This window comes from Pseudomonas sp. MF09150, from assembly GCF_059862355.1.
Map to the genome: position 1 here is coordinate 285474 of NZ_JCBCUS010000004.1, position 223620 is coordinate 509093.

At 61.7% G+C, this 223620-nt stretch carries 223 protein-coding genes, 2 tRNA genes, 1 other RNA gene, 1 pseudogene and 1 riboswitch (2 of these 228 running past the window's edge); of the genes and pseudogenes, 89 read left to right on the forward strand and 138 right to left on the reverse strand.

The window, feature by feature from the left end:
* Positions 1 to 452 carry the end of a tRNA 5-methoxyuridine(34)/uridine 5-oxyacetic acid(34) synthase CmoB gene (gene cmoB / locus AC19YX_RS17435; protein ID WP_078471985.1) on the forward strand. Its footprint begins 505 nt before the window's first position, so 452 of the gene's 957 nt are visible here — the last part of the coding sequence; its start codon lies beyond the left edge, outside the window; it ends in the stop codon at positions 450 to 452.
* A 146-nt stretch (positions 453 to 598) separates the two neighbouring features.
* Here the strand turns inward: cmoB and tadA are convergent, their stop codons facing one another.
* Entirely contained in the window at positions 599 to 1096 is a 498-nt protein-coding gene (tadA, locus tag AC19YX_RS17440; protein WP_500606679.1) for a tRNA adenosine(34) deaminase TadA, read from the reverse strand.
* The gene (locus AC19YX_RS17445) at positions 1096 to 2472 is read right to left on the reverse strand and encodes a multicopper oxidase family protein (protein WP_201127710.1); all 1377 of its coding nucleotides are present in this window, start codon (positions 2470 to 2472) and stop codon (positions 1096 to 1098) included. The genes tadA and AC19YX_RS17445 overlap by 1 nt, the downstream gene beginning before the upstream one ends.
* A gap of 272 nt (positions 2473 to 2744) precedes the next feature.
* Here AC19YX_RS17445 and AC19YX_RS17450 point away from each other — a divergent pair, with 272 nt between their 5' ends.
* The 4 genes from AC19YX_RS17450 (at position 2745) to AC19YX_RS17465 (ending at position 6980) form a co-directional block, all read left to right on the forward strand.
* Positions 2745 to 3770 (forward strand): AraC family transcriptional regulator, encoded by a 1026-nt coding sequence (locus AC19YX_RS17450; protein ID WP_078471988.1) that lies wholly within the window; start codon positions 2745 to 2747, stop codon positions 3768 to 3770.
* A 98-nt stretch (positions 3771 to 3868) separates the two neighbouring features.
* Positions 3869 to 4975 (forward strand): polyamine ABC transporter substrate-binding protein, encoded by a 1107-nt coding sequence (locus tag AC19YX_RS17455; RefSeq protein ID WP_078471989.1) that lies wholly within the window; start codon positions 3869 to 3871, stop codon positions 4973 to 4975.
* 99 nt (positions 4976 to 5074) lie between these two features.
* The gene (locus AC19YX_RS17460; protein ID WP_500606680.1) at positions 5075 to 6520 is read left to right on the forward strand and encodes an amidase; all 1446 of its coding nucleotides are present in this window, start codon (positions 5075 to 5077) and stop codon (positions 6518 to 6520) included.
* A 103-nt stretch (positions 6521 to 6623) separates the two neighbouring features.
* A complete protein-coding gene (locus AC19YX_RS17465; RefSeq protein ID WP_201127712.1) occupies positions 6624 to 6980 on the forward strand; it encodes a hypothetical protein in 357 nt (118 codons plus the stop codon).
* Positions 6981 to 7044: 64 nt separating this feature from the next.
* On the opposite strand, the gene AC19YX_RS17470 is transcribed toward AC19YX_RS17465, so the two are convergent.
* From AC19YX_RS17470 to treP, 5 genes are all read right to left on the reverse strand, one after another.
* Entirely contained in the window at positions 7045 to 7344 is a 300-nt protein-coding gene (locus tag AC19YX_RS17470) for a PTS sugar transporter subunit IIB (RefSeq protein WP_500606681.1), read from the reverse strand.
* A 2-nt stretch (positions 7345 to 7346) separates the two neighbouring features.
* A complete protein-coding gene (gene ptsP, locus AC19YX_RS17475; protein ID WP_500606682.1) occupies positions 7347 to 9887 on the reverse strand; it encodes a phosphoenolpyruvate--protein phosphotransferase in 2541 nt (846 codons plus the stop codon).
* A 60-nt stretch (positions 9888 to 9947) separates the two neighbouring features.
* The gene (locus AC19YX_RS17480; RefSeq protein WP_078471993.1) at positions 9948 to 11171 is read right to left on the reverse strand and encodes a maltoporin; all 1224 of its coding nucleotides are present in this window, start codon (positions 11169 to 11171) and stop codon (positions 9948 to 9950) included.
* 110 nt (positions 11172 to 11281) lie between these two features.
* Positions 11282 to 12931 (reverse strand): alpha,alpha-phosphotrehalase, encoded by a 1650-nt coding sequence (gene treC, locus AC19YX_RS17485; protein ID WP_078471994.1) that lies wholly within the window; start codon positions 12929 to 12931, stop codon positions 11282 to 11284.
* A 77-nt stretch (positions 12932 to 13008) separates the two neighbouring features.
* Positions 13009 to 14451 carry a PTS system trehalose-specific EIIBC component gene (treP, locus tag AC19YX_RS17490; RefSeq protein WP_078471995.1) on the reverse strand — a complete coding sequence of 481 codons (1443 nt, stop codon included), beginning with the start codon at positions 14449 to 14451 and terminating at the stop codon, positions 13009 to 13011.
* Between the two features lie 353 nt (positions 14452 to 14804).
* Between treP and treR the strand changes: the two genes are divergently transcribed.
* Positions 14805 to 15509, forward strand: a complete 705-nt coding sequence (gene treR, locus AC19YX_RS17495) for a trehalose operon repressor (protein WP_020298497.1) — start codon at positions 14805 to 14807, stop codon at positions 15507 to 15509.
* Here treR and AC19YX_RS17500 read toward each other — a convergent pair.
* From AC19YX_RS17500 to AC19YX_RS17530, 7 genes are all read right to left on the reverse strand, one after another.
* Positions 15506 to 16027, reverse strand: coding sequence for a helix-turn-helix transcriptional regulator (locus AC19YX_RS17500; RefSeq protein ID WP_421548675.1), 522 nt, complete (start codon positions 16025 to 16027; stop codon positions 15506 to 15508). The genes treR and AC19YX_RS17500 overlap by 4 nt on opposite strands.
* 2 nt (positions 16028 to 16029) lie before the next feature.
* The gene (locus AC19YX_RS17505; RefSeq protein ID WP_421548676.1) at positions 16030 to 16311 is read right to left on the reverse strand and encodes a hypothetical protein; all 282 of its coding nucleotides are present in this window, start codon (positions 16309 to 16311) and stop codon (positions 16030 to 16032) included.
* Between the two features lie 267 nt (positions 16312 to 16578).
* Positions 16579 to 17466, reverse strand: coding sequence for a M24 family metallopeptidase (locus AC19YX_RS17510; protein WP_500606683.1), 888 nt, complete (start codon positions 17464 to 17466; stop codon positions 16579 to 16581).
* A 146-nt stretch (positions 17467 to 17612) separates the two neighbouring features.
* Complete coding sequence (gene guaA, locus AC19YX_RS17515) at positions 17613 to 19190, reverse strand: glutamine-hydrolyzing GMP synthase (RefSeq protein ID WP_078472012.1); 1578 nt, start codon at positions 19188 to 19190, stop codon at positions 17613 to 17615.
* Between the two features lie 99 nt (positions 19191 to 19289).
* On the reverse strand, positions 19290 to 20759 hold the full coding sequence (guaB, locus tag AC19YX_RS17520) for an IMP dehydrogenase (RefSeq protein WP_078472013.1): 1470 nt from the start codon (positions 20757 to 20759) through the stop codon (positions 19290 to 19292).
* Positions 20760 to 20967: 208 nt separating this feature from the next.
* Entirely contained in the window at positions 20968 to 21516 is a 549-nt protein-coding gene (locus AC19YX_RS17525; RefSeq protein ID WP_020298491.1) for a hypothetical protein, read from the reverse strand.
* Between the two features lie 147 nt (positions 21517 to 21663).
* Positions 21664 to 22431 (reverse strand): sulfite exporter TauE/SafE family protein, encoded by a 768-nt coding sequence (locus tag AC19YX_RS17530; protein WP_078472014.1) that lies wholly within the window; start codon positions 22429 to 22431, stop codon positions 21664 to 21666.
* A 99-nt stretch (positions 22432 to 22530) separates the two neighbouring features.
* On the opposite strand from AC19YX_RS17530, the gene AC19YX_RS17535 reads away from it, so the two are divergent.
* The 4 genes from AC19YX_RS17535 (at position 22531) to leuA (ending at position 27754) form a co-directional block, all read left to right on the forward strand.
* Positions 22531 to 23427: a LysR substrate-binding domain-containing protein gene (locus AC19YX_RS17535; RefSeq protein WP_201127725.1), complete on the forward strand. Its 897-nt coding sequence runs from the start codon at positions 22531 to 22533 to the stop codon at positions 23425 to 23427.
* A gap of 75 nt (positions 23428 to 23502) precedes the next feature.
* Positions 23503 to 24882, forward strand: coding sequence for an exodeoxyribonuclease VII large subunit (gene xseA, locus AC19YX_RS17540; RefSeq protein WP_078472016.1), 1380 nt, complete (start codon positions 23503 to 23505; stop codon positions 24880 to 24882).
* 3 nt (positions 24883 to 24885) lie between these two features.
* Entirely contained in the window at positions 24886 to 25707 is an 822-nt protein-coding gene (locus AC19YX_RS17545; protein WP_500606684.1) for a peptidoglycan DD-metalloendopeptidase family protein, read from the forward strand.
* Positions 25708 to 26074: 367 nt separating this feature from the next.
* Positions 26075 to 27754, forward strand: coding sequence for a 2-isopropylmalate synthase (gene leuA, locus AC19YX_RS17550; protein WP_201127730.1), 1680 nt, complete (start codon positions 26075 to 26077; stop codon positions 27752 to 27754).
* Positions 27755 to 27840: 86 nt separating this feature from the next.
* On the opposite strand, the gene AC19YX_RS17555 is transcribed toward leuA, so the two are convergent.
* The 22 genes from AC19YX_RS17555 to trmJ form a co-directional block, all read right to left on the reverse strand.
* The gene (locus tag AC19YX_RS17555; protein WP_500606685.1) at positions 27841 to 28254 is read right to left on the reverse strand and encodes a hypothetical protein; all 414 of its coding nucleotides are present in this window, start codon (positions 28252 to 28254) and stop codon (positions 27841 to 27843) included.
* Positions 28255 to 28338: 84 nt separating this feature from the next.
* Positions 28339 to 29130, reverse strand: a complete 792-nt coding sequence (locus AC19YX_RS17560; RefSeq protein WP_500606686.1) for an amidohydrolase — start codon at positions 29128 to 29130, stop codon at positions 28339 to 28341.
* Positions 29118 to 30266, reverse strand: coding sequence for a pyridoxal phosphate-dependent aminotransferase (locus AC19YX_RS17565; protein WP_500606687.1), 1149 nt, complete (start codon positions 30264 to 30266; stop codon positions 29118 to 29120). Before AC19YX_RS17565 ends, AC19YX_RS17560 begins: the two co-directional genes overlap by 13 nt.
* Before the next feature lie 170 nt (positions 30267 to 30436).
* On the reverse strand, positions 30437 to 31906 hold the full coding sequence (gene der, locus AC19YX_RS17570) for a ribosome biogenesis GTPase Der (RefSeq protein ID WP_020298482.1): 1470 nt from the start codon (positions 31904 to 31906) through the stop codon (positions 30437 to 30439).
* Positions 31907 to 32051: 145 nt separating this feature from the next.
* Positions 32052 to 33203, reverse strand: coding sequence for an outer membrane protein assembly factor BamB (gene bamB, locus AC19YX_RS17575; RefSeq protein ID WP_078472022.1), 1152 nt, complete (start codon positions 33201 to 33203; stop codon positions 32052 to 32054).
* The gene (locus AC19YX_RS17580; RefSeq protein ID WP_020298480.1) at positions 33196 to 33837 is read right to left on the reverse strand and encodes a tetratricopeptide repeat protein; all 642 of its coding nucleotides are present in this window, start codon (positions 33835 to 33837) and stop codon (positions 33196 to 33198) included. The genes bamB and AC19YX_RS17580 overlap by 8 nt, the downstream gene beginning before the upstream one ends.
* A gap of 41 nt (positions 33838 to 33878) precedes the next feature.
* On the reverse strand, positions 33879 to 35168 hold the full coding sequence (hisS, locus tag AC19YX_RS17585) for a histidine--tRNA ligase (protein ID WP_201127737.1): 1290 nt from the start codon (positions 35166 to 35168) through the stop codon (positions 33879 to 33881).
* Positions 35169 to 35192: 24 nt separating this feature from the next.
* On the reverse strand, positions 35193 to 36302 hold the full coding sequence (gene ispG / locus AC19YX_RS17590; RefSeq protein ID WP_020298478.1) for a flavodoxin-dependent (E)-4-hydroxy-3-methylbut-2-enyl-diphosphate synthase: 1110 nt from the start codon (positions 36300 to 36302) through the stop codon (positions 35193 to 35195).
* A gap of 3 nt (positions 36303 to 36305) precedes the next feature.
* Complete coding sequence (locus AC19YX_RS17595) at positions 36306 to 37313, reverse strand: RodZ domain-containing protein (RefSeq protein ID WP_201208224.1); 1008 nt, start codon at positions 37311 to 37313, stop codon at positions 36306 to 36308.
* Positions 37313 to 38071, reverse strand: coding sequence for a type IV pilus biogenesis/stability protein PilW (gene pilW, locus AC19YX_RS17600; protein WP_078472025.1), 759 nt, complete (start codon positions 38069 to 38071; stop codon positions 37313 to 37315). Before pilW ends, AC19YX_RS17595 begins: the two co-directional genes overlap by 1 nt.
* Positions 38072 to 38083: 12 nt before the next feature.
* A complete protein-coding gene (rlmN, locus tag AC19YX_RS17605; protein WP_020298475.1) occupies positions 38084 to 39232 on the reverse strand; it encodes a dual-specificity RNA methyltransferase RlmN in 1149 nt (382 codons plus the stop codon).
* Positions 39233 to 39260: 28 nt separating this feature from the next.
* Positions 39261 to 39686 carry a nucleoside-diphosphate kinase gene (gene ndk, locus AC19YX_RS17610; protein ID WP_020298474.1) on the reverse strand — a complete coding sequence of 142 codons (426 nt, stop codon included), beginning with the start codon at positions 39684 to 39686 and terminating at the stop codon, positions 39261 to 39263.
* Between the two features lie 92 nt (positions 39687 to 39778).
* Positions 39779 to 39979 carry a Fe-S cluster assembly protein IscX gene (gene iscX, locus AC19YX_RS17615; RefSeq protein ID WP_020298473.1) on the reverse strand — a complete coding sequence of 67 codons (201 nt, stop codon included), beginning with the start codon at positions 39977 to 39979 and terminating at the stop codon, positions 39779 to 39781.
* Positions 39980 to 39993: 14 nt separating this feature from the next.
* Complete coding sequence (gene fdx, locus AC19YX_RS17620; protein WP_020298472.1) at positions 39994 to 40335, reverse strand: ISC system 2Fe-2S type ferredoxin; 342 nt, start codon at positions 40333 to 40335, stop codon at positions 39994 to 39996.
* Between the two features lie 3 nt (positions 40336 to 40338).
* Positions 40339 to 42201, reverse strand: a complete 1863-nt coding sequence (gene hscA / locus AC19YX_RS17625) for a Fe-S protein assembly chaperone HscA (RefSeq protein WP_500606688.1) — start codon at positions 42199 to 42201, stop codon at positions 40339 to 40341.
* Between the two features lie 51 nt (positions 42202 to 42252).
* On the reverse strand, positions 42253 to 42774 hold the full coding sequence (gene hscB, locus AC19YX_RS17630; RefSeq protein ID WP_020298470.1) for a co-chaperone HscB: 522 nt from the start codon (positions 42772 to 42774) through the stop codon (positions 42253 to 42255).
* An 8-nt stretch (positions 42775 to 42782) separates the two neighbouring features.
* Positions 42783 to 43106, reverse strand: coding sequence for an iron-sulfur cluster assembly protein IscA (gene iscA, locus AC19YX_RS17635; protein WP_020298469.1), 324 nt, complete (start codon positions 43104 to 43106; stop codon positions 42783 to 42785).
* Positions 43107 to 43155: 49 nt separating this feature from the next.
* Entirely contained in the window at positions 43156 to 43542 is a 387-nt protein-coding gene (gene iscU / locus AC19YX_RS17640) for a Fe-S cluster assembly scaffold IscU (protein WP_007929523.1), read from the reverse strand.
* Positions 43543 to 43639: 97 nt separating this feature from the next.
* Positions 43640 to 44854, reverse strand: coding sequence for an IscS subfamily cysteine desulfurase (locus AC19YX_RS17645; protein WP_078472029.1), 1215 nt, complete (start codon positions 44852 to 44854; stop codon positions 43640 to 43642).
* Between the two features lie 50 nt (positions 44855 to 44904).
* Positions 44905 to 45396: a Fe-S cluster assembly transcriptional regulator IscR gene (iscR, locus tag AC19YX_RS17650; protein ID WP_007956690.1), complete on the reverse strand. Its 492-nt coding sequence runs from the start codon at positions 45394 to 45396 to the stop codon at positions 44905 to 44907.
* A 293-nt stretch (positions 45397 to 45689) separates the two neighbouring features.
* Positions 45690 to 46466, reverse strand: a complete 777-nt coding sequence (gene cysE, locus AC19YX_RS17655) for a serine O-acetyltransferase (protein ID WP_078472030.1) — start codon at positions 46464 to 46466, stop codon at positions 45690 to 45692.
* The gene (trmJ, locus tag AC19YX_RS17660) at positions 46459 to 47238 is read right to left on the reverse strand and encodes a tRNA (cytosine(32)/uridine(32)-2'-O)-methyltransferase TrmJ (protein ID WP_500606689.1); all 780 of its coding nucleotides are present in this window, start codon (positions 47236 to 47238) and stop codon (positions 46459 to 46461) included. The genes cysE and trmJ overlap by 8 nt, the downstream gene beginning before the upstream one ends.
* A 262-nt stretch (positions 47239 to 47500) precedes the next feature.
* Between trmJ and suhB the strand changes: the two genes are divergently transcribed.
* Complete coding sequence (gene suhB / locus AC19YX_RS17665) at positions 47501 to 48316, forward strand: type III secretion system regulator SuhB (protein WP_020298465.1); 816 nt, start codon at positions 47501 to 47503, stop codon at positions 48314 to 48316.
* A 105-nt stretch (positions 48317 to 48421) separates the two neighbouring features.
* Here suhB and AC19YX_RS17670 read toward each other — a convergent pair whose 3' ends face one another.
* From AC19YX_RS17670 to queA, 6 genes are all read right to left on the reverse strand, one after another.
* Entirely contained in the window at positions 48422 to 48976 is a 555-nt protein-coding gene (locus AC19YX_RS17670) for a glycine zipper 2TM domain-containing protein (RefSeq protein ID WP_078472031.1), read from the reverse strand.
* Between the two features lie 120 nt (positions 48977 to 49096).
* The gene (gene secF, locus AC19YX_RS17675; protein WP_020298463.1) at positions 49097 to 50011 is read right to left on the reverse strand and encodes a protein translocase subunit SecF; all 915 of its coding nucleotides are present in this window, start codon (positions 50009 to 50011) and stop codon (positions 49097 to 49099) included.
* A 9-nt stretch (positions 50012 to 50020) separates the two neighbouring features.
* Positions 50021 to 51889, reverse strand: a complete 1869-nt coding sequence (gene secD, locus AC19YX_RS17680) for a protein translocase subunit SecD (protein WP_020298462.1) — start codon at positions 51887 to 51889, stop codon at positions 50021 to 50023.
* A 60-nt stretch (positions 51890 to 51949) separates the two neighbouring features.
* Positions 51950 to 52285, reverse strand: a complete 336-nt coding sequence (yajC, locus tag AC19YX_RS17685) for a preprotein translocase subunit YajC (RefSeq protein ID WP_043229921.1) — start codon at positions 52283 to 52285, stop codon at positions 51950 to 51952.
* Between the two features lie 43 nt (positions 52286 to 52328).
* Positions 52329 to 53444, reverse strand: coding sequence for a tRNA guanosine(34) transglycosylase Tgt (gene tgt / locus AC19YX_RS17690; protein WP_020298460.1), 1116 nt, complete (start codon positions 53442 to 53444; stop codon positions 52329 to 52331).
* Positions 53445 to 53458: 14 nt separating this feature from the next.
* Positions 53459 to 54523 carry a tRNA preQ1(34) S-adenosylmethionine ribosyltransferase-isomerase QueA gene (gene queA / locus AC19YX_RS17695; RefSeq protein ID WP_421548683.1) on the reverse strand — a complete coding sequence of 355 codons (1065 nt, stop codon included), beginning with the start codon at positions 54521 to 54523 and terminating at the stop codon, positions 53459 to 53461.
* 108 nt (positions 54524 to 54631) lie between these two features.
* Here queA and AC19YX_RS17700 point away from each other — a divergent pair.
* From AC19YX_RS17700 to AC19YX_RS17710, 3 genes are all read left to right on the forward strand, one after another.
* Positions 54632 to 54716: transfer RNA gene (locus tag AC19YX_RS17700), tRNA-Leu, on the forward strand.
* Between the two features lie 90 nt (positions 54717 to 54806).
* Positions 54807 to 55136, forward strand: coding sequence for a hypothetical protein (locus AC19YX_RS17705; protein ID WP_078472334.1), 330 nt, complete (start codon positions 54807 to 54809; stop codon positions 55134 to 55136).
* A 26-nt stretch (positions 55137 to 55162) separates the two neighbouring features.
* Entirely contained in the window at positions 55163 to 55531 is a 369-nt protein-coding gene (locus AC19YX_RS17710; RefSeq protein WP_020298448.1) for a PH domain-containing protein, read from the forward strand.
* On the opposite strand, the gene AC19YX_RS17715 is transcribed toward AC19YX_RS17710, so the two are convergent.
* The 5 genes from AC19YX_RS17715 to AC19YX_RS17735 form a co-directional block, all read right to left on the reverse strand.
* Entirely contained in the window at positions 55509 to 56789 is a 1281-nt protein-coding gene (locus AC19YX_RS17715) for an MFS transporter (protein ID WP_500606690.1), read from the reverse strand. The two genes, AC19YX_RS17710 and AC19YX_RS17715, sit on opposite strands and share 23 nt — an antisense overlap.
* Positions 56790 to 56978: 189 nt before the next feature.
* Positions 56979 to 57494: a hypothetical protein gene (locus tag AC19YX_RS17720; RefSeq protein WP_078472336.1), complete on the reverse strand. Its 516-nt coding sequence runs from the start codon at positions 57492 to 57494 to the stop codon at positions 56979 to 56981.
* A gap of 157 nt (positions 57495 to 57651) precedes the next feature.
* Entirely contained in the window at positions 57652 to 58479 is an 828-nt protein-coding gene (locus AC19YX_RS17725; RefSeq protein ID WP_500606691.1) for a GNAT family N-acetyltransferase, read from the reverse strand.
* Positions 58480 to 58692: 213 nt separating this feature from the next.
* Positions 58693 to 59298, reverse strand: coding sequence for an acyl-homoserine-lactone synthase (locus AC19YX_RS17730; RefSeq protein ID WP_078472337.1), 606 nt, complete (start codon positions 59296 to 59298; stop codon positions 58693 to 58695).
* An 87-nt stretch (positions 59299 to 59385) separates the two neighbouring features.
* Positions 59386 to 59757, reverse strand: coding sequence for a DUF4902 domain-containing protein (locus AC19YX_RS17735; protein WP_342032562.1), 372 nt, complete (start codon positions 59755 to 59757; stop codon positions 59386 to 59388).
* 129 nt (positions 59758 to 59886) lie between these two features.
* Between AC19YX_RS17735 and AC19YX_RS17740 the strand changes: the two genes are divergently transcribed.
* From AC19YX_RS17740 to AC19YX_RS17750, 3 genes are all read left to right on the forward strand, one after another.
* Positions 59887 to 60603 carry an autoinducer binding domain-containing protein gene (locus AC19YX_RS17740; protein WP_153050270.1) on the forward strand — a complete coding sequence of 239 codons (717 nt, stop codon included), beginning with the start codon at positions 59887 to 59889 and terminating at the stop codon, positions 60601 to 60603.
* A 407-nt stretch (positions 60604 to 61010) separates the two neighbouring features.
* Positions 61011 to 61904, forward strand: coding sequence for a polyphosphate kinase 2 (gene ppk2 / locus AC19YX_RS17745; protein ID WP_201132063.1), 894 nt, complete (start codon positions 61011 to 61013; stop codon positions 61902 to 61904).
* Between the two features lie 125 nt (positions 61905 to 62029).
* Positions 62030 to 63010: an NAD-dependent epimerase/dehydratase family protein gene (locus AC19YX_RS17750; protein WP_238596186.1), complete on the forward strand. Its 981-nt coding sequence runs from the start codon at positions 62030 to 62032 to the stop codon at positions 63008 to 63010.
* On the opposite strand, the gene AC19YX_RS17755 is transcribed toward AC19YX_RS17750, so the two are convergent.
* The 3 genes from AC19YX_RS17755 to AC19YX_RS17765 all read right to left on the reverse strand — a co-directional run bounded on the left by AC19YX_RS17755 (position 62976) and on the right by AC19YX_RS17765 (position 65025).
* Complete coding sequence (locus AC19YX_RS17755; protein WP_078472341.1) at positions 62976 to 63371, reverse strand: MerR family transcriptional regulator; 396 nt, start codon at positions 63369 to 63371, stop codon at positions 62976 to 62978. The two genes, AC19YX_RS17750 and AC19YX_RS17755, sit on opposite strands and share 35 nt — an antisense overlap.
* 67 nt (positions 63372 to 63438) lie before the next feature.
* Entirely contained in the window at positions 63439 to 64338 is a 900-nt protein-coding gene (locus AC19YX_RS17760) for a DMT family transporter (RefSeq protein ID WP_078472342.1), read from the reverse strand.
* A 63-nt stretch (positions 64339 to 64401) separates the two neighbouring features.
* Positions 64402 to 65025, reverse strand: coding sequence for a glutathione S-transferase family protein (locus AC19YX_RS17765; RefSeq protein WP_500606692.1), 624 nt, complete (start codon positions 65023 to 65025; stop codon positions 64402 to 64404).
* Between the two features lie 81 nt (positions 65026 to 65106).
* On the opposite strand from AC19YX_RS17765, the gene AC19YX_RS17770 reads away from it, so the two are divergent.
* Together AC19YX_RS17770 and AC19YX_RS17775 are read left to right on the forward strand one after the other, a co-directional pair.
* Positions 65107 to 65955: an AraC family transcriptional regulator gene (locus tag AC19YX_RS17770; protein ID WP_421548690.1), complete on the forward strand. Its 849-nt coding sequence runs from the start codon at positions 65107 to 65109 to the stop codon at positions 65953 to 65955.
* A 38-nt stretch (positions 65956 to 65993) separates the two neighbouring features.
* Positions 65994 to 66725: a hypothetical protein gene (locus AC19YX_RS17775; RefSeq protein WP_078472345.1), complete on the forward strand. Its 732-nt coding sequence runs from the start codon at positions 65994 to 65996 to the stop codon at positions 66723 to 66725.
* Between the two features lie 42 nt (positions 66726 to 66767).
* Here the strand turns inward: AC19YX_RS17775 and AC19YX_RS17780 are convergent, their stop codons facing one another.
* Both AC19YX_RS17780 and AC19YX_RS17785 read right to left on the reverse strand, forming a co-directional pair.
* Positions 66768 to 68033 (reverse strand): sensor histidine kinase, encoded by a 1266-nt coding sequence (locus AC19YX_RS17780; protein WP_500606767.1) that lies wholly within the window; start codon positions 68031 to 68033, stop codon positions 66768 to 66770.
* Between the two features lie 71 nt (positions 68034 to 68104).
* Positions 68105 to 68815, reverse strand: a complete 711-nt coding sequence (locus AC19YX_RS17785) for a response regulator (RefSeq protein ID WP_201127763.1) — start codon at positions 68813 to 68815, stop codon at positions 68105 to 68107.
* 167 nt (positions 68816 to 68982) lie between these two features.
* Here AC19YX_RS17785 and AC19YX_RS17790 point away from each other — a divergent pair, with 167 nt between their 5' ends.
* A complete protein-coding gene (locus tag AC19YX_RS17790; protein ID WP_500606693.1) occupies positions 68983 to 69771 on the forward strand; it encodes an MlaA family lipoprotein in 789 nt (262 codons plus the stop codon).
* Entirely contained in the window at positions 69761 to 70033 is a 273-nt protein-coding gene (locus AC19YX_RS17795; protein WP_078472349.1) for a hypothetical protein, read from the forward strand. The genes AC19YX_RS17790 and AC19YX_RS17795 overlap by 11 nt, the downstream gene beginning before the upstream one ends.
* A 272-nt stretch (positions 70034 to 70305) precedes the next feature.
* Here AC19YX_RS17795 and AC19YX_RS17800 read toward each other — a convergent pair whose 3' ends face one another.
* On the reverse strand, positions 70306 to 71466 hold the full coding sequence (locus AC19YX_RS17800; RefSeq protein WP_500606694.1) for an MFS transporter: 1161 nt from the start codon (positions 71464 to 71466) through the stop codon (positions 70306 to 70308).
* A gap of 98 nt (positions 71467 to 71564) precedes the next feature.
* Between AC19YX_RS17800 and AC19YX_RS17805 the strand changes: the two genes are divergently transcribed.
* The 3 genes from AC19YX_RS17805 (at position 71565) to AC19YX_RS17815 (ending at position 74894) form a co-directional block, all read left to right on the forward strand.
* The gene (locus tag AC19YX_RS17805) at positions 71565 to 72485 is read left to right on the forward strand and encodes a LysR substrate-binding domain-containing protein (RefSeq protein WP_500606695.1); all 921 of its coding nucleotides are present in this window, start codon (positions 71565 to 71567) and stop codon (positions 72483 to 72485) included.
* A 126-nt stretch (positions 72486 to 72611) separates the two neighbouring features.
* A complete protein-coding gene (locus AC19YX_RS17810) occupies positions 72612 to 74555 on the forward strand; it encodes an alkaline phosphatase D family protein (protein ID WP_500606696.1) in 1944 nt (647 codons plus the stop codon).
* Positions 74556 to 74606: 51 nt separating this feature from the next.
* Positions 74607 to 74894: a hypothetical protein gene (locus tag AC19YX_RS17815; protein ID WP_078472353.1), complete on the forward strand. Its 288-nt coding sequence runs from the start codon at positions 74607 to 74609 to the stop codon at positions 74892 to 74894.
* Between the two features lie 70 nt (positions 74895 to 74964).
* Here the strand turns inward: AC19YX_RS17815 and AC19YX_RS17820 are convergent, their stop codons facing one another.
* The 3 genes from AC19YX_RS17820 to AC19YX_RS17830 all read right to left on the reverse strand — a co-directional run bounded on the left by AC19YX_RS17820 (position 74965) and on the right by AC19YX_RS17830 (position 78752).
* Positions 74965 to 75831 carry a hypothetical protein gene (locus tag AC19YX_RS17820; protein ID WP_500606697.1) on the reverse strand — a complete coding sequence of 289 codons (867 nt, stop codon included), beginning with the start codon at positions 75829 to 75831 and terminating at the stop codon, positions 74965 to 74967.
* 72 nt (positions 75832 to 75903) lie between these two features.
* Positions 75904 to 76488 (reverse strand): hypothetical protein, encoded by a 585-nt coding sequence (locus AC19YX_RS17825; protein WP_078472355.1) that lies wholly within the window; start codon positions 76486 to 76488, stop codon positions 75904 to 75906.
* Positions 76489 to 76691: 203 nt separating this feature from the next.
* Positions 76692 to 78752, reverse strand: a complete 2061-nt coding sequence (locus tag AC19YX_RS17830; RefSeq protein WP_500606698.1) for a c-type cytochrome — start codon at positions 78750 to 78752, stop codon at positions 76692 to 76694.
* Between the two features lie 297 nt (positions 78753 to 79049).
* On the opposite strand from AC19YX_RS17830, the gene AC19YX_RS17835 reads away from it, so the two are divergent.
* The 3 genes from AC19YX_RS17835 to AC19YX_RS17845 are packed head-to-tail and all read left to right on the forward strand — an operon-like array spanning position 79050 to position 80921.
* Positions 79050 to 79625: a DUF1444 family protein gene (locus tag AC19YX_RS17835; RefSeq protein ID WP_078472357.1), complete on the forward strand. Its 576-nt coding sequence runs from the start codon at positions 79050 to 79052 to the stop codon at positions 79623 to 79625.
* Entirely contained in the window at positions 79606 to 80109 is a 504-nt protein-coding gene (locus AC19YX_RS17840; protein WP_500606699.1) for a hypothetical protein, read from the forward strand. The genes AC19YX_RS17835 and AC19YX_RS17840 overlap by 20 nt, the downstream gene beginning before the upstream one ends.
* A 56-nt stretch (positions 80110 to 80165) precedes the next feature.
* Positions 80166 to 80921, forward strand: a complete 756-nt coding sequence (locus AC19YX_RS17845) for a hypothetical protein (RefSeq protein ID WP_102047938.1) — start codon at positions 80166 to 80168, stop codon at positions 80919 to 80921.
* A gap of 35 nt (positions 80922 to 80956) precedes the next feature.
* On the opposite strand, the gene vapC is transcribed toward AC19YX_RS17845, so the two are convergent.
* A complete protein-coding gene (gene vapC / locus AC19YX_RS17850) occupies positions 80957 to 81355 on the reverse strand; it encodes a type II toxin-antitoxin system tRNA(fMet)-specific endonuclease VapC (RefSeq protein ID WP_020298420.1) in 399 nt (132 codons plus the stop codon).
* Positions 81355 to 81585, reverse strand: a complete 231-nt coding sequence (gene vapB, locus AC19YX_RS17855; protein WP_043229907.1) for a type II toxin-antitoxin system VapB family antitoxin — start codon at positions 81583 to 81585, stop codon at positions 81355 to 81357. The genes vapC and vapB overlap by 1 nt, the downstream gene beginning before the upstream one ends.
* A 194-nt stretch (positions 81586 to 81779) precedes the next feature.
* On the opposite strand from vapB, the gene AC19YX_RS17860 reads away from it, so the two are divergent.
* Entirely contained in the window at positions 81780 to 82364 is a 585-nt protein-coding gene (locus AC19YX_RS17860) for a DedA family protein (protein ID WP_078472359.1), read from the forward strand.
* A gap of 54 nt (positions 82365 to 82418) precedes the next feature.
* Here AC19YX_RS17860 and AC19YX_RS17865 read toward each other — a convergent pair whose 3' ends face one another.
* The gene (locus AC19YX_RS17865; RefSeq protein ID WP_078472360.1) at positions 82419 to 83447 is read right to left on the reverse strand and encodes an amino acid ABC transporter substrate-binding protein; all 1029 of its coding nucleotides are present in this window, start codon (positions 83445 to 83447) and stop codon (positions 82419 to 82421) included.
* 261 nt (positions 83448 to 83708) lie between these two features.
* Between AC19YX_RS17865 and AC19YX_RS17870 the strand changes: the two genes are divergently transcribed.
* Both AC19YX_RS17870 and AC19YX_RS17875 read left to right on the forward strand, forming a co-directional pair.
* Positions 83709 to 84617 carry a LysR substrate-binding domain-containing protein gene (locus tag AC19YX_RS17870; protein ID WP_178102982.1) on the forward strand — a complete coding sequence of 303 codons (909 nt, stop codon included), beginning with the start codon at positions 83709 to 83711 and terminating at the stop codon, positions 84615 to 84617.
* An 83-nt stretch (positions 84618 to 84700) separates the two neighbouring features.
* On the forward strand, positions 84701 to 85951 hold the full coding sequence (locus AC19YX_RS17875; RefSeq protein WP_500606700.1) for a 2-aminoadipate transaminase: 1251 nt from the start codon (positions 84701 to 84703) through the stop codon (positions 85949 to 85951).
* A 1-nt stretch (position 85952) separates the two neighbouring features.
* Here AC19YX_RS17875 and AC19YX_RS17880 read toward each other — a convergent pair whose 3' ends face one another.
* Positions 85953 to 86402 carry a DUF3592 domain-containing protein gene (locus tag AC19YX_RS17880; RefSeq protein ID WP_500606701.1) on the reverse strand — a complete coding sequence of 150 codons (450 nt, stop codon included), beginning with the start codon at positions 86400 to 86402 and terminating at the stop codon, positions 85953 to 85955.
* A 233-nt stretch (positions 86403 to 86635) separates the two neighbouring features.
* On the opposite strand from AC19YX_RS17880, the gene AC19YX_RS17885 reads away from it, so the two are divergent.
* Positions 86636 to 87031 (forward strand): GNAT family N-acetyltransferase, encoded by a 396-nt coding sequence (locus AC19YX_RS17885; protein WP_500606702.1) that lies wholly within the window; start codon positions 86636 to 86638, stop codon positions 87029 to 87031.
* A 38-nt stretch (positions 87032 to 87069) separates the two neighbouring features.
* Positions 87070 to 87699 (forward strand): SMI1/KNR4 family protein, encoded by a 630-nt coding sequence (locus AC19YX_RS17890; protein WP_500606703.1) that lies wholly within the window; start codon positions 87070 to 87072, stop codon positions 87697 to 87699.
* A gap of 7 nt (positions 87700 to 87706) precedes the next feature.
* On the opposite strand, the gene AC19YX_RS17895 is transcribed toward AC19YX_RS17890, so the two are convergent.
* Positions 87707 to 88066 carry a hypothetical protein gene (locus AC19YX_RS17895; protein WP_500606704.1) on the reverse strand — a complete coding sequence of 120 codons (360 nt, stop codon included), beginning with the start codon at positions 88064 to 88066 and terminating at the stop codon, positions 87707 to 87709.
* A gap of 64 nt (positions 88067 to 88130) precedes the next feature.
* On the opposite strand from AC19YX_RS17895, the gene AC19YX_RS17900 reads away from it, so the two are divergent.
* A complete protein-coding gene (locus tag AC19YX_RS17900; RefSeq protein ID WP_500606705.1) occupies positions 88131 to 88538 on the forward strand; it encodes a GFA family protein in 408 nt (135 codons plus the stop codon).
* Between the two features lie 14 nt (positions 88539 to 88552).
* Here AC19YX_RS17900 and msrA read toward each other — a convergent pair whose 3' ends face one another.
* From msrA to msrB, 3 genes are read right to left on the reverse strand one after another with little or no spacing between them, the layout of a single operon-like run.
* Positions 88553 to 89254, reverse strand: a complete 702-nt coding sequence (gene msrA, locus AC19YX_RS17905; protein WP_500606706.1) for a peptide-methionine (S)-S-oxide reductase MsrA — start codon at positions 89252 to 89254, stop codon at positions 88553 to 88555.
* 33 nt (positions 89255 to 89287) lie between these two features.
* Positions 89288 to 91093, reverse strand: coding sequence for a cytochrome c biogenesis protein DipZ (locus tag AC19YX_RS17910; protein ID WP_500606707.1), 1806 nt, complete (start codon positions 91091 to 91093; stop codon positions 89288 to 89290).
* Between the two features lie 43 nt (positions 91094 to 91136).
* Positions 91137 to 91655, reverse strand: a complete 519-nt coding sequence (gene msrB / locus AC19YX_RS17915) for a peptide-methionine (R)-S-oxide reductase MsrB (protein ID WP_500606708.1) — start codon at positions 91653 to 91655, stop codon at positions 91137 to 91139.
* Between the two features lie 154 nt (positions 91656 to 91809).
* Between msrB and AC19YX_RS17920 the strand changes: the two genes are divergently transcribed.
* Complete coding sequence (locus AC19YX_RS17920; protein ID WP_078472371.1) at positions 91810 to 92526, forward strand: response regulator transcription factor; 717 nt, start codon at positions 91810 to 91812, stop codon at positions 92524 to 92526.
* Positions 92523 to 94025 carry an ATP-binding protein gene (locus AC19YX_RS17925; protein WP_500606709.1) on the forward strand — a complete coding sequence of 501 codons (1503 nt, stop codon included), beginning with the start codon at positions 92523 to 92525 and terminating at the stop codon, positions 94023 to 94025. The genes AC19YX_RS17920 and AC19YX_RS17925 overlap by 4 nt, the downstream gene beginning before the upstream one ends.
* A 105-nt stretch (positions 94026 to 94130) precedes the next feature.
* On the opposite strand, the gene AC19YX_RS17930 is transcribed toward AC19YX_RS17925, so the two are convergent.
* A complete protein-coding gene (locus AC19YX_RS17930; RefSeq protein WP_500606710.1) occupies positions 94131 to 94955 on the reverse strand; it encodes a hypothetical protein in 825 nt (274 codons plus the stop codon).
* A 2-nt stretch (positions 94956 to 94957) separates the two neighbouring features.
* Positions 94958 to 96205, reverse strand: a complete 1248-nt coding sequence (locus tag AC19YX_RS17935) for an MFS transporter (protein ID WP_500606711.1) — start codon at positions 96203 to 96205, stop codon at positions 94958 to 94960.
* Between the two features lie 95 nt (positions 96206 to 96300).
* Here AC19YX_RS17935 and AC19YX_RS17940 point away from each other — a divergent pair, with 95 nt between their 5' ends.
* Both AC19YX_RS17940 and AC19YX_RS17945 read left to right on the forward strand, forming a co-directional pair.
* On the forward strand, positions 96301 to 97227 hold the full coding sequence (locus AC19YX_RS17940; RefSeq protein WP_500606712.1) for a LysR family transcriptional regulator: 927 nt from the start codon (positions 96301 to 96303) through the stop codon (positions 97225 to 97227).
* Positions 97228 to 97383: 156 nt separating this feature from the next.
* Positions 97384 to 98085, forward strand: a complete 702-nt coding sequence (locus tag AC19YX_RS17945; protein ID WP_500606713.1) for a hypothetical protein — start codon at positions 97384 to 97386, stop codon at positions 98083 to 98085.
* Between the two features lie 68 nt (positions 98086 to 98153).
* Here the strand turns inward: AC19YX_RS17945 and AC19YX_RS17950 are convergent, their stop codons facing one another.
* The 11 genes from AC19YX_RS17950 to hmpA form a co-directional block, all read right to left on the reverse strand.
* A complete protein-coding gene (locus tag AC19YX_RS17950) occupies positions 98154 to 98741 on the reverse strand; it encodes a hypothetical protein (protein ID WP_078472376.1) in 588 nt (195 codons plus the stop codon).
* Between the two features lie 4 nt (positions 98742 to 98745).
* The gene (locus AC19YX_RS17955; protein WP_500606714.1) at positions 98746 to 99189 is read right to left on the reverse strand and encodes a DUF3592 domain-containing protein; all 444 of its coding nucleotides are present in this window, start codon (positions 99187 to 99189) and stop codon (positions 98746 to 98748) included.
* Between the two features lie 351 nt (positions 99190 to 99540).
* Positions 99541 to 100239 carry a 7-cyano-7-deazaguanine synthase QueC gene (queC, locus tag AC19YX_RS17960; protein ID WP_078472378.1) on the reverse strand — a complete coding sequence of 233 codons (699 nt, stop codon included), beginning with the start codon at positions 100237 to 100239 and terminating at the stop codon, positions 99541 to 99543.
* Positions 100240 to 100347: 108 nt separating this feature from the next.
* A complete protein-coding gene (locus AC19YX_RS17965) occupies positions 100348 to 100902 on the reverse strand; it encodes a cytochrome b (protein WP_500606715.1) in 555 nt (184 codons plus the stop codon).
* 159 nt (positions 100903 to 101061) lie between these two features.
* A complete protein-coding gene (cyoE, locus tag AC19YX_RS17970) occupies positions 101062 to 101949 on the reverse strand; it encodes a heme o synthase (RefSeq protein WP_020297518.1) in 888 nt (295 codons plus the stop codon).
* 10 nt (positions 101950 to 101959) lie between these two features.
* Positions 101960 to 102295: a cytochrome o ubiquinol oxidase subunit IV gene (gene cyoD, locus AC19YX_RS17975; RefSeq protein WP_020297519.1), complete on the reverse strand. Its 336-nt coding sequence runs from the start codon at positions 102293 to 102295 to the stop codon at positions 101960 to 101962.
* Complete coding sequence (locus tag AC19YX_RS17980) at positions 102295 to 102921, reverse strand: cytochrome o ubiquinol oxidase subunit III (protein WP_020297520.1); 627 nt, start codon at positions 102919 to 102921, stop codon at positions 102295 to 102297. The genes cyoD and AC19YX_RS17980 overlap by 1 nt, the downstream gene beginning before the upstream one ends.
* A 3-nt stretch (positions 102922 to 102924) precedes the next feature.
* Positions 102925 to 104943 carry a cytochrome o ubiquinol oxidase subunit I gene (cyoB, locus tag AC19YX_RS17985; protein ID WP_078472380.1) on the reverse strand — a complete coding sequence of 673 codons (2019 nt, stop codon included), beginning with the start codon at positions 104941 to 104943 and terminating at the stop codon, positions 102925 to 102927.
* A gap of 3 nt (positions 104944 to 104946) precedes the next feature.
* Complete coding sequence (gene cyoA, locus AC19YX_RS17990; protein WP_020297522.1) at positions 104947 to 105891, reverse strand: ubiquinol oxidase subunit II; 945 nt, start codon at positions 105889 to 105891, stop codon at positions 104947 to 104949.
* Between the two features lie 781 nt (positions 105892 to 106672).
* Complete coding sequence (locus AC19YX_RS17995) at positions 106673 to 107182, reverse strand: disulfide bond formation protein B (protein WP_201127807.1); 510 nt, start codon at positions 107180 to 107182, stop codon at positions 106673 to 106675.
* A gap of 473 nt (positions 107183 to 107655) precedes the next feature.
* Positions 107656 to 108837 carry an NO-inducible flavohemoprotein gene (gene hmpA, locus AC19YX_RS18000; RefSeq protein WP_078472382.1) on the reverse strand — a complete coding sequence of 394 codons (1182 nt, stop codon included), beginning with the start codon at positions 108835 to 108837 and terminating at the stop codon, positions 107656 to 107658.
* A gap of 157 nt (positions 108838 to 108994) precedes the next feature.
* Here hmpA and norR point away from each other — a divergent pair, with 157 nt between their 5' ends.
* The 5 genes from norR (at position 108995) to AC19YX_RS18025 (ending at position 113356) form a co-directional block, all read left to right on the forward strand.
* On the forward strand, positions 108995 to 110548 hold the full coding sequence (norR, locus tag AC19YX_RS18005) for a nitric oxide reductase transcriptional regulator NorR (protein WP_500606716.1): 1554 nt from the start codon (positions 108995 to 108997) through the stop codon (positions 110546 to 110548).
* Positions 110549 to 110678: 130 nt separating this feature from the next.
* Positions 110679 to 111581, forward strand: a complete 903-nt coding sequence (locus AC19YX_RS18010) for a chemotaxis protein CheV (protein ID WP_020297526.1) — start codon at positions 110679 to 110681, stop codon at positions 111579 to 111581.
* A gap of 3 nt (positions 111582 to 111584) precedes the next feature.
* On the forward strand, positions 111585 to 112082 hold the full coding sequence (locus tag AC19YX_RS18015) for a GNAT family N-acetyltransferase (protein WP_500606717.1): 498 nt from the start codon (positions 111585 to 111587) through the stop codon (positions 112080 to 112082).
* 102 nt (positions 112083 to 112184) lie between these two features.
* Entirely contained in the window at positions 112185 to 112511 is a 327-nt protein-coding gene (locus AC19YX_RS18020) for a hypothetical protein (RefSeq protein WP_078472385.1), read from the forward strand.
* Between the two features lie 95 nt (positions 112512 to 112606).
* Positions 112607 to 113356, forward strand: a complete 750-nt coding sequence (locus AC19YX_RS18025) for a YkgJ family cysteine cluster protein (protein ID WP_078472386.1) — start codon at positions 112607 to 112609, stop codon at positions 113354 to 113356.
* Positions 113357 to 113378: 22 nt separating this feature from the next.
* Here the strand turns inward: AC19YX_RS18025 and AC19YX_RS18030 are convergent, their stop codons facing one another.
* From AC19YX_RS18030 to AC19YX_RS18040, 3 genes and pseudogenes are all read right to left on the reverse strand, one after another.
* Positions 113379 to 114449, reverse strand: coding sequence for a methyl-accepting chemotaxis protein (locus AC19YX_RS18030; protein WP_500606768.1), 1071 nt, complete (start codon positions 114447 to 114449; stop codon positions 113379 to 113381).
* 231 nt (positions 114450 to 114680) lie between these two features.
* A pseudogene (locus AC19YX_RS18035) lies at positions 114681 to 114962 on the reverse strand (PAS domain-containing protein); the annotation flags it as partial.
* A gap of 155 nt (positions 114963 to 115117) precedes the next feature.
* On the reverse strand, positions 115118 to 115363 hold the full coding sequence (locus AC19YX_RS18040; RefSeq protein ID WP_078472388.1) for a hypothetical protein: 246 nt from the start codon (positions 115361 to 115363) through the stop codon (positions 115118 to 115120).
* Positions 115364 to 115579: 216 nt separating this feature from the next.
* Between AC19YX_RS18040 and AC19YX_RS18045 the strand changes: the two genes are divergently transcribed.
* The 7 genes from AC19YX_RS18045 (at position 115580) to AC19YX_RS18075 (ending at position 125455) form a co-directional block, all read left to right on the forward strand.
* Entirely contained in the window at positions 115580 to 116743 is a 1164-nt protein-coding gene (locus AC19YX_RS18045) for an efflux RND transporter periplasmic adaptor subunit (RefSeq protein ID WP_078472389.1), read from the forward strand.
* On the forward strand, positions 116740 to 119835 hold the full coding sequence (locus AC19YX_RS18050; RefSeq protein WP_201127810.1) for a multidrug efflux RND transporter permease subunit: 3096 nt from the start codon (positions 116740 to 116742) through the stop codon (positions 119833 to 119835). The genes AC19YX_RS18045 and AC19YX_RS18050 overlap by 4 nt, the downstream gene beginning before the upstream one ends.
* Before the next feature lie 9 nt (positions 119836 to 119844).
* A complete protein-coding gene (locus AC19YX_RS18055) occupies positions 119845 to 120522 on the forward strand; it encodes a heavy metal response regulator transcription factor (protein ID WP_020297534.1) in 678 nt (225 codons plus the stop codon).
* The gene (locus tag AC19YX_RS18060) at positions 120512 to 121876 is read left to right on the forward strand and encodes a heavy metal sensor histidine kinase (RefSeq protein ID WP_500606718.1); all 1365 of its coding nucleotides are present in this window, start codon (positions 120512 to 120514) and stop codon (positions 121874 to 121876) included. Before AC19YX_RS18055 ends, AC19YX_RS18060 begins: the two co-directional genes overlap by 11 nt.
* Before the next feature lie 164 nt (positions 121877 to 122040).
* Positions 122041 to 122265 carry a hypothetical protein gene (locus AC19YX_RS18065; RefSeq protein WP_078472391.1) on the forward strand — a complete coding sequence of 75 codons (225 nt, stop codon included), beginning with the start codon at positions 122041 to 122043 and terminating at the stop codon, positions 122263 to 122265.
* A 193-nt stretch (positions 122266 to 122458) separates the two neighbouring features.
* Positions 122459 to 123778, forward strand: a complete 1320-nt coding sequence (locus tag AC19YX_RS18070; protein ID WP_500606719.1) for an OprD family porin — start codon at positions 122459 to 122461, stop codon at positions 123776 to 123778.
* A gap of 135 nt (positions 123779 to 123913) precedes the next feature.
* Complete coding sequence (locus AC19YX_RS18075; RefSeq protein WP_500606720.1) at positions 123914 to 125455, forward strand: diguanylate cyclase; 1542 nt, start codon at positions 123914 to 123916, stop codon at positions 125453 to 125455.
* A gap of 61 nt (positions 125456 to 125516) precedes the next feature.
* On the opposite strand, the gene lpxC is transcribed toward AC19YX_RS18075, so the two are convergent.
* From lpxC to rsmI, 18 genes are all read right to left on the reverse strand, one after another.
* Positions 125517 to 126428: a UDP-3-O-acyl-N-acetylglucosamine deacetylase gene (gene lpxC, locus AC19YX_RS18080; protein WP_020297539.1), complete on the reverse strand. Its 912-nt coding sequence runs from the start codon at positions 126426 to 126428 to the stop codon at positions 125517 to 125519.
* Between the two features lie 112 nt (positions 126429 to 126540).
* The gene (gene ftsZ / locus AC19YX_RS18085) at positions 126541 to 127731 is read right to left on the reverse strand and encodes a cell division protein FtsZ (RefSeq protein ID WP_020297540.1); all 1191 of its coding nucleotides are present in this window, start codon (positions 127729 to 127731) and stop codon (positions 126541 to 126543) included.
* Positions 127732 to 127821: 90 nt separating this feature from the next.
* A complete protein-coding gene (gene ftsA, locus AC19YX_RS18090; protein ID WP_020297541.1) occupies positions 127822 to 129081 on the reverse strand; it encodes a cell division protein FtsA in 1260 nt (419 codons plus the stop codon).
* A gap of 14 nt (positions 129082 to 129095) precedes the next feature.
* Positions 129096 to 129962: a cell division protein FtsQ/DivIB gene (locus AC19YX_RS18095; protein WP_043229552.1), complete on the reverse strand. Its 867-nt coding sequence runs from the start codon at positions 129960 to 129962 to the stop codon at positions 129096 to 129098.
* Between the two features lie 4 nt (positions 129963 to 129966).
* Positions 129967 to 130935 carry a D-alanine--D-alanine ligase gene (locus AC19YX_RS18100; protein WP_201127813.1) on the reverse strand — a complete coding sequence of 323 codons (969 nt, stop codon included), beginning with the start codon at positions 130933 to 130935 and terminating at the stop codon, positions 129967 to 129969.
* Positions 130932 to 132389 carry a UDP-N-acetylmuramate--L-alanine ligase gene (murC, locus tag AC19YX_RS18105; protein ID WP_020297544.1) on the reverse strand — a complete coding sequence of 486 codons (1458 nt, stop codon included), beginning with the start codon at positions 132387 to 132389 and terminating at the stop codon, positions 130932 to 130934. The genes AC19YX_RS18100 and murC overlap by 4 nt, the downstream gene beginning before the upstream one ends.
* Positions 132382 to 133452, reverse strand: a complete 1071-nt coding sequence (murG, locus tag AC19YX_RS18110; RefSeq protein ID WP_201127815.1) for an undecaprenyldiphospho-muramoylpentapeptide beta-N-acetylglucosaminyltransferase — start codon at positions 133450 to 133452, stop codon at positions 132382 to 132384. Before murG ends, murC begins: the two co-directional genes overlap by 8 nt.
* Complete coding sequence (ftsW, locus tag AC19YX_RS18115) at positions 133442 to 134659, reverse strand: putative lipid II flippase FtsW (protein WP_078472396.1); 1218 nt, start codon at positions 134657 to 134659, stop codon at positions 133442 to 133444. Before ftsW ends, murG begins: the two co-directional genes overlap by 11 nt.
* Positions 134656 to 136002 (reverse strand): UDP-N-acetylmuramoyl-L-alanine--D-glutamate ligase, encoded by a 1347-nt coding sequence (gene murD, locus AC19YX_RS18120; RefSeq protein ID WP_500606721.1) that lies wholly within the window; start codon positions 136000 to 136002, stop codon positions 134656 to 134658. The genes ftsW and murD overlap by 4 nt, the downstream gene beginning before the upstream one ends.
* Before the next feature lie 5 nt (positions 136003 to 136007).
* Positions 136008 to 137090 (reverse strand): phospho-N-acetylmuramoyl-pentapeptide-transferase, encoded by a 1083-nt coding sequence (gene mraY, locus AC19YX_RS18125; RefSeq protein WP_020297548.1) that lies wholly within the window; start codon positions 137088 to 137090, stop codon positions 136008 to 136010.
* On the reverse strand, positions 137090 to 138457 hold the full coding sequence (locus tag AC19YX_RS18130; protein WP_201127819.1) for a UDP-N-acetylmuramoyl-tripeptide--D-alanyl-D-alanine ligase: 1368 nt from the start codon (positions 138455 to 138457) through the stop codon (positions 137090 to 137092). Before AC19YX_RS18130 ends, mraY begins: the two co-directional genes overlap by 1 nt.
* Positions 138450 to 139913: a UDP-N-acetylmuramoyl-L-alanyl-D-glutamate--2,6-diaminopimelate ligase gene (locus AC19YX_RS18135; RefSeq protein ID WP_421548718.1), complete on the reverse strand. Its 1464-nt coding sequence runs from the start codon at positions 139911 to 139913 to the stop codon at positions 138450 to 138452. The genes AC19YX_RS18130 and AC19YX_RS18135 overlap by 8 nt, the downstream gene beginning before the upstream one ends.
* Complete coding sequence (locus AC19YX_RS18140; protein WP_020297551.1) at positions 139913 to 141637, reverse strand: peptidoglycan D,D-transpeptidase FtsI family protein; 1725 nt, start codon at positions 141635 to 141637, stop codon at positions 139913 to 139915. Before AC19YX_RS18140 ends, AC19YX_RS18135 begins: the two co-directional genes overlap by 1 nt.
* Positions 141637 to 141930, reverse strand: a complete 294-nt coding sequence (gene ftsL, locus AC19YX_RS18145) for a cell division protein FtsL (RefSeq protein ID WP_078472401.1) — start codon at positions 141928 to 141930, stop codon at positions 141637 to 141639. The genes AC19YX_RS18140 and ftsL overlap by 1 nt, the downstream gene beginning before the upstream one ends.
* A complete protein-coding gene (gene rsmH / locus AC19YX_RS18150) occupies positions 141927 to 142874 on the reverse strand; it encodes a 16S rRNA (cytosine(1402)-N(4))-methyltransferase RsmH (protein ID WP_500606722.1) in 948 nt (315 codons plus the stop codon). The genes ftsL and rsmH overlap by 4 nt, the downstream gene beginning before the upstream one ends.
* Positions 142871 to 143326, reverse strand: coding sequence for a division/cell wall cluster transcriptional repressor MraZ (gene mraZ, locus AC19YX_RS18155; RefSeq protein WP_020297554.1), 456 nt, complete (start codon positions 143324 to 143326; stop codon positions 142871 to 142873). Before mraZ ends, rsmH begins: the two co-directional genes overlap by 4 nt.
* A 308-nt stretch (positions 143327 to 143634) precedes the next feature.
* Positions 143635 to 143988, reverse strand: an RNA gene (rnpB, locus tag AC19YX_RS18160) — RNase P RNA component class A.
* Between the two features lie 72 nt (positions 143989 to 144060).
* Positions 144061 to 144933: a 16S rRNA (cytidine(1402)-2'-O)-methyltransferase gene (gene rsmI / locus AC19YX_RS18165; protein ID WP_078472402.1), complete on the reverse strand. Its 873-nt coding sequence runs from the start codon at positions 144931 to 144933 to the stop codon at positions 144061 to 144063.
* A gap of 219 nt (positions 144934 to 145152) precedes the next feature.
* On the opposite strand from rsmI, the gene AC19YX_RS18170 reads away from it, so the two are divergent.
* From AC19YX_RS18170 to AC19YX_RS18185, 4 genes are all read left to right on the forward strand, one after another.
* Positions 145153 to 146964 (forward strand): penicillin-binding protein activator, encoded by a 1812-nt coding sequence (locus AC19YX_RS18170; protein ID WP_078472403.1) that lies wholly within the window; start codon positions 145153 to 145155, stop codon positions 146962 to 146964.
* Positions 146964 to 147335, forward strand: coding sequence for a YraN family protein (locus AC19YX_RS18175; RefSeq protein ID WP_421548720.1), 372 nt, complete (start codon positions 146964 to 146966; stop codon positions 147333 to 147335). The genes AC19YX_RS18170 and AC19YX_RS18175 overlap by 1 nt, the downstream gene beginning before the upstream one ends.
* Before the next feature lie 104 nt (positions 147336 to 147439).
* Entirely contained in the window at positions 147440 to 148033 is a 594-nt protein-coding gene (locus AC19YX_RS18180) for a phosphoheptose isomerase (RefSeq protein WP_020297558.1), read from the forward strand.
* Positions 148030 to 148611, forward strand: coding sequence for a BON domain-containing protein (locus AC19YX_RS18185; protein ID WP_078472404.1), 582 nt, complete (start codon positions 148030 to 148032; stop codon positions 148609 to 148611). The genes AC19YX_RS18180 and AC19YX_RS18185 overlap by 4 nt, the downstream gene beginning before the upstream one ends.
* Positions 148612 to 148673: 62 nt before the next feature.
* On the opposite strand, the gene AC19YX_RS18190 is transcribed toward AC19YX_RS18185, so the two are convergent.
* The 7 genes from AC19YX_RS18190 to rplM all read right to left on the reverse strand — a co-directional run bounded on the left by AC19YX_RS18190 (position 148674) and on the right by rplM (position 153550).
* Positions 148674 to 149093 carry a ClpXP protease specificity-enhancing factor gene (locus AC19YX_RS18190; RefSeq protein ID WP_020297560.1) on the reverse strand — a complete coding sequence of 140 codons (420 nt, stop codon included), beginning with the start codon at positions 149091 to 149093 and terminating at the stop codon, positions 148674 to 148676.
* Positions 149094 to 149109: 16 nt separating this feature from the next.
* Positions 149110 to 149727, reverse strand: coding sequence for a glutathione S-transferase N-terminal domain-containing protein (locus AC19YX_RS18195; RefSeq protein ID WP_020297561.1), 618 nt, complete (start codon positions 149725 to 149727; stop codon positions 149110 to 149112).
* 150 nt (positions 149728 to 149877) lie between these two features.
* Positions 149878 to 150657 (reverse strand): cytochrome c1, encoded by a 780-nt coding sequence (locus AC19YX_RS18200; protein WP_020297562.1) that lies wholly within the window; start codon positions 150655 to 150657, stop codon positions 149878 to 149880.
* On the reverse strand, positions 150657 to 151868 hold the full coding sequence (locus AC19YX_RS18205) for a cytochrome b (RefSeq protein ID WP_020297563.1): 1212 nt from the start codon (positions 151866 to 151868) through the stop codon (positions 150657 to 150659). Before AC19YX_RS18205 ends, AC19YX_RS18200 begins: the two co-directional genes overlap by 1 nt.
* The gene (gene petA / locus AC19YX_RS18210; protein WP_020297564.1) at positions 151868 to 152461 is read right to left on the reverse strand and encodes a ubiquinol-cytochrome c reductase iron-sulfur subunit; all 594 of its coding nucleotides are present in this window, start codon (positions 152459 to 152461) and stop codon (positions 151868 to 151870) included. Before petA ends, AC19YX_RS18205 begins: the two co-directional genes overlap by 1 nt.
* 253 nt (positions 152462 to 152714) lie before the next feature.
* A complete protein-coding gene (rpsI, locus tag AC19YX_RS18215) occupies positions 152715 to 153107 on the reverse strand; it encodes a 30S ribosomal protein S9 (protein WP_003205364.1) in 393 nt (130 codons plus the stop codon).
* A gap of 14 nt (positions 153108 to 153121) precedes the next feature.
* Complete coding sequence (gene rplM / locus AC19YX_RS18220) at positions 153122 to 153550, reverse strand: 50S ribosomal protein L13 (protein WP_020297565.1); 429 nt, start codon at positions 153548 to 153550, stop codon at positions 153122 to 153124.
* A gap of 247 nt (positions 153551 to 153797) precedes the next feature.
* On the opposite strand from rplM, the gene AC19YX_RS18225 reads away from it, so the two are divergent.
* Positions 153798 to 154838, forward strand: coding sequence for an NADP(H)-dependent aldo-keto reductase (locus AC19YX_RS18225; RefSeq protein WP_020297566.1), 1041 nt, complete (start codon positions 153798 to 153800; stop codon positions 154836 to 154838).
* A gap of 75 nt (positions 154839 to 154913) precedes the next feature.
* Here the strand turns inward: AC19YX_RS18225 and AC19YX_RS18230 are convergent, their stop codons facing one another.
* Complete coding sequence (locus tag AC19YX_RS18230; protein ID WP_078472406.1) at positions 154914 to 156050, reverse strand: acyl-CoA dehydrogenase family protein; 1137 nt, start codon at positions 156048 to 156050, stop codon at positions 154914 to 154916.
* Between the two features lie 244 nt (positions 156051 to 156294).
* Here AC19YX_RS18230 and AC19YX_RS18235 point away from each other — a divergent pair, with 244 nt between their 5' ends.
* Positions 156295 to 157194 carry a GlxA family transcriptional regulator gene (locus AC19YX_RS18235; protein ID WP_177326784.1) on the forward strand — a complete coding sequence of 300 codons (900 nt, stop codon included), beginning with the start codon at positions 156295 to 156297 and terminating at the stop codon, positions 157192 to 157194.
* 49 nt (positions 157195 to 157243) lie between these two features.
* Here the strand turns inward: AC19YX_RS18235 and zapE are convergent, their stop codons facing one another.
* The 3 genes from zapE to AC19YX_RS18250 all read right to left on the reverse strand — a co-directional run bounded on the left by zapE (position 157244) and on the right by AC19YX_RS18250 (position 160436).
* A complete protein-coding gene (zapE, locus tag AC19YX_RS18240) occupies positions 157244 to 158338 on the reverse strand; it encodes a cell division protein ZapE (RefSeq protein ID WP_020297569.1) in 1095 nt (364 codons plus the stop codon).
* Positions 158339 to 158426: 88 nt separating this feature from the next.
* Positions 158427 to 159782, reverse strand: a complete 1356-nt coding sequence (locus AC19YX_RS18245; protein ID WP_078472407.1) for a tryptophan--tRNA ligase — start codon at positions 159780 to 159782, stop codon at positions 158427 to 158429.
* A gap of 24 nt (positions 159783 to 159806) precedes the next feature.
* Complete coding sequence (locus AC19YX_RS18250) at positions 159807 to 160436, reverse strand: alpha/beta hydrolase (protein WP_500606769.1); 630 nt, start codon at positions 160434 to 160436, stop codon at positions 159807 to 159809.
* A gap of 144 nt (positions 160437 to 160580) precedes the next feature.
* Between AC19YX_RS18250 and AC19YX_RS18255 the strand changes: the two genes are divergently transcribed.
* Entirely contained in the window at positions 160581 to 161015 is a 435-nt protein-coding gene (locus AC19YX_RS18255; RefSeq protein ID WP_020297572.1) for a Z-ring associated ZapG family protein, read from the forward strand.
* An 81-nt stretch (positions 161016 to 161096) separates the two neighbouring features.
* On the opposite strand, the gene AC19YX_RS18260 is transcribed toward AC19YX_RS18255, so the two are convergent.
* From AC19YX_RS18260 to AC19YX_RS18295, 8 genes are all read right to left on the reverse strand, one after another.
* Entirely contained in the window at positions 161097 to 161825 is a 729-nt protein-coding gene (locus AC19YX_RS18260) for a YiaD family glycine zipper/OmpA-like lipoprotein (RefSeq protein ID WP_078472409.1), read from the reverse strand.
* Between the two features lie 111 nt (positions 161826 to 161936).
* The gene (locus tag AC19YX_RS18265) at positions 161937 to 162581 is read right to left on the reverse strand and encodes an MBL fold metallo-hydrolase (protein WP_500606723.1); all 645 of its coding nucleotides are present in this window, start codon (positions 162579 to 162581) and stop codon (positions 161937 to 161939) included.
* Between the two features lie 116 nt (positions 162582 to 162697).
* Positions 162698 to 163198: a methylated-DNA--[protein]-cysteine S-methyltransferase gene (locus tag AC19YX_RS18270; protein WP_500606724.1), complete on the reverse strand. Its 501-nt coding sequence runs from the start codon at positions 163196 to 163198 to the stop codon at positions 162698 to 162700.
* 247 nt (positions 163199 to 163445) lie between these two features.
* A complete protein-coding gene (locus AC19YX_RS18275) occupies positions 163446 to 166187 on the reverse strand; it encodes a winged helix-turn-helix domain-containing protein (protein ID WP_078472412.1) in 2742 nt (913 codons plus the stop codon).
* 312 nt (positions 166188 to 166499) lie between these two features.
* A complete protein-coding gene (locus tag AC19YX_RS18280; protein WP_020297596.1) occupies positions 166500 to 167864 on the reverse strand; it encodes a DUF1329 domain-containing protein in 1365 nt (454 codons plus the stop codon).
* A 29-nt stretch (positions 167865 to 167893) separates the two neighbouring features.
* Positions 167894 to 169768 (reverse strand): DUF1302 domain-containing protein, encoded by a 1875-nt coding sequence (locus AC19YX_RS18285; protein WP_201127869.1) that lies wholly within the window; start codon positions 169766 to 169768, stop codon positions 167894 to 167896.
* Positions 169769 to 170102: 334 nt separating this feature from the next.
* Positions 170103 to 171785, reverse strand: coding sequence for a fatty acid--CoA ligase (locus tag AC19YX_RS18290; protein ID WP_078472415.1), 1683 nt, complete (start codon positions 171783 to 171785; stop codon positions 170103 to 170105).
* Between the two features lie 167 nt (positions 171786 to 171952).
* Positions 171953 to 172582 (reverse strand): LysE family translocator, encoded by a 630-nt coding sequence (locus tag AC19YX_RS18295; RefSeq protein ID WP_020297599.1) that lies wholly within the window; start codon positions 172580 to 172582, stop codon positions 171953 to 171955.
* Between the two features lie 82 nt (positions 172583 to 172664).
* On the opposite strand from AC19YX_RS18295, the gene AC19YX_RS18300 reads away from it, so the two are divergent.
* The 3 genes from AC19YX_RS18300 to AC19YX_RS18310 all read left to right on the forward strand — a co-directional run bounded on the left by AC19YX_RS18300 (position 172665) and on the right by AC19YX_RS18310 (position 175509).
* On the forward strand, positions 172665 to 173630 hold the full coding sequence (locus AC19YX_RS18300; RefSeq protein WP_500606725.1) for a 2-hydroxyacid dehydrogenase: 966 nt from the start codon (positions 172665 to 172667) through the stop codon (positions 173628 to 173630).
* Between the two features lie 33 nt (positions 173631 to 173663).
* Positions 173664 to 174662 carry a methyltransferase gene (locus tag AC19YX_RS18305; protein WP_201127872.1) on the forward strand — a complete coding sequence of 333 codons (999 nt, stop codon included), beginning with the start codon at positions 173664 to 173666 and terminating at the stop codon, positions 174660 to 174662.
* 50 nt (positions 174663 to 174712) lie between these two features.
* A riboswitch (yybP-ykoY riboswitch) is annotated at positions 174713 to 174836 on the forward strand.
* Positions 174837 to 174924: 88 nt separating this feature from the next.
* A complete protein-coding gene (locus AC19YX_RS18310; RefSeq protein ID WP_020297602.1) occupies positions 174925 to 175509 on the forward strand; it encodes a TMEM165/GDT1 family protein in 585 nt (194 codons plus the stop codon).
* A 114-nt stretch (positions 175510 to 175623) separates the two neighbouring features.
* On the opposite strand, the gene AC19YX_RS18315 is transcribed toward AC19YX_RS18310, so the two are convergent.
* Entirely contained in the window at positions 175624 to 176448 is an 825-nt protein-coding gene (locus AC19YX_RS18315; protein WP_078472419.1) for a M48 family metallopeptidase, read from the reverse strand.
* 272 nt (positions 176449 to 176720) lie between these two features.
* Here AC19YX_RS18315 and AC19YX_RS18320 point away from each other — a divergent pair, with 272 nt between their 5' ends.
* On the forward strand, positions 176721 to 178862 hold the full coding sequence (locus tag AC19YX_RS18320; RefSeq protein WP_500606726.1) for a methyl-accepting chemotaxis protein: 2142 nt from the start codon (positions 176721 to 176723) through the stop codon (positions 178860 to 178862).
* Positions 178863 to 178937: 75 nt separating this feature from the next.
* Here the strand turns inward: AC19YX_RS18320 and AC19YX_RS18325 are convergent, their stop codons facing one another.
* The 3 genes from AC19YX_RS18325 to AC19YX_RS18335 are packed head-to-tail and all read right to left on the reverse strand — an operon-like array spanning position 178938 to position 180050.
* Positions 178938 to 179558: an SOS response-associated peptidase gene (locus AC19YX_RS18325; protein ID WP_500606727.1), complete on the reverse strand. Its 621-nt coding sequence runs from the start codon at positions 179556 to 179558 to the stop codon at positions 178938 to 178940.
* 36 nt (positions 179559 to 179594) lie between these two features.
* The gene (locus AC19YX_RS18330) at positions 179595 to 179855 is read right to left on the reverse strand and encodes a putative signal transducing protein (protein WP_020297606.1); all 261 of its coding nucleotides are present in this window, start codon (positions 179853 to 179855) and stop codon (positions 179595 to 179597) included.
* Between the two features lie 12 nt (positions 179856 to 179867).
* Entirely contained in the window at positions 179868 to 180050 is a 183-nt protein-coding gene (locus tag AC19YX_RS18335; protein WP_020297607.1) for a CPXCG motif-containing cysteine-rich protein, read from the reverse strand.
* A 140-nt stretch (positions 180051 to 180190) separates the two neighbouring features.
* Between AC19YX_RS18335 and AC19YX_RS18340 the strand changes: the two genes are divergently transcribed.
* On the forward strand, positions 180191 to 181357 hold the full coding sequence (locus tag AC19YX_RS18340) for a 1-acyl-sn-glycerol-3-phosphate acyltransferase (protein ID WP_078472422.1): 1167 nt from the start codon (positions 180191 to 180193) through the stop codon (positions 181355 to 181357).
* A 71-nt stretch (positions 181358 to 181428) separates the two neighbouring features.
* On the opposite strand, the gene AC19YX_RS18345 is transcribed toward AC19YX_RS18340, so the two are convergent.
* Complete coding sequence (locus tag AC19YX_RS18345) at positions 181429 to 181716, reverse strand: hypothetical protein (RefSeq protein ID WP_078472423.1); 288 nt, start codon at positions 181714 to 181716, stop codon at positions 181429 to 181431.
* Positions 181717 to 181905: 189 nt separating this feature from the next.
* Between AC19YX_RS18345 and AC19YX_RS18350 the strand changes: the two genes are divergently transcribed.
* The gene (locus AC19YX_RS18350) at positions 181906 to 182112 is read left to right on the forward strand and encodes a hypothetical protein (protein ID WP_020297610.1); all 207 of its coding nucleotides are present in this window, start codon (positions 181906 to 181908) and stop codon (positions 182110 to 182112) included.
* A 102-nt stretch (positions 182113 to 182214) separates the two neighbouring features.
* Here AC19YX_RS18350 and AC19YX_RS18355 read toward each other — a convergent pair whose 3' ends face one another.
* Entirely contained in the window at positions 182215 to 182799 is a 585-nt protein-coding gene (locus AC19YX_RS18355) for a YajG family lipoprotein (RefSeq protein WP_020297611.1), read from the reverse strand.
* 205 nt (positions 182800 to 183004) lie between these two features.
* On the opposite strand from AC19YX_RS18355, the gene AC19YX_RS18360 reads away from it, so the two are divergent.
* Positions 183005 to 183238: a hypothetical protein gene (locus AC19YX_RS18360; protein ID WP_020297612.1), complete on the forward strand. Its 234-nt coding sequence runs from the start codon at positions 183005 to 183007 to the stop codon at positions 183236 to 183238.
* 732 nt (positions 183239 to 183970) lie between these two features.
* Complete coding sequence (gene mqo / locus AC19YX_RS18365) at positions 183971 to 185479, forward strand: malate dehydrogenase (quinone) (RefSeq protein WP_020297614.1); 1509 nt, start codon at positions 183971 to 183973, stop codon at positions 185477 to 185479.
* Between the two features lie 99 nt (positions 185480 to 185578).
* On the opposite strand, the gene AC19YX_RS18370 is transcribed toward mqo, so the two are convergent.
* The 4 genes from AC19YX_RS18370 to AC19YX_RS18385 all read right to left on the reverse strand — a co-directional run bounded on the left by AC19YX_RS18370 (position 185579) and on the right by AC19YX_RS18385 (position 187630).
* Positions 185579 to 185866: a PA4642 family protein gene (locus tag AC19YX_RS18370; RefSeq protein WP_020297615.1), complete on the reverse strand. Its 288-nt coding sequence runs from the start codon at positions 185864 to 185866 to the stop codon at positions 185579 to 185581.
* A 63-nt stretch (positions 185867 to 185929) separates the two neighbouring features.
* Positions 185930 to 186415, reverse strand: coding sequence for a hypothetical protein (locus tag AC19YX_RS18375; RefSeq protein ID WP_500606728.1), 486 nt, complete (start codon positions 186413 to 186415; stop codon positions 185930 to 185932).
* Positions 186416 to 186595: 180 nt separating this feature from the next.
* The gene (locus AC19YX_RS18380; RefSeq protein WP_500606729.1) at positions 186596 to 187069 is read right to left on the reverse strand and encodes a WbuC family cupin fold metalloprotein; all 474 of its coding nucleotides are present in this window, start codon (positions 187067 to 187069) and stop codon (positions 186596 to 186598) included.
* Between the two features lie 3 nt (positions 187070 to 187072).
* Positions 187073 to 187630 carry a hypoxanthine-guanine phosphoribosyltransferase gene (locus tag AC19YX_RS18385; RefSeq protein WP_020297618.1) on the reverse strand — a complete coding sequence of 186 codons (558 nt, stop codon included), beginning with the start codon at positions 187628 to 187630 and terminating at the stop codon, positions 187073 to 187075.
* A gap of 165 nt (positions 187631 to 187795) precedes the next feature.
* On the opposite strand from AC19YX_RS18385, the gene upp reads away from it, so the two are divergent.
* Positions 187796 to 188434, forward strand: a complete 639-nt coding sequence (upp, locus tag AC19YX_RS18390; protein ID WP_020297619.1) for a uracil phosphoribosyltransferase — start codon at positions 187796 to 187798, stop codon at positions 188432 to 188434.
* A 2-nt stretch (positions 188435 to 188436) separates the two neighbouring features.
* Complete coding sequence (locus AC19YX_RS18395; RefSeq protein WP_078472427.1) at positions 188437 to 189711, forward strand: uracil-xanthine permease family protein; 1275 nt, start codon at positions 188437 to 188439, stop codon at positions 189709 to 189711.
* A gap of 108 nt (positions 189712 to 189819) precedes the next feature.
* Here AC19YX_RS18395 and hemH read toward each other — a convergent pair whose 3' ends face one another.
* Together hemH and AC19YX_RS18405 are read right to left on the reverse strand one after the other, a co-directional pair.
* Entirely contained in the window at positions 189820 to 190845 is a 1026-nt protein-coding gene (gene hemH / locus AC19YX_RS18400) for a ferrochelatase (RefSeq protein ID WP_078472428.1), read from the reverse strand.
* A 13-nt stretch (positions 190846 to 190858) separates the two neighbouring features.
* The gene (locus AC19YX_RS18405; protein ID WP_078472429.1) at positions 190859 to 191761 is read right to left on the reverse strand and encodes a TIGR01777 family oxidoreductase; all 903 of its coding nucleotides are present in this window, start codon (positions 191759 to 191761) and stop codon (positions 190859 to 190861) included.
* 194 nt (positions 191762 to 191955) lie between these two features.
* On the opposite strand from AC19YX_RS18405, the gene AC19YX_RS18410 reads away from it, so the two are divergent.
* The 12 genes from AC19YX_RS18410 to AC19YX_RS18465 all read left to right on the forward strand — a co-directional run bounded on the left by AC19YX_RS18410 (position 191956) and on the right by AC19YX_RS18465 (position 202013).
* Positions 191956 to 192942, forward strand: coding sequence for an NAD(P)/FAD-dependent oxidoreductase (locus AC19YX_RS18410; RefSeq protein WP_020297624.1), 987 nt, complete (start codon positions 191956 to 191958; stop codon positions 192940 to 192942).
* A complete protein-coding gene (locus tag AC19YX_RS18415) occupies positions 192939 to 193154 on the forward strand; it encodes a TIGR02450 family Trp-rich protein (protein WP_078472431.1) in 216 nt (71 codons plus the stop codon). Before AC19YX_RS18410 ends, AC19YX_RS18415 begins: the two co-directional genes overlap by 4 nt.
* Positions 193155 to 193275: 121 nt before the next feature.
* Entirely contained in the window at positions 193276 to 194244 is a 969-nt protein-coding gene (locus tag AC19YX_RS18420; RefSeq protein ID WP_078472432.1) for a YbgA family protein, read from the forward strand.
* 3 nt (positions 194245 to 194247) lie between these two features.
* On the forward strand, positions 194248 to 195183 hold the full coding sequence (locus AC19YX_RS18425) for a MerR family transcriptional regulator (RefSeq protein ID WP_201127893.1): 936 nt from the start codon (positions 194248 to 194250) through the stop codon (positions 195181 to 195183).
* A 13-nt stretch (positions 195184 to 195196) separates the two neighbouring features.
* Entirely contained in the window at positions 195197 to 196642 is a 1446-nt protein-coding gene (gene phrB, locus AC19YX_RS18430; RefSeq protein WP_201127894.1) for a deoxyribodipyrimidine photo-lyase, read from the forward strand.
* Positions 196635 to 197060: a nuclear transport factor 2 family protein gene (locus AC19YX_RS18435; RefSeq protein ID WP_421548743.1), complete on the forward strand. Its 426-nt coding sequence runs from the start codon at positions 196635 to 196637 to the stop codon at positions 197058 to 197060. Before phrB ends, AC19YX_RS18435 begins: the two co-directional genes overlap by 8 nt.
* Complete coding sequence (locus AC19YX_RS18440; RefSeq protein ID WP_201127897.1) at positions 197057 to 197839, forward strand: SDR family NAD(P)-dependent oxidoreductase; 783 nt, start codon at positions 197057 to 197059, stop codon at positions 197837 to 197839. The genes AC19YX_RS18435 and AC19YX_RS18440 overlap by 4 nt, the downstream gene beginning before the upstream one ends.
* Complete coding sequence (locus AC19YX_RS18445; RefSeq protein ID WP_500606730.1) at positions 197836 to 199083, forward strand: NAD(P)/FAD-dependent oxidoreductase; 1248 nt, start codon at positions 197836 to 197838, stop codon at positions 199081 to 199083. Before AC19YX_RS18440 ends, AC19YX_RS18445 begins: the two co-directional genes overlap by 4 nt.
* Positions 199080 to 199889, forward strand: coding sequence for a DUF1365 domain-containing protein (locus AC19YX_RS18450; protein WP_500606731.1), 810 nt, complete (start codon positions 199080 to 199082; stop codon positions 199887 to 199889). Before AC19YX_RS18445 ends, AC19YX_RS18450 begins: the two co-directional genes overlap by 4 nt.
* The gene (locus AC19YX_RS18455; RefSeq protein ID WP_078472439.1) at positions 199876 to 201147 is read left to right on the forward strand and encodes an SAM-dependent methyltransferase; all 1272 of its coding nucleotides are present in this window, start codon (positions 199876 to 199878) and stop codon (positions 201145 to 201147) included. The genes AC19YX_RS18450 and AC19YX_RS18455 overlap by 14 nt, the downstream gene beginning before the upstream one ends.
* On the forward strand, positions 201140 to 201655 hold the full coding sequence (locus tag AC19YX_RS18460; RefSeq protein ID WP_500606732.1) for a DUF2878 domain-containing protein: 516 nt from the start codon (positions 201140 to 201142) through the stop codon (positions 201653 to 201655). The genes AC19YX_RS18455 and AC19YX_RS18460 overlap by 8 nt, the downstream gene beginning before the upstream one ends.
* Before the next feature lie 52 nt (positions 201656 to 201707).
* Positions 201708 to 202013 (forward strand): YkgJ family cysteine cluster protein, encoded by a 306-nt coding sequence (locus AC19YX_RS18465; protein WP_020297635.1) that lies wholly within the window; start codon positions 201708 to 201710, stop codon positions 202011 to 202013.
* Positions 202014 to 202045: 32 nt separating this feature from the next.
* On the opposite strand, the gene AC19YX_RS18470 is transcribed toward AC19YX_RS18465, so the two are convergent.
* The 6 genes from AC19YX_RS18470 to hemA all read right to left on the reverse strand — a co-directional run bounded on the left by AC19YX_RS18470 (position 202046) and on the right by hemA (position 207412).
* The gene (locus tag AC19YX_RS18470) at positions 202046 to 202564 is read right to left on the reverse strand and encodes an acyloxyacyl hydrolase (RefSeq protein WP_078472441.1); all 519 of its coding nucleotides are present in this window, start codon (positions 202562 to 202564) and stop codon (positions 202046 to 202048) included.
* A gap of 115 nt (positions 202565 to 202679) precedes the next feature.
* Positions 202680 to 203471 carry a glutamate racemase gene (gene murI / locus AC19YX_RS18475; RefSeq protein WP_078472442.1) on the reverse strand — a complete coding sequence of 264 codons (792 nt, stop codon included), beginning with the start codon at positions 203469 to 203471 and terminating at the stop codon, positions 202680 to 202682.
* A complete protein-coding gene (locus AC19YX_RS18480; RefSeq protein WP_500606733.1) occupies positions 203464 to 204219 on the reverse strand; it encodes a molybdopterin-synthase adenylyltransferase MoeB in 756 nt (251 codons plus the stop codon). The genes murI and AC19YX_RS18480 overlap by 8 nt, the downstream gene beginning before the upstream one ends.
* Positions 204213 to 205043 (reverse strand): peptide chain release factor N(5)-glutamine methyltransferase, encoded by an 831-nt coding sequence (gene prmC / locus AC19YX_RS18485; RefSeq protein WP_500606734.1) that lies wholly within the window; start codon positions 205041 to 205043, stop codon positions 204213 to 204215. The genes AC19YX_RS18480 and prmC overlap by 7 nt, the downstream gene beginning before the upstream one ends.
* Positions 205044 to 206126, reverse strand: a complete 1083-nt coding sequence (gene prfA / locus AC19YX_RS18490; protein WP_078472445.1) for a peptide chain release factor 1 — start codon at positions 206124 to 206126, stop codon at positions 205044 to 205046.
* Positions 206123 to 207412: a glutamyl-tRNA reductase gene (gene hemA, locus AC19YX_RS18495; protein ID WP_020297641.1), complete on the reverse strand. Its 1290-nt coding sequence runs from the start codon at positions 207410 to 207412 to the stop codon at positions 206123 to 206125. The genes prfA and hemA overlap by 4 nt, the downstream gene beginning before the upstream one ends.
* 347 nt (positions 207413 to 207759) lie before the next feature.
* On the opposite strand from hemA, the gene AC19YX_RS18500 reads away from it, so the two are divergent.
* From AC19YX_RS18500 to ychF, 8 genes are all read left to right on the forward strand, one after another.
* Complete coding sequence (locus tag AC19YX_RS18500) at positions 207760 to 209484, forward strand: tetratricopeptide repeat protein (RefSeq protein ID WP_078472446.1); 1725 nt, start codon at positions 207760 to 207762, stop codon at positions 209482 to 209484.
* Positions 209485 to 209488: 4 nt separating this feature from the next.
* Positions 209489 to 210106: a lipoprotein insertase outer membrane protein LolB gene (lolB, locus tag AC19YX_RS18505; protein ID WP_201127908.1), complete on the forward strand. Its 618-nt coding sequence runs from the start codon at positions 209489 to 209491 to the stop codon at positions 210104 to 210106.
* A gap of 1 nt (position 210107) precedes the next feature.
* Positions 210108 to 210959, forward strand: coding sequence for a 4-(cytidine 5'-diphospho)-2-C-methyl-D-erythritol kinase (gene ispE, locus AC19YX_RS18510; protein ID WP_421548751.1), 852 nt, complete (start codon positions 210108 to 210110; stop codon positions 210957 to 210959).
* 36 nt (positions 210960 to 210995) lie between these two features.
* A tRNA-Gln gene (locus AC19YX_RS18515) sits at positions 210996 to 211070 on the forward strand.
* A 46-nt stretch (positions 211071 to 211116) separates the two neighbouring features.
* Positions 211117 to 212058 (forward strand): ribose-phosphate pyrophosphokinase, encoded by a 942-nt coding sequence (locus tag AC19YX_RS18520; protein ID WP_003208392.1) that lies wholly within the window; start codon positions 211117 to 211119, stop codon positions 212056 to 212058.
* Between the two features lie 141 nt (positions 212059 to 212199).
* Positions 212200 to 212799 carry a 50S ribosomal protein L25/general stress protein Ctc gene (locus tag AC19YX_RS18525; protein ID WP_020297646.1) on the forward strand — a complete coding sequence of 200 codons (600 nt, stop codon included), beginning with the start codon at positions 212200 to 212202 and terminating at the stop codon, positions 212797 to 212799.
* A 169-nt stretch (positions 212800 to 212968) separates the two neighbouring features.
* Positions 212969 to 213553 (forward strand): aminoacyl-tRNA hydrolase, encoded by a 585-nt coding sequence (pth, locus tag AC19YX_RS18530; RefSeq protein WP_078472449.1) that lies wholly within the window; start codon positions 212969 to 212971, stop codon positions 213551 to 213553.
* A gap of 22 nt (positions 213554 to 213575) precedes the next feature.
* The gene (gene ychF / locus AC19YX_RS18535; protein WP_020297648.1) at positions 213576 to 214676 is read left to right on the forward strand and encodes a redox-regulated ATPase YchF; all 1101 of its coding nucleotides are present in this window, start codon (positions 213576 to 213578) and stop codon (positions 214674 to 214676) included.
* Between the two features lie 89 nt (positions 214677 to 214765).
* Here ychF and AC19YX_RS18540 read toward each other — a convergent pair whose 3' ends face one another.
* Together AC19YX_RS18540 and AC19YX_RS18545 are read right to left on the reverse strand one after the other, a co-directional pair.
* A complete protein-coding gene (locus tag AC19YX_RS18540) occupies positions 214766 to 216820 on the reverse strand; it encodes a TonB-dependent receptor domain-containing protein (RefSeq protein WP_201127920.1) in 2055 nt (684 codons plus the stop codon).
* Positions 216821 to 217053: 233 nt separating this feature from the next.
* Complete coding sequence (locus AC19YX_RS18545; RefSeq protein WP_078472450.1) at positions 217054 to 218271, reverse strand: MFS transporter; 1218 nt, start codon at positions 218269 to 218271, stop codon at positions 217054 to 217056.
* Between the two features lie 853 nt (positions 218272 to 219124).
* Here AC19YX_RS18545 and AC19YX_RS18550 point away from each other — a divergent pair.
* The gene (locus AC19YX_RS18550; RefSeq protein WP_500606770.1) at positions 219125 to 220660 is read left to right on the forward strand and encodes a methyl-accepting chemotaxis protein; all 1536 of its coding nucleotides are present in this window, start codon (positions 219125 to 219127) and stop codon (positions 220658 to 220660) included.
* A gap of 98 nt (positions 220661 to 220758) precedes the next feature.
* On the opposite strand, the gene AC19YX_RS18555 is transcribed toward AC19YX_RS18550, so the two are convergent.
* Complete coding sequence (locus tag AC19YX_RS18555) at positions 220759 to 221667, reverse strand: LysR substrate-binding domain-containing protein (RefSeq protein WP_078472452.1); 909 nt, start codon at positions 221665 to 221667, stop codon at positions 220759 to 220761.
* A gap of 248 nt (positions 221668 to 221915) precedes the next feature.
* Here AC19YX_RS18555 and AC19YX_RS18560 point away from each other — a divergent pair, with 248 nt between their 5' ends.
* Positions 221916 to 223034 carry an ABC transporter ATP-binding protein gene (locus tag AC19YX_RS18560; RefSeq protein ID WP_500606735.1) on the forward strand — a complete coding sequence of 373 codons (1119 nt, stop codon included), beginning with the start codon at positions 221916 to 221918 and terminating at the stop codon, positions 223032 to 223034.
* A gap of 15 nt (positions 223035 to 223049) precedes the next feature.
* Positions 223050 to 223620, forward strand: partial view of an ABC transporter permease gene (locus AC19YX_RS18565; RefSeq protein WP_078472454.1) — the 5' portion only. The gene runs 350 nt beyond the window's last position; the window shows 571 of its 921 coding nt (coding positions 1-571); it begins with the start codon at positions 223050 to 223052; its stop codon lies beyond the right edge, outside the window.

Genomic DNA, 223620 nt, shown 5'->3' on the forward strand with positions numbered 1-223620 from the left:
TGTGGCACCTGCCGTTCCCGTTCGAAGACCTGCCGCCGAATCTGGAAGGCTTCGACACGGTATTTTCCATGGGGGTGTTCTACCACCGTCGCTCACCCATCGAGCATTTACTGGCGCTCAAGGATTGCCTGGTGAAAGGCGGCGAGCTGGTGCTGGAAACCCTGGTGGTGGCCGGCGACCAGCAGCAGGTGCTGGTGCCCGAAGACCGCTATGCGCAGATGCGCAACGTATGGTTCCTGCCCTCGGTGCCAGCCCTGGAATTGTGGCTGCGCCGGGCAGGTTTCAGCGAGGTGCGCTGCGTGGATGTAAGCGTGACCAGCATCGAGGAACAGCGCGGCACCGAGTGGATGAAGTACCAGTCCCTGAGCGACTTCCTCGACCCCAACGACCACAGCAAAACCATCGAAGGCCTGCCGGCACCAATGCGTGCCGTGATCGTCGCCAAAAAATAATGCACCTTGTGCCGAGGGCGCTTGCTCTCGCTGGAGGACGCAGCCCTCCCGGTTTCGGCAAGCGCGGTCCGACTGAAGTCATGTGAAGGCTGGTTTGGGGCTGCTGCGCAGCCCGGCGGGAGCAAGCTCCTTCGCCACAGTTCAGGTCACAGGGCCGGTTTGGCCCGGCGCGCCTTGAAGAATTCGCTCAGCACGGTGCCGCACTCTTCGGCCAGGACCCCGCCTTCGAACAGCACCCGGTGATTGAGAAAACCCTGGTTGAAGAACTGTCCCTGGCTTTGCACGATGCCGGCCTTGGGCTCCAGCGCGCCGTAGACCACCCGGGCAATGCGCGAGTGCACGATCAGGCCGGCGCACATGCTGCACGGCTCCAGGGTCACGTAGAGGGTGCTGCCCGGCAGGCGATAGTTGTCCAGTGCCTGGGCCGCCGCGCGGATCGCGACCATCTCGGCATGGGCGCTGGGGTCGCTGCCGCTGATGGGGCAATTGAAGCCCCGCCCGATGATCTCACCCTCCAGCACCAGTACCGCCCCCACCGGGACTTCGCCCAGGGCCGCGCCCTGTGCGGCCAGGACCAGGGCTTCACGCATGAAGTCCTGATCGCGGCTGCGGTCGATGATCCGGGCCGGACGAATCTGTCGCATCAGACGACCTCGATGGCGGCCATCAGGCCGGTTTCCATGTGGTCGATCACATGGCAGTGGAACATCCACACCCCCGGGTTATCCGCCACCAGGGCCACCCGGGCGCGCTCGTTCTTGCCCAGCAGGTAGGTGTCAGTGAAATACGGGATCACTGTGTGCCGGTTCGAGGCGATGACTTTGAAGCTCATGCCGTGCAGGTGGATGGGGTGCTGATACTGGGTCATGTTCTTCAATTCGAAAATGTAGCTTTTGCCCTTTTTCAGCGTAGCAATCGGGCGGTCGGCGCAGGTCTTGTCGGTGATGTCCCAGGCCTTGCCGTTGATCTGCCACAGGCTGGGCGGCTTGCCATTGTCCACGTTCACCGACACCGAGCCAACCCACTCGAAGTTGAAGTTGAGCTTTTCCGCGCTCTCCAGGTCGGGCTCGGCAATCGGGTTGGCCGGCAAGGTCGGCGGCCAAGAGGTCGGGGCGTCGTTGTTGGCCACCGAACGGAAGGTGCCCAGGCGCACCGGGCCATTGCGCAGCGACAGCTCTTCACCCGCCGGCGGTGCCTTGATCGCCAGGCAGATGCGCATGCCCGGGCCCAGCCAGTATTCCTTGCCCAGGGGTCGCGGTTCGATAGGGTTGCCATCCAGGGCATAGATCTGCGCCTCGACCCCGGGAATGTTGATCCGGTAGGTCAGGGTGTTGTCGAGGTTGAGCAGGCGTACCCGGGTGATCTGCCCGGCCGGCAGCTCGACCACCGCCTGGGACACACCGTTGATGGTCGACAGGCGCCCGGCCGTGCCGCCTCGGGCCGCCTCGCGGGGAATGCTGAAGGGCACGAAGGCCCCGACTTCATCGACATGCCAGCTTTTCAGGCTCAGGGTGCGCTCGTACTGGAACCCGGTGGGCTCGCGCTCCTCGATGATCAGCGGGCCGACCAGGCCACGCCCCAGCTCCTCGCTGCTGTTCACATGGGGGTGATACCAGTAGCTGCCGGCATCCGGCACGCGGAACTTGTAGTCGAAGAACTCCCCCGGCAGCACCGGCAGTTGCGAGACGTAGGGCACGCCGTCCATCTCCAGCGGCAGACGGATACCGTGCCAGTGAATGGTGGTGGCCACGGGCAGGTGATTGATGAAACGCACCCGCAGCCATTCGCCCTGGCGCACCCGCAGCTCGGTGCCCGGCGCCGAAGGGCCGAATGCCCAGGCCTCGGTCTTGTGCCCCGGCACCAACTCGACGTCCAGGGGCGCAGCGATCAACTGGTAATCGTGGCCGGCCTCGGCATCGGCCATTTTCCCCAGCCAATAGCGCGACGCCCCTCCCACCCCCACGCCAACCACTACAAGACCGGTCAGACCACCGAGTATTTGTCGACGGGTAAAGGACATGGACTCAACTACCTCACGTATCTACGGCAGGCCTGAGCCCGCAAAAGGCGAATACGATACACCCGCAGTTGAGAAACAGTAAGGGCAGCGCGGCGACAGGACGCAGGGGCACAACACCGGCGAAGCGCTGTGCCAAGGTGACAATAAACACCGGATTAAACGATTCAGTCCGAACAAATACGCCCTTGGCATCCACTGATTGGCCCTGATCAATTGAACCTGACGCGTCGAGCCCCTAAAGTCATGCTCCCTTACCCGTTCAGAGGTCAGTCATGGCGGCATTGCGCCTGACCACATTGCATACGACTCAGGCCGTGCTCGACGCGTTTCGCGGCACCGAGGTGCCCCCTGAGGTGCTGCTCGAAGGCAGCGGTATCCAGTTGTCGGACGTCGAGCTGCCCAATAGCCTGATCAACATCGGCCAGGAACTGCGGGTATTCGCCAACGCCCTGGTGTTTCGCCAGGACCTGGGGCTGGCCCTGGGGCGCTGCCTGCATATTTCAGCCTACGGCATGTTCGGCCTGACCCTGCTGACCAGCGCCAACCTGCGCGAGGGCCTGACCCTGGCGCTGCGCTATCCGCTGCTGCTGGGAACGTTCTTCCGCCTGGGCCTGGAGATCCGCGACGGGCTGGCCTGGCTGACCGCCGATCAGTACAGCGAATCGCCGGAGCTTGAGGTGTTCAACACCGACTTCTGCATGTCCTCGTTCCGGGTCACCTGCCAGGACCTGCTGGGGTGCACTCTGCCTCTGCGCGAGGCGCAGTTCGTGCACCCGCAACCGGATTACCTGGACGCCTACGAACAGGCCTTCAATTGCCCGGTGCACTTCAACGCCGGGCGCAACGCCATCGGTTTCGACCTGGAATGGCTGGACCGACGCCTGCCCCTGGCCGATCTGGTGACCCATGGCGGCATGCTCGAACGCTGCATCGAGCTCAACGAGGAACTCAGCGCTCGCCCCGCATGGATCGACCAGGTGCGGCGCATCCTCAGCGAACAGCTGCATGCCGTGCCGGACTTCGACAGCCTGGCGCGGCAGGTGCATTGCTCCCCCAGCACCCTGCGCCGGCGCCTGCGCGCCCAGGACAGCAGCTACCAGAAGCTGCTCGACGAACTGCGCTACAAGCAGGCCAAGCAATTGCTGGCCCAGCAGAACCTGTCGGTATGCCGCATCGCGGAGGCGCTGGGATTCAAGGAAACCGCCAGCTTCCGTCATGCCTTCCAGCGCTGGAGCGGCGTCGCCCCGGGCCGTTTCAGGCAGTTGGCCGGCCAGTCCGGGCCGTTAAATGACGCTTAAGAACCGTTATTGACCGTTAGCAACATTCTCTCCGATTGCATTCCGACCAAGAATGGACGCGCGGATCTCTCCGCTCATCCAAGACATGGAGTCGTCGAATGAAATCCCTGCACACCCTGTTTGCCAGCGCGGCACTGGGCCTTGCACTGGCCGCCTCGCAGAGCGCCAGCGCCGCCCCCGAGCGCACCGTGAATATTTTCAACTGGTCGGAATACATCGCGCCCAACACCATCAAGGATTTCGAAGCCAGCACCGGGATCAAGGTCAAGTACGACATTTTCGAAAGCAACGAAGTGTTGGAAGCCAAGTTGCTGACCGGCAACAGCGGTTATGACGTGGTGGTGCCGTCCAGCAGTTTTGTCAGCAAACAGATCACCGCCGGCGCCTTCCAGCCCTTGGACCGCAGCCTGCTGCCGAACTGGAAGCACCTGGACCCGACCGTGATGAAGCTGCTGGAGCAGAGCGACCCCGGCAACCGCTACGTGATCCCCTACATGTGGGGCACCAACCTGATCGGCTACAACCGCGACAAGGTCACCCAATTGCTCGGCGAGGATGCGCCGGTCAATAGCTGGGACCTGGTGTTCAAAGAAGAAAACCTGAAGAAACTCAGCCAGTGCGGCGTGACCTTCATGGACTCGCCGACCGAAATGCTGCCCCTGGCCCTGCACTACCTCGGGCTGGACCCGAACAGCCAGAACCCCGAAGACTACCGCAAGGCCGAAGCCCTGCTGCTCAAGCTGCGGCCTTATATCCGCTACTTCCACAGCGCCAAGTGGATGGGCGACATCGCCAACGGCAACATCTGCGTCGCGGTCGGCTACTCCGGCGGTTTCCTGCAGGCGGCCAACCGCGCCAACGAAGCCAAGAACGGCGTGCACATCGAGATGCGCATTCCCAAGGAAGGCACCCTGATCTGGTTCGACACCGTGGCCATCCCTGCCGGCGCCAAGCATGTCGACACCGCCCATGCGTTCCTCAACTACCTGCTGGAACCCCAGGTCACTGCTTCCATCAGCAACTTCGTCGGCTACCCGAACGGCAACAAGGACTCCTTGCCTTGGGTCGATCAGTCGCTGCGCGACAACCCTGACCTGTACCCATCCAGCGAAGCCATGACGCTGCTGTTCCCGCTCAAGCCGTTGCCGGCCAAGGTCGAGCGTGTGCGCACGCGCACCTGGGTCAAGGTCACCAGCGGACGCTGAAGTGCCCATCCGCCTCGTACCCACGGGTACCGGGCGGCTCTATAACTATTGCGGTGCCCCGCGCCTGGCGTGCGGGCTCCCATGATTGAAGTCGTGCCCATGCCATTGCCTGTGTTGCCCCAACCTGACCTGCACCTGTTGTCGATCGAGGCCCTGCTCGATGGCTTTGCCACGCTGCGCTTCACCCCTGTCGACCTGTTGCAGGCCCTGTTGGCGCGCATGGACCGTCTCGACCCCCTGCTCAATGCGGTCTGCGAGCGCCAGGACCAGAACGCGATGCGGGCAGCCCAGGCCTCGACCGCGCGCTGGGCGGCGGGCACCCCACAGGGCCGGCTCGATGGCATTGCCCTGCTGATCAAGGACAACACCGACATTGCCGGCTGGTATACGCGTAACGGATCCCGGGCCCTGGCTGATGCGGCACCCGCGATCCGCGACGCCAGCCTGGTGGAAAAGCTGCGCAGGGCCGGGGCGATTTTCATCGGCAAGACCACCTTGCCCGAGCTGGGCAGTACGCCCCTGACCGACAGCCCGCTGACCGGCATCACCCGTAACCCATGGAAACTTGAACTGCATGCCGGTGGCAGCAGTGGCGGCAGTACCGCCGGGGTCGCGGCGGGCTTCGCTCCGGCGGCGACCGGTAACGATGCGGCCGGCTCGATCCGCACGCCAGCGAGTTTCTGCGGGGTGGTCGGGTTCAAGCCCAGCCATGGACTGATTTCCGGCTATCCGAGTATCGACCCGGGGGGCATGGCGGCCGAAGGCCCGATCGCCCGCCATGTGCGCGATATCGCCTTGCTGCTGGAGTTGATGAGCGAACACGAACCGCGGGAGCCCTTCGCCTGGCCCCATGCCACTCCGGGTTTTTTATCGAACATCGAAGACGGCGTAAGCGGCCTGCGTATCGCCTTCAGCCTCGACCTGGGCTACGCCGCCCATGTCGACCCGCACATTGCCCGCGCCTGCCAGGCAGCCGCGACGCTGCTGGAGCAGGCCGGAGCGACCCTGGTCCAGGCGTCGCCGGATATCGGCAACCCGGCGCCGCGTTATCTGGACGCCTGGCCGGTCGAGGTTGCCCGGGCCATGGCCAGCGAGCTGCCCATCGAGCACCAGCACCTGGCCGGTGACTTTCTCCTGGACTGCCAGGCCCGAGCGCGCCGCACCGATGCCCTGACCTACGCCTGCGCGGTGGAAGAGCGCAATTCGGTCGCCAAGGGCTTGCACGACTTTCTCAGCGATTACGACCTGTTGCTGACACCGACCACCATGGTCGCGCCGTTCGCCATCGAGCACAGCATGCCGCCGGACTGGCCGGCCGAGGTCTCGATGATGTGGCAGCCGACCACGTTCCCGTTCAATTTCAGCCGGCAACCGGCCCTGAGCATTCCGTGCGGGTTGACGCCCGACGGCCTGCCCATCGGCTTGCAGATCATTGCCCGCTTCGGTCGCGACGACCTGGTGCTGCGCGCCGCCCGCGAGCTGGAGAAACGCACGTCATTGACCGTATTTGATACACCTGCAGGGCTGCCCGCAGCCACGCAGTGATCCAGGGGAGCAGCGGAAATCGGCCAGAGGTTGGTCGTGGTTCCGGGGCTCAAGCAGAGCGATTTTCGCGATAGCGAAACAGCAGAATGCGAGGAATAAGACAATGGAACATGGAATTTCCGGTTGCTGGTACCAACACACCCATTTTGAACATGACATCTACGTCATGATCCTGAAGGAGCCCGGCTCGCCGGACTTCGGGTGCGCCGACAGCAGCGAGACCTTCAGCTACATCGGACGGATTTCCGGGCAAGGCCAGCACACCTGCTTCTCGGTGCACTTTGCCTGCCCACCCTATGGGCACGACTACTCGACGACCCAGGCCGCCCTGGACGCCGGGCTGGCCCATGGCCGAGCGGTGATCGATGTCTGGAGAAGCCCCCGCAGCACGCCGATGGAGCGCCCTCGCAAAAGCACTCCGCGCCGCTACAGCAGCCAGATCGACCAACGCTGTGAATAAACCCTGGCGGCCTGGCCAAGGGCGAGCGAACCGCCCGCCTGTGGCCAAGGGCCCGGCCGGTGTTTCACCCGGCCCGCAGCCCCAGCAGCAAATGCACCACGCCACCGGCCAGGGGCATGATCCCCGGCACCCCGGCCGCCACCAGCGCCACGGGATCCAGCTGGCTCGGGTCGCGCAGTTCCACGCGCACCCGGGTCAGGGCCAAGGGTTGTTGCGACTTGAGGTTGTCACTGCCACCCAGGGCTGCCAGCACCGCCGGATTCAACCCGCTATCGCCCTGGGCTGGAAGCGCAACACCCGCCGTCTCCGCAATCAGATCCGGCGTCAGGGCCTTCCAGAACGCTCGCTGCAATTTCTCGAACATATTCAGTTCTCCACAATCAATGAGGTAACCGCCGCGAGCGCCTGATGCCGATGCAAGGCCTCACGCACCTGCTCGGCGCTTTCCAGGTTCAGCACCTGCTCGGCAAGGGCCTGGCAATCCTGCAGCAGCGCCTCGCGAACCGTCGCCTTGATCGCCGGAATCAACGGCACGCTGACCGACAGCTCATCCACCCCCAGCCCCAGCAGCAGCGGCACCGCCAGGGTTTCCGACGCCAGGGCACCGCACACCCCAACCCATTTGCCGTGGGCATGGGCGGCCTGCACGGTGCTGGCGATCAGGCGCAATACCGCCGGGTGAAAGCTGTCGGCCTGGCTCGCCAGGCGTGGGTGATCGCGATCCATGGCCAGGGTGTACTGGGTCAGGTCGTTGGTGCCGATGGAGAAGAAATCCACCTCGGGGGCAAACCGATCCGCGAGCAACGCCGCGGCCGGCACTTCGATCATGATTCCCAGCTTGGGCAGCGCCTGCAACCCCAGCGCCCGGGCCTCTTCTTCAAGCATGTGCCGCGCCAGGCGCAGCTCCGACAGCTGGGTCACCATCGGCAGCATGATGTGCAGGCGCGCCAGCCCGGCGCTGGCGAGTATTGCGCGCAATTGCTCGCGCAGCAGTTGCGGACGCTCCAGGCACAGGCGGATCCCGCGCATGCCGAGAAACGGGTTGGCTTCGCTGTCCATCGGCACGTAAGCCAGGGGTTTGTCGCCACCGACATCCAGGGTCCGCACCACCAGGTTGCGTTGCGGCCCCAGTGCATTGGCGATGGCGCTGTAGGTGGCGGCCTGCTCCTCATGACTGGGAGCGACGCTGCGCTGTTGGTACAGAAACTCCGAACGCAGCAGACCCACGCCTTCCCCACCCAGACTGACGGCCTGCTCGGTTTCGGCCAGCGAGGCGACGTTGGCCGTCACCTCGATGTGGTGCCCGTCGCGGGTCACCGCGGCCAGGGTTGCCTGCTGCACATCCTGCTGATGGCGCTGCTGTTGCTGCTGACGTCGCGCCTGCAAGCGCTCGATCGCCGCCAGCTCGGGGTCCAGGTGCAGCTCACCCTGGTCGGCATCCAGCAACACCCGCGTACCGGCGGGCACGGCCAATACCTGTTCCGGCAGGCCACAGATTGCCGGCAAGCCCAGGGCCCGGGCGAGGATCGCCACATGGCTGGTGGCGCCGCCGCCCACGGTGGCAAACCCCAGCACTTTGCAGGTATCGAGCCCGGCGGTCTGGGAAGGCGTCAGTTGGTCGGCAATCAGGATCGCCTGCTCCGGCAGGACCCAGTCGCGGTCCTCCACCCCGAGAATCAGCTTGAGTACCCGCTGCCCGACATCGGCCAGGTCCAGCGCACGCTCGGCCAGCAGGCTGCTGCCCAAACGAGTGAACAGCTCGGCGGTGGCGCGGGTCGCGCTGTTCCAGGCAAAGGCCGCGCTATTGCCGGTCTCGATCAGCGCCTGGGCCTGTTCCAACAGGCTGGGGTCTTCCAATAGTTCTTGATGGGCCTTGAAGATTTCCGCCTGGACCTGGCCGCTGGCGTTTTCCCCCAGGCTCCGCAGGGCCTGGGTCGCCTCGCCCAGGGCACGCTGCAACGTTGCCTGCTCGCGGCGCGGGTCAGTGGCCGTCTCGATAATGTCGAGGTGCTGTTCAGCCACCTGCACCACCTGGCCAAAGGCAGAACCTGCGGACGCACACACCCCACGCAGCAAGGTCTGCGACAGCGGCGCGAGCGGTGTGCTGGCCGGGGCAGCGAACACCGTGCTGACCGCCTCGCCGCAGCCGGCCAGCAGCAGCTCGGACAGCACCGCAATCGCCGCGTCGGCATCCGCCCCCACTGCGCTGACCTGCACCTTGTCGTCGTAGGCGGTCTGCAAGGCCATGATCGCCACCAGGGATTTGCCGTTGGCGCTGCTCTGCTGCTTATGCAAATAAATGCTCGCGCCAAAGGCCTTGGCCGCCTGGGCGAACACCGCCGCCGGCCGCGCGTGCAAGCCGTTGGGGTTGGGCAGGCTGACGGGCCTGGAAAACACCGCAGGGCCCGACTCAGTCTGCTCTGCCACATCTGCGCCTTGCTCGCCGGCATCAAGGCGCAACAACGGCTGGCCAGCCTCCACGGCAATCAGGCCCGGGGTCAGCAGGCTGAACGGCTCACCGCTTACCACCAGCATCAGGGTCAACAGGCTGCGGGCGTTGAGGGCGAGGTAATCGGCATCGAACTCGATCAGCGGCTGGCCGGCCTCGACCCGCTGGCCTTCCTCCACCCGCCGGGTAAAGCCCTGGCCGGCCAGGTTCACCGTGTCCAGGCCAATGTGCATCAGCACCTGGACCCCGTGCTCGCTGGTAATGCTCAGCGCATGGCCGCTGTGCTGCAGGTTGCTGATAACCCCGGCCAGCGGCGCGCAGAGGGTCTGCGAGGTCGGATCGATGCACACCCCGTCACCGATCACACGGCTGGAAAAGACCGAGTCCGGCACCTGGTCCAGGGGCATCAGCACCCCGGACAGCGGTGCCAGCAGTTGCAATTGTTGGGTTGTGGCCATGACTTCACCTGCTGTTTGTTCGTATGGATGCCGATGGAGCGCGAGCCCCGCAGGCCTCGCTTATTTCCACCAATACTCGACCTGCAGACCGACGTTCGCCCCATGCCGCGCGGTGCCAAAGGCCCCGGTGTCGGAGAGGGCCGAGCCCGCCGCCAATTCATTGGCCGCGCGCTTGGCCGCCTCGTTCCAACTGGCATAGGTGTAGTACAGGCGCACTTCCGGGCGCGCCCAGAAATCCGGGCCCTTGGGCGACCAGGTCGGGGCGAAGGTGAACTTGCTCAGCTTACGCGTCCCACCGGGGGCCTCCACCTGATCGTGGCCCAGTTCGGTGACCAGTTTGAATTGCTCGGTGATGGCGTACGCCGGGCGGACTCCCAGGGAAATCCAGTTCTGGTCATTGCCGTCAGGGCGAATGTCTTTCTGGTAGACCGCTTCGACCTGGCCGCCAAAACGCGGGGTCACCTGCCAGTCGAAAAACTCCACCAGCCGGTAGCTCTTGTTGTTGTCGTCCAGGTGCACGTCGCCGGTGTAGCCGAGCCCGGTGCCCGGGCCTTCGCCGTACTGCAGGGCCAGCTTGTTCTTGCCGCCGAGAAAGTTCTTCTGCACGTGCTGGGCCGTGATCGCCCAGCCGCGGTGGGCATCGCGACGGTCGGGCTTGTCGATGTAGCTCAGGCCGAACTCGAGCTCGCCGCCGGGGTTGGTATCAAACCCGGAAACGTTGAAGTCGTGCCGATTGATGGCGTCCTTCTGGTACAGGTTGTCCTTGCGCGAAAAGGCGTAGCTGTATTTCAGATCACCAATCAGCACGTCTTCGATACCACCGCCAGTGGCGCTCTGGTTCCAGTAGTAGAAGTCGGAAATATGAATATCGTTACGCTTGTAGTAACGCCGCCCGGCCCACAGCGAACCGCCGTTGAGGCTGGGCATGTTCGACCACTGGGCGTACATCTGCGGCATGCGCGCCGCACCGTTTTCGCCCTGGAAGGTCAGGTTGCGATCGTAGCGGTTGTAAAGCGAAGCCATGCCATCGACGCTGAGCACCGAACCGTCGTCGAGGGTGTACAGATCCTGGCGCAGCTCCAGCTCCGCGTACTGCTCGCACTCGTTACCCAACCGGTATTTGGACTGGGCACCGGGCAACTGGAAGCAGGACTGCGAACTGCTGTTGACCGATGTCCCTACGCCGCTGCGCATGTACCCGGCAAACTCCAGAGCCTGGGCCGAGAACGGCAAGGCCAGGCACACGCAGGACGCAGCAAGGCCGCGATTTATTGTTGTTTTCATAAGCCACCCCATTATTTTTATTGTGTTTGGTTTGCCCCGGCAGGCGCTCGCTGGCAACAGCAAGCCCACGGCGTGCCTGGCACACCGGGTTCACTGGCCGGGGGATGTTGCTAGCGATCGATCAGGTGCAGGACGAACGATTCATAAGGTCGCAACGACAACTGCCGCGTGCGTGGCGGGCAATCGTCGTAGTTGCTGATCAGCAGCCGTTGCTGCGCCGCGTCGCCGATGGCCTGTTCCGGCAACTCGACATCGCAGTGGCTGCCGTAGAAGTTGTTCACCACCAGCAACCGCTCGCCCTCCCCCTCACGCAGGTAGGCCCAGACCCGAGGGTGCTCGGGTAGCAACTGGCGGTATTGGCCGTGCTGAATCAACGGTTCGCTGCGACGCAAGGCAATCAGCCCACGGTAGTGACGCAACACCGAGGCCGGGTCTTCGAGCTGGCCCTCGACGTTGATCTGCGCAGCATTGGCCGGTACGCCGATCCAGGGCTCGGCGCTGGTGAATCCGGCATTGGCCTGGCTGTTCCACTGCATGGGTGTGCGCCCGTTATCCCTCGACTTCTGCATGATCGCCGCCATGCTCGATGCCTCGGACTCACCGGCTTCGCGCTTGAGGCGATAGATATTGAGGGTCTCGACGTCGCGGTACTGGTCGATGCTGTCAAAGCCCGGATTGGTCATGCCCAGCTCTTCCCCCTGGTACACGAACGGCGTGCCCTGGAGAAAGTGCAGCGCGGTGGCGAGCATTTTCGCCGACACCACGCGATGCTCGCCGTCATCGCCAAAACGCGAGACCACCCGTGGCTGGTCGTGGTTGCACCAGAACAACGCGTTCCAGCCGCCGCCGGCCTGCATCCCGGTTTGCCAGTCAGAAAGGATGCGCTTGAGTTCAAGGAAGTCGAAATCGGCACGCACCCACTTCTGCAAATTCGGGTAGTCCACCTTCAAGTGGTGGAAGTTGAAGGTCATCGACAATTCCTGCGAATCCGGACGCGAGTAGCGGATGCAGTGGTCAAGGCTGGTGGAAGACATCTCGCCGACGTTGATCAAGCGATGCCCGGCAAAGACTTCGCGGTGCATCTCTTGCAGATAGCTGTGCACGTTGGGGCCGTCGGTGTAAAAGCGCCGACCGTCACTGCTGTCTTCGGGGAAGTTGGCCGGTTTGGAAATCAGGTTGATCACGTCCAGGCGGAACCCACCGACCCCCTTGTCGCGCCAGAAGCGCATCATCTTGAACACTTCGGCCCGCACCCTGGGGTTATCCCAATTCAGGTCGGCCTGGGTGTGGTCGAAAAGGTGCAGGTAGTACTGCCCGGTTTGCGCCTCGTATTCCCAGGCCGAGCCGCCGAACTTAGACTCCCAGTTGTTCGGCTGGTCGCGCCAGATGTAGAAGTCGCGATAGGGGTTGTCCAGGCTGCTGCGGGCCTGCTGGAACCAGGCATGCTCGATGGAGGTGTGGTTGACCACGATGTCCAGCATCAGCTTGATGCCGCGCTTGTCGGCCTCGCTGATCAGCAACTCGCAATCAGCCATGGTGCCGTAGCTCGGGTCGATGGCGTAGTAATCGCTGATGTCATAGCCGTTATCACGCTGCGGCGAGCGCAGGAACGGGGTCAGCCACAGGCAGTCGACACCCAGCCAATGCAGGTAGTCGAGCTTGTCGACCACCCCCAACAGATCACCGGTGGCCTGGCCTGAGTGGCTGTAAAAACTCTTCGGGTAGATCTGGTAGATCACCGAACGCTGCCAGTCTTGCATGGCGGTTTCCTCAAGAAATCGAATTCAATAAAACCTGTACTGCCGCTTGCGTTCCGTGCCCCGGCACGCGGCGGCCATCAAGCAACGCGATACCCCGGGCGAATGATCTTCAGGCTCAAGGCGCAGGTCAGCGCGAAGGGCACGACCAGGGCGACGACCATGCCGATCACGAACATCGGGATGTACTGCGGGATGATCGAGATGAAACCCGGCAGGCCGCCGACCCCGATCGCCGAGGCCTGGACCTTGTTCAGCGAAAGGAAAATGCTGCCCAGCGCCGAGCCGATCAGCGCGGCATAAAACGGAAACTTGTAGCGCAGGTTGACGCCGAACATCGCCGGTTCAGTGATGCCGAAGTAAGCGGAAATTGCCGAAGTCGACGCCATGCTGCGATCCCGTGCATTGCGGCTCATGGTGAACACCGCGAGCGCCGCGCTGCCCTGGGCCAGGTTGGACATGACGATCATCGGCCAGATAAAGGTGCCGCCCTGGGTGGAGATCAATTGCAGGTCCACCGCCAGGAACATGTGGTGCATGCCGGTAATCACCAGCGGTGCGTAGAGCAGACCGAAAATCGCCCCGCCGACCATTGGCGCCAGGTCGAACAAGGTGACCACGCCTTCGGTGATGAGAATCCCCAGGTGACGGGTCACCGGGCCGATGATCGCCAGCGCCAGCACCCCGGTGACCACGATGGTGGTGATCGGTACCACCAGCAACGTGATGGCATTCGGCACCCGAGCCCGCAGCCATTTCTCGATCACGCTCATGACGTAGGCCGCCAGCAGGATCGGCAGGATCTGCCCCTGGTAGCCCACCTTCTCGATCTGGAACAAACCGAGGATGTCGAAGTACGGCAGGCTCTGGCCGTCCAGCCCGGCCACGGCCTTGCCGTAGTTCCAGGCATTGAGCAGGTCCGGATGCACCAGCATCAGGCCCAGGACGATGCCGAGGATTTCGCTGCCGCCAAAACGCTTGGCCGCCGACCAGCCCACCAGCGCCGGCAGGAACACAAAGGAGGTGTTGGCCATCAGGTTGATCAGGCTCCACACGCCATCGAGCGTCGGGTAAGCCTCCAGCAGGGTCTGGCCCTCGATGAACATGCCCTTGGCGCCGATCAGGTTGTTCACCCCCATCAGCAGGCCCGCGATGATCAGGGCCGGCAGGATCGGCATGAACACATCGGAGAACACCCGCACCAGGCGCTGCATGGGGTTGATCTTGTCGGCGCTCCGTTGCTTCACATCGGCAATGGTGGCCGCGGCCAAACCCGTCAGTTGACGCAAGGCGGCGTAGACCTTTTCCACCTCGCCGGGGCCGATCACCACCTGGAACAGGCCACCGGTGAAAAACGATCCCTTGACCAGGTCGATCTGGTTCAACGTTGCGCTGTCTACCCGGCTCGGGTCCTTGAGGGCCAGGCGCAGGCGAGTGACGCAATGCGCGGCCTGCTCAATATTTTCTGCGCCACCGAGGCTGTGCAGCATCTCGCTGGCGATTTTCGAATAGTTGTGGCTCATGCTTGTTCGTCCGCTCTGGTTTTTTGTTATTGGCAGCACGCCGAAGCGAAAAGTACTCGTCTGTACGAGTTAAAGCAACAACTCGTACAGACGAGTTTGATTTTGTCTATTCTGAAACCGTCCCGCCCTGTTCCGCGCAGCTATCGGGTCGAGGGCCGATACCAGGCGTTCCAGGCGGTTTTCAGCACGCGTGGGCCCTGAGACAAGCCTGCCGCTGCTGGCGCGCCGCAGCCTGCGCCAGAGGCTCCTGGAAGCGCCTGCATGCAAGCAGCTGCACGGCCCGGCGGATGGACAAACCGGGAGCCTGCCCTTAAGGTTCCTGCCTTGAGCACAGCCCGGCATAGAGCCATCCCATGAGCAAATACAACCAGATCTACACCGATCTGCTTGCCAGTATCACCACCGAACGCCTGCAACGCGGCGCCCGCCTGCCTTCCGAAACCGAGTTGATGGACAGCTACCAGGCCAGTCGCGGCACCGTCCGCAAAGCCATCGAACAGCTCCAGGAACGCGGCTTCGCGCAAAAGATCCACGGTAAAGGCACCTTCGTGCTCTCGCCCAACCCGATCGAGTTCCAGCTGGGCGGCATCGTCAGCTTTCAGGAAACCTACCCGCGCCTGGGCAACGATGTCAGCACCGAAGTCGTGGAGTTCAGCCAGTTCCCTCTCGAAGGCGCGCTGGCCGAACACCTGCAAGCCGAGCCAGGCAGCCTGATCACTCGGATCAAACGGGTACGGCGCATCGACGGGAAACGGGTCATTCTCGACATCAACCACTTTGTCGCCGAACTGATTCCCGGGCTCGACCGGCAGATTGCCGAGCACTCGATCTACGCCTATATCGAGCAGACCCTGCAATTGCAGATCAGCTACGCCCAACGCACCATCGAGGCCACTCCCCGCAGCAAGGACGACCAGCAGCACCTCGACCTCGATGGCCAGAGCCATGTGATCGTGGTCAGCAACCAGACCTTCCTGCAGGATGGCCGCCAGTTCGAGTACACCGAATCACGGCATACCCTGGACAAGTTCTACTTCTCGGATGTCGCCCGCCGTTAGCCGATCAAGACCAGCAACTCGGTCTTCAGCGGCCCGATGCGCTGAGACTCCTTGTGGGTATTCACGTGTTGCGCCACCCGCGCCACTTCGATCATCGGCTGCTTGAGCACGTAGCCGCCCTTGGCTTGCAGCCAGCTCAAGACCTCCGCCAGATGCCAGAACGAAGCGCTGCCCTCATGCACCGCCAGCGGAAAGGTGGCGGCATGGGTGAGCATCAACTTGCGCATGTTCTGCCGGGAAACCCCGACCAGGTCGGCGATATCGCTCAAGCCGACATAATCCGGGCTCGCCTCCACCAGCCGCGCGCCGGGGATCAGGCGCTTGATATCACCCAACGCGCTGAACAACGCCGCTTGCGCACTCTCGGCCTCGCGGCAGAACTCCAGGGCCAGGCGCCCTGCAAGCCCGCTGCCCATCAGCACATCATCACAACCTGCAGCCCCCAGGCGCTCGATCAAGGCATCGACCTCGCAATCGTCGGCGGGCAACAGGTAAGTCAGGGTGAACAGGTATTCCATAATCATGACTCCCGGCCATGGGATACGGGCTTGGCGCCACGCATCTGGTTGAGGGTGCAGTTGTCGACCACCCGGCATAACGCCCGGGCGTGATTACCCGGGTTCTTCGGCGTGCACCAGATGCTGCTGATGCAAAACGCGCCGCAACGACAGAGCTCGCTGTTGTAGGGGCAATAAAGCTTGCCCCAGGCATGGCTGCCCCCCACCTCCACACGCCAGCCCTGCCACTCGGCGTAACGCAACGCCATCTCGATGTCTTTCTTGGGATGAATTGCACGAGCCATCCGTGGCCTCCAGTATCGCCAGCAATGAATGGTTGTCAACTGACAACCACAAAAAGATCAAACCTACCCGCTCGACGGACAATCCGCCGCCAGGCGCAAACAGCAGGGGTGAGGCTCAAAGGGTACACAGCAGCCCAGAGGCAGGCGGGGGCAATGTCTTTCCTGGTATTGCACGAACCCTGGAAAACCGCGTATTTCCAATACCTGGAAACACAAATGGCGATCCACCCCAGGTGAGATCGCCATGTGTACGTCAACTGAACGCGATCAGTCGACGAATCGGCTCAGGCGCTCCGCCCCGTCTTCGGTGACCCGAATCATGGCGCTCAACACCACACCATCGCCTCGGTCCTGAGCGAGCACGCTCCAGCCATCGGCCCTGATCCGGATAGCGCGGCTCCCGGCCTTGGCCAGCACCTGGACGTTCAATACCTGCCCGGCCACCATCGGTGCACTATTCCCGGCCGCGCGATAACCCAGGACCTGAGGCTCCTGGATCCGCTGCCGGCCCATGCCGTAGCCGCAGTACTCAGCCACCGCACTGAAGCCCTGGGCATCCAGCACATCCTGGATGGCGGCGCCGATATCACCCACCGGCGCCCCTGCTCGCACCTGCCTCAGCCCCTGCTCCAGCGCCTGCTTGGCACAGGCCAGCAAGCGCAGTTGCTCAGCACTGGCATCAGGCGTGGCAAAGGTCCAGGACTGCGCACCATACCCCTTGCGCGATGAAGCCATGACCTCGACCTTGACCAGCGCACTGGCCGGCAACAGTTTTTCCGAAGGGGGGACGCTGATCAGTTCAGCGTTGACCGACACCGGCACTGCCGCCGGGTAACCCTTGTAGCCCACCAGCGCAGGCAACAGGTCGCGGCTGTCCAGTTGCTGCAGCACATGCTCCTGGATCTCCAGGCGCGATACGCCCTCGCCAATCAGCGGCTTGAGCGACCGCAGAATCTCCGTCACCTCGGCCGCGAGCCGCCGCTCCTCGGCCACAATCTGCTCCTCCGGCAAGGCGCCGATCTGCTCAAAGGCCTGCCGATTATCAGCTGCAAAACGATCAAAGCGTGTCAGGGGTGGCGACACCACTGCGCCCGGCGACTCCAGAGCTGTCCGCGCCAGGCCCAGGGTGCGCAGTACCTTGCTGAACAGACTCATCGCAACATCCCTATCCTCAGGCTGCCTCTGTGGACAGCCCGTATGGTTAAAAAAAAGGCCCCTGATCTTGCGATCAGGAGCCTTCCTTGCGAACTAGCAAACGCTCATCCGCTTCACGACGCTCTCACTTGGGTGAGACGACGGGATCATTCCCACTCAATGGTCGCCGGCGGCTTGCTCGACACGTCATACGTCACGCGGGAGATGCCTTCGATTTCATTGATGATGCGGCCGCTGACGGTTTCCAGCAGCTCGTAAGGCAGGTGTGCCCAACGCGCGGTCATGAAGTCGATGGTTTCCACGGCACGCAGGGCCACGACCCAGGCGTAGCGACGGCCATCGCCAACAACGCCTACGGATTTCACCGGCTGGAACACCACGAACGCCTGGCTGACTTTGTGGTACCAGTCGGCCTTGCGCAGTTCTTCGATGAAGATGTGGTCGGCGCGACGCAGCAGGTCGGCGTATTCCTTCTTCACTTCGCCGAGGATGCGCACACCCAGGCCCGGACCCGGGAACGGGTGACGGTAGACCATGTCGTACGGCAGGCCGAGTTCCAGGCCCAGACGACGGACTTCGTCCTTGAACAGTTCGCGCAGCGGTTCTACCAGCTTGAGGTTCATCTCTTCCGGCAGGCCACCCACGTTGTGGTGGGACTTGATCACGTGGGCCTTGCCGCTTTTGGCGCCAGCCGATTCGATCACGTCCGGGTAGATGGTGCCCTGGGCCAGGTACTTGATGTTGTCCAGTTTGTTGGACTGGGCATCGAATACGTCGATGAAGGTGCGGCCGATGATCTTGCGCTTCTTCTCCGGGTCGCTTTCGCCAGCCAGATTGTTCAGGAACTGCTCTTCAGCGTTGGCGCGGATCACTTTGACGCCCATGTTCTCGGCGAACATGGCCATCACTTGCTCGCCTTCGTGCAGGCGCAGCAGGCCGTTGTCGACGAAGACGCAGGTCAGCTGGTCGCCGATGGCCTTGTGCAGCAGCGCGGCAACCACCGAGGAGTCCACACCGCCGGACAGGCCGAGCAGGACGTTGTCGGTGCCGACCTGGGCGCGAACCTGGGCGATGGCGTCTTCAGCGATTTTCGACGGGGTCCACAGCGCTTCGCAGCCACAGATGTCGAGGATGAAGCGCGAGAGGATGCGACCGCCCTGCTTGGTGTGGGTCACTTCCGGGTGGAACTGCACGCCGTAGTAGCCGCGAGCATCGTTGAACATGCCGGCGATCGGGCAGCTCGGGGTGCTGGCGAGGATGTGGAAATCCTCCGGCATCTTGGTGACCTTGTCACCGTGGCTCATCCACACGTCGAGGCCGAACAGGCCATCGGCGTCGACGTGGTCTTCGATGCCATCGAGCAGGCGGCTCTTGCCGACCACATCAACCCGGGCATAACCGAACTCACGCAACTCGGAACCTTCAACCTTGCCGCCCAACTGCTCGGCCATGGTCTGCATGCCGTAGCAGATACCGAAGACCGGGACGCCCAGGTCAAACACGGCTTGCGGGCAGCGAGGGCTGTTGGCTTCGTGCACGGACTCGGGACCGCCGGCGAGGATCACGCCTTTTGGAGCGAATTCGCGAATGGCATCCTCGTCCATGTCGAACGGATGCAGTTCGCAGTACACGCCGATCTCACGCACGCGGCGGGCAATCAGTTGGGTGTATTGCGAACCGAAGTCGAGGATCAGGATGCGGTGAGCGTGAATATCGAGGGCCATGATTCAGTCTCGTCTAAGTCAATCAGTAACAGTCGTGATTCAGAAACAACTCGGGGCTGAATAAAACAGCCCCGGTTGCTTAACGATTTGCTTGAAGCCTCAACCTACGCGGTAGTTTGGCGCTTCCTTGGTGATCTGCACGTCGTGCACGTGGGATTCGGCCATGCCGGCGCCGGTGATCCGCACGAATTCAGGCTTGGTGCGCATCTCTTCGATGTCGGCGCTGCCGGTGTAACCCATCGAGGAACGCAGGCCGCCCATCAGTTGATGGATGATCGCGCTCAGGGTGCCCTTGTACGGAACACGGCCTTCGATGCCTTCCGGAACCAGCTTCTCGGCACCCGCGGAGGAGTCCTGGAAGTAACGGTCGGAAGAACCTTGCGCCTGAGACATAGCACCCAGCGAACCCATGCCGCGGTAAGCCTTGTAGGAGCGACCCTGGAACAGTTCGATTTCGCCTGGTGCCTCTTCGGTACCGGCAAACATCGAGCCCATCATCACGCAGGAAGCGCCAGCAACGATGGCCTTGGACAGGTCACCGGAGAAGCGGATGCCACCGTCGGCGATCAACGGCACGCCGGTGCCTTCAAGGGCCGATGCCACATTGGCAATGGCGCTGATTTGCGGCACGCCGACACCGGCAACGATACGGGTGGTGCAGATCGAGCCTGGGCCGATGCCGACCTTGACTGCGTCGGCGCCCGCTTCAACCAGGGCCTTGGCCGCAGCGCCGGTGGCAATGTTGCCGCCGATCACTTGCACTTCAGGGAAATTCTCTTTGACCCAGCGCACGCGGTCGATCACACCCTTGGAATGACCGTGGGCGGTGTCGACCACCACCACGTCAACGCCGGCAGCAACCAGGGCCGAGACGCGCTCGCCGGTGTCCTTGCCGGTGCCGACCGCAGCGCCTACACGCAGACGACCTTGGTCGTCCTTGCTGGCCAGCGGGTAAGCCTTGGCTTTTTCGATGTCGTTGACGGTCATCATGCCTTTCAGGACAAATTTTTCGTCGACGATCAGCACGCGCTCGATGCGGTGCTTGTGCAACAACTCACGGACGTCGTTCTTGTCGGCGCCTTCGTTGACCGTGACCAGGCGCTCTTTAGGCGTCATCACTTCACGGACAGTGGCTTCCAGACGGTTCTCGAAACGCACGTCACGGGACGTGACGATGCCGACCAGGTCGCCATCGTGCAGTACCGGAACGCCGGAGATGTTGTGCATGCGGGTCAGTTCGAACAGCTCGCGAACAGTGGCTTCGGCCTCGATGGTGATCGGGTCCTTGACCACACCGGCCTCGTAACGCTTGACCTTGCGCACTTCGGCAGCTTGCTGCTCGATGGTCATGTTCTTGTGGATGATACCGATGCCGCCTTCCTGAGCCATGGCGATTGCCAGACGGGCTTCAGTGACGGTGTCCATGGCGGCGGAGACCAGTGGAATATTCAGCTCGATGCCACGGGTAAGACGGGTCTTTAGACTGACTTCGTTGGGAAGTACCTCGGAATAACCGGGGACTAGAAGAATGTCGTCAAAGGTGAGGGCTTCTTGGCTGATACGCAGCATCGCGGGGGCTCCCGGGCGGGAAATTGGAAGCGCGCCATTATACTCAGACAGCCCCGCCGGCTCAATGTAAAACTATGCCTAATATCGACGGGGTGATGGGTGGGGCAATTGTCGCGCTGCTACGTCTATATCAAGCGCAACGTCGTCCCCTCCCTCCCCCCTCCTCTAGCCCCGTTGCGCAGTTTGTCGGCGCTCGGTCAGCCCGGTATTACAACTCGACCTTCACCCAGCTCACCGGCACGTCCAGCCAATCGGCGAACTCATCGATAAAGTCCTGCTTGAACCCGGCCTCGGCCCAGTTGTTGAAGATAAAGCCCAGGTTGGAAAACCCGCATTCCTGAAGAAACAGGAAACCGTTGATGTCGTCTTCATGGCCGCACAGGGGGCAAGTGAAGTTATCGGTGCGCCCGGGCATCCAGTCCTCCAGGCTCTCGAACAGCGCCTCGCCGACTTCCTGGCGGCACTCGGCGCAACCGGCTTCTTCGAGAAAGCCTTTGGCCGGGGTATAGATGCAACGTGCGGTGATGATCTCCAGGCCGTTGATCGGCTCGCCAAACGGCAGCGCTTCCGGGTGCAGCACCACCGCCCGCGCACCCGGGGCAATGGCATGGGCCATGCGATTGCCGGTACGGCCGCAGGTGCTCAGGGTCTCTTCGATAATGTTCTTGCGCACCAGCCAGCGCACGATCGCCCGCGCGCGCGGTTCGTGCACCGGCAAGGTGGAGATTTTCGGGACGATGATGCTTTGCGAATTCATGGGGTGAGGCCTGGAACGTCTGAAAGGAAAGAGCTGCGTCGTCAGCATGGGCATCATCAGCGGCGAACCGGTACCCGCATCGAGGCGGGTGGCGGTGGGCCAATGACAAGCCTGCGGGCCGGCAGCTTAATCCCTGGACCCCACAGGTCAAGTGCTCAGGTAGCGACCGATAAGGGCCAGCCCGCTGGCCAGCACCAGCCAGGTCACCAGTCGGACAAAGGCCTCCCGTGAAAGCTTCATGGTGACCCGCCGGCCGATCCACAGCCCCAGGGCCATCGCCGGCAACAGACACAGGGCCAACACCAACAAGGGTAGCTCGGCATAGACCCCGGCGAGCATAAACAGGCTCAAGCGGACCACGGTGCTGCAACTGATCAGCGCACTCTGGGTCGCCCGCGCCGGATCCTTGGGCAGGCGGCTGTTGAGGTAAATGGCGTAGAGGAACCCACCGCTGCCAAACAGCGCACCGAACAAGCCGCCGACGATCCCCATGGGGACCGCCCAACCGGCTGCCAGGCGAGTTGGCCGGGCCTTGATCCACAAGCTGTAAACCGCGTAGGCGCTGATAAACAGCCCCATCATCAACAGCAACAGGTCGGACTTGAGGTTGAGCAGGAAAATCACCCCCAGGGTGCACCCCACCGCCATGCAGGGTAATAAACGCAGCAATTCAGGCTTGGCCACGTCTTTGCGCGACGGCAACAGGTTGCCGAAGGCCGCGACGAAATCCAACAGCACCAGCAGCGGTACGATCTTCGACAGCGGCATGAACAGAATCAGGATCGGCCCCGCCACCAGCGCGGTGCCAAAGCCGGCAATGCCGAACACTATATAAGCCAGGACAATACCGACTCCGATCAACAACCAAGCCCAAGGGCTGAACGACCACTGACTCAACAACTCAAGCGCACTCATCAATTGACCCCTTATCCAGTTGCAGATGACTTTAGCCAGCGGCGAGCCTTGCGACTAATATCGTCCTGGGCACCTACTCATCTCAAAAAGGCATGACTCGTGATTTCGACCCGCCAGTTGCGTTATTTCGTGGAAATCGCCGAATGCGGCAGCTTCAGCGCGGCGGCCGAGCGCCTGTTCGTGGCCCAGTCGGCGTTGAGCCGGCAGATCAAGGAACTGGAAAGCCACCTGCAAACCCCGCTGTTCGAACGCACCTCGCGCCTGCCCCGGCTGACTGCTGCGGGCGAAGCGTTTTTCCCCCGGGCGCGCACGCTACTGACCGAACTGCACAAGGCCAGCGAACACGCGACCCAGGTCGGCCACGGGCAACTGGGCACCCTGCGCCTGAGCCACTCCAGCACCGTACCCATGAGCGGGCGCCTGCTGGGCGCCATCAGCACCTACCTGGAACACTGCCCCGGGGCCAACATGGACATCGTCAAGCTGTCGTCGGAGGCGCAGCTGGAGGAGCTGGCGCAAGGTCGCCTGGATATCGGCCTGCTGCGTCTGCCCGTACTGCGCCAGCGCGAAGGGGTGCAGATCATCCCGCTGTTCAACGAGCCGCTGTTGCTCGCCGTGCCGCCGCAGCATCCCCTGGCGCTGGATCCTCCGCCCCGGGGCATCGACCTGGCGGATCTCAAGCAGCAAGCCTTTATCTCCATTCCCCACCCGCAACGGGGCGGCCTGAGTTACCTGTCGGCTGAACTCTGCATGCGCCAGGGCTTTTTCCCCAAGGCGGCGCGGGTGGTGTCGCGCAAGACCACCCAGTTGCAGCTGATCCAGGCCGGCTTCGGGATTGCCCTGCTGCCGCAGTCGATGCGCGATATCGCCCCGGCGAACATCCATTTCCTGCCCCTGGCCGACCCGGATTGCCAAAGCACTGTCGCCCTTGCCTGCCGCCAGCAACCGACGCCCCTGGTGGCGCAATTTATCGAGACCTTTCGCAGCGCCCTCTAGCCGCTGGCACAAGCCACTCAGGGTTTTGCCGATTTGCGTTGTTCCCTGGCGAGGCTCGCCTTTAAACTGCGCCCCATGATTAAAGATCCCTTTGCAAGACTCGGCCTGGACCGCGAGGTCCTGACCGTCAGCCAGCTCAACGGCCGCGCGCGGGTGTTGCTCGAAGATGTGTTCAGCAATATCTGGGTCGAGGGCGAAATCTCCAACCTCGCCCGCCCGGCCTCCGGCCACGTCTACTTCACCCTCAAGGACAGTGGCGCCCAGGTACGTTGCGCGCTGTTTCGGCAGAACGCCGCTCGCGTGCGCCAGGCCTTGAAGGATGGCCTGGCGGTCAAGGTACGGGGCAAGGTTTCGCTGTTCGAAGGGCGTGGCGACTATCAGTTGATCCTCGATACCGTGGAGCCGGCCGGTGATGGCGCCCTGCGCCTGGCCTTCGATGCGCTCAAGGAAAAACTCAGCGCCGAAGGCCTGTTCAGCGCCGAGCGCAAACGGCCACTGCCGGCCCATCCGCAGCGCATCGGCATTATCAGTTCGCCCACCGGCGCGGTGATTCGCGACATCATCAGCGTGTTCCGCCGCCGCGCACCGCAGGTTGCCCTGACGCTGATCCCTACCGCCGTGCAAGGCCGCGAAGCCACCGCACAGATCGTCCGCGCCCTGCAAATGGCCGATGCCCGGGGTTTCGACGCGCTGATCCTGGCCCGCGGCGGCGGCTCGCTGGAAGACCTCTGGTGTTTCAACGAAGAAGCCGTGGCCCGTGCGGTCGATGCCTGCGTGACGCCGATTGTCAGCGCCGTCGGCCATGAAACCGATGTCTCGATCAGCGATTTTGTCGCTGACGTGCGGGCCCCTACTCCGTCAGCCGCCGCCGAATTGCTGGCCCCGGACTCCAGCGACCTGGCACGCCGCGTCGAAAGCCTGCATCGCCGACTGGTGATGCGCATGCGCGACCGTCTGGCCCGGGACCGCCTGCGCCTGGAGGGCATGGCTCGACGCCTGCGCCACCCCGGCGAACGCCTGCGTCAGCAGGCACAACGCCTGGACGACCTGGACATGCGCATGCGCCGGGCCTTCGAACGCAGCCTCAATACCCGCCGCGAACGCCTGATCCGCCTCGAAACCCGCCTCGCCGGCCAGCACCCCGGCCGCCAGCTGGCCATGCTGCGCCAGCGCCTGGAAAGCCTGGCCGAACGCTTGCCAAGGGCGATGCGCGAGGGGCTCAAATCCAGGCGCCTGCAGTTGCAGAGCCAGGTCCAGACCCTGCAGGTGGTCAGCCCCCTGGCCACCCTGGGTCGGGGCTACAGCATTCTGCTGGACGAGCGCGGCCAGGCGATTCGCAGCGCCGAACAGACCCGGCCCGGGCAACGTCTTAAAGCCAAGCTGGGCGAAGGCGAGCTGCACGTTCGCGTCGAAGATAACCACCTGACGCCCGTTACCCTTTCTCTACTGGACTGATCCATGCCGCGCTTTCTGAGCTTCGCGCTACTGCTGTGCCTGACCCTCAACGCCCATGCCGACAGTTACATCACCCGCCTGCTGAACAAGCCGGTGCCTGGCGGTGTGGCCGTGGTCGACCTGGGCAGTGCCGCCCAGGCGCCCAAAGCCAGCTACGGAGGCAAACCGGTGCTGGTGGTCAAGGAACAGGACAACTGGCTGGCCATTGTCGGCGTGCCCCTGACCGTCAAACCAGGCCCCCAGCAGATCACCGCGGGCGGGCGCAACCTGAGCTTCGTGGTCGGCAGCAAGAAATACCCGGAACAACACATCACCCTGAAGAACCAGCGCCAGGTCAACCCCAATCCGGCCGACCTCAAGCGCATCGACGGTGAACTGGCCGAGCAGATCCGCGCCTACCGCACCTTCAGTCCGAATACCCCGAGCAACCTGCTGCTGGACAAACCGGTCAACGGCCCGCTGTCGAGCAAGTTCGGGGTCCGCCGCTTCTTCAATGGCGAAGAGCGCAATCCTCACGCCGGGTTGGACTTTGCGGTTCCTGCGGGGACGCCGATCAAGACGCCGGCGGGCGGCAAGGTGATTCTGATCGGCAACTACTTCTTCAACGGCAATACGGTGTTCGTCGACCACGGCCAGGGTTTTATCAGCATGTTTTGCCACATGTCGAAAATCGACGTGAAGGTCGGCCAGCAACTGGCCCGTGGCGGCGTGGTGGGCAAGGTCGGTTCGACAGGTCGCGCGACCGGACCGCACATGCACTGGAACGTCAGCCTGAACGATGCCCGGGTCGACCCGGCGATCTTTATCGGCGCCTTCCAGCCCTGATCGCCCCCGGGCCGGCTTGCCCAGTTGAATCGCTGGCATGCTGGCCCGCATAAATTGCGCCACGGGAAACACTCACGCAATTAAAACCATTAATAATGGGCAATACCGAAACAAAATCTCGCTATATTTCGAGTTTCGAGTATTCCTCTCATTTTTTTGCGGTCGCTTGCCATCTTTCACCCCAGTGGTTAGGGTTGGCCTCATGAAAACCTCTCATACCCTCATCCAGCGTCGTCAACATCGAAGCCTCTGCCTCGTCAGCGCACGACTGCCAGGCTGAATCGCGGTGCCTCGTCCCCCCTGCTTCAAAAACCATTGACCCACCGGCAGGCCGCCTCTTTTCGGCCCGGACAATAAGGATTTCCCCATGAGCATGCTCAAAGACCCGTCCTCGAAGTACCGCGCGTTCCCGACCATCAACTTGCCGGATCGCACCTGGCCGTCGAAGACCATCACCAGCGCGCCGATCTGGTGCAGCTCCGACTTGCGTGATGGCAACCAGTCGCTGATCGAGCCGATGGATGCGGTCAAGAAGCTGCGCTTCTGGAAAACCCTGGTCGCCGTGGGCGTGAAAGAAATCGAAGCCTCGTTCCCAGCCGCCTCCCAGACTGACTTCGATTTCGTGCGCACCCTGATCGAAGACGGCCACATCCCGGACGACACCACCATCCAGGTGCTGACCCAAGGCCGTGAAGACTTGATCGAACGCACCTTCGAGTCCTTGCGCGGGGCGAAGAAAGCCATCGTTCACCTGTACAACGCGACCTCCCCTTCTTTCCGCCGCATCGTCTTCAACCAGGACAAGGACGGGATCAAGGCCATTGCGGTCAACGCCGCCAAGCTGTTCGTCAAATACGCCGCCTTGCAGCCCGAAACCCAATGGCAGTTCGAGTACTCGCCGGAAACCTTCAGCGCCACCGAACTGGAATTCGCCAAGGAAGTCTGCGATGCGGTGATTGAAGTCTGGAACCCGACGCCGACCCACAAGGTGATCCTCAACCTGCCGGCCACCGTCGAATGCGCGACCCCGAACATCTATGCCGACCAGATCGAATGGTTCGGCCGCCATATCAACCGTCGTGACAGCGTGCTGATCAGCCTGCACACCCACAACGACCGTGGCACTGGCGTAGCTGCCACCGAATTGGGCCTGATGGCCGGGGCCGACCGTGTTGAAGGCTGCCTGTTCGGCAATGGCGAACGCACCGGCAACGTCGACCTGGTGACCGTGGCCCTGAACCTCTACACCCAGGGCGTCGACCCTGAGTTGGACTTCTCGGACATCGACGGCGTGCGCAAGGTGGTGGAAGAGTGCAACCAGATTCCAGTGCACCCACGTCATCCGTACGTCGGCGACCTGGTGCATACCGCGTTCTCCGGTTCGCACCAGGATGCCATCCGCAAAGGCTTCGCCCAGCAGAAATCGGACGCCCTGTGGGAAGTGCCGTACTTGCCGATCGACCCGGCCGATATCGGCCGCAGCTATGAGGCGGTGATTCGCGTCAACAGCCAGTCGGGCAAGGGCGGTATCGCTTACTTGCTGGAGCAGGAATACGGCATCAACTTGCCGCGCCGCATGCAGATCGAGTTCAGCCAGGTGGTACAGCGTGAAACCGACCGCCTCGGCCTGGAAATGACCGCGCAGCAGATCCACGCCCTGCTCCACAGCGAATATCTGCAAGCCAACACCCCGTATGCGCTGGTCAGCCATCGCCTGCAGGAAGAGAACGGCCACAGCGCCGTTGAAGTCGAAGTGTCGAGCAAGGGCCAAGGCGAGACCAACCTGCACTGGCGCGGCAAAGGCAACGGTGCCCTGGAGGCACTGGTGGCCGGCTTGCCAATCCCGGTGGAGATCATGGACTACAACGAACATGCCATCGGCGCGGGCACCAACGCCAAGGCAGCAGCCTACATCGAGCTGCGGGTCGACGGTGAACGTGCGGTGCATGGCGTGGGTATCGATGAAAATATCACCACTGCCAGCTTCAAGGCGCTGTTCAGCGCCCTGAACCGCTCCCTGAGCCAGCAGGAAGCCAAAGCCGCATAAACCCCGGCCGCAACGCAAAAGGCCCCGAGGTGAACGCCTCGGGGCCTTTTTATTGGGCTTGATGACTCACAGCGAGGGCTCGGCCCTCAAGCATGCACATCAACGCTGAACATGGCCTGCAACAGTGCCGCCTGCAAGGTTTGCAGGGTGCTGCTGGTGACTGCGATCTGCGCCTGGATGGTCATCACGCGCTGGGCTTTCTGCTGTTCAGTGGCCTGACTGCGTTGCGCGCTGGCCAGTTCCTGTTGCTGCTGCGCCAACATCTTCTGCGTTTGCTCGATCTGCTTTTTCAGCTCTTCGACCGGGTCACCACCGCCCTTCACCGAATCGATACTGGCGCCGGCAGAGTCGACACGCAGCTCTTTGCTGCCCTCATCCGCCTCGCCCTCGACCGGCGCAAGTACAGTACTGTTGGCGGTGCTCGGATCAGCACCGTTGATCAGGACCTTGGGCGCTGAGACTGGGAAAGGGTTAACCGCTGTGACACCGATACTGGTCATGAATTGATCTCCCTGGTTGAACCTGCTATCGACCTTCAGCGCCGAATCTTGATAGGCCGCCCATGCAAAAAGCAGCCGTTGCTCTCAGGTGAACACAAAGGTATCGGCGTCCAGGTTGGCCGGGAACCGGGTGCGATAGGCCGCCAGCTCTGCCGCATCCAGGCATACCTGGAATACGCCATCGGCGTCGCCGGCGCTGAGCAGCGTCTCGCCCTGGAAGTCCAGCACCTGGCTGTCACCGGTATAGGCAAAGCCTTTACCGTCGGTGCCCACACGGTTCACAGCAGCCACATAGCACAGGTTTTCAATGGCCCGCGCCGGCAACAGGCGATTCCAGTGCTGGCGCCGCGCACCCGGCCAATTGGCGGTGTACAGCAGCAGGTCGGTGTCGTGGGCATCGCGGCTCCACACCGGGAAGCGCAGGTCGTAGCAAATCAGTGGACGCACTCGCCACCCCTTGAGCTCGAACTGCACCTGACGCTCGCCAGGGGTGTAGTGGTTGTGCTCGCCGGCCATGCGAAACAGGTGGCGCTTGTCGTAGTGCCAGACCTCACCATCGGGCCGCGCCCACAGCAGGCGGTTGCGATGGCTGCCGTCGGCAGCCTGGACAATCACGCTACCGGTGATCACCGCATCGAGTTTCGCGGCCTGGGCGCGCAACCATTTACTGGTGGGGCCATTCTCGGCCTCGGCCAGGGTTTCGGACTCCATGGAAAATCCGGTGGTGAACATCTCGGGCAGGATAATCAGGTCCGCGCCGCGGGCCTGTTCAAATAACCGCTCGAAGTGCTCGAAGTTGGCCTGGCGATCATGCCAGGCCAGGGTGGTCTGGATCAGTGCCACATTCAGATTGGGTAACGCACTCAAATCACGCATAGCTTCTCTGCCGCTTGACGCAGCGTCTCCTCGCGCTTGGCAAAACACAGGCGTACCAGACGCTGTTCCTGCGGCGGGCTCTGGTAGAACACCGACACCGGAATGGTCGCCACGCCGTGTTCACGGGTCATCCAGATCGCCATCTCGACATCACTCAGGTCCGGACGAATCTGTGAATAGTCCACCAATTGGAAATAAGTACCGGCCACCCGAGTAAAACTGAACCGCGAAGGGGCCAGCAGATCGCAGAATAGATCACGCTTGGCTTGGTAGAACGCTGGCAGCTCTTCGACATGTTCCGGGTGCTCGGCCATGTAGTCGGCCAAAGCGTACTGCAAAGGGGTCACGCCGCAGAAGCTGACATATTGATGCACCTTGCGCAGCTCGGCGCTCAGCGCCGGGGGAGCCACCACATAACCGGTTTTCCAGCCGGTAACGTGATAAGTCTTGCCGAACGAGCTGACCACGAACGCCCGCTGATACAACTCCTCATGGGCCAGCACACTGACATGGGGTACACCGTCGAACACCAGGTGCTCGTATACCTCATCGCTGACCAGGTAAATGTCGCGATCGCGAATCAGGGCCGCCAACTTATCCAGCTCGGCCCGTGAGATCAGCGCGCCGCTGGGGTTGTGCGGGCTGTTGAGAATGATCATGCGGGTGCGAGGGCTCAGCGCTTCACCGAGCTTCTGCCAATCGATGGCAAAGTCCTTCACGCCCAGTTGCACATGCACGCAACGGCCACCGGCCAGCTCGACCGAAGGTTCGTAGCTGTCGTAGCACGGGTCGAAGACGATCACCTCGTCACCGCGCTGGATCACCGCCTGAATGGCGCAGAAGATCGCCTGGGTCGCGCCAGGCGTGATGGTCACCTCAGTGTCGGGATCAACCTGCACGCCATAGCTGCGGGCGATCTTGGCCGCCACTTGCTGGCGTAGCGCCGGCAGCCCGGTCATGGGCGCGTATTGGTTATGACCGCTGGCGATATGCCGGCCAACGGCGTCGCGCAATGCCTGCGGCCCGTCGAAATCCGGAAAACCCTGAGACAGGTTGAGCGCGCCGGTTTCGGCAGCGAGCTGGGACATTTGGGTGAAGATGGTGGTGCCGACGTTCGGCAACTTACTGGTGATCATGGGGATTCCCTGCTGAACACCCGGCTCTACGGCGGCGCGGGAGAGCCCGAGGATAGCCCAAACGCCGGCCATTAAAAAAGGGTCCATATAGGACCCTTTTTGACAGCAGCTGCGCGCTTCAAGTTTTAAGCGACACGCTTTGAAACTGGCAGCGTGTCACTCGCCGCTGCTTACTTCTTATCGCGGCGTTTCTTGTCGGCTTTCTTGTGGTGAGTCATCAAACGACGCTTCTTGTTCACCTGACGGTCAGTCAGCGTGTTCTTGTTGCCTTCGTATGGGTTCTCGCCACCCTTGAACTCGATACGGATCGGCGTACCGACCAGCTTCAGGACACGGCGGTAGGTGTTTTCCAGGTAACGCACATACGACTTGGGCACCTTCTCGATCTGGTTACCGTGGATCACGATAATCGGCGGGTTGGCACCACCCAAGTGGGCGTAACGCAGCTTGATCCGGCGGTTGTTGACCATCGGCGGTGCGTGCTCGCCTACCGCGTCTTCCAGGATCTGGGTCAGACGGTTGGTCGGCCAGCGGGTCACTGCGGACTTGAACGAGTTCTGGACCGACGCATAGAGGTTACCCACGCCGGTGCCGTGCAGCGCCGAGATAAAGTGGATATCGGCGAACTCGACGAAGAACAGCCGACGTTGCAGCTCGATCTTCACAAAATCGCGCTCGCTCGGCGTCATGCCGTCCCACTTGTTGATCGCGATCACCAGTGCTCGACCGGCCTCCAGGGCAAAGCCCAGCAGGTTGAGGTCGTGGTCCACCACGCCTTCGCGGGCGTCCATCACAAAGATCACCACGTTGGCGTCTTTGATCGCTTGCAGGGTTTTCACCACCGAAAATTTTTCAACTTCCTCGTGGATCTTGCCGCGCTTGCGCACACCGGCGGTGTCGATCAGCGTGTACTTTTCCTCGTTACGTTCGAACGGGATGTAGATGCTATCGCGGGTGGTGCCGGGCTGGTCGTAGACGATGACCCGGTCTTCACCGAGCATGCGGTTGACCAGGGTCGACTTGCCGACGTTCGGCCGGCCGATGATGGCGATCTTGATCCCGTCCTTTTCGCTCGGGCCAGGAATGCGCTTGGCTTCCTCGCCTTCGGCAACGATCTCTTCCTCGCCTTCTTCCGGCTCTTCTTCATCTCTCGGGAAATCGCTCAGGGCGATTTCCAGCATCTGGGTGATGCCACGGCCATGAGCACCGGCGATTGGAATCGCGTGGCCCATGCCCAACGGGGCGAATTCGGCGCGGGCCATTTCCGGGTCGATGTTGTCGACCTTGTTGGCGACCACGTAGGAGCGCTTGTTACGCTTGCGCAAGTGCTCGGCGATCATCTGGTCAGCCGCGGTGAAACCGGCTTTGGCGTCTACCAGGAACAGAACGACGTCGGCTTCTTCAATGGCCAGCAACGACTGCTCGGCCATCTTTTCATCCATGCCATGCTCGTCACCGGAAATACCACCGGTGTCGACCAGAATGTAGGAGCGCCCTTGCCACTTGGCCTCACCGTATTGGCGATCACGGGTCAGACCGGACAAGTCGCCGACGATGGCGTCGCGAGTCCGAGTCAGGCGGTTGAACAAGGTGGACTTGCCGACGTTCGGTCGACCCACCAGGGCGATTACGGGAACCATGCGGCTCTCCACTGCGTTATTTCAGAAAATACAAAAGCCGCTGCGAGGCAGCGGCTGGTGCTCGGGGCAGCACGTTCAAGTGCTACGAGCCTTGCCAAGGCAAGGCCGCCTGGAGACATTGCTGCCCCCAAGCATAGTCAAACCATTACTTGATGGTCAGGGCTTCCAGTTTGCCGCTGTTGCCATACACATAAATCATGTCACCCACCACCAGCGGACGCGCACGCAGGCCGTCGCTGTCGATGCGCTGACGGCCGACGAAACGACCGTCAACCTGGCTCAGCAGATGCAGGTAACCTTCCAGGTCACCGACCGCCACGTAGCTGGAGAACACTTCCGGAGCCGACAGTTGGCGGCGAGCCAGCGAGTCATTGCTCCACAGGGCAGTGGTGGAGCGCTCGTCAACACCTTCAACGGTGCCCGACGACAGGCTCACGTACACGCTGCCAAAACCCTGGGCGACGCCGGCATAGCTGGAAGCATCACGCTGCCAGAGCGGACGACCGCTTTCCAGGTCCAGGGCTGCAACGCGACCCTGGTAGCTGGCGACATACAGGGTGCCGCCCGACAGCAGCAAGCCACCGTCGATGTCGACGACCCGATCCAGCTCGGAACGGCCCTGAGGAATAGCCACACGCTGCTCCCACACCGGCACGCCGTTGCGGATATCCAGGGCGACCACTTTACCGGTGGACAGGCCGGCCACTGCCAGGCGGTTGGTCACCACCGGAGCACTGGTACCGCGCAGGGTCAGTACTGCAGGAGTGCTGTCATAGAGCCAGAGTTGGTTGCCGGTGCTGGCGTCGAGACCAATCACACGGTCGTCCTGGGTTTGCACCACTACCACATCGCCATTGCTGGCAGGTGGGGCGAGGACTTCACTGGTCACGCGAGCGCGCCATTTTTCTTCGCCGCTGGACGCATCCAGGGCAACCACTTCGCCCTTCAGAGTGCCGATCATGACCAGGCCGTAACCCACGCCAACGGCGCCGGAAACAGGCAGTTCAAGGTCTTTCTTCCATTTGACGTCGCCGTTCATGCGATCCAGGGACATCACCACGCCGGTAACGTCCGCGGCATAGATGGTGTCGCCGTCGATGGCCGGAACCAGCATGTTGTAGGTTTCGCCCTGGCCGTCACCGACCGAACGGCTCCACTGCTTCTGCAGGACCACTTCTTCTTTGAAGTCGACCAGCTCAGCCGGTGGCAGTTCTTTTTTGCTGTTGCTGCTGCAACCCGCGGCCAAAATGGCCAGAGCCAGCAATGCTGCATGTTTCCAACGAATCACGTCACGCATCCCCTTTGGCCAGGTCGTCCAGCTTGATTTGTAGGCCACCGACCGCTGCTTCATCAGACAGCGCAGCCTTGGCTTTTTGGTAAGCCGCGTGGGCTTCGTCGATCCTGCCCAGTTGGACCAGCAGGTCGCCCTTGAGCTCTTCACGAGTGGCCAGGAACGACTTGTCAGCATCGCCGTCGAGCAGCTTCAGTGCTTCATCGGCTTTGTTCTGTGCGGCCAGTACCTGCGCCAGGCGCTGGCGTGCAACTTCACCCAGGGTCGGGTTCACAGGCTTGTCGGCAATCGCCTTGAGCTCGCTGGCAGCATCGTCCAGCTTGCCGGTATCGACCGCGACCTTGGCCACGAACAGGCTGCCGTATTGCGCGTAGGCGGTGCCGCCGAACTCGCTGTTGAGCTTGCCGGCCAGGTCCGCAACGCGCGCCGCATCCGGCTTGCCGTCAGGGGTCAGCGTGGTTTCAAGCAATTGCTGATAGAGCATCGAGGCGCCTTGCGACTGGTTGCTCTGATACTTGTGCCAGGCCTGCCAGCCGAACACGATGACCAGCGCCAACAGGCCGCCAGTAACCAGGGGTTTGCCGTTGCGCTGCCACCAGTCTTTGAATTCCGTCAGCTGTTCATCTTCGGTACTCGACACCCCAATACTCCTTAATCGCTAAATTCGGCTGTTTGACAGCTTCAACCCTGCACGACGCAGGTGGCCAGGTGTGCAGCGAGCGCATCCCAGGCAATGCTTTGTTGTTCGCCCTGGCCACGCAGGGGTTTGAAACCTACCACTTGCTGGGCCAGTTCGTCGTCACCGAGGATCAGTGCGTACAGCGCACCGCTCTTGTCGGCCTTCTTGAATTGACTCTTGAAGCTACCGGCGCCGGCGTTGATCTGCAGGCGCAGGTTTGGCAGTTGATCGCGAACCCGCTCGCTCAAGGCCAGGGCGGCCAGTTCGGCAGCCTCGCCAAAGGCGCAGAGGTAGACATCGACCTGACGGGAAATCTCGTCCGGGATCTGCTCCAGGGTTTCCAGCAGCAGCACCAGGCGCTCGATACCCATGGCAAAACCTACGCCCGGGGTCGGCTTACCGCCCATCTGCTCCACCAGGCCGTCGTAACGACCGCCCGCGCAGACTGTGCCCTGGGCGCCGAGCTTGTCGGTGACCCATTCGAAAACCGTCTTGCTGTAGTAATCCAGGCCACGGACCAACTTGGGGTTGATCACATACGGAATGCCGGCAGCGTCCAGGCGCGCCTTGAGGCCTTCGAAATGCACCCGCGACTCTTCGTCGAGGTAGTCGGCCAGTTTCGGCGCATCCACCAATACCGCCTGAGTCTCGGGATGCTTGGTATCGAGCACCCGCAGCGGGTTGGTTTTCAGGCGGCGCTGGCTGTCTTCATCCAGCAACTCGAGGCGGGCCGAGAGGAATTCCACCAGCGCGTCGCGATAACGGGCACGAGCCTCGGCGGTGCCCAGGCTGTTGAGTTCGAGCTTGACCGCGTCACGAATACCCAGCTCGCCCCACAGGCGCCAGGTCAGTACGATCAGTTCGGCGTCGATGTCCGGACCGTCGAGGTTGAACACCTCGCAACCGATCTGGTGAAACTGGCGATAACGGCCTTTCTGCGGGCGTTCGTGGCGGAACATCGGACCGATGTACCACAACTTCTGCACCTGGCCACCGCCGGTAATGCCGTGTTCGAGGACCGCGCGCACGCACGCGGCGGTGCCTTCCGGACGCAGGGTCAGGGAGTCGCCGTTACGGTCTTCGAAGGTGTACATCTCTTTTTCGACAATGTCGGTCACTTCGCCGATGGAGCGCTTGAACAGATCGGTGAACTCGACGATCGGCATGCGGATCTGCTTGTAACCGTAGTTATCCAGCAGGCGCGCCACAGTGCTCTCGAAATAGCGCCACAGGGGCGTCTGCTCGGGCAGGATGTCATTCATGCCACGAATGGCTTGCAGAGACTTGCTCACTAAAAATCCTTAAATTCTGTTGAATCAGCCGCGCGCGATCACCGCAGCGTCAGCTTCGACCTTTTCGGCCGCTTTCTGGCGGATCAGCTTTTCCAGCTCATCCACCAGATTCTCATTCGTCAATTTCTGCGACGGCTTGCCGTCGATGTAAATCAGGTTCGGTGTACCGCCAGTCAGGCCGATATGGGCCTCCTTGGCTTCACCTGGACCGTTGACCACACAGCCGATGACCGCAACATCCAGCGGCACCAACAGGTCTTCAAGGCGCCCTTCCAGCTCGTTCATGGTCTTGACCACATCGAAGTTCTGCCGCGAGCAGCTCGGGCAGGCGATGAAGTTGATACCACGGGAACGCAGATGCAGGGATTTGAGAATGTCGTAGCCGACTTTCACTTCCTCGACCGGGTCAGCCGCCAGCGAGATGCGAATAGTATCGCCAATCCCGTCGGCCAGCAGCATACCGAGGCCCACGGCGGATTTCACCGTGCCTGAGCGCAAACCACCGGCTTCGGTGATGCCCAGATGCAGCGGCTGGACGATTTCCTTGGCCAGCAGGCGGTAGGCTTCGACAGCCATGAACACATCGGAGGCCTTTACGCTGACCTTGAAATCCTGGAAATTCAGGCGTTCAAGGTGCTCGACGTGACGCAGGGCCGACTCAACCAGGGCTGCCGGGGTCGGTTCGCCGTATTTCTTCTGCAGATCCTTTTCCAGGGAGCCGGCGTTGACGCCGATGCGGATCGGGATCCCGCGGTCACGGGCGGCATCGACCACAGCACGCACACGGTCTTCACGACCGATGTTGCCCGGGTTGATCCGCAGGCAATCGACGCCCAGCTCAGCCACGCGCAGGGCGATCCGGTAGTCGAAGTGAATGTCGGCCACCAGCGGTACCTTGACCAACTGCTTGATGCGACCGAATGCTTCGGCAGCGTCCATGTCCGGGACCGATACCCGCACGATATCCACGCCTGCGGCTTCCAGACGGTTGATCTGGGCCACGGTGGCGGCCACGTCATTGGTATCGCTGTTGGTCATGCTCTGCACCGCGATCGGGGCATCGCCCCCCACAGGCACCGAGCCGACCCAGATTTTGCGGGACTCGCGACGTTTGATTGGAGATTCGCCGTGCATGACTTATTGACCTAACTTCAGGCGAGCGGTCTCGCCACTGGTGAACGGAGCCACATCGACCGCTTGTCCGTTGTAGCTGATTTGCGCGCCACGGGCGTAGCCCAGGCGTACGGCAAATGGCGGCTTGCCCGTCACGTCGGCGGTTTCGCCTTTACGCTTGAGGCCACTGAGCAGCACCTTGCCATTGCCATCAATGACCTGGGCCCAGCAATCAGCGATGAATTGAATCTGGACCTGACCCGAACCTGCCACCGGGGCTGCTGCGGGTGCCGATACGGCCGGGGCGGCAACCGTTGGGGCAGGCGTTACCGGCGCAGTCGGCGCGGCTGCTGCCGGGGCGCTGACCACCGGAGCGGGCGCGGTATGGGCCGGCGCTGCAACGGTTGGAGCAGAAGCAGCGGGGGCAGCGGGGCTGGCCGGGGCTTCAGCCGGGGTCTGAGCCTGAGGCAGGGCGAGGTTGGTAGCGCCCCCTTCAGCCTGACCTTCGACCACGGCCTGGTCTTCCGGCTCGTCGATCGGGTGAATCTGTGTGGTGCCATCGGCGCCTTCGACTTCGACGTGCTCCTGGCCGAACGACGTCAGGTCCTTGCTGCGCAGCGAGGTCTGATCCTGCCACCAGATAAAGCCACCGCCGACCACAGCCACCAGCAGCAACAGGCTGACGATGCGCAAAATGGTATGGGAAACCCGGACCGGTTCTTCAATACGACCCAAGGCATGCACGCTGCTGCCTTGAGAGTCGGAGCCGGTGTAAAGGTCGAACTGCTGGACCAGGTTGGTCTGCTCCATCCCCAGCAACTTGGCGTAGGCACGGATATAACCACGGGAAAAGGTATGTCCCGGCAGCTTGTCGAAAGCACCGGTTTCCAGATTATTCAGCGAGCTCACGGTGAGATTGAGCTTCAGGGCCACTTCTGCCTGCGACCAACCATTGCTTTCGCGGGCCTGACGCAGGGTCTCACCGGGGTTTACGCGAGTCACTGCTAGAACTTCGGGATGCGCCGCTTTCATCATTGCTCCGACAGGTATTGCTGATATTCCGGCGTACCGGGATAGAGTCGTTTTAATTGCAGACCATAACTGGCGGCCTTGTCGCGATCTTCAAACACATCCGCCAGCCGAACGCCGAGCAATAGACTACGTGCATTTTGCTCGCTCAGCAGGCTAAAACGGTCGTAATAGTCGCGTGCGGGGACATAATGCCTGTCTTCGAAGGACAACTCAGCCATTTCCAGCAAGGCGTGCGGTTGTTGACGATTCAGACGCAGGGCTTTTTCCAGTTGCTGCTGGGCCAACTCACGCTGCCCCAATTTCTTTGCGGTCATGCCAAGGTTCTCGAACACGCGAGAACGCTCGGGGTACAGGGTATCAGCAGCAGCCTGTTCAAAGCGCTGATAAGCCTCTTTGTAACGTTTTTCTTCGAAGAGAAAGCTGCCGTAGTTATTGAGGATCCGAGCATCGGCAGGGCGCGAGGCCAAGGCCTTGCGAAAATGCTCGTCGGCCAGCTCCGGCTCCATCTCGGCCTGGAACACCAGCCCCAGGGCGGCATTGGCATCGGCGTCCGACTCATCCAGCTCCAGGGCTTTCTTCAGCGGCACCTTGGCACGTTCGGTCATGCCCTGTTGCAGATACCCCAAACCCAGTTGCACATAGGCCTGACGCGCTTCGTCGCGGCCCTTGCTGGTGTTCAGCGGGTTGAAATCACCCGACAGAACGCAGCCAGCCGAGAGGCTGACAACCAGCAACAGCAGCGCAACGCGAAAGGTCATGGAGAGCCTCTCTCAAGTACGATTCGCGGCGCTTTGCGGCATATCGGCATCGGCGCTCAACTCGCGCACCGCAATATAGCGTTCGCTGCGACGGGTGCGGTCCAGCACCTGCCCGACCAGTTGGCCACAGGCGGCATCGATGTCCTCACCACGGGTGGTGCGCACGGTGACGTTGAAACCGGCGTGATGCAGCTGGTCCTGGAAACGACGGATGGCATTGTTGCTCGGCCGCTCGTAACCGGAGTGCGGGAACGGGTTGAACGGAATCAGGTTGATCTTGCACGGAATGTTCTTGAGCAACTCGATCATTTCAACCGCATGCTCGACCTTGTCGTTGATGTCCTTGAGCAACGTGTACTCGATGGTCAGCACGCGCTTTTCGCCCAGGGACGACATGTAGCGCTGGCAGGACTCGAGCAGCATCTTCAGCGGGTACTTCTTGTTGATCGGCACCAGCTGGTTGCGCAACGCATCGTTGGGAGCGTGCAGGGACAACGCCAGCGAGACGTCGATGTGCTTGGACAGCTCATCGATCATCGGCACCACGCCGGAGGTCGACAGGGTCACTCGGCGCTTGGAGATGCCGTAACCCAGGTCGTCCATCATCAGGTGCATGGCCGCGACGACGTTGTCGAAGTTCAGCAGCGGCTCGCCCATGCCCATCATCACCACGTTGGTGATGGCACGGTCGGCGGTCGCCGGGATGCTGCCGAACGATTTATTGGCAATCCACACCTGGCCGATGACTTCGGCGGCGGTGAGGTTGCTGTTGAAACCTTGCTTGCCGGTGGAGCAGAAACTGCAATCCAGGGCACAGCCTGCCTGGGACGAAACGCAAAGAGTGCCGCGTTTGCCCTGGGGAATGTACACGGTCTCGACGCAGCTGCCGGACGCCACGCGCACCACCCATTTACGGGTGCCATCGCTGGAGATGTCCTCGCTGACGACTTCAGGACCGCGAACCTCAGCAATCACCTTGAGCTTGTCGCGCAAGGCTTTGCTGACGTTCGTCATGGCGTCGAAATCATCGACGCCAAGGTGGTGAATCCATTTCATTACCTGACCGGCACGGAAACGCTTCTCCCCGATTGAGTCGAAGAATTTTTCCATTTCCTGTTGAGTCAGACCCAACAGGTTGGTTTTTACAGTCGATGTAGTCATGGATTCACCTTCACTCTTAAGCCAATGCTTAGCGAGTGGTTACTTCAGTAGCAGCGAAAAAGTAAGCGATTTCGCGAGCAGCAGCGGCTTCGGAGTCCGAACCGTGAACGGCGTTGGCGTCGATGGACTCGGCGAAGTCAGCACGGATGGTGCCGGCAGCAGCTTCTTTAGGGTTGGTAGCGCCCATCAGCTCACGGTTCAGAGCGATAGCGTTTTCGCCTTCCAGAACCTGAACAACAACCGGACCGGAAGTCATGAAGGCAACCAGCTCGCCGAAGAAACCACGAGCGCTGTGCTCAGCGTAGAAGCCTTCGGCTTCAGCTTTGGACAGTTGCTTCATTTTCGAAGCTACAACGCGCAGGCCGGCTTCTTCGAAACGGGAAACGATCTTGCCGATGACGTTTTTTGCAACAGCGTCAGGCTTGATGATGGAGAAAGTACGTTGAACAGCCATGGTGTAACTCCAGAAACGGTAATTTGCGAAAAATTAAACCCGCGAATTATACGCGGGTTTATAGGGATTGCCTAACTGCGTACAGCGCGGATTCAGTCCGCTTCTTCAATCCAGGCAGCCTGAATTGCTTCAAGAACTTTCTCGCCACCGCGAGCCGGATCGTCGCTGAACTCCGGCAGTGCCAGAACCCACTTGTGCAGATCGACAAAGTTTACATAGCGCGGATCCACTTCCGGCCGGGATTCGGCCAGCTGAATCGCGATTTCCAGCACATCAACCCACTTCAGACTCATGACTATTCCTTGAATCAGTGCGGCGCTTCGGCGGCATGGTTGAGCGAGTATTTCGGGATTTCGACGGTCAGGTCTTCTTCACCGACGATCGCCTGGCAGGACAGGCGCGACTGAGGCTCAAGCCCCCAGGCCTTGTCCAGCATGTCCTCTTCCAGTTCGTCCGCTTCATTCAGCGAATCGAACCCTTCACGAATCACGCAGTGGCAGGTGGTGCAGGCACAGACACCGCCGCAGGCGCTTTCGATCTCGATATGGTTATCGTGGGCCACTTCGAGAATCGAGGTACCGGGCGCAACCTCTACAACCAGACCTTCCGGGCACAGCACGGCATGTGGCAGAAAAATGATCTGCGGCATCAGTTATTCCTCGATTTCATTCAAGTTGCGCCCCGCCAGCGCGGCTTTCACCGTCGAATCCAGGCGTCGGGCAGCAAAAGCATCGGTCACTTGCGACAGACGCTTGGTCTGCTGCTCGATGGCGTAACCATCGGTACCCTTCATCAGTTCGGCCAGTTCCTGCATCTGCAACTCGATGACCATGCGCTCTTCGGCATCCAGCAGGCGCTCGCCATCAGCCTCCAGGGCGCCTTGCACCGCCTCGATCAGGCGCTGGGCATCGACCTGCTGCTCACGCAGGACACGGGCGACCTTGTCGTCGCCGGCATATTGGAACGAATCCTTGAGCATCTTGGCGATTTCGCCATCGGTCAGGCCGTAGGACGGCTTGACCTGGATGCTGGCTTCAACGCCCGACCCCAGCTCACGGGCCGCCACACTGAGCAGGCCATCGGCATCGACCTGGAAGGTCACGCGGATTTTCGCCGCACCCGCCACCATCGGCGGAATACCGCGCAATTCGAAGCGCGCCAGGGAGCGGCAATCGCTGATCAGCTCGCGCTCACCCTGCAGCACGTGAATCATCATGGCCGACTGGCCATCCTTGTAGGTGGTGAAGTCCTGGGCACGGGCGACGGGGATGGTGGTGTTGCGTGGAATCACCTTCTCCATCAACCCGCCCATGGTTTCCAGCCCCAGGGACAGCGGAATCACGTCCAGCAACAGCAGTTCGCCGCCGTCACGCTTGTTGCCGGCCAAGGTATCGGCCTGGATCGCGGCCCCGATGGCCACCACTTGATCCGGGTCGATTTCGGTCAACGGCTCACGCCCGAACATCTCGCCGACGGCCTGGCGCACGCGTGGCACACGGGTCGAACCGCCGACCATGACCACTGCCTGCACATCATCGAGCTCGACATTGGAATCACGCACCGCACGGCGGCACGCCTTGAGGCTACGCGCAACCATGGGTTCGATCAGAGCGTCGAACTGTTCACGAGTCAGCGCCGCGCGCCATTCGCCATAGACCACGTCCACCGAATCGGCGTGGGTCAGGGCTTCCTTGGCGGCGCAGGCGGTTTGCAGCAAACGACGCTGCGCGCCTGGATCGAGATCGGCCGACAAACCGGCACTGTCGATGATCCAGCCGGCAATCGCGTGATCGAAGTCATCGCCGCCCAGGGCGGTGTCGCCACCGGTGGCCAGCACTTCGAACACACCGCCGGTCAGGCGCAGAATGGAAATATCAAAGGTGCCGCCGCCCAGGTCGTAGATCGCCACCACGCCTTCGGCGTGCTGATCCAGGCCATAGGCCACCGCCGCTGCGGTCGGCTCGTTGAGCAAACGCAGCACATTCAGACCCGCCAGTTTGGCCGCGTCTTTGGTGGCCTGACGCTGTGCGTCGTCAAAGTAGGCCGGAACGGTGATCACCGCCCCTACCAACTCGCCACCCAGGGTCGACTCGGCGCGCTGACGCAGCACCTTGAGGATCTCGGCGGAGACTTCGACCGGGCTTTTCGGGCCCTGCACCGTGTCGATGAACGGCATGTGCGACTCGCCATCGACAAAGCGATACGGCAACTGCTCGCCCAATTGCTTGACGTCGGACAGACCACGACCCATCAAGCGCTTGACCGACAGCACGGTATTCAAGGGATCGGCAGACGCCGCCAGCCGGGCAGACTCGCCGACCTCGACACGATCAGCGTGGTAGCGCACGGCGGAAGGCAGGATGACCCGCCCATCAGCGTCCGCCAGCGGTTCGGAAAGACCACTGCGCAATGCAGCGACCAGCGAATTGGTGGTGCCCAAGTCGATCCCCACAGCCAGACGACGCTGGTGCGGTTGAGGACTTTGGCCGGGTTCGGCGATCTGCAGTAGGGCCATGGTAATCAGGTCTTATCTGTCTATCAGGCGTGCAACATGGGCAGCACTGGGTTAATCGTCGAGGCGCTCTTCTAACTGGCGCACTTCATACGTGAGCTTGTCGAGGAACTGCATGCGCCGCATCAGGCGTTCGGCCTGTTCGCGTTGCGCTGCATCATCCCAACAAGCTGCGAAGCTTTCGTTCAACTCATCCTGCGCGACTTTCAGACGCCGTTTGAACACCGCAACACCCGCCAGGTCGGCGCTGTCCTGCAGGTCTTCGAGTTCTTCGCGCCACTGCATCTGCTGCAGAAGAAACTCCGGATCATGCACCGTGACCTCCAGCGGTAACTCGCGACCGCCCATGGCGAGCAGGTAGCGCGCACGCTTGGGAGGGCTTTTGAGCGTCTGGTAGGCCTCGTTGAGGCTCGCGGATTGCTCGAGCGCCAGCCGCTGCTCACGCTCGGAAGCGTCAGCGAAACGGTCGGGGTGGACGCCGCGCGCCAACTCACGGTAGCGCGTAGCCAACTGCTCGAGGTCCAGGCGAAAGCTGGGCTGCAGTTCAAATAAAGCGAAATGACAAGGAGTACCCACAAGAAGCCTCAGATGTTGAAGCTTTCGCCGCAGCCACATTCACCGCGTACGTTGGGGTTGTTGAACTTGAAGCCTTCGTTCAACCCTTCCTTGACGAAATCCAGTTCGGTGCCGTCCAGATAGGTCAGACTTTTCGGGTCGATGATCACTTTCTCGCCGTGACTTTCGAACACCTGATCGTCTTCACCCACCTCGTCGACGAACTCCAGCACGTAGGCAAGGCCGGAACAGCCCGTGGTGCGAACACCCAGACGAATCCCATCACCCTTGCCGCGCCCGTTGAGGGAGCGTCGCACGTGTTGAGCAGCCGCTTCTGTCATGCTGATAGCCATCGTGACTCCTTACTTGTCGCTCAATCTGTGAAAGCTGAATCCGAATGAATCAGATCAGGCCTTTCTTCTGCTTGTAGTCGCGAACAGCGGCCTTGATGGCGTCTTCCGCGAGTACCGAGCAGTGGATTTTCACTGGCGGTAGGGCCAGTTCTTCGGCCAGCTGAGTGTTCTTGATGGTTTCAGCCTCGTCCAGGGTCTTGCCCTTCATCCACTCGGTGGCCAGGGAACTGGAGGCGATGGCCGAACCGCAGCCGTAAGTCTTGAACTTGGCATCTTCGATGATGCCTTGCTCGTTGACCTTGATCTGCAGGCGCATCACGTCGCCGCACGCTGGAGCGCCGACCATGCCAGTGCCGACATCAGGGTCTTCCGCGTTCATCTTGCCGACGTTGCGCGGGTTTTCGTAATGGTCGATGACCTTTTCGCTGTAAGCCATGATTCTTAATCCTCACTCATCAGAGAGTCGCTCTTGGGGTCCTGCAAATCGCCGTAATCGATACGTTCGGCAGAACCCGCTGGCGGCGACTTATATATCAGTGTGCCGCCCACTCGATTTTCGAGATGTCGACGCCGTCTTTGAACATGTCCCACAGCGGCGACAGAGCGCGCAGCTTGGTGACGGCCTCGCAGACTTTCTGCGCGGCGTAATCGATTTCTTCTTCGGTGGTGAAGCGACCGAAGGTGAAGCGGATCGAGCTATGGGCCAGTTCGTCGTTGCGGCCCAGGGCGCGCAGTACGTACGAAGGCTCAAGCGAAGCCGAGGTGCAGGCCGAACCGGAGGATACTGCCAGGTCCTTGAGGGCCATGATCAGCGACTCGCCTTCAACGTAGTTGAAGCTCAGATTCAGGTTGTGCGGTACACGGGCGGTCATGCTGCCGTTGATGTACAGCTCTTCCAGATGCTCGACCTGCTTGTAGAAGCGATCGCTCAGGGCCTTGATGCGCAGGTTCTCGGCAGCCATGTCTTCCTTGGCCACACGGAACGCTTCGCCCATGCCGACGATCTGGTGGGTCGCCAGGGTGCCGGAGCGCATGCCGCGCTCATGACCGCCACCGTGCATGGTGGCTTCCAGACGCACGCGCGGCTTGCGGCTGACGTACAGCGCGCCAATGCCTTTCGGACCGTAGGTCTTGTGGGCCGAGAACGACATCAGGTCGACTTTCAGCTTCTGCAGGTCGATATCGACCTTGCCAGTGGACTGGGCGCCGTCGACGTGGAACAGAACGCCCTTGGAGCGAGTCAGTTCGCCGATGGCGGCGATGTCGTTGACGGTACCGATCTCGTTGTTCACGTGCATGATCGACACGAGGATGGTGTCGTCGCGCAGTGCGGCTTCAACCATGGCCGGAGTGATCAGGCCATCTTCGCCCGGCTCGATGTAGGTAACTTCAAAACCTTCACGCTCCAGTTGGCGCATGGTGTCCAGGACAGCCTTGTGCTCGATCTTGGAGGTGATCAGGTGCTTACCCTTGCTGCCGTAGAAGTGCGCGACACCCTTGATTGCCAGGTTGTCGGATTCGGTGGCACCGGAAGTCCAGACGATCTCACGCGGATCGGCATTCACCAGGTCAGCCACTTGGCGACGGGCGTTTTCGACCGATTCTTCGGCCTTCCAGCCAAACACGTGGGAACGGGACGCCGGGTTACCGAAGTTTCCGTCGACCAGCAGGCATTCACTCATCTTTTGCGCGACACGCGGGTCAACCGGGGTGGTCGCTGAGTAATCAAGGTAAATCGGCAATTTCATGGACTCTCTCCTAAATCAGGCTGGCTGGCGTTCCGCTGGCTCTTTGGCTGTCATTCGACGGCGGACGCTTCGATCTTATCCAGGCGTGGCGCCTTGCCATTACAGCGGCGCTGATCCTGACGCTGGGCTACTTCTTGCACCTCACGGCGAGTCACAAGGTCAGCCAAGCTGATACCGCTCAGAAATTCGTGAATCTGCAGGCTCAGATCACACCACAAGTGGTGAGTCAGGCAGGTGTCGCCGGAATGGCAGTCACCCTGGCCCTGGCATTTGGTGGCATCGACCGATTCGTTCACCGCATCGATCACCTGAGCTACCTGGATTCCCTGCATGTCGCGCGACAGCTGATAGCCGCCACCCGGGCCACGCACACTGGACACCAGATTGCTGCGGCGCAGCTTGGCGAAGAGCTGTTCGAGATAGGACAGGGAGATGCCTTGGCGCTCAGAGATATCGGCCAGGGACACCGGGCCATGTTGCGCGTGCAACGCCAGGTCGAGCATGGCAGTTACCGCGTATCGGCCTTTAGTAGTGAGTCGCATGGACAATTACCACAGAGTGTTTCGGGATGAGGGCGAGTATGCAATACCCGAGTAATCGAGTCAACTATAAGACCAACTACTTTAGTCGGGTTTACCCGCAAAAGAGCGCGCGAATCATAGCAAAGTCTGCGGCGTAATGGCACATACCGGCGCTGGCGGCCGACCTGCGGGAGATCAATGCACCATCAAAATGACATCATCCGCCCGCCCAACCTAGCTCGCCGGCGATCCAGAGGCCGATAATCCGAGGCAGATCGCCATCAACGCACACGCATCGACTTGCGGCAGCAGCCTTAGCCGACCTGACTGTCGCCCTTGTCCTTGACTCCGGCAAAGTCCTCTTCGCGCAGTGCTGGCAGATCCTGGGCGCAATAGTTGCTGCCCAAGTCTTTCAATGCGCCGCACATGCCTTCAAGGCGACCATCGACCGCCTGCAGGTGATCCAGCAGTTGGCCAATGGCGCGAGCCACCGGGTCCGGCATGTCTTCGCTGACACCGTAGGCATCAAAGCCCAGCTTCTCGGCCATGGCCTTGCGCTTGGCTTCCTGCTCATCATCGGACTTGATAATGATGCGCCCAGGAATCCCCACCACCGTCGCGCCCGCGGGCACGGCCTTGGTCACCACCGCATTGGAACCGACCTTGGCCCCGGCACCAACAGTGAATGGGCCCAGGACCTTGGCGCCCGCCCCCACCACCACACCATCTTCCAGGGTCGGATGGCGCTTGCCTTTATTCCAGCTGGTGCCACCCAGGGTAACGCCCTGGTACAGGGTCACGTCATCGCCGATCTCGGCGGTCTCACCGATGACGATGCCCATGCCGTGGTCAATAAAGAACCGACGACCGACCTTGGCCCCCGGGTGAATCTCGATCCCGGTCAACCAGCGGCCGAAGTTCGACACCAGCCGCGCCAGCCACTTCCACCCCATGCCCCACAGCGCGCCTGACAGGCGATGAATCCAGATGGCGTGCATGCCCGGGTAGCAGGTCAGCACCTCAAAGGCATTGCGCGCCGCCGGATCACGGTGAAAAACACTCTGGATATCTTCACGCAAACGCTCAAACATCTTCATTCTTCCGCTTGATGAGCTCGCCACGGGCCGCTTTCTGGGTCTCCGTGAGGATGCCTCGCAAAATATTCATTTCCGCCCGGCTGACCGAGCTGCGACCGTACAACCGACGCAGGCGCGCCATCAAGTGCCGCGGTTTTTCCGGATTGAGGAAGTCGATGGCCACCAGCGTCTGCTGCAGATGCTCGTAGAACCGCTCCAACTCATCCATGGTCGCCAGCTCATCACTACGCGGCGACGCCACTTCATCCTTCTCGACCTTGCTCGGCCGGCCCTCGGCCGCCAGCCAGGACATGCGCACCTCATAGGTCAACACCTGCACCGCCGTCGCCAGGTTCAGCGAACTGAACTCAGGGTCCGACGGGATATGCACATGGAAGTGACATCGCTGCAGCTCGTCATTGGTCAGGCCGGAATCTTCACGGCCGAACACCAGGGCGATCTGTGCGCCCTGCCCCGCCTCTTCCACCACCTTCAACCCGGATTCACGGGGGTCGAGCAAGGGCCAGGGAATACGCCGATCACGGGCACTGGTACCAAATACCAGGGTGCAGCCCGCCAGCGCCTCTTCCAGGGTGGCGACGACCTGCGCATTTTCCAGGATGTCCGTGGCGCCAGAGGCACGGGCATCAGCCTCGTGGGACGGGAAAATCCGCGGCTCAACCAGCACCAGCCGCGACAGGCCCATGTTCTTCATGGCACGCGCAGCCCCACCGATATTCCCGGGATGACTGGTATTGACCAGGACGACACGAATGTTCTGCAGCAAGGGAGGCGCTCTCGGACACGGAAAGGGGAGCAAATCTTACAGAACAGCCAGCAGTCACGCCTCAAAAATAACCGAGAGCCCCGGATACACTAAGCGGCGCGCACCTTCTAGCGCCTTGCGCAAACGACCGCTGGTCAAAAAGTGCGCACATTTACTGGGTCAGCGCCCCGCTCAAAATGAGGAAAGCGAATGTCGACCTTCATCTGCAAAAGTTTTCTGCTAGAATGCTCGGCTTTCTTTAACAACCTTAGGTGACACATCCATGCAGCCAATGCTGAATATCGCGCTGCGCGCCGCCCGCAGCGCCAGTGAATTGATTTTCCGCTCCATCGAGCGCCTGGATACCATCAAGGTCGACGAAAAAGACGCCAAAGACTACGTATCCGAAGTTGATCGCGCTGCCGAGCAGAAGATCATCGATGCGTTGCGCAAAGCCTACCCAACCCACGGCATCCTCGGTGAAGAAACCGGCCTGCACGCGGGCAGCGGTGAAGGCGAAGAATACCTGTGGATCATCGACCCACTGGACGGCACCACCAACTTCCTGCGCGGCATTCCTCACTTTGCCGTCAGCATTGCCTGCAAATACCGTGGTCGCCTGGAACACGCCGTTGTTCTGGACCCGGTTCGCCAGGAAGAATTCACCGCCAGCCGCGGTCGTGGCGCCCAACTGAACGGTCGTCGCCTGCGCGTCAGCGGCCGCACCAGCCTGGACGGCGCCCTGCTGGGTACCGGCTTCCCGTTCCGTGACGACCAGATGGACAACCTCGACAACTACTTGGGCATGTTCCGCGCCCTGGTTGGCCAGACCGCCGGCATCCGCCGCGCCGGTGCCGCCAGCCTGGACCTGGCTTACGTGGCCGCCGGCCGTTTCGATGCTTTCTGGGAGTCGGGCCTGTCCGAGTGGGACATGGCTGCGGGCGCCCTGCTGATTCAGGAAGCGGGCGGCCTGGTGAGCGACTTCACCGGCGGTCACGACTTCCTGGAAAAAGGCCACGTGGTTGCCGGCAACACCAAGTGCTTCAAAGCGGTCCTGACCGCCATCCAGCCGCACCTGCCGGCTTCGCTGAAGCGCTAAGCGCCAGCGACAAAAAAGCACCCTACGGGGTGCTTTTTTTATGCCTGAAAATACTCAGCCGATAAAAAAGCCGCCCCTGAGGACGGCTCTTTTATCGGCCCGAGCTTACTGCCCCGGCTGTTCCTGATTCTGACTCAGGATCAACTTGCCTTCTTTATTGACCGGAATCTGGTTACCCGGATCACGATCCATACGCACCTGGCCTTGCTTGCCATCCAGTTCGTACTTCACGTCATAACCCACGACCTTGTCGCTGATGTCATTGACGGTGTTACAGCGAGTCTGAGTGGTGGTGTAGGTATCACGCTCCTGCATGCCTTCCTGCACCTTGTTACCGGCATAACCACCACCCACTGCACCCGCCACGGTGGCGATCTTTTTGCCGTTGCCGCCGCCGATCATACTGCCCAGCAAACCACCGCCAACCGCACCGGCCACCGTACCAAGGATCTGATGCTCATCCTTGACCGGGCGCTGACGGGTTACCGCGACGTCCTTGCAGACCTCGCGTGGAGTCTTGATCTGTTGTTTAACCGGCTGAACTGCCAGCACTTGCGCATACTCAGGGCCGCTTTTAACCAGGCTGTAGGTGGCAACAGCACCCCCGGCAGTCACACCGACAGCACCCAATACCGCACCAACCAGTAACGACTTGTTCACGTGAACCTCCTGACCATCACAAGCGGGACGAGCCCGCGCTTCTCCCAGCCTTGGAGTAATAAAAAAGGCGCGAGTTCAATACTCGCGCCTTTTTAGGTGACCACTGGAAGATGATGACCGTTATGGGCGGTCGTCCACTTCCTTCTCGGTATTGGCAGGAGGAATCAGATCCTCACTGCTCAGGTTCAGCCAGATCAGCACCACGTTGGCGATGTAGATCGACGAGTAGGTACCCGCCAACACACCGACAAACAGTGCGATGGAGAAGCCCCACAGGTTGTCGCCACCGAAAAACAGCAGCGCAGCAATTGCCAGCAAGGTGGAGATCGAGGTCGCCATGGTGCGCAACAGGGTCTGAGTGGTCGAGATGTTGATGTTCTCGATCAGACTGGCCTTGCGCAGCACGCGGAAGTTCTCACGCACCCGGTCGAAAACCACGATGGTGTCGTTGAGCGAGTAACCGATGATCGCCAGTACCGCCGCCAACACCGTGAGGTCGAAGGTGATCTGGAAGAACGACAGGATACCCACGGTCACGATCACGTCGTGGACCAGCGAGACAATGGCACCGACCGCGAACTTCCACTGAAAGCGGAACGCCAGGTAGATCAGGATGCCGCCCAGCGCCATCAGCATGCCGAGGCCGCCCTGGTCGCGCAGCTCTTCACCCACCTGCGGGCCAACGAACTCGACGCGCTTGACCTGTGCCGGGTTGTCACCGCCAACCTTCTGCAAGGCGGCTGCGACCTGATGGCCCAGTTGCGGGTCTTCACCCGGCATCCGCACCAGCAGGTCGGTGGTTGCCCCGAAGCTCTGCACGATGGCGTCGTGATAACCCGATTCGCTCAGTTGCGCGCGAACCTTCATCACATCCGCCGGACGCTCGTAGGTCAGCTCGATGAGCGTACCGCCGGTGAAGTCCAGACCGTAGTTCAGGCCCTTATGGAACCAGCTGAACAACGCCAGAACGGTAAGGAGCAATGTGACGCCGAACGCAACGTTGCGCACGCCCATGAAGTTGATAGTACGTAACATGGCAGCCCCTTAAATCCACAACTTCTTGAAGTCACGACCGCCGAAGATCAGATTGACCATCGCACGGGTCAGCCAGATGGCCGTGAACATCGAGGTAAAGATCCCGAGGGACATGGTCACCGCAAACCCTTTGACCGGGCCGGTGCCCATGGCAAACAGGATGCCACCGACCAGCAATGTGGTCAGGTTGGAGTCGAGAATCGCAGTGAATGCCCGGCCGAAGCCTTCGTTAATAGCCCGCTGCACGGTCATGCCGGCGGCGATCTCTTCACGTATCCGCGAGAAGATCAGCACGTTGGCGTCCACCGCCATACCCATGGTCAACACGATACCGGCGATGCCTGGCAGGGTCAGTGTTGCCCCCAGCAGCGACATCAGGGCCAGCAGCAGTACCATGTTCAGCGCCAGCGCCACGGTGGCGATGACGCCGAAGAAGCGGTAGATGGCGATGATGAACAGCGACACGAACAACATGCCCCACAGCGAGGCATCGATACCCTTGGTGATGTTGTCAGCACCCAGGCTCGGACCGATTGTGCGCTCTTCGGCAAAGTACATCGGCGCCGCCAGACCACCGGCACGCAGCAGCAGCGCCAGCTCGGAAGACTCGCCCTGGCCGTTGAGGCCGGTGATACGGAACTGACTGCCCAGCGGCGACTGGATGGTCGCCAGGCTGATGATCTTCTTCTCTTCCTTGAAGGTCTGGACCGGTACGTCTTTCTCGACGCCATCAACCACTTGCTTGGTGTAAGTGGTGGTCGGCTTCTGCTCGATGAAGATCACCGCCATGCTGCGGCCGACGTTGCTGCGAGTCGAACGACTCATCAGCTCGCCACCGTGACCGTCAAGCTTGATGTTCACCTGTGGACGACCGTGCTCATCGAAGCCCGCCTGGGCGTCGGTAACCTGGTCACCGGTGATGATCAGGCCACGCTCGATCAACGCTGGAGGACGATTGCCTTCACGGAATTCGAACGACTCGGAAGTCGCCTTGGAAGCACCCGGCTCTGCAGCCAGGCGGAACTCGAGGTTGGCGGTCTTGCCCAGGATCCGCTTGGCTTCAGCGGTGTCCTGCACGCCCGGCAGCTCAACCACGATGCGGTTGGCGCCCTGACGCTGTACCAGCGGCTCGGCCACACCCAGCTCGTTGACGCGGTTACGGACCGTGGTCAAGTTCTGCTTGATAGAGTATTCACGGATTTCCGCCAGCTTGGCCGGGGTCATCGCCAGACGCAGTACCGCCTGACCATTGAGGTCGGCCGGAACAATGTCGAAATCGTTGAAGTTCTTGCGGATCAGTGCACGGGCCTGTTCACGGGTCGCGTCGTCGCTGAAGCCCAGTTGAATGGCACCGTTGAGTTGCGGCAGGCTGCGATAGCGCAGGCGCTCTTTGCGCAACAGACTCTTGACGTCGCCTTCGTAGACTTTCAGGCGTGCATCGAGGGCTTTATCCATGTCCACTTCCAGCAGGAAGTGCACACCACCGGACAAGTCCAGACCCAGCTTCATCGGGTGCGCGCCGAGGTTGCGCAACCATTGCGGGGTGGTTTGTGCCAGGTTCAGTGCAACGACGTAGTCGTCACCCAGGGCCTTGCGTACGACGTCCTTGGCTGGCAACTGATCTTCTTTATTGATCAGACGCAGCAAGCCGCCCTTGCCATTGGCCGCGATAGTGGCTGCCTTGACGTTGATCCCGGCGTCGGTGAGCGCTTTGCTCGCACGATCCAGATCAGCCTGAGTGACCTGCAACGCGGTACTCGCACCGCTGACCTGAATGGCCGGATCATCAGGGTATAGATTGGGAGCGGAATAAATAAAACCGATCGCCAGCACCGCCAGGATCAGTACGTATTTCCACAGAGGGTATTTGTTCAGCATCACGCCGCCCGCTTATAACGCGGGGCGCCTTGCGCGCCCCGTCGATTGGTAAAAGATGAATCAGATCGCTTTCAGCGTGCCTTTTGGCAGCGTGGCGGCGATAGCGCCCTTCTGGAACTTCATTTCGATGGTGTCGGACACTTCCAGAACCACGAAGTCGTCGGTCACTTTGGTGATCTTGCCGGCGATGCCGCCAGTGGTCACAACTTCGTCACCTTTTTGCAGGCTGCCCAGCAGGTTCTTCTGCTCTTTGGCGCGCTTGGCCTGTGGACGCCAGATCATCAGATAGAAGATGACCAGGAAGCCGACCAGGAAAATCCACTCAAAGCCGCCGCCCATAGGGCCTGCAGCAGGTGCAGCAGCGTCAGCCATGGCGTTAGAGATAAAAAAGCTCATTTAGCACTCCAGTTGCAAATATTGAATCTTGGGGTCAGAAAACTCAGTCCAAAGGCGGAACAGGGAGCCCGCGTTTGGCGTAGAAGGCATCGACAAAGGCGGCCAATGTACCCTGTTGAATAGCCTCGCGCAAACCAGCCATAAGTACCTGGTAATGCCGCAAATTGTGGATGGTATTCAACATGCTACCCAGCATTTCGCCGCACTTGTCCAGATGATGCAGATAAGCGCGGGAGAAGTTCTGGCAGGTGTAGCAATCGCAGGTCGGATCGAGCGGCGAATCATCATGGCGATGGAACGCGTTACGGATCTTCAGCACACCAGTATCAATAAACAGATGCCCATTGCGGGCATTGCGGGTTGGCATCACGCAATCGAACATGTCCACACCGCGGCGCACACCCTCTACGAGATCCTCCGGTTTGCCAACGCCCATAAGGTAACGAGGTTTGTCTGCTGGCATCTGGCCCGGCAGGTAGTCCAGCACCTTGATCATCTCGTGCTTGGGCTCGCCCACCGACAGGCCGCCAATGGCCAGGCCGTCGAAGCCGATCTTGTCCAGCCCCTCCAGGGAACGCATGCGCAGGTCCTGGTGCATACCGCCCTGGACGATGCCGAACAGCGCGGCGGTGTTGTCGCCATGGGCGTTCTTGGAGCGCTGGGCCCAGCGCAACGACAGCTCCATGGAGATCCGCGCGACGTCTTCGTCAGCCGGGTACGGGGTGCATTCGTCGAAGATCATCACGATGTCCGAACCCAGGTCGCGCTGCACTTGCATCGACTCTTCCGGGCCCATGAACACCTTGGCACCGTCCACCGGCGAGGCGAAGGTCACGCCCTCTTCCTTGATCTTGCGCATCGCGCCCAGGCTGAACACCTGAAAACCGCCGGAGTCGGTGAGAATCGGGCCTTTCCACTGCATGAAGTCATGCAGGTCGCCGTGCTTCTTGATCACTTCGGTGCCTGGACGCAGCCACAGGTGGAAGGTGTTGCCCAGAATGATCTCGGCACCGGTGGCGACGATATCCCGTGGCAGCATGCCCTTGACCGTGCCATAGGTACCCACCGGCATGAACGCCGGGGTTTCCACCGTACCGCGGGGGAAGGTCAGGCGACCACGACGAGCCTTGCCATCGGTGGCCAGCAGCTCGAAAGACATACGACTTGTGCGACTCATTCTGTTTCCTCTGGGGCCGAATCCTTGGGAGCGGTAGGCGCAGGGTTACGGGTGATGAACATCGCATCACCGTAGCTGAAAAAGCGGTACCCATGCTCGACGGCGGCCTTGTAGGCGGCCATGGCCTCGGGATAACCGGCGAACGCCGAAACCAGCATCAACAGCGTGGACTCGGGCAAATGAAAGTTGGTGACCAGGGCGTCGACCACATGAAACGGCCGGCCCGGGTAGATAAAGATGTCGGTGTCGCCACTGAACGGCTTGAGCACACCATCGCGCGCGGCACTTTCCAGGGAACGCACGCTGGTCGTGCCCACCGCCACCACCCGACCGCCGCGCGCACGGCAGGCCGCGACCGCATCCACCACGTCCTGGCCGACTTCCAGCCATTCGTTATGCATATGGTGGTCTTCGATACGCTCCACGCGCACCGGTTGGAACGTCCCGGCACCGACGTGCAGGGTCACGAACGCAGTCTCGACGCCCTTGGCCGCAATCGCTTCCAGCAACGGCTGGTCGAAATGCAGCCCGGCAGTCGGCGCCGCCACCGCGCCCAGGCGCTCGGCGTACACCGTCTGATAGCGCTCGCGGTCCGCGCCTTCATCCGGACGGTCTATATAGGGAGGCAACGGCATATGGCCGACGCGATCGAGCAAGGGCAGCACTTCTTCGGCAAACCCCAGCTCGAACAGCGTGTCATGCCGGGCCAACATCTGTGCCTGGCCGCCGCCCTCGATGAGGATCGTCGAACCCGGCTTGGGCGACTTGCTGGAGCGCACATGGGCCAGCACGCGATGACTGTCGAGCACCCGCTCCACCAGAATTTCCAGCTTGCCGCCGGAAGCTTTCTGGCCAAACAGCCGTGCCGGAATCACCCGGGTATTGTTGAACACCATCAAGTCGCCCGGGCGCAAATGCTCAAGCAAATCAGTGAATTGACGGTGGGCCAGGGCACCCGTAGGCCCATCAAGGGTCAACAGGCGACTACCGCGACGCTCGGCCAGGGGATGGCGGGCGATCAGCGAATCGGGAAGCTCGAAGGTAAAGTCAGCAACGCGCATGATGGGGTTCGTCTAGCAGGGCCGGAAAGTTTAGCGGAAATAGCCAAAATTGACCATGAAAGCTGATTGACCAACGGTAATCACCTCTCTATACTTCGCCGCCATTGAGCCCTGATGGCGGAATTGGTAGACGCGGCGGATTCAAAATCCGTTTTCGAAAGGAGTGGGAGTTCGAGTCTCCCTCGGGGCACCAAATTAAAAAAGACCTTGTTGATCAAGGTCTTTTTTTTCGCCTGCAGAAAAGTGATGATCGCCGCCCGATCTCCACAGCAGAGGCCCCCCCATGGAATCGACGCTGGAAACCGTTGCGCTGTTTGCCCTCAAGCTGGCCCATGAGACGGATGATGCAAGCCCGGTCTTGCGTGATGACCCGATCATGGCCGCGTATGAGCGGGAAGCCTTTGGCTTGCTGGTGCGCAATGGCGATATCGCGGCCATCCAACTCAAGCTGGGGCAATGCGTGGCTGTGGCGCTTACTGCGTTGGGCGGTGCGCAGAGTGTCATGGGCCGGGAATTGCAAAAGCTGGCGACCGAGGTCGACCAGGCGCAGACCCTGGAGACGCTGCACGCTCCCCTGCTTGCACTCAGGGATTACCTGAAAGACATTCAGTAACGGATTTCCACCACAAGGACTGGACCATGATCGACTTCAATAACAAAGGCTTCTTCAAGCTCAAGCAAAACGATGAATACGCCGAACGCGTGACCTCCCTGTTGCTGGAGGACGAGCAAGTCATCGATTCCTACAAGTCCATGCGCGACGGGGTGGTCTTCACCACCAAGCGGATCATTGCCGTGAACGTGCAAGGGATCACCGGCAGCAAAAAGGACTTTACCTCCCTGCCCTACAAAAACATCGTCGCCTACTCCGTGGAAACCTCGGGCACCTTTGATTTGGATTCGGAGCTGGAAATCTACTTTTCAGCCCTGGGGAAAGTGAAGTTCGAGTTCACCGGCAGGACCTCGATGGTTGAGATTTCCAAGCTTATTTCCAGGCACGTGCTCTGACCTGACCGCGCAGCATCAGCCCTGCGCCCATCAGCAACAGGCAAGCGGCGCCAAAGATGTAGGCGCCGTAGATGTCGATGAACAACCGTTGCTGGCTGGCCAAGGCCTGCGCAAGGTTGAGGGTCTGGGACGCCATCAACGTGCCCAGCAAGGAGGCGATGGCCAGGACCGGGGTCAGGGTGGCCGAAACCCGGCCCATGAAACCTTCCGGCACTGCCTCCTGCAACATCGGCCCCTGGACGATGGCGAACACCGAAAAACACAGGCCGCAGCCTGCCATGATCAGCCACGCCAGATAAAACGGCGGGCTGAGGGCGTAGCCCAGATAACCCAGCCCCAGGCAGAACAGCGAGGCGCTGAAAGCCTGGCGGATACTCCATGAGCGCAGCAGCGGTCGCACCAGCAGCGCAGCAATCAGGCCCCCGATGGGGAATGCGGCGAGGATCAGGCCGTATTCCGAGGCGCTCAAGCCCAGGGTCTTGAAGGCGTACAGCGACAACACCACGTTGTTCACCCCCAGGGAAACTCCGTACAACGCCATGCCGATCAGCAGGGTTCTGATAGCAGAGTGACCCCAGGCAAACCTCAGGCCCGCCGCGACCCCTCCCCAGAATGAAGGACGCTCGGTTTGCGCCGCCAACCGCCGACCCAAGTCTCGGGTCAGGACGATGCACAGCGCGGAGCCGGCAAAGGCCAGCACATTGATCAACAGTGCCCAGAGCGGCCCGACCAGCACAAACAATGCCGGCCCCAGGGATGCGCAGATGACGGAGATGCCGGTCAGGGAAAACATCGCCTTGGCCGAGGCCTCGACCCGGCGCTCGGCCGGGAGCACCGCTTGCATCACGGCCTGGCGCGAGGGGTTGAAGAACTGCGCGGCCACGCTGTTCACAAACAGCAACAGCAGCACTCCAAAGAGCACTTGCCCCTGCTCAAGTTGAAACAGCCAATAGGCACTTATAAAGAGTAGGAAGTGGATGACCCTGGCCACGTCCGCCGAGATCATCACGTACAGCGGAACCAGGCGGTCCACCCACGCCCCCGCCAGCGGTGCCACCAGCACCCGAGGGATCGCCGACGCTGCCACGGCCATGCCGACGGCGCTGGGCAGAAAGGCGCTGTCGCGATACAGGTCGGTCACCAGCCAGACGATGACCGTGCTTTCAAACACGAACTCGCCGAACGAAGACAGCGCCTGGCCCAACCACAGCAGGGAAAAGTTTCTGCTGATGAAAAAATCTGCGAAGCGCTGTTTCACAACCAGGACACCTTAGGCTCATCCGTGCATTCAGGTGCAGCCAGCGCGGGCTGATCCATGAAAAGAAGGGCCCGGCGAGTTGCCGGCCCCCTTTGTGCAGCAACACCCTGAGGGGAAAGTTGATCGAAAGCAACGTATTGACGCCAATGACAGCAGCGGCCGGCCTTCGATCCGACCGCCCCCCCCCTCTTACATCTTCATCTTGTAAGGCTTGGACTTGGCCACCACCTGGAACTGCCGGGTCTTTTCGTCCCACACCACAACACCGTCGGACTGCACCATGTCGGTCCCGGCGTAGCCCAGGCTCGACATGAAGATCATATTGCTGGTGGGCCGGTACGCCTTGCCGCCGCTGACCTGGGGCAGGTCGCTGCCTTCGCTCGGGAACTGCATGGGTGACTTGTAGATCTTGCCGTCATTGACGTCGACAAAGGCCGTGCTCTGGCAGCCGGTGCCGCAACTGAACGAGGTCACGACAAAATGCCCGGCGAAGTCCGCCTGGCGGCCCACCGCCCATTGCACGGCGTCCTTGGACTTGAGGTCCTTGGCGTAGGCCGGGTTCGACTTCCAGTCGACCTTGGCCAGCGGCTTGCTGGCTACGGCGGAGGCGGGATACGCCTCGAACGTGAAGCGCTCATCAGCACCCGCAGTCGCTGCACTGACCATGGCACCCGCCAGCAGCCAACCGCACAGAATCCTTTTCATTGTGTATCCCCGTAGCACGTTGAGAAACGCAGGAGCCGCTTCATTTCAGAAGCCGCGATAATACCAAAATGATATTGATCAACGTCAGCATCGCAAGGCAGGTGCCGCGGGGAACAGCAGGGCGCGGCCTGGGCCACCAGATAGGATTGGGATCGGCTCAATGGCCGAAGTACAGCTTGACCTGCTCGCCGACCACGTTGAACCCAATGGCGCGAAGCCGTTTGTACAGTGGACCGGAGGAACTGGTGAAGGTCAGGGGGATCTTGCCCCGGGCATGGACGGCGGTGCATAAATCACCCAGCAGGCGGTCCGCCACGCCACGGGCACGATGCCGCGACTCGACGTAAATAAAGCCCAGTTGCTCATAAAGCTCGTCACTGGTGATCAATGCCGCGCAACCACCCACTTCCCCGTCGACCTCGATCACGAACAGGCAGCCCCGCGCCAGCAGGCGGGTCACGCTGTGGTGCGCCTGCTCTCGGCTGCACACCAGGGCCAGCTGCGCATCGCACTCCATCTGGATCTGGTAGTCGATCAGTACTTCAACATCGTTCAAGCGGGCCAGACGGGTTTTCAGAGTGTCGTCCTGCTCGACCCGACACGGCTTGAGTTGCTTGAGCAGCACTTCGTTGCGCTGGCTGAGAAAGGGCTTCCAGGTCTCCGGCCACGCCCGGGTCAGCGCCTTGGTCGCCGCTTTCGGGCCCAGGGCCATATGCGGGCTCTGGGCCAGGATGCTGACCGTATCGAGCAATTCCGGGGAGACCTCGCCGGCCGGCAGAATCAGCGGCATGGCAAACGGCGGCAAGGCCGGCAGCAATGCAATCGCGCCGACCACCTCGCCGTTACGGCGCTGGACATGCACGTTCAAGCCATCGGGACGATTGCGCAGCACGCCCGAAAAGAACAGCAGGCCATCGCCGTCCGCTGCGGTGCTGATGAAGCCGAGCAGTTCCTGATAACGATGCTCTGCGAGGTACTCGATCATCACGGTGTTAATCACTCTGCATGATTGAATGGGCAACCGGGCCAGCGTGGGTCGCCGGCTCCTGCGGGGCTCGCCCGGGGTGCCGGACGGCAACTTCTCCACAGCCCCATAAATCCCCATCAAGTGGGTGCTGGCTAATAACAAATACGGCGCAGCCCCATAACCACTGCGGCTCGTTAGTCCATTAACGGGCTGGCGAGCCGGGTGGTTAAATCAGTTGGAAAACGCTCTGGGCGGACATTCGATATCCAGGGCCGAACGGGTCTGGTGATCAATTTCAATCCAGAAGGCAATCACGGGTTTGTCATCAATTAGTTGCGGCGCGGCAATACGGTGAACATTGACCCCCATGCGCTTCAACAAACGCTCATTGCCCACGGCCGATACAGCGATCAAACGTTCGGCGCCCAGGCTTAATGCCGTCACCAATACTTTGCGCACCAGGGCGACAGTATTGGCCCAGGCCTGGGTGGCGCTGGTAGTGCCTGTTTTTGAAGGAGTAATGGCGAAACGGGAGAGTTCCCAAGTCCGCGGATGGTTTGGGAGACTGGCGCCTCCCATCAGATGGACAAAGTGTTCCGATAACAAGTAAGGCTTGGTAGTGGGCAATAAGCGCGCACAACCACGAACACTGTTATCGGGATCCAGGACAATAGCGTAAACAGTATCGGGGCGATCAAACTCATCTTGTTCAAAACCTTCAGGGCAACTAAGTGGCCACCCCATTTTCTTCACAAAGATTTCGTAACGATACTCCGCGAGTCCATTCATCACACTTTGATTTATTTCACTACTCATTCCCGCAATCAAACGCAACATAACCCCCTCCAATTGGCCAACCCACCAATTAGAGATACAACCCCCCTATTTTCATAGCTGCCCATTCGGGCAGGTCAGGGCCTCAAATCAAGGACACTGCCGCTCCCAGGCCAGGCACGACAGCCAGCTGATCATCAGGTTGTGGGAGATGTTGCTGCCCATGTCATAGCCATTGGCACAGCGCAGCATCAGGTTGCTGCGCAGCCCTTCGGGCCCGAGCAAGGGACGCCGGCGACCGGCCAGGCGAAACCAGGTCCAGCCGATACTGATGCCGGGGGCGGCGTGGCTTTTCCACTCGCAGTAACCGGCCGCGGTTGCGTTGACCCCCAGACCCTGGAGTTCATCGCGCAGTTCGTCATCCTCCCAGGACATATGATGAACAAAGCGTGTCTCCATGAACTCTTTAACTGAAACTCTGATAAAGCCATCCACCATTAATGTCATAAGTCCCTCTGGCATTGTTTATCGCATGTTTAATAAGAACAATAGAAAACCCTATAAGCATAAAGTACAATTACGCCCTACACCTTATGCCGCGGCATTACAGCATATTGCCGGATCCACGGATGTGTGACAGGAAAAACAACCATGCTTTTGGCTGATTGGCGCGAAGAGTTTCTAGCAGTGTGTACAGAGTCGACATCCGAACTGGCATTGTTTTCCAGCTTGCAAAGTATCGCGGAGGATCTGGGTTTTAAGTCGTGCTCTTATGGTATTCGACTGCCTCTTCCTATCAGCGCCCCTTCGTTCCATTTGCGCTCCTCCTACCCCAAGGCCTGGGAGGAGAGCTACATCAGCAATAACTACTTCTTTCTCGACCCAACGGTGCGCCATGCGCTGAGCACTCACCTGCCCCTGGCCTGGGCGGCGCAGGACAGTGTCCAGGACGGGCCCTTCTGGGAGGAGGCACGGATGCACGGCCTGTCCCACGGCTGGTGCCAAAGCACGTCCGGGCGCTTTGGTGATATTGGCCAACTGTCCATGGTGCGCAGTCACGGCATCATTTCGGCCAAGGAACTGGCCCATCAGGAACATAAGCTGATGTGGCTCACCAGCCTGGTGCATTCGACCATGCGCAACTTCCTGCTGCCGGAGCGCTTGCCCGAATCCCAGGCTGGGCTGACTGATCGCGAGAAAGAGGTCTTGCGGTGGACAGCGTCCGGCAAGACCTATTCCGAGATCGGCGACATTTTGACCATCGACGCCCGTACCGTGAAGTTTCACATCGTCAACACCCTGAAAAAGCTCAACGCAGCCAATAAAGCCGAAGCCGCCGTCAAGGCCACCATCCTCGGCATGCTCTGACCGCCCCTTCCCCCAGGCCCACCGGCCAGCTTGCGGCAGAGCGGCACGATCAGCCGATCGTGCCGCTCGAAGCGCTGCGCAGCACATTCCCACACGCCCTCCAGATAAATCCCTCGCCCGTTACAGATTCTTCCCCGGCAAACCTTGATCAGGGTCAAAAACCAGCGCCATCACGCTCCTAAACTGTGACCAAGACATCAGAACTAGAAAATAGGTCCTCCATGAGCGAAGAATCCACCGTACGCCCCTTGCCCGCGCCTTCTGCCAAAGCTGCCAAGCCGGCCACCACCGCCAGCACCAGTACGCCACGCAAACCGGCCACTGCCCGCCCACGCCGGCCGCGCACCACCAAGGCGGCACCAGTCAAAGTCGCCGAAGCCCAGATCAGCGCCATCAGCCAGAAGCCGATTGCCCTGCAAGTCGCCAGTGCGCCCCGTGGCTCCAATGAAGACAGCGTGTCGGCGGCACTGCCCGCCACCTACCCGTACCGCAGCCGGATGCGCCGCGCCGAGTATGAAAAAGCCAAGCACGAGTTGCAGATCGAACTGCTCAAGGTGCAAAGCTGGGTCAAGGAAACCGGGCAGCGGGTGGTCGTGCTGTTCGAAGGCCGTGACGCTGCGGGCAAGGGCGGCACCATCAAGCGCTTTATGGAGCACCTGAACCCACGGGGCGCACGGATCGTGGCCCTGGAAAAACCGTCCGACCAGGAAAAGGGCCAGTGGTACTTCCAGCGTTATATCCAGCACCTGCCCACCGCCGGGGAAATGGTGTTCTTCGACCGCTCCTGGTACAACCGCGCCGGCGTCGAGCGGGTCATGGAGTTCTGCTCGCCCCTGCAGTACCTGGAGTTCATGCGTCAGACCCCGGACTTGGAACGCATGCTGTGCAACAGCGGCATCCTGCTGTTCAAGTACTGGTTCTCGGTCAACCGCGAAGAACAACTGCGGCGCTTTATCTCCCGGCGTGACGACCCGCTCAAGCACTGGAAGCTGTCGCCGATCGACATCAAGTCCCTGGACAAGTGGGATGAATACACCGGCGCCAAGCAGGCGATGTTCTTCCACACCGACACCGCCGATGCGCCGTGGACGGTGATCAAGTCGGACGACAAGAAACGCGCGCGTATCAACTGCATTCGTCACTTCCTGCACTCCCTCGACTACCCGGGCAAAGACCTGCGCGTGGCTCATCATCCCGACCCGCTGCTGGTGGACCGAGCCTCGCGGGTCCTGGAAGAAGACGAGCGCGGCTCGAACAAAACCGCAGGCACCGCCGTCGAACACCTGGCGATGCCGGCCTGAGCCTGATGCGCCACCAACCGGTGGCGCACCGGGAGCTGTTCACCCGCCCTTGACTCTGTCCCTAGGGACAAGCCGCACCCTGCCTTATCTGTTTCAGCTTCCGCCGTGGCGGATAAGGCCAATAAATGAACACCCTCGCAATGGTCACCGGTGCCAACGGGCACCTGGGCAACACCCTGGTCCGGGCCCTGCTCGCCCGGGGACAAACAGTGCGCGCCGGGGTTCGCGAGCCGGATCGCAGCCCGGCCCTGGACGGGCTCGACTGCCAGCGGGTATACGCCGAACTGCAAGACCCGGACTCCCTGCGCCAGGCCCTGCAAGGGGTTGATGTGCTGTATCAGGTGGCGGCGGTGTTCAAGCACTGGGCCAAAGACCCACAGGCGGAAATTGTCGAGGTCAACGTACAAGGCACGCGCAACATCCTGCGTGCTGCCGCCGAGGCCGGGGTCAAGCGGGTGGTCTATGTCAGCTCGGTGGCGGCGGTCGGGCACAACGGCCAGCCCCTGGACGAAGGCACCTGGAACAGCGACCAGCGCAACCCCTATTACCGCTCGAAGATCCTCGCCGAACGCGCTGCCTGGGAATGCGCCCAGGCCCATGACCTGTCGCTGGTCACGGTGCTGCCCTCGGCCATCATCGGCCCCCATGCCACACGGCTCACCGACACCATGGGCTTTCTCGCCGCCGTACTGGTACGCAAACTGGTGCTCGACCCCCACTTCCACTTCAACTTTGTCGATGTGCGCGATGTCGCCGATGGGCTGATCCGCGCCGCAGAGCATGGCCGCCCCGGCGAGCGCTACATCCTGGCCAATCGGCACGCGTCCTCCCTGGCCGAGGTGATCGAGGCCCTCAATAGCCTGAGCCCAGGTTGGCGCCTGCCGCGCCGGGCGCCCAAAGCCTTGCTGCTGCTGATCGCCTGGCTGCAGGAACAGCGCGCTCGGTACAGCCAGCAACCGGCCGAACTGCTGCGCAGCCAGGTGCAGATGTTTTACGGGGTGCGCCAGGAATACTGCATCGACAAGGCCAGCACCGAGCTGGGCTATCAGCCGCGCTCACCCCACGACGCCCTCAGGCAGGCATTTGCGCATTTACTGGCGCGCTGAAATCGGCCGCTGGCGCGAACTGCTGGTTGATCTGCCGTTGCAGCTCGCTCAGGCGCTGCTCCTGAAGTTGCAAGGCGAGGATCTGCGCCTGCAACTCCAGGCGCTTGGCCTCGATGCCCTGGTTGGCCAGCCCCAGGGGAAATGGCGCCTGATGCTGCTTGGCCGCCAGCAACTGGCTCATTTCCCCGAGCTTGAACCCCACGGACTGGGCACTGCGGATCATCCGCACCAGGGTCAGGTGATGGGCCGTGTACAGCCGGTAACTGCCACGGCGCTGCGGGGCCAGCAGGCCCATCTGCTCATACAAGCGTATCGCCTTGGGGGTGCACCCCGCCAACTTCGCCAGCTCACCTATATACATCGCCGCCTCCACATTGCCCGACGCGCAGCTTACGGGCAGTGCCCGGGGCGTGTCTTGGCTGGCGCATTCACACCGGTTCGTTCAGCGCCGGCGCCTTGTGCGGCGGTTTGATCGAGCCGATGTACACCGCCACCACCGTCAGCAAGGCGCCACTGATTTGCAGCGCCGAGCTGGCCTTGCCGAGAAAGGCCACATCGATGAAGTAGGTGATCACCGGCTCCAGCAACAGAATCAAGCCGGCCAGCCCGAGGCTGATGGCGCCGATGGAGCGGTTGACCAGCAACCAGCCGACAAACTGCACCAGCACCCCATAAATGATCAGCATCAGCAGCGTCTGCCGATCAGCGATTACCAGGCTTTCGCCCATGGCCAGGGCATACGCCAGCAGCACCAGGGCTGACCACAGGCTGAGGTTGAGCATCTGCGCAATTTTGTCGCCGCCACCGTCCGGCAAGCCGGTGTTGACCTTGAGGAAATACACGCACACCGCATAGGCCAGGCCCGACAACACGCCGTAGACCACGCCCTGGATACCGACGCTGCTGCCCATTTCCGGCAGCAGCAACATATACAGGCCGACAAACGCCAGGCTGATGGACAGCACAAAGTACAGCGAGGGTTTTTCCTTGAGCAGTGAAAACCCGAGCAGGGTCATGAAGAACACCTGGCAGTTGGTCAGGATCGAACCGATGCCCGGGCCGACGATGTAGATGCTCTGGTGCCAGAGAATCAGGTCCACCGCCAGAAACACCCCGGCCAGCGCCGTGTACAACCGGGCCTTGCGGCTGGGTAGACGCACCGGGACCTTGCGCAGCTTGAGCAACAGGTAAAACAGCACGGACGCGAACAACATCCGATAGAAGCCGGCGCCGCCCGCCCCGATATGGGCGAAGGCCACGGCCAGGGCAGAAAGGCTGAGCATCAAGCCCCCCACCGTCAACTCAAGTACAGCCCTGTTGGTCGACATACGCGACTCCATGAAGGGTTAGGCAAAATGCTTCAGACCCGCAGCCGGCTGGCTGCGCGGCGCTCAACGCTCGTCTGCGGCCAGGCGCAGCCATTGCTGCACGGGGGCGCTGGCCAGTACGGCGTCGACATAGTCCTGCAAGGCGTGCGGCACCTCGATGCCATAGCGCCGCAAACGCAAGACTACCGGTGCGTAGAAGGCGTCGACAATACCAAACCCGCCGCACAGGAACGGACCTCCACTCAGGCTGCGCAGTTGGTTCCAAAGGTCAAAGATACGCTGCAGATCGGCCTGGGTTTCGGCCGCCAGCACGGGCGGCTGCTCCCCGGTATCGACCCCGAACGACAACTGGGTACGCAGCGCGACAAACCCCGCGTGCATCTCGGCGCAGGCCGCACGGGCCAACGCGCGCAGGGTTTTATCGGCGGGCCACAGCCCGGCGTCGGGGCAGGTTTCGGCCAGGTACTCGGCAATCGCCAGGCTGTCGTTGATCGCCAACTCGCCCTGGAACAGCACCGGCACCTTGGCCGATGGCGAATACTCGAGAATCGCCTGGCGCGTATCCGCCTGGTCCAGGCGGACCTTGATCACCTCAAAGGACACACCGGCGCTGACCAGCACCAGCCAGGCACGCAGCGACCAGGAGGACTTGCGGTAATCGCCTATCAACAATTGCGTGGGGTTCATTGGATCTAGCTCGCATTACGGGATGGGTGCTAAATTTATCCGCCGTTTTATCCACCGTATTGCACAAAACTGGACAGGCTCATGGACCACCGCCCCACGCGCAAAGAGCCTGCAACCCCGGCTGGCGACTTCTCCCAGTTCTGGCGCATTGCCGAAGGCGACTGCGAGCTGCTTTCAGCGCGCTACAGCCAGCAGACCTTCGGCCGCCATTCCCACGAGCGCTACGCCATCGGCGTGATCAGCAGCGGCGTGGAAAAACTCTTCTACCGCGGCGCCCATCACCTGGGCGGCGCCGGCAGCGTGGTCACCATCAGCCCCGGCGAGATCCACGACGGCGTGCCCGGCAGTGCCGACGGCTGGATGTACCGCATGCTCTACATCGACCCGGCCTGGCTCAATCGGGTGATCTTCCAGGGACGCTTTGCAGCGGAGCACATCCACCTGTTCCGCGAGGTGATGCGCCAGGATCCGACCTTTGCCCAATGGTTCTTGCAACAGCACCAGGTCCTGGAACGGGCAAACCCCACCCTTGAGCGCGAGACCATCCTCCTGGAGCTGGTGGCACAGTTGTTCCAGCGCTGCGGGGTGGCCGTGAACCTGGTCGATGGCGCCGAGCGCGATGCGGTCCGACGCATCCGGAAAAAACTCGACGCGGATTTCGATAAAAACATCCCCCTCGAGGAACTCGCGCAACTGGTCGACCTCGAACCGCTGTACATGATCCGCGTGTTCAAGAACCAGCTCGGTATTTCACCCCACAGCTACCAGATCCAGAACCGCGTGGCCCAGGTGCAGAAGCTGCTGCGCAGCGGCGCCAGCCTGGCGCAAGCGTCCCTGAGTTGCGGTTTCTTCGATCAAAGCCATATGGCCCGTGCCTTCAAGAAAGTGGTCGGGGTGACCCCCGGCAGCTTTCGCAACAGCCGCGCCTGAATTGCCCCCAGGGCCAACGCCCCCAGAAAGGACTCCCCATGAGCAGTACCCCGGACTTCAAGCAACTGCCGACCGGCGCCGTCGCCTTCCCCGAACCGAGTGCCGTGTTCGTCGCCGACCAACAAGGCCTGGCCCGCCACCTGCACCCGCTGTTAAGCATCGACGCGAGCATGGTCAACCCCGAGTGGTCCGGCCAGCTGCACCTGCTCAGCCCCCTGGAGCCCTACGAGGGCCTGGTGGGCGAGCTGACCGAGGATTGGGAACTGCACAGCGAGCTGCTGAAAACCAACTGGATCGGCTTCAAGCTGGAAGAAGGCCGCTACCGCCTGTGCGGCGATCCACGCTACTTCTTCCTCGATGAAGGCAACACCCAATTGCACGAAGGGCGACCGGACCTGCAGGAGGAGCTGCTGGAACACTACGCCGAACAGCAGGCGGCCTTTGAAGCCAACCGCCAGTTCTATCGCGAACACGGTCACCTGGCCCGCACCGACTGGGGCAGCGACCCGGTGGAATTTATCGATACCCTGGGCGGCGAGCTCGACGGCCGCGCCAACTGGGTGGAAACCGTGGAATTCCCCATGGACGTGGTCGAAGTCGACGATGACAGCGGTGATTCCAGCGTCTGGCCCCTGAGCCCTGCTGGACGTCGCTTCCACCATGTCCTCAGCGTCCCCGGCTGGCATTACCGCAGCGCCGGTGCCGACCGCATCGTCATGTTCTACGAACCCGTCGACGGCCTGGTCCTGTTCACCTTCGACTGGTCCTGACCTGTCGCCGCTGCCGAACACGCCCCGAGCCTTCGGCAGCGGCTACACCGGTAACGTCACCCGTGCTTCCAGGCCGCCGCCTTCGCGGTTGTGCAGGGTCAACTGGCCGCCGTGCTCGCGCACGATCGCCCGCGCCGACGACAGCCCCAACCCCACGCCGCCGGTGCTTTTATTGCGCGACTGTTCCAGGCGAAAGAACGGCTCAAACACCTGCTCCAGGCAATCCGCGGCAATCCCCGGCCCCCGGTCCAGCACGCGGAGGGTCAACTGTTGCGCCCCCTGTTCCAACACAATCTCCGGCTCGCCGCCGTACTTGATCGCGTTGTCCAACAGATTGCTCATCACCCGCCGCAGCCCCAGGGGCCGGCCGCTGTACACCAGGCGTGGCGGACCGCTGAAAGCGATATCAATGGCCTGGTCCCGGTAATCGTCGATCAGGGTTTGCACCAGTTCCGCCAGATCCAGCGGGGTCGCCTGCTCCAGGCGTGCGTCGTCGCGAAAGAACTCCAGGGCCGAATTGATCATGGCCTGCATCTCGTCAACATCACGAAACAGCCGCTGCTGTTGTTCCGGGTCTTCGATAAATTCCCCGCGCAAGCGCATGCGCGTCAGCGGCGTCCGCAAATCATGGGAGATGGCCGCGAGCATCTGCGTGCGGTCTTTGATGAAGTGCTGCAACTGCGCCTGCATGGCATTGAACGCCAGGATCGCCTGGCGAATTTCATGGGGCCCCACCGGTTCGATCGGCGGCGCGCGAAAATCCACGCCAAACCGTCGCGCACCCTGGGCGAACTGTTGCAGCGGCCTGGCCAGGCGGCGGGTGGCCAACAGCGCCACCAGGCCAGCAGACATCAGCACCAACAGCATCACGATCAGGTTGCGCGGCCCTTCCTCCAGCCCCCAACTGCGCGAAGCCGAGGAGAACATCAGCCAGGAGCCATCGCTCAATTGCAGCAGCAACGCATAGCGTCCGCCAGGGCCGGGCCAGTCACTGGGTTGGTAGGCCTCAATACGCGCCTCCGGCGCCTTGAGCAAACGACGCAGGCCTTCGGAATCCTGGTGGTACTCCGGGTCGTCGACCACTGGCACCTCGATCCCTTGGCGCGTGGCGTACCAGGCCACCGTCACGCCCCCATCGCTGACCGCCCGGGTCAGGTGTGAACGATTGGCCGGCTCCGAGGCGTCGAGCAGATTGACGATGGAGGCAATCCTGTCCACCAGGCCGGACTCGCTCAACGGCGGATACGCCCAGACCCCGGCCAGTTGCACGAACAGCGCGTTGAACGCCAGGGCTGTGAGCATGGCCATGATGATGGTCAGGGCGATCCAGCGCTCCACGGTGTCCCGCAGGCGGTAACCCAGCGCCGCCTTGAACCCCTTCACTGGCGGGTAACGCTGGGGGTGAACAGGTAGCCGCCGTTGCGCACCGTGCGAATCATCGCCGGGCGCTTGGTGTCGAACTCCAGCTTGCGGCGCAGGCGGCTGACCTGCACATCGATGCTGCGATCAAAGGCGTCGTGGGCGTGCCCGCGCGCCAGATCCAGCAACTGCTCGCGGCTGAGGATGCGTTGCGGGTGCTCGACAAACACCAGCAGCAGGTCGAACTCGCCAGCCGAGAGCGGGATCATCACCTGATCCGGCGAACGCAGTTCGCGCCGGGTGACGTCCAACTGCCACTCGGCAAACTGGATCAAGGGCCGTGGCACCTCGCCGAGCAGCGGTCGGTTCTCGCCGGCACGGCGCAGCACGGCACGTACCCGGGCCAGCAGTTCGCGGGCGTCGAAGGGCTTGCTCAGGTAATCGTCGGCGCCCATCTCCAGGCCCACCACCCGGTCGCTCAATTCCCCCATGGCAGTGAGCATGATCACCGGCGTCGCGTGCAGCAGCCGCAGGCGTTGGCACAGGGTCAGGCCGTTGTCGCCAGGCAGCATCAGGTCGAGGATGATCAGGTCCGGCACCTGCTGCGCCAGCGCCGCCCACAGCGAGGCGCCATCGGTGGCGACCGCCACCTGATAGCCGTGCTGGACAAAAAACTTCTTCAGCAGCGCGAGGACCTCAAGGTCGTCGTCCACGATCAACAGACTGCTCACCAGCGGGCATCACTTCAGGTCGGAAAGAGCCGCTATCTAAAACCATTCGGCCCGCTCCGTCATATATTTCAACCCGGTAACAAACCGTCAGCGGCGCAACAAAGCAGACATCTTTGCGCAAGGTGCGGCTGCCAGGATCGGCGCACTTTCCTGGAGACTGCGCGCTCATGCCCTCACTGACTCACTCCCTGGCCCCGGCCCGTCACGCCGCCCTGCTGTTGACCCTGGCTTACCTCACCGGCTGTAGCAGCCATCCGCCAGCCGGCAGCGATCCCTGTGTCCAGAGCGCCACCTCGGTGTACGACCCGGCCGAGCCGCTCAACCGTGGCATCTTCGCCTTCAACCGCACGCTGGATAAATACGCCCTGGCCCCCGTTGCCCGGGGCTACCGGCAGTTGCCGGATGTGATGCAACAGGGTGTGCATAACTTTGCCAGCAACTTCGGCGAGCCCAAGGTCCTGATCAACGACCTGCTGCAGGGCAACCCGCAGCGCTCGATCAACACCCTGGGGCGCTTTGCGGTCAACAGCACCGTGGGCGTGCTGGGCCTGATCAACGTCTCCGACCCGATCGGCATCCCGCGACACACTGCCGACTTCGGCCAGACCTTCGGCGTGTGGGGCATCGGCAACGGCCCCATCGTCGAACTGCCGCTGCTGGGCAACGGCAACAGTCGCGACTCGGCGGGCAAAATCCTCAGCTTCTTCGTCGACCCCTTTGGCGATCACAGCGACACCGTGCAAACCCTGGGCACCGTGGCCACGGTCGGCGGCATCGTCGACGAACGCGCCGCCCTGCTGCCGTTGACCGACAGCCTGGAAAAACTGCCGGACTACTACAGCGCCCTGCGCAACGTGGTCGCGGAACACCGCACCGCCTTTATCGAAGAAGGCAAGCAAGGGGCCACCGAGCCCGCCCAGCACCGCTGCCCCGGAGCCAACGCCGATGACTTCTGAACGCCCCTGCCTGATGCTCCTGCAACGGGTGGCCAAACACGCCGACGCCACCCTGCACTGCCGTGAAATCAGCCTGCAACTGGCGGCCGATTCGCAGCACCTGATCCTCACCCGCTACAACGAACGCTACAGCCCCGAAGGCATGGAATGGGTCGAACGCCGCCACCGCGTCAGCATCACCGACCTGATGCGCTGGGTGATCGAACACGGCCAGGCGCTGGAACTGGAACACAGCAACGAACCGCGCCGGGTGTCGGCCTAAGAGGGGCTCGGGCTTCACCACTGGGCGAAGGTGACCCCACCGGGGATTTTGCTGGAGGTGGTCATAGGGCACCTCCGAAGATTTTCGGCAGGCCAGGGAAGGAAGTCAGCGGCAAAAACCCATGCGTTCCTGTGTATAGAGCCAGCATGGATTTGTGGCGCCTATGCGCCCAGTGTTTGCGGGTTCACGGGCCCGGCCGCTGAATTAACAGCGGAACATCAAACCTAGTGCGGGCTTCACACGGCTAAATCGAGGCTTTGACGCTAGATATTTCACGCCTCTTCAGCCGACGACGCCTTTGTCCCCCGTCGAACTTCCCGACACACCACCGCACTCACCGCCAGACACCCCGCCGCCACTGAATACACCCACACCGACGGCGCCACCGGCAATAACACCCCGGCCAACAATGGCCCGATCCCGGCGCCGATATCGCGCCACACGGCGTTGGCGGCCAGGGCGCGTACCCGCCCGGGGCCGGGGTGGCGTTCGGCAACGACGGTGACCACCAGCGGCAGTTGCAGGGCGCGCAGGATCAGGACCAGGGCGCCGCCGACGATCAGCCAGTGCCAGCCGAAGCCGATCAGGGCGATGGAGGTGAGCAGGGAGAAGACGATAAGCATGCGGGTGGCGCCCCAGCGTTGTGCGGCGAGGCCGCCGAGGGGGCTGAGGAGCATTTCCGAAACGTAGCGCAGAGCCAGGAGTACGCCGGCGACCACCACGGCGTCGCCAGCCATCAGGTGTTCGGCTTGCAGGGAGAGGCCGATGATAAACAGGCCATCGAGCACCAGGCCTTCGATAAAGGACCAGACGGCGACGCTGTCGGGACGTTGAAAGCGCCGCGGCGAGCTGGCCAGGGGGTGGGGTTTGGCCGGCAGACCGAGGGACAGCCACAGGCCGAGCAGCGAGGTGGCGGCCATGACCAGGAAGATCAGGCGCGGGCCGTATTCCACCGTCAGCAATGCGCCCAGGGGCAGGGCCAGCATCGGCCCGGTGGCGATCAGCGCTCGGGAGCGGCCGGTGCGGCGGGCTGCGCCGCTGGGTTCGGCGGTGGCCATGACTTGGGTCGACAGGTTGAGCGCGGCATAGGACAAGCCCCAGCCCAGGCGCAACACCAATAGCCACCAGAACCCGGACAAACTGGCGTAGCCCAGGGCACAGAGCGCGGCGGTGCCGGCGGCCAGCAGGCAGATCGGGCGGTCGCCGTGGCGCGCATAGAAGCGCATCACGTAGCTGTAGCCAAAGATCCTGATCAAGCGGTTGGCTGCCAACAGCAGCCCGGCTTCGGCCAGGCTGACGCCAAAGGCTTCGTGCTGCATCGGCAGCAGCAGGTACAAGAGGGTGTCGCCGGGCAGGCAGAGGCCGAGAATCGACGCGGCGCGGGCTGAATCTCGATCAGTGCTGCGGGTGCTGCTGGGGATGGCATCGGGCATGGGCTGGGCAACCGGGCAAAGGCGGCCTTCAGGGTGGCGGCAAGCACCCGCGCTGACAAACGCTTTAATTGCGCCCTATATGTGACTAAATTAGACCCATGATTGCCGACCTCCCCCCGTTGAATGCCGTTCGCGCCTTTGCCGCCGCCGCTCGCCACGAGAGCTTCAGCCGCGCGGCCGAGGAGTTGCACGTGAGCCACAGCGCGGTCAGCCGCCATATCAAGTTGCTCGAAGAGCACCTGGGGGTGCTGCTGTTCGAGCGCCGTGTGCGGCAGTCGATACTGACCCCCGCCGGGCAGGCGTTTTATGAGCAGGTCAGCGTGGCCCTGACTCAGATCGCCAGCGCCGCCGTGTCTTTGCGCCAGGGTGCGGCACTGCGCAAGGTGACGCTCAATGTGCGGCCATCCTTTGCCGTGCGCTGGCTGATCCCGCGCTTGCCGAACTTTATGGCGCAACACCCGCAGATCCAGCCCGAAGTGGTGACCAGCACCCAATACCCCGACCCGGCGCGGGAAACCTTTGACCTGGTGATTCGGCGCGGTCGGGCCGGCTGGTCGGCGGCGCTGCAACCGCAGCGGCTGCTGGAGGATGAAATGCTGCTGGTGGCTGCCCCCGCACTGCTGCACAACACCCCGCTGGCCAGTGCCCGCGACCTGGGCCGACACACCCTGCTGACCAGCCGCACCCGTGCCACCGACTGGAGCAAATGGACCGCCCACTGCGGCCTTGCGCCCCTGGGCAGCCCGCCTACCTTGCAGTTCGACCATATGCATTTTGTCCTGCAGGCCTGCGTCGATGGCCTGGGCCTGGCCCTGTGCCCGGCCTCGCTGTTGGGCAAGGACCTGGCCAGCGGCCGCCTGGTGTGCCCGTTGCCGACCTTGCACCAGCCGCTGCCGCGCTATTACTACGCGCTGTCGCCGGAAGCCGGGGCTGACGCCGAGCTGTTTATCCAATGGATGCGCACGCAGATCGAGCAGGACGCACTGGATAACGTGGCCCAGGTGCCGGTAGCGCCTTGATGCCGCGACCCGGCTGACAGCAATCAGCGACCTGCCCGGCACCACGCACAGCTTGATCTGACAATTCTTCGACATCCTCTACGGTAAGATTCACGCCTTTGTTTGCCCTGTGAGCCCCGATCGTCCATGCCCCTGACTGCACCTGTTACCACCGCCCTGCCCCCTGTGCTGGCCGGCCCGCTGTTGCGGCGCCTGCAACCCACGCGCCTGGTGCTGTGGCTGGTGGGGTCGCGGGCGCTGCAACTGACGCTGCGCTTGCAGGTGGCCGCGGGCGAGCCGGCGCAGGACATCGCCCTGGACGCCCGGCAGTGCCAGGTGATCGCCGTCGGCCAACAGGCGTTCATCCACCTGATCGACGTCACCCTGGAGGCAGCCCTGCCCCAGGACGTCGCCATCGGCTACGACCTGCTGCTCGACCACGGCGATGGCTCCAGCTCCGGCATCGCCGACTGGGCGCCGCACCTGCTGTACGGCCAGGCGCGCGGCCCGGAGTTTGTGCTGCACAGCCGCCTCGGGCAGTTGCTCCACGGCTCGTGCCGCAAGCCACACCACCCGGCCAATGACGGTTTGCTCTGCGTCGACCGCCTGCTGGCCGAGGCCCCGGCGCCCGAGCAGCGCCCAGCCCTGCTGATGATGAGTGGCGACCAGGTGTACGCCGACGATGTGGCCGGGCCGATGCTGCGGGCGATCCATGCCCTGATTGCACGCCTCGGGCTGTTCGACGAACACCTGGAAGGCGCAGTGGTGGATGACAGTGCCGCGCTCTACGGCCACCGCGCCAGCTACTACCACCGCGCCGAATTGCTGCCGGCGCTGAAAAGCAACGAGACCCTGCGCGAACGCTTTTTTGGCGGGGTGAAAAAGCCGATTTTCACCAGCAGCAGCGCCGACAACCACCTGGTGACCTTCGCCGAAGTGCTGGCGATGTACCTGCTGGTGTGGTCGCCGCTGCCCTGGACCCTGATCGCCCCGTCACCACCGCAGTTGCTGCCCGCAGAACAGGCCCGCTACCGACGCGAGCAGCAGCATATCGACGGTTTCGTGGCCGGCCTGGGCGGCGTGGCGCGGGTCATGGCGCACCTGCCGTGCCTGATGATTTTCGACGACCACGACATCACCGATGACTGGAACCTCAGCGCGCAATGGGAAGAAACCGCCTACGGCCACCCGTTTTCCAGACGCATCATCGGCAACGCACTGCTGGCCTACATGTTGTGCCAGGGCTGGGGCAACAACCCGGACGCGTTTCCCGCGCTGCTCGAACAGACCCGGGCCCTGAGCAGCACCCCACAGCAAGGGCACCTGAACGCCGCCGCCCAGGACCAATTGATCGATGAGCTGCTGCGCTTCCAGCACTGGCATTACGTGCTGCCGACCACCCCGGCGCTGGTGGTGCTGGACACCCGCACCCGGCGCTGGCGCAGCGAGTTCAACCTCGGCCAACCCTCGGGCCTGCTGGATTGGGAGGCCTTGAGCGAGCTGCAACAAGAGCTGCTCGACCACCCTTCGGCGATCATCGTCTCGCCGGCGCCGATCTTTGGCGTGAAGTTGATCGAGACCGTGCAAAAGGTCTTCAGCTGGTGCGGCTACCCGTTGCTGGTGGATGCGGAAAACTGGATGGCTCATCGCGGCTCGGCCCAGGTGATCCTGAATATCTTCCGCCACTCGCGGACCCCGGGCAGCTACGTGGTGCTGTCGGGGGACGTGCATTATTCATTCGTGTACGAGGTGCTGATCCGTCACCGCAAGAGCGGACCGAGGATCTGGCAGATCACCAGCAGCGGCATCAAGAACGAATTCCCCCCGGCCCTGCTGGAATGGTTCGACCGCCTCAACCGCTGGCTGTATTCGCCGCGCTCGCCGCTGAACTGGTTTACCAAGCGCCGACTGATGCGGGTCATCCCGCACATCCCCGAACGTGCCGAAGCCGGTGAGCGGCTGTGGAACTCGGCGGGAATCGGCCAGGTTTTTTTCAATGCACAGGGGCAACCGCAGCAGATTTACCAGCACAATGCCGACGGCTCGGCGCCGACGCGGATGGTCGCGCCGGATGAGCCATCCAGCCGCTGAGCCGGCCCGGTAAAACACCTTCGCCCCTGCCCCTTGCGAGCCCCGCCGCTGATGAAAATCCTCTTCACCACCCTGGCCCTGCTGTTGCTCGGGGTACTGTTCACCGGCACCTACCAGACCATGGAGGACGGCTACGCCGAAACCCGGTTCTTCATCAAGAAGTCGCCGACCCTGCGTATCCGCTTCGAGAATATTTTTGCCTACGAGGCAGACGACAAGTCCCTGGTCGAACTCGACCACGAGCAACGTCAGCAGGTGATCGATTACTGCCGGTATCGCCTGGGCATCGTCACTCAGTTGCAGAGCCAGGAGCAGTTGGAGCGGTGCAAGGCGCGATAAGGCTCAATCACGCTTCGACTCTCCAGTCGCAACGCCAGACATCCGCTGCGGCGCGGATGTCGGAGTGAAATCAGCCCGCGCGGTGCACTGGCTTTATCGCAGTCAAAAACTCATTGACCACTTTCAGAACCCACTCTTTGGCCTTTTGAGTATTGGCCAACTGCGCTTTGTCTGCGTCCTCGACAAAGCCTGGGATATGTTCGGGAGCAAGTTTGACGATAAAAGCGGCGGCATCATCGGCGGCAGATTTCTTATTGAACTCGTGCTCCAAACGCGCCATGGAAGCCGCGAATATTGAACTCTTCATCAGTTGCTGACTGCGCTCCGTCAGTTCAGCGATGTTGTTTGACTGATTGATGATCAGGAATATATCGAAGGCATCCCGCAAGCGCTTTCCAAAACCAACCGAGCGTCCCTTGGACGAAAGAAAGCCGGCTTCGGTGGCGAAAGGCACCTTCAGAAAGGTTTCCGTTCCATCCATGGCCAGCCCCGATATCACCTGATACCTGGCTTCTTTGTCAGTGAAGATCACATCCGTGCCCGGGGTCGCGATGGACTCATAACGCCCCCACTGCATAATCAGATCGGCTGAATCATCCGCATATTTCCTGTGCAGAAAATCCACATGAAAAATCATCGGTTCATTGTTGACCACCAGCTTTCTGTACACCTGGAACGCGTTCTTTGGCGCCCGCATATACCCCGAGTCCTTAACCATTGAGTCCAGAGCCCGAATAACATGCTCTTTGCTCAGCGCCGCATTCAGAATGATGTCGACGTCATACGTACCCGTATGGGGAATCGGCTTGGCGTTGAACAGGTAAGGGATCCAGCCGCCAATCACCGCATAGTCGATGGTTTCACGATTGAGCAACCCGGCCACTTCCAACAGCATGGCCTGCGCTGCTTCCTGTTCGCTTGCAAAGCTATACGTCATGTTCACTCCATCCTTATTGAATAGGGGTTGTTGCTGCGGGGGCTGGCACCAGGCGCGGATCTGCTCACTGCATCAAGGCCGGGCATCGGCGCTGCAATAGTCGGCTTTTTCCAGCTTCACTTCGTCCGGCAGGGCATTGCCCTGGCCGTCGATCTTGCGCAGCAGCGCCAGGCATTGCTGCTGGGTGTCATGGATAAACACCAGTTGGTAGTTGACCCCGGCTTCGGGGGTGAAGCGCACCGACTGCGCGCAGCTGTAGATCAAGTCGCTGTTTTTGGGGCGCTCGGTGTTGCTGAACATCAGGGCGAACGGCCGGTTGGCGGGTATTTTCAGCTCGTTGGCGCCGAAGTCGTCGCTGCGCCGCAGGCGGTCGGCCTCGGCGCTCATGGGCATGCCCAGGGAGCGGAAGTTGGGGTTAGGGCGATTGCCGTGGGGACGGACCATCAACCCCGAGTCGGGCTTGCGCCAGTCGATGCAGTCGCTGCTGGGCACGCCGCGAACAATGCCTTTGGCGATGATGCGGATTTGCGCAGTGGGCCCGCTGCCTTCCGGCAAGCGATAGCTGACGGTGGTGGCCTTGAGTGTCGACAGGCGGGTACAGCCACCCAGGCCCAGGCCCAACGCCAGACAGAGCAACAACAGGGATGTGGGTTTCATCGTTCGTCCTTGAGCATGGCGGACGGCTGCCAGGGGGTGGCAGCCATTGAAAAAGATCGGCAATCCTACCTCAGGGCCACAGGCCGCTGAGGAGTTTTTACCAGGGCACCGATTGCCGGCGCCTGCTCTTTCTTTCGCCAAAGGCGCGGACGGCGCTGCCTGTCAGGCAGACGCCGGCACGGGGTGACACGCGGTGAGCGCAATCAGTAACGCGCATCCACCGGCTTTTTATCCTTGGGCCAATCCTTGACCTTGTCCGGGAAGTCGGGACGCGGCTGGTGGGAGAAGTATTCGGCCACGTCCAGCGCTTCCTGGTCGCTCAGGCCGCCCTGGCCCAGGGGAAATTTTTCATGGAAGCCGATGGGCATGTTGCGTTTGACAAAGGCCGCGGCGGTGTTGGTGCGAGCCATGCCGGCACCGATATTGAACGACTGCTCGCCCCACAGCGGCGGGAAGATCAGGCTGCCATCGGCGCGTTTCAGGCCTTCACCGTCGGCGCCATGGCACACCGCGCACTGCTTGGCGTACACCTGCTGGCCGTGTTCCGGGTTGGGGGTCAGCGACGGGTCGATCTTGCCGACACCGCGCCCGGCCACTTTGTCTTCGGGCTTGGTGTTGTTTTTCATCCAGTCGAAGTAGGCCACCATCGCCTGCATGTCCGTGCCCTGCACCGGCAGCGGCTTGCCGTTCATCGAGCGACGGAAGCAACCGTTGATGCGCTCTTCCAGGGTGATGGTCTTGCCGGCCCGCGGCGCATAGCCAGGGAAGAACGCCGAAACTCCGACAAAGGGCGAGCCGTCGGCCACGGTGCCGGCGTTGAGGTGGCAGCTGGTGCAGTTCAGGGAGTTGCCGACGTTGTCCGGCAACAGCGCCTTGGTTTCCAGGTGCAGGCGCATGCCACGCACCACTTGCTCGGCGTTGGGTGCGGCCAGCAGATTGGCCAGGCGCGGGGTTTCGAACAAGGTGCTTTCGACCGTCGGGCTGAGCTGGGCACGCATGGCCTTGACCTGCGCGGGGCTGATGGCCGAGCCGGTGTTGCCCCAACTGCTGCGGACAAAACTGAGGATCTCGGCAATCTCTTCATCCGCCAGCTGGGCAAAGCCCGGCATGGTGTAGACCCGTGGGTGGGCCGCGGTTTGCGCGGTCTGCCAGCCGGTCAGGGTGATGTGCAGCAGCGAGGTCGGGTTGGCCGAGGCGATGCTCGGGTTACCCGCCAGCGCCGGGAACATCTGCGGCACGCCGCCACCGTCCTGGCGATGGCAGTCGGAGCAGAACTGCGCATAACCCAGGCCGCCAAGCGAACTGAACAGGTTGCTCGGTGGCGCGGCCGGGGTCAGTGGCTGGGACGGCATCGGCAGGTCGTCTTTGCCAGCCGGCAGGGACTTGAGGTAGGCGGCGATCGCCGTCAGGTCTGCATCGGAAATGTGCTGGGTGCTGTGGTTGATCACATCGGCCATGTTGCCGGCCACGGTGGCGAAGCGGTTCTGCCCGGTTTTCAACAGTTGCACCGTGTCTTCCACGGTCCACAGGTTCCGCAGGCTGAGGGCGCGCCACTCTTCCACGGTCTCGCCGGCCAGGTAATGCTCGCCGCCGGACTCGTTGTCGCTCATGGCCTTCTCCTGGAAGGCGATGCCGCGCGGCGTATGGCAGGAGCCGCAGTGGCCCAGGCCCTGGACCAGATAGGCGCCACGGTTGAGCTGGGCGTCTTTTTTCGGGTCAGCTTCGAACTCTTTGTTGTCGACAAACACCAGGTTCCAGAACCACAGGCCCCAGCGCTGGTTGAAGGGGAAGCCCATGTCGGCTTCGAGGTTGGCTTGCGCCACCGGCGCCACGCCGTCCATCAGGTAGGCGAAGAGCGCACGCATGTCCTCTTCGGTCATCTTGGCGTAGGACGGATATGGCATCGCCGGGTACAAATGGCTGCCGTTGGGGGTCACGCCTTCGCGCATGGCGCGGTCGAACTGCTCGAAGCTGTAGCGGCCGATGCCGGTGTCCGGGTCGGGGGTGATATTGCTCGAGTAGATGGTGCCCATGGGGGTTTTCAGTTCCAGGCCACCGGCCATGATCGCCCCGCCCTTGGCGGTGTGGCAGGCGATGCAGTCACCCAGTTGCGCCACATACAGGCCGCGCTCGACCAGGGTTGGTTCAGCAGGGGGGGTGGTCTGGACGGTAGCAGGTGCCGGTATCGGCTCATTGCCTTGGACGGAGTGAACGCAGAGCAACGCCGCGCCAAGAATGGCCAAGCGTGACAGAGAGAAAGCCATCAGGTTATTCCTTTAAGAACTGCCTGGAGTGGTCTCCTCGGCAGTTATTGGCATCTATTTTTATGGGTATCACCGGGCACGTGTCCACACGGACCGGGGCGCACAACCTCACGGAGTTGCGCATAAAAGTGTTTTACAGGCATTTCTCTGATGGCAGTTTGATATGGATCAGCTGCCGTGCACCTGGGGTGAAAAAGCGCCGTTCGTGGCTCCAGCGCAGCACTTGCATTCCGCAACGGCGGCGCCCGCGTTACCCTGGCGCTCGCCGTCCGATCATCGTCATGAACAGGGAACCGTATGCCGACCAGTGCTGAAGCGTTTTGCCAACGGGCCATTGCCTACCTCAAGGTCCAGGCGCCCGCCTCGGACGTGATCGAACTGACGCTGTCTCCCGCCGACAGCCCAATCCTCCAGCCTTTTGCCCAGGACCTGCTGGTGGCGTACCTGGTGGATGAAGGCGAGTCATTTGCCTATGTGCAGCAACGGCACCTGGATCAGGCCGGCATCAGCCCACAGGCACTGCACCTGATCGGCCTGCGCAACCTCGCGGCCCTGGCCGAGGAACGGGCTGACGTCCGGGCCCACGGCGAGCTGTTTGCGGTGCTGCTGGACGGCCATTTTGAGGCCAGCCTGCTCCTGCTGGATGAATTCTGGTCGCAGTGGTACGCCCAACTGCTGCCCAACGGCGCCATCGCCGCCCTGCCGGCGCGGGATGTGCTGGCCTTTACCGACGCCGCCAACACCACCGGCATCGCGCAACTGCATCAACTGTGCGAACGCCTGCAGGGCGACATCAGCCACCCCCTGACCTCGACCCTGTATCGCCGAAACCACTTCACCTGGGAGGCGCTGCATGAAACCGCCGATCTGTGACCTGTGCCACAACGACTTTCGCTGCGAGTACGGTCATCGCGGCACAGGCGGCGGCGCGGTGTCATTTGCCGACTTCCACGCGTTGCCCGAGGGCGCCGCGGGCCAGGCGCACGGCTTGGAGTGGTTTTGCGACGAACACCTGGCCAGCGCCCAGGCCCTGTCCCATCTGCCCCATGCAGTGGCCATGGAGCAATTACGGGCCGAGCATGGCCCCTTCCCCGAGTACCCACCGTTGCCCGCCCTGGACCCTGCGCTGTGGGTCATCGATGTCGGGCTCCAGCCGGCAAAAGTGTTCAGTGTGCTGCGCCAGGCGACGCGGCTCAGCCCGCAGGAAGCCAAACAGCGATTGGCCGAAGGCGTGTTCCAAGTGCTCGGCGCCTGGCCGGCAGCGCTCGAGGTCTGGCAGCAGGCATTGGTCGAAGCGGGGGCAACGGTCGAGATTCGTTACCCGTCGTCGCGTAATATCCAGCTGTTTTGCCGTTGAGTTGGGCACGCTGAGCCCGCGCGAAATCACCTCAACCTTCAGGAACAGGATGCGCCTTGGACATTGCCCGGTTGTTGAAAAAGCGCCAGTTGAACGTGCAGGAGCAAAACGCCCTCGCCGCCCATGCCTTGACGACGTGCGCCTTGCACTGGCGCCAACAGGGCCTGCCGCTGGCGCTACGTGAGGCCGGCGCCGCCCGGGGCGTCGACTGGGCGCGCAGCATCCTGCTCCGTCTGGAACTGGACTTCCCCGGCATGCCCGGCCTGTGCGGCGAGCTGATCGACCAGAACGGGCGCTTTATCGAGTTCGAACTGGAAAGCCAGCCGCCGCATGAGCAATTGCTGAGCGTGGAACAGTGGCAGGACATCACCCAGCAGCAGGACTTCGCCCGCCATGCCAAAGGCATCGGCATGGGCCGAGGCGCCATTGCCCGGGAGGTCTGGCGAACGCTGGTTCCAGGTGCCCTGCGCAACCGTTACAAGGCCGCCTTTGTGCTGGCGCTGGGCAGCACAAAATCCCTGGGCGACAGTGGCTGGGAGTTTGCCCCACCGCTGCCCATCGATCCCCGTGTGGCGCAGCACTTGGTGCAGCGCCTGCACTTGCAGGCCAAGGAGAGCTACCTGGGGATTGACGCGTTCGAGGGCGAAGACATGCAAGCCTCGGTGATCCATGACCAGGCTTGGGGCATCGCCGAGATTGCCTTCAAGACCTACAGTGAAGCCGCCCTGGAAGCCGTGACTCAAGCCTGGCACAGCGAGCCTACGGGCAGTACCGAACTGTTTGTGCCGTCGCGGGAAGCCGAGGCGGATTGAAACAGGTGGTCAGCGCCTGGCTAGTAGCCGACGCATCAGACCCAGTCTTCCACGCGCAACCCAGGAACCCGTTGGAACTCACGCAGATTATTGGTCACTAGAATCAGCCCCTGGGAGCGCGCATGACCTGCAATCAGTTGATCGTAAGGACCGATAGGCTGACCCAGCCTGGCCAGTTCTGCGCGAAGCTGACCGGTATGAATCGCCGCCTCGTCGTCATAGTCCAGCACATCAAGCCGCGCAGAAAATCCCTCGACCACATTCAGATTTTTCTCAGGGGCCGCTGACTTCTCGGCACCGTAAATCAGTTCCATCAAGGTCACTGAGCTGATGCACAGGCGACCATGCTGCCGGCTGAACGCCTCACGAACCTGCTGCGGTTTGTTTTTGATGGTGAAGATACAAATGTTGGTATCAAGCATGTACTTGAGCATCAGAAGGACTCACGTATCTGTTCGGCAGGCTGATCCCTGTCACTCATGAAATCATCGCTGACGCTATCTTCATCAAACCAGCTGTCCCAAGACTCGCCGGCCGGAGTAATAATTCGACTGCGTCCAATGCTGACAATATCCACCCGAGTGACATCCTCCGGCAGAGCTGCCGCCTTGGGCATGCGTATCGCCTGACTGCGGTTACTTTTAAATACCGACCCTTGTTCCATAAACACTCCGGGGGATATACCTAAGGTATATCCAGTGTAGATATCACAATGTATATGTCAAAGACATATCCCAAAATAAACGACCTCGGACTCTTCACTCCCACGTCGACCCAGGCCAAAAAACCGGGAACTTCCCCCACCGCCAACCACTCACTTTTCTGACCATCGCTGATTGACCACAAGGCCTGCCCCTCATGTTTGAACACCTCGACCTCAACGCCCTCCTCGCCACATACGGTTACTGGGTGGTGTTTATCGGTTGCCTGCTGGAGGGCGAAACGGTCTTGATTCTGGGCGGCATGGCGGCGCACCAGCAGGTGCTGAAACTGTGGCCGGTGATTGCCTGGGCCAGTGTCGGCGGGATGCTGGGGGACCAGATGCTGTTCTGGAGCGGGCGTTACTTCGGCGCGCGGCTGTTGCCCAAGCTCAAGCGGCACCAGGCGGCGATCGAGCGGGTCCAGGGCTTGATCGAGCGCTACCCCTCGACCTCGGTGTTTGCGGTGCGATTCCTCTACGGTATGCGTCTGGTCGGGCCGATGGTGATCGGCGCCAGCCGGCTGTCACCGTGGCGCTTCACCCTGTTGAACATGCTCGGCGCTGCGGTCTGGGCCACGCTGTTCGTCACGGCCGGGTACTGGGCCGGTGAGGCGCTGGAACATTTTCTGGGCAATCTCAAACCCTATCGTTTGCCCATCTTTATCGGGGTGGTGCTGCTGTTTGTCGCCGCGGCGCTGATTCGCCACCGGCGGGCCAAGGCCAAGGCTCGGCAAGACGCCTGAGCCTGGCACCACGGCGCACCCGACCGCCTGGGCGGACGGGCACACACCCGGACCTCAGCGCACCGGAGGTGCGTACTGAATCCCGCCGTTGTTCCACAGCGCATTGAGCCCGCGCTTGATTTTCAGGCGGCTGCCCTGCCCCACGTTGCGCTCGAAGACTTCGCTGTAGTTACCCACCTGTTTGACGATCTGCACCACCCAGTCGCGGGGCAGTTTCAGGTCCTTGCCGTACTCGCCATCAGCCCCCAGCAAGCGGGCGATGTCCGGGTTCTGGGTGGACGTGGCCTGGGCTTCGACGTTGGCCGAGGTGATGCCCATTTCCTCGGCGTTGAGCATGGCGAACAGGGTCCACTTGACGATGCTGAACCACTCGGCGTCGCCGCGCCGGACCAGGGGGCCGAGGGGTTCCTTGGAGATGATTTCCGGGAGCACGATAAAGTCGTCCGGGGTGGCCATTTTCAGGCGCTGGGCATAGAGCCCGGACTGGTCGGTGGTCAGCACGTCGCAGCGCCCGGCCTCCAGGCCCTTGGCGCTTTCATCGGCGGTGTCGAAAGTGATGGGGGTGAATTTCAGGCCGTTGGCGCGAAAGTAATCGGCCACGTTGAGCTCGGTGGTGGTCCCGGCCTGCAGGCACACGGTGGCGCCATCCAGCTCCTTGGCGCTGGTCACCCCCAACTTGTTGTTGATCAGGAAACCGATACCGTCGTAGTAGGTCACGCCAGTGAATACCAGGCCCATGCCGGCATCCCGCGAGCTGCTCCAGGTGGTGTTGCGCGAAAGAACGTCGATCTCGCCGGCCTGCAACGCGGTGAAACGCTCCTTGGCCGTGAGCTGGCTGAACTTCACTTTCGAGGCATCGCCAAACACGGCGGCGGCCACGGCGTGGCACACGTCGACGTCGAGACCGACCATCTTGCCCTGGGCATCCGGCACGCCGAACCCCGGCAGGCCGTCACTGACGCCGCACTGGATAAAACCTTTCTTGTGGATGCCGTCGAGGGTCGCCCCCGCCTGGGCGGTGGCCGTGGCACCGAGCAAGGCGGCAGCGGCGAACAATGCGAGGGTGGATTTAACTGGGTTCATGCAACATCTCCATTTTTCTTCTTGTTCGGCACGTAAGTCCTGAGCCGGGTAGGTTCACCGGCCGCAACGGCGCTGTGGCTCGTCGCGTGCCCGCAAGCGCGCAAGGGTGGTGCGGTGCTCATCCTTCAAACCGGATAAGGCTTGAAATCTTCGAGGCCGGCCAGTATTAGTCGGTTGCCGCCGGTTGAACAAACGATGTTTCGGCAACAGCCCGTTCCGCCCAGGAATGAACTCCCGCCCCCCGCACCAGGACAGCCTGTGATTTCCAAACGCCTGACCCCCTCCATGACAGCCCTGCAATGCTTCGAAGCCGCCGCCCGCCACCTGAGTTTCACCCGCGCCGCCGAGGAGCTGCACCTGACTCAGAGCGCGGTGAGCAAGCAGGTGGCGCAGCTCGAGGAGATGCTCTGCCAGAACCTGTTCGAGCGGGTGCGCCAGCGTCTGTTCCTGACCCCGGCCGGTTCGCTGTACCTGGCCGAGGTGCACAAGATCCTGACCCAGGTCGACATTTCCAGCCGCTACATCCAGACCTATGGCGGCGAAACCGAAGTGCTGCGGATCGCCACCCAGCCAACCTTCGGCGACCGCTGGCTGGTGCCCAGGCTCAAGCATTTCGCCCAGCGCCACCCGCGCATTCACCTGGAGATCCGCAACGAGCTGGAGCCCTTCGATGTGTTGCAGGCCAAGGCCGATATCGCCTTTTTCTACGGCCAGGGATCGTGGCCGGGAGCGACCTGCATCGAACTGTTTCGCGAAGCCGTGGTGCCGGTGTGCGCCCCGGACTTTGTCGCCGAGCACAGTTCGCCATCGGCGCAGCACACCCTGCTGCAATGCACCTCACGCCCCGAGGCCTGGCACCAATGGTTCCTGGCCCAGGGCCTGCATTCACAGAACAGCTATCACGGGCCGCGCTTTGACACTTTTTACATGTGCATCCGCGCGGCCCAATGCGGTTATGGCGTGGCGCTGATCCCGCGGTACCTGGTGGCCGACGAACTGGCCCAGGGCACCCTGGTGATTCCCTGGGACTACCCCTTGCCCAGCAGCGGCGCGCACTTTGTCGCCCACGCCGAACACACCGCGCAGATCCCCAAGGTCAAGGCCTTCCTCGACTGGATAGTCGAAGACGTGGCGCGGGATGCGGCCACACATTCGGAAATTTCATACTGACCCGGCGACTTTATTTCGTTTGCGGCAAGCACCGGCTGTTGGCTTAGATAGCGCCACGTTCCAGGCAACCAGAGCCCCTCAGCATGAGCAGCGAGACCATCAGCCGTTCGATTTCCATCGTCCATCCGATCCTTCTCAGCCACGGCAAAAATGCCGAGGTCTGGGATGGCGACGGCAAGCGCTACATCGATTTTGTCGGCGGCATTGGCGTGCTCAACCTCGGGCACTGCAACCCGCGGGTGGTGGCGGCGATCCGGGAGCAGGCAGGCAAACTCACCCATTACGCGTTCAACGCCGCCCCCCACGGTCCCTACATCGACTTTATGCAGCGCCTGACAGACTTTATCCCCGTGGGTTACCCGGTCAGCGGCATGCTCACCAACAGCGGTGCGGAAGCGGCGGAGAACGCCCTGAAAATCGTGCGCGGCGCCACTGGGCGCACGGCGATGATCGCTTTCGACGGCGGCTTCCACGGCCGCACCCTGGCCACCCTCAACCTCAACGGCAAGGTCGCGCCCTACAAGCAGAAGGTGGGGGGGTTGCCGGGCCCGGTGTATCACCTGCCCTTCCCCAGCAAGGACAACGGCGTCAGCTGCACCGAGGCCCTCAAGGCCATGGAGCGGCTGTTCAGCGTGGAAATCGATGTGGCCGACGTCGCCTGTTTCATCGTCGAGCCGGTCCAGGGCGAAGGCGGCTTCCTGGCCCTGGATGCGGAGTTCGCCCGGGCCTTGCGGCGCTTCTGCGACCAGCATGGGATTGTGTTGATCGTCGATGAAATCCAGTCCGGATTCGGCCGCACCGGGCAGCGTTTCGCCTTCTCGCGCCTGGGCATCGAGCCGGACCTGATCCTGCTCGGCAAAAGCATTGGTGGTGGCGTGCCCCTGGGGGCGGTGGTCGGGCGCCGCGAGTTGCTGGACAACCTGCCCAAGGGCGGCCTGGGCGGCACCTACTCCGGCAACCCACTGGCCTGCGCGGCGGCCCTGGCCACTCTGGACGAGATGAGCGATGAATGTCTGCAACTATGGGGTGAGCGCCAGGAGCAGGCGATTGTCGAGCGCTACCAGCGCTGGCAGGCGCAGAAAATTTCGCCTTACCTGGGACGCCTGACCGGGGTCGGCGCCATGCGCGGTATCGAGTTGGTCACCCCTCAGGGCGCACCGGCGCCCGAGCAACTGAGCGCGCTGCTGGCCAGCGCCCGCGAGGCCGGCCTGCTGTTGATGCCCAGCGGCAAGGCGCGGCACATCATTCGCTTGCTGGCGCCCTTGACCATCGAGCCCGAAGTGCTCGAAGAAGGGTTGGATATCCTTGAGGCCTGCCTCTCCGGCCTGGCGTAGGTCAGAGGCCCTTGAGCAGGCTGCCCCGGGTGACGCGCCGGGGCTTGCGCCTGATCAGCCCCGGCACGCCGCAGATCACAAACAGCAGGCCCAGGCCACCGATCACAACCGGCGTGGCCCACAGGGCCCAGGGGTCATCGATGATCGCGCTATTGGCCGGACGCTCGGGGGAATAAAGGACCCGCACCGGCTGGCCGATCTCGTAACCGAAGATAAAACCGCCCTGGGGGTAGGAAATTTTCTCGCCAGCGATGCTGGTGAAGTCGATCTGCGGGTGCGCGCCGCCCGCGTTCAGTTCGCTGACCAGGCCCTGGGCCACTTTCGCCTCGGAGACAAAGTCATAACGGTCGCTGGCGACCTTGCCGGCGATCAACAGCAGGCCGGCGCCGATCAGGGTGATCAACAGGCTGGAGAACATCCCGCCGGAGCGCGAGTGAGGGGCGTAAGCCATAAGCGGTCTCGATACTCATCCGTTGAAGAGGCGGCCACCATAGCAGAACCCTACGGGGTGAAAAACCGCCCGGGCCACCCGCCACGAGCGGGTGCCATGCAGCAATTGGGCTGCGGGCCTGGCCGGAAGTTCCACCGTCTTCAGCCGCCGATAAAGCCGCAGTTCACAGAACAGGCCTCCCCCGCTAAGGTGGGCCGCTGACGTTAGGCAAGGCCGTGGCCAGGAGTAAACACATGCAAATCCACCCGATCCTCCCTGAGGAAATCGAAACCGTACGGCTGTTTCTCGGGGCCAATGGCTGGGGCCACCGCATCGGGTCGCCCTCGCACTTTGCGCAATTGATCGCCCACTCCCAGCACACTGTCGTGGCGTTCAAGGACGGACAGGTGGTCGGTTTTGCCCGTGGCATCAGCGACGGTCTGTCCAATGGTTACCTGTCGATGGTGGTGGTCGCCAGCGAACACCGGGGCCAAGGCATCGGCCGTGGGCTGGTGCAGCAGGTCATGGGCGACGACCCGCAGATCACCTGGGTATTGCGCGCCGGCCGTCCCGGTGCCGAAGCGTTCTTCGAAAAACTGGGGTTTGCCCGCTCGAACATCGCCATGGAACGCCCGCGACATCCTGCATAATCCCTGCCCCACTCACCGCCACCGTGCAAGGAAGCCCCATGTCCGACCTCGATAACACCTCCGACACCTGGCCACCTGCCGATTGCCCGGCCTTGGCATGGCCGGCGCTGCCCGATCCGCAGGCGCGCCTGGCCTGGTATCAGGCCGTGATCAAGGCTTACGCCGCCCTGTGGGAGGGCCATGTCTCGGCCCCCACCCTGACACCGGTCGCTGAAGGCGCCATCCAGGCGCTGGAGCAGCAACTGGGCTGCGCCCTGCCCGCGCCCCTGCGTCAGTACCACCTGCAACTGGGGGCGCTGTCCCTGGCCGAAACCCTGTGCAGCGTGCAGCACGGCCCGGTGTGCATCCAGCCGCTGCTGGCGGCCTATCCCGGCCTCACCGATATCTATGAAGACAACCTGGACCTGCCGCTGGTCGAGGCCCTGGTCGCGTTTGGGGATTACCTGGGCAACGGCAATATGTTCTGTTTCCACCGCCAGGACGGGGCGGTCTACTACTTTGACCATGACACCGAGCCGGCCCTGACGCGGTTTTTCGATTCAACCCAGGACTACCTCGACGCCCTGATGCTGCGCTGCCTGGCTGAGGTCCATGACGACGATGACACCGGCGAAGCGCTGCTCGGTGCCCGCTATGGCGAGAGCCTGGTGCGCAAGTGGCTCTACTGATCAAGGCTCAATCGGTGGCCTTGTCCACCGCCAGGCCGATCAGCACCAGGGGCAACAGGGCAATCACGAACACCGTGGTCCAGGCGCCGATGTAGGCATCGTCGAACTTGTCGCCCAGGCTGCGTTTCGCCTTGGGCGCCTCGGCGCGTTCCAGCTTGGCGTCCAGGCCATAGGTATAGGCCGGCTCACCGCGCGGGGCCTGGCAGGCATCACTGCTCAGGCTTGCATAGCGATCACCGACATTGCGCGCCCGCCCAGGGACGAAGCAGTGATCGAAAGGCTGGTGGCGATACAGAGCGTGCGGTTCATGACTCGTTCCTTGAGTGCGGGGTGACCTGGAGCCGGGCTCGGGGAGAGTAAGGTACACCGGGTGGCAAACGCCATATGATGTGCGCCGTCACTGTTATCAGCCCTGCGAGCCTATGAACCCAATGTCCGAGCTTCCCTGCTACGACGGCAGCTGCCTGTGCGGCGCCGTGCGCTATCGCCTGCACCAGGCGATCAAGGCGGTCAGCCACTGCCACTGTGGCCAGTGCCGCAAATCCCACGGCGCCGCCTTTGCCTCCTACGGCAGCGTGCGGCGCGCGGCCCTTGAATGGCTCGGCGGCCAGGACCATCTGCGCGCCTATCGCTCATCACCGACGGTGCTTCGCGAATTCTGCGGGGTGTGCGGTTCAAGCCTGTTCTGGTCGAACAGCGCCGGCGACTTCCCGGACTGGGTCTCGGTGGCCCTGGGGACCCTCGACAGCGAGTTAGTAGCGGTGCGCCAACAGCATATCCACGTCGACTCCAAAGCCTGCTGGCTGGACATCATCGACACCTGGCCGCAAATACCCTAGCGGCCAGCGACGGGTCAGGAACCGCCTTTGACCAGCACTGGCTGCTCCTGGTAGCGCTGCGGGTACAGCTGTTTCAGGTGGGCAACCTTGGGCAGGTCGTTGACCACGATATAGGGGTACGCCGGATGCTCAGTGAGGAAGTCCTGATGGTAATCCTCGGCTGGGTAGAAGCCTTTGTCGTGCTCCAGCCGGGTGACGATGGGCTTGCCGAACACATGGGCCGCGTCGAGCTGGGCGATATAGGCCTGGGCCACCCGTTGTTGCTCAGGGCTTTGCACAAACAGCGCCGATCGGTACTGCGTGCCGCTGTCCGGGCCCTGGCGGTCGAGTTCGGTGGGGTCGTGAGCCACTGAAAAGTAAATCTGCAACAGGCTGCCGTAGCTGACCTGGGTCGGGTCGAAGGTCACCTGCACCGATTCGGCATGCCCGGTATCACCGTCGCTGACCCGTTCGTACCGGGCGGTATCGGCCGCGCCCCCGGCATAACCGGAAACCGCGCGCTGCACCCCTTTCACATGCTGGAATACCCCCTGCACGCCCCAGAAACAGCCCCCGGCAAAGACTGCGGTTTCGCTGTGGGCCTGGGTGCTTTCATCCAGGGCCGGGGCCGCGATGACCACCGGTTCTTCACTGCGGCCAAAGGAAAAAGCCGAACACTGGCCGACTACCCCGACCATGGCCAGGCCCAGTAACAAGCGTTTGAAAGAGGTGTGCATGGCGCATGACTCCTGACAGAAAGGTACGGCGGCTCAACCGAAAGTGAAGGCGTAGGCCGAGACACCCGGGTCGAGAAATTCAATGCTGAATGTGCGATCACCCACCGCACCCGGCTGGCGCAGCAGTTGGTACAAACGCTGTTCGGTGACGCTGCCGCTGCCATCCGGGGCGACGTCGACACCGTGGGCCGCGCCCGGGGCCTGGCCATCGATCGTCACCTTGAAGCGCACCGGCTTGCCGTCGGCGCCCGGGCCGAGCACCAGGTGCAGGTCACGGGCATGGAAGCGATAGACAATCCCCGCCCCGGCGGCCGAAGCCACCGCGCGTTCGGCGCCCACTTGCCACTGGCCGTTCAGGCCCCAGTCGTTCAGGGTCAGGCTGGCGGGGGCCTGGTAGGCCGCCACCGTGTCGGGAGCCAGGCTCGCCTCGGGCACAAAATGCTCGGAGCGTTGATAGCCGACGTAGGTTTCCGGCGAAGCCACCGTGCTCATGTCGGGTGCCTGCTGCACGCCCCGGGCATCGGCCTGGATCAGGCCGCCGCTGACGGCGCCGTTGCCGGCTTCACGCAATAGCTGCTGGATCACCCGTTCCGACTCGGCATAGTCGCCCTCGCCGAAGTGGTGATAGCGGATCCGTCCCTGGGCGTCGGCAAAGTAGTGGGCCGGCCAGTATTCATTGTTGAACGCGCGCCAGATCCGGTAATCGTTGTCGATCGCCACCGGGTAGGTGATGCCGAGGTTTTTCATGGCTTTGGTGACGTTGCCGACATCGCGTTCGAAGGCGAACTCCGGCGCGTGCACACCAATCACCACCAGCCCCTGGTCGCGGTATTTCTCGGCCCAGGCTTTGACATACGGCAGGGTCCGCAGGCAGTTGATGCAGGAGTAGGTCCAGAAATCCACCAGCACCACTTTGCCCTTCAAGGCTTGCGCATCCAGGGGCGGCGAGTTCAGCCATTGCACCGCACCGTCGAGCGCCGGCAACTGGCCCTCGATGGGCAGCGCGGGGTCCTTGGCGGTCGCTTTCATCGCGCCACCGGCGGCCATCATGCTGCCGCCGCCAGCGTCCCGGGGTGGCAGGTTTTGCGCCATCATCGCCCCGCCGCCGTTCGCCGATTTGCCCGCCAGGCGCCCAACCAGTGCCTGCTCCAGGCTGCCGGTGGAGGCCGTGGAGACTTGCGCCAGAATCCCAGTGTCCAGGCCCAGGGCGATGGCCACAACCCCGACCAGCATCGCGGCGCCCAGGCCGCGGCGCAGCCATTCACCGGCGCCGATCGTGCGCTTCATCGCGGCGTAGACCTTGCCGCCCAGCAACAGGGCCACGGCCAACGAGGTGGCGGCACCGGCCGCATAGGCCAGCAGTAACAGGCTGGTGCCCAGGTTCGCCCCCTGCAGGGCCGCGCCGGTCAGCAGCAAGCCGAGAATCGGCCCCGCACACGGCGCCCAGAGCAGGCCTGTGGCAACACCAATCAGCAACGACGCCCCAGGCCGTGGCCGGGCATCGTTGCCCGCGGCTTGCGACAGCCGGCTGCCGGCTGCCACCAGGGGCCGGGTCAGGCGTTCGGCCAGGTGCGGCAGCAGCAGCGTCAGCCCGAACAGCGCAACGCACAGCAATGCGAGCCAACGCCCGTACTGATTGACGTGCACCACCCAACTCCCGCCCACCGCCGCCAGGGTGGCGACCAGGGCGAATGTCAGGGCCATCCCCACCAGCAGCGGCAGGCCACTGCGCACAAACGGCTGCCCGGTGCGGGCGAAGACAAAGGGCAATACCGGCAGAATGCACGGGCTGACGATGGTCAGCACACCGCCGAGATAAGCGAGAAGTAGCAGCCACATGGCGACGACCTTTTTTCAGTGAGTAGAAGAATGTGTCCCGGGTTCACGCCGCGTGCGGCGCGAAATTCATTGCCACGCCGTTCATGCAGTAACGCAGGCCCGTGGGTCGCGGGCCGTCGTCGAAGACATGCCCCAGGTGCCCGCCGCAGCGTCGGCAATGCACTTCGTTGCGCTGCATGCCGAAGCTTCGGTCGCTGCGGGTCGCCACGGCCTGCTCCAGGGGCGCCCAGAAGCTCGGCCAGCCGGTGCGGCTGTCGAACTTGGTGCGGGAAGAGAACAGCTCCAGGGCGCAGCCGGCACACCCGAAGGTGCCGTCACGGTGTTCGTCATTCAGCGGGCTGCTGTAGGCGCGCTCGGTGCCCTCCTCGCGCAGCACCTGGTACTGCTCGGCGCTGAGCAGGGTGCGCCATTCGCTGTCGCTGTGGCTGACCTCGAACACCTCATCCGCCCGGGCCTCGCTGATCAGCAACGGGCTGCCGACCAACCGGGGCAGAACCCCAATGGCCAGGGCCGCTGCACCGAGGCTGCCACCTACCCGCAGAAACTGTCGCCGTGAAAACATGAGCCTCTCCCGAAAAATCACCGTGGTTCGCGTTCAACACAGCCTAGGCTTGAGGTGGTCGCCAAATCCTCACGCACAGTTAAACAATTCGTGATAACTCGAGGCGCGCAAACCCCGCACAATAGCGCCTTACGCAGCGAGGCCCGGAGTACCGATGGAACAGCCCAAACGCGTCCTGGTGGTCGAGGACGACACCCACATCGCCGACCTGATCGTTTTGCACCTGCGTGACGAGCAGTTCGAGGTGGTGCACAGCGCCGACGGCAATCAGGGCCTGCGCCTGCTGGAACAAGGCGGCTGGGATGCGTTGATCCTCGACCTGATGCTGCCCGGGGTCGACGGCCTGGAAATCTGCCGCCGCGCCCGCGCCATGACCCGCTACACCCCGATCATCATCACCAGCGCCCGCGCCAGCGAAATGCACCGCATCCTCGGCCTGGAGCTGGGGGCCGACGACTACCTGGCCAAGCCGTTTTCCATGCTCGAGCTGGTGGCGCGGGTCAAGGCCCTGCTGCGCCGGGTCGATGCCATGGCGCGCAACCTGAAGATGGACGCCGGCAGCCTGGCCCTGGACGGCTTGGCCATCGACCCGCTGACCCGCGACGTGGCGCTCGACGGCCGGCGCCTGGACCTGACGCCACGCGAGTTCGACCTGCTGTACTTTTTCGCGCGCCAGCCGGGCAAGGTGTTCTCGCGCATGGACCTACTCAACGCGGTGTGGGGCTACAGCCATGATGGCTACGAGCACACGGTCAATACCCATATCAACCGGCTGCGGGCGAAGATCGAAAGCGACCCGGCGCAACCGACGCGCATCCTCACGGTGTGGGGACGCGGCTATAAATTCGCCGCGAGCCAGGAGCCCGCATGAAACTGACCCTGACCCAGCGCCTGTCCCTGGTCTTCGCCCTGCTGTTGCTGGTGTGCTGCGGCACCTCGGCATGGCTCCAGGTGCGCGCCAACCAGATGCATGAGCTGGAGGTGGTGCAGGGCCTGTCCCGCGACCTGGCCCAGCACATCGCCCGCGACACACAGTTGATGGATGCCAACGGCCTGATGCCCGGTGCCCTGCGCGAGCTGTTCAGCCAGTTGATGCTGGTCAACCCCAGTGTCGAGGTGTACCTGCTCGACCCCACGGGACGGATCGTCGGCAATGCCGCCCCCGAGGGCCGCCTGCGCCGGGAACAGGTGGACCTGGCACCGGTACAGCGCCTGCTGGAGGGCGCGGCGCTGCCGATTCTGGGCGATGACCCGCGCAGCCTCGATGGGCGCAAGGTGTTCAGCGCTGCCCCGCTGAAGGTCAACGGCCAGCCGGCCGGCTACCTGTACGTGGTGCTGCTGAGCGAAGAGCACGACCGCTTCGCCGAACGCGGCGCCACCAGCGCGGCCTTGAACATCGCGTTATGGTCGATCGGCCTGGTGGCCCTGCTGTGCCTGATCGCCGGGCTGGCGGCCTTTGCCCTGATCACCCGACCGTTGCGCAAGCTGACTGACACCGTCAGCCAGTTCGACATCGATGGCGCCCCCAGCGCCCCGGCCACGGACACGCCCCCACCGCTGCCCGCCGAGGGCCACGATGAAATCGCCGTGCTCGACGCCACCTTCCGCCACATGCAGAGCCGCCTCAGCGAGCAGTGGCGTTCCCTCACCCGCCAGGACCAGGAGCGGCGCGAGCTGGTGGCCAATATTTCCCATGACCTGCGCACGCCCCTGGCGTCGCTGCACGGCTACCTCGAAACCCTGCAACTGAAGGACGCCAGCCTGGCCCCCGAAGAACGCCGGCGCTACCTGGGCATCGCCCTCGACCAGAGCCGCAAGGTCGGTGGCCTGGCGCAGTCGCTGCTGGAGCTGGTGCGACTGGAGCACGGCTTTGTGCAGCCGGTGCTCGAACGCTTCCCCCTGACCGACCTGGTGCAGGACATCTTCCAGAAGTTCGAACTCAGCGCCGAGGCGCGCCATGTGCAGCTCAAGGCCAGCTTCGCGCCCAACGTCGGTGCGGTCTGCGCCGACCTCGGCCTGATCGAGCGGGTGCTGACCAACCTCTTCGACAACGCCCTGCGCCATACACCGGAAGGCGGCGAGATCGAGATCGGCCTGGTGCCCCAGGGGCCGATGGTGGAGGTGACCCTCAGCGACAGCGGCCCGGGCATCGCCGCCGACCTGCGCGAAGGGCTGTTTCTGCGCCCCTTTACCATCGGTGGGGCGCGTCGCGATGGCGGCCTGGGCCTGCGCATCGTGCACCGCATCCTGCAATTGCACGGCCTGGAAATCCGCCTGATCGACCTGCCCGGGCGTGGCGCCAGCTTTCGCTTCAGCTTGCCGGTGGACCTCGCCACGGCGCAGCACAAGGCCACGCGGGCGCAAGGCTGAACCCGGCAACCGCGAGGGCTTTTCGGCGGGCAAAAAAAAGCCGGCAGTCCCCCCAGCGAGGACTCCCGGCAAAAGCGCCTGACATCAGTCGGCGGTGTTACCCCATCATTGCAAGACTTGAGCGCAGTCCCACATCACGCTGGATTTGCGGCGCAGGTACTCGGCGAAGATTTCCTTCGCGGCTTCCGGGTCGATCTGAATCTGCATGGCGTCGACAAACTCGTTCACCGCCGCCACCGCATGGGCGAAGTGATTGCTCTCGGTGCCGCCGGTGTGCACCGTGACCCAGGCCACGGTGGCACGGGCCCTTTCCGCCGGCACGCCCATGTCGCGGACGAACCACTGCTTGTACAGCGGGTGGATGAATTCCACTTCGCCATGGGTGTAGACCTCATGGATCAGCGTGGTCAGCAGCCCTTGCAGCAGGTCGCGATCGCGCAGGCGGCGGGCGTCGGTCCAGTCCTTGAACGACTGCGCCGACGGCAGGCAGTTTTCCTTGAGCAGCCACTGGTCATCGCCACAGATCGGCGTGGCCATGTTGTAGAACAGGTCCGAGTGCAAGGTGTTGCCTAGGGCGCCCAGGTCCTCGTCGGTGATGCGTTGCAGGCTGCCGCAGGCCCGATAGAGCATTTCGGCGGCTTCGGAGCCCTGTTCCGAGCGCGCCAGCAAGGTGATGCGATTGGCCAGGCCGGAGACGCTGGTGGCCGAGTTGTTGGTCTTCGACCAACTGGCGAAAAAGGTCCTCAGCACGGCCGGTGACTGATGGCGCGAGGTGAGTTTTTCAAAGGCATTTTCGATATCCACGAGTGCACTTTCTTCACTCCAGAACGCCTCGAACAGGGCATGTTTCAAGACACTGGCTGGCATATCGTTCAAGACCGGTTCAACGATCTTCAACAACTGACTTTGTTGGGTCAGTACGTTACTCATGGTCACCTCACATATTCCTTATTGGATGATGAATCGGGTTGGGGAATGGGCCCGGTCGAGCCACGTCCATTGGCATCGCGAGCGACCGGTGTTGCGGTTGTTCCGGGCTTCCAGCCACTGACCGCGATCATCAGCGACAGCAACTGGAAGCCGATGATCAGCGCCACGCAGCCGGGCCAGCCGAAGCGGCTCCAGATCATGGCCGGGACGACGGCGCCGAAGCTGCCGCCCAGGTAGTAACAGGTCAGGTACAGCCCCACCGCGCCGGCCTTGTTGTGGCGGGCGGTGGCGGTGGTAAAGGAGTTGGCGGCAGCCTGTGCCAGGAAGACCCCGGTGGAGCTCAAGGCCAGGCCGAGCACGATCAGCCACAACGACGGCAGCAGGGTCAGGGCCGAACCGCAGACACCCAGCAGCGCCGCGCCCACCAGCAGCTCAGATTGCGGTCGCGATTTGCTCAGGCGCCCGGCGATCGGGATCACCACCAGGGCCAGCAGGAACACCGCATAGATTGCGCCCAGGGCCGCGGTGCCCAGCTCAAACGGCGCCTGGCTGAGGTAGAGCCCGGCGTAGGTAAAGGTCGCCACTTGCGAAAACAGCACACAAAAGCCCACCCCATAGGCGGCCAGCAGCGGCTTGCTGTACAGCTCGCGTACCGCCAGCAGGCGACTGGGCGCGACCTTGGTCAGCGGGCGCGGATTGGGCGGCAGCAGCACGCCGATCGCCAAGCCGATCAGCAGGCTCGCGGCGGCCAGCAGCTCGAAGGCTTCCCGCCAGCCGGCGTATTCGGTGACCACCCCAGTGACAAAACGCCCGGCAAAGCCGCCGAGCACGGTGCCCGCCACATACAGACTGGTCACTTCGGTGACGCTGCCGCCACTCCAGCGATCGCCGATATAGGCCACGCTGGTGGCGAACACCACCGGAATCAGCATGCCTTCGGCAAAACGCCAGACCAGCAGCTCGGCAAAGCTGCCGGCATAGGCCGCGAGTACGGCAGGCAGGGCCAGGAGCAAGGAGGCGCCGACAATCACCGAGCGCTGCTCGAAACGACCGGTAAAGCGACTGACAAAGGGGGCGGTGATGGCCACGCCGAGGGTGGTGACGGTGATGCTCCAGCCGGCCTCGCGGACACTCACCTGAAAGCCCTGGGCAAATTCCTGGAGGATGCTTTGGGTGGCGTACAGGTTGAGGAAGGCCGCACAGCCACACAGAAACAGGGCGATGCGTGCACAATGCAGGCGCGAATTCATGAAACCGCTCGTTTTATGACGAAGGGCCTTTATAGAATGCGCGACAGGTTGCAAACCAATACCGATTTCGGACCGATCAATACCTAAGGATCAGGATGCTCGACCTACGCAGGTTGCGTTACTTTTTGACGGTCGCCGAAGAGCTGCACTTCGGCCGCGCGGCCCTGCGCCTGCACCTCGCCCAACCGCCCCTGACCCGGCAGATTTCCGCCCTGGAGACCGAGCTGGGCTTTCGCCTGTTCGACCGCACCAGCCGCACCGTGACCCTCACCGCCCAGGGCCGTTACTTCCTGCCCTATGCCCGTGCGGTGCTGGAGCAGGTCGACCTGGCCGAAGTCATCGCCCGCAAGCTGAGCGTGGGCTCGGCCGGGCAACTGTCCCTGGGCTACGCCAGTTCGGTCGCCCTGTCGGATATCTTCAGCCGGGCAATCCAGGCCTTCGCCCAACGCTTTCCCGCGGTGCAACTGACCTTGGTGGAAGGCGCCTCGGGCAGCCAGTGGTCGCAGATTGTCGACGGCCGCATCGATATCGGCCTGAGCCGCCTGACCCCACCCCATGGACAGACCCAGGTGCAGGCCCTGTCCCTGGGTGACGAGCCGCTGGTGGCCGCCCTCAGCAGCGATGACCCGTTGGCCAGCCTGGAGCAGGTGAGCCTGGCGCAACTCAGCGCACAGCCGTTGATTCTGTTTCCCGCCGACTACGGCTCCGGGCTCAACGAGGCCATCGAGCAGCTGTACCAGCGCAATGGCTTGGCGCTGACACCGGGCCCGGCCGGGCGCCAGATCACCTCGATCATCGCCCTGGTGGCGGCCGGCCAGGGCGTGGCCCTGGTGCCCGAATGCACCCGGACCCTGGCCAAGAAAGGCGTGGTCTACCGCCCGCTGACCGACCCCGACGCCACCGCGCAACTGCTGATGCTGACTCGCAAGCAAGGCCGCAGCCAGTTGGTCGAGGCGTTTATGGCGGTCATCGATGAACTCCTGGGCCCATCTACGGGTTTTGGGGCCGACGGGGGTCGATGATGGCCCATTAAATTCGGGATCGGATCCATCATCCTTTGCCCCAAGGGGCCTGTTCAGCCGTGACAACACCGCCCGGGTCCAATAGATTAGGCGACCTGAAAATGCCCGCGGGCTTTTCACGCCTCAAACCTGGTTAAACGAAGTAGTGGATTTTCAATGCCTGACTCCAACATCGAAGAATCCGTGATCGCCTTGTCCAGCAAGGTTGAATACGAAAACGCGATCAATCTTTCCCAGCATGTGGCCCAGGCCAAGACCATCAGCGAGATGGTCCTCGACGCCTTTCACAGCTCGAAAGAGAGTGATCAGATTCGTGAGCTGCGCACCGCGATTCGCCAGGCCCACGACCGTTTTGACGACGACAAGGCCTACGAGCTGATGGGCGAGCTCAAGCAGCTCAAGGACGCCGAGGCCGCCGACGCCAGCGCCCTGGAAGACCTCAGCGCACGCTTCCCGATCAGCCGCATCCTGTCCAGCTACAAGGACGACCCGAGCTTCCAGGAGCTGGTCTACAGCCTGGCCCTCAAGGTGCTGAACCAGACCCACCAGGCCATCAGCAACCCGAGCGGCGGCAAGGGCAAGGCCGCACGGGCCAAGAAAGAAATGGAAGTGTTCGCCATCAGCAAGGACGGCATCAGCGTCACCCTGCCGATGCGCCCGCGCTCCAAGGCCAACGTCGACCGTGAAGCCTTTGAGTTCCTGGGTTTCAGCTTTGTCGGTGAAGGCGATGAAGCCGAGCTGGAAAGCGAGACCTTCCTCGACAAGGACGGCAACGAACAGCCGGCCACCCGTAAAGGCATCGTGACCGCGATCCAGCAGCAGACCGCCTTTGAAGGCTACAGCGCACAGCAGCAGTAACCGCGCCCGCTGTAATAGAAAAGCCCTTCACGGGGCTTTTTTGTGGGCGATCGATGGGCCGTTCAGAGTCAGAACAGGTAACCGAGAAAAATCCCCGCCCCCGCCCCCGCTTGCACACCGGCATTCATCCCGACCATGACCACCGCGCCCTTGGCCGATTGCAGCAGCTGGCGGTTGACCAGCTGCGCGGCGATCAATGACGTCGCCGGGTTGCTGCTGAGGGCCAGGTACAGGGCCAGCAGCTTGGGGTCGAGGCCGAACAACAGCGCGGTGGCCGAACCGCCGACCACCAGGCCCGCCGCCACTTCGGTGTAGACGCAGGGGCCGGTGATGTCATCGCTGGTCAGGTCGCGGGTCTTCAGCGCATCGCTGACAAAGACCTTGCCGGTGCTGGGGAACGCTTCTGCCGCGCCCGCCGCGGCCACACCCGTGCCCTTGATCTTGATGTTGATCTTGCCGATACGCGGCAGCCGTGCACCGATGCCAACCCCCACGCCCACGCCGCCGTAGCGGAAGCTGACGTCCTGGCCCTGGGGCGAGCGCAAGATGATCGAGCCGCCACTGCCGGCGACCAGGGCCACCGTCAGGCCGCCTCCGCTCGCGGTCGAGTACTGCCACTGGCTTTCATTGACCGGTATCGGGATGGAGATGCTCATGGGTTCAAAGTCCTTTCAGAGAGCGTGCAGGGTCTTGGCCCTTGGGCTTGAAAATGCCCGTCAGGCCGGCACCGAGGAAAATCAGCCCGAGGCCGCCCAGCACCCCAGGCGTGGCCCAGAGCGCCATGGGGTCATCGACCACGGCGCTGTTGGCCGGGCGCTCGGCCAGGTAATGCACCTTGACCGGCTGGCCGGCCTGGTAACCGAAGATAAAGCCGCCCTGCGGGTAGGAAATAGCTTCGCCCTGGGCCGTGCTGAATGCGATCTCGGGGTGCGAGCCGCCAGCGTTCAAACCGCTGACCACGCCGTCGGCGGTCAAGGCGTTGTCGAGGAATTCCAGGCGATTGCTGAGTATGTAGCTGGCGATCACCAGCAACACGATACCGATCAGGCTGATGAGCAGGCTGCGCAGAATGTGCAGCCAATGGGACTGAGGGGGGTGAGCCATGGGCGGCCTCGTTCTTCTTCCGTGAAATAAGGGAGGCCACGTTAACAGCAACGTCACCGAGGAAAAAATCCCTGCCGCGACGCTGTGAGCCACTGCTCAGAAATACGTCAGTAGCCGGCCTGGCGCGGGCAACACTGGCGAAGGTGAAGAAGCCGCGCGCAGAGCAGGAAAAACTTTGTCTGCAATCGGCGCCGGAAGTTCCGGAGGCGGGGCACAACAGGCGCAACGCTTCTGGGCGCCAAGCCCTCTCCCCCGGTAATCCCCCCGCAGCCTGATCATCTCAAGCCACTGGATCAACACTCACCTGGCGGGGCGCTGCCTAAGTCCATTGGCTCGCCCGCGATCAACCCTTCACTGCAGATTGAGTTTGCCTTTCAGGGCCTCCATGACCGCGGCCTTGTTGCCCAGGTACTCATTCAGGCCCTTTGCGCGAAGGTTGCAGGCATCGCAATCGCCACAGCCACTGCCGAGCACGCCGTTGTAGCACGTCAGCGTCTGCTGGCGAATCAGCTCCAGTTGATGGTGGTAGTCGGCCAGGGCCCAGGTCTGCGCCTTGTTCAGCCACATCAGCGGTGTCTCAAGGCGCAGTTTGTAGTCCATGCCCAACTCGAGGGCCTTGTTCAGCGCCTTTACAAACTCATCCCGGCAATCCGGGTAGCCGGAGAAGTCGGTCTCGCAGACCCCGGTAATCACGCATTCGGCCTGGACCTGATAGGCATAAATCGAGGCCAGGGTTAAAAACAGGATATTTCTTCCCGGCACGAAGGTGCTGGGCAAGCTTTCGCCCGAACTGTTCACGGTCGGAACCGGAATATTGTCCCGGGTGAGGCTGCTGATCGCCAATTCGTTGAGCAGCGAAGCGTCCAGCACTTTGTGGACGGTGGCCCCCAGCTGTTTTGACAGTTGCTGCGCGGCGTCGATTTCGGCGCGGTGACGCTGGCCGTAATCAAAGGTAATGCAGTGCACTTCATCGTAGAGCGGCAATGCGTGGATCAAACAGGTGGTTGAGTCCTGCCCGCCACTGAATACAACAACGGCTTTTTTCTTCATCATTCTGCTTCCTGCATAAGTGGAATCACGTCGGTAGTTTAAACGGCGCACTCTATAAAAAGCCCCGTGCTTCTGTCGAAGACGGGGCTTTTTTCCGGGGCTTGCGGATCAGCCCCTGGCGGCGCCGCCGGCCATGCGCCGCAGGATAGCCCTGTCACCTTTGACGCAGTGCAGGATCAGCGCCGCCACATGACCAACGATCAGCAGCAACAGGGTCCAGCCCAACAGGCTGTGGAAGTTGTTGCCCAGCTCGGTCATCCACTGGATTTTCGGCCCCTCGAAACCACTCATCAGCGGCACGCCAAACGCGGAAAAGGCGCGACCCGAGCCGTACTGGCGCAACAGCCCGAGAAACGGAATGGCGAACATGGCCGCATACAGCAAGCCATGCCCCACAGTCGCGGCGAGGTTGACGCTGGGCGGGCGACGATGACGATTCAACAGGCTCCAGAGCAGCCGCACCAGCAGCAGGCCCATCAGCAGCAGGCCCACTTGCTTGTGGGTCGGCCAGAGAAAGGTGTCCAGGGCCGAATCGGCCAGCAGGTAGTGGGCACCGGTGGTGCAGTAGATCCAGGCAAAGGCCACTGCCATGGCCCAGTGCAGTCCGCGACTGACAGCGCCATAACGCGCGCTCGAGTCGAGCATTTCGATACGGTTTTCCATTACATCCACTCAGGCTTCATCAACAAACGGGCAATTTTACCCAGCCAGGGAGTGGGACAGGTCCGAAAACCATTAAAGGATATGTAACGGGACATCTGCTGCATGAAAAAAGCCCCGCACTTCCTTCGAAGGCGGGGCTTTTTTTACAACGTCTGCAGCTTAGGGCGCGTACGTCAGCAGCAACGCAGCGGGCGCTTTGAAGTCCAGGGACATCATCACGCTCAAGGCGGTAATGGTGAAGATCGAGAACACGAACAGCTTGCGTGCCCAGACCGTGTCATCCACCGCCTTGTAGCCGGTCCAGGCCATGTACAACCAGTACATGCCCATGGCCGCGGCCACCGCCAGGTAGCTCATGCCGGCATAACCACTGAATGTGAGCATCAGGGTCGCCACCAGGAACGCCAGGATGTAGAGCAGGATGTGCCGCTTGGCCACCAGGATCCCGCGCTTCACCGGCAACACCGGAATCGATGCCGCCAGGTAATCGTTGAAGCGGAAGATCGCGATGGCGTACGAGTGCGGCATCTGCCACAGGCTGAACATCACCAGCAGGGTCAAGGCGGCCATGTCGAAGCTGTTGCTGACGGCGACGTAACCGATCACCGGCGGCATGGCTCCCGACAGACTGCCCACCAGCGTGCCGTGAACCGAGCGACGCTTGAGGTACAGGCTGTACAAGCCGACATAGATGACAAAACCGATGACGGCAAACAACGCTGCCAGCGGATTGGCCACCTTGTACAACAACACCACGCCCGCCACACCCAGGACAGTCGCATAGACCAGCGCCAGCTTCAGGGAGATCAAGCCCTGGACCAGCGCGCGGTTCTTGGTGCGTTCCATCTTCAGGTCGATGTCACGGTCGATGCAGTTGTTGAACACGCAACCGGACGCTACCACCAGAGAAGTGCCGATCATGGCCGCCAGGAAGATGGCCAGATCGACATGCCCTTTCGAGGCCAGGAAGAACCCGCCTGCCACAGAAAGCACGTTACCGAAAATGATCCCCGGTTTGGTGATTTGGATAAAGTGCTTGAGCGACATCGGGTCTACCTCACTTCGCCATCATGACGGTGTGGATGCTGAACATGATCCACAAGGACAGACCCACCAGCAGCACGATCACCAGTGCGGCGAAGATAAACGCGACAACGTTGTTGCGCTGGGCTTGCGAACGGTCCAGGTGCAGGAAGTACACCAGGTGCACCAGCACCTGGATCACGGCGAACGCCAGGATGATCCACAGGGTCATGGCTTTTGGCAGCGATGGGTACATCACCAGGCCAAACGGAATGACAGTCAGGATCACCGACAGGATGAAGCCGATGGCGTACGACTTGACGCTGCCATGGCTGGCATCGTGGTTGTCATGGGCATTTGCATTAGCCATTACAGAGTCCCCATCAGGTAAACAACGGTGAACACACAGATCCAGACCACGTCCAGGAAGTGCCAGAACAGGCTCAGGCAGCTCAGACGGGTCTTGTTGGTCGCCGTCAGGCCATGCTTGTGGACCTGGTACATCATGATCGCCATCCAGATCAGGCCGCTGGTCACGTGCAGACCGTGGGTGCCGACCAGGGTGAAGAACCCGGACAGGAAGCCGGAACGGCTAGGGCCGTAGCCTTCGGAGATCAGCAGGTGGAACTCGTTGATCTCCATGCCGATGAAGCCCAGGCCGAACAGGAAGGTCATGGCCAACCAGCCCAGGACCTGCTTCTTGTTGCCCCGGAAGAACGCCAGCATGGCGAAGCCGTAGGTGATCGAACTGAACAGCAGCAGAGCGGTTTCGCCCAGTACGTATGGCAGTTCGAAGATGTCGTGGCCCGACGGGCCACCCGCTACGTTGTTTACCAGTACCGCGTACACCGCAAAGATCGACGCAAACAGAATGCAGTCGGTCATCAGGTAGAGCCAGAAACCGAATACGGTCATCTCGCCCGAGTCGTGGTGATGGTCATCGTGCCCATGTTCATCGACATGGGCGTGTCCAGCATTGGTCACTAAGTTCGACATGGTTTAAGCCTGTTCCAACGAGGTTTCAACACGGTTGGCCGGGATCTTCTTCTCGGCTACCAGGCGAGCGTGCTGCTCGGCTTCGATGCGTTCGATCACATCGACCGGCACCATGTAGCCTTGATCATCACGGGCAGCGTGGATCGCGAAATAGATCACGGTGCCGGCCAGGCTTGCGATCGCCAGCCACCAGATGTGCCAGATCATCGCGAAACCGAACACCGTCAACAGCGCCCCCATGACCACACCGGTAGCGGTGTTGTTAGGCATGTGGATCGGCTGGTAGCGGCTTGCCTGCTCGTAGGCGGTACCGTTTTCCTTGGCCTCGGTGAACGGGTCGATACCGTCAGCCTTGGGCAGTACTGCGAAGTTGTAGAACGGAGGTGGCGACGAGGTCGACCATTCCAGGGTGTGAGCATTCCATGGGTCGCCGGAGACGCACATGTTCTCTTTGCGATCACGGATACTGACGTAGAGCTGGATCAGCTGGCAGGCGATACCGATCGCGATCATCACCGCACCGACCATGGCGACGTACAGGTACGGCACCCACTCAGGGTTGGTGGTGGCGTTCAGACGACGGGTCATGCCCATGAAGCCCAGTGCATAGAGCGGCATGAAGGCGACGAAGAAGCCCGAGATCCAGAACCAAAATGCTGCCTTGCCCCAACCTTCGTGCAGCTTGAAGCCGAACGCTTTAGGGAAGTAGAAGCTGAAACCGGCGATGTAACCGAATACAGCACCACCGATGATCACGTTGTGGAAGTGAGCGATCACGAACAGGCTGTTGTGCAGTACGAAGTCAGCACCCGGGATGGCCAGCAGTACGCCGGTCATGCCGCCGATGGCGAAGGTCACCATGAAGCCCAGGGTCCACAGAACCTGGCTGGTGATGCGCAGACGGCCGTGGTAGATGGTGAACAGCCAGTTGAATAGCTTCACCCCCGTCGGGATCGAAATCAGCATGGTCGCCAGGCCGAAGAAGGCGTTGACGCTGGCCCCCGAACCCATGGTGAAGAAGTGGTGCAGCCAGACCATGAAGCCCAGGATCGAGATCGCGCCGCTGGCGTAGATCATCGAGTGGTGGCCGAACAGGCGCTTGCCGGAGAACGTCGAGATCACTTCCGAGAACACGCCGAATGCCGGCAGGATCAGGATGTAAACCTCAGGGTGGCCCCAGGCCCAGAACAGGTTGACGTACATCATTGGATTGCCACCAAGTTCATTGGTGAAGATGTGGAAATCCATGTAACGGTCAAGGGTCAGCAGTGCCAGGGTAGCGGTCAGAATCGGGAACGAAGCCACGATCAACACGTTGGCCCAGGTGCAGGTCCAGGTGAAGATCGGCATGTCCATCATCTTCATGCCAGGGGTACGCATTTTCAGCACGGTGGCCAGGAAGTTGACCCCGGTTAGCGTCGTACCCAATCCGGATAGCTGTAGCGCCCAGATGTAGTAGTCCACACCCACGCCCGGGCTATACGCCAGGCCCGACAGTGGCGGATAGGCAACCCAACCGGTCTTGGCGAATTCGCCGACGCCCAGGGACAGGTTGATCAGCACAACACCGGAAACCAGCAGCCAGAAGCTCAGGGAGTTGAGGAACGGGTAGGCAACGTCACGGGCGCCGATCTGCAGCGGCACGACAAGGTTCATCAGGCCGGTGAAGAATGGCATTGCCATGAAGATGATCATGATCACACCGTGGGCGGTGAAGATCTGGTCATAGTGCTCAGGTGGCAGGTAGCCAGGCGAACCCTCGGTGGCCATGGCCAGCTGGGTCCGCATCATGATGGCGTCGGCAAAGCCGCGCAGCAGCATGACCATGGCGACGATGATGTACATCACGCCGATTTTCTTGTGGTCGACCGAGGTCAGCCACTCGGTCCACAGGTAGGTCCACTTCTTGAAGTAGGTGATTGCCGCGAAAAGCGCCAGACCACCGAGCGCGATCATGGCAATGGTCACCATGACAATCGGCTCGTGGAACGGTATCGCGTCCAGACTTAATTTACCAAACATCGTTTACTCCTCTGCCCCGGCAGCTGAATGCGAACTCGCGTCCATCCCTTGCGTACTGGCCACTTCCTTCTCTTTCTTCTCGTGCTTGACCGGCGCGCCTGGTTTCATGCCCTCATACTTGTCGATGATGAGCTGGAACAGGTTCGGGGTGTACGAGGAGTAGAGTTCAACAGGGTTGTTCTGGCTCGGCTTGGAAAGGGCTTCGTATTCAGCTTGTTCAAGCTGTTTAGGTGCCTTTTTGACTTCACTTACCCAGGCGTCGAATTCTTCCTGGGAAGTCGCGATCGCTTTGAATTTCATGCCGGTGAAACCAGCACCGCTGTAGTTGGCGGAGATACCGTCCATTTCAGCGTTCTGGTTGGCAATCAGGTGCAACTTGGTCTGCATGCCGGCCATCGCGTAGATCTGGCCGCCCAGGCCCGGGATGAAGAACGAGTTCATCACGGTGTCGGAAGTCACGCGGAAATTGACCGGGGTGTGCGCCGGGAACACGATCTTGTTGACGGTGGCGATCCCTTGCTCGGGATAGATGAACAGCCACTTCCAATCCATCGCAACCACTTCGATGGTGATCGGCTTGACGTCAGATTCCAGCGGACGATAAGGGTCCAGGGCGTGGGTCGACTTGTAGGTCACATACCCCAGGGCAATGATGATGAGCACCGGAACCAGCCAGACCGCAATTTCGATCTTGGTGGAGTGCGACCACTTCGGCGCGTAGACGGCGTCCTTGTTGGAGGCGCGGTATTTCCAGGCGAAGGCGAAGGTCATGATGATGACCGGCACAACCACCAGCAGCATCAGAATGGTTGCAGTGATGATCAGGTTTCGTTCATCCAGACCAACCTGACCCTTGGGATCGAGCAAGGTCCATTTGCAGCCTCCCAGCATCAACATGCCGAGTAGCGGCAATAAGCCTAGGAATCTGGGGTACCTTTTTTTACTCATCTCACGACCTCTAAAGCAGCTTGCGCAATGCAGTTGGGTTTTGATCGCCAACACTTCACCCTGCCAAGGGTTGGCATTTTTTCTTCAATTGAATAAGGGCCTGCCCATCGCGTTAGACGCTGAACGACAAATCCTGGGCCAGCAGTGAGTTCTTATTCGATTTCGTGGTCAAAGGCCTTGTTACAGACCAATTCCATTTGGTGCGGAAGTTTGGAAGGTGCCGGCACCTGGCGTCGCATGGAGCAATCAAACCGCCCCTCGACCGCACTCGTGTGCTCAGGGATGAGCAGCGCCGGAAATTCAGTGCGGGCGATTGTAGATATGTCAGGAGGCATAAACCATGTCTCATCTCGAAATAATTAATATCGACCGGTGCAACAATCGAAGCCGATTATTGCGAAAGCCCGCAATCATATCGATTTTCATTCTCAACAAAAAGCCTCAAAACAGACTTCCCGCAATCCCCGGGTCCAACCTCGCAGCCCCCCGCTACCAGGCGCTATCCCTTATGGAATGAGGGTCGGACGCAGTGCATCGATAGCAGGCTATGGTTGTCGTCACGGGTCCTGCCAATACGAATTGACAGATATTTCCCGCTCCCGGGACCGCAGTTCATGCTTCCCACCCCAAGGCTGAAACGCTCCTCGCCGCACAAGACTGTGACAACATGTCGCACTTTTGCCGCACCGCGGATTGCCTCAAGTCACAGCCCCTTCATCCTTTGCCAGAACCCATGAAAAAGCCCCGGCCCTCAAGCAGGGACCAGGGCTCTTTCACCGCGTCAGCTACGTGCTTTGCGATTGCGCGTGACACCCAGCGGTACCAGCACCACCGTCAGTACAAAAGCCACCAACGCCCACTGCGCCAGGGACAGGCCCAATATCGGCGGGTACGGGGTGGAACAGAAACCGTCGACCTGAAAACCCAGGGGAAAGATCGCCGCCAGCGGCAGGCTGTCGACGATCGGCTGCAGCACGTCGATGCCGCAGCTGACCGCAGGGTAGAACTGGGTATAGACGTGGTGCCCGGCGACCGCGACGCCGGCCAGAGCGCAGATCACCACCAGCACTTCAAACAGGGTGATGCTGCGCCGGGTGCGCATGGCCGCGCCGATAAAGGCGAACAAGGCGATCAGCAGCAACGCATAACGCTGCAGGATACACAGCGGGCAAGGCGCCTCGCCCAGTACCACCTGCATGTACAGCGCGCCGCCGATCAGCGCCAGGCAGATAACCCCCAGCAACACCAGAAAGCGTCGTTCACGCCCCAGGCGCAATATGTCGTCACTCATCCCCAATTCCTTTCCTGTGTGTGGCTCGGCGGGCGCCAGCCGATGTAACAGCCGGGTCGAACCGAGTCGTATGTGATTGTCCATTGGCCGCAGTCCGGCCGCTGTGGAGCTGACAGGCACCGGTGGCCCGGAAGTCTACACGCTGATCATGACCTTTGAATGCATTGAAGCGTTCGCACCAAGGCCTGCGCCCCGGGAGCGATCACTCGCTCGCCGGGGTTGTCGCAACGTGTCCACAGGTGCAAAAAACCAGGTTTCAGGCCAGCAGCTTAGCCGTCAGATCGCCCCAGCCAATGGCCGGGGACCAACAACAGCAAGACGGCCCTGAAAGTGATGACGCGCGAGACCCATGATCAGCCTCGGCTAATTGACGCTCAATAGGTTAAGTACGAATTAACCCTTGAACAAATTCAACGCCCAGAGGCGAGGGGCAGCAGCGCCAATGGTGCTGCCACGGCCCCGCCCCGGGGGTGTCATTCCAGCGCTGCGGCCGGGCCGAAGAACTCGTAGCGGCTCTGTTGCTCAGGCACGCCCAAGGCCTTGAGGTGGCGCTTGATCGCGGCCATGAAGCCCTTGGGCCCAAGGAAATAGGCATCCAGGTCACGTTGCTGCGGCAACCACTGGCCCAACTGCTCCTGGCTCAACAGCCCCAGTTTGTCCGCCGCCGGGCTGACTCCGTCGTCTTCGGCATAGCAATAGAAGCGCTTGAGCTGCGGATGACGCGCGGCCAACTCATCGACCCACTCGCGAAAGGCATGCACCCCGCCATTGCGCGCGCAGTGGATAAAGTGCACCGGACGTTCGGTGGCCAGCGCCGCTTCCAGCATCGGCAGGGTCGGGGTGATCCCCACGCCGCCACTGATCAGCACCAGGGGTTTGGCGCTGGCGGCCAAGGTGAATTCACCCGATGGCGGGAACAGTTGAATGCGGGCGCCGACCTGGAACTGGTCATGCAGGTAGTTCGAGGCCCGGCCGCCGGCTTCACGCTTGACGCTGATCCGGTAGTGCCCGGCGTCGGACAGAGCCGACAGCGAGTAGTTGCGACGAATTTCTTCGCCCTCCAGGAACAGCTGCACGCCAATGTATTGCCCCGGCTCGGCGGCCAGAATCGCCCCGCCGTCCGCCGGCTCGAAGTAGAACGAGGTGATTTCCGCGCTCTCCTCCACGCGCCTGGCCAGGATGAAATCCCGCGCCCCGCGCCAGCCACCCGGAGCGGCGGCTTTCTGGTCGTAGATTGCCGCCTCGGCCCCGATCAGGATGTCCGCCAACTGGGTATAGGCCGCGCCCCAGGCAGCGAGCACCTCTGGCGTGGCGATGTCACTGCCGAGCACTTCGTGAATGGCGCGCAACAGGCAGCTGCCGACAATCGGGTAGTGCTCCGGCAGAATCTGCAGCGCCACATGCTTGTTGATGATTTTGGCCACCAGGTCGCCCAACTGATCCAGTTGATCGATGTGGCGGGCGTACATCAGCACGCCGTTGGCCAGGGCCCTGGGCTGGTCGCCGCTGGCCTGGTGCGCCTGGTTGAACAAGGCGCGAACTTGCGGGTATTCGGCGAGCATCATCCGGTAAAAGTGAGTGATCAAGGCTTCGCCACCGCTTTCCAGCAGGGGCACGGTGGCTTTGATAAGGGTACGATCTTGCACGCTGAGCATAAGGGCAACTCCTGAGCTTTTTTAATGACTAGCTGGTTACCCTATGCAGATCAGTTTTCATGCCAATAATAAAAGTCTTAAAAATCAATAAATTGAGATATTTATAGTCATATCGACACGCAACGCTTTATAGTCATTAAGACCACACGGAGTCACTATGACTGCAAAATCCCTGCTCACTGCCCTGCTGCCCCTGGTGGCCGACCTGTCTCGCGAATTGCCCGAGGGCGAGCGCTACCGGCGCCTGCTCGAAGCCATGCGCGCCCTGCTGCCTTGCGACGCGGCCGCGCTGTTGCGCCTGGACGGCGATTGGCTGGTGCCCCTGGCGGTGGATGGCCTGAGCACCGACACCCTGGGCCGGCGCTTCAAAGTCAGCGAACACCCGCGCTTCGCTGCCCTGCTCAGCAGCCCGGGGCCGACCCGGTTTGCCAGCGACAGCGAGCTGCCGGACCCTTACGACGGCCTGGTCGAAGGCCTCGACGAACACCTGGAAGTGCACGACTGCATGGGCTGCCCGCTGTTTATCGACGAGCGCCCGTGGGGTCTGCTGACCCTGGACGCCCTCGACCCGCAACGCTTCCAGCCGGTGGAACTGGACGCCCTGCAAGCCTTCGCCAGCCTCGCTGCGGCCACGGTGAACGCCGCCGAACGCATCGAACGCCTGGCCCTGCGCCTGGAAGATGAACATCAGCGCGCGGAAGTCTATCGCCAGGCCAGCGGCCAGAACCGCGAGATGATCGGCCAGAGCAAGGCCCACAAGCGCCTGCTGGAAGAAATCAACCTGGTGGGCGGCAGTGACCTCACGGTGCTGATTACCGGCGAAACCGGCGTCGGCAAGGAACTGGTGGCCCAGGCGATCCACGCCGCCTCGCCCCGGGCCGACAAACCGATCATCAGCCTCAATTGCGCCGCCCTGCCCGAAACCCTGGTGGAAAGCGAGCTGTTTGGCCACGTGCGCGGCGCCTTCACCGGCGCCACCCAGGATCGGCGCGGCAAGTTTGAGCTGGCCAATGGCGGCACGTTGTTTCTCGATGAGGTCGGCGAGCTGTCGCTGACGGTCCAGGCCAAGCTGCTGCGGGTGCTGCAGAGCGGACAACTGCAGCGCCTGGGCTCGGACCGGGAACATCAGGTAGACGTGCGCCTGATCGCCGCCACCAACCGCGACCTCGCCGAAGAAGTGCGCAGCGGCCGCTACCGCGCCGACTTCTACCATCGCCTGAGCGTGTACCCGTTGCAGGTCCCGGCCTTGCGCGATCGCGGGCGGGATGTGTTGCTGCTCAGCGGCTACTTCCTGGAGCAGAACCGCTCGCGCATGGGCCTCGGCAGCTTGCGCCTGACCAGCGCCGCCCAGGCCGCGCTGTTGGCTTACCAATGGCCGGGCAACGTGCGCGAACTGGAGCACCTGATCGGTCGCAGCGCCCTGAAAGCCCTGGGCAGTCGGGGTGAGCGACCGAAGATTCTCAGCCTGGACGCCGTCGACCTCGACCTGCCCGACGTATCCACTCCATCGGCATCGCCGCTGCCGACAGGCACCCTGGCGGCCGGGCCGGGCGCGACCGGCGACCTGCGCCTGGCGACCGAAAACTACCAGCGCCAGCTGATCGCCGAGTGCCTTGAGCGTCACCGGCACAACTGGGCGAGCGCCGCTCGTGAGCTAGGCTTGGACAGGGCCAACCTGGGGCGCATGGCCAAGCGCCTGGGGCTGAAATAACCGGGTCTCGGCTACGGCGGTCGGTAAAGCCGTAATCGGGTTAAAGCCAGCCCTGAACGCGTCGATAACCCGTTACCGATAGCTGTTCGTGGCTCTAACCGCGACACCACCTTTTCTACAGAAGGTTTTTATGTCTTCCAACAAAGCCCGCGCAGACTCACTTTCGCTCCTGCTGTTTACCTTGCGCAGCGGCAAGCTGATGGCAATCAACCTGCTTAAAGTCAGTGAAATCATCCCCTGCCCGCCGCTGACCAAGCTGCCGGAGTCGCACCCCCACGTCAAAGGCATCGCCACCTTGCGCGGCGCTTCGTTGTCGGTGATCGACCTGAGCCGGGCCATCGGCGAGCGGCCGCTGGAAGACCCGGACGGCGGCTGCCTGATCGTCACCGACGTCAGCCGCTCGAAACAGGGCCTGCACGTGCAGGCGGTGAGCAAGATCGTGCACTGCCTGACCACTGATATCCGTCCGCCCCCTTATGGCTCGGGCGGTATCAAGTCCTACATCACCGGGGTGACCCAGGTCGACGGGACCCTGGTCCAGGTGCTGGATATCGAAAAGGTGATCCACGGCATCGCCCCGGCGCAGATCGAAATGGCCCCGACCGAGCTGAGCATGGAAGACGCCGAAGTGCTGGGTAACGCACGAATTCTGGTGGTCGACGACAGCCAGGTGGCCCTGCAGCAATCGGTGCACACCTTGCGCAACCTCGGCCTGCAATGCCACACCGCGCGCAGCGCCAAGGAAGCCATCGACTGCCTGCTGGACCTGCAAGGCACGGCGCAGCAGATCAACCTGATCGTCTCCGACATCGAGATGTCGGAGATGGACGGCTACGCCTTCACCCGCACCCTGCGCGAAACCCCGGACTTCTCCCACCTCTACGTGCTGCTGCACACCTCGCTGGACAGCGCGATGAACAGCGAAAAAGCCCGACTGGCCGGGGCCAATGCGGTATTGACCAAGTTTTCCTCGCCGGAGCTGACCCGCTGCCTGATCGAAGCGGCGAAGACGGTCGCCGCCCAGGGCGCCTGAGCCTTGGCGAGCGGACATTGCCTGTTGTTGCGGCGTGACCTGGGCACGCCGCTGCCCGCCGCGAGCTGGCCGGCCACCATACGCCTCGGTCCGTATCAGGCACACCTGGCGGCCGGGGTGTATCAACTGATGCAAGAGGGGTACGCCGACGGCGGCGACCTGCCCGAGCTCGACACCTGGCGCAGGCACTTTGAAACCGATGCCGAATATGACCCGGCGCTGTGCTTCATCGCCCACGACGCCGAAGGCCTGGTCGGCGTGGCCCAGTGCTGGACCAGCGCCTACATCAAGGACCTGGTGGTGCACCCCCGCGCCCAGGGCCAGGGCATTGGCCGGGCCTTGCTGTTGCATGCATTCGAGGTGTTCCGCCAGCGCCGCGAGGGTTTCGTCGACCTCAAGGTGCGCGAAGACAACCTGCTGGCCCGCGAGCTGTATGCCAGCGTCGGCATGACCCTGGTCCGCCGCGAACCGCTGCCCACTGCGCTACCCGCCCTGCCCTAGTCGCTGGCCGGCGCCGGGCAGGGGCCATCACTTGGCCGCGATTTTCATCGGCGCCGCCTCAGGCATACTCCGGGGAACCGCCAACCCAGGGAGCCCCCCGGCATGAAAACCATCACCTTGAGCGCTATCCTCCTGACCGCCCTTGCCGCCCAGGCCCACGCCTCCAGCAGCGAGGCCTGGGCCGCCCTGGACAAGGCCGTGGTCGCCAGCTGCACCCAGGCCAGCGGGCTGAAAAAACCGAAAGCGGTCGGCACTGCCGCGCAATTCGATGACCGGGTGGGCTATGTCGCCTTACTCCTTCAAGGCCAGTACCCGCAACCGCATATGAAGGGCCAAACCGGCACCGAGCTGTGCCTGTACGACAAGCAGCACAAAACTGCCTACGTCACCGAGTGGGACTCGATCCGCCCCGCCCTGCCGCGTAAATGAATGGCGCATAACTTGCTTCATGACTGGCTTTACGGTGTCCACCGCGCCCTTCCTGGCGGGCACCCGGGCCGATCAACCATGGCTTTTTTCGCACAATGAATACATCGTTTTCCTGCGTCGGCTGCGGCAAGTGCTGCACCGACCATCACGTGCCCCTGACCCTCGCCGAAGCCCGCCAATGGGCGGCTGACGGCGGTCAGGTGATTGTTCTGGTGGAGGGGTTTCTCGGCAACGGCCTGGGCCTTCCCGCCCCGCAACGCGAGCATGCGCAACGGCGTTCCTGCGTGGTCCGCAGCGGCACTGCCGAAGCCTATGTGGCCATCACCTTCGCCGCCTACAACGTCGGCCCGTGCCGGAATCTTGACGAAGACCAGCTGTGCCGCATCTACCAGCGCCGGCCGCTGGTGTGCCGTATTTACCCGATGGAGATCAACCCCCATATCCCGCTGCAGCCCCAAGCCAAGGAATGCCCGCCTGAATCCTGGGAACAAGGGCCGGCGCTGATCGTCGGTGGCGAACTGGTGGACCAGGAGCTGATTGAGCTGATCCGCCGCTCACGCCAGGCCGACCGTGACGATATCCGCAGCAAGGAAGCGATTTGCGCGCTGTTGGGAATTCGCACCACCGCGCTCAAGGGCGATGGTTTCACCGCCTACCTGCCGGAAATGGCGGCCCTGGCCCAAGCGATCGACCAGGTCCAGGCCCGGCCCCTGGCGGCGGCCGGCACAGCGTGGCTATTCCATGTCTCGGGCGACGACATCGCCGGCCAGGTGCAGGCCGCCGGGGCGCAGGTGGCGACCGAGGCGCCGCTCAACTACGCGTTTATTTCCCTGCGGGCGGCGTAACTGCCCACCCGGCAGACACCGGCTAGCTGCGCTTGTGCCAGAACTCATGGGCCAGCTGTTGCAGGTCCCCGGCCAGCGCCGCCACATCCCCGGAGTTGATATGGCTCTGCTGGCCGGCGCTGACGGTGGCATCACAGGCATTGCGGATGCCGCTGATATTACGGTTGATGTCTTCGCTGACCGCGCTTTGCTCTTCCACCGCCGCCGCGATCTGCAGGCTCATCTCGGTAATCTGATTGACCCGCTGGCTGATGCCGTCCAGGGCCACGGCGGCGCGCTGGGTCTGTTCGACACTGTTCTGTGCATGCTCGCTGCTCTGCAACATCACCTGCACCGCATCCCGGGCACCGTTTTGCAGGGTGCTGATCATGCGCTGGATTTCATTGGTCGAATCCTGGGTGCGCTGGGCAAGGCCGCGCACCTCATCGGCCACCACGGCAAAACCGCGCCCCTGTTCACCGGCCCGGGCCGCTTCGATGGCCGCATTCAGGGCCAGCAGGTTGGTTTGCTCGGCGATGCTGCGGATCACGTCCAGCACCCCGGATATGTCGCTGCTGTGGTTTTCCAACTGGTGAATCACCTCGGTGGCCCGCACCAGTTCGCTGGCCAGGAGCAGTACCGCGCTTCGGCTTTCGCCCACCAGATGATGGCCGGCACGGGTTTCGCCCTCTGCCTGATCCGCGGCCTGGGACGCCTGCTGGGCATGATTGGCGACCTCGGCGACGCTGGCGGCCATCTGATGGATCGCCGCCGCCACCTGGTCGGTTTCCGCCTGTTGTTCCAGGGTGCTGCTGTGGCTGCTGTGCAAATGCTCCACCAACTCGGCCGCATGCCCGGCCAGCCGCTGGGACGCATCGCCGATCCGCCCGACCACCGCACCGACCTGGGCTTCCAGCATGTGCAGGGCGAACCCGATCTGGCCGAAGGCATCACTGCGACCGGTGTAGATGCCTTGGCTCAAGGGGTTATCGGCAATCTGCCGGGCACGGGCGCTCAGTTGATCCAGGGGTTTGAGCAGCAGGCAGATGCCCAGGGCACTCAGGCCGCAGCCCGTCGCCACGGCCAGGCCGTGAGACCATACGGAAGGCGGCATAAGAACGGTCGAGGCAAGGAAGCTGGCCATAAATGCGCCACTGACCAGGGCCCAGAGCTTGAGCTTGACCCCCAGCGCCGGCAGCCGTCGCCATAACGGTGAACGCGGGCTGCGCAGTTGGGCATAGGCCGCTTCGGCGGCATCGATTTGCCGAACCGTGGGCTTGGTGCGCACCGACTGATATTCAACCGCCTGACCGTCGCGGGTCACCGGGGTGACGTAGGCGCTGACCCAATAGTGATCGCCGTTCTTGCAGCGGTTCTTCACCAGGCCCATCCATGAACGACCGGCCTTGAGGGTTTGCCACATATGGGCGAACGCCGCAGACGGCATGTCCGGGTGACGCATCAGGTTATGGGGCGAGCCCAACAATTCGTCTCGATCGTAGCCGCTGATTTCGATGAAATCAGGGTTGGCGTAAGTGATGGCGCTCGTCAGATCGGTGGTCGACAGGATGTTCACATCAGGGGCGAAGTCCACATTTCGCCCGGTAACTGGAAGGTTGATCTTCATGGAGAGCGCGCTCGGATTGTTGGGATAGAGTCGGCAGGGCTGCTGACTCTAAGCGCACTGATCCCACAAATACTGATCCAGCTCACGTTTGTATCATTTAGCCATCATTGCCGCTAAGAAGCGCAAATATGACCAACTCGGCAGGCATCGCGCGATCAGCGCTTGCCCATCGAGCGACGGGTGCCGGGAGGCGCTGCACCGGGAGTCTTGGTGTGGCCATTGGTAGCGCCGCCCTTGTACCAGGGCTGATTGGCATTTTTGGCCTGGGCAAACTCGGAAGGCTTGAACGGAAACTTGAACGCGGCGATCGCCGGTTTGTCTTCGGTGTCAACGGTGGTTGGCTCGACAACCTGGTCGTCGCTCACAGCGTCGGACACAGGCGGTTGTGTAGGGGAATTCATGGAAGCTCCGGAGAGGTGAAATGGCCGGGGACAGGCCACAGACGGCGGCAGTATACCTGTGCGTCTCAGATCTTTAACCTGACAAGACACGAATGGTCAGCCATTACTGACAGCGCTGTCAGTTAGCCGTCACCTTGCTGACTGGGTTGGCCGGCTATAAGTGAGGCACTGATACTGGCCCCTCCTCCCGATCCCATTGCCCCGGCGCTCTATCCCATGCGGAAACCCAAAAGAACAGTCGTGATCCTAGGCGTCGTTGTCGTACTGGTTGCCGGTGGGCTGTGGCTGCTGAACAAGCCGGCCGCCCACAAACTGGCGGCCCCCACCGCGATCCCGGTGCGGGTCGTCGAAGTGGTGCAAAAGGACGTACCGCGTCACACCAGCGGTATCGGCTCGGTGCTGTCGCTGCACAGCGTGGTGATCCGGCCCCAGGTCGACGGCATCCTGACCAGGCTCCTGGTCAAGGAAGGGCAACTGGTCAAGGCCGGCGACCTGCTGGCGACCATCGACGACCGCTCGATCCGCGCCAGCCTCGACCAGGCCCGGGCGCAACTGGCGGAAAACCAGGCGCAGTTGCAGGTGGCCCAGATCAACCTCAAGCGCTACAAATTGCTGACGGTGGATGACGGGATTTCGAAACAGACCTATGACCAGCAGCAAGCCCTGGTCAACCAGCTCAAAGCCACTGCCCAGGGCAATCAGGCCGCCATCGACGCCGCCCAGGTCCAGCTTTCCTACACCCAGATACGCTCCCCGGTCACCGGCCGCGTGGGTATTCGCACCGTGGATGAAGGTAACTTCCTGCGCATGAGCGATACCCAGGGCCTGTTCTCAGTGACCCAAATCGACCCGATTGCCGTGGAGTTTTCGCTGCCACAGCAAATGCTGCCGACCCTGCAGGGCCTGATCAAGGCCCAGGACCCGGCGGCGGTCAAAGTCTTTATCGGCGCCGACAGCACCAGCGGCGACCTGCTGGGCGAAGGCCACCTGACCCTGATCGACAACCAGATCAACGCCAACACCGGCACCCTGCGGGCCAAGGCCGAGTTCGCCAATGACCAGCAGAAGCTCTGGCCCGGGCAACTGGTGACGATCCAGATCCAGACCGCCCTCGACAAAAATGCCCTGACCGTACCGCCCACGGTGGTGCAGCGCGGCCTCGACCAGCACTTCGTGTACCGGGTACAGGGCGACAAGGTGGAAGTGGTGCCGGTGCAGATGCTTTATCAGGACAGTGGCCTGAACATCATCCAGGGCGTGCAGGCCGGGGATGTGCTGGTCAGCGACGGCCAATCCCGGCTCAAGCCGGGCTCCCAGGTGCAGGTGCTCGGCGATCCGCCCCAGGTGGTGCAAGCCGCTGACGCGGAGCTCAAGCCATGAAGGGCCACGGTTCGGTCTCAGCCTGGTGCGTCGACCATCCGGTCGCCACCGTCCTGCTGACCTTCGCCCTGGTGCTGGTGGGCTTGATCGCCTTTCCGCGCCTGCCCATCGCGCCGCTGCCGGAAGCCGAGTTCCCGACCATCCAGGTCTCGGCCACCCTGCCCGGCGCCAGCCCCGACACCATGGCCTCGTCGGTGGCCACGCCCCTGGAAGTGCAGTTCAGCGCCATCCCCGGCATGACCCAGATGACCTCGAGCAGCGCCCTGGGCTCATCCCTGCTGACCTTGCAGTTCACCCTGAATAAAAGTATCGACACCGCGGCCCAGGAAGTTCAGGCGGCGATCAACACCGCTGCCGGCAAACTGCCCAAGGACATGCCGACCCTGCCGACCTGGAAGAAGGTCAACCCCGCCGACAGCCCGGTGCTGATCCTCAGCATCAGTTCGACCCAGATGCCCGGCACCGAACTCAGCGATTACGCGGAAACCCTGCTGGCACGCCAGATCAGCCAGATCGACGGTGTCGGGCAAATCAACATCACCGGGCAGCAACGGCCGGCGATCCGGGTCCAGGCTTCAGCCGACAAGCTGGCAGCCATTGGCCTGACCCTGGCCGATATCCGCCTGGCGATCCAGCAAACCAGCCTCAACCTGGCCAAGGGTGCGCTGTACGGCGAATCGAGTATTTCCACGCTGTCGACCAACGACCAGTTGTTCCACCCCGAGGAGTACAGCCAGCTCATTGTTTCCTACAAGGATGGCGCGCCGGTGCACCTCAAGGATGTGGCGCGGGTGGTCAGTGGCCCCGAGGATGCCTATATCCAGGCCTGGTCCGGCGACCAACCGGGGGTCAACCTGGTGATTTCGCGCCAGCCGGGGGCCAATATCGTCGAGACCGTGGACCGGATTCAGGCTGCCCTGCCGGGTCTTGAAGCCATGCTTCCGGCGTCGGTCCAGGTCAAGGTGCTGATCGACCGCACTCAGACCATTCGCGCCTCCCTGCACGAAGTGGAGATCACCCTGCTGATCGCGGTGCTGCTGGTGGTCGCGGTGATGGCGCTGTTCCTGCGCCAATGGTCGGCGACCCTGATTGTCTCGGCCGTGCTGGGGGTGTCGCTGATCGCCAGTTTTGCCCTGATGTACCTGCTGGGGTTCAGCCTGAACAACCTGACCCTGGTGGCGATCGTGGTGGCCGTGGGCTTTGTGGTGGACGACGCCATCGTGGTGGTGGAGAACATCCACCGCCACCTGGAAGCCGGCGACGGCATGCGCGAGGCGGCTATCAAGGGCGCCGGCGAGATCGGCTTTACCGTGGTTTCCATCAGCTTCTCGCTGGTGGCGGCGTTTATTCCGCTGCTGTTCATGGGGGGCGTGGTCGGGCGCCTGTTCAAGGAATTCGCCCTGACGGCCACCAGCACCATCATGATTTCGGTGGTGGTGTCCCTGACCCTGGCCCCCACTCTCGCGGCCCTGTTCATGCGTGCCCCGGTGCATGAGGCACATGCCAAGCCGGGGTTCGGCGAACGCCTGCTGGCCCTTTATGAGCGCGGCCTGCGCCGGGCCCTGGCCCACCAGAAGCTGATGCTGGGGATTTTCGCCCTGACCCTGGCCATGGCCGTGGTCGGCTACATCTTCATTCCCAAGGGCTTCTTCCCGGTGCAGGACACCGGTTTCGTCCTCGGCACCACCGAAGCCGCTGCGGATATCTCCTACCCCGACATGGTGAAAAAACATCAGGCACTGGCCGAGATCGTGGCGGCTGACCCGGCAGTAGCGGCCTTCTCCCATTCGGTCGGGGTCTCGGGCAGCAACCAGACCATCGCCAACGGCCGGTTCTGGATCGCCCTGAAAAAACGCAGCGAGCGCGACGTGTCCGCCAGCGCCTTTATCGACCGGATCCGTCCGCAGCTGATGAAAATCCCCGGGGTCGTGCTCTACCTGCGCGCCGGCCAAGACATCAACCTCAGCTCCGGCCCGAGCCGCGCCCAGTACCAATACGTACTCAAGAGCAACGACGGCCCGACATTGAGCACCTGGACCCAGCGCCTGACGGAAAAACTGCGCAGCAACCCGGCCTTCCGCGATATTTCCAACGACCTGCAACTGGGCGGCAGCATTACCCATATCAATATCGACCGAGTCGCCGCCGCCCGCTTCGGCCTGACCGCCAGCGATGTCGACGAGGCCCTGTACGATGCCTTCGGCCAACGACAGATCAACGAGTTCCAGACCGAGATCAACCAATACAACGTGATCCTCGAACTCGACACCCGCCAGCGCGGCAAAGCCGAGAGCCTCAACTACTTCTACCTGCGCTCGCCCCTGAGCGGGGAGATGGTGCCGCTCTCGGCCCTGGCACGCTTCGATGCGCCGACCATCGGCCCGCTGTCGATCGCCCATGACGGCATGTTCCCGGCCGCCAACTTGTCGTTCAACCTGGCCCCTGGCGTGGCCCTGGGCGATGCGGTGATCCTGCTCAACCAGGCCAAAACCGAAATCGGCATGCCGGCAGCCATCAGCGGCAACTTCCAGGGCGCGGCCCAGGCCTTCCAAAGTTCCCTGGCCAGCCAGCCCTGGCTGATCCTGGCGGCGCTGGTGGCGGTGTACATCATTCTCGGGGTGCTCTACGAGAGCTTCGTGCACCCGCTGACCATCATCTCGACCCTGCCCTCTGCCGGCCTGGGGGCGCTGATGATGCTCTGGCTGCTGGGCCAGGACTTTTCGATCATGGCCCTGATCGGACTGGTGCTGCTGATCGGCATCGTCAAGAAAAACGGCATCCTGATGATCGACTTCGCCCTGGACGCCCAACGCCGTGGCGGCCTGCCCCCTGAAGAGGCGATCTACCAGGCCTGTATCACCCGATTCCGGCCGATCATCATGACGACCCTGGCCGCCCTGCTCGGCGCCCTGCCGCTGATGCTCGGCTACGGCACCGGCGCCGAGCTGCGCCAGCCACTGGGGATTGCCGTGGTCGGCGGGCTGCTGGTGAGCCAGGCGCTGACCCTGTTCACCACTCCGGTCATATACTTGTGGCTCGAGCGGCTCTTCCATCGGCCCAAACCAGCCCCGGTGCTGGCGACCACTACCTGAGGCGGGGTCATGCGCGTTCTGATTATCGAAGATGAAGAAAAAACCGCGGATTACCTGCACCGCGGCCTGACGGAACAGGGTTACACCGTGGACCTGGCACGCGATGGCGTCGAAGGCCTGCATCTGGCCCTGGAAAGCGATTACGCGGTGATCGTGCTCGACGTGATGCTGCCGGGCCTCGACGGCTTCGGCGTATTGCGCGCCCTGCGCGCGCGCAAGCAGACCCCGGTGATCATGCTCACCGCCCGCGAGCGGGTCGAAGACCGGATCAAGGGCCTGCGCGACGGCGCCGACGATTACCTCGGCAAGCCGTTTTCCTTCCTCGAACTGGTGGCCCGCCTGCAGGCGCTGACCCGTCGCAGCGGCGGCCATGAGCCGGTGCAGGTCAGCATCGCCGACCTGTGGATCGACCTGATCAGCCGCAAGGCCAGCCGCGCCGGAACCCGCCTCGACCTGACCGCCAAGGAGTTCTCGCTGCTCAGCGTACTGGCCCGGCGCCAGGGCGAGATCCTGTCGAAAACCGCGATTGCGGAAATGGTCTGGGACATCAATTTCGACAGCGACGCCAACGTGGTCGAAGTCGCGATCAAGCGCCTGCGGGCCAAGCTCGACGGGCCTTTCGAGGAGAAACTGCTGCACACCATCCGCGGCATGGGTTACGTGCTGGAGAGCCGCGGTGTCCAGTAACAGCATCGCCCTGCGCCTGAGCGGCATGTTCACCTTGGTGGCGTTACTGGTGTTCGTGCTGATCGGCGGCGCGCTGTACCAGCAGGTGGACAAGGGCCTGGGCCTGTTGCCCGAGGCCGAACTGGATGCGCGCTACAGCGTGCTGGAGTCGGCGCTGACGCGCTATGGCACCCCCGAGCACTGGGCCAAGATCAACGCCAAGCTCAAGCTGCTCAGCGAAGAAGACAAGCGCATTCGATTCTGGGTGGTCAGCGGTGACGCCCACTACGAGTACGGCGACCCGGATGCACAGGTCCGCGAACTGGCCCTGGGGCCCCTGGGCATGCGCGACCTGAATCTGGCCGAGCACCCATACCCGCTGAAAGTGCTGGTCAGCCAGTTACCGGCCAAGGACCAGCGTCCGCCCCTGCGCTTTCTGATCGCCATCGACACCGAGACCTTTTACCAAACCCAGCACCAACTGCTGATGGCCCTGATCAGCCTGGCCATTGTCGGCGTGTTGCTGGCGTCGGCATTGGGTTACTGGGTGGCGCGGATCGGCCTCAAGCCGTTGATTAAACTGTCCCAGGAGGCCCAGCGCCTGGCCCCGCCACGGCTGACCGGACGCTTGCAACTGTCACCACTGCCGCCGGAGTTGAGCCAGTTCGTCAACTCCTTCAACTCGACCCTGGAACGGGTCGAGCAAGCCTATACAAGGCTTGAGTCGTTCAATGCCGACGTGGCCCACGAACTGCGCTCGCCCCTGACCAACCTGATCGGCCAGACCCAGGTGGCCCTGACCCGGGGACGTTCGGCGGAGCATTATTTCGAGGTCCTGCAATCGAACCTGGAAGAGCTCGAGCGGTTGCGCTCGATCATCAACGACATGCTGTTCCTGGCCAGCGCCGACCAGGGCAGCAAGGCCACCAAACTCACCGCCACCTCCCTGGCCAGCGAAGTGGCGACCACCCTCGACTACCTGGATTTCATCCTCGAAGACGCCCAGGTCAAGGTCGAAGTCAGCGGCGACGCCCAGGTCTCGATCGAAATCGCCCACCTGCGTCGCGCCTTGATCAACCTGCTGAGCAACGCCGTACAGCACACCGCCCCCGGCCAGATGATCCAGGTGCGGATCGAGGTTCAGGAACACCAGGTGGCAATCGCCGTCAGCAACCCTGGCCAGGGCATTGCCAACGAACACCTGCCGCGCCTGTTCGAGCGGTTCTATCGGGTCGACGCCTCGCGCAGCAACAGCGGCGCCAACCATGGCCTGGGGCTGGCCATCGTCAAGGCCATCGCCCTGATGCATGGCGGCGATGTGTTCGTGCGCAGTAACGCGGGCATCAATACCTTTGGCATTTACCTGCCGGTCTAAGCCCCCCGCCCCAGGGGGCGACGCCGCTGCCTTTACAGAAAAACCACAGCCACTGTTGTTTTTTCGGTAACAGTCCTTATCCTGTTCAGCTCTTTTTCCGAGCGCCTCAGCCCTATATTTTTGTCGCACCGAATTTGACTTGCTCTGCAAGAAGGTCTTCAGAAATGTCCAACGTCATGGGTATTGCCAGCGCATTTGTTTTGTCTTCCCTGTTCGTCGCCCCACTGGCGATGGCCGAAGAGTCCCAGGCATTCGCCGCGCGCAACGCGGCACGTGCAGAGGCCTTCCAGGAAGCGCAAGTGGCCCTGGCTGCCCAGCAGAAAAATGCCGAACAAGCCCAGAAAGTAACGGCCGAGCACAGCCAGGCCGACTCGCAGAAAGACAGCTGATCCGCATTACCGACTCGTTTCCCTCGACAATTTCTCCGCTTGTAACCCCGGAGTGAGTTGTCTTAAAGCCGCTGCCTTCAGCGGCTTTTTTTTGCCATCAGAATGCGCCCATGGAGGGCGTATTCCACAGAACAAGCAGCACCGAATCCACAATAAAAAATGACCGTTATCCACCTCAAGGAGCTCCATCCCGATGCAGACACCCTTCATTTTCACCCCGCTATTCATTGCATTGGCTGCAACGATCTGCAGCCAGGGCCAAGCCGCCGAAGCGCCGCCGGCCGAAGGCTTTGTCGAGGGCTCAAGCCTCAAGCTCAACGCTCGCAACTACTACATGAACCGCAATCGGCATCAGCAAAACGATGACAACATCGAATGGGGCCAAGGTTTCCTGGGGATTTTCGAGTCCGGCTATACCCAGGGCACCGTCGGTTTCGGCATCGATGCCAATGCCATGCTCGGGTTGAAACTCGACGGCGGTGGCGGCACGGACGGCTCGAGCATCCTGCCCATCAGCGATGGCAACGGCAAAGCGCCGGGGTCGTTCTCGACGGCGGGGGCGACCTTGAAAATGCGCGCCTTCGACACCGAACTCAAAGCCGGTGACCTGTTCCTGAATAACCCGGTGATCGCCGGCGGCCAGAGCCGGATGCTGCCGCAGACCTTTCGTGGCGTGAGCCTGAGCAATCACAGTTTCGACGGTTGGCTGATCGAAGGGGGCCAGGCCAGCTTTACCAAGCCCTACAACCAGAGCGGACACAAACGCATCGGCACGTCCTATGGTTCGCTGCGCGATGGTGATGAATCCTTGCACCTGAACTGGATCGGCACCGCCTGGAGCGGCGTTCCAGGCCTGACCAGCAGCCTCTACGCCTCCGAGCTCAAGGACATCTGGAACCAGTACTACTACGACCTGGACTACACCTACGCGGTGAATGAGCTGGTCAGCCTCAACCCGGGCCTGCACGTCTACCACACCCAGGACACCGGCCAGGCGCTGCTGGGCTCCATCGACAACAACACCTACAGCCTGCACTTCACCGTCGGCGTGGGTAACCACAGCGTTACGGCGGCCTACCAGCGGGTCAACGGCAACACGCCGTTCGACTACATCAGCCAGGGCGACAGCATCTACCTGGACAACTCGCAGCAGTATTCGGACTTCAACGGCCCCAACGAACGTTCGTGGAAGCTCAAGTACGCCTATGACTTTGTCGGCCTGGGCCTGCCGGGCCTGACGTCGGCGGTGTCCTATTCCCGGGGTGAGCTGGACCTGACCAAGGCTGATCCCGAGAGCCGCGGCTATGCCAGCTGGTACAGCGCCGATGGCAAGCACGCCAAACACTGGGAACGCGATATCGACCTCAAGTACGTGGTGCAAAGCGGCTCGGCCAAGGACCTGGCGCTGCGCCTGCAATGGGCGACCAACCGCGGCGGCAACGGGTATGGCGAGCTGGATAACGACACCGATGAGTACCGGGTGATCGTCGACTACCCGCTAAATATCTTCTGAACACCTAAAAAACCGGAGGCCAGCGTCATTGCTGGCCTTTTTTTTGCGTGTGGCTGGGCAAACGCCAAGGCAATGACGACTCTCTGTCACTCTGCTAGCGGCCTCCTTCCCCGTCCGCCAGCAGAAGCCAGAAACATGCGTGCACACAGTGCGACTCCTTCACGCCCGCCCCCCAGCCAATCCGAGTGGATGCTGCTGGCCGGCAGTTCCCTGACGGTCATCGCCATCCTGTGCATCGTGACCTACCTGCTGATCCGCGAACACGGCAGCGCCAAGTTGGTCGCGGTGCGCTCGGCCACGAACATCGTGCAATTGATCGATGCCGACGTGGAGCACAACGTCGAGCTCTACGACATCTCCCTGCGTGGCCTGATCGAAGCCACCCGCCTCAAGGACCTGGCCGGGGTTCCGGCCGATGTGCGCCACCGGGTATTGTTCGATCGCGCCACCACCATGCCGCACAAGGGCGACATCCTGCTGCTGGACAACAAAGGCGACGTGGTGGCCGACTCAGCCTCGGTCATACCGCGCACAGACAATTTCGCCGACCGCGAATACTTTCAAGTGCATGTCGACAACCCAGACCCGCAGATGATGATCAGCCGCCCGTTCCGCAGCCGCAGTGCCGAACAGGATTGGCGCATCAGTTTCAGCCGTCGCTTGTCGTCCGAGCAAGGGGAGTTTCTCGGGGTGGCCGAGGCGGCCATGCGCCTGGATTACTTCAATGCGCTGTTCAAGACCCTGAGTGTCGGCCGTAATAGCTCGGTGAACCTGATCAGCAGCGACGGTTTTCTGTTGGCTCAGCAACCGCCCCTGGGCGACGACCTGATCGGCCGCGACTTCAGCAATCGACCGAACTTCATGCGCATTCTCAAGGAAGGCAACGGCAGCTTCAGCAGTGTTTCCAGTGTCGACCACAAGGCCCGGCTGTACACCTTCTCTCAAGTCGGCCAGTTGCCGCTGATCGTGATTGTTGCCCTCTCCACCGACGAAGTGTTCGCCGCCTGGCGCCGTACCGCCCTGGTGGTCAGCCTGGCCACCGGTATTTTGTGTATCGGCTTGCTGTGGCTGACCTGGCTGCTGCGCCGCGAACTGCGCCTGCGCCAGCGCGCCGAGCGGGAGCTGGAGCAACTGGCCGCCACTGACGGGCTGACCGGGCTGGCCAACCGCCGCGCCATGGACCAGACCCTGGCTCGCGAGTACTCAAGGGCCCAGCGTTCAGGCAACAACCTGTCGCTGCTGATGATTGATGTCGACCACTTCAAGGCCTTCAATGACCGCCACGGCCACCAGTTGGGCGATATCGCCCTGCGTGCGGTGGCCGATGTGATCGGCGGCGGCGTGCGCCGTCCTGCAGATCTGGCGGCACGCTATGGCGGCGAAGAGTTCGCAGTGATCCTGCCGGAAACCACCATGGCCGGCGCCTGCGCCCTGGCCGAGCAGATCCGCGCCGGCATCGAACAGTTGGCGCCGGTGGGCCAGAACGCCACGCCGCTGACGGTGAGTATCGGGGTCGGCACCTGGTCGGCGGGCCAGGACATCAGCCCGGAAAACCTGCTGCGCAACGCCGACAAAGCCCTATACCAGGCCAAATTCCATGGCCGTAACCGGGTGGTGGCCGACCTGGCCGCGAGCAGCCCGACGTCTGCGGCTGCCAGACTCTCGATGCCTGACTGACGGCCATAAAAAAAGGCCACCCGAGGGTGGCCTTTAAAAACAAAAGGAAAGAGAGTGTTACTTACACGGCCGCAACCGGACGCATGTAAGAGATCGGTGCAGTGCTGGCATCTTCGAAGGTCACGACTTCCCACGCATCTTTCTGTGCAATGAGTTTGCGCAGAAGCTGGTTGTTCAGTGCATGGCCCGACTTGAAGCCTTTGAACTCACCTATCAGGCTATTGCCCAGCAGGTAGAGGTCACCAATTGCGTCGAGGATCTTGTGCTTCACGAATTCGTCTTCATAGCGAAGGCCGTCTTCGTTCAGTACACCATCCGCGTCGACCACGATGGCGTTTTCCACGCTGCCGCCGAGTGCGAGGTTGTGCTTGCGCAGGTACTCGATATCACTCATGAAACCAAAGGTACGGGCGCGGCTGACTTCTTTTACAAACGAAGTGCTGGAAAAATCCACGCTTGCACTTTGGGTGCGGTCACGGAAAACCGGGTGATCGAAATCGATCTCGAAGCTCACCTTGAAACCGTCGAAAGGAACGAAAGTGGCGCGCTTGTCGCCGTCTTCCACTGTCACTTCGCGCAGGATACGAATGAACTTCTTGGCTGCGTCCTGTTCTTCCAGGCCGGCAGATTGAATCAGGAATACGAAGGGTCCAGCGCTACCATCCATGATTGGGACTTCGGACGCGGAGAGCTCGACGTAGGCGTTATCGATGCCCAGGCCGGCCATGGCCGAGAGCAAGTGCTCCACCGTGTCCACTTTGGTGTCACCGTTGACCAGCGTGGTCGACATAGTGGTTTCACCAACGTTTTCCGCGCGAGCAGGAATCTGCACCACAGGGTCCAGGTCGGCACGACAAAACACAATGCCGGTGTCTACAGGCGCAGGCTTGAGGGTCAGGTATACCTTCTCCCCGGAGTGCAGGCCTACACCTGTGGCACGGATAATATTCTTCAGGGTGCGTTGTTTAATCATGGCTTGGGCCGCTTCAGCGCAAATTGCGAACTGGTATCAACAAAGGCTGGCGATAATAGCAGACCAGACCTTTGCTGAACACCAATCACCCTAATACCCCTGATACATTCCATCAATCGGCCTGGCGACGCAGGAATGCCGGGATGTCCAGATAGTCCAGATCATCTTGCGGATTCAGCTTCGCCGCGGTCGCAGCGCTCGACTGAGCTTGATTGCGCATCACGGTTGGACGATCCAGGTCGCGGTAGTTCACCGACGGCAGCTCCTGACGCGAAGGCGCTGGTTGAGCCTGCGAAGCCATGGAGGTTTGCACGGTGTTGTCGATCACCTTCATCGGCTTCTCGATTTTCGCGCCCAGACCTGTGGCAACCACAGTCACGTGCAGCTCGTCGCGCATGTCCGGATCGATAACAGTACCGACCTTGACCATGGCGTGCTCGGAAGCGAAGGCTTCGATGATGCTACCCACGTCGGAGTACTCACCCAGGGACAGGTCAGGACCGGCGGTGATGTTCACCAGGATGCCGCGTGCACCTTGCAGGTTCACGTCTTCGAGCAACGGGTTGCGGATCGCCGCTTCGGTGGCTTCACGTGCACGGTTCGGACCGCTGGCGCAGCCAGTGCCCATCATCGCCATGCCCATTTCGCTCATCACGGTACGCACGTCGGCAAAGTCGACGTTGATCATGCCCGGACGTTTGATGATGTCGGAGATACCGCGAACGGCACCGGCCAGTACATCGTCAGCCTTGGCGAAAGCCGACAGCAGGCTGGCGTCCTTACCGAGGATGGTCAGCAGCTTCTCGTTGGGGATGGTGATCAGCGAGTCGACACTTTCCGACAGCAGGCGGATGCCTTCATCGGCGATCTGCATGCGCTTGCGACCTTCGAACGGGAACGGACGAGTCACGACAGCGACCGTCAGGATCCCCATTTCCTTGGCCACTTCGGCAATGATCGGCGCAGCACCGGTACCGGTACCGCCGCCCATGCCAGTGGTGATGAACACCATGTTGGTGCCCGCCAGAACCTCGGCAATGCGCTCGCGGTCTTCCAGAGCGGCCTGACGACCGACTTCCGGATTTGCGCCAGCACCCAGGCCCTTGGTCACGCCGGTGCCCAATTGCAGAATGGTCCGCGCGCCGATGCTTTTCAGCGCCTGGGCATCAGTGTTGGCGCAGATGAACTCGACGCCTTCAATGTTGCTCTTGACCATGTGATTGACCGCGTTGCCGCCGCCACCGCCAACACCAATAACCTTGATTACCGGGCTTTGCGGGATGTTGTCTACGAGTTCGAACATTTTCCCTCTCCTTTCATTTCTCTAGTTTTTTCGCCTACTGCCTACTGCTTTGTTGCGTGCCGCTTGAAACGTGTCGCTTGAAACCACTGCTTAGAAATTGCCTTGTACCCAGCTCTTGATGCGATCGAGCAAGGCGGCCTTGGGTTCTTCATTGCTGTAGCTGTCGCGGCTGCCGATGCCGGAGAACGAAATCCCGTCGGACTGTTTCTGCAGCCCGTACAGCAGCAAGCCGACGCCGGTGGAATAGATCGGGTTGCGCACCACGTCGGACAGGCCCTTGACGGTGTGCGGCACGCCCAGGCGAACCGGCATGTGGAAAATCTCTTCGGCCAACTCGACCGCGCCTTCCATCTTCGAGGTACCGCCGGTCAGCACGATGCCGGCCGGGATCAGGTCTTCGTAGCCGCTGCGACGCAGTTCAGCCTGGATCAGGGTGAACAGCTCGTCGTAGCGCGGTTCGACCACTTCGGCCAGGGCCTGGCGCGACAGCTCGCGCGGCGGACGGTCGCCGACACTTGGAACCTTGATGGTTTCACCGGCACCGGCCAGCTTGGCCAGGGCGCAGGCGTAGCGGATCTTGATTTCTTCGGCGTACTGGGTCGGGGTACGCAGCGCCATGGCGATGTCGTTGGTCACCTGATCGCCGGCAATCGGGATCACTGCGGTATGCCGGATCGCGCCTTCAGTGAAGATCGCGATGTCGGTGGTACCGCCACCGATGTCCACCAGGCACACGCCCAGCTCTTTCTCATCATCGGTCAGCACCGAGTAGGCCGAGGCCAACTGCTCGAGAATGATGTCGTCAATTTCCAGACCGCAGCGACGCACGCACTTTTCGATGTTCTGTGCCGCATTGACCGCGCAGGTCACCACGTGCACCTTGGCTTCCAGGCGAACGCCGGACATGCCCAGGGGCTCACGTACGCCTTCCTGGTTATCGATCACGTAATCCTGCGGCAGGGTGTGCAAAACCCGCTGGTCAGCCGGAATCGCCACGGCCTGGGCCGCATCGAGAACCCGCTCGAGGTCGGCCGAGCTGACTTCACGATCACGAATCGCCACGATGCCGTGGGAGTTCAGGCTGCGAATGTGATTGCCGGCCACACCGACAAACGCCGAGTGGATGCGGCATCCAGCCATCAGTTGCGCTTCTTCGACGGCGCGCTGGATGGACTGCACGGTGGACTCGATATTCACCACCACGCCCTTCTTCAGGCCGCGGGACGGATGGGTACCGATACCGACGATTTCCAGCGTGCCATCGGCCCCGACCTCACCCACCAGCGCCACCACTTTGGAGGTGCCGATATCGAGACCGACGATCATTTTGCCGCTTTGCACATTTGCCATGGTCCTGCCTCTTCTTAATTCTTCGCGACGGCGGGTTGGGCCGTCGTGGGCGCTACAGGTTCCCGCCAGCCGACGGCCAGGCCGTTGGCGTAGCGCAGATCGATGCGCGCAATGTTCGTAATCTGTTCTTTCAGCGTTTTTTCATAAATGGCAATAAAGCGGCGCATCTTCTCCACCAGATGATCGCGGCCCAGCAACAACTCGATACCCGGGCCCGCACTGCCGGCCCCGGTCGTCAGGAACCAGCTGCCGCGCTCACGCAGCTCCAGACGAGCGATCGAGAAGCCCATCGGTCGCAGCATCTGACTCAACACCTGATACTGCTGCATCACTTGCTGCTGGGCCCGCTGCGGGCCGAACAACTGCGGCAAGTGTTCGTAGTTGGCCAATTCACGCGGCGTAAACGCCTGGCCCTGGTTGTTCAACAACGCCTCGTCGCCCCAACGGGCCACGGGCAGTTGCTCCTCCAGGCGGATAACCACCTGGTCCGGCCAGACGCGACGTACCTCGGCATGTGCGATCCATGGCATCTGCTCCAGCTCGGTACGCATGCTGGCCAGGTCAATGGTGAAGAAGCTCGCCGCCACGTAAGGCGCGATCCGCTGCTGCACCGCTTGCTGGCTGATGTAACTCAGGTCGCCCTGGACCGCGACCTTGGTGATCGGCCGGTCCGCATAAGGCAACAGGCGCTGCGCGCCTTCGTAAGTGCCAAAACCCAACGCCACCAGCAGCACCGGCCAGAACAGGGCCTTGAGGAAGCCGAAGTTGGCTTTGGGCAGGCGCACCGACATCGGCTCTTTAGCCACCATTCGGCTGGCACCCCGCGGCACCGGCTTGCGGCCGGGTGCGGGTGGCTGATGACGTAGCGATGCGCCTTGCATGGACTTAACCTCGCGCCTCTTCGTGACTGGCAACGCTCGCCGCCAGGATCGCCAATACCAATTGCTGGAAATCCAGGCCGGCCGCCCGAGCCGCCATCGGCACCAGGCTGTGATCGGTCATGCCAGGAGCCGTGTTGACCTCCAGGAACCAGAACTGCCCGTCGGCGTCCTGCATCACATCAGCACGCCCCCAACCGGCGATACCCAGCGCCTCGCAGGCTTTCGCCGTGAGGTCCATGAGCTCTTGTTCCTTGGCGCTATCGAGACCGCATGGGATCCGGTACTGGGTATCGGAAGCCACGTACTTGGCGTCGTAGTCGTAAAAAGTGTGGGGCGTGCCCAGGGCGATAGGAGGCAACACCTGGTCACGCAGCGTCGCGATGGTGAACTCCGGACCTTGAATCCATTGCTCAACCAAGACTTGCGAATCGTAGGTACTGGCCGCTTTCCATGCGTCGATCAACTCTGACGCGGAAGTCACCTTGGCCATACCGATACTGGAACCTTCATGAGCCGGTTTGACGATCAAAGGCAGGCCCAGTTCCGCCACAGCAGAAATACAGTCGGCTTCGCTGCTCAGCACGCTGTGGCGCGGAGTCGGAATACCCAGGCTGTGCCACACCTGCTTGGTGCGCAGTTTGTCCATGGCCAGGGCCGACGCGAGGATGCCGCTGCCGGTGTAAGGAATGCCCAGGCACTCCAGCAGGCCCTGCATGCTGCCGTCTTCACCGCCACGGCCGTGAAGAATGATAAAGGCGCGATCGATCTTCTCGTTCAGCAGGCGCTGCAGGAAGTCATCACCGACGTCGATGCCGAACGCATCGACACCGGCGCTTTGCAGGGCCTGGAGCACGGCATTGCCGGACTTGAGCGAGACTTCGCGCTCGGCGCTCTTGCCACCGAAGAGCACGGCGACGCGGCCGAAGGCTTGCGGCTCGATGGTCGAGAACAGGTTGGCGTAGGCGGCGGTCATTTCGACTTCCCCTGTACAGCAGCCACAGCACCGGCAAACAGCGGGCTGCTCAATAGTTTCGGCGCGAGGCCGCCGATATCACCGGCGCCCTGGCACAACAGAATGTCGCCGGCACGCAGCAACGGCTTGACCAGCGGCGCCAGGTCGACGCCACGCTCGATGTAGATCGGGTCCAATTGCCCACGCTGACGAATGCTGTGGCACAGCTGACGGCTGTCGGCCCCCGGGATCGGCTCTTCGCCGGCCGGATAGACTTCCATCAGCAGCAGTACGTTGGCGTCCGCCAGGACCTGCACAAAGTCGTCGTACAGATCACGGGTCCGGCTGTAGCGGTGCGGCTGGTAAACCATCACCAGACGACGCTCAGGCCAGCCACCACGCACGGCCTTGATCACGGCGGCCACTTCAGTCGGGTGGTGACCGTAATCGTCCACCAGCATCACGTTGCCGCCTTCTACCGGCAGCTCACCGTAGACCTGGAAGCGACGGCCCACGCCCTGGAAGCCCGAAAGGCCCTGGACAATGGCTTCATCGCTGACGCCTTCATCGCTGGCGATGCAGATGGTCGCCAGGGAATTGAGCACGTTGTGATTACCGGGCATGTTCACCGACACATCCAGTGGCGCCCGGTCGGGACGCAGCACGGTGAAGAAGGTCTGCATGCCTTGCTGGCGAACATTGATCGCCCGTACGTCGGCGTCTTCGCTGAAACCGTAGGTAACGGTCGGACGCTTGACCAACGGCAGGATCTCGCGAACCACCGGATCATCCAGGCAGACCACGGCCAAACCGTAGAACGGCAGGTTGTGCAGGAACTCGACGAAGGTTTTCTTCAGCTTGTTGAAGTCGCCGTCGTACGTTGCCATGTGATCGGCATCGATGTTGGTGACCACGGCCACCAGCGGTTGCAGGTGCAGGAAGCTGGCGTCGCTTTCATCGGCCTCGGCGATCAGGTAACGGCTGGTCCCCAGTTGTGCATTGGTGCCTGCTGCATTTAGCCGGCCACCGATGACGAACGTTGGGTCCAGGCCGCCAGCGGCAAACACCGATGCGATCAGGCTGGTGGTGGTGGTCTTGCCATGAGTACCGGCCACGGCGATGCCGTGGCGATAACGCATCAGCTCGGCGAGCATTTCGGCCCGCGGCACCACCGGGATCCGGCGCTCCAGGGCGGTGGCGACTTCCGGGTTGGAGGTGTTCACGGCACTGGACACCACCAGCACATCGGCACTGGCAGCGTTCTCGGCACGGTGGCCGATAAAGATCTGCGCACCGAAAGACTCCAGGCGCTCAGTGACCGGCGACGCCTTGAGGTCGGAGCCCGAGACTTGATAGCCCAGGTTCAGCAGCACTTCGGCGATCCCGCACATGCCCACGCCGCCGATACCGACGAAGTGAATACGACGGATGCGGCGCATTTCCGGCTGATGCATGGCTTTCTGGTTCTCAACCATGGGCCACCTCCAGGCAGATATCGACCACATTGCGGGTAGCATCGGGTTTGGCCAGGCGACGCGCGGCGTCGGCCATGTTGTTCAGTCGTTCCGGTTGCATCAAGACCTCTGTCAGGCGTGCGGCTAGATCCGCAGCACCAGTCGTTCTTTGCGGCATCAGGAAAGCAGCGCCTTCACGAGCCAAATAATCGGCATTGCGGGTCTGGTGATCGTCGATCGCGTGGGGCAAAGGCACCAGCATCGAGGGCAGACCGGCGGCAGCCAGTTCACTGACAGTCAGCGCACCTGCGCGACAAACCACCAGGTCGGCCCAGCCATAGGCTTGGGCCATGTCTTTGATAAAGGGCTGCACTTGCGCCTCGACACCAGCGACGCGATAGCGCTCTGCAGTCACTTCATCATGGTTTTTGCCGGCCTGATGAAACACCTCCGGACGCAGCTCGGCCGCGACCAGCGCCAGGGCTTCTGGCAGCAATTTATTCAACGGTTCCGCCCCCAGGCTTCCGCCCAGAATCAGCAACCGCGCCTTGCGTCCGGCCAGGTCCTGGCGCGGGGTATCGAGGAACAGCTCGCGGCGTACCGGATTGCCGGTGGTGCGCCGGCTGTCGGAGGCAGCAAAGGTGTCCGGGAAAGCTTCGCAGACTCGGGCAGCCAACGGCACCAGCAGCCGATTGGCGGTACCGGCGACGGCGTTCTGTTCGTGAACAATTACCGGCACGCCGGACAGTTTCGCCGCGACGCCGCCAGGGCCAGTCACATAACCACCAAAACCCAATACACAGACCGGCTTCAGTTGAGCAATGATTTTGCGGGCTTGGAGCACGGCCTTGATCAGCACGAACGGGGCCTTGAGCAGGGACAACTTGCCCTTGCCTCGCAGACCGGTGACGTTGATCAAATGCAACGGCAAACCGGCGCCGGGCACCAGTTCGTTTTCGATGCCACGCGGGGTCCCGAGCCAATGCACGGTGTAGCCACGGGCTTCGAACTCGCGGGCACAGGCCAGGGCCGGGAACACGTGGCCGCCGGTGCCGCCGGCCATGATCAGCACATTAGCGCCCATGGCTTGGCTCCTCGGCGAAGTCGCTCTCGCTGAACTCCATCTCCTCGCTGCCCAGGTGGGTTCGACTCTCCCACTCGATGCGCAGCAGCAAGCCCAGGCAGGCGCAGCAGATCACCAACGAACTGCCGCCATAACTGAGGAACGGCAGTGTCAGGCCCTTGGTCGGCAGCAGGCCGACGTTTACCCCGATATTGATCAGGAACTGACCAATCCACAGGAAAGCCAGGCCATACGCCACATAAGCGGCGAAAAATTGCTTGGCCTTCTCGGCCCACAAACCGATGTACATGGCGCGCACGCAAACGAATACAAACAGCCCGACGGTAGCCAGCGAACCGACCACGCCCAGCTCTTCGGCGAGTACCGAGAACACGAAGTCAGTGTGGGCTTCAGGCAGGTAGAACTGCTTCTGCACACTGTTGCCCAGCCCGACACCCAGCCACTCACCACGACCGAAGGCGATCAGCGCCTGGGTCAGCTGGTAACCGGAACCAAACTGGTCGGCCCAGGGGTCGGTGAAGGTAATCAGACGGGCCATCCGGTAGGGTTGGGCCTGGACCAGAATGGTCACCGCTGCCACTGCCAGCACCACCATCAAGGTGAAACGGAACAGGCCCACACCGCCGAGGAAGAGCATGGCCGCGGCCGCCCCCATCATGACCACGGTGGCACCGAAGTCGGGCTCCATCAGCAACAGGCCGGCCATGGGCAGGAGGACGATGAACGGCTTGAAGAAGCCCATCCAGCTTTCGCGCACTTCCTTCTGCCGCCGCACCAGATAACCGGCGAGGTAGATCACCACAAATACCTTGGCGATTTCCGAAGGCTGCACGTTGAAGAAGCTGAAGCCGATCCAGCGCATCGAGCCGTTGACCTCACGGCCGATACCCGGCAACAGCACCATCACCAGCAAACCAAAGGCACCAATCAGCATCAGCCAGCCCAGGCGCTGCCAGGTGGCGATCGGAATCATCATGGTCACGATGCACGCGCCCAGGCCGATCACCAGGTAAATCAGGTGGCGAATCATGTGATACAGCGGGTTGCCCGATTGCACTGCGGCTACTTCAGACGAGGCCGAGGTGATCATCACCAGGCCCAGGCCGAGCAAGGCCAGGCAGCCGGCGAGCATCGGGAAGTCGAGGTCGATACCGCGCCCGGTAATGATCGGCGACGGATAAGGCTTGATGATGTTCCCGAGGTTCATGCCAAGCCCTCCACAGCCTGGGCAAACAGCTGCCCACGCTCTTCGTAGTTCTTGAACATGTCGAAACTGGCGCACGCCGGCGACAGCAGCACCGCATCTCCAGGCTCGGCCAATGCGCGGCTGCGCTCGACCGCCTCGAGCAACGACTGCACCCGAACCAACGGCACCGCGTCGCCTATCGCTGCGGCAATCAATTCACTGTCACGGCCCATCAACACCACGGCCCGGCAGTTGGCGGCGACCGGATTGCGCAGGTCCTTGAAGTCGGCACCCTTGCCATCGCCACCGGCAATCAGCACCAGCTTGCCGCTGATATCCGAGCCCAGGCCTTCGATGGCCGCCAGGGCGGCACCGACGTTGGTGGCTTTGGAATCGTTGTAGTAGGCCACGCCGTCCAGGTCTCGTACCCACTGGCAGCGATGCTCAAGACCGGCAAAGGTCCGCAGGCTGGCGAGCATGGCATCGAAGGGCAGGCCAACCGCGTGCCCGAGGGCCAGGGCTGCCAGGGCATTGGACTGGTTGTGCGCGCCACGGATTTTCAGCTCGCTCACCGGCATCAGGTTCTGCAAGCCGAAGGCCAGGTACTTCTCGCCCTGCTCTTCACGCAGGCCGAACGCCTTGAAATCGGGCACGCCCAGACCGAAGGTCCAGCATGGCAAACCTTCGCCGATCAATGGCCGGGTCAGCGCATCCTGGCGGTTGAACACCACTTGCCGCGCGCCACGGAAGATCCGGTGCTTGGCCAGGTGATAGGCCGGCAGGCCGCTGTAGCGGTCCATGTGGTCTTCGCTGATGTTGAGCACGGTGGCCACTTCGGCGTTGAGCTGGTCGGTGGTTTCCAGCTGGAAGCTGGAGAGTTCCATGACGTACAGCTCGACATCGTTGCTGAGCAGGTCCAGCGCCGGAGTGCCGAGGTTGCCGCCCACGGCTACGCGTTTGCCCGCAGCAGCAGCCATTTCGCCGACCAGGGTGGTCACGGTGCTCTTGGCATTGGAACCGCTGATGGCGACGATCGGCGCCTTCGCGTTACGCGCGAACAGCTCGATATCACCGGACAGCTTCACGCCGCGGGCAGCCGCCGCTTGCAGGGCCGGGGTCGCCAAGGCCAGGCCGGGGCTCACGTAGAGCTCATCGGCGCGGCACAGGAACTCCACATCCAGCTCGCCACAACGCACATCCACCTGCGGGTAGTCACGGCGCAGCGTGGCCAGCTCCGGTGGATTTTCCCGCGTATCGGCCACGGCAAACGCCACGCCCCGGCTCGCCAGGAAGCGAACCAGGGACATGCCGCTCTTGCCGAGGCCGACAACGATGCGGAAGTGGTCAGAAGCGATCAGAGACACTCGTTCTACCTCAGCTTCAGGGTGGCAAGGCCGATCAACACGAGAATCACGGTGATGATCCAGAAACGGACGATCACTCGCGGCTCGGGCCAGCCCTTGAGTTCAAAGTGGTGGTGAATCGGCGCCATGCGAAATACGCGGCGACCGGTCAGTTTGAAAGAAGCAACCTGGATCACCACCGACAGGGTTTCCATCACGAACACGCCGCCCATGATGAACAGGACTATTTCCTGGCGGACGATCACGGCGATGGTGCCCAGGGCCGCGCCCAGCGCCAGTGCGCCGACGTCGCCCATGAAGACTTGTGCGGGGTAGGTGTTGAACCAGAGGAAGCCCAGGCCCGCACCGATCAACGCACCGCAGAACACAATCAACTCACCGGCGCCCGGCACGTAGGGAATCAGCAGGTATTCGGCGAATTTCACGTTACCCGACAGGTAGCAGAAAATGCCCAGCGCGCCGCCGACCATGACGGTCGGCATGATTGCCAGGCCATCGAGGCCATCGGTCAGGTTGACCGCGTTGCTCGAACCGACGATCACGAAATAGGTCAGGACCACAAAACCGGCGCCCAGCGGGATACTGATGTCTTTGAGCATCGGCAGGATCAGCGTGGTTTCCACCGCGCTAGGTGCCGTGACATACAGGAAAATCGCCGCGCCCAGGCCGAACACCGATTGCCAGAAATACTTCCAGCGGCTTGGCAGCCCCTTGGAGTTCTTCTCGATCACCTTGCGATAGTCGTCGACCCAGCCCACCGCGCCGAACAGCAGGGTCACGATCAGCACCACCCATACATAGCGGTTATGCAGGTCGGCCCACAGCAGGGTGCTGATACCGATGGCCGACAGGATCAGCGCGCCACCCATGGTCGGGGTGCCGGACTTGGACAAATGCGACTGCGGGCCGTCATTGCGCACCGACTGGCCGATCTGCAGGCTTTGCAGGGTCCGGATCATCCATGGCCCCAGGAACAGCGACAACGACAGCGCGGTCAGCACACCCAGGATCCCGCGCAGGGTCAGGTACTGAAAGACCGCGAAGCCTTTGTGGAACTGTTGCAGATACTCAGCCAGCAGCAGCAGCATTAATGTTTCTCCGTACTTGAACCGCACAAAGCCGCGACGATGTTTTCCATCACCGCGCTGCGCGATCCCTTGATCAAAATGGTGGTATTTGGGTCTTGCTCGACGTTCAGTGCCGCAATCAGATCGGCCTGGCTGGCGAAGTGGCGAGCGTGCTCACCGAAGGCGGAGACGGCATGCGCCATCAGCGGCCCGACCGCGTAGAGGGCCGACACTTTGCCGGCAGCGTATGCCCCTACATCACGGTGCCCCTGCTCCGCCCACTCGCCCAACTCGCCGATGTCTCCGAGCACCAGGACGGTGCGGCCGGAAAAGCCGGCGAGTATATCAACGGCGGCGCACATCGAGGTGGGGTTTGCGTTGTAAGTGTCATCAATGACCCGCATACCGTTTTTCGCCAATTGCGCGACGGTACGGCCCTTGACCGGCTGCACCGCATTCAAGCCGGTGGCGATGCCAAACAGGGAAATATCCAGGGCATGCGCGGCGGCGGCGGCGGCCAGGGCATTGGCCACGTTGTGCGTGCCCAACAGATTCAATTGCACCCGCTCCTGCCCCTTGGGACTGTGCAGGGTGAAGGCCGGGCAACCGCGGGCATCCAGGGCTACATCACTGGCGTGCAGGTCGGCGGCGCTATTGTTCAGGGCGAAGCTCAGCACCTGGTGATTACCGGCGCGGGCCTTCCAGATCGGGAATGCCTTGTCGTCGAGGTTGAGCACGGCGATGCCGGAAGCATCGAGCCCTTGCAGAATCTCGCCCTTGGCTTCAACGATTTTTTCCGGGCCGCCGAATTCACCAACGTGGGCCGTCCCGGCGTTATTGATCACGGCCACCTGAGGCTGGGTCATGGCCACGGTGTAGGCAATCTCGCCAATCCGCGAAGCCCCCAGTTCGATCACCGCCGCCGTGTGTTCCGGGGCCAGTTCCAGCAGGGTCAGCGGAGCGCCGAGGTCGTTATTCAAGTTGCCACGGGTCGCCAGCACGGGCCCGCGGGTGCGCAGGATACTGGCCAGCATTTCCTTGACCGTGGTCTTGCCGCTGGAGCCGGTAATGGCCACCACCGGTTTATCGAAGGCCGCACGGTTGAGTGCCCCCAACTGCCCCAGTGCGAGGCGCGTATCGCTGACCAGCAACTGCGGCAAGGTGCTGTCAGGCACCTCGCGTTCGACCAGTGCGCCGACTGCACCTTTGCTCGCAACATCGTTCAGGTAGTCATGGCCGTCGAACCGCGGACCGGTCAAGGCAATAAAGAGCTGCCCCGGCTTGATCGCCCGGCTGTCGATACTGACGCCATCAAAACTGCAATCCGCAGCAACCAGGCGCGCATTGAGTGCGGAGCTCAACTCACTGAGTTTCAGAGCCTTAAGCATGGGCCACCTCCCATGCAGTCAACGCCCTATCAGCCTCGACCAGATCGGAGAAGTCATGGCGCTCGCCCTTGATTTCCTGATAGTCCTCATGGCCCTTGCCGGCCAGGACCACCACGTCGTCCGCCGAAGCACTGGCGATCAACTTGGCAATGGCCTGTCCACGTCCCGCGACGAAATCGACCTTATCCACCGCACTGAAGCCGGCCCGGATATCGTCGAAGATCAGCGCCGGGTCTTCGGTACGCGGATTGTCGTCGGTCACCAGTACACCATCGGCCAGGCGCTCGACCACTTGCGCCATCAGCGGACGCTTGCCGCGATCGCGATCGCCGCCGCAACCGAACAGGCACAGCAGTCGTCCCTTGGCGTGCGGGCGCAGGGCCAGCAGGACTTTTTCCAGGGCATCCGGGGTATGGGCGTAATCGACCACGACCAGCGGCTGGGTGCCGCCACCCAGGCGCTGCATACGTCCGATCGGGCCCTCAAGCTTGGGCAGCACGCGCAGGATTTCGTCCAACGCATAATCCAGGCCGAGCAAGGCACCGACCGCAGCCAGTACGTTGCTCAAGTTGAAGCGCCCAAGCAGGGTGCTGCGCAAATGGTGCTCGCCTTGCGGGGTGACCAGGGTTGCGCGTACGCCGTCGTCGTCGAACTGCGCGTCTCGGCAGTACAGGTACGCCGAGCTGTCTTCAAGGCTGTAGGTGATCAATCGCGAGTCGTGTTTTTCAATCGCCAGTTGCCGACCGAACTCATCGTCGAGGTTGATCACCCGGCAACGCAGGTCGGACCAGCCGAAGAGCTTGGCCTTGGCCTCGCCATACGCCTGCATGGTGCCGTGATAATCCAGATGATCGCGGGACAGGTTGGTCAACACCGCCACGTCAAACGCCAGCGCGGTAACCCGCCCCTGGTCCAGGCCATGGGAAGAAACCTCCATGGCTACCGCCTTGGCACCGGCCTTTTTCAGGTCGGCCAACGTCGCCTGCACGGCAATAGGGTTGGGCGTGGTGTGCATGCCGCTTTGCAGCGCACCATAAAAGCCGCTGCCCAGGGTACCGACAATCCCGCAGTGCTGACCCAGCAGGTCCAGAGCCTGAGCCACCAACTGGGTAACGCTGGTCTTGCCGTTGGTCCCGGTGACCCCAATCAGGTTCAGGTGGCGGCTCGGATCGCCGTAAAAGCGCCCGGCAATATCCGACAACTGCGCCGCCAGGCCCTTGACCGGAATCAGCGGCACATCGGTGATCGGCAACACGGTGGCGCCTTCCACTTCATAGGCCACGGCAGCTGCACCACGCTTTAACGCGTCGGCAATGTGCTCGCGCCCGTCGAATTTCCCGCCCGGCACGGCGAGGAACAGATCCCCGGCACGTACGTTGCGGCTGTCCAGCGACAACTCACGGATCAACAGGTCGCGACCGGCATGGGCAAAAATCTTGTTCAGGCTAAGAGACATCAGCCGCGCCCTCCTTTGGCAGGTGCTGCATCGGCTTGCTGGGTAGGGGGCAAGTTGTCCGGGGTGATGTTCATCAGGCGCAGGGTGCCGGACATCACTTTGCTGAACACCGGCGCCGAGACCAGGCCACCGAAGTAGCCGGCCTTGCTCGGTTCATCAATCACCACCACGATCGCGTAGCGCGGGTCGCTCATCGGACCAAAGCCGGCAAACAGCGAGCGGTAGGAGTTTTCGGCATAGCCCTTGGTGCCAACCGATGTCTTACGTGCCGTACCACTCTTGCCCGCGACGTGATAAGCCGGGACCTGGGCACGGAACACGCCGCGCGGGGCCTCGATCACTTGCTGCAACATGCCTTGCATGGTTTTGGCGACATTTTCCGGAATCACCTGGGTGGTGTCCGGTGCCTTGTCAGTTTTGATCAGGGTCAGCGGTGCGATTCGACCGTTGTTGGCCAGCGCCGAGAACGCGTGAACCAGTTGGATCGCGGTCACCGACAAGCCGTAGCCGTAAGACAGCGTGGCCGTCTCGGCCTTGCGCCACTCGCGATAGTTCGGCAGGTTGCCGACACGCTCACCCGGGAAGCCGAGGCCGGTGTCCTGGCCGAGACCGATCTTCTGCGCCAGGCGGAAAATGGTTTCGCCGCCGATATCGAAGGCGACCTTACTCATGCCCACGTTACTGGAATTGATCAGAATCCCGGTCAGATCGAGCACCGGGCCTTCAGTCTTGGAAACGTCGCGAATGGTGTATTTGCCCAACTGCAACGTACCGGGGTAAACCTCGACGGTATCGCTGGGCTTCCAGCGACCGGTTTCCAGGGCCGCACTCATGGAGATCGCCTTCATGGTCGAGCCGGGTTCGAATACGTCGATCATGGCGCGGTTGCGCATCATCGCCGGCTGCAGGTTGCGGCGGTTGTTCGGGTTGTACGTCGGCTGGTTGACCATGGCCAGGATCTCGCCGGTCTTGACGTCCATGATCACCAGGCTGCCAGCCTTGGCGCCGTTCTCGACGATGGCATTGCGCAGTTCGCGGTTGGCCAGGTATTGCAGGCGCAGATCAATCGACAACGCCAAGGGCTTGCCGGCCTTGGCGTTTTTGGTGACCTGGACATCCTTGATCAGCCTGCCACGCCGATCCTTGATGACCTGTCGTTTGCCGGCGACCCCGGCCAGCCATTCGTCATAGGCGAGTTCGACACCTTCACGACCGCGATCGTCGATGTCGGTAAACCCGACCATATGCGCAGTGACTTCACCGGCCGGATAAAACCGGCGGAACTCTTCGATGCCGTAGACCCCCGGCACTTTAAGGTCCAGCACGACTTGGCCCTGCTCAGGCGTCAAGCCACGCACCAGGTAAATGAACTCTTTATTGGCCTGCGCTTCGAGGCGCTCGGCCAGGGCTTTTGGATCCTGGCCCAGGGCCGCTGCCAATGCCGGCCACTTGTCCTTGGCCGCCTGCATTTCCTTGGCGTTGGCCCAGAGGGTGGTGACTGGCGTACTGACAGCCAGAGGCTCACCGTTGCGGTCGGTGATCAAACCACGGTGGGCGGGAATCGGAATATGCCGGACGCTGCGCGCATCGCCCTGGCCCTTGAGGAAATCACGGTCGACCACCTGCAGGTCGACAATGCGCCAGGCGATTGCCGACACCATCACCGCCAGCAGCCCCAGGACCACTCGGAAACGCCATGGGTAGAGCGCGCCCTCGAGTTTCATCATGGCGCCACCATCCGCACTTCAGCAGCACCGGGGATGTGCATCTTCAACTGTTCGGTGGCCAGCACTTCAATGCGGCTATGGGCCGTCCAGGTACTTTGCTCGAGAATCAACCGGCCCCATTCAGCCTGGGCCTTGTCGCGCACGCTCAGTTCACCGTACAGCGAGTTGAGCAACTGACGGTTCCAATGCGCGCTGTAAGAGACAGCGATAGCGGAGACCAGCACCCCGATAAATAGCAGGAGCATGAAAAAGCTCCCGCCCGGGAGCGGTTTGGCGAAGAGCTTGCTCAACGGAGCTTCTCCGCCACGCGCATGACCGCACTGCGGGCACGCGGATTGGCTTTGAGTTCAGCCTCGGAAGCGAATTGCGCCTTGCCATGGACCTTGATCTTGGGCACGAAGGCTTCGAAACGCACCGGCAGGTTACGCGGCAGGTTATCGGTTTCACCTTTCACCAGGCGGCGCATGAACAATTTGACGATACGGTCTTCCAGCGAGTGGAAACTGATCACTACCAGGCGACCGCCCACTTCAAGAGACTCCAGCGCCGCCTCGAGGCCGGCTTCCAGGTCGCCCAATTCGTTATTGACGTGAATACGCAAACCCTGGAAAGCGCGGGTGGCCGGGTTCTTGCCCTTTTCCCACGCCGGGTTGGCGACTTTCAAGACTTCGGCCAGGTCGGCAGTGCGCTCGAATGGCTGGATTTCACGACGTTCGACCACGGCGCGCGCCATGCGACCGGAAAAGCGTTCTTCGCCGTATTCCTTGAATACACGGGCGATTTCTTCAACCGGCGCCGTGGCGATGAACTGCGCAGCGCTGACGCCACGAGTCGGGTCCATGCGCATGTCCAACGGGCCATCATTGAGGAAACTGAAGCCGCGCTCAGGGTCGTCCAATTGCGGCGAAGACACGCCAAGATCCAGTAGCACGCCGCTGACCTTGCCTGCCAGGCCACGCTCGGCGACTTCCGAACCCAGCTCGGCAAAGCTGCGCTGCACAACGACAAAGCGGCCGTCTTCGGCCGCTAGCGCTTGCCCGGTGGCAATCGCTTGGGGATCCTTATCGAACCCGAGGAGCCGACCATCCGGCCCGAGCTTGCTGAGAATCAGCCGGCTATGTCCGCCACGTCCGAACGTGCCGTCCAGATAGCAGCCATCAGAACGTACGGCGAGAGCCTCGACGGCTTCGTCCAGCAGTACGGTGATGTGGTTAAAGCCGCTATCAATAGTCACAGGATCAAATCACGCAGTTCATCAGGCATAGAGCCCGGTTGTTGAATAGCAGCCAGGTCCGCTGCAGAAACAGCATTCCAGGCATCCTCGTCCCACAATTGGAACTTGTTCAGCTGGCCAACCAACATCGCGCGTTTATCCAACTTGGCATACTCACGCAGACGAGGCGGCACCAGGAAACGACCGCTGCCATCGAGTTCAAGGTCGACGGCATTACCAATCAGCAAACGTTGCAAACGACGGTTTTCTTCGCGAAGCGAAGGCAGTGCGCGCAGTTTGGTTTCAATCAGCTCCCACTCGTCGAGTGGGTAAACACATAAACAGGGATCAACGGCGTCGATCGTGACGATTAACTGCCCGGAACTTCGCGATTCAAGCTCGTCACGATACCGGCTCGGCATGGCGAGACGGCCTTTTGCATCGAGACTGATAGCGTTAGCTCCGCGAAACACGTCAGCGTTTCTCCAAATTTTAGCGTTTTACGCCCAAAAAACCCACTTCATGCCACTTTCCGCCACTTGCGCACACTATAGGAATGCGCCCACCACACCGTCAAGGCGCGGAGCGACGGAAAAGCCTTATAGAACGGAGATTTAGGAGACTAAAAGAAGGGGCAACGAGAATTTGGATGAGGTTTTGACCCATTAACTTGAAGCAGCTCAATGCGCTGCACTCAGAAGTTAAAGTGATTTGTTAAGAGTAAGATTTTTTCGGTATTACAAAAGCGCTTCTGCCAGTGATTCCAGCAGGGAGGGAAAAGGTGGAGAGTCGATCTGTAAGCCGGGTTCTGTCGAGGACAGTCATTCCTCTACGATGGCCATCACTGGACATCTTTAGCAACCTACCCGGTTCCAGCGCGGGCCACGCCTTGGAACCCTATTTGGTCTTGCTCCGAGTGGGGTTTACCTAGCCACGAACTGTTGCCAGACGTGCGGTGCGCTCTTACCGCACCTTTTCACCCTTACCGGCACCGAAGTGCTTAGGCGGTTATTTTCTGTGGCACTTTCCGTAGGCTCACGCCCCCCAGGCATTACCTGGCACTCCGCCCTATGGAGCCCGGACTTTCCTCCCCCCCCTAATTTTCATAGAGGGCAGCGACTGTCCAATCGACTCTCCGCCGCGCAGGTTAACGGCAGAGAGGCCGAAGAACAAGCGCTAAAAGCCTTTTGCCACTCTGCACCGGTGTTTATTCGCCCTTCTGTTTATCAAGGGCAATTTGGTACAGCACATTCTTGCGCTCGCCGGTGATTTCCGCGGCCAGCGCGGCGGCTCGCTTGAGCGGCATCTCCTTGAGCAGCAGGTCGAGAACGCGCATGGCCTCTGCACTGATAGCCTCGGCACTTTCAGGTACCGTCCAGCCCGCCACCAGCACCACGCACTCCCCGCGCTGCTGATTACTGTCAGCCTCGACAAAACCACGCAGCTCGGCCAGCGGCAACCCCTTGAGGGTTTCGAAGGTCTTGGTCAGTTCCCGCGCCAGCAATGCAGGCCGCTCGGCACCGAAGACCAGCTCCATATCCTGCAGGCATTCAAGAATCCGATGGGGCGCTTCATAAAAGATCAGAGTTCTTGGCTCTTCCTTTAACAGCTCCAACCGGGCGCGACGCCCCACGGCCTTGGCCGGCAGAAAACCCTCGAAGATAAACCTGTCGGAGGGCAGCCCGGCCGCGGAGAGCGCAGCAATCAGAGCACAGGCTCCCGGAACTGGCACCACGTTGATCCCCGCTGCTCGCGCCTGGCGTACCAGGTGATACCCCGGGTCGGAGATGAGCGGCGTGCCAGCATCGGAAATGAGCGCCACGTTATCGCCCGCCAGCAAACGGGTGATAAAGCGACTGCCCTCGTCACGCTCATTGTGTTCATGACACGCCGCCAACGGCGTGGAAATACCGAAGTGCTGCAGCAGTCGCAGCGAGTGCCGGGTGTCTTCGGCCGCAATCAGGGCAACCTCGCGCAGCAGCTTCAGCGCCCGGGCACTGATGTCATCCAGGTTGCCGATGGGCGTCGCCACCACATAAAGCGAGCCAGCAGCGGAATTCAAAGGACCTGGAGCAGTCAAAGCGCACACCTCTTGTTCGGCAAAAGCGCCATTGTAGCGCGTAGATGCCTGTGTAATGCGCCTGACAATCCCGGCATTACTCAGTCCTTTTGCGTCGTTTCTGGAGCACTGCAACATTTGCACGACCTAAATAGCCGGTTTATCGCCAGTAACATCGCGCCCCGGCCAGCGCTTGGGTACAATTCCAGGCTAATTTGATCGAGTATCGGGAACACTTACATGATCGCTTGCTTGCGGCTGTTTACTGCCCTCTGCCTGGCTACCCTTCTGGTGGCTTGCGCCAGCTCGCCCTCGTCCAGCCTTGGCGAACTTCCACGGACTCCGGACGCCAGCATCGAGCAACTGCTCGAACAGGCCGCCAACAGCAAATCACCCGACAAGGCCGCCCTTCTGCGCCTGAGTGCTGCCGACCTGGCCTATCGCCAGGGCAACGCCGGCCGTTCGGCACAGATTCTTCAGCAAGTGCCTATCGAACAACTCAAACCGGGACAGCAGGTCTTTGCCAGCACCTTGGCAGCAGAACTCGCGATGACCCGCAACCAGCCCAAGGCCGCCCTGGCAGCCCTGAGCCATCCAAGCCTGCAACGCCTCGGCGAATTGCCAGCCGATCAGCAGGTTCGCACCGGCACCGTACATGCTCGCGCATTCGAAGCTGACGGCCAGACACTTGCCGCCGCCCGCGAGCGTGTCGTGATTGCTCCCCTGCTCACCGGAGAGGCCGCCAGTAAAAACCATGAAGCCATCTGGGCACTGATCGCCGCCCTGCCAACCGACCAGTTGCAATCCGCCGGCAATGACGACCTCGCCGGGTGGATGAGCCTGGCCCTGGCCGTAAAATCCGCCGGCACCCTGGAGCAACAGCAAGCCGCCATCGATACCTGGCGCGCGCAGAACCCGAAACACCCCGCAGCAATTCAATTGCCGCAACCCCTGATCAAGCTCAAGGAACTGGCCAGCCAACCGCTGTCGAAGATTGCCCTGCTGCTGCCGCTGGATGGCCCCTGGGCCGCCTCTGCCAAGGCGCTGCGCGAAGGCTTCATGGCTGCCCACTACCAGGCTCAACAAGCTGGGCAAAATCCGCCAAGCATCGAGTTCTATGACAGCTCGCGCCAGACCTCGCTGGATGACTTCTACCGCAAAGCCCAGGCGGCAGGCGTGCAACTGGTGATCGGCCCGCTGGACAAACAGCAAGTCAAGCAACTGGCTGCCCGCCCGCAATTGCCCATCACCACCCTGGCCCTGAACTACAACGATGGCGAGCAGGCCCCGGCTCAGATGTTCCAGTTTGGCCTGGCCCCCGAAGATGAAGCACGCGAAGCTTCGCGCCGCGCCCGTGCTGACGGCCTGCATCGTGCCGCCATCATGATTTCGAAAGGCGATCGCGGCGAGCGCATGCTCAAAGCCTTCCGCCAGGACTGGGAAGCCAACGGCGGCACAGTGGTCGGCGTCGAACGCGTCGACAAACCTGTCGCCCTGGCCCAGCAGATCGCTGACCTGTTTCACCTGCGCCAAAGTGAAGGCCGCGCCAAGAGCCTGCAAAATACCGTAGGCACTCAGGTGGCAGCACAGCCGTCGCGGCGCCAGGACATCGAGTTTATCTTCCTCGATGCCACCCCACTGCAGGCCCAACAGATCAAACCTACGCTGAACTTCCAATACGCAGGCGATGTGCCGGTGTATGCCACCTCGCAGGTTTTCAGCGCCAGCGGCGATCAGGATCAGTACAACGACATGAACGGCGTACTGTTCTGTGAAACTCCGTGGCTGCTGGACGCCAACGATCCGCTGCGCAAACAAGTGACCGCACAATGGCCACAAGCAGGCGGCAGCCTGGGACGCCTGTTCGCCCTGGGCGTAGACGCCTATCGCCTGGCACCTCGCCTGGGTCAACTCAAGGCACTGCCAGACAGCAGAATCGAAGGTTACAGCGGCAGCCTGAGCATGAGCCCCAACCAGCGAGTCGAACGCCAGCTTCCCTGGGCACAATTTGTAAAAGGCCAGGTTACCCGCCTGCCCGACACCCCACGCTAATGCTCCAACGATCACGCCAGCAAAGCGGACGAGATGCCGAGAGCCATGCGCTCAGGCATCTCCAGCAACAGGGGCTGCGCCTGCTGGCGCAGAACTGGTTGTGCAAACGCGGCGAGCTTGATCTGGTCATGCTTGACGGCGATACAGTAGTATTCGTCGAAGTCCGCTACAGACAACACACGCAATGGGGTGGCGCACTCGGCAGTATCGATGCGCGCAAGCGGCAAAAACTGATACTCGCCGCGCAGTTCTTTCTGCAGAGCGAGCCTCGCTGGTCCAACCACCCCTGCCGTTTTGATGTGGTCGCCATAGACAGCGCCCCAGGCGCCGAACCCGAATTGAACTGGCTACGCAATGCCTTTGACTGCTGACCCAAGCTCTCGGGCACAGCCCATTTTCACCCAACACTTTTGCTCTTTGCTTTGCGAGCTGCACATTCACGTGCCGGAAAGCCGCGCCACTTAAGGTCACACAGATGGACATGCAATCCCGAATTCGCCAGCTTTTTCAGGCCAGTATCGACACCAAGCAACAGGCGATGGACGTACTTGCACCGCACATCGAGCAAGCCAGCCAAGTGATGGTCAACGCCCTGCTCAACGAAGGCAAAATGCTTTCCTGCGGCAACGGCGGTTCTGCCGGCGATGCCCAGCATTTCTCTTCGGAGCTGCTCAACCGTTTCGAACGCGAGCGCCCGAGCCTGCCGGCCATAGCACTGACGACCGACAGCTCGACGATCACCTCTATCGCCAACGACTACAGCTACAACGAAATCTTCTCCAAACAGATCCGCGCCTTGGGCCAGCCCGGTGACGTATTGCTGGCGATTTCCACCAGCGGAAACTCGGCGAACATAATTCAGGCAATCCAGGCCGCACATGATCGCGAAATGATTGTCGTAGCAATGACCGGACGTGACGGCGGCGGCATGGCCTCGCTGCTGCTGCCCGAAGACGTTGAAATCCGCGTCCCGGCCAATGTCACCGCACGTATCCAGGAAGTCCACCTGCTGGCGATCCACTGCCTCTGCGACTTGATCGACAGCCAACTGTTCGGGAGTGAAGAATGACCGTTAATCGCCTTAGCCTACTGGCTTTGACCTTGTGCCTCGGTATCAGCGGGTGCAGCTCGGTAATCACCGCGAGCCGTGACACCCCCATCGAGGACGACCGTGGCACCCGCACCTTCGGCAGCAAGATCGACGACTCGCTGATCAAGACCAAGGTTGAAGTCAACGTCGCCCAAGCCGCCCCAGACCTGAAAAACGGCGCATCGCGCATTGGCGTGACCAGCTTCAACGGCGTGGTGCTGCTGGTTGGGCAGACCCCGCGCGAAGACCTCAAGGCACTGGCCGAACAGGCCGCCAGCAGCGTACAGCGCGTGAAGAAAGTGCATAACGAGCTGCAGGTCATGCAACCCATCACCCTGCTGGCCATCAGCAACGATGCGCTGCTGACCACCAAGATCAAGGCGCAGATGATGACCGACAGCAATGTCCCGGACTCGCGCATCAAGATCATCACCGAGAACGGCATCGTCTACCTGATGGGCCTGCTGACCCAACAGGAAGCCTCGCGCGCCAGCGATGTGGTGCAGGGCGTTTCCGGGGTTCAGAAAGTGGTGAAAGTGTTCGAGTACATCGACTGACGCATAAGCGACAGGCACAAAAAAGGCGATCCATCTGGATCGCCTTTTTTATTACCGCTGTATTACTTCACCACTTTCAAGCTGGGCCGACCGCTGGGGCGCGGTGGCTCGCTGTCTGGTGGCGGCATATCATCGTCCGCTTCGATCTCGTCGTCGCCATCCTCATCCAGAGGCGACTCCAGGTCGAACACCATACCCTGGCCATTCTCCCGAGCGTAAATGCCCAGGATGGCTGCTATAGGCACGTACAGGGTGTGCGGCACGCCACCGAAGCGCCCTTCAAAGCTCACCGCGTCGTTATCCATGTGCAGATGACGTACGGCACTCGGCGAAATGTTCAGGACAATCTGTCCATCACTGGCAAAACCTTGTGGCACCTGCACCGCTGGGTAATCGGAATTGACCAGCATGTGCGGGGTGCAATCGTTATCCACAATCCACTCATAGAGCGCGCGGACCAGATAAGGTCGACTGGAGTTCATAGCGGCTCCTTAAGCCTTAGCGCATGTCGCGTTCGACACCAGACAGACTCGCCTGGAAAGCCTCACGCGCAAACTGGCGCTCCATATAATCAAGCAGCGGCTTGGCTGGCCGCGGCAATTCAATACCCAGGATCGGCAGCCTCCAGAGTATTGGTAATAGGCAGCAATCCACCAGGCTTTGTTCCTCACTGAGGAAAAACGGCTTGTCCGCGAACAGCGGAGAAACCCCGGTCAGGCTCTCGCGCAGCTCTTTACGAGCCTGCACGCGAGCCGCTTCCTTGCTGCGTGAATCCAGAATCAGATCCACCAAACCACACCAATCGCGCTGAATGCGATGAATCAGCAGACGACTGTTGGCACGAGCCACCGGATAAACCGGCAGCAAAGGCGGATGCGGGTAACGCTCATCCAAATATTCCATCACGACGGTCGATTCCCACAACGCCAGGTCACGATCGACCAGGGTGGGCAAGCTCCCGTAAGGGTTCACTTCGATCAGCTTCGGCGGCTGACGGCCCGCCTCCACACTGATGATCTCGGCGCTGACACCCTTCTCTGCGAGCACAATGCGTACTCGGTGGGAATAGTGGTCGGCGGGGTCGGAGTAACAGGCCAACCGATTGGTCACGCCCATGGCGATCCTCCTCGCTTGTTGAAATTATCGGGAGCAGAAAAACGAGCGCGCCCAGAGGGCGTCTCCCGTAACCCCTGGATGACCCAGACCGTTACACCTTCAGAGACGCCCTTGGGCGCGCACGATTAACAGCAGTTGCTTACAGCTTTATCAATGAACGTCCTTCCAGTATTCGCGCTTGAGCAAGTAGGCGAATACGAAGAAGAAGGCCAGGTACAACAACACATAAGTGCCGATACGCTGATGCTGCAGTTTTACCGGGTTGGCCGAGTAAGCCAGGAAGGTTACTAGGTTTTTGACCTTCTCGTCGAACTGCTCTTCTGTCAGCGCACCTGTTTTCGGCACGATGGTCAGTTGATCACAGGCTTCGTGAGTCAGCGGGGTCCCGGTCAGCGGGTCATATTGCTTCTTGCCGTCTTCGACAATCTGCACCTGTTTGCAGCCGACTACCTGGCGACCTTGCAGGCCAACCAGCACGTTAGGCATGCCGACGTTCGGGAAGACCTTGTTGTTCACACCCCAAGGACGCGCCGGATCTTCGTAGAACGATTTCAGATAGCCATAGAGCCAGTCGGTACCGCGAACACGAGCCACCAGGGTCAGGTCCGGCGGCGCCGCACCAAACCATGCCTTGGCATCGGAAGGCTGCATGCCGATGCTCATGTGGTCACCGATTTTGGCACCGGTGAACACCAGGTTGCTCAGCATCAGATCATGGGGGATACCCAGGTCATCCGCGACGCGCTCATAGCGCTGGAACTTGGCGCTGTGGCAGCCCATGCAGTAGTTGGCGAACGTACGTGCGCCGTCTTGCATGGCCGCTTTGTCCGAGACGTCGATATCGACTTTTTCCAGCTCAGGACCATGCTCGGCCGCGAAGGACAACATAGGCAAAGCAGCAAGAATCAGTACAGCAAATAGCTTTTTCATCAGCCAGTCACCCTTTCCGGAACCGGTTTGGTCTTCTCGAGCCTGGTGTAGAACGGCATCAGAATGAAGTAGGCGAAGTACAGGAACGTACATACCTGCGACAGCAGCGTACGACCCGGAGTCGGCGCCAGAACACCCAGGACACCCAGGATCACGAACGAGATGCAGAACACCCACAGCCAGATCTTGCTCAGCATGCCCTTGTAGCGCATGGATTTGACCGGACTGCGGTCAAGCCAAGGCAGGACGAAGAGAACAGCGATCGCAGCGCCCATGGCGATGACACCCAGGAGCTTGTCCGGCACCGCACGCAGAATCGCGTAGAACGGCGTGAAGTACCAAACCGGGGCAATGTGCTCAGGGGTCTTAAAGGCGTTAGCCACTTCGAAGTTCGGCTTCTCGAGGAAATAGCCGCCCATTTCCGGGAAGAAGAACACGATGGTGCAGAAGATGAACAGGAACACCACCACGCCGACGATATCTTTCACGGTGTAGTACGGGTGGAAGGCAATGCCGTCCAACGGTACGCCGTTTTCGTCCTTGTGCTTCTTGATATCCACACCGTCCGGGTTGTTCGAGCCGACTTCATGCAACGCCAGCACGTGCAGCACCACCAGGCCGAGAATCACGATCGGCAAGGCCACCACGTGCAACGCGAAGAAGCGGTTCAGGGTAATACCGGAAATCAGGTAGTCACCACGGATCCACTGGGTCAGGTCGTTACCGATGACCGGGATCGCGCCGAACAGCGAGATGATCACCTGGGCGCCCCAGTAGGACATCTGACCCCAAGGCAGCAGGTAGCCCATGAAGGCCTCTGCCATCAGCGCCAGGTAGATCAGCATGCCGAACAGCCATACCAGCTCCCGTGGCTTCTGGTACGAGCCGTAGAGCAGCCCACGGAACATGTGCAGGTAGACCACGATGAAAAACGCCGAGGCGCCGGTGGAGTGCAGCAGGCGCAGGATCGAGCCGTACTCCACGTCACGCATGATGTATTCAACGGAAGCGAACGCCTCCTCCGCCGAAGGTGTGTAGCTCATGGTCAACCACACACCGGTGACGATCTGGTTGACCAGAACCAACAGTGCGAGGGAGCCAAAGAAGTAGAAGAAGTTGAAGTTCTTCGGAGCGTAATACTTGCTGAGATGGTCTTCCCACATTTTGGTCGCGGGAAAGCGTGCATCAACCCAATCCATGAACTTGCTCATCACGCTTTCTCCGTGTCGACGCCGATGACAATGATGTCGTCCGACTCATAGGAATGCGGGGGAACTGGCAGGTTCAAAGGCGCAGGTTGCGACTTGTAGACGCGGCCAGCCAGATCGTAGTGGGAACCGTGGCATGGGCAGAAATAGCCACCCACCCAGTCCTTGCCCAGATCCGCAGGTGCCACCTCTGGACGGAAGGTTGGCGAACAGCCCAGGTGAGTGCAGATACCGATCAGCAGCAGAATCTCTGGCTTGATCGAACGCACCTCCGGGTCGACGTAGGTTGGCTGTTCCGAATTCTTGGAGTCCGGATCAGACAGCTGACCCTCGATCTTTTTCAGATTTCCCAGGATTTCCTGCGTACGGCGGACAATGAACACCGGCTGACCGCGCCACTCAGCAATCATCTGCTGACCTGGATCGATTTTGCTGACATTCACTTTCACCGGTGCACCTGCGGCTTTCGCCTTGGCACTGGGAAACCATGACCCCACGAACGGGACCGCAGCCCCCACCGCTCCTGCAGCACCCACCACGGATGTGGCTGCTACAAGGAAGCGACGCCGGCCTGTATTCACGCCGTCATTGCTCATTCAGTCCTCTCCCATCAGCTTTGTGGCCTGTTAAATCAGGCATCTACTAAGTAAAAATCTGAACTTATAAAAATTTTGCCGAATGGTAATGAAAAGCCCCTACTCTGACAAGGTAATTACTAGACGGACCTAGCGCCAAGCCTTGTAGTATAGGGCCTCTACGGATGTGGCAAGTTGTCACACCAAAAATCTACGCCCATAAAAAACGCCCAGCTCCGCGAGGAGACTGGGCGTTTTTGAACGCGAAAGCGAATTAACGCTTCGAGTACTGCGGACGCTTACGCGCTTTACGCAGACCAACTTTCTTACGCTCAACTTCACGGGCGTCGCGAGTTACGAAGCCAGCTTTGCGCAGTGCACCGCGCAGAGTTTCGTCGTAGTCCATCAGAGCGCGAGTGATGCCGTGGCGGATTGCGCCAGCTTGACCACTTACACCGCCACCGATAACGGTGACGTAGATGTCGAACTTTTCAACGGTCTCGGTCAATTCCAGCGGCTGACGAACTACCATGCGGGCAGTTTCGCGACCGAAGAAGTTGTCCAGGGAGCGGTTGTTGATCGAGATGTTACCAGTGCCCGGACGCAGGAAAACGCGTGCGGTTGCGGTTTTGCGACGGCCAGTGCCGTAATTTTGAGTCGCCGACATAATGAACTATTCCGTTAAAACTTCAGTTCTTGGGGCTGCTGAGCAGTATGAGGGTGAGCAGCGCCCGCATAGACTTTCAGCTTACGGTACATGTCGCGACCCAGCGGGTTCTTAGGCAGCATGCCTTTGACCGCAGTCTCGATCACGCGCTCAGGGGCTTTAGCGATCAGCTTATCGAAGCTGATGGACTTGATGCCGCCCGGGAAACCGGAGTGGGAGTAGTACATTTTATCGGTGGTTTTAGCACCTGTTACACGGATCTGCTCAGCATTGATAACGACGATGTAGTCGCCGGTGTCAACGTGAGGAGTGTACTCAGGCTTGTGCTTGCCACGCAGACGGCTCGCGATCTCGGTGGCCAGACGACCCAGGGTCTGACCAGCAGCGTCGACGACAAACCAGTCGCGCTTTACTGTTTCCGGTTTAGCAGTAAAAGTTTTCATTCTTTATAGCCTCAGGGGCCGCCCTGTAAATTAGACGGCGGATCTTACTGAATAGTGCGTACTTTGACAAGTCAAAGGCAGCCGGATACAGACGCTATCGGGGGCTCGGGTCAGCGCGTCCGTTCAACGGCAAGATTCTTCGGCAGGCGGCGCATCACTTCCACTGCAGAAAGAGGTGCGCAATTATGCAGATTGCGAAAAAAAATTCAACCTGCTTTTATGATTGTTTTCCCCAAAGGAGTACCCGATGGATTATCGACAGCTGGGCCGAACCGATCTGAATGTGAGCGCGATCTGTCTGGGAACCATGACCTGGGGCGAGCAGAACAGCGAAGCCGAGGCCTTTGCCCAGATCGAACGCGCAAAGAGCGCCGGCATCAATTTCATCGACACCGCCGAGATGTACCCGGTACCGCCCAAGGCCGAAACCTACGCCACCACCGAGCGTTACATCGGCAACTGGTTCAAGACCCGCGGCGATCGCGCCGACTGGATCCTGGCCAGCAAGATCGCCGGGCCGGGCAACACCATCGACTACATTCGCGACAAGCAACTCAAGCACAACCGCAAACACATCGTCGAAGCGGTGGACGCCAGCCTCAAGCGCCTGCAGACCGACTGGATCGACCTGTATCAATTGCACTGGCCGGAGCGCAGCACCAACTTTTTCGGCCAGCTCGGCTACAAGCACCAGGCCGATGAAGACTTCACCCCGTTGGAGGAAACCCTCGAAGCCCTGGATGAACAGGTCAAGGCCGGCAAGATCCGCCATATCGGCCTGTCCAATGAAACCCCGTGGGGCACCATGAAGTTTCTGGCCCTGGCCGAAAGCCGCGGCTGGCCGCGCGCAGTGTCGATCCAGAACCCGTACAACCTGCTCAACCGCAGCTTTGAAGTAGGCCTGGCGGAAATTGCCATTCGCGAACAGTGCGGCCTGTTGGCCTATTCGCCGCTGGCGTTCGGTTTCCTGTCGGGCAAGTACGAGAATGGCGCACGCCCTGCCAAAGGCCGCCTGAGCCTCTACAGCCGCTTCAGTCGCTACTTCAACGCCCAATCGGAAGCTGCCTGCAGCCGCTATGTGGCCCTGGCCCGCGAACACGGCCTGGATCCGGCGCAAATGGCCCTGGCCTTTGTCACGCAGCAGCCATTCGTGACCAGCAACATCATTGGCGCGACCACTCTTGAGCAACTCGACAGCAACATCGCCAGCTTTCAACTGAAGCTGTCGGACGAGGTCCTGGCCGGGATCGAGGCGATCCATAAGGATCACCCAAACCCCGCCCCTTGAGCCTCACCTGCCTGCGACGGGGAGCGTCCGGCAGCCTGCCGGACCGCGCCACCCCAATCGCGGGCAGGCCGCCCCTTAAAGGGAACGGGCGATGATCTCTTTCATGATCTCGTTGGTCCCGGCATAAATCCTCTGCACCCGGGCATCGGCCCAGGCCCGGGCCACCGGGTACTCCCACATGAACCCGTAGCCGCCGTGCAACTGCACACACTCGTCGAGCACCTTGCACTGCAGGTCGGTCCCCCAGTACTTGGCCATGGCCGCCGTGGGCACATCCAGCTTGCCTTGCAGGTGCAGCTCCAGGCAGCGATCGACAAACACCCGGCCAATCTGAATTTCGGTCGCCATCTCCGCCAGCTTGAAGCGAGTGTTCTGGAAGTCGGCGATGGCCTTGCCGAAAGCCTTGCGTTCGCGGGTGTAGTCCAGGGTCCACTGCAGCGCCGCCTCGGCCGAGGCCAGGCCGCCGATGGCCACCGTCAGGCGCTCCTGGGGCAATTCCTGCATCAGGTAGGCAAACCCCATCCCGGCCTGGCCCAGCAGGTTTTCCTTGGGTACACGAACATCCTGGAAGAACAGCTCCGAGGTGTCCTGGGCTTTCATCCCGACCTTCTCCAGACGTTTGCCCTTGGAGAAACCCGGCGTGCTGGCCTCCACCAGGAACAGGCTGGTGCCTTTCGCGCCAGCCTTGGGATCGGTCTTGGCCACCACAATCACCAGATCGGCGAGAAAGCCGTTGGTGATAAAGGTCTTCGAGCCATTGATGACATATTCATCGCCCTCCAGCACAGCCGTGGTCTTCACCCCCTGCAAGTCGGAACCCGCACCTGGCTCAGTCATGGCAATCGCCGTGACCATCTCGCCCGAGACCAGCTTCGGCAGGTATTTGTGCTTCAGTGCCTCACTGCCGTAATGCAGGATGTAGGGCGCGACAATATCCGAGTGCAGGGAAAAACCGATGCCCGTCAGCCCCAGGCGCCCTACCTCTTCGATAACCACGGCGCTGTACAGAAAGTCGGCATCCAGGCCGCCGTACACCTCGGGAATGTGCGAGCACAACATCCCCGCCTCGCCCGCCTTGTTCCACAGCTGGCGATCGATATAGCCCTGCTTTTCCCACTCGCCGTGAAACGGCACGGCTTCCTTTTCCAGGAAGGTGCGCACGCTGTCGCGAAAGAGTTCGTGGTCGGAATTGAACAAGGTTCTGGGGATCATGCAGCCACCTGTGATTATTGTTGATTGGATAAGGCTCAAAGAGCCTAAGCCGCGACCTCACGACAGGACACTGGACACATCCGACAAAAAATAAGACGATCCAGCCGTCTGGTGACCACTTTCCCCTATAAGAACAATTGAATTTATGTCTAACCAAACCTCTACGCCCTTGCGGCGCGTCAGCATCCTGGCTATCGACCGGGTTTTCGCCTCTACCCTCATGCAAGCCAAAGACTTCTTCCACTTGGCCAGCCTGCGCTATGGCAAACAGCTTGGCCAAGGCCTGACCCCGGCGTTCGAAACCCGTCTGGTCAGCCCCGATGGCAAGCCGGTATGCAGTTTCAGCGATGTGATCATGCCGGTGGACGGCGGCCTGGAAGATACCGATGTGATCATCCTCCCGGCCTTCTGGGATGATTTCGAATCCCTGTGCCAACGCTACCCACAAATCCTGCCCTGGCTGCGCCAGCAGCATGCCCGCGGCGCCGTACTCTGCGGCGAAGCCACCGGAGTGTTCTGGCTGGCCGAGGCCGGCCTGCTCGATGGCAAGGAGGCCACCACCTACTGGCGCTTCTTCAATGCCTTCAGCGAACGCTTCCCCAAGGTCCAGCTCAATCAGGACAAGCACCTGACCGACGCCGACAACTTGTACTGCGCCGGCGGCACCACCTCAGCCTGCGACTTGTACATCTACCTGATCGAGCGCTTCTGCGGCGCCAACGTGGCCCAGGCCGTGGCGCGCGACATTCTGTATGAGGTGCAGCGCAACTATGCCCCGGGGCGCATCGGCTTCGGCGGCCAGAAACTGCATCAGGACGTGATCATCCTGCAGATCCAGCACTGGCTCGAGGAACACTTCGCCGACAAATTCCGATTCGAAGACGTAGCACGGGAACACGGCATGAGCATCCGCAACTTCATGCGCCGCTTCCAGACCGCCACCGGCGACAAGCCCCTGCATTACCTGCAACGGCTGCGCATCGAAACCGCCAAGGGCTTGCTCTCTGGCACCCGCAAAAGCATCAAGACCATCAGTTACGAGGTGGGCTACGACGATGCGAGCTTCTTTGCCCGCCTGTTCCGCCAGCACACCGAACTGTCGCCCAACCAGTACCGACAGCAGTTCCAGCAACAAGCCGCATAAATGAAAAAGGGCCTGCAATGTGCAGGCCCTTCTTGTATGCGGCAGCAACCTAGGGTTTGTGCGCCCGCGAGAGGAACTCGTGGGATTGCATCTCCAGCAGCCGGCTAAGGGTGCGCTGGAACTCGAAGTTCAGGCGACCGCCGGTGTACAGGTCCTTGAGCTCGACCTCGGCCGAGATGATCAGCTTGACGTTGCGGTCGTAGAATTCGTCGACCATGTTGATAAAGCGCCGGGCGATATCGTCAGTGGTCACACTCATCTGCTCGACGCCGCTGAGCAGCACCGCGTGGAAAATCTTGCCCAGCTCAATGTAATCGTTCTGGCTACGCGGGCCGTCGCACAACTCGCGGAAATCAAACCAGGCCACGTCATCACAGGTGCGTAAGGCACGGATTTCGCGGTTCTCGATTATCAGCACGTCGTTTTCCACCGCCTGGGTGCATTCCGGCGTGAGGGCGCGGAAGCTCTTGCGCAGGCTTTCCTGAGCCACTTCGTCCAGCGGGAAGTGGAACAGCTCGGCTTGTTCGAGGTGCCGCAGGCGATAGTCGACGCCACTGTCGACGTTGACGATCTCGGTGTTCTGCTTGATCAAGGCGATGGCTGGCAGGAAGCGCGCACGCTGCAGGCCGTCCTTGTACAAACCGTCGGGCACGATGTTCGAGGTTGCAACCAGGGTCACGCCGTTGCGGAACAGCTCTTCCATCAGGGTGCCGAGGATCATGGCATCGGTGATGTCGGAGACGAAGAATTCATCGAAGCAGATCACCCGCGACTCATCGGAAAAACGCTTGGCGATGATGGTCAGCGGGTTCTTTTCGCCGCCCAGGGTCTTCATCTCTTCGTGCACACGCTTCATGAAACGGTGAAAGTGCGTGCGGGTTTTTTCCTTGAACGGCAAGGCTTCGAAAAAGGTGTCGACCAGATAGGTCTTGCCGCGGCCGACGCCGCCCCAGAAATACAGACCCTTGACCGGCGTCTGATCCTTCTTGCCAAACAGTTTGCCCAACAGCCCCGGCTTGTTTTGCGAAGCCGCGACCAGATCGTCGTACAGGCGCTGCAAATGGCGTACGGCAGTTTCCTGCGCCGCGTCGTGGAAGAAGTCAGGGCGTTTCAGATCAGCTTGATATCGTTCTAGGGGCGTCATAATTCGTTAGCAAGGCAACAAAAACGGGCCGTCACTGTAGCGACGGCCCTGGGGAATGGCAATCAGCCCTTGGTCGGGAAGATTCCGATTAGTCCTGCACGGGGGTCAGAGCAATCCGCAGTTCCGCGATGGCCGCATCACGCGCGCCCACATCGGCAAAAGCCGGGCTGTCGGCAACATGTTCGTCGCCCAGCCACAGGCTGAAGCTCAGCGCGTCGCTGCGCACATCCAATGCCTGGCCCGACTGCAGCTGCTTGGTCGCAGCACCTGCGGCCTTGCCGTCGGCAAAGTTGCGCGACAGCAGCAACTGCTCACCGTCCGCCGCCAGCAGGCGGAAGCGGAAGCTACCGTCGTCTTCACGGAAGCTGACGAATCTCGCGGCCTTGGCGGCTTTTTTCTTACCGGTTGCTGCGACTTGTACCTGGTTTACAAAGGAACGCAGGCCGACGGCTTCACGCAACTCGTTCAGGAACGGCGTGGCCACGGCGCGGGCTTTCCTGGCGCCGATTTGCAGGATGTCTTCCAGGTCCGACGGGCGCTCGATCAACTGGTGATAGCGCTCGCGAGCCTCACCCAGCTCGCCGTCCAGCAATTGGAACAGGCGGTTCTTGGCTTCACCCCAACCCAGGCCCTGCAGCAGTTCGCCACGGAATTCGTCCGCCTGCGCGGGCGTGGCGAAGGCCTGGAACAACGTGAACAGGTGCGAGTTGTCCGGATCCTTGGCTTCGCCCGGGGCGCGGGAGTCGGTGACGATGCGCGAGATGGCGTCCTTCATGTCCTTGGCGCTGGTGAACAACGGGATGGTGTTGTCATAGCTCTTGGACATCTTGCGACCGTCGAGGCCGGGCAAGGTGGCGACACTTTCTTCAATCAGCGCCTCGGGCATGGTGAAGAATTCTTTGCCCTGTCCGAACAGATGGTTGAAGCGCTGGCCGATGTCGCGGGCCATTTCCACGTGCTGAATCTGATCGCGACCCACCGGCACTTTGTGCGCATTGAACATCAGGATGTCCGCCGCCATCAGCACTGGGTAGCTGTAGAGGCCCATGGTGATACCGGCATCCGGGTCTTCACCGGACTCGACATTCTTGTCCACCGACGCCTTGTAGGCATGCGCACGGTTGAGCAGGCCCTTGGCCGCAACGCAGGTCAGCAGCCAGGTCAGCTCGGGGATTTCCGGGATGTCCGACTGGCGATAAAAGGTCACGCGCTCCACATCCAGGCCACCGGCCAGCCAGGTCGCGGCGATTTCCAGGCGCGAGCGCTGGATGCGCAGCGGGTCATCGCACTTGATCAGGGCGTGGTAGTCGGCCAGGAAGTAGAACGAATCGGCATTGCTGTCGCGGCTGGCAAGGATCGCCGGACGGATGGCACCTGCGTAGTTGCCCAGGTGCGGCGTGCCGGTGGTGGTGATGCCGGTAAGGATGCGCGTACGAGTAGTCATGGGTAATCGCTTATCAGACAGCTATCAATTCGAGAGACGCGGCAGCACCAGATCTTTCAGATCGGTGAGCTTGCCATGAAAAAAGTGTCCGCATTCTGCCACTTTCAGCAGCTCATGGGGGCGCTTGAGCGCAGCGGACCAGTCATAGACGGTTTGCGGGTCGATGACTTCGTCGGTTTCCGGCTGGATAAGGGTCAGTGGGCAGCCTTGGGGCAACTGGTCGGCATCGCTCAGGCGCATAACCGCAGCGGCCACCATGAACAGGTGCTTGAGCTGCTCACCACCGGCTTCCAGGCGGCCGCCGAGGCTGGCCGCGACAAAACCGCCGAAGGAGAAGCCGAGCAGCGTCATCGGCAGCTCGGGGTGCTTGACCCGCAACCACTGGGCTGCGGCCTGGGCGTCGTCAACTTCACCAGTGCCCATGTCATGGGTGCCTGCGCTTGCACCCACTCCCCGATAGTTGAAACGCAAGGTAATCAAACCGGCATCGCGTGCGGTGCGCTGTAACGTCGACACCACCTTATTGAGCATGGTGCCGCCCTGTACCGGGTTGGGGTGACAGATCAGCGCCACGCCACAGGCATCGGGCAGATCCAGATACAGGGCTTCCAGTTGGCCGACAGGGCCATCAATCACTACAGGGGTTTCACGCATTAGCAAGGAAGGAACTCCGTGACCTCGAAGGGGGTCGACTCGTCTAGCAAATTGTCTGTGCCAATCTATTGCGAGTGAATCGCGGTATACAGCGCAGGTTCGAGCCGTTAACGTAAAGCAAAGCCGTTTATAGAGGAAGGACTCGTGGAACACTCGCTCTTAGTTTGGTTGTTGCCGACTCTTGCCCTGGTTGCCGGTGTCGCCATTGGATTTCTGGTCGCTCGCCTGCTGCCGAATGCCGCGCCTAACCGCACGCAACGTCAGCTGGATGATATTCAGGAACGTTTTGACAATTATCAGAACGAAGTGGTCACCCACTTCAACAGCACCGCAACCCTGGTGAAAAAGCTCACTCAGAGCTATCAGGAAGTGCAAGACCATCTCGCCGAGGGTGCCAACCGCCTGGCCCTGGACGAACTGACTCGCCAACGCCTGCTGGCCGCCCTGCACTCCGACTCGGTACAGGCTCCACGGGAGCGCCTGACACCTCCGCGCGACCAGGAACCACCGCGCGACTACGCCCCAAAAACACCCAATGCCCCCGGCATGCTCGATGAGCATTACGGTCTGAGAAAGTAAGACTCGGACACTAAAAAGCCCGCCCGCTCCTCAATGGAACGGGCGGGCTTTTTTATGCCTCGCCGGTACTCAAGCGCGCACTCAGTACTGCTGGTATTGCTGCCCTTGCTGGCCCGGCTGCTGATACTGCTGGCCAGGAATCGCCTTGAGGTTGACCTCGACTCGACGGTTCTGCGCGCGACCGTTGACATCGGCGTTGCTGGCAATCGGGTTGTCGGGGCCGGCACCGCGCGCCGACAGGTTGGCACCGCTGACACCTTGCGAGGTCAGGTAGGTCGCTACGCTCTGTGCACGACGCTGAGACAGATCCATGTTGTGCTGACGGCTGCCGGTGCTGTCGGTGTAGCCGACAATCTCGATCTGATTCTGGTTGAACTCACGCAGCGAGTTGGCCAGGTTGTTCAGCGGCTGATAGAAGCTGGGGGCGATGTTCGCCGAATCGGTGGCGAAGGTAATGTTGCCCGGCATGATCAGCTTGATCTGATCACCCTGGCGCTGCACTTCAACCCCCGTATTGGCCATGCTGGCGCGCAGTTTCTTTTCCTGCTGGTCGGCGTAGTAGCCATAACCGGCGGCGGAAGCCCCCACTACAGCGGCACCAATCAGCGCGCCCTTGCCACGGTTATTGTGATCGATGGCGGCACCGGCCAAGGCGCCGGCCAAGGCACCGAGACCGCCGTATTTCGCAGTCTTGCTCATGCCCGTGGAACCGTCGGCCTGCCCCTGGTTGTCATACGGATTAGGCGAAGCACAGCCAGACAACAAGGCCACAGCGGTAGCGGCAATAATTAAACGACGCGAGGTGAACATGGAAAGCTCCTACTTTTTGCATTCTGTGGTGCAGCGGACGTTGGCAATGGACCTTTGCTGGCGTTGGAACGCGACAAATGGCAAAAATTCCATCAACACCCCTGCAAAACATCAGGCCCGAACAAAGGGATTTTCACGCATCTCATCGCCCAGGCGGGTGTCTGGACCATGCCCGGTCACCACCGTCGCCTCTTCATCGAGGGTGTACAGGCGCTGCTTGATCGAACGCACGATGGTGGCCTGATCGCCGCCCCATAAGTCCGTACGCCCGACCCCACGCTTGAACAGGGTGTCACCGGCAATCAACAGCTTAGCCTCAGAAAACCAAAAGCTCATGGAACCTGGCGTATGCCCCGGCGTGTGCAGCGCAACGCCACAGCCACAGGCCAGCTCCTCATCATCGGCCAGCCAGCGATCCGGCGCCGGCACGGGCGTGTAAGGCACGCCAAACATGCTGCATTGCATCTCCAGGTTGTCCCAGAGGAACTGGTCCTCCTTGTGCAGATGCAGGGTCGCGCCGGTCTTTTCCTTCAACTGCCCCGAGGCCAGGAAATGATCCAGGTGAGCATGGGTATGGATGATGCTCACCACCTTGAGACCCAAGGCATCGAGCCGCGCCAGAATCAGCTCATGATTGCCACCCGGATCGACGACGATCGCTTTTTTCGTGACCGGATCGCCGATGATCGTGCAGTTGCACTGCAACGGGCCGACGGGAAAGGTTTCGCGGATTAGGGTGGTTTGAGCGGGAGTCATGAGCAGTTCCAGGCAAACAGTGATGGCATATTTTGGCACAGCTCGCGTCTATCACTCTAAAGCGCGAGCCTGGGCACCTCGGTGGCGTACTCGACGTGACGGCGGTTCCCTCGCAGTCAAAAATCCAACTGCAACGTCCCTCTCCCCTCCAGCGTCAACAGGAGCTGCTTGGCCTCGAGCCCTCCAGCAAAGCCGGTAAGGCTGCCAGAGACGCCTATCACTCGGTGGCAAGGGGCGACAATCGAGATCGGGTTCCTGCCATTGGCGGCGCCTACAGCGCGAACCGCCTTGGGGCTGCCGACTTGGGTGGCGATTTGGCTGTAACTGCGGGTTTCACCGAAAGGGATGGTCAGCAGGGCTTGCCAGACCTTGCATTGGAAGGGGGTGCCGGCAAAGTCCAGGTCCAGTTCGAACTGCTCACGGTTGCCCGCGAAGTATTCGTTGAGTTGACGCTCCGTTTCCAATAACACCGGCTCGTCGCGGATTTCCTGCAACGGACCCAGGCGCACGCGGTTGAGTTTTTCGTTCTCCCACAGGATGGCGCAGAGCTTTGAGGCCCGGGCGATGAGGGTCAACTGGCCGACGGGCGAGCTCATTCTGGTGTAGACATACGACATGGGTGCCTCCTTGATCCATTCGGGCAGATCGGTGGGGGCCGATCTTCGCCTTTGTAACGGTACACAGCCACTTTAATTGCCGGTTCAATCGCAAGAACTACGTTTCTTGCGATTGAACTTCTGACTGACACCGCGCACTTTCAGGGCGCCGGCAATCAGGCTCCCCCAGCGCTGGCGAGAGGTCGATTGCCGTTTCGGTTGCCGCTTCAGGTCACGAGAGGCCGTAGCAGGGGCAGCAATCAAGGCTTTATCCGAGCAGGCCGATTTCCTGGGCCCTGGCCACTGCCTGGGTGCGGCGCTCTACCCCGAGTTTGCTGTTGATATGACTGGCGTGGGTTTTTACCGTGTGCAGGGAGATAAACAGCCGGTCGCTGATTTCCTGGTTCGAGCAGCCCTGGGCAATCAATTGCAGGACTGCCAGTTCTCGAGAGCTCAAGGTCTCGGTGTGATGGGTCACAGGCTCGACCGGCTCGCGACTGACTGGCGCCGGTAACCGTTCAAGCAGGGCTTGCTGCAACGGCGACTGCCCCCCATGCAGCAGCTGTTCGCGCATCCATTGCGGATGCTCGCGAACCAGCCATTCAAAGGGTTGCAACGCTCCGCCCACGGCCGACTCCAGGGCCTGGGCAAAAGCCTGGCGGGCTTCAGGCTCACGACCCAGACTAAGTAACAGGCCGATCTTCTGATTCAACGCCATCACGTTCAATAATTGCCGGCCGGTGTGCCGCCCATGTTCGATCAGGGCATCCAGACGCTTTTCGGCCTGCGCCGGCTGGCCCTGGATGGTGTCCAGCAACGCCTGCTGCAACTCGATATGCAGCGGCAGCTGGGGATGAAACTCCGGCGGCGCGGCGGCCTGCTCACCGGTATAGGTCTGCCCCAGGCGTGCCAGCCAGGCCTGGGCCAGGTCGGTACGGCCCTGGGCCAACCAGAGTTCGCACTTCACCAGGGTGATCATCGCCAGGTAATAGATGGGCGGCACATCCCAGATATGCATCAAGCGTTCGGCCTCGGCCAGTTCCGCAAAAGCCTCGGCGAACCGGCCGTTATGCCCTTCCTGGTTGGCGATCACGCAGTGGCCGATCAGTACGCTGATATCACGACAGGCCCGCGCTTCAATCAGACCGCCACGCAAACGCGCCATGCCCGTCTGGTGCTCCCCGCGCAGAGTCAGCAAATACCCTTCATACAGCGTCAGGCGGGCACGCACCGCGTACAGCCGTCGTGCCGACAGCCCGAGCAGCCGCTGCTGCCCCTGGCGCACCTCATCCAGCGCGCGCAGCACCTCTCCCCGCGCCTGCAGTACCCGCGCCCGGTCGTAATGGGCCAAGGCCTCGAACAGCGGGTTACCGACCCGCTGTGCCAGCTCCAGGGACTCGCGGTTGAGCCCCCGGGCCCGCCACAAGTCCGCATCGGCAATCGCCAGGTTGGACAGGGTCGACAGGCACATCAAGCGTTGCCCGTAACGTTTGTGCGGCAGGCTTTCCAGAGCTTCGGTGCAATAGGCCAGGGTCAATTCGCGATCACCACGGCCACGGGCGATGATTCCGCTCAGCGCCAACCACTGTGCCAGCATCGACTTCTGGGCAGTGGCAGACGGCGCCGGCAGGAAGCGGCTCAAGTTCTCCGCCAGCTCCTGCGCTGCATCCAACTGGCACGCCAGGCCCAGCGCCCAGCTGTAGAGCACGATCAGGCGCGGCGTACTGACCAGCAGGCTGTCCGGCAAGTCCATCTTCCACCGCAGCAACATGCCGACGTTCTGCTCGGCCAGCAGCTGTTCTTCAGAAAGGTTCTGCACCAGGTTCGCCGCCACATCCAGGTGTCCGGCGCGCAAGGCCTGCTCCACCGCCTCATCCAGCAGGCCCTGGGCGTTGAACCAGCGGCAGGCGCGCAAGTGCAGGCTGGCGGCCGGCAGCACCGCGTTGGTCCTCGGGCGGCTGCGCAGCAAGTCGGAAAACAAATGGTGGTAGCGATACCAGTGGCCGTGCTCATCCAGCGGCACCAGGAATACCTGATGCGCCTGCAGGTAACGCAGGATCTCCGCGCTGTCATGGGACTCACGCAGCGCATCGCACAACTCGCTGCAGAAACGCTCCTGGGGCGCGGTGTCATACAGAAACGCCTGGACCTCGGCGGGTAGGCAGTCGATGACTTCTTCCAGCAAATAGTCGCGAATCAGCCCTTCCCCACCGTGCAGCCCCTTGGGCAGGGTGCTGTCGCTGCCCGCTTCGGACGCTGCCAACAGCCAGAAACGCAACCCGGCGACCCAGCCCTCACTGCGCTGGATCAGGCGCTCCAGCGCCTCACCGCGCAGCGAGCTGCTGTGGCGATCCAGCAGCGCCAGGGATTCATCATGGGTCAGGCGCAGGTCTTGCTCATGCAACTCGAGCAGTTGTCGTGACAGGCGCAAGCGCGCCAGGTGCCAGTCCGGGCGCTGGCGGCTGGTGACCAGCACCAACAGACCATCGGGCAGGTGATTGAGGAAAAACTGCAGGCAACGATCCAGCACTGGGCCCTGGGCCAAGTGGTAATCGTCGAGGACCAACAACAGCGGCGCGCTGAGGGAAAGGTGAGCGGCCAATTCATCGAGCAAGCCGTCGAGCCATTCTTCAAAGGCGAAGGGTTGATGACGCTGACGCATTTTCAGCTGGCCCAGGGACTGGCTGCCCAACTGCGGAAAGTACAGCTGCAAGCCTTCGAGCAGACGCTCGAGGAATCGGCCCGGGTCGTTGTCGCGCCGGCTCAGCCCCAGCCACAAGCTTTGCCAATGCGGTGGCAGGCTCTGACAGAACTCCACCGCCAGCGAGCTTTTACCGAAACCCGCCGGTGCGCTGACCAACAGCAATCGCCCATTCAGGCCCGCACTCAGTCGCTCGCACAAACGCGGCCGCAGAATATGGCCGTCGGGCAAGGGTGGTCGATAAAAGCGCCCCTCCAGCGCGGGAATCATCGCGTCGGCAGGCCCTTGAATGCGGGACAGGTCAGTCATAGCCAACTCTTATTGAAGTGCTGTTGTCGGCATTGCAGATGTCCGCAGACTAGCGGTAAAAGGCCGCCTGTTGAAGATTATTGCTACAAATACATACAAAAAGACTACGAACTGAATGTCGGGATGTATCTGAAATCCATAATGACAACCACTGATTGTTCGAGAGAAATATCTTAAAAAACTGAGAATAACCCTTATTTACTTAGGGGTTCGCCTTCATGCAGAGCGCCGCCCCACGTCTTTTTTGAGCAAAAAAAACGCCCCGAACCAGTCGGGGCGTTTAACGAGGATGCGGCCTCTATTTACAGCAAATTAGCGAACACCGTCCTGACGCAATGCAGCTGGAGTGAAGTCGCTGGTGGTGGCAGTGAAACCGAAGTCATAAGCCTGTTTCTCTTCGTTCTTCATGCCCAGTGCCAGGTAGCGGCCGGACTGCAGGTCGTAGAGGGTTTCCACGGCGTACCACGGCACTTGCTTGTCGTAGTAGTTCTCGGCATGCGCCTCGGCCACACGCCACAGCTGGCCACGACCGTCGTAGTGGTCGATGACTGCGGCCTGCCAGGTGTCTTCGTCGATGTAGAAGTCACGCTTGGCGTAGATGTGACGCTGACCTTCCTTCAGGGTCGCGACCACATGCCAGACCCGGCGCAGCTCGTAGCGAGTCAGGTCCTGGTTGATGTGGCCCGCCTTGATGATGTCGGTGTACTTGAGGGTCGGCGAGTCGAGCTTGTAGCTGTCGGAGGCAATGTAGAGCTCTTTCTTGCCTTCGAGTTTCCAGTCGTAGCGATCCGGTGCACCGTTGTACATGTCCAGGTTGTCGGAGGTACGCAGGCCGTCCGCCGCGGTACCCGGGCCGTCATAGGACACTTGCGGTGCGCGACGTACCCGACGCTGACCAGCGTTGTAGACCCAGGCCGAACGCGGTTCCTTCACTTGGTCGAGGGTTTCGTGCACCAGCAGCACACCACCGGCCAGACGCGCCGGAGCGGTCACTTTCTGCTTGAAGTAGAACAGGATGTTGCCCGGGTTGGCTGGATCGTAGTCCTTCATCTTGTCGCGGAATACGAACTGGTCCTGGAAGTACACCAGGCTGAACGAGCCGTTGGCCTGGGGCGTGGCCTGGGTGACCAGACGAGTTACGCTGCCACCACGATAGCGGGTGATGTGGTTCCAGATGACTTCCACGCCACTTTTCGGAATGGGGAACGGTATGGCGGTCTTGAAGTTTTCCAGGCCGTTGCCACCGCTGACCAGGTTGGTCTTGGTGGCGTTTTCCTTGATGGCGGCGAACACATCAGCCGGCACGGTTGCGCCGCGATGGGATGGGTACACCGGCATCTTGAAGGTTTCCGGGTAACGCTTGAACATCGCGTACTGCCCGGGCGCCAGCTTGTCCTTGTACTGCTCGACGTTCTGCGCGGTGATGGTGAATTGCGGCTGTTCGCTGGCATAGGGGTTGGACAGGAAACCTTTGCTGTCCACGGTACCGGCGTTGGTCGGCATCGGCTTCCAGGCCGGAATGGTACCGGCAGCGTTGCCGGCCATCTCCGCGCCCATCGGCGTCAGGGTAGTGCCCAGCTTGGCAGCTTCATCAGCCGAGACCGCGGCCATGACGCTGGTTGCCAGCAAAGACAGTCCAAGCACACCGACGTGCAACAGACTTTTGGTTATTTTCATAATTCGTTCGTCCTGAAAATACAGTGTGCTTAGAAGTTCGCGCCAACGCTGAAAGCGAGGAAGTCACGGTCATCCACGGTGGTGTAGCGGCCACCGAAGAAGTTGGTGTAAGCCAGGCTCGCGGTGTAGGTGTTCTGGTACTCCGCATCCAGCCCCAGACTGATCGCCTTGCGGCCTTCTTCGAAGTTGCCGCCAGGGCCTGGCGAGTAACCATCGACGTCATGGGACCAAGCGACGTTGGGCTTGAGGTTGATGCCGGCGAATACATCGGGGTATTCCCAGATGGCCCGACCGCGGTAGCCCCAGGAAGTGGCCGTGGTGAAACCTTCGTTGTTGCAATTGCGTGAGAGGTTGTCTCTCGACGTACCCGCACCAGCGCCCTGAATGGTCCCCGCGTTGAGCGTGGCGCACAAAGGACCTGCGCCAGGCCCATACACAGGGTCACGGCCATAACGCGCTTCATCGCTGCCTTCCAGGCCACCGACATGAGTCACACCTATTTCACCCACCAGGGTGAGACGGCTGGCCCCCATCACTTGGTCAAAGAAGTGGGTGAACGTGGTCTGGAATTGGGTCACTTCTTTGCGGCGATAACCATGCTGATCCTGCCCAGCGACACCTTTAAGCGGTGAGGCTCCAGACAGGCCTGGCAATGGGGTTACGCCCGAATAGAGAATATCGGTGGTGTTGAGTTGGACAGGTGCATTTGGACGGTAGCTGAGTTCGCCACTCCAGGCGGTGCCGGTTGGCAGAGTGGTGGAAAAGCTCAAGCCATACAGGCGGATATCTTCCGGGTACTCGATAAAGTACTTAGAGTTGCCGGCAATGGCCAAAGGACGTAACGACGCTGCCGCCCCCGGCAGGAATGTCACTGCATCCGCATAGACTGAAGCGGGCGCCCCTGTCGCGCTGAAGATCGGCGCACGGCTGTGGTAGTTCATGAAGTAAGCGCCAAACTCGGTGTCCAGCGGCTCGAAGTTGTAGTGCATCGCGACCCCGAACTGGCCGCTATCGCGTGCGTCACGATCGGCGGATCGCTTGACCAACACCCCTTCATCATTGATATCGAGTCCAAACCGCGCCAAGCCTGGCAAAGCGCCGGGCTGAGTAGCGAGGAAGGAGCGCTTGCTCAGCAAACGCAGGTTATCGGTACAACCATCAGCAATCACATCCGGCTGGGAAAAGAACGTCCCGCAGTTGTCGGTGACCGTCTGATCCCATTCCAACTGATAGAAAGCTTCAGCCGACAGATTTTCGGTCAGGGTCTGGGACACGTAGAACATGTTGACCGGGATCAGGCCTTCCTTGATCTCGGCACCAGGGCGGCGGAACGCCGAGACATCGATCGGGTTGATCGAGTTGATGCCACCACCGATAAAGGTACTTTCACCCCAGCTCACCACCTGCTTGCCGAAGCGCACCGAACCTGGCTGATCGGCAATTGAATAGTTGTGATAGACAAATGCATCAAGAATTTGCCCGCCGGAAGACTTGGCGCCTTCCTTGCGGTTGTGGTCACTGATGTTCTTGAAGTCCAGATCGTCATCTTTCAGCTTGAAGTCATACCAGTACTTGCCACGAACGAACACACCCGTGTCGCCGTACTTCAACTCAAGGTCATGGATGCCTTTGAAGATCTTTGAAAAGCTGTCGCCTTTATCAAAGTTCAAATGGCCATCATCCGACGTTTGGGATAAGCCTTTACCGCCGTTGTTAACGCCGATCAGGTCCTTGTTGCGCCCCGCCGTCGACCAACTGGCACCCAGCGAAAGGGACGAATCGAAGCTGCCTTCGATTTCACCAATATTGAAACTGACGCCGAATGCGGGTCCGGCGAGCGTAGAGGCGAGGCTGACGGCCAGAGGCAGTTTTGCCCGGCGCCAGAACTGGTTTACTGATGTCATCGACGCTACTCCATGTGCATTATTGTTATGGCAGTGAGCACTTCTAAAAACGCCCCGAACAAACAGAAGCTCGGCTCCCTAGATCGTTCAAGGTGGCAGCCCGGTATCTCGCGTGCTTGCTCCGTTCTTAAAAATCCGTGGACGGACTATATCCAGCAGGTAGTACTGCTAGATCCCTCTAAAGTGTGATTTGCACCCTCCAACCGCACTAGAACAGTCCTTTGCCATGCCAGTGGACACTGGCGGGGGCAAGGATGGCTGAAAATTCGGATTTCACAAGGCACGCGCTTGCTTGGGGGCGTCTGGCGCGCCCTTTCGGGCGCCCAGAGGGGGATTAAAGGGTCGAGAGAAAGGTGCTGTTGCTGGCCTGCCATTCGCTGATGTCGATGCGAATACGCTTCTTGTCGAGCTTGCCTACGCTGGTCTTGGGAATTTCAGTAACAAGGGCAATCTGGCTCGGGATCGCCCACTTGCTCAGGTGCCCCAATTCCACGAATGGCTTGAGATGCTCCTTGAGCTCCTTGGCCCCGATCACGTGGCCCTCACGGATCACCAGCAAGGCGAATGGGCGTTCGCCCCATTGCGGATCGGCGATACCCACCACTGCTACTTCACGTACCGCCACGTGTCGGCTGATCAGGTCTTCAAGGTCGAGGGAGGAGATCCACTCGCCCCCGGTCTTGATCACGTCCTTGATCCGGTCGCGAATGTCGATCACGCCCATGCTGTCCAGGGTCGCGACATCACCGGTATGCAACCAGCCGCCCTCCCAGAGCTCGGCGCCCTTCTGCGGCTCGTTGAAATAGCCTTCGGTCAGCCATGGCGCGCGCAGTACCAGTTCGCCCTGGGACTCGCCATCGGCCGGCAGAAAGTTGCCATCGCCGTCGACAATCGCCGCTTCCACCAAGGGCCCCGGCACCCCGGCCTTGATGCGGTAGGTGGTGCGTTCGTCCTCGCTGCCCGCCATCAACTCATCATTGAGGTGAGCGCAGGCCACCAACGGACCGGTTTCGGACATGCCGTAGGCGGCCGTCAGCTGGATGCCCTTGGCCTTGGCAGCTTCGTACAGGGCGCGGTTCAGCGAGCTGCCGCCGATCACGATTTTCCAGCCGTCGAAATCCGTGCCCTGGGCCGCCTTGGCATTGAGCAGCATCTGCAGGATGGTCGGCACGCAATGGGAGAACGTGACCTTTTCCTTGCGCCACAGCTCCACCAGGTACTCGGGGTCATAACGCCCGGGGTAGACCTGTTTCAGCCCGAGCATGGTGGCCACATACGGCAGGCCCCAGGCGTGCACGTGGAACATCGGGGTGATGGGCATGTACACGTCATTGGTGCCCAGCAGCCGCACGCTGTCGATGCAGCCCATGGTGGTCGCGACCCCCATGGTGTGCAGCACCAGCTGGCGGTGGGTGAAGTACACACCCTTGGGGTTACCGGTGGTGCCCGTGGTGTAGAAGGTGGTGGCGACCGAGTTTTCGTCGAAGTCTTCGAACTGATACTGCGGGCTGGCCGCGGCCAGCAGCTGTTCGTACTCGCCCACCAGGTTCGGCAGCTCGGCGGTTTTCTCCGGGCCATCGGTCAGCAGCAGGGTTTTCTCCACCGTGGTCAGTTGCCCGGCAATGCCCTGGTACAGGCCGACGAACTCGCTGTTGACCAGCACCACGCGGTCCACGGCATGGTTCATGGTGTAGAGAATCTGTTCTGGCGAGAGGCGCACGTTGATGGTGTGGATCACGGCGCCGATCATTGGAATGGCGAACATGCATTCCAGGTAGCGATGGCTGTCCCAATCCATCACCGCCACCGTGTCGCCGGCCTTGACCCCGGCCTCCGTCAGCACATTGGCCAGGCGCGCGACCCTCTCGGTAAGGGTCGGGTAGGTGTAGCGCAGTTGGTCGCGGTAGACGATCTCCCGGGTTTTCTCGTAGCGACTGCCGGACATCAGCAGCCGCTTGATCAGCAACGGGTATTGGTAAGCGCCTTCGGCTGGTGGAATCACGCGAGTCTGCAACATAAGAATCCCTTTTCTGACTGCCCGGTCGTAACTGAAGAATGCCCACTCTAGAGTGAGAGTGCAGCAACCAAATCAGCCAAAGGAATGATTTGCAGAGCCGAGCAAATACTAGCGTTACGCCAGTATTTGCTCGGCCAGAAGGGATATTTCGCGATCTGTTCTTTGAATCAGTGCATTTCGGTGAAGGCCAGCTTCACGCCGATAGCGATCAGCACCGCGCCCATGGTCCGGTCAAACCAGTGGCCCATGCGCGCAAAACCGGCGCGCACTCGTTGCTGGCTGAACAGCATGGCCACCAGGCAGAACCAGAACGCCGTCGCCGCCGCCAGGTACACGCCGTAACCGGCCTGGATCGCCAGGGGCGTGTGCGGGTTAATCACCACGGTGAACAAGGACAGGAAGAACAGCGTCGCCTTGGGGTTCAGGCCGTTGGTCACAAAGCCGGAAGTGAAGGCCCCGCGAGCCGTGCGCTCGCCGGCTTCATGGTGCAGGTTTTCCGTGGCCGGGGCAGCCGGCTTGGCGCGCAGGGCCTTGAAGCCGATGTACAACAGGTAGGCCGCCGCCAGCCATTTCAATGCGTTGAACAGCACGATCGACTGCGACACGATCAGGCCGATCCCCAGCAGCGAATAACCCACATGCAGGAAAATCGCGGTGCCCACCCCCAGTGCCGTCCAGGTCCCCGCGCGACGGCCGTGGGTCACGCTCTCGCGGACCACCACGGCAAAGTCCGGGCCTGGGCTGGCTACGGCAAGCAAGTGGATGAGGGCAACGGTCAAGAACTCTGTCAGGTACATGGGGCTCCCGTGTTTCTAATTATTTCATCTGGTAGGCTCGGCAGATTACGCCTTCAGACCTCTAGTGCAAAAGGTACAGTTGATGACTAACCAGCGCCGCGCCGTATTTCTTGACTCCACCTCCCTCGACCTCGGCGACCTTGATCTTGGCGAACTGCGCGACAGCTTCAGCGACCTGCAGCTGTGCTCCAGCAGCGCCCCCGACCAGGTCATCGAACACTTGCAGGGCGCCCAGGTGGCCATCAGCAACAAGGTCCTGCTGGACGCCAAGACCCTCGCCGCCTGCCCTGACCTGAAACTGATCCTGATTGCCGCCACGGGCACCAATAACGTCGACCTCGCCGCGGCCCGGGCCCAGGGCATTACCGTCAGCAACTGCCAGGGCTACGGCACGCCGTCGGTGGCCCAGCACACACTGATGCTGCTGCTCAACCTGGCTACACGCCTGGGCGATTATCAGAAAGCCGTGGGCGAAGGACGCTGGCAAGAGGCCAAGCAGTTCTGCCTGCTCGATTACCCGATTGTCGAACTCGAAGGCAAAACCCTGGGCCTGCTCGGGCATGGCGAACTCGGCAGCGCCGTTGCGCGCCTGGCCGAGGCCTTTGGCATGCGCGTGCTGCTGGGCCAGTTGCCCGGCCGCCCGCCCCGCGCCGACCGCCTGCCGCTGGATGAGTTGCTGCCGCAAATCGACGCCCTGACCCTGCACTGCCCGCTCAATGAGCACACCCGCCACTTCATCGGCGCCCGCGAGCTGGCCCTGCTCAAGCCCAACGCCTTTGTGGTCAACACCGCACGCGGTGGCCTGATCGACGAGCAGGCCCTGGCCGATGCCCTGCGCAGCGGCCACCTGGGCGGTGCCGCCACCGACGTGCTGAGTGTCGAGCCGCCAGTGGCTGGCAACCCGCTGCTGGCCGCCGACATTCCACGGCTGATCGTCACCCCGCATATCGCCTGGGGCAGCCGCGAGGCGCGCCAGCGCATCGTCGGCCAATTGACGGAAAATGCCCGGGGCTTTTTCAGCGGTACAGCGCTGCGAGTCGTCAGTTGATAAACTGCGCCACTTTTTTTCAAGGAGCAGGTTATGGATCCGCGCAGTGAAGTACTGCTTCGCCAGGCTGAATTGTTTCAAGGTTCGCTGCTGCTGGCGGGCCTGCCCGCCGACGACTTGCTGGGTCGGCTGCCCGATGCCCATGGCTGGTGCTGGCACGCCGGTGACCAGGCGGCGCTCGACGCTCGTTTTGCCGAACGCAGCCATTTCGGGGTGGATGCTCCGCAGCGAGGGTTCGAAAGCGCCGTGCTCTTCCTGCCCAAATCCAAGGACCTGACCGACTACCTGCTCAATGCCCTGGCCTCGCGCCTGGCTGGGCGCGAGCTGTACCTGGTGGGTGAAAAGCGCAGCGGTATCGAAGGCGCGGCCAAGCAACTCAACCCCTTCGGCAAACCACGCAAGCTCGACAGCGCGCGGCATTGCCAGCTGTGGCAAGTCACCGTCGCCAATGCCCCCGAAGCGGTAACCCTGGAAAGCCTGGCCCAGGAATACGAATTGCCCCTGGCCGAAGGCCCGCTCAAGGTCATCAGCCTGCCCGGCGTATTCAGCCACGGCCGGCTGGATCGCGGCAGCGCACTGTTGCTGGAACATCTGGACAAACTGCCCAGCGGCCACCTGCTGGACTTCGGCTGTGGCGCCGGCGTCCTGGGGGCGGCGGTCAAGCGCCGCTACCCGCATAACAGCGTGACGCTGCTCGACGTCGATGCCTTCGCTGCCGCCAGCAGTCGCTTGACCCTGGCTGCCAATGGCCTGGAAGCCGAGGTCCTGACCGGCGACGGAATCGACGCCGCGCCCATGGGTTTGAACGCCATCCTGAGCAACCCGCCGTTCCATGTCGGGGTTCACACCGATTATCACGCCACCGAAAACTTGCTGAAAAAAGCAGCCAAACATCTGAAAAACGGCGGCGAACTTCGGCTGGTTGCCAATAGCTTCCTGCGTTACCAACCGCTGATCGAAGAGCATCTGGGGCCATGTTCGATCAAGGCCGAAGGCCAGGGTTTTCGCATTTACCGGGCCAAGCGCGGGTAAGCGACTTTTGCAAAAGAAGGCTTGCCGAATGGATTTTGCCTAGGCAGAATCCGCTCCGTCCTAGGGGAGTAGTCTCCCACGAGCGCCATGCTCGTCCGGCATGCGTCAACATACTTGGTCAACAGACCATGGCGCATGCGACCCAAGAGTCCGCACAGACGGACCGCAGGGTTTGACAAGACCTATGACACGAACACCTTACCCGGGGCGGGGAGGCTGTACGTGTCATAGCCGTGTCGACCCGCCCCTTAGGAAAAACCTGATGCTGGATTCTCTACTCGTTCCTACCGCAGTCGTTGCCTTGGCCGAAATCGGCGACAAGACGCAGCTGCTCGCCCTGATTCTCGCCGCGCGCTTTCGCAAACCCTGGCCGATCATCGCCGGTATCGTCGCCGCAACCCTGGCCAACCATGCGGCCGCCGGTGCGGTGGGTGCCTGGTTTGGCAGCTTCTTCTCCGACGTCACCCTGCACTGGATCCTTGCCGCCAGCTTTGCCGCCACGGCCTTGTGGACCCTGGTTCCCGACAAAATGGACGAAGACGAAGCCAGCACCGCACGCAAGTTCGGGCCGTTCCTGACCACCCTGATTGCGTTCTTCCTCGCGGAAATCGGTGACAAGACCCAGATCGCCACAGTCATGCTCGCGGCGCAGTACCCTGAACTGTGGTTGGTCATCATCGGCACCACCCTGGGCATGCTGATCGCCAACGTACCTGTGGTACTGGCCGGCAACTTCGCGGCAGACAAACTGCCCCTGACCCTGATCCGTCGCCTGGCGGCATCGGCGTTCTTCGTCCTGGCCCTGGTTGCGGTGTACAAGGCCATGCAAAGCAGCGGGTGGGTGTAAGCAAAACGGAGGGAGGCGCCTGGGGCGCCTTCATCGTCGGCGAGCCGGCCGCTGCACAATCATGCAGAGGCCGGTGTTGCCGGGGATGGCGTCACAGGACGTGACGCCAGGCCATCAGGACTTCTTGGCTTGCTGATACAACGGCATGACCTTGGGGATTGCCGCCTGCAACGAGCTGATCCGGCTAGTAGACGCCGGGTGAGTGCTGAGGAATTCCGGCGGCGCGCCTTCCGACGCCTTGCTCATCTTGTTCCACAGGCTGATCGCCGCGTTCGGGTTGTAGCCGGCACGGGCCGCCAACTCCAGGCCGATCAGGTCCGCTTCGTTTTCGTTGTCGCGGCTGTTGGGCAAGGTCATCAGCAGGTTCACGCCGTTATCACTCAGGTCCACAGCGCCTTTGGGGGCACCGGCGAGCAAGGCGATCTGCTTCAACGCCCCCACACCGTAGGCCTTGGACATGGCTTCACGGCCATGCTCGCGCAGGGCGTGGGCGATTTCATGGCCCATCACCGCGGCGATTTCATCGTCGGTCAGTTGCAGCTTGTCGATCAGGCCGGTGTAGAAAATGATCTTGCCGCCAGGACCACAGTTGGCGTTGAGCTCATCGCTCTTGATCAAGTTGACTTCCCACTTCCACGCCGCGCAATCCGGGCGGAAGGTAGGGGCCTGGGCGACCAGGCGGTCGGCAATTCTCTGCACGCGCTTGGCGGTGGCGCTGGTCTTGTCCAGCATGCCCTTGTTGCTCGCATCACCCAGCGTCTGCTGGTAGTCCTGGGCATAGGACTGGTTGACCTCATCGCTCGACAGCATGCTGAACATGTACTGCTTGCGATCGACACCCACGGCGCCGCCACTGGTGGTGTTCACGGCCTGACAACCACCGAGCAGCAGGCTGGTACCCAGTGCACATGCAAGCAATGACTTCTTCGACTTCATCATGAAAACGCTCCCTGAAAACATGGCGCGTATCGTAGGGGGTGACGGGTATCGACGCTAGATGCAAATGGCATCTAAATGCGCTGTTCAAGATACATCCCGACGACCGTAGGAAATAATTCATCAAGCCGCCGCCCCAGGCCCTGCACTGACCTGCCGTATTCATTTGCGACTCGCGCCGATCGGAAACGGTCATTTGCGCAATCAACGCTAATGGCCATTGCAGAGCCTGCCGATACAGCACGGCAGACGCCATTCCTGCGACCGGAGCCCCTATGAAATTCAAGTCGATCCAGTTTTCCGTGGCCGCCCTGGCCGGCGCCATCGTCCTCAGCGTGGTTGCGGCCCTGGTGCTCTACGCACTGTTCGCCGGCGCCCGGACCCAGGACATGGTGCAAGCCCGCACCCAGGCCCAGTTCGAGCAGGTTATCGAGCAGCGCCTGAGCACACTGGCCCAGAACCAGGCCAGCCAGATCCAGCGTGAACTGGAAGCGCCATTGCTGATTGCCAGCGGCCTGGTGCGGGTCAACGCCCTGATGGGAAACCCGGGCAGCCAAGGCACCCCCCAGTTGAGCCTGAGTCGCGAACAGTTGATCGGCCTGATCAAGGAAAACGTCGCACAGAACCCGAAAATTCTCGGCGCCTACGTCGGTTGGGAAAAAAACGCCATCGACCAGAACGACGCCGCCTACGTCGGCTCCCAGGTGGTGGGGATCGACGCCGCCAACGGCCGCTTCCTGCCCTGGTGGTTCCGCAATGAAGACGGCAGCCTGGGCCTGGACAAACTGGCAGACGTCGACGACCAGAAGCTGCTCTCCACCGGCGTGCGCGCCAGCGAGTACTACCTGTGCTCCAAGGAAAGCAAAAAGCCCTGCGTGATCGATCCGGCACCCTATAAGGTCGGGGACAAGGTCGTGATGCTCGCCTCCTTCATTCAACCGATCATGCTCAATGGCACGTTCCAGGGCATCGTCGGCGCCGACCTCTCGGTGAACTTCATCCAGGACATGCTCCTGGCAGCGAACCACACACTCTATGACGGCGCCGGGGAAATGGCCCTGATCGGCGGTAACGGGCGGCTGGTGGCCTATACCCGGGACTCGGGCAAATTCGGCGAGCCGGTCAGCAGCATCCTGCAAGGCGACAAGCTGGCCAGGCTGAATCACCTCAAGCGCGGTGAAGTGGCCTACAGCGTCGACCAGGCCGGCAACGAAATCGAAGTCTACCTGCCCTTTGGCATTGGCCAGACCGATGCCCAATGGACCCTGATGCTGCACCTGCCCCTGAACGCGGTAATGGCCGACCTGCAAAAACTGCAGAACGATCTGGCTGCGCAACGCCAGGCCGACACGTTCGGCATGGCGATGGTTGGCCTGCTGGTGGCCGGCGTCGGCCTGCTGGTGATCTGGCTGGTCGGTCGCGGAATCGCTCGCCCGCTGAAGCAGATGGTGGCCATGCTCGACGATATCGCCCAAGGCGAAGGCGACCTGACTCGCCGCCTGAGCAGCGATCGGGTCGACGAACTGGGTTCGATCGCCAAGGGCTTCAACACCTTCCTGGCCAAGTTGCAGGCGATGATCACCCAGGTGGTGAGCTCGGTGCAGAGTGTCAGTGACTCCTCGGAGCACACCGCCGATATCGCCATCCGCACCAATCAGGGCGTGCATAAGCAGATGGTCGAAATCGACCAAGTGGCCACCGCGGTGCACGAAATGACCGCCACCGCCCAGGACGTGGCGCGCAATGCGACCCAGGCCGCACAAGCCGCGACCCACGCCGACCAGGCCGCCAGTCAGGGCATGCAGATCGTGCGCGAGACCTCGACTTCGATCGGCGCCCTGGCCGTTGAAATCGGCAAGGCGGTCGGCGTGGTACAGACCCTGGCCAAGGACAGCGAAAACATCAATGCGATCCTGATCGCCATTCGCGGCATCGCCGAGCAGACCAACCTGCTGGCCCTCAACGCCGCCATCGAAGCGGCGCGTGCCGGCGAGCAAGGACGGGGGTTTGCGGTGGTGGCTGACGAAGTGCGCAACCTGGCCCAGAAGACCCAGCAGGCCACGGAAGAAATCCAGTCGATGATCCAGCAGTTGCAGCAAGGCACGCGCGGCGTGGTGCGGGTCATGGAAGACAGCCAGACCAAGACCGACCAGAGCGTGCAGCACGCGGCCAAGGCCGCCGAAGCGCTGGAGACCATCACTCAAGCGGTGTCGGTGATTAACGACATGAACACCCAGATCGCCAGCGCCGCCGAGGAACAGAGCGCCGTGGCCGAGGACATCAACCGCAACGTGATCAATATCGGCCAGGTGGCCAATGAAGTGGCCGGCGGTGCCGACGAATCAAGCGCAGCCAGTGCGGGCCTGACCAAACTGGCCGAACAGCAGCGGCGCCTGATCAACCAGTTCAAGGTTTGACAAGACCCTGCGCCAGCCTCCGCTACTGCGGCTTGCTCGCGCAGGATAGGCCGGCGCTCCGGGGCGCCAGCCGGTTCAACCCGGCGTCAGGCACTCGGGGGCATTGAGTTTCGGGTCATTCACCAGATTGGCCAGTACCCGTTCGCGCAACGCCGCCGGAGGACTGGCGAGCAAGGCATGCAGGACCGGCAACGGTGTTTGCGGATCCAGCCAGGCAGCCTGGCCCTCGGCATCGAGAATCAGCGGTCGGCGCTGGTTCGACGCGGCCTGGGTCACCACCGCGGTACTCAGCCAAACCTGCTCCTGCACCGGGTAGGCTTCCCAGATCGCGGCAAAAAACAGCGCTGAGCCCTCTCCCGGGGTCAGCCAATACGGGCGCTTGCGCGTACCACCCCGCCATTCATAGAACCCATTGGCCGGCAGCAGGCAGCGCCGCTGACGAAATGCCTCGCGAAACATCGGTTGCTCGGCCAGGGTTTCAGCCCGGGCGTGGGCCGGGGTGCGTGACAGGTCGGTCAACCAGGGCGGGGTCAGGCCCCAGCGAGCCCGCGCCAGGGTGCGCTGCTCAGCTTCGGCGCGCATGATCAGCACCGAGTCGTTGGGCGAAATATTCCACTGCGCCTGCTGATCCGCCGGAAACCCGGGCAAGGCCGCAAACGCGGGGTTCCAGCGAAACAGGGCATAACGTCCACACATGAGGGCAATACAACTCTCGACAAATAGGCGGCCAGCCTAACAGACCAGCACGCCGGCAAAGTTTTCCGGCTCTTCAAAGGGCATCGGCAGGGCCGCATTGTACGCAGCGATCAGCTCCCGTGCGTATTGCGCCTGATCGTTTGGCACCGTCAGCCCAAGCAATCCGAACACCGGTAACTCGCCGGCGCCACCCAGCAGGTCGCGCCCCGCCAGATGCGCCTCGACCCCTTCGCTGGCCAGCATGCTCTGCAGCAACTCGCCCTCCATCAGGTTTTCCGGTTCGTAGATGCGCTGCATACGGCCACCCCATCATTCGTTTTCACTGTGAACATCGAGCATCCATTCCTGACCGTCGGTTTGTAGCCTGAATACAATGGGCCGGCAGCACACCGGGCAGTCTTCGATATAGGTTTGATCGCCGCCGGACAAATCCAGCACGGCCTCGGCTTCTTCGCCGCAATAGGGACAGGAGTAGTGCTCGGTTTCCAGCATCGCGGTCTCCAGAGTGACTTGTGCGTATAATCGCCGGTCTATTCGCAGGGCTATTTTTGTTTGAGCTTACTTTTCAGACCGTGCCCGGCCGTTTTTCGATCCAAACCTTTTCTTACCCTAGCCGTTTCCAACAAGAGAGCATGATGGGCGAATTCGATGCCATCCGACCTTACGACGACAGCGAAGTCCCAGCGGTGCTGGCTCGACTGCTCGGCGACAAGGCGTTTCTAGATATCCTCACCCACTTCCGCTTCCCGCGCTTTGCCGGCGCCTTCGGCTGGTTGCTCAAACCTCTTATAGCTCATCGACTGCGGCGCGAGTTCGCCGGCGTGACTTCGGTAGCCACCCTGCAGGACAAGGTCGAGTACTACGTCGACCACACCATCGAGCGCGCGACCGACGGCGTGACCTATACCGGCGTCGAACAATTCAAGTCCGGCAGCGCCTATCTGTTTATCGCCAACCACCGCGACATCGTGATGGACCCGGCCTTCGTCAACTACGCCGTGTATCACGCCGGCCTGCCGACCCCGCGCATCGCGATTGGCGACAACCTGCTGCAAAAGCCGTTTGTCAGCGACCTGATGCGCCTGAACAAGAGCTTTATCGTGCACCGCTCGATTACCGGGCGTCGGGAAAAAATGGCCGCCTACCAATTGCTGTCGGCCTACATCAACCACTCGATCCGCAATGATTGCGCTTCGATCTGGATCGCCCAGGCCGAAGGCCGCGCCAAGGACGGTGATGATCGCACCGAGTCGGCGATCCTCAAGATGTTCCACATGAGCCGCAAGGATGAGCCGTTCGGCGAAGTCATCCAGTCGCTGAACCTGACCCCGGTCTCGATCAGCTACGAATACGACCCCTGCGACCAGGCCAAGGCCCGTGAACTGTTTATCCGCGCCACCACGGGCACCTACACCAAGGTGCCGGGCGAGGACGATGTGAGCATCGCCAAGGGCATCACCGGCTACAAGGGCCGGGTCCACGTCAACTTCGCCGCCCCTATCAGCGAACTGTTCGAAGACACCAAGCAATTGGCGGTGGAGATGGACCGGCAGATTCTCGGCGGATATCGCCTGTTCCCGGTGCATTACCTGGCGTATGCCCAGTGGAGTGATGCCGACCCGCAGTTGCAGGTGCCCGCGGCCAAGGACGTGTTCCCTGCCCAGGAGCTGGCCAAGGCCGAGGAGGAATGGCAACGGCGCCTGGAAGCCTGCCCCGTGGACCATCGGCCGTACCTGGTGCTGCAATACGCGACCCCGGTACGCAACCAGTACCGGGTCAAGGCCGGGCTGGCGCTGTAACCCAAGCTCGCAAAACCACAACGGCGCCCCAAGGCGCCGTTGTTGTGTCTGTCACCCTCAGTGTTCGCGGGTCAAAACCGTGTGCTGATCCAGGACACCAGCAGTGCCAGGGCCAGGCAGGCAAAACCGAAACGGTAGAAGAAGCGGTTCATGCGCAAGGTGGCCACATCCAGCAACAGCAAGGGCTGATCGATGCTGCGGCTGGCGCTTTGTGCTTCCAGGCTGGCCAATGCGCGCTGTTCACGACGGCGCGTGGCGTGCAGGACCCAGCTGCCCGGGCAGGCAAACAGCAGCGCGAGCAGGTTGAGCAGTTTGGCGGGGTGAGCGTTGAACAACGACCAGATCACATGCAGCGACATCGGGAACCTCGAGTGAACCCGGCCTCAGCGCCGGGCGATGGTCTAGCGGCGCGAATTCTACCCAAAGCGCCGGTAATCACCTGCTATTTCCGACAAAAAACAAAATTTGCGCCGATTAATTTACCCGGTCATCTGTTCGTCATCTAAACAGGCCAGTCTGTTGCCCCTCGATACACCACGGAGAACATCATGCTGCACGCAGAAAACCAGGATCGTCTTTATCTGATCGCCCAGAGTGATGAGCAGCAGACGCTGGTCGGCAGCCTGGCGTTCAACGTGCAGGACCGGCACTGGCTGGTGTATTGCGCCCTGGGTGGGCATCAGCACGCCGACCTTCCGGAAACCGACTTGCTGACCGGGGTCAGCGTGCTGGATTTCTACGTCGAGGCGGCGTGATCTCGGGCCTGGATAAACCTCAGGCATAAAAAAGCCCGGCTTCATCACTGAAGACCGGGCTTTTTTGTGCCCCGCGGGCCTGAGCCAGCGATTGGGCGCAGGTTACTCGCCGAGGATCTGACCCACGGTCGGGTCCTTGAACAGGCGGGTCAGGGCATCGCTCAACACGTCGCTGACCAGCTTGGTGTTGGTTTCCTGGTTCGGCGCCATGCCGAAACGCTGGTCCAGGGAAGCGCCGTAGCGGCCGCTGTAGCGACGGTTGGCATTTTGCACATCAGAGCGGAAGGTCGCGCCGATGGTGGCTTCCGTGACATACAGGCCTTCCTTGGGCGACTGATACTTCAGTTCGGCCAGGGTAACGGTCAACTGCGGCGCGTTGTAGGCATTGCTGGTCGGGGTGAACCCCAGGAGACGCACGGCCGCTTCGGCCTGGGCCTGCAGCTTGGGCAGGATCTGCGCGCCCTGCACAGTGATCGCGCTGGTTTCCGGATACAGACCACCACGGGTGCCCAGGGTTGGCGAAGGCCGACCGTCGACCACCCGCACCACCACCGGCTGGCCATGCCCTACGGGCGCCAGTTGAGTCGTGAGTTTCGGTTCCGGGCTGAGTTGTTGCGGGCTGTGGGCGCAGCCAGCCAGGGTCAAGCTGGTCACAGTGATCAAACCGAACAACAAACGTTGCAACATGCTCATCTCTCCAGAAATCAGGCACAAACAGGGGCGCAGTATAGCGGTGCTCGGCAACGGCTAACCAGCTTCAGAACAGGTTTAGTCAAGGCTCAGACAGGTCCGGTACATGTCGGTTCACGTAATATTTCCGACATAAGCGTCACATTGAGCTGTAACGCTTGACCGGCATCCTAACTCGCAATTGCCCAACAGGTATTTCGCCATGCACTTTCTCTGGTCCTTGTTCGCACCGCGCCAGAAACACCGCAGCTTTGCCCTGCTCGATCAACAGGGTCGCTGCCAGGCCTTCAAGCATTGCAGCCTGCCGCCGACCGGCGATGGCTGGGTGGAAATCGACGAAATCCGCCTCAACTGGCTGCATCAGCCCCTGCCTGCCAGCGCCCGTGTCAGCCCGCGCATTGCCCGGCCACGGGGGCAACAGGTACTGGCCACCTGACCAAAAGGCTAATAAAAGTCATTTAACAGGATCATTTCTGCGCGTTTCTTCGTTACAATCTCCCCCCGATTATAAGGACGTCTCCTGATCGGGCCTCGCAGCACCGCTGATGCGCTTGTATTGGCACCCCGCACCGCCCACAGAGAGCCGCCCACACAGATCGAGTGAAGCTGGCGCTTGCTGTTCCTCCTGCAAACCCCACTTTTCGCGAATCTGCCAGAGCTATCCTTGCTCGGACACTGAGTTGTATGCCCGTTGTGCCTGTCATGCATCCATGCTGGCACCAGCGTTCGGGCCCGGTGCCAGGCTGAGGTAGCCCTTTTTTGAGGTTCACGTCTTCAAAAGAGCGTGAAAAAAACGGGTTTTCACAACTTCACAAGAGTGTGGCGAGCAAATGAATAGTTTTGCGTCAGTACAAGCACCATTAGCGTCTACAACACCCCGACTACACAGGACCGAGCCTTCCTCATATAGCTGCGCTTGAAGCCTGTCCGCTACGGATTTGGTTGCACGAACGGACGTCTTGACCATAAGTCGAATTGCCTGGGATACCCGAAGATGCGTTCATACGCAGCTTGAGGCCCGAATGGCAGCGTCCGCAGAAGTTGCAAAAAATTGCGAAGATTCGGACATGGCGATCCTGGCCATGGGTACCTGGGGCAGAACTGAACGCCCCGTCACTCCTGGCAGCTATGCCGTCAATTTGGTGCTGCAGATTTTGGAGACGCGTTAATGGCGCATAACGAAGCAGTAGACGTCGTATTGGTTGGGGCCGGCATCATGAGTGCCACCCTCGCAGTACTGCTCAAAGAACTCGACCCCGCAATAAAGCTGGAAGTCGTCGAGTTGATGGATTCGGGGGCCGCGGAGAGTTCCAACCCGTGGAACAACGCCGGTACCGGCCACGCCGGCCTCTGTGAGCTGAACTACACGCCTCAGGCCGCCGATGGCTCTGTCGACATCAAGAAAGCGGTGCACATCAACACCCAGTTCGAGGTGTCGAAGCAGTTCTGGTCCTACCTGACCAAGAAAGGCACCTTCGGCTCGTCCAAGTCCTTTATCAGCCCGGTACCGCACCTGAGCTTCGTGCAGGGCGACAAAGGCGTTTCCTTCCTCAAGAAGCGTTTTGAAGTGCTGAGCCAGCACCACGCCTTCGCGGACATGGAATACACCGAAGACAAGGCCAAGATGGCCGAGTGGATGCCGCTGATGATGCCCGGCCGCCCGGCGGACGAAACCATTGCCGCGACCCGCGTGCTGAACGGTACCGACGTCAACTTCGGCGCCCTCACCAATCAGTTGCTCAAGCACCTGACCAGCGCACCCGATGCCCAGGTCAAGTACTGCAAGCGTGTCACCGGTCTCAAGCGCAACGGCGCCGGCTGGACCGTCAGCATCAAGGACGTGAACAACGGCAACAGCCGTGAAGTCGATGCCAAATTCGTTTTCCTCGGCGCGGGTGGCGCGGCACTGCCGTTGCTGCAGGCTTCGGGCATCGAGGAAAGCAAAGGCTTCGGCGGCTTCCCCGTCAGCGGCCAGTGGCTGCGTTGCGACAACCCGGAAGTGGTCAAGCAGCACCAGGCCAAGGTCTACAGCCAGGCTGCCGTGGGTTCGCCACCGATGTCCGTGCCGCACCTGGACACCCGTGTGGTCGATGGCAAGAAGTCCCTGCTGTTCGGGCCTTATGCCGGTTTCACCACCAAGTTCCTCAAGCACGGTTCGTTCCTCGACCTGCCGCTATCGGTTCGCGCCGGCAATATCGGCCCGATGCTGGCCGTGGCCCGCGACAACATGGACCTGACCAAGTACCTGGTCAGCGAAGTCATGCAGTCCATGGAGCAGCGCCTGGAATCCCTGCGCCGCTTCTACCCTGAAGCCAAGGCCGAAGACTGGCGCCTGGAAGTGGCCGGTCAACGGGTGCAGATCATCAAGAAAGATCCGAAGAAAGGCGGCGTCCTGCAGTTCGGCACCGAACTGGTCGCGGCCAAGGACGGCTCTCTGGCCGCTCTGCTGGGGGCTTCCCCGGGCGCTTCGGTGACGGTGTCGATCATGCTCGACCTGATCGAACGCTGCTTCCCGAGCAAGGCCAGCGGCGAGTGGGCCGAAAAGCTCAAGGAAATCTTCCCGGCACGGGAAAAGACCCTGGAAACCGACGCTGCGCTGTATCGCAAGATCAACAGCGAAAACAACGTCAGCCTCGAGTTGGTCGAGCAAAGCAACCAGGCCGAAAGCTACGCTTGATGCCTGCTGCATAAAAAACGCCCCGTTCTCGTTGAGAGCGGGGCGTTTTTTTTGGCCTTGGATCAGGGTCGGTAGAAACCAATGCCTCTACCCTCTCCTTCAGCCGCGAGCTTTTTCGATCAGCTCAATGTAATCGGCGCCATTGCGCTGGTCGGCGATCAGGCTCACGAAGTCCTGGCCGTGCTCGTCCTTGCCGTCCAGGTCGTAACCGGCTTCGAGGAAGAACGTCAGGAAACGTTCGAAGTCATCGATGCGCAGGCCGCGGTAGGCCTTGATCAGCTTGTGCAGGGAGGGTGAAGTGGCGTCGACCGGCTCGAAATCGAGGAACAGTTTGATCTGCTCATCGCCGATCTCGTCACCAATCAATTGCTTCTTATCTTTACGCATTGCCGACTCCAGCTCGCAGACATTTCACGGGGCGGGCAGTTTACCCCCAGGCGGCGTCGGGTCTCAACGCGGGCGTGTGGCTCCGGTGTGCAAGTCCGCCCAGATATGGCCGTTGGCATAGCTCAGGAATTGGCAATACACCGTGTCGTTGCGCAACAGATCCATCACCACCCGGTATTGGGCCAGGGGGTAATACAGGGTCAGGGTCTTGCTCTGGGGGTCGTAGATCGGCTTTTTCAGGCTTTTGCTTTCGCCGTCGAAATTCACCAGTACCTGGCCGATGGTCGCGCCCTTGTTCAGCGGCTTGCCCTTGAGGCGCACCAGCAAGGGCGAAGTCACGGGGATCGGCTGCTGATTGGATTGGCGCTGGCTGCCGACCACCACCGAATATTCGGTGACCTGCAACAGCTGCTGTTGCTCGGGGACGGAATCGCGCAGGGTCAGGTCATCGGGTGGCAGAAACTGCGCATGCATCGGCGCCGGGGCTGCCGCCAGAGGCAGGCTCAGGGTCAAAAGAAGGGCCGCGCTACTGCGAATCAACAGGCTCATGACAGGCTCCAGGCAAGGGCCGACCACTCTAGCACGCCTTTTCACCCCCACGCTGGAGTCGCTGCCGCAGGCTGCGCTGGCCGCACCTGACGCCGTGAGCCATCAGGAAAACAAGGGGCGCCTGGACAGGCCCAGCGCAGCCTCGTCAAGCTCGGCAGCGGCCACAGATGTGGGCGGGGATCAATCGAACTGGGCGCGCATCCAGGCATGGTATTGGGCCACTGCGGGCTCGCCTTCGCGGGGTGCCCAACTGGCCATCTCGCCCTCGCCCACCGGACGGTAGGGACCGGATTTGCATTCGAACATCAGGCTGTCAGCCTCCAGCACCACCAGGCCATGGAACACCCCGGCGGGCAGGTCGACACCGACACACTCACCACCGGCCTGCAGCACGCGCTTGGCCAGGACCTGGCCCGCCTCGTCGAACACCAGCAGCCCCAGACGCCCCTTGAGCACCAGCAGGGTTTCTGCCTTGTCGGCGCTCAGATGACGATGGGGCGCAATGTAGGTCGCCGGTTGCAGGCCGACCGCCATGCGGTGACACGGCTCTTCCATCTGATGGAAGTTATGGTGCTGCCGCCCCCGGGGGCTGGCCGCGGCCTTCTCGGCCAATTCGGCGAACAGCGATTGGTCGAGAAAGCTCGGCTGGTTCATGACTTACATGCCTTTGACGGCGAAGATGCCTGCGGCGTTGCGCCAGTAGCCTTTGTAATCCATGCCGTAACCGAAGATGTAACGGTCGATGCATGGCAAGCCGACGTAATCGGCCTTGAGGTCCGGGCGTGCCTTGCGGTCGTGGTCCTTGTCGATCAGCACGGCGGTGTGCACAGCGCGGGCGCCGGCATGCTTGCAGAAGTCGATGATGGCGCCCAGGGTGTGACCTTCGTCGAGGATGTCGTCGATGATCAGCACGTCACGGTCGATAAAGGACACTTCCGGCTTGGATTTCCAGAACAGCTCGCCACCGCTGGTTTCATTGCGATAGCGGGTGGCGTGCAGGTAGGAAGCTTCCAGCGGGAACTTCAGGTGAGTCAGCAGCTTGCCGGAGAAAATCAGGCCGCCGTTCATCACGCAGAACACCACAGGATTGCGCTCAGCCAATTCTTCATTGATGCGTGCACCGACCCGGGCGATGGCCGCCTCGACTTCAGCTTCGGTGTACAGGCAGTCGGCCTCTCGCATGATTTGACGGATATGCTCGAGATCAGCGGACATGGCGCTCTCCAAGGGGGTGGCGGTTTCGGAAAAGCGGGCAAAGGTACGCATCCCGCCGGGCCAGATCAAGCCTTTCTGGACTAACGTACTGTATGTCTATAGGACAACACCCTCGGATAGATTAATCTAGGCCGGTTTTTTTGCCCGCCGCCGGAGCCTTTCCCTATGCCCATCCGTGAGATCCGCCATCCGCTGATCCGACACAAACTTGGCCTTATGCGCCGCGCAGACATTAGCACCAAAAACTTTCGCGAGCTTGCTCAGGAAGTCGGTGCCCTGCTGACGTACGAAGCCACCAAAGACCTGCCCCTGGAAACCTACGATATCGAAGGCTGGTGCGGCACTGTCCAGGTCGAAAAAATTGCCGGCAAGAAGATCACCGTGGTGCCGATCCTGCGCGCCGGCATCGGTATGCTCGAAGGCGTGCTGAGCCTGATCCCGGGAGCCAAGGTCAGCGCCGTCGGCGTGGCCCGCAATGAAGAAACCCTGCAGGCCCACACCTACCTGGAAAAACTGGTTCCGGAGATCAACGAACGCCTGGCCATGATCATCGACCCGATGCTCGCCACCGGCAGCTCGATGGTCGCCACCATCGAACTGCTGAAAAAGGCTGGCTGCCGGGATATCCGCGCCATGGTCCTGGTGGCCGCTCCCGAAGGCATCGCCGCCGTGGAAAAAGCACACCCGGACGTGACCATCTACACCGCCTCGATCGACGAGAAACTCAATGAACACGGCTACATCATCCCTGGCCTGGGTGATGCCGGCGACAAGATCTTCGGTACCAAGCAGAAGGATTCCTGATCATGCAGGATGAGTTCAACGATCCGCTCTGGCGCCAGGTGCTCTCGGGCGCGCAGATGCTCTTCGTGGCCTTTGGCGCGTTGGTGTTGATGCCGCTGATTACCGGTCTCGACCCCAACGTGGCGCTGTTCACGGCGGGTCTCGGGACTCTGTTGTTTCAGGTCGTGACCCGGCGCCAGGTGCCGGTGTTCCTGGCGTCGAGCTTTGCCTTCATCACCCCGATCATTCTCGCCAAGCAGCAGTTCGGCCTGGCCGCGACCATGGGCGGCGTGATGGCCGCGGGCTTCGTCTACACCTTTCTGGGGTTGGCGGTGAAGGTCAAGGGCACCGGTTTCATTGACCGCCTGCTGCCGCCGGTGGTGATCGGGCCGGTGATCATTTCCATCGGTCTGGCCATGGCGCCGATCGCCGCCAACATGGCGATGGGCAAGGGTGGGGATGGCGCCGAGCTGATCCACTACCAGACCGCGATGCTGATCTCGATGCCAGCGCTGCTGACCACCCTGATCGTCGCCGTATTCGGCAAAGGGATTTTCCGCCTGGTGCCGATCATCTCCGGGGTGCTGGTGGGTTTTGCCATGTCGTTCTACTTCGGCGTGGTCGACACCGCGAAAATCGCCGCCGCGCCCTGGCTGGCCCTGCCCCACTTCACCGCGCCGGAGTTCAACTGGCAGGCGATCCTGTTTATCGTCCCGGTGGCGCTGGCCCCGGCCATCGAGCACATCGGCGGGGTAATTGCCGTCGGCAGCGTGACCGGTCGCGACTACCTGAAAAAACCCGGCCTGCACCGCACCCTGTTCGGTGACGGCATTGCCACCACTGCTGCCGGCCTGTTTGGCGGCCCGCCCAACACCACCTACGCCGAAGTCACTGGCGCGGTGATGCTGACCAAGAACTACAACCCGAAGATCATGACCTGGGCGGCGATTTTCGCCATCAGCCTGGCGTTTATCGGCAAGTTCGGCGCGTTGCTGCAAAGCATTCCGGTCCCAGTGATGGGCGGGATCCTGTGCCTGCTGTTCGGTTCGATTGCCGCGGTCGGCATGAACACCCTGATCCGCCACAAGATCGACCTGGGGGAAGCGCGCAATCTGGTGATTGTCTCGGTGACCCTGGTGTTCGGGATTGGCGGCGTGCTGGTGGGAACCGGCACCGGGCCGGATGACTTCGGACTCAAGGGGATTGCGCTGTGCGCCGTAGTGGCGATTGCGCTGAACCTGATCCTGCCGGGCAATGACAGCTGGAAGCACAAGAAAGGCGATGAACCGCTGATCTGATGGCTGCGGCCATTGGCGCGTACTTATAGCGACTGCTGGCTGTGCTGGGCCTTTTATCCCGGAGTGGATTTGAGGGCCAGCGCAGCTCGGCAGCGGCTACAGGTCGACTTAGAGCGCCAGAGGGGCGCGCTCGCAGAGCGTGTTCAGGGCCTTGGCCCATTGCGGGTTGTCATTGAGGCACGGCACCAGCACCAATTCCTCGCCCCCCGCTTCGCGGAACTGTTCCAGGCCGCGATCGCCGATTTCTTCCAGGGTCTCGATGCAGTCGGCAACGAATGCCGGGCACATCACCAGGATTTTCTTTGCCCCCTGCTTGGCCAACTCATCGAGGCGCGCCTCGGTGTAGGGTTCTATCCATTTGGCGCGCCCCAGGCGCGACTGGAACGACACCGACCAGGTACCCGCCGCCAGGCCCAGGCGCTCGGCGAACAGCGCGGCGGTCCGCAGGCATTGCGCGCGATAACAGGTGGCCAGGACTTGCGGCGAGGCATTCTTGCAGCAGTCGGCATCCTTGAAACAATGCTCGCCGGTGGGGTCGAGTTTGGTCAGGTGACGTTCGGGCAAACCGTGGAAGCTGAGCAGCAGGTGATCGTGTTCCTGCTCCAGGTACGGCTTGGCACTGGCCACCAGAGCGTCGAGGTATTCGGGCTGATCGTAGAACGGCTGCAGTATCGAGAGCTGCACATCCAGCTTCCTGTCGCGGATCACCCGCCGCGCCTCTTCGATCACCGTGGTCACGGTGCTGTCGGCGAACTGTGGATACAGCGGCGCCAGGGTGATCTTTTTCTGCCCCTGGGCCACCAGGCGCACCAAGGTCGACTCAATCGACGGCTCGCCGTAGCGCATGGCCAACTCAACCGGGCCCTGGGTCCATTGCGCCGTCATCGCCTGCTGCAGGCGGCGGCTGAGCACCACCAGCGGCGAGCCGTCTTCCCACCAGATCGAAGCGTAGGCATGGGCCGACTGCTCCGGGCGCTTGATCAGGATCAGCGACACCAGCAAGCGTCGCACCGGCCACGGCAGGTCGATCACGTACGGGTCCATCAGGAATTGATTGAGGTAGCTGCGCACATCCGCCACCGAGGTGGAAGCCGGCGAACCCAGGTTGACCAGGAGCAACGCGTGATCGGTCATGCAACGTCCTATTTCAAAGGCGGCTGGATAAATCGTCCAGGGCCGCAGGCAAATCAGGGAACTGAAAAGTAAATCCGGCCGCCAGCAAACGCTCGGGCGTCGCGCGCTGGCCACCCAGCAACAGCAGCGACAACTCGCCCAGCCCCACGCGCAGTGCAAAGGCCGGCAGCGGCACTATCGCGGGCCGGTGCAGGACGCGGCCCAGGCTCTTGGCGAACTCGCGATTACGAACCGGCTGCGGCGCGCACGCATTATAAGGACCCCGGGCATCGCTGCGATGCAGGAGAAAATCAATCAGGGCGATTTGATCCTTGATATGAATCCACGGCATCCATTGCCGACCATTGCCGATAGGCCCGCCCAGCGCCAACTTGAACGGCAGCAGCAGGCGCGACAAAAAGCCGCCCTCGGCCGACAACACCAACCCGGTCCGCACCAGCACCACACGGATGCCCAAGGCTTCGGCGCGTTGCGCGGTTTCTTCCCAGGCGATACACAACTGGCTGGCGAAGTCTTCGCTGACGGGAGGGGAGTCCTCATGCAACTCACGCTCACCGCCATCGCCATACCAACCCACTGCCGAACCCGAAATCAATACACCTGGCTTTTGCTCGCGGGTTTCGAGCCAGGCCAGCAGTGTCTCAGTCAGGCCGATACGGCTGCTCCAGAGCAGCGCCTTGCGTTTATGGGTCCAGTGCCGGTCGCCAATCGGCGCCCCGGCCAGGTTGACCACCGCGTCCAGCGGCTGCTGATCCAGCTCCTGCAACTGCGCGACACCCCGCACCTGGGCGCCACACAGCTGCGCGACTTTTTCCGGCTGGCGACTCCAGACCGTCAGTTGATGACCCTGGCTTAGCCAGAACTGACACAACTGACGGCCAATCAAACCAGTACCGCCGGTCAGCAATATGTGCATGAGATCCTCCTTGCGTGGCGTTTAAGCCCGATCACTAGTCTATTTTTATAGGCAGGGATCTTTTCAATCGGGCAGGCTGTGTTTTAACAATAGACAACCTGCACATCCGATCACGCCAAAAGCTATACCACAAAACAATATTGTACAGGTTTTAGCGACGGCGTAGTCTGTACAGAACGGTAAACGAGGCCCCTATGACTGTACCCATCGCAATTATCGGTACCGGCATTGCCGGACTCTCAGCTGCCCAGGCGTTGCACGATGCCGGGCACGTCGTTCAACTTTTTGATAAAAGCCGCGGCAGTGGCGGTCGCATGTCGAGCAAACGCAGCGATGCGGGTGCTCTGGACATGGGCGCGCAATACTTCACTGCCCGCGACCGGCGCTTTGTCACCGAGGTCCAGCGCTGGCAGGCCAATGGCTGGGTCGCCGAATGGACCCCGCAACTGTATAACTCCCATGGTGGCCAACTGAGCCCCTCCCCCGACGAGCAGACCCGCTGGGTCGGCACCCCCCGCATGAGCGCCATCACCCGCGCCCTGCTCGGCGACATGGAAGTGCACTTCGCCTGCCGCATCACCGAGGTATTTCGCGGTGAACAGCATTGGCACCTGCAAGATGCCGAAGGCGTGACCCATGGCCCATTCAGCCATGTGGTCATCGCCACGCCCGCGCCCCAGGCCACCGCTCTGCTCGCCGCCGCACCGAAACTCGCCGGCGCCGCTGCGGGGGTGAAAATGGACCCGACCTGGGCCATCGCCCTGGCGTTCGACACCCCGCTGGAAACCCCGATGCAAGGCTGCTTCGTGCAGGACAGCCCGCTTGACTGGCTGGCCCGCAACCGCAGCAAACCTGGGCGCGACAGCACGCTCGACACCTGGGTCCTGCATGCCACCAGCGCCTGGAGCCGACAGAACATCGACCTGCCCAAAGAGGCCGTCATCGAGCAATTGCATGGCGCCTTCGCCGAGCTGCTGCACAGCGCCATGCCAGCGCCGACCTTCAGCCTCGCCCACCGCTGGCTCTATGCGCGGCCTGCCACCAGCCATGAATGGGGCGCCCTGGCCGATGCCGACCTGGGACTGTATGTCTGCGGCGACTGGTGCTTGTCCGGTCGTGTCGAAGGCGCCTGGTTGAGCGGCCAGGAGGCAGCGCGCCGGCTGCATGAAAACCTGCAGTGAATCGCCTTAACCCACGCAAGTTGCTGCTGTCGAAATGGACGGCAGCCCTCCCGCAAAACCGCGAGAAACACTTTCTGGTCAGCGAACTGTTCTGCGACGAAGAAGGCACCGTGCTGCAAGTCGAATTGCAAGCGGTCCTCACCCGCCGCTGCCAACGCTTGAACTGGCAGGACCTGCAAAACGACAGCCAGTGGCAGATGGGCTGGAAATAACGCCCTAGGCCCTCATGCAAATACCTATACAGATTATTTGACTTGTACAGCTTTGAATCTATGATAGAGCAAAGTTGTACAGGGTATTAATTCTGTACAGGTATTGGCCGGAGGTGCCTTGATGCCCGATATCACCGTTCCCCAGAGCAAACCGAAAATCGCCATCAGCGCCTGCCTGATGGGCGCCGAGGTGCGCTACAACGGCGGGCACAAGGAATCTCGTCTGTGCAGCCGAGTCCTGAGCGAGTACTTCGACTTCGTTGCGGTATGCCCCGAAGTCGCGATCGGCCTGGGCACCCCCCGCGAGCCGATCCGCCTGGTCGGCGATCCACAGCAGCCGCAAGCCGTCGGCACCGTTGACCGCACGCTCGACGTGACTCAGCCGCTGGCTGATTACGGCACCCGGATGGCGGCCGAACTGGGCGACATCTGCGGCTATATCCTGATGCAGAAATCCCCCTCCTGCGGCATGGAGCGGGTCAAGGTCTATCAGGACAAAGGGCGGCCCGCCGAGCACAGCGGACGCGGCATCTACGCCCAGGCGTTCTGCGCCAAACACCCCAATCTGCCGGTGGAAGAAGACGGCCGCCTCAACGACCCGGTGCTGCGGGAAAACTTCCTGACCCGGGTATTCGCCTACAGCGCCTGGCAGGAGTTGCTCAAGCAAGGCCTGACCCGCCGTGGCCTGATGGAATTCCACTCGCGCTACAAATACCTGCTCATGGCCCACAGTCCCTTGCACTACAAAAGCCTGGGCCACCTGCTGGGCAGCATGGGCAAGGGCGACCCAGCACTGATCGGCCCGCAGTATTTCAGCGAGCTGATGAGCGCGCTGAAAAAATGCGCCACCCGCGGCACCCACACCAATGTCCTGCAGCACCTGAGCGGCTATTTCAAGCAGACCATCAGCGCCGACGACCGCCAGGAAATGCAGCAACTGATCGGCCAGTACCGCCACGGCATCATCCCCTTGGTGGTGCCGCTGACCCTGCTCAAGCACCACCTGCGCCAGCATCCGGACCCGTACGTGGCGCAGCAGGTCTACCTGCAGCCACACCCGGAAAACCTCAGCCTGCGCAATGCGATCTGAGCCATGAGCGAACCTGCATCCGATGATCCGCAAACCGCCACCGACTACGGTCAGGCGCTGGAACAGGGCTGGCTGCCGATCCGGGAAGTGGCGCGCCGCACCGGCGTCAACGCGGTCACCCTGCGCGCCTGGGAACGGCGCTACGGCCTGATCGTGCCGCAGCGCACCCCCAAGGGCCACCGGCTGTTTTCCGAAGAGCATGTGCAACAGATCCTGACCATTCTCACCTGGCTCAATCGCGGTGTTGCCGTGAGTCAGGTCAAGCACCTGCTGGGCTCCACCCCGGCCTTCAGCGTGCCGGCGGCAAACGACTGGCATAGCCTGCGCCAGAGCCTGACCCTGGCCATCAGCCAGTTGGCCGAGCGCAAGGTCGACGACACCTTCAACCAGGCCATGGCCCTGTATCCACCCCGAACCCTGTGCGAACAGCTTTTGATCCCCCTGCTGGCCGAGCTCGAACAACGCTGGCAAGGCCAGTTCGGCGCGCAGATGGAGCGGGTGTTTTTCTACTCCTGGCTGCGCAGCAAGCTGGGCGCGCGGATCTATCACAACAACCGCCAGTTGCAAGGCGCACCGCTGCTGCTGATCAACCACTCGGACCTGCCGCTGGAGCCGCACCTGTGGCTCAGCGCCTGGCTGATCAGCAGCGCCGACTGCCCGGTGGAAGTCTTCGACTGGCCGCTGCCCGTCGGCGAACTGGCCCTGGCCGCCGAGCACCTGCAGGCCCGGTGCGTGCTGCTGTATTCGAGCAAGTCCATTCACCTCGGGCAGCTGCCACGGCTGCTGAGCGGGCTGAACTGCCCGACATTGATTGCCGGACCAACGGTATGCATCCACTGCGCCGAACTGACCGTATGTACCACTGAAATCGCTGATCTGTTCCTGGCCGAAGACCCGATCTCGGCACACCAGGCCCTGACCCAGCGAGGACTTCTCTGATCCAGGAATCACCATGCAACTGATCTGGCTACGCAGTGACCTGCGCCTACATGACAACACCGCCCTCAGCGCCGCTGCCGCACGCGGCCCGACCGTGGCCGTGTACCTGCTGAGCCCGGAACAGTGGTTGGCCCACGATGACGCGCCGTGCAAAGTCGACTTCTGGCTGCGCAACTTGCACCGGCTGAGCGAAGCCCTGGGCGAACGCAACATCCCGCTGCTGATCCGCCACGCCGCCACCTGGGATCAGGCACCCAACGTGTTGTTGAACCTGTGCCAGGAGCTGCAGATCCAGGGCCTGCACTGCAACGACGAATACGGCATTCACGAAAGCCGGCGCGATGCGGCGGTGGCCGAGAAGTTGGAAAACAACGGCATCGGCTTCCACAACTACCTCGATCAATTGCTGTTTCAGCCGGGCAGCGTACTGACCAAGAGCGGCACCTATTTCCAAGTCTTCAGCCAGTTTCGCAAAGTCTGCTACAGCCGTTTGCACGGCAGCTTGCCGGGCCTGGTCAGCGTCCCTCGGGTGCAAGCCCCGATGGCCTTGAAAGCCGACCCGGTGCCGCAGCAGGTCGAAGGTTTCGCCCGTCCCAGCCAAAGCCTGCGCGATCTCTGGCCCGCCGGTGAAGATCAGGCGCGCAAACGCCTGGAGCATTTCGCCGATGCCCAGATCGACTACTACCAGGGCGAGCGGGATTTCCCCGCCAAACCCGGCACCAGCCAGCTGTCGCCTTACCTGGCTGCAGGAGTGGTGTCGCCACGCCAATGCCTGCATGCAGCGCTGCAAGCCAATCAGGGCGAGTTCGAAAGTGGCAGCGTCGGCGCCGTCACCTGGATCAACGAACTGCTGTGGCGCGAATTCTACAAACACATCCTGGTGGGCTACCCACGGGTCTCGCGGCACCGCGCCTTTCGCCCGGAAACCGAAGCCGTGGCCTGGCGCCACGCTCCCGAGGAACTGGCGGCCTGGCAGGAGGCGCGCACCGGCCTGCCGATCATCGACGCCGCCATGCGCCAATTGCTGGAAACCGGCTGGATGCACAATCGCCTGCGGATGGTGGTGGCGATGTTCCTCACCAAAAACCTGTTGCTTGACTGGCGTGAAGGCGAACGCTTTTTCATGCGTCACCTGATCGACGGCGACCTGGCGGCGAACAATGGCGGCTGGCAATGGAGTTCCTCCACCGGGACTGATTCGGCGCCCTACTTCCGTATCTTCAACCCCCTGAGTCAATCGCAGAAGTTCGACAGCGAAGGGCGCTTTATCAAGCATTGGCTGCCGCAACTGGCGGCGCTGAACAAAAAGGACGTGCACAACCCGGCGGCCATGGGTGGCCTGTTCGGCGTGGCCGATTACCCAGCGCCGATCGTCAACCTGTCGCAGTCTCGCGAACGCGCCCTGGCGGCCTTCAAGAGCCTGCCGCCACGGATGGATGTCGGAGCCGGCCATGAGTGAATTCCTGCGCGACTTCGCCCGCGTCTTTGCCAGCCTCGACAAACATAACCTCGAGCGCCTGTACTCGCTGTACAGCCCGGACATCCAGTTCACCGACCCGCTGCACGAGGTGCAGGGGTTGCCGCGCCTGCGTGAATACTTCAGCGAGCTGTACGCCAACGTCAGCCATTTGCAGTTCGTCTTTTCCGGCATGGACCAGGTGGACGACGGCCAGGGTTACCTGCGCTGGACCATGAGCTACAGCCACCCTCGACTCAATGCCGGCCAGACCATCCACGTCGATGGCTGCTCCCACCTGCAGTGGCGCAACGGTCGGGTCTATCGCCACCACGACTATTTCGACGCCGGCGCGCTGCTGTATCAGCACCTGCCCATCATCGGCCGGGTGATCGCCTGGCTGAAAAGGAGAATCGGATGAAGGCGGCCATGCCCCGGCGTATCTGGCTGACCGGCGCCAGCAGCGGTATCGGCGCGGCACTCGCTGAAGAACTGTTGCTGGGCGGCGCGCACCTGGCCCTCAGCGCGCGCACCCGTGCCCCGCTCGATGCCCTGGCGCTGCGCTTTCCCGGACAAGTGCTGGTGGTGCCGGGCGACCTCACCGACCCCGAGCAGGTGCGCCAGATCGGCGAACAGATCGCCCTGGCGTGGGGCGCGCTGGACACGGCGATTCTCAATGCGGGCACCTGTGAATACATTGACGTGCAGCAGTTCAAGGCCGAACTGGTCGAGCACGTGATGCGCAGCAACCTGACGGCCAGCTGCCATTGCATCGAAGCCGCCCTGCCCTTGCTGCGCGCCGGCAATCGGCCGCACCTGGTGGGTGTCGCCAGCTCGGTGACCTACCTGCCGCTGCCCCGGGCCGGAGCCTACGGCGCCTCCAAGGCCGCCTTGCGCTACCTGCTGCAATCGCTGCGTATCGACCTCGCGGCCGAGGGCATCGATGTGACCGTGGTCAGCCCAGGCTTTGTCGAAACCCCGCTCACCGCCCGCAACGACTTCCCCATGCCCATGAGCTGGCCGGCCGCCAAGGCGGCACGCCATATCAACCAGCACCTGTCACAGCGGCCTTTGGAGATCGCCTTTCCGGCCGGCTTTATCGCCGGTCTCAAACTGCTGTCCTGGCTGCCGGGGCGCTGGCAACTGGCGATCGGCAAACGTATGGCACGCAACGCCTCGCCGACCGGGAGCGCCTCATGAAAATCGCCATCATCGGCAGCGGCATCTCCGGGCTGACCAGCGCCTACCTGCTCAATCGCCGCCACGACATCACGGTGTTCGAGGCCGGCAGTTGGGTTGGCGGCCATACCCACACGGTGGATGTCAGCGTGGCGGGCGAAACCCACGCGGTGGACACCGGCTTTATCGTGTTCAACGACTGGACCTACCCCAACTTCATTCGCCTGCTGGGGCAGATCGGCGTGCCGTTCAAACCCACCGAGATGAGTTTCTCGGTGTGCGATGCGCAATCGGGGCTGGAGTACAACGGCAATAACCTCAACAGCCTGTTCGCCCAGCGCCGCAACCTGCTGTCGCCGGGGTTCTGGGGCATGCTACGGGACATTCTGCGCTTCAATAAAGAGGCCCTGCGCGACTTGCAGCAACAGCGGATCGCGCCCGACACCACCCTCGGCGACTACCTGCGAGACCAGGGCTACGGCGAGCGTTTTATCCAGCACTACATCGTGCCCATGGGCGCGGCGATCTGGTCGATGTCTCTGGTGGAGATGCACGGCTTTCCGTTGCAGTTCTTTGTGCGCTTCTTCAAGAACCACGGCCTGCTGTCGGTGAGCAATCGCCCGCAGTGGTGCGTGATCGAAGGCGGCTCCAGCCGCTATATCGAACCGCTGAGTGCCACGTTTCGCGAGCGCATTCGCCTGAACTGCCCGGTCAGCCGGGTCGAGCGCGACCTGTCCGGCGTGCTGATCCACGGTGCCGCCGGCAGCGAACGCTTCGACAAAGTGGTGTTCGCCTGCCACAGCGACCAGGCCCTGAGCCTGCTGGCCGCGCCCAGCGATGCCGAGCGGGAGATCCTCGGCGCCCTGCCCTATGCCGACAACGACGTGGTGCTGCACACCGACACCCGGTTGTTGCCGCAACGCAAGCTGGCCTGGGCCAGCTGGAACTATCGCCTGGACGGCAGCAGCGACACCCAGGCGGCTGTCACCTATGACATGAACATCCTCCAGGGCCTGCAAAGCTCGACCACCTTTTGCGTCAGCCTCAACCAGAGCGCCGCCATCGACCCCTCCAAGGTCCTGGCGCGCTACACCTACGCTCACCCGCAATACAGCCTCGACGCAGTGGCCGCCCAGGGTCGCTGGCAAGAGTTGCAAGGCGCGCAACACAGCTTCTACTGCGGTGCCTATTGGGCCAACGGCTTCCATGAAGACGGCGTGGTCAGCGCCCTGCGCGTGGCCCAGGCGTTCGGGGAGCAATTGTGAACAGCGCCCTGTACAGCGGCTGGATCGGCCATCGACGCTTTGCGCCCAAGTGCCACGCGTTTCGCTATCGCATCGGCCTGCTGTACCTGGATCTGGATGAACAAGAGCAGGTGTTCAGCCTCTCGCCCCTGGCTGGCAGCAGCCGTTTTGCGCCGTTTTCCCTGCGCGAAAGCGATTACCTGAAGGCCTTCACCAGCCAGGGCATGCCCCTGATCGATGCTGTGCGCCAGCAGGTGGCGGCCGCCATCGGCCATGTACCCGGCGGCGCGGTGTGCCTGTTGACCCAGGTCCGCAGTTGGGGCCTGGCGTTCAACCCGGTGAGCTTTTTCTACTGTTTCGAAAGCGACGGGCAACTGGCGGCGATTCTCTGTGAAGTCACCAACACCCCGTGGCGCGAGCGCTATCACTACGTGCTGCCGGCCCAGGCTGCGACGACCGCCGAGCACCAGCACTTCGCTGTGGCCAAGGCCTTTCATGTCTCGCCGTTCATGCCCCGGGACCTGGAATACCGCATGAGCTTCAGCCCCCCCGGCGAGCGCCTGGGGGTGCACATGGCCGACTGGCAGGGCGAGTTCAAGCTGTTTGACGCCACCCTCAACCTGCAACGCCAGGCTCTCGACCGCTCCAGCTTGCACGCCTACCTGCGGCGCTTTCCGTGGATGACCGCCAAGACCTGCCTGGCCATCTACTGGCAAGCCCTGCGCCTGCTGCTCAAACGCATTCCCCTTGTTTCCCATCAGGCTGCCGATGGCACCTATAAAACCGCCGCTGTACAACCCAAGGATCGCCGCCATGAAATCCTCTAGCGTATCGGCCAAGGCCAGCCTGTTGAGCACCAATGGCCTGACCGGCAATCTCCTGCGCCGTGGCGTGCTGCGTCAGCTGGCACAGCTCAAGCACGGACAACTGGTGCTGATCGAGGACGGCGAACGCCATGTGTTCGGCAGTGCCGGAGCCAAGCTGCTGGGGGAGATTCATATTCTCGATGCGGCAGTCTGGGGCCTGGTCGCCAGCAACGGTTCGATCGGCGCCGGCGAAGCCTTTATCCACGGCTACTGGAGCACCCCGGACCTGACCGCCGTGGTACGGGTGTTTGTCAGCAACCTGGAGGTACTTGATGGCCTGGAGGGCGGACTGGCCAAATTGGGCCGGCCGTTGATCCAGGGCCTGCACTGGCTCAACCGCAATACGCGCAAGGGCTCGCAGAAAAACATCGCTGCCCACTACGACCTGGGCAATGAGCTGTTCGAACAGTTTCTCGACCCGACCATGATGTATTCGGCGGCGCAGTTTCGCAGCAGCGAAGACACCCTGGAGCAGGCGCAATTGAACAAGCTGGAGCGCATCTGCCAGAAGCTTGCCCTGCAACCATCCGACCACCTGCTGGAAATCGGCACCGGCTGGGGCAGCATGGCGCTGTACGCCGCGCAGAACTATGGCTGCAAGGTCACCACCACGACCCTGTCCAGGGAGCAGTTCGCCTTTACCCGCCAGCGCATCGACCAACTGGGCCTGCAAGACCAGGTGACCCTGCTACTGGAGGATTACCGCGACCTCACCGGGCAGTACGACAAGCTGGTGTCGATCGAGATGATCGAAGCCGTCGGCCACCACTTCCTGCCGACCTACTTCAAGCAGTGCGCACACCTGCTCAAGAGCAACGGCCTGATGCTGCTGCAAGCCATCACCATCCGCGACCAGCGTTATGAGCAGGCGAAAAACAACGTCGACTTCATCCAGCGCTACATCTTCCCCGGCGGCGCCCTGCCCTGCGTGCAGAAGATGCTGGAGATCGTCAGCCGCGACACCGACATGAATCTGCTGCACATGGAGGACTTCGGCCTGCATTACGCGCGCACCCTGCGCCTGTGGCACGAGAACTTCCGCCGCGCCCATGGGCGCCTGGTCGAACTGGGTTACGACCAGTACTTCCTGCGGCTGTGGGAGTTCTACCTGTGCTACTGCGAAGGTGGCTTCCTGGAACGCACCATCGGCACCGCACAGTTGCTGCTGGCCAAGCCTGCGGCGGCCCCCGAGCCGTTGCTGGGACGCTTCAATGCGTAAACGCCTGGCCAATGCGGGGCTGTTCCAGCTGGGCTGGTTCGCCTGCGTGATGGGCGGTGACGGCCCCTGGCTGCTGCTGGGGCTGGGCGTGCTGATGGTTCATTTGCTGTGGATAAACCAGTGGGCCGAAGAGGGTCGACTGATCTTCAGCGTGATGCTGTTCGGGATCTCGATCGACAGCTTCCTGCATTGGCTGGGGGTGTTTCAGTTCAAGGAAGTCACGTTGCTGATTCCGCTGTGGCTGATGCTGCTCTGGGCCCTGCTGGGCACCACCTTGCGCCATTGCCTGGCCTGGTGCGCCAGGCCCTGGTGGCTGGCGAGCCTGTTGGGCGCGTTCAGCGGGCCGCTGTCGTACTACGCCGGTGGGCGCCTGGCGGGGGTGCAATTTCCGTATGGGTTGTGGCCGACGCTGATTGGCCTGGGGTTGCTCTGGGCCGTGGTCTTTCCCTTGCTGCAACTGATGGCCAGGCATCTGCCCAATGGGCAACTGCGCACATCCGCAGGCTAAGCGTCCGTCAGTGCATTCACAGCCCGGCCCCACTGCCTTACACTGCGCGCCTATGAACACCATCCCCCACACCCAGATTGCTGAACCTGCGGTCACCTGCTCCACCTGCGCGGCGTGCTGCTGCCAGCTGGAAGTCATGCTGATCACCGACACCGGTGTGCCTGAACGGTTTATCGATACCGATGACTGGGGGGGCGAAGTCATGCTGCGCCTGGATGACGGCTGGTGCGCCGCGCTGGATCGCAACAGCATGATGTGCACCATCTACGAGAAGCGCCCGCTGATCTGCCGGGAGTTCGAGATGGGCGAAGCCGACTGCCTCACCGAACGCCGTGGCATCGCCACGGCGTATCGCTGACCGCAGCCGTTAATACGGCTGCGGCGTGCGGCTTACAACGGCATGGTGTAGTGCAGCGCGTAACTCTCCACGCCGTCGTTGTTGCTGCTGATACCGGCGTTGGAGTAGTGAGTGGCACGAATGCCCACTTCGTGCCCGCCGGCGAAGCGCAGGCCGAAACCAATCCGGTCTTCAAACTGGAAGGCTGACCCCAGTTTGTTGCTCTCGACTTCGGTGTGGTTGAACAGCGCGACCCCGATCCCCGCTTCAACGTACGGTTTGACGTTTTCACCGGAGAACTCATACACCAGCACCGGCGAGAACGACAGGCTGTGGTTGCTCGACTTCTTGTCGCCATCCCAATAGGTGTAGGCCCCACTCCAGTAGCCGGTCAGGCGACCGACATCGCTTTGCAACCAGCTCTTGTCCCAGTCGAACTGCATGCCCAGGCGGTAAGTCTGGGTCGAGTCGCTGGTCTGGCCCACGGCGAATTCGACGCCAGCGGCCTGTGCACTAAAACTTTGCCCCAAGAGTGCGGCCGCAAGCGCGGCCAAACAGAACAGACGCTTCATCACGAACATCCTTTTTAAACGTTTTTGTATGTTGTTGTACGATCGTACAGACAAGCTATAGAAATCCGCGCGGAATCAGAAGTTCAGCGCTATTCCGCTTTTTTTCACGTTTTTTTTACAAATCGAAAGGGTGTACAACGCCGCTACTGTGCCACAACAGCGGAAGAATATGCTTGAAGTGCGGCACATTGCCACTGGTCCAGAACTGCGCTTCGCGCGCCGGGCCCTGAGCACGCAATTGCTGCTCGTCGAGCAGGCGCTCCAATTGCCGGGCCACGGCGGCACCGGTGTCGATCAGGCTGATGTGGGCGGGCAGCATCGGCTTGAGCAGAGGCTTGAGAAAGGGGTAATGGGTGCAGCCCAGAATGATGGTGTCGCATCCTGCGGCCAGCAGTGGGTCGACATAACTCTGCAACAGCTCGCGCAACGCCGGGCTGTGCAGGTCACCGGCCTCGATCAGTTCCACCAGGCCCGGGCAAGGCCGGGTGATGACCTTGATATCGGTGGCAAAACGGTCGAGCAAGGCCGCGAACTTGGCGCTCTTCAAGGTGCCGGTGGTCGCCAGCACCCCGACCACGCCACTGCGGGTCGCGGCGGCAGCGGGCTTGACCGCGGGCTCCATGCCCACGATCGGCCACTGCGGGTAATCGCGGCGCAACTCGGCCACCGCCGCCACCGTCGCGGTGTTGCAGGCCAGCACCAGGGCCTTGGCCCCCTGCTCACGAAAGAAGCGCGCCATCACGCCACAGCGCTGACGGATAAATTCCGGGGTTTTCTCGCCGTAAGGAATGTGCCCACAGTCGGCGAAGTACAACAGTGACTCGCCAGGCAGGCGCTGCTGGATTTCCGCCAGCACCGACAAGCCGCCGATACCGGAGTCGAATACCGCGATGGGCGCTTCACCCATGTGTGGGCCCACAGACACTGCATCCTGGGTCACGCTTGACCCGCAACTCACGAAAACGTGAACCCAGCGCATCGATCAACAGCAGGCGTCCTACCAGGGGTTCACCGAAGCCGGCGAGCACCTTCAACGCTTCGAGCGCTTGCAGGCTGCCGACCATGCCGACCAGGGGCCCGAGCACTCCGGCTTCGCTGCAGGTCAGCTCGGCGTCGCTGCCGTGCCCGTATAAACAGTGGTAGCACGGGCTTTCGGCGCACCGTGGATCGAACACCGACAATTGGCCTTCAAGGCGAATCGCCGCGCCGCTGACCAGGGGTTTGCCGGCCGCGACACAGGCCGCGTTGACCGCCTCCCGGGTGGCGAAGTTGTCGCTGCAATCGAGCACCAGGTCGACGGCGGACACCGCCGCCGCCAGGGAGTCCTCGTCCAGCGCAGTGCGGTGCGGCACCAGGTGCACCTGCGGGTTGAGCGCGGTGAGGCGGCGGATCGCCGAGTCCACCTTGCTCATGCCGACGCTGTCGGTGTCATGGATGATCTGACGTTGCAGGTTGGTCAGGTCGACGCTGTCGAAGTCGGCCAAATGCAACTCACCGACCCCGGCCGCCGCCAGGTACAAGGCCACCGGAGCTCCGAGGCCGCCGAGGCCGACGATCAGGGCGCGGCTGTGTTTGAGGCGCAATTGGCCGTCGATATCGACATGCTGCAACAGAATCTGTCGGCTATAGCGCAACAGCTCCTGGTCATTCAGCACGGCAGGCGCCCCAGGCTGATGCGTTCATGGCCACCCAGATCGACTCGACTGTGCACCTCATCAAACCCCTGGCCGAGCAGCAAATCGCGCACGGCCTCCGCCTGATCGTAGCCGTGTTCGAGCATCAACCAGCCGCCGGCTTCAAGGTGCTGCGGGGCCTGGGCGATGATCAAGCGCAGGTCATCCAGGCCATCCGGCCCTGCGACCAGCGCACTTTCCGGCTCGAAACGCACGTCGCCGGCCGCCAGGTGTGGGTCGGCCGCTGCGATGTAGGGCGGGTTGCTGATAATCAGGTCAAAGCGTTGCGCGTGCAGGGCGCTGAACCAGTGGCTGCTGAGCACCGAGACGTTGTTCAACTGCAAGCGCTGGCGGTTGCGCTCGGCCAGGGCCACGGCTTCCAGCACTCGGTCGACCGCCGTGACCTTCCACGCCGGGCGCTCGCTGGCCAGGGCCAGGGCAATCGCGCCGCTGCCGGTGCCCAGGTCGAGCACCTTGGCCGGTGTGGCGGGCAGCAGTTCCAGGGCGGCTTCCACCAACAGCTCGGTGTCGGGCCGTGGGATCAGAGTGTGCGGCGCGACTTCCAGGTCGAGCTTCCAGAAACCCTGCTGGCCGAGGATATAGGCCACCGGCTCGCCTGAACGACGGCGCTGCAGATAGTCGGCGAAGGTCAACGCGGCCTCGCTGGGCACGATGCGCTCCGGCCAGGTGTGCAGGAAGCTGCGCGGCTTGCCCAGGGCGGCGGCGAGCAGCAACTCGGCATCCAGACGCGCCGTCGGCGAATCAGGCAATTGAGCTGCGCGCAGCAGGCTGGCGATGATGGTCATTTACTCACCCAATGCTGCAAGTTGATCCGCCTGGTACTCGGCCAGCAACGGCTCGATAACCGCGTCGACGCCACCGGCAAGAATGTCGTCGAGGCAATACAGGGTCAGGTTGACACGGTGATCGGTCACCCGGCCCTGGGGGAAGTTGTAGGTACGGATGCGCTCGGAACGATCCCCCGAACCCACCAGCAGCTTGCGCTCGCTGGCAATGGCATTGGCGGCGGCGCTGGTCTGCTGGTCATTGAGCTTGGCCGACAGCCAGGACATGGCCCGCGCCCGGTTCTTGTGCTGCGAGCGCTCTTCCTGACACTCGACCACGATCCCCGAGGGCAAGTGCGTGATGCGGATCGCCGAGTCGGTCTTGTTCACGTGCTGGCCACCGGCACCGGAAGAGCGGTAGGTATCGACCCGCAGGTCCGCAGGGTTGATCTCGATCGCTTCCTGCTCGTCCGGCTCCGGCAATACCGCCACGGTGCAGGCCGAGGTGTGGATACGGCCCTGGGACTCGGTGGCCGGCACCCGTTGCACACGGTGCGCGCCAGATTCGAATTTGAGCTTGCCGTAGACGTTGTCGCCCTCGACCCGGGCAATGACTTCTTTATAGCCGCCGTGCTCACCCTCGTTTTCCGAGAGGATCTCCAGCCGCCAGCCACGCCGTTCGGCGTAGCGCGAATACATGCGGAACAGGTCGCCGGAGAAAATCGCCGCTTCGTCGCCACCGGTGCCAGCGCGGATCTCCAGGAACACGTTGCGCCCGTCGTTGGGGTCCTTGGGCAGCAGCATGCGTTGCAGGGTGCTTTCCAGCTCCAGCAGTTGCTCCTTGGCTTCGCGGACTTCTTCCACGGCCATTTCGCGCATGTCCGGATCATTGTCCTTGAGCAGCGCCTGGGCACCTTCGAGGTCGGCCTGGACCTTGAGCACCTGCTTATAGGCGCTGACGATCGGCTCGACTTCGGCGTACTCCTTGGAATACGCGCGGAACTTGGTCTGATCGGCAATGACTTCGCCGTCGCCGAGCAAGGCGGTCAATTCCTCGAAACGGTCCTGGAGGATGTCCAGTTTATTGAGCAGTGACGCTTTCATTGCGGTTTTTTATCCGAAGAGCTATCCGACGAGCCCTCACCGAGGGCAAAAAGTTCTTGGGCCATGGCCAACGCATCGAGGCGGCCTTCAGCGGTCAGTTTCTTCAACTGAACGCTGGGCGCATGCAGCAATTTGTTGGTCAGGCCACGGGCCAGTTGCGCCAGCACATCTTCGGCACTGCCGCCGTTGGCCAGCAGGCGCAGGGCCTTTTGCAATTCTTCGTCCCGCAGGCGCTCGCTTTGTTGACGATAGGCCTTGAGCACATCCACCGCCGCCAGCTCGCGCAGGCGCACCATGAAGTCCTCGGCGCCGATATTCACCAGCTCTTCCGCCGCCTGGGCCGCGCCTTGACGGCTCTTGAGGTTTTCCGCGACCACTTCGTGAAGATCGTCGACGGTGTACAGGTAAACGTCGTCCAACTCGCCGACTTCCGGCTCGATATCCCGAGGGACGGCGATATCCACCATGAAAATCGGCTTGTGCTTGCGCAGCTTCAGAGCACTTTCCACCGCGCCCTTGCCGAGAATCGGCAACTGGCTGGCGGTCGAACTGATGACGATGTCGCTGTGCACCAACTCCTGGGGAATATCCGAGAGCAGCACCGCATGGGCGCCGAACTGCTCAGCAAGAATGCTCGCCCGCTCCAGAGTGCGGTTGGCGACCACGATACGCTTGACTCCCAGGTCATGCAGATGGCGGGCGACCAGGGTAATGGTCTCGCCAGCGCCGATCAGCAGGGCCTGGCTGCGTTGCAGGTCGCTGAAAATCTGTTTGGCCAGGCTGACCGCGGCAAATGCCACGGAAACCGGGTTTTCGCCGATGGCGGTGTCGGTGCGCACTTGCTTGGCAGCGCTGAACGTGGCCTGGAACAGGCGGCCCAACAGCGGGCCGATCGTCCCGGCTTCACGCGCCACGGCGTAGGCCGACTTCATCTGCCCGAGAATCTGCGGTTCGCCCAACACCAGGGAATCGAGCCCGGATGCCACGCGCATCATGTGACGAACTGCCGCATCATCTTCGTGCACATAAGCACTGGCGCGCAGGTCATCGACGTTCAAATGATGGTATTGCGCCAGCCAGCGCAGCACGATATCCGCCGAAAGCTGATCCTGTTCTATATAAAGCTCACTGCGATTGCAGGTGGAGAGGATCGCAGCTTCGCGGCTGTCGGTGAGGCGGCAGAGCTGCTGCAAGGCCTCAACCAACTGCTCAGGGGTAAAGGCCACGCGCTCGCGGACGTCTACTGAAGCAGTCTTGTGGTTAATACCGAGTGCAAGGAAGGCCATTCAAGGTCGCTGATGATGTCGAGAAGCCGGCAATTGTCCTACTTCGAAAGATTCAGAACAACCACTGCCGACTATTGTCCTAGTTTTGAGCAAAAACTCGTCGAGCGAAGATCAGGCACGGCGAAAGCAGACGAGGAAACGGAATTTAGTGGCCTAAATGAGCATTCCGAGCCTGTTTGCGCGTAGCGCCAAGGGCGCCCAGCGTGCCCCATGGTCTCAGCGCAGGCCGTTTTTGCGCATACACTAATAGACGGCCTCTGTTCTGGCGTCCCATTGAGTCTCGGTTATGTTTGACCGAAGGCTTGTGTCATGATGATCCGACCGCAGGTTAGTCGTCCTCTTCCTATATGAATAGATCTTCCGCGTTGCTCCTCGCTTTTGTCTTCCTCAGCGGCTGCCAGGCCTTGGCACCCGTTTCGTCGGACGGTACGCCGCCGGTTGAAGACAATGCCCCCGCCCCTGAAAAGCCCACGGTTTACGCCTCGTTCAGTGAAGACACGGTCTTCAGCCTGTTGAGTGCGGAACTGGCTGGCCAGCGCAATCGTTTTGACATTGCCCTGGACAACTACGTGACCCAGGCCATCAACACTCAGGACCCGGGCATCTCCGAAAGAGCCTTTCGCATTGCCGAATACCTGGGCGCCGACCAGGCAGCACTCGATACCTCGCTGATCTGGGCCAAAAACGCTCCCGACGACCTCGAAGCACAGCGCGCAGCCGCCATACAGTTGGCGCGCAGCGGTCGCTATGACGACTCCATGGTCTATATGGAGAAGGTCCTGCAGGGCAAGGGCGACACCCATTTCGATTTTCTTGCGCTGTCGGCTGCCGATACCGACCAGGACACGCGCAACGGCCTGATGAAGAGTTTCGACCGCTTGCTGCAGAAGCACCCGAACAACGGCCAGCTGATTTTCGGCAAAGCCTTGCTGCTGCAACAGGACGGCGATGGTCAGGGCGCCCTGACCTTGCTCGAGCAGAACCCGCCGGAAGACGGTGAAGTCGCGCCGCTGCTGCTGCGTGCGCGTCTGCTGCAAAGCCTCAACCGTGGCAAGGAAGCGCTGCCGCTGCTGGAAAAAAGCATTCGCCAATACCCGGACGACAAGCGCCTGCGCCTGACCTATGCACGCATGCTGGTCGAACAGGACCGCATGGACGACGCCAAAGTGCAGTTCTCCAGCCTGGTGCAGCAATATCCGGAAGACGACGAGCTGCGTTATTCCCTCGCCCTGGTGTGCCTCGAAGCCAAGGCCTGGCAGGAAGCCAAGGGTTACCTGGAAGACCTGATCGCCCGCGAAAGCCATGTCGACTCGGCGCACCTGAACCTGGGCCGCATCGCCGAAGAGCTCAATGACCCACAAGGCGCACTGGCCGAGTACGAGCAAGTGGGCCCCGGCAACGATTACCTGCCGGCTCAACTGCGCCAGGCCGATATCCTGATGAACAACGGCCGCACCGATGAGGCCGAGAAACGCCTGGGCGCCGCGCGCGATGCCCAGCCTGACTACGCAATCCAGCTGTACCTGATCGAAGCCGAGACCCTGTCGGCGAACAATCAGGGCGACCGCGCCTGGAAAGTCCTCCAGCAGGCGTTGTTGCAGTACCCCGACGACTTGAACCTGCTGTACACCCGGGCCATGCAGGCGGAAAAACGCAATGATCTGGCGCAGATGGAAAAAGACCTGCGCCTGATCCTCAAGCGCGAGCCGGACAACGCCATGGCACTCAATGCTCTGGGCTACACCCTGTCGGACCGCACCACGCGCTATGCCGAAGCCAAGGATCTGATCGAACGGGCTCATCAATTGAACCCTGAAGACCCCGCCGTACTCGATAGCCTGGGCTGGGTGAACTTCCGCCTGGGTAACCTGGATGAAGCAGAGCGCCTGCTGCGCCAGGCTCTGGAACGCTTCCCCGATCAGGAAGTTGCTGCCCACCTGGGCGAAGTGCTGTGGGCCAATGGCAAGCAGCGCGAAGCCCGGCAGATCTGGAGCAAGTTCCTCAAGGACCAACCCGACAGCCCTCTCCTGCGCAGCACCATCAAGCGCCTGACCGGATCAGAGACTCTTTAAGACTATGTTTTTGCGCCACGTTATTGCTTTCAGTTTTATCGCCTTGCTCGCCGGCTGCTCCAGCTTCGGCTCCCGTGAATCGGTAGAGGGCCATGGCAACCCCGCGCAATGGCGCGAGCACAAACAGCAACTGACCGGCCTCGACGGCTGGCAGATCAACGGCAAGATCGGCATTCGCGCACCAAAGGATTCGGGCAGCGGCACGTTGTTCTGGCTGCAACGCCAGGACTACTACGACATCCGTCTGTCCGGCCCACTGGGTCGTGGCGCCGCACGCCTTACCGGGCGTCCGGGCAAAGTGTCGCTGGAGGTCGCCAACCAGGGCCGCTATGACGCTGCCACCCCGGAAACCCTGCTCGAAGAACAACTGGGCTGGAAGCTGCCGGTGTCCCACCTGTCATGGTGGGTCCGCGGATTGCCCGCGCCTGACAGCAAAAGTCGCCTGAGCCTTGACGCCGACAGCCGCCTGGCGACCCTTGAGCAGGATGGCTGGCAGGTGGAATACCTGAGCTACGCGCAACAGAACGGCTATTGGCTGCCCGAGCGGATCAAACTGCACGGCAGCGACCTTGATGTCACACTGGTGATCAAGGAATGGCAACCGCGCAAGCTGGGGCAGTGAGATGACCGCACAGCGACTGACCCTGCCCTCCCCGGCCAAACTCAACCTGATGCTGCACATTCTGGGTCGCCGGGAAGACGGCTACCACGAACTGCAGACCATTTTTCAGTTCCTCGACTACGGCGATGAAATCACTTTCGCCGTGCGCGATGACGGCGTGATCCGCCTGCACACCGAGTTCGCCGATGTGCCCCACGACAGCAACCTGATCGTGAAAGCCGCAAAAAAACTCCAGGAACAATCGGCATGCCCGCTGGGGATCGACATCTGGATCGAAAAGGTCCTGCCGATGGGCGGCGGTATCGGCGGCGGCAGCTCGAATGCGGCGACCACTTTGCTCGGACTGAATCACTTGTGGCAGCTGGGTTGGGATGAAGATCGCCTGGCCAGCCTGGGCCTGACACTGGGCGCCGACGTCCCGGTATTCGTGCGCGGCCATGCGGCTTTTGCCGAAGGCGTCGGCGAAAAACTGACCCCTGTAGAACCCGAAGAACCGTGGTATCTGGTGCTTGTACCGCAAGTCTCTGTAAGTACAGCAGAAATTTTTTCAGATCCGCTGTTGACACGTAACTCCGCGCCCATTAAAGTGCGCCCCGTTCCCAAGGGAAACAGTCGAAATGACTGCTTGCCGGTGGTAGCAAGGCGTTATCCAGAAGTACGTAACGCATTGAATTTGTTAGGTAATTTTACCGAAGCAAAACTCACCGGAACTGGAAGTTGTGTGTTTGGGGGCTTCCCAAGCAAAGCTGAAGCTGATAAAGTCTCGGCCCTTCTTACAGAGACCCTTACAGGGTTTGTAGCAAAAGGAAGCAACGTTTCGATGTTGCATCGCAAGCTGCAAAATCTGCTCTAAAGGAACCGAGTGCCAGGCACTCGATGCAACAGATACAGGGGCGTCGCCAAGCGGTAAGGCAGCAGGTTTTGATCCTGCCATGCGTTGGTTCGAATCCAGCCGCCCCTGCCATTTTCCTATACTCATCCAGGTTACCCTCAGCCTTCAGGTACTGCGCGTGTCCAAGATGATGGTCTTTACGGGGAACGCTAACCCCGATCTGGCTCGGCGTGTTGTACGTCAGCTGCATATCCCTCTCGGTGACATTTCTGTCGGCAAGTTTTCCGACGGCGAAATTACTGCAGAGATCAATGAAAACGTCCGCGGTAAAGATGTCTTCATTATTCAGCCGACTTGCGCTCCGACCAACGATAACCTGATGGAACTGGTAGTGATGGCTGATGCCTTCCGCCGCTCCTCGGCTACTCGTATCACTGCTGTTATTCCTTACTTTGGTTATGCCCGTCAGGATCGCCGTCCGCGTTCCGCACGTGTGGCTATCAGCGCGAAAGTCGTGGCTGACATGCTTACCGTAGTCGGCATCGATCGTGTTCTCACGGTTGATCTGCATGCTGACCAAATCCAGGGTTTCTTCGATATTCCGGTAGATAACATCTACGGCTCCCCCGTCTTGGTGGATGACATCGAAGATCAGCGCTTCGAAAACCTGATGATCGTGTCCCCGGACATTGGTGGCGTCGTGCGTGCACGGGCTGTTGCCAAATCCCTGGGCGTGGATCTCGGGATCATCGACAAACGCCGTGAGAAAGCCAATCACTCTGAAGTGATGCATATCATCGGTGATGTCGAAGGGCGTACCTGTATTCTGGTCGATGACATGGTCGATACCGCCGGCACTCTGTGCCACGCGGCCAAGGCCTTGAAAGAGCATGGCGCAGCCAAGGTTTTCGCTTATTGCACGCACCCGGTACTGTCGGGTCGGGCGATCGAAAACATCGAAAATTCCATGCTGGACGAACTGGTGGTGACTAACACCATCCCGTTGTCCGCAGCTGCTCAAGCCTGCTCGCGTATCCGTCAACTGGATATCGCGCCGGTAGTTGCCGAGGCGGTTCGCCGCATCAGCAATGAAGAATCGATCAGCGCGATGTTCCGCTAAGGGCCCTGCCCTTCTCGAACATTGTTCTGACGAAAAGCGCCCCGCCCCGGCATTCCTGTCGGGGCGGGGCTTTTTTGCCCATATCGCCTTTAGCGCTGGTCGCAAACGCTGGGGCGAATGTGGTTATTTTGGAGATACAACATGAACGATTTTACTCTGAATGCTGAAGTGCGTTCCGACCTGGGGAAAGGTGCGAGCCGCCGCCTGCGTCGTCTCGCAAGCCTGGTTCCAGCTGTAGTTTACGGTGGCGAAAAAGCCCCTGAATCCATCAGCATGCTGGCTAAAGAAGTTGCCAAACTGCTCGAAAACGAAGCGGCTTACAGCCACATCATCGAGCTGAACGTTGGCGGCACCAAGCAAAACGTAATCATCAAAGCTCTGCAGCGTCACCCGGCCAAAGGCCACGTGATGCACGCTGACTTCGTACGCGTTGTAGCTGGCCAGAAACTGACCGCTATCGTGCCTGTACACTTTGTTGGCGAAGAAGCTCCGATCAAGAAAGGCGGCGAAGTTTCGCACGTTGTTTCTGAAATCGAAGTGACCTGCCTGCCAAAAGACCTGCCTGAATTCATCGAAGTCGATCTGGCTAACGCCGAAATCGGCGCGATCATTCACCTGTCTGACCTCAAAGCCCCTAAAGGCGTTGAGTTTGTTGCTCTGGCACACGGCGATGACAAGGCTGTTGCCAACGTTCACGCTCCACGTGTTGCTCCAGAAGCTGAAGAAGGCGCTGCAGAGTAATTACTCTGCAGCGCCGGAGTGACCAGGAAACATCGCGGACTGGAACGTAGCGAGAAAGCGGGCGGTAACGCGGAGTTTACATAATGGTAAATGAGCACTTGTCGTCCACTTTCGCCGCAACACCCGGTTGCTGCGATGTTATCCACCACTCCAAGGAAGGGCCCCTATCGTGACTGCCATCAAACTGATCGTTGGCCTGGGTAATCCAGGCGCTGAATACGAACAGACCCGGCATAACGCAGGGGCCCTTTTTGTTGAGCGCATCGCCGAAAAACAAGGGGTCAACCTTGTGGCCGATCGCAAATATTTCGGCCTGACCGGGCGTTATTCGCATCAGGGTCAGGATGTTCGCCTGTTGATTCCCACCACCTACATGAACCGCAGCGGCCAGGCCGTGGCGGCACTTGCCGGTTTCTTCCGCATCACGCCTGAAGAAATCCTGGTGGCCCACGACGAACTCGACCTGCCACCCGGCGTCGCCAAGCTCAAGCAGGGCGGCGGCCATGGCGGTCACAACGGGTTGCGCGACATCATCGCGCAGCTGGGCAATCAGAATACCTTTCACCGCCTGCGGCTTGGCATTGGCCACCCGGGCGTTGCCAGTATGGTTTCAAATTTCGTCCTGGGTCGTGCGCCACGCGCCGAACAGGAAAAACTCGATGCCAGCATCGACTTTGCCCTCGGCGTGCTGCCGGATATCCTCGCCGGTGAATGGAACCGCGCGATGAAAAACCTGCACAGCCAGAAGGCCTGACTCTTATCCAAGGGGAAACACCATGGGATTCAATTGCGGCATCGTCGGCCTACCTAACGTCGGCAAGTCCACCCTGTTCAACGCCCTGACCAAATCCGGGATCGCGGCCGAGAACTTCCCCTTCTGCACCATCGAGCCGAACACCGGCATCGTGCCGATGCCGGACAAGCGCCTGGAAGCCCTGGCAGCCATTGTCAATCCAAAGCGCATCCTGCCGACCACCATGGAATTCGTCGACATCGCAGGCCTGGTGGCCGGCGCCTCGAAAGGTGAAGGCCTGGGCAACAAGTTCCTGGCCAACATCCGTGAAACCGATGCCATCGCCCACGTGGTCCGCTGCTTCGAAGACGAGAACGTGATTCACGTCTCCAACAGCGTCGACCCCAAGCGCGACATCGAAATCATCGACCTGGAACTGATCTTCGCCGACCTCGACAGCTGCGAGAAGCAACTGCAGAAAGTCACCCGCAACGCCAAGGGTGGTGACAAGGACGCCGTGGTCCAGAAGGCCCTGCTGGAACAGCTGATCGCACACTTCACCGAAGGCAAGCCTGCGCGCAGCCTGATGAAGAACATGAGCACCGATGAGAAAGCGGTGATTCGTGGCTTCCACCTGCTGACCACCAAGCCGGTCATGTACATCGCCAACGTCGCTGAAGACGGTTTCGAGAACAACCCGCTGCTCGACGTCGTCCTGGCCATTGCCGAAGAAGAAGGCGCCATGGTGGTGCCGGTCTGCAACAAGATCGAAGCCGAGATCGCCGAGCTCGAAGACGGCGAAGAGAAAGACATGTTCCTCGAAGCCCTGGGCCTGGAAGAACCTGGCCTGAACCGCGTGATCCGCGCCGGCTACGAAATGCTGCACCTGCAGACCTACTTCACCGCCGGTGTCGAAGAAGTCCGCGCCTGGACCGTCAAGGTCGGCGCCACCGCGCCACAAGCCGCTGGCGTGATCCACACCGACTTCGAAAAAGGCTTTATCCGCGCCGAAGTCATCGCCTACAACGACTTCATCCAGTTCAAGGGTGAAGCCGGTGCCAAGGAAGCCGGTAAATGGCGCCTGGAAGGTAAGGAATACGTGGTCAAGGACGGCGACGTGATGCACTTCCGCTTTAACGTCTAAGCACCTGCGGGCTATTGCGGCAAAGCACTTGCCGCAATAGCCCGGTGTTGCACGGCCCGTGTCATGCCACCGCGGCACGCACTGCGGCCTCAGAAGTAAGTTGTAGCCCCCGCAAAAAACGCCCGTCCGGGCACATAGAAATTCGTCGCCCCATCCCGTGGATCTTCATCCAGCAGGTTTTGCACCCCGGCATTCAGGCTCAACCACTTGGTCAGCGCCAGGTTCGCCGTCAGGTCGTAGGTGGTGTACGACTGGGTGAAATCATCACCAATCCCCCGCTGCTTGCCGACATGCTGCGCCGACAGTTCGGTGTTGAGCTGATCATTGACCTGCCAGTTGATGGCGCTGAACAGCGACAGCTTGGGTGAGCTGATCAAGTCTTCACCGGTGGACAGGTTTCGGCTCTCCAGCATGTAGGTGGCGTTGGTGCGCCAGTCCACGGAGTCACCCAATGGCACCCGCGTCGTGCCTTCCCAGCCACGGGTACGCGCCTTGTCGACGTTTTCCAGCATGGTCCACCAGCGTCCCTGGTACTCGCCCAGTGCGGCGTATTCGATCTTGTCGGTGAAGTCGGTGTGGAAGTAGGTCAAGCCGGCTTCCCAGCCACCGTGATCGAAGGACACACCGACTTCCTTGTTGGTGCTGGTCTCCGGCGTCAGGTTCGGGTTGCCGGCCATCCAGCAACTGCCGGAGCCGTACCCCAGGACCACCAGGGAGCCACAGCCACGGCCCCCGGACTCCGTCGCCGCGCCCGCACTGCCCTCTTTCAGGCTGGGCGCGCGAAAGCCCTTGGAGATACCGCCCCGCACGGTCCAGTCGGGGTGCGGGTGATAGACCAGATAGGCCCGTGGGCTGTTGTGGTTACCGTATTCGTCGCTGTGGTCGAAGCGGTTGCCCAAGGTCAGGGACAGGTTGTCGAGCAGGAACAGTTCATCCTCGATAAACGCCGCCGAGTAGTCGGCCTTCAAGCTGGAGCCGTTGACTGGATTGCCCTGGTAGTCAACCGGTACGGTGCCGAGGGTGTTGCTGTTGGTCAGTTCTTCGCGCTTCCATTGACCGCCCAGGGTCAGGCTCTGATTGACCAGCCACTCAAACGGCAGATTGAGGCTGCCTTCAACGATTTTTTCTTCGGAGTTGGCTTTACCCCACTCGATGTCGTTCTTGAATTTGTTCAAGTAGGCATCCAGTTTCGTGCTGCCGAAACTCCAGTCACCGGTGTGGGACAGCACATAACTGTCGCGGATCAGGCGCCCGGCACCGAAGCCTTCGCCGATGGTTTCGCCGTAATCGCCGAAGGTCTTTTTCGATGACCATGAGCGCTCGACACCGTGCACCGCTTCCAGGGACAGGCTCTGCTCGTCGTTGATTTTCCAGTCGAGCAAGGCGTTCACGCTGTGGTCCTTGGAACCCCCGGCACCGTCGCCATACATGTAGTCGCCGGCGGCATCGCGCCGAGGCTCGACCTCGTCGGCAGCGCGGCGAGTCACGTTGGCCCCCAGGCGCAGGCCCAGAGAGTCGGTCAACGGGCCGGCCAGGTTGAGGCTGTTCTGGGTGGTCTGGCCGCGATCCGAATCCTTGGGCACGGTGATGTTGGTGCTGGCCGAGCCGCTCCAGGTCTTGGATACCTTGCGCGTGATGATATTGATCACCCCGCCCATGGCGTCGGAACCGTACAGCGAAGACATCGGCCCACGCACGATCTCGATGCGCTCGATCATGCTCGGCGCGATCCAGTTCAGGTCCTGGCGCGCCAGGTCGCGGCGGTAACTGGTGTCGGCCGAACTGCCGACGCGTTTGCCGTCCACCAGGATCAAGGTGTACTTGTCATCCAGGCCGCGCAGTTTGATCTTCGATTGCTCGCCCACCGGGCCGAAGCCGCCGGTCACACCGGGGACGCGGCGCAGCAGGGTGTTGAGGTCGTACACCGGTTGGCGCTCGATCTCTTCGCGAGAAATCACACTGACACTGGCAGGGGCGTCCCGGATATCGGTCGCCGCGCCGGTGGCGGTCACAAATGAGGTGTCGAGTTCGGTAACCGCCGGGGAGCTGTTCTCGACAACCTCCTCGGCATGCAGCGTCGGAGCGGCCAGCATGACGCCGGCGGTGAGGAAAAGTGAGTTGAAAAGGCAGGGGGTAGGTCGCATTAAAAACGGTCCTTGTCGATTCAATGCACTGTTACGGTGCACTGAGGAAGGCGCGATTGTAATGCAAATGAATATCATTTAGAAACAGAAAGAACCTGAAACCTTTCTCGTAGAGCGCTCGGCAACGCTTGCGGCCCGCACTGGCGGGCCGATTGCTGGATAGAGGGGGGAGTTGAGTTACCCGCGATCGATCAGCAACGCAACTGACGGATCGCGGGCAAGCCCGAGGTCGATCAGGCTTTTTTGCTACGCGGCAGGAAGATCGCCAAGATGCCGAACAGCGGCAGATACGCGCACAACCGGTACACATATTCGATGCCGTGCGCGTCTGCCACATAGCCCAGCAGCGCAGCGCCGATGCCACCGAAACCGAACATCAGGCCGAAGAACACCCCGGCGATCATGCCGACGTTGCCCGGCACCAGTTCCTGGGCGTAGACCACGATGGCCGAAAATGCCGAGGCCAGGATAAAGCCGATCACCACGCTGAGGACGCTGGTCCAGAACAGGTCGACGTGGGGCAGGATCAAGGTGAACGGCGCCACCCCGAGGATCGAGAACCAGATCACCGCCTTGCGCCCGATCCTGTCGCCGATCGGCCCGCCGAAGAAGGTCCCCGCCGCTACTGCGCCGAGGAACAGGAACAGATGCAGCTGCGAACTGGCCACCGACAGGTCGAACTTCTCGATCAGGTAGAAGGTGAAATAACTGGTGAAGCTGGACATGTAGAAATACTTGGAGAACACCAGCAGCCCAAGCACCACCAGCGCGCTCAGCACCCGGGCTTTGGACAAGCCGTGGGTAGCCGCCTGGCCTTGCTTGAGTTTGAACAGCCGCAGGTGGTTGGCGTACCAGCGGCTGATGGCATACAGCACCACCAGGGCAAACACCGCAAACAGGCCGAACCAGGCCACATTGCCCTGGCCATAGGGAATGATGATGGCCGCCGCCAGTAATGGGCCGAAGGCGGTGCCGGCATTGCCACCGACTTGGAAGGTCGACTGTGCCAGGCCAAAGCGCCCGCCCGAAGCCAGCCGCGCCACTCGCGATGCTTCCGGGTGAAAGGTCGAAGAGCCAATGCCGATCAGCGCCGACGCCAGCAGAATCAACGGGAAGCTGCCGACCTGGGACATCATCAGGATGCCGATCAGGGTGCAGATCATGCCCATCGGCAGCAAGTAGGGTTTGGGATGACGGTCGGTGTAGTAACCGACCCAAGGTTGCAGCAACGACGCCGTCAACTGGAAGGCCAAGGTGATCAGGCCGACCTGGGTAAAGGTCAGGCCGTAGCTTTGCTTGAGCATCGGGTAGATCGACGGCAGCACGGCCTGAATCAGGTCGTTGATCAGGTGCGCCAGCGCTACCGCGCCGATGATGCGCATGACCAGGGGACTGCTTTGCGCCGACGCGGGGGCCGAAGTCGCGGCGGACTGAACGTTGCTGATAGCCATGAGAGTTTCCGTACAGCGAATGGATGCACATTTGCAGGTGCGCCAATGTGCCATTTTTAGGTGCAGCAACGCCATCCCCTTAGCTTGCTAAGTACCTATCCTGACCATCTGCCACTGATAGCGTAACGCCATGGTCTGAATCTTGCTCCGGGATTGCTTCCAACCCGCCGCCCTTACAAAGGGGACGGAAAATGGGAAGTATCGCCACAGCGCCGGCCTGATAACGGCTGCACTGGCGAGCTTTTCGAGGCCTTTTACGAGGGCACGGGTCACGGGCCACACCGCCCTGACCGCACGCCAATGGTGCGTAGTGCCCGGGGGAGTTGTCGGGATGCATCTTTTTCTTTCACCAGGCATTCGGCTGCTCGGGCGTTTCGGTTTCGCCCGCAAATTCCAGCTGCTGTTTCTGCTGTTTATCCTGCCGCTGCTGGTCAGCCTGTGGATGATTGGCCAGGACTACCGCGACAAGCTCAGCCTGATCGCCGGCGAGCGCACCGGGGTGCATCAGCTGCTGGCCCTCAACAACCTGGACAACCTGCTGGCCGCGCAACGCGACCGCGCCGCCCGCTGGCGCGCCACCGAAACCAATCGTCAACCGACCCCGGCAACCCTGGCCGCCATGGCCGCCTTTGATGGCGTGCAACCGGCGCTGGACCAGGCCATGGTCGAACTCGGCGCCGCCCTGCAGACCGCCGGTGCCGCTGGCGACACCCTGGCCCGCTTCCAGGCCTTGCAAGCGGCGCTCAATGGCCTGGACTCCAAGAGTCTGAGCAGCGTTGGTTGGTGGCCGGACGGCTACGATCGCTTCACCGCCGCCTTGAGTGCGCTGCAGGCGCTGCGCGAGCAGATCGTCATGGACAATCGCCTGACCCTCGCCCCCTGGCTGGAAACCTACCTGCTGACGCAGATCTCCACCCAGCATGCGCCGGACCTGATCGAACGGGTCGGGCGCCTGGCCAGCGTCGGCCAGGCGTCGGTGGTTTCTGGGCAGTTCACCCTGCAAAGCCGCCTGCAATTGCGCGACCTGCGCAGCCGTATCGGCGATGCCCGCGACCAGTTGGTGAAGACCGCCGGCCTGCTCGAAGCGCGCCTGCCCAGCGAACTGCAAGCCTGGGCCGGGCACTATCACGACAGCCTCAAGCAGCTCGACGCCGGGCTCAAGGTGCTGGACGACGGGGTGTTCGGCGGCAGCATCAACCTCAAGCCGGAAGATTTCGAACGCAGCCTGGACGGCCTGCTGGGCAATCTGGCGAGCCTGCGTCAGGACTCGCTGAATTCCCTGGACCAACGCCTGGAACACTATCAGGGCGCAGCGGTGCGCCAGTTCCTCCTGGTGGCGACGGTGCTCGGTGCGCTGCTGCTGGCGGCGCTGTATCTGTTTATCTGCCTGCAGGCCTCGATCCGCCGCAGCGCCAGCGGCATCACCCAACTGGCCGAGGCCCTGCGTGACGGCAACCTGTGCCTGCAAGTGCCGGTGCATGGGCGCGACGAACTGGCCGCCATCAGTACCGCGCTGAATGTGGCGGTGGTGCAGTTACGCAGCAGCCTGCAGGGCGTGGACCATGAAACCCTGCAACTGAGCAATGCCGTGCGCAGCCTTAACGATCACTCAAGCGGAGCCCTGGGCGAGGTCGAAGCGCAACAGCAGCAGATCAGCCAGATCGCCACCGCCGCGACCCAGTTGGCCGCCACGTCCCAGGGTGTGGCCCAGAGTTGCGAGCAGGCCTCCGGCAGCGCCCAGCACACCCAGCGCATTGCCGCCGACAGCAGTCGCGACAGCCAGCGCACCACCGCGAGCATCCAGCAGCTCAATCAACGGCTCAATGAAACCGCCGCGGCCCTGGGCCGGGTCAGCGAGCAAGGGCAACAGATCCAGCTGGTGGTGGACACCATTCGCGGCGTCGCCGAACAGACCAATCTGCTGGCCCTGAATGCCGCCATCGAAGCCGCCCGGGCCGGGGAGCAGGGCCGTGGGTTTGCGGTGGTCGCCGATGAAGTACGCAGCCTGTCGCAACGCACCCAGTCGTCGACCGCGCAGATTGCCGGCACCGTCGACAGCCTGCGCAGCACCGTCAATGAAGCGGTGAGCCTGATGCAAGCCGCCTGCGGCCAGGCCCAGAGCGATGCGCACGCGGTCACCGGCCTGGGCGAACGACTGGAGGAAATTGCCCAGGCCGTGCAAAGCGTCACCGACACCCTGGCGCACATCGCCACCGCCGTGGAGGAACAGGCCTGCACCGCCGATGAAGTCAGCGGCAATATCCAGCAGGTGGATCAGGCCGCCGTACGCCTGCTGGAAGGCGCCCGTGCCGTCAACCTCGCCGCCGACACCCTGAGCCAGGGTAGCCGCGCGTTGAGTGCCAATACCGGGCGCTTTCAACTGACATAAGCCCGTAGCCGCTGCCGAGCCCGCGAGGCTGCGCTGGCCCGATAGGACACCGTGCAGTGCCAGGTAAATTACGGCGCTCTGAGGGCCTGAAGCAGCGGCTACGCCTGCGTTATCCGCGCCTCGGGAAAATCCGCCTCCAGCTCGGTTTTCAACCACTGGGTGAACCACGCCACGTCCGCCGACCATTGCCCATTGGGCGTCAGCACGCGGTAGCTCTCCAACTGCACCTGGTCTTCCAGCGCCCGCACCAGGGTCCCGGCCTTGAGCTCTTCGCGCACCAGCACTTCATTGGCCAGGGCGATGCCCTGCCCGCTTTCCGCCACGGACAAGGCATGGTCGTTATTGACGTAGAGCACGTCGGAGCCGATGTGGATGTCCAGGCCATTGGCGGCGAACCACATGTTCCACCACTCACCGTCATCGAAGTGAATCAGGTTGTGCTTGAGCAAATCGGTGGGGCTGCTGATCGGCTCGATGCTGGCCAGGTAACCCGGGGTGCAGATCGGGAACACTCGAGGGCGAATCAGGCTCGCCCGTGATTGGGGGTACTGCCCGTCCAGGCCGTAGGCGATCCCCAGGTCACAGTGCTTGGCATCGACCTCGGTAAAGGTCGAATTAGGCTCGATGGCGAACTTTAATCCCGGTCGCACATGGCGCAACGCTTCCAGCCTCGGAGTCAGCCAGCGCTTGGCGAACCCCGGCACCACCATGATCCGCAGCCAGCGCTCGCGATCCCCTGGCTGCAACTCCTGGCCGGCTTCGATGATCAGTTGCAGCGCCTGGGCAACCTTGCGGTGATAGGTCTCCCCGGCGGCAGTCAGGATCACCCCGCGCGAGGTACGTTCAAACAGCTGCACCCCCAGCCATTCCTCCAGCAGCTTCACATGGCGGCCGATGGCAGGCTGGGTCACGTGCAGGGCTTTGGACGCCTCGACATAGCTGCCAAGGCGCGCTGCCGCATCGAAGGCACGCACCGCATTCATCGGTGGCAAACGCTGTTCAACCATGGCCGGGCACGCCCTCTGCTATTAAATTATTTAACAGCTGCTATGTTAAAATTGAAGTTTCGCCCCCGCAACCCCTCACTGATAATCGGCGCAACAGCAGAATAAAAAAAACACCTAAAGAGCCCGAAAAGCGGCTCGCAAAAGACCTGAAACACATCTCGATCCTGCCCAGAAAAATAAAATCCATGGCCTGACGCCACCGCCCTTTTCCGGGCGTTCGCAGGCGATGGGGGAATCGGAGGTTACGCATGAATGCTGCGCATTCGCTGCAAACGCTGGCTGTGTCTATCCGCTCGGTGCGCAAAGTCTACGGTGATCCGCACAGCGGCCCGGTGGCCTTGAAAAACATCGACCTGGACATTCGCGACAACGAGTTCTTCACCCTCCTCGGCCCTTCCGGCTGCGGTAAAACCACCCTCCTGCGGATGATTGCCGGGTTCGAGTTTCCGACCCAGGGCGAGATCCTGCTCTATGGCGAAAACATCGCCGACCGCCCGCCGTTCAAGCGCCCAGTCAACACTGTGTTCCAGCACTACGCCCTGTTCCCGCACATGAGCATCGCCGAGAACCTGGCCTTCGGCCTTGAGTCGCAGCCCATGGGCAAGGTCTTGAGCAAGGCGCAGATCGCCGAGCGGGTTCGCGAAATGCTGGCCCTGGTGCAGATGGAACGCTTCGCCGGGCGCCGTCCCAACCAGCTCTCCGGCGGCCAGCAGCAACGAGTGGCCCTGGCCCGGGCGCTGGCGCCGCATCCCAAAGTCCTGCTGCTGGACGAACCCCTGTCGGCACTCGACCTCAAGCTACGCCAGGCCATGCGCGAAGAGCTCAAGGCGATCCAGGCCAAGACCGGCATCACCTTTATCTTCGTCACCCATGATCAGGAAGAAGCCCTGACCATGTCCGACCGCATTGCCGTGCTGTCGGAAGGCGAAGTGCAGCAAGTGGGCCGTCCGCAAGACATCTACGAACAACCGCGCAACCGGTTTGTCGCCGACTTTATCGGCGAAACCAACTTTATCCAGGGCACCGTGACCCGGGTCGAGGCCGGCCTGGCCTGGTTCGCCGGCCCCGCCGGGCATCCGCTGCCGGCCCAGCCCTGCAGCGAGGTCCAGGTCGGCGCCACGGTCGCCCTGTCGGTACGCCCGGAACGCCTGCACCTGGTGCCGGCCGGCAGCCAGGGCACACTGCCGTGCCGCATCGAGGCGCAGATCTACCTCGGCACCGACCTGCAATACCAGGTCAGCCTCAGCGACGGGTCGCGCCTCACCGTGCGCACCCCCAACAGCGTCGACCACAGCCAGCGTTTTGCCGTAGGCAGTGACGCCGGCCTGCACTTCGACCGCGGCAGCGCCAGCGTCCTGCTGGATTGAGCACGAGGGTTCGCCATGCACGCTTCACCGATCACTCACAACCTGGAACGTCGCCGGGCCTTGCACAGTTTTCTCGGGGTCAGCCCGGCGCTGCTCGCCATCGGTCTGTTTCTGCTGGTGCCGATCCTGATCGTCATCGGTTACTCGCTGATGGAGGCCAACCCCTACGGTGGGGTCAACAAGGTCCTGAGCAGCGATGCCTACACTTCGCTGCTGTTCGAGCGGCAACTGGACGACAGCCTGGCCTTCACCGATTCCTACCTGGTCATCGCCCTGCGCTCGATCGGCATTGCCGGGCTGACGACCCTGATCACCCTGCTGATCGGCTTCCCAGTGGCCGTATGGCTGGCCATGCAGCCGGTGCAGCGGCGCGGGCTGCTGATCTTCCTGATCACGGTGCCGTTCTGGGCCAACCTGCTGATCCGCACCTACGCCTGGATCCTGCTGCTGCGTAACACCGGGGTCATCAACAACAGCCTGCTCGGCCTGGGCCTGATCGACCAGCCGCTGCAACTGCTCTACACCGACGGCGCGGTGCTGCTGGGCCTGGTCTACACCTACGCCCCGTTCGTGGTGCTGCCGATCT

Coding starts and splice junctions, on each gene's coding strand:
- tadA (WP_500606679.1), bottom strand. CDS start 1,096: ATGCGACAGATTCGTCCGGCCCGGATCATCGACCGCAGCCGCGATCAG.
- AC19YX_RS17445 (WP_201127710.1), bottom strand. CDS start 2,472: ATGTCCTTTACCCGTCGACAAATACTCGGTGGTCTGACCGGTCTTGTA.
- AC19YX_RS17450 (WP_078471988.1), top strand. CDS start 2,745: ATGGCGGCATTGCGCCTGACCACATTGCATACGACTCAGGCCGTGCTC.
- AC19YX_RS17455 (WP_078471989.1), top strand. CDS start 3,869: ATGAAATCCCTGCACACCCTGTTTGCCAGCGCGGCACTGGGCCTTGCA.
- AC19YX_RS17460 (WP_500606680.1), top strand. CDS start 5,075: ATGCCATTGCCTGTGTTGCCCCAACCTGACCTGCACCTGTTGTCGATC.
- AC19YX_RS17465 (WP_201127712.1), top strand. CDS start 6,624: ATGGAACATGGAATTTCCGGTTGCTGGTACCAACACACCCATTTTGAA.
- AC19YX_RS17470 (WP_500606681.1), bottom strand. CDS start 7,344: ATGTTCGAGAAATTGCAGCGAGCGTTCTGGAAGGCCCTGACGCCGGAT.
- ptsP (WP_500606682.1), bottom strand. CDS start 9,887: ATGGCCACAACCCAACAATTGCAACTGCTGGCACCGCTGTCCGGGGTG.
- AC19YX_RS17480 (WP_078471993.1), bottom strand. CDS start 11,171: ATGAAAACAACAATAAATCGCGGCCTTGCTGCGTCCTGCGTGTGCCTG.
- treC (WP_078471994.1), bottom strand. CDS start 12,931: ATGCAAGACTGGCAGCGTTCGGTGATCTACCAGATCTACCCGAAGAGT.
- treP (WP_078471995.1), bottom strand. CDS start 14,451: ATGAGCCACAACTATTCGAAAATCGCCAGCGAGATGCTGCACAGCCTC.
- treR (WP_020298497.1), top strand. CDS start 14,805: ATGAGCAAATACAACCAGATCTACACCGATCTGCTTGCCAGTATCACC.
- AC19YX_RS17500 (WP_421548675.1), bottom strand. CDS start 16,027: ATGGAATACCTGTTCACCCTGACTTACCTGTTGCCCGCCGACGATTGC.
- AC19YX_RS17505 (WP_421548676.1), bottom strand. CDS start 16,311: ATGGCTCGTGCAATTCATCCCAAGAAAGACATCGAGATGGCGTTGCGT.
- AC19YX_RS17510 (WP_500606683.1), bottom strand. CDS start 17,466: ATGAGTCTGTTCAGCAAGGTACTGCGCACCCTGGGCCTGGCGCGGACA.
- guaA (WP_078472012.1), bottom strand. CDS start 19,190: ATGGCCCTCGATATTCACGCTCACCGCATCCTGATCCTCGACTTCGGT.
- guaB (WP_078472013.1), bottom strand. CDS start 20,759: ATGCTGCGTATCAGCCAAGAAGCCCTCACCTTTGACGACATTCTTCTA.
- AC19YX_RS17525 (WP_020298491.1), bottom strand. CDS start 21,516: ATGAATTCGCAAAGCATCATCGTCCCGAAAATCTCCACCTTGCCGGTG.
- AC19YX_RS17530 (WP_078472014.1), bottom strand. CDS start 22,431: ATGAGTGCGCTTGAGTTGTTGAGTCAGTGGTCGTTCAGCCCTTGGGCT.
- xseA (WP_078472016.1), top strand. CDS start 23,503: ATGATTAAAGATCCCTTTGCAAGACTCGGCCTGGACCGCGAGGTCCTG.
- AC19YX_RS17545 (WP_500606684.1), top strand. CDS start 24,886: ATGCCGCGCTTTCTGAGCTTCGCGCTACTGCTGTGCCTGACCCTCAAC.
- leuA (WP_201127730.1), top strand. CDS start 26,075: ATGAGCATGCTCAAAGACCCGTCCTCGAAGTACCGCGCGTTCCCGACC.
- AC19YX_RS17555 (WP_500606685.1), bottom strand. CDS start 28,254: ATGACCAGTATCGGTGTCACAGCGGTTAACCCTTTCCCAGTCTCAGCG.
- AC19YX_RS17560 (WP_500606686.1), bottom strand. CDS start 29,130: ATGCGTGATTTGAGTGCGTTACCCAATCTGAATGTGGCACTGATCCAG.
- AC19YX_RS17565 (WP_500606687.1), bottom strand. CDS start 30,266: ATGATCACCAGTAAGTTGCCGAACGTCGGCACCACCATCTTCACCCAA.
- der (WP_020298482.1), bottom strand. CDS start 31,906: ATGGTTCCCGTAATCGCCCTGGTGGGTCGACCGAACGTCGGCAAGTCC.
- bamB (WP_078472022.1), bottom strand. CDS start 33,203: ATGCGTGACGTGATTCGTTGGAAACATGCAGCATTGCTGGCTCTGGCC.
- ispG (WP_020298478.1), bottom strand. CDS start 36,302: ATGCACGGCGAATCTCCAATCAAACGTCGCGAGTCCCGCAAAATCTGG.
- AC19YX_RS17595 (WP_201208224.1), bottom strand. CDS start 37,313: ATGAAAGCGGCGCATCCCGAAGTTCTAGCAGTGACTCGCGTAAACCCC.
- pilW (WP_078472025.1), bottom strand. CDS start 38,071: ATGACCTTTCGCGTTGCGCTGCTGTTGCTGGTTGTCAGCCTCTCGGCT.
- rlmN (WP_020298475.1), bottom strand. CDS start 39,232: ATGACTACATCGACTGTAAAAACCAACCTGTTGGGTCTGACTCAACAG.
- ndk (WP_020298474.1), bottom strand. CDS start 39,686: ATGGCTGTTCAACGTACTTTCTCCATCATCAAGCCTGACGCTGTTGCA.
- iscX (WP_020298473.1), bottom strand. CDS start 39,979: ATGAGTCTGAAGTGGGTTGATGTGCTGGAAATCGCGATTCAGCTGGCC.
- fdx (WP_020298472.1), bottom strand. CDS start 40,335: ATGCCGCAGATCATTTTTCTGCCACATGCCGTGCTGTGCCCGGAAGGT.
- hscA (WP_500606688.1), bottom strand. CDS start 42,201: ATGGCCCTACTGCAGATCGCCGAACCCGGCCAAAGTCCTCAACCGCAC.
- iscA (WP_020298469.1), bottom strand. CDS start 43,106: ATGGCTATCAGCATGACAGAAGCGGCTGCTCAACACGTGCGACGCTCC.
- iscU (WP_007929523.1), bottom strand. CDS start 43,542: ATGGCTTACAGCGAAAAGGTCATCGACCATTACGAAAACCCGCGCAAC.
- AC19YX_RS17645 (WP_078472029.1), bottom strand. CDS start 44,854: ATGAAATTGCCGATTTACCTTGATTACTCAGCGACCACCCCGGTTGAC.
- iscR (WP_007956690.1), bottom strand. CDS start 45,396: ATGCGACTCACTACTAAAGGCCGATACGCGGTAACTGCCATGCTCGAC.
- cysE (WP_078472030.1), bottom strand. CDS start 46,466: ATGTTTGAGCGTTTGCGTGAAGATATCCAGAGTGTTTTTCACCGTGAT.
- suhB (WP_020298465.1), top strand. CDS start 47,501: ATGCAGCCAATGCTGAATATCGCGCTGCGCGCCGCCCGCAGCGCCAGT.
- secF (WP_020298463.1), bottom strand. CDS start 50,011: ATGTTACGTACTATCAACTTCATGGGCGTGCGCAACGTTGCGTTCGGC.
- secD (WP_020298462.1), bottom strand. CDS start 51,889: ATGCTGAACAAATACCCTCTGTGGAAATACGTACTGATCCTGGCGGTG.
- yajC (WP_043229921.1), bottom strand. CDS start 52,285: ATGAGCTTTTTTATCTCTAACGCCATGGCTGACGCTGCTGCACCTGCT.
- tgt (WP_020298460.1), bottom strand. CDS start 53,444: ATGTCTTTCGAGCTGCTGGCCACCGATGGCAAGGCTCGTCGTGGTCGC.
- queA (WP_421548683.1), bottom strand. CDS start 54,523: ATGCGCGTTGCTGACTTTACCTTCGAGCTTCCCGATTCGCTGATCGCC.
- AC19YX_RS17705 (WP_078472334.1), top strand. CDS start 54,807: ATGGAATCGACGCTGGAAACCGTTGCGCTGTTTGCCCTCAAGCTGGCC.
- AC19YX_RS17710 (WP_020298448.1), top strand. CDS start 55,163: ATGATCGACTTCAATAACAAAGGCTTCTTCAAGCTCAAGCAAAACGAT.
- AC19YX_RS17720 (WP_078472336.1), bottom strand. CDS start 57,494: ATGAAAAGGATTCTGTGCGGTTGGCTGCTGGCGGGTGCCATGGTCAGT.
- AC19YX_RS17725 (WP_500606691.1), bottom strand. CDS start 58,479: ATGATCGAGTACCTCGCAGAGCATCGTTATCAGGAACTGCTCGGCTTC.
- AC19YX_RS17730 (WP_078472337.1), bottom strand. CDS start 59,298: ATGTTGCGTTTGATTGCGGGAATGAGTAGTGAAATAAATCAAAGTGTG.
- AC19YX_RS17735 (WP_342032562.1), bottom strand. CDS start 59,757: ATGCCAGAGGGACTTATGACATTAATGGTGGATGGCTTTATCAGAGTT.
- AC19YX_RS17740 (WP_153050270.1), top strand. CDS start 59,887: ATGCTTTTGGCTGATTGGCGCGAAGAGTTTCTAGCAGTGTGTACAGAG.
- AC19YX_RS17750 (WP_238596186.1), top strand. CDS start 62,030: ATGAACACCCTCGCAATGGTCACCGGTGCCAACGGGCACCTGGGCAAC.
- AC19YX_RS17755 (WP_078472341.1), bottom strand. CDS start 63,371: ATGTATATAGGTGAGCTGGCGAAGTTGGCGGGGTGCACCCCCAAGGCG.
- AC19YX_RS17760 (WP_078472342.1), bottom strand. CDS start 64,338: ATGTCGACCAACAGGGCTGTACTTGAGTTGACGGTGGGGGGCTTGATG.
- AC19YX_RS17765 (WP_500606692.1), bottom strand. CDS start 65,025: ATGAACCCCACGCAATTGTTGATAGGCGATTACCGCAAGTCCTCCTGG.
- AC19YX_RS17770 (WP_421548690.1), top strand. CDS start 65,107: ATGGACCACCGCCCCACGCGCAAAGAGCCTGCAACCCCGGCTGGCGAC.
- AC19YX_RS17775 (WP_078472345.1), top strand. CDS start 65,994: ATGAGCAGTACCCCGGACTTCAAGCAACTGCCGACCGGCGCCGTCGCC.
- AC19YX_RS17780 (WP_500606767.1), bottom strand. CDS start 68,033: ATGGCCATGCTCACAGCCCTGGCGTTCAACGCGCTGTTCGTGCAACTG.
- AC19YX_RS17790 (WP_500606693.1), top strand. CDS start 68,983: ATGCCCTCACTGACTCACTCCCTGGCCCCGGCCCGTCACGCCGCCCTG.
- AC19YX_RS17795 (WP_078472349.1), top strand. CDS start 69,761: ATGACTTCTGAACGCCCCTGCCTGATGCTCCTGCAACGGGTGGCCAAA.
- AC19YX_RS17800 (WP_500606694.1), bottom strand. CDS start 71,466: ATGCCCGATGCCATCCCCAGCAGCACCCGCAGCACTGATCGAGATTCA.
- AC19YX_RS17805 (WP_500606695.1), top strand. CDS start 71,565: ATGATTGCCGACCTCCCCCCGTTGAATGCCGTTCGCGCCTTTGCCGCC.
- AC19YX_RS17810 (WP_500606696.1), top strand. CDS start 72,612: ATGCCCCTGACTGCACCTGTTACCACCGCCCTGCCCCCTGTGCTGGCC.
- AC19YX_RS17815 (WP_078472353.1), top strand. CDS start 74,607: ATGAAAATCCTCTTCACCACCCTGGCCCTGCTGTTGCTCGGGGTACTG.
- AC19YX_RS17820 (WP_500606697.1), bottom strand. CDS start 75,831: ATGACGTATAGCTTTGCAAGCGAACAGGAAGCAGCGCAGGCCATGCTG.
- AC19YX_RS17825 (WP_078472355.1), bottom strand. CDS start 76,488: ATGAAACCCACATCCCTGTTGTTGCTCTGTCTGGCGTTGGGCCTGGGC.
- AC19YX_RS17830 (WP_500606698.1), bottom strand. CDS start 78,752: ATGGCTTTCTCTCTGTCACGCTTGGCCATTCTTGGCGCGGCGTTGCTC.
- AC19YX_RS17835 (WP_078472357.1), top strand. CDS start 79,050: ATGCCGACCAGTGCTGAAGCGTTTTGCCAACGGGCCATTGCCTACCTC.
- AC19YX_RS17840 (WP_500606699.1), top strand. CDS start 79,606: ATGAAACCGCCGATCTGTGACCTGTGCCACAACGACTTTCGCTGCGAG.
- vapC (WP_020298420.1), bottom strand. CDS start 81,355: ATGCTCAAGTACATGCTTGATACCAACATTTGTATCTTCACCATCAAA.
- vapB (WP_043229907.1), bottom strand. CDS start 81,585: ATGGAACAAGGGTCGGTATTTAAAAGTAACCGCAGTCAGGCGATACGC.
- AC19YX_RS17860 (WP_078472359.1), top strand. CDS start 81,780: ATGTTTGAACACCTCGACCTCAACGCCCTCCTCGCCACATACGGTTAC.
- AC19YX_RS17865 (WP_078472360.1), bottom strand. CDS start 83,447: ATGAACCCAGTTAAATCCACCCTCGCATTGTTCGCCGCTGCCGCCTTG.
- AC19YX_RS17875 (WP_500606700.1), top strand. CDS start 84,701: ATGAGCAGCGAGACCATCAGCCGTTCGATTTCCATCGTCCATCCGATC.
- AC19YX_RS17880 (WP_500606701.1), bottom strand. CDS start 86,402: ATGGCTTACGCCCCTCACTCGCGCTCCGGCGGGATGTTCTCCAGCCTG.
- AC19YX_RS17885 (WP_500606702.1), top strand. CDS start 86,636: ATGCAAATCCACCCGATCCTCCCTGAGGAAATCGAAACCGTACGGCTG.
- AC19YX_RS17890 (WP_500606703.1), top strand. CDS start 87,070: ATGTCCGACCTCGATAACACCTCCGACACCTGGCCACCTGCCGATTGC.
- AC19YX_RS17900 (WP_500606705.1), top strand. CDS start 88,131: ATGTCCGAGCTTCCCTGCTACGACGGCAGCTGCCTGTGCGGCGCCGTG.
- msrA (WP_500606706.1), bottom strand. CDS start 89,254: ATGCACACCTCTTTCAAACGCTTGTTACTGGGCCTGGCCATGGTCGGG.
- AC19YX_RS17910 (WP_500606707.1), bottom strand. CDS start 91,093: ATGTGGCTGCTACTTCTCGCTTATCTCGGCGGTGTGCTGACCATCGTC.
- msrB (WP_500606708.1), bottom strand. CDS start 91,655: ATGTTTTCACGGCGACAGTTTCTGCGGGTAGGTGGCAGCCTCGGTGCA.
- AC19YX_RS17920 (WP_078472371.1), top strand. CDS start 91,810: ATGGAACAGCCCAAACGCGTCCTGGTGGTCGAGGACGACACCCACATC.
- AC19YX_RS17925 (WP_500606709.1), top strand. CDS start 92,523: ATGAAACTGACCCTGACCCAGCGCCTGTCCCTGGTCTTCGCCCTGCTG.
- AC19YX_RS17930 (WP_500606710.1), bottom strand. CDS start 94,955: ATGAGTAACGTACTGACCCAACAAAGTCAGTTGTTGAAGATCGTTGAA.
- AC19YX_RS17935 (WP_500606711.1), bottom strand. CDS start 96,205: ATGAATTCGCGCCTGCATTGTGCACGCATCGCCCTGTTTCTGTGTGGC.
- AC19YX_RS17940 (WP_500606712.1), top strand. CDS start 96,301: ATGCTCGACCTACGCAGGTTGCGTTACTTTTTGACGGTCGCCGAAGAG.
- AC19YX_RS17945 (WP_500606713.1), top strand. CDS start 97,384: ATGCCTGACTCCAACATCGAAGAATCCGTGATCGCCTTGTCCAGCAAG.
- AC19YX_RS17950 (WP_078472376.1), bottom strand. CDS start 98,741: ATGAGCATCTCCATCCCGATACCGGTCAATGAAAGCCAGTGGCAGTAC.
- AC19YX_RS17955 (WP_500606714.1), bottom strand. CDS start 99,189: ATGGCTCACCCCCCTCAGTCCCATTGGCTGCACATTCTGCGCAGCCTG.
- queC (WP_078472378.1), bottom strand. CDS start 100,239: ATGAAGAAAAAAGCCGTTGTTGTATTCAGTGGCGGGCAGGACTCAACC.
- AC19YX_RS17965 (WP_500606715.1), bottom strand. CDS start 100,902: ATGGAAAACCGTATCGAAATGCTCGACTCGAGCGCGCGTTATGGCGCT.
- cyoE (WP_020297518.1), bottom strand. CDS start 101,949: ATGTCGCTCAAGCACTTTATCCAAATCACCAAACCGGGGATCATTTTC.
- cyoD (WP_020297519.1), bottom strand. CDS start 102,295: ATGGCTAATGCAAATGCCCATGACAACCACGATGCCAGCCATGGCAGC.
- AC19YX_RS17980 (WP_020297520.1), bottom strand. CDS start 102,921: ATGTCGAACTTAGTGACCAATGCTGGACACGCCCATGTCGATGAACAT.
- cyoB (WP_078472380.1), bottom strand. CDS start 104,943: ATGTTTGGTAAATTAAGTCTGGACGCGATACCGTTCCACGAGCCGATT.
- cyoA (WP_020297522.1), bottom strand. CDS start 105,891: ATGAGTAAAAAAAGGTACCCCAGATTCCTAGGCTTATTGCCGCTACTC.
- AC19YX_RS17995 (WP_201127807.1), bottom strand. CDS start 107,182: ATGAGTGACGACATATTGCGCCTGGGGCGTGAACGACGCTTTCTGGTG.
- hmpA (WP_078472382.1), bottom strand. CDS start 108,837: ATGCTCAGCGTGCAAGATCGTACCCTTATCAAAGCCACCGTGCCCCTG.
- norR (WP_500606716.1), top strand. CDS start 108,995: ATGACTGCAAAATCCCTGCTCACTGCCCTGCTGCCCCTGGTGGCCGAC.
- AC19YX_RS18010 (WP_020297526.1), top strand. CDS start 110,679: ATGTCTTCCAACAAAGCCCGCGCAGACTCACTTTCGCTCCTGCTGTTT.
- AC19YX_RS18020 (WP_078472385.1), top strand. CDS start 112,185: ATGAAAACCATCACCTTGAGCGCTATCCTCCTGACCGCCCTTGCCGCC.
- AC19YX_RS18025 (WP_078472386.1), top strand. CDS start 112,607: ATGAATACATCGTTTTCCTGCGTCGGCTGCGGCAAGTGCTGCACCGAC.
- AC19YX_RS18030 (WP_500606768.1), bottom strand. CDS start 114,449: ATGCCGCCTTCCGTATGGTCTCACGGCCTGGCCGTGGCGACGGGCTGC.
- AC19YX_RS18040 (WP_078472388.1), bottom strand. CDS start 115,363: ATGAATTCCCCTACACAACCGCCTGTGTCCGACGCTGTGAGCGACGAC.
- AC19YX_RS18045 (WP_078472389.1), top strand. CDS start 115,580: ATGCGGAAACCCAAAAGAACAGTCGTGATCCTAGGCGTCGTTGTCGTA.
- AC19YX_RS18050 (WP_201127810.1), top strand. CDS start 116,740: ATGAAGGGCCACGGTTCGGTCTCAGCCTGGTGCGTCGACCATCCGGTC.
- AC19YX_RS18055 (WP_020297534.1), top strand. CDS start 119,845: ATGCGCGTTCTGATTATCGAAGATGAAGAAAAAACCGCGGATTACCTG.
- AC19YX_RS18065 (WP_078472391.1), top strand. CDS start 122,041: ATGTCCAACGTCATGGGTATTGCCAGCGCATTTGTTTTGTCTTCCCTG.
- AC19YX_RS18070 (WP_500606719.1), top strand. CDS start 122,459: ATGCAGACACCCTTCATTTTCACCCCGCTATTCATTGCATTGGCTGCA.
- AC19YX_RS18075 (WP_500606720.1), top strand. CDS start 123,914: ATGCGTGCACACAGTGCGACTCCTTCACGCCCGCCCCCCAGCCAATCC.
- lpxC (WP_020297539.1), bottom strand. CDS start 126,428: ATGATTAAACAACGCACCCTGAAGAATATTATCCGTGCCACAGGTGTA.
- ftsZ (WP_020297540.1), bottom strand. CDS start 127,731: ATGTTCGAACTCGTAGACAACATCCCGCAAAGCCCGGTAATCAAGGTT.
- ftsA (WP_020297541.1), bottom strand. CDS start 129,081: ATGGCAAATGTGCAAAGCGGCAAAATGATCGTCGGTCTCGATATCGGC.
- AC19YX_RS18095 (WP_043229552.1), bottom strand. CDS start 129,962: ATGCAAGGCGCATCGCTACGTCATCAGCCACCCGCACCCGGCCGCAAG.
- AC19YX_RS18100 (WP_201127813.1), bottom strand. CDS start 130,935: ATGACCGCCGCCTACGCCAACCTGTTCTCGACCATCGAGCCGCAAGCC.
- murC (WP_020297544.1), bottom strand. CDS start 132,389: ATGGTTGAGAACCAGAAAGCCATGCATCAGCCGGAAATGCGCCGCATC.
- murG (WP_201127815.1), bottom strand. CDS start 133,452: ATGGGCGCTAATGTGCTGATCATGGCCGGCGGCACCGGCGGCCACGTG.
- ftsW (WP_078472396.1), bottom strand. CDS start 134,659: ATGAACCTCGGGAACATCATCAAGCCTTATCCGTCGCCGATCATTACC.
- mraY (WP_020297548.1), bottom strand. CDS start 137,090: ATGCTGCTGCTGCTGGCTGAGTATCTGCAACAGTTCCACAAAGGCTTC.
- AC19YX_RS18130 (WP_201127819.1), bottom strand. CDS start 138,457: ATGCTTAAGGCTCTGAAACTCAGTGAGTTGAGCTCCGCACTCAATGCG.
- AC19YX_RS18135 (WP_421548718.1), bottom strand. CDS start 139,913: ATGTCTCTTAGCCTGAACAAGATTTTTGCCCATGCCGGTCGCGACCTG.
- AC19YX_RS18140 (WP_020297551.1), bottom strand. CDS start 141,637: ATGAAACTCGAGGGCGCGCTCTACCCATGGCGTTTCCGAGTGGTCCTG.
- AC19YX_RS18170 (WP_078472403.1), top strand. CDS start 145,153: ATGATCGCTTGCTTGCGGCTGTTTACTGCCCTCTGCCTGGCTACCCTT.
- AC19YX_RS18175 (WP_421548720.1), top strand. CDS start 146,964: ATGCTCCAACGATCACGCCAGCAAAGCGGACGAGATGCCGAGAGCCAT.
- AC19YX_RS18180 (WP_020297558.1), top strand. CDS start 147,440: ATGGACATGCAATCCCGAATTCGCCAGCTTTTTCAGGCCAGTATCGAC.
- AC19YX_RS18185 (WP_078472404.1), top strand. CDS start 148,030: ATGACCGTTAATCGCCTTAGCCTACTGGCTTTGACCTTGTGCCTCGGT.
- AC19YX_RS18190 (WP_020297560.1), bottom strand. CDS start 149,093: ATGAACTCCAGTCGACCTTATCTGGTCCGCGCGCTCTATGAGTGGATT.
- AC19YX_RS18195 (WP_020297561.1), bottom strand. CDS start 149,727: ATGGGCGTGACCAATCGGTTGGCCTGTTACTCCGACCCCGCCGACCAC.
- AC19YX_RS18200 (WP_020297562.1), bottom strand. CDS start 150,657: ATGAAAAAGCTATTTGCTGTACTGATTCTTGCTGCTTTGCCTATGTTG.
- AC19YX_RS18205 (WP_020297563.1), bottom strand. CDS start 151,868: ATGAGCAAGTTCATGGATTGGGTTGATGCACGCTTTCCCGCGACCAAA.
- petA (WP_020297564.1), bottom strand. CDS start 152,461: ATGAGCAATGACGGCGTGAATACAGGCCGGCGTCGCTTCCTTGTAGCA.
- rpsI (WP_003205364.1), bottom strand. CDS start 153,107: ATGTCGGCGACTCAAAATTACGGCACTGGCCGTCGCAAAACCGCAACC.
- rplM (WP_020297565.1), bottom strand. CDS start 153,550: ATGAAAACTTTTACTGCTAAACCGGAAACAGTAAAGCGCGACTGGTTT.
- AC19YX_RS18225 (WP_020297566.1), top strand. CDS start 153,798: ATGGATTATCGACAGCTGGGCCGAACCGATCTGAATGTGAGCGCGATC.
- AC19YX_RS18230 (WP_078472406.1), bottom strand. CDS start 156,050: ATGATCCCCAGAACCTTGTTCAATTCCGACCACGAACTCTTTCGCGAC.
- zapE (WP_020297569.1), bottom strand. CDS start 158,338: ATGACGCCCCTAGAACGATATCAAGCTGATCTGAAACGCCCTGACTTC.
- AC19YX_RS18245 (WP_078472407.1), bottom strand. CDS start 159,782: ATGACTACTCGTACGCGCATCCTTACCGGCATCACCACCACCGGCACG.
- AC19YX_RS18250 (WP_500606769.1), bottom strand. CDS start 160,436: ATGCGTGAAACCCCTGTAGTGATTGATGGCCCTGTCGGCCAACTGGAA.
- AC19YX_RS18260 (WP_078472409.1), bottom strand. CDS start 161,825: ATGTTCACCTCGCGTCGTTTAATTATTGCCGCTACCGCTGTGGCCTTG.
- AC19YX_RS18265 (WP_500606723.1), bottom strand. CDS start 162,581: ATGACTCCCGCTCAAACCACCCTAATCCGCGAAACCTTTCCCGTCGGC.
- AC19YX_RS18270 (WP_500606724.1), bottom strand. CDS start 163,198: ATGTCGTATGTCTACACCAGAATGAGCTCGCCCGTCGGCCAGTTGACC.
- AC19YX_RS18275 (WP_078472412.1), bottom strand. CDS start 166,187: ATGACTGACCTGTCCCGCATTCAAGGGCCTGCCGACGCGATGATTCCC.
- AC19YX_RS18280 (WP_020297596.1), bottom strand. CDS start 167,864: ATGAAAATAACCAAAAGTCTGTTGCACGTCGGTGTGCTTGGACTGTCT.
- AC19YX_RS18285 (WP_201127869.1), bottom strand. CDS start 169,768: ATGACATCAGTAAACCAGTTCTGGCGCCGGGCAAAACTGCCTCTGGCC.
- AC19YX_RS18290 (WP_078472415.1), bottom strand. CDS start 171,785: ATGTTGCAGACTCGCGTGATTCCACCAGCCGAAGGCGCTTACCAATAC.
- AC19YX_RS18295 (WP_020297599.1), bottom strand. CDS start 172,582: ATGTACCTGACAGAGTTCTTGACCGTTGCCCTCATCCACTTGCTTGCC.
- AC19YX_RS18300 (WP_500606725.1), top strand. CDS start 172,665: ATGACTAACCAGCGCCGCGCCGTATTTCTTGACTCCACCTCCCTCGAC.
- AC19YX_RS18305 (WP_201127872.1), top strand. CDS start 173,664: ATGGATCCGCGCAGTGAAGTACTGCTTCGCCAGGCTGAATTGTTTCAA.
- AC19YX_RS18310 (WP_020297602.1), top strand. CDS start 174,925: ATGCTGGATTCTCTACTCGTTCCTACCGCAGTCGTTGCCTTGGCCGAA.
- AC19YX_RS18315 (WP_078472419.1), bottom strand. CDS start 176,448: ATGATGAAGTCGAAGAAGTCATTGCTTGCATGTGCACTGGGTACCAGC.
- AC19YX_RS18320 (WP_500606726.1), top strand. CDS start 176,721: ATGAAATTCAAGTCGATCCAGTTTTCCGTGGCCGCCCTGGCCGGCGCC.
- AC19YX_RS18325 (WP_500606727.1), bottom strand. CDS start 179,558: ATGTGTGGACGTTATGCCCTGTTTCGCTGGAACCCCGCGTTTGCGGCC.
- AC19YX_RS18330 (WP_020297606.1), bottom strand. CDS start 179,855: ATGCAGCGCATCTACGAACCGGAAAACCTGATGGAGGGCGAGTTGCTG.
- AC19YX_RS18335 (WP_020297607.1), bottom strand. CDS start 180,050: ATGCTGGAAACCGAGCACTACTCCTGTCCCTATTGCGGCGAAGAAGCC.
- AC19YX_RS18340 (WP_078472422.1), top strand. CDS start 180,191: ATGATGGGCGAATTCGATGCCATCCGACCTTACGACGACAGCGAAGTC.
- AC19YX_RS18345 (WP_078472423.1), bottom strand. CDS start 181,716: ATGTCGCTGCATGTGATCTGGTCGTTGTTCAACGCTCACCCCGCCAAA.
- AC19YX_RS18350 (WP_020297610.1), top strand. CDS start 181,906: ATGCTGCACGCAGAAAACCAGGATCGTCTTTATCTGATCGCCCAGAGT.
- AC19YX_RS18355 (WP_020297611.1), bottom strand. CDS start 182,799: ATGTTGCAACGTTTGTTGTTCGGTTTGATCACTGTGACCAGCTTGACC.
- AC19YX_RS18360 (WP_020297612.1), top strand. CDS start 183,005: ATGCACTTTCTCTGGTCCTTGTTCGCACCGCGCCAGAAACACCGCAGC.
- mqo (WP_020297614.1), top strand. CDS start 183,971: ATGGCGCATAACGAAGCAGTAGACGTCGTATTGGTTGGGGCCGGCATC.
- AC19YX_RS18370 (WP_020297615.1), bottom strand. CDS start 185,866: ATGCGTAAAGATAAGAAGCAATTGATTGGTGACGAGATCGGCGATGAG.
- AC19YX_RS18375 (WP_500606728.1), bottom strand. CDS start 186,415: ATGAGCCTGTTGATTCGCAGTAGCGCGGCCCTTCTTTTGACCCTGAGC.
- AC19YX_RS18380 (WP_500606729.1), bottom strand. CDS start 187,069: ATGAACCAGCCGAGCTTTCTCGACCAATCGCTGTTCGCCGAATTGGCC.
- AC19YX_RS18385 (WP_020297618.1), bottom strand. CDS start 187,630: ATGTCCGCTGATCTCGAGCATATCCGTCAAATCATGCGAGAGGCCGAC.
- upp (WP_020297619.1), top strand. CDS start 187,796: ATGCCCATCCGTGAGATCCGCCATCCGCTGATCCGACACAAACTTGGC.
- AC19YX_RS18395 (WP_078472427.1), top strand. CDS start 188,437: ATGCAGGATGAGTTCAACGATCCGCTCTGGCGCCAGGTGCTCTCGGGC.
- hemH (WP_078472428.1), bottom strand. CDS start 190,845: ATGACCGATCACGCGTTGCTCCTGGTCAACCTGGGTTCGCCGGCTTCC.
- AC19YX_RS18405 (WP_078472429.1), bottom strand. CDS start 191,761: ATGCACATATTGCTGACCGGCGGTACTGGTTTGATTGGCCGTCAGTTG.
- AC19YX_RS18410 (WP_020297624.1), top strand. CDS start 191,956: ATGACTGTACCCATCGCAATTATCGGTACCGGCATTGCCGGACTCTCA.
- AC19YX_RS18420 (WP_078472432.1), top strand. CDS start 193,276: ATGCCCGATATCACCGTTCCCCAGAGCAAACCGAAAATCGCCATCAGC.
- AC19YX_RS18425 (WP_201127893.1), top strand. CDS start 194,248: ATGAGCGAACCTGCATCCGATGATCCGCAAACCGCCACCGACTACGGT.
- phrB (WP_201127894.1), top strand. CDS start 195,197: ATGCAACTGATCTGGCTACGCAGTGACCTGCGCCTACATGACAACACC.
- AC19YX_RS18435 (WP_421548743.1), top strand. CDS start 196,635: ATGAGTGAATTCCTGCGCGACTTCGCCCGCGTCTTTGCCAGCCTCGAC.
- AC19YX_RS18440 (WP_201127897.1), top strand. CDS start 197,057: ATGAAGGCGGCCATGCCCCGGCGTATCTGGCTGACCGGCGCCAGCAGC.
- AC19YX_RS18445 (WP_500606730.1), top strand. CDS start 197,836: ATGAAAATCGCCATCATCGGCAGCGGCATCTCCGGGCTGACCAGCGCC.
- AC19YX_RS18455 (WP_078472439.1), top strand. CDS start 199,876: ATGAAATCCTCTAGCGTATCGGCCAAGGCCAGCCTGTTGAGCACCAAT.
- AC19YX_RS18460 (WP_500606732.1), top strand. CDS start 201,140: ATGCGTAAACGCCTGGCCAATGCGGGGCTGTTCCAGCTGGGCTGGTTC.
- AC19YX_RS18465 (WP_020297635.1), top strand. CDS start 201,708: ATGAACACCATCCCCCACACCCAGATTGCTGAACCTGCGGTCACCTGC.
- AC19YX_RS18470 (WP_078472441.1), bottom strand. CDS start 202,564: ATGAAGCGTCTGTTCTGTTTGGCCGCGCTTGCGGCCGCACTCTTGGGG.
- murI (WP_078472442.1), bottom strand. CDS start 203,471: ATGGGTGAAGCGCCCATCGCGGTATTCGACTCCGGTATCGGCGGCTTG.
- prmC (WP_500606734.1), bottom strand. CDS start 205,043: ATGACCATCATCGCCAGCCTGCTGCGCGCAGCTCAATTGCCTGATTCG.
- prfA (WP_078472445.1), bottom strand. CDS start 206,126: ATGAAAGCGTCACTGCTCAATAAACTGGACATCCTCCAGGACCGTTTC.
- hemA (WP_020297641.1), bottom strand. CDS start 207,412: ATGGCCTTCCTTGCACTCGGTATTAACCACAAGACTGCTTCAGTAGAC.
- AC19YX_RS18500 (WP_078472446.1), top strand. CDS start 207,760: ATGAATAGATCTTCCGCGTTGCTCCTCGCTTTTGTCTTCCTCAGCGGC.
- lolB (WP_201127908.1), top strand. CDS start 209,489: ATGTTTTTGCGCCACGTTATTGCTTTCAGTTTTATCGCCTTGCTCGCC.
- ispE (WP_421548751.1), top strand. CDS start 210,108: ATGACCGCACAGCGACTGACCCTGCCCTCCCCGGCCAAACTCAACCTG.
- AC19YX_RS18525 (WP_020297646.1), top strand. CDS start 212,200: ATGAACGATTTTACTCTGAATGCTGAAGTGCGTTCCGACCTGGGGAAA.
- ychF (WP_020297648.1), top strand. CDS start 213,576: ATGGGATTCAATTGCGGCATCGTCGGCCTACCTAACGTCGGCAAGTCC.
- AC19YX_RS18540 (WP_201127920.1), bottom strand. CDS start 216,820: ATGCGACCTACCCCCTGCCTTTTCAACTCACTTTTCCTCACCGCCGGC.
- AC19YX_RS18545 (WP_078472450.1), bottom strand. CDS start 218,271: ATGGCTATCAGCAACGTTCAGTCCGCCGCGACTTCGGCCCCCGCGTCG.
- AC19YX_RS18550 (WP_500606770.1), top strand. CDS start 219,125: ATGGACAATCGCCTGACCCTCGCCCCCTGGCTGGAAACCTACCTGCTG.
- AC19YX_RS18555 (WP_078472452.1), bottom strand. CDS start 221,667: ATGGTTGAACAGCGTTTGCCACCGATGAATGCGGTGCGTGCCTTCGAT.
- AC19YX_RS18560 (WP_500606735.1), top strand. CDS start 221,916: ATGAATGCTGCGCATTCGCTGCAAACGCTGGCTGTGTCTATCCGCTCG.